The following is a 230686-nucleotide window of genomic DNA, read 5'->3' on the forward strand; positions in this document are numbered from 1 at the left end:
CGGCGTTGCGCTCAGTTAGCTCGATGGCGCGCTTGGAGCTATCCACGGAATGCACCAGGGTAGCGCCGGCTTGCAGGGCGTACACCGAAAAGCCCCCCGTGTAGCAAAATGTATTCAGCACGCGCCGGCCGGCGGAGTAGCGAGCCAGCAAGTCGCGGTTGTCGCGCTGGTCGATAAAGAAACCTGTTTTCTGACCGGTTTCCCAGTCTACGGCGAACGGGTGAGCGTTTTCGTGTACTAAGTGCTCAGTGCCGGTAGAGCCGCCCAGCAGGTAACCGTTCTGAGCGTCGGGCGCGGCTTTGGCGGGTACGGTTTCGGCACTTTTATCGTAGATGGCGCGCAGTTTATCGCCCAGCACTGCTTTCAGAGCTTCCGCAATCTGGGGGCGGGCCAGGTACATGCCGGCGCTGTGAGCTTGCAGCACGGCCACATCGCCGTATACATCTACGATAAGGCCGGGCAGGCCGTCGCCCTCGGCGTGAATCAAGCGGTACACGTCGGTAGCACTGCTGCCGGAAGGCTGGGGGGCATTTTCAGCGTTTTCCGCAACCGGCTGCTTCGCATTTTCTCCCTGACTTGTGAGGCCCAGACGCTGCCGCAACTCGTAGGCGTTGCGCAGCTTTCCTTCCCAGAAGGCCGCATCCGGCTCGGTGGCTTCAGGACCAAAACCTAGCATACGCACCGCAATAGAGCCCGGCGCGTAGTGACCCACTCCTAGCTGTTCGCCATTTGAAGCCTGCACTATTACTACCTCGCCTTCCTGGGGCTGGCCCTGCATACGGGCAATGGCTCCCGAAAATACCCACGGGTGCAGGCGGCGCAGGGATTGATCTTTACCAGGTTTGAGGGTGACGATGGCGGGCATAGCGGCGGGGAAAACAAATGAGTCTGCAAAGGTCGGCAATTCGAGGGCTTTCACCCGCGCCCTGGTTTTCTTTTTCTAGTAAATGGACACATTTTGATAACCTCGTTTCGTTTCCAAGGCGCTCATCCTTTGCGTATTGCTCTACTTTAGAGCTACCAAAATGACGGCCGACCTGAACGTAGGACATATTCTGTTGTTGGCCTTGGCCGGACTGGTGATGTTTCTGTACGCCGTCAACCGCCTGTCGCTGGCCTTGCGCTCGGTGGTGGGCGAGCGGGCGAAAACCTTGCTGCAGAAGTTCACCCACAACTTGTTCGCCGGTATTCTGACCGGCACGCTGGTCACGGTGCTGCTCGACTCATCTTCGGCCGTTATTATTATCGTTATTGCCTTGGTTAGCGCTGGGGTCCTCACGTTTCGGCACGCGCTGGGCGTGGTGCTGGGGGCCAATATTGGCACCACCATTTCCAGTCAGCTATACGCGTTCGACTTGGGCGAATACGCCGCGGTGGTGATGGTGCCCGGCTTTTTGCTCCTGATGCTAGGCAAGCGCAAACGGGTGCGTACGGCCGGGCGGGCCCTTTTTAGCTTTGGCTTGCTGTTCTTTAGCCTATACTTTATTGGCGAAGCGGTGGCCCCTCTCAAGAACAGCGTAGCCTTCCGCGACTGGCTCCACGGCCTCGAACATCCCCTGAAAGGGGTACTGGTAGGCGCGGGTGTCACTTTTCTGATTCAGTCGTCTTCCGCGACCGTGGGCATGGTGGTGGAGTTTGCCTCCAAGGGCCTAATGACCTTACCCGCCGGCGTAGCCGTAATGTTAGGAGCCGAGCTAGGTACCTGTTCCGACACCCTACTGGCCACTGTCGGGCGCGGCCGGGCCGCCCTAAAAACGGCTGTTTTTCATCTGGGCTTCAACGTACTGACTATCACGCTGGGGGTGTTGTTCATTGACGCCCTGGTCGGGCTTGTAACGCTCGTGGCGGGCCAGGCCCATGTGGAGCGCCAGATTGCCCACGCCCACGTATTGTTTAATGTGCTAGGCGTGCTTCTTTTTGCCCCCCTGGTACCACTAGCCCAGCGTCTGCTCGACGCTTGGCTGCCGGATAAAGTGGTGGAGAAAAAGAGTAAAAGCAAAAGACTTCAAGCTACTCCCGCTTAAGCCATACGCGTTGGGCTCACCGAAATAGTCGCCGATAAATCGGTTTGCGCCAGGCAAATTGCGCCCACATAACGGGGTAAATCAGCGCATCCAGCACTGGCGAGATGGTCCGATATTCTACGGCGTCAATAATCTCAGTGCCGCCGTCGGGAGTGGGCTGCATGAGGTGGCGGTGGCGCCAATAGCGCAGCGGGCCGGGCAGCTTTTGACCTTCATCCACGAAGAAATGGGTGCCGTTGGGCAGCACGCCGTCGTCGGTAATCAGGCTGGTCCAGCGCTGGCTGATGGGACCCACTACCAGCTCAATTTCCACTTGGTCGCCGCGCCGGCTGCCGTCGAAGCGATGCAGGCGCATTTGGGGGAACGGGGGCGCCAATTGCAGGAAAAGCTCGCGGGTGAAGCCGGCCATAACCTGAGCCGGTGGCTGGGCTACGCGGGTGCGGAGGGTGAGGTGCATACCAGTATCCAACCGCTTCGCGCAAGGTTAAGTTACGACACCGCGAAAAAGCGGCTCTGGGGGGCTTTTTTGATTTCCCTTCGCGGTCAGGTAAGGCTTTGCCTCTGGCCTGCGCCGGCGGGTGAGGCATTAAGCCAGCACCCTTAGGTTTATTAGCGCTTCCGAAGGAATAAGGTGCGACAACCTTCTCGCGGCCCCTACTTCAGTAGAGTGCAGGTAGGTTGCGACTATTTTCTTGTCTATCCTGCATCAGTAGCGCATTCTCTTAGCTAAAAATGCCCCCTAGGCAGCTGCCACGGACCACGAATCTTTAGCTTGGTCCGCTTAGGCTGCATCGTGGTCTTGCTGGAGCGATGCACAACAATTAGGGTCTTTTCTTTCGCTATCTGCCTTTCTGTATGCGCCTTCTGTCTACTCTTTCCCGCTTTTCCCTGTTGGCTTTATTGCTGAGCACGTCTCCGCTGCTGGCGCAAACTACTCCGGCCAAAACCAACGACACTACCACGCCCCTGCACTTACTCAAGCCCGATTACCCCATTCCCTACGGGCAGGTAAAAGCTGAGGAAGTAAAGCAAGTGCTGGACCGCGTGTACAATTACCTGAACACCGCCACGCCCGCCGAGCTAGTCGATAAAAAAACCAACGCTCCCCTCCCCGACCGGCGCAAATTCTCGCCCGACGCCATCATCCGCCCCGGCGACTTTCGCCTCACCAGCTACGAGTGGGGCGTCACGTACGCGGGCATGCTGCGGGCCAGCGAAACCACCGGCGACCCCAAATACGCCGCCTATACGGTTAGCCGCCTGAAGTTTTTGAGTGAGTTAACGCCTTACTTCAGCGCCTTCCAAAAAGCCAACCCGGAGGCGCCCACGCCCATGCGCTCGGTGCTGTACCCCAAGGCTTTGGACGATGCTGGCTCCCTGTGCGCGGCCATGATCAAAACCCAGCGCGCCAACACTTCCGCCGACCTGCGCCCCATGATCAACAACTTCATGGACTTCATCATGACCAAGGAGTTCCGCCTCCCCGACGGCACCCTAGCCCGCAACCGCCCCCAACCTAACACGCTCTGGCTCGACGACTTGTACATGAGCGTGCCCGCCCTGGCCCAGATGGGTAAGCTCACCGGCGAGCGGCGCTACTACGACGAGGCCGTGAAGCAGGTCACCCAATTTGCCCCCCGCATGTTCAATCAGTCGAAGGGGCTGTACATGCACGGCTGGGTGCAGGAAATGACCGTGCACCCCGAGTTTCACTGGGCCCGCGCCAACGGCTGGGCGCTACTCACCAAAGTGGAATTGCTCGACGTGCTCCCCGCCGACCACCCCGGCCGCCCAGCGGTGCTCGAGCTGCTTCGCGCCCACGCTCGCGGCCTCGCTGCTCAGCAAGCCGGCAGCGGCTTCTGGCACCAGCTCCTCGACCGCCCCGATTCCTACCTCGAAACCTCCGCCACCGCCATCTACGCCTACGCCATTGCCCACGCCATCAACCAGGGCTGGATCGATGCTAAAGCCTACGGTCCCATGGCCCTGCTGGCCTGGAACGCAGTCAGCACCAAAGTAAACGCCCAAGGTCAGGTAGAAGGCACCTGCGTAGGCACCGGCATGGGCTTCGATCCGGCTTTCTACTACTACCGTCCTGTGAATCTGTACGCAGCCCACGGCTACGGCCCCGTACTGCTAGCCGGCGCCGAAACTATTCAGCTACTTAAGCAGCACCCGTACGGCATCAATGACAGCTCGGTGCAGACGTTGAAGTAATTTTCAATAGTGTACCTTGTTACTTGAATGTTTGAACCGAATTCTTTCGTGTTTCCCCATAAAGTGACACAAGGCCTGCGATTCCTTTTGGGCTTAATAATCACGTTTGCAGGATACTTTATCTTGCAATTTTTGGGAGCTTTCGTATGGTTTTTTACTTATTGCTGTGGAGCCAATAGTGATGACGCCACCTTTAGTATAGGGGCCGTATGCGTCGCTTTACATATAGGCATACTTTGTATTCAATTTAGAAAGCGGATTTTGTACACCACTTGGTGGGTATGGGCAGTTAATGTTGGATTGGCCGTTGGGCTCTTTATTTATTTAGAGCTTTATCATACTTACCAATATTGAGAATCATAAAGCCCCCCTTAAAATGAGGGAGCGAAATACTTAAAGACACAACAGATTAATATAGAAATACTTGCCATTGCCTTCACTTCACCGCCACGTCCCACACCTTCGACATGCGGGATTTTCCGTCTGGCCCTTCCACGTTCAGCACGACGATGTACTTGCCCGCTTCTTTGTAGCGGTGCACAGGGCTTTGCTCCTTGGAGGTGGTGCCGTCGCCAAAATCCCAGTGCCAGCGCTTGATGTTGCCGCGGCTTTGGTCCGTGAAGGTTACCTGGCGCCGGGCCATATCAGTTACGCTGAACGACCATTGGGCTTCTAGCTTCGGCAAATACTTCTCGGCCAGGGGCATGAGGGTAAAAATGGTCCCCAGGCTGGAGTTGCCGTACATCTTGTGATTTTTTGACAGGTTCCAGAAGCCTTTTTTGCGCTCGTCGTCTACGTCGTCGTAGTCAATAACGGCCCAGGTGAGGCCGATTTTCTTGTTATCGGTCAGCACTGACTCGACGGCTCGCGCGGGTCCTTCGGCTCCAGCGTAATCAAAGGGCGTAATCCAGAACTCAGCAATCAACTTGCCGGGTTGGCCGGGCTTGAAATCATAGGAGTAGGCGATGTTGGCGTAGGGCAGCTCTTTAATCCAGGGCTGACTGCCCCAGGCCAGCGCCCAGTCTTTACCCATGGCCGGGGTGAAAATGTGGTAGTTCTGGGCGTGCACGCCGTGGAAGGCAAAGTAGCGCTCCATCAGCGGCAAATCCTGGTTGGGGTGCTGCTCGGCAATGAGCGGCCCACCCGACAAGTCCCCATCAACTATAATTTCGAAGGTGTCGTTGTGCAGACCGGGTTGGGAGAAATCCCAGTAGTCATCGTAGGCTTCGTACAAGAAATAGAGGCGGTTTAGGCCCTTCACCCAAGCCACGCGCACTTTCACGTCGAGGTTGGTGGCGTCGGGTTTGGGGTAGCGCTTGGAGTCGTCCCACAGCTGGTCGGTGCCCACGATGTACTCGCTGGGGAAGCTGTCCCAGTCGTCGGTCTTGCCGTCGATGCGGGGAATCATGTTGGCCGGAAACTGGTAGACTTTGTAACCTCGGTCTTCCTGCGCGAAAACTTCAGTGCTCAGGCCGCACAGGAGCAGGACCAAGCTAGCTTCTTTAGCGGCGGCGGCAATAGCCTTAAAATAGCGCCTCATCATAAAGTCTCCGTTGTTAATCTTTCCACACCAATACGTCGGCAGTGTTGAGCACCTTGTTGCCAATCAGAATTTTAGCCTGCGCCGGCACGGCCACGGTGTAGGGCCTCTCGCCGTAGTTTACCCCCACCCAGAATCCGTCGCGCCAATCAATCAGCACGCCTTCGGGCAGGTCTTCGATGGCAATACCGGCCCGCTCATACACTTGGCGCAGCACGGCCTTTTCGAGGGCGCCGTCGTCGGTATCGGGGCCTACGTAGGTGACAGTGCCTTTGCCCAGCTTGCGCGAGACCACTGCCGCTTTACCGGCGTAAAACTGATTGGTGTACGTAGCCCAGACTTTGGTGCCGGGCATGGGCTCCAGCACGTCGGCCCAGTTGTTCCAGGCGTAAGATTTGCCACCCAACTCGATGCTGCCTTGCACCGACTCAGGCAGCAGGTCGTAGAGCGGGATTTTAGACCCAATCAGCTCCACTATCGGCCCGGCCCATTGAGCTTCCCAGAGCTTCCCGGTGCGGTCTTTCTGGCCCGTGCGCGTGCTCAGCACCAAGTGGCCGCCCTGCTGCACGTACTGCTTCCAGCGCTCTACCAACTGCTTGTCCAGCAGCTCGTAGGCAGGCGCCACCAGCACCGGGTAGCGCGTAAAATCCTTGTCTTCGGTGATTATATCCACGGGCGCGCCGGCCTGCTTGAGCGCACCATAGTAGCGCTTCAGGTGGCCCATGGAACTCCACTGGTCTGTTTGGGGCTGATTATCCATTTCCCAGCGGTTGTCGGCATTGTAAAGCACCGCTGCTTGGCGTCGGCGGTAGGCAGCCGGCATCGCGGCCTTGGCGTTGTACTGGCGCTGCACCTGCTTCATTTCCTTAATGACGTTGATGTACTCCAGGCCGCTGGTGCTGGGCGTCACGCCATCCGTGCCGATGATGCCGTAGTGGTACTGCTCGCCCCCCACCAAAGGCTGGCGGAAACGGTAGTTGCACACCAACCTGTTGCCGCCTACGAATGCATGCCAAATCCACATCCGCACAGCGCCAGGCAGTGGCTGGGGGTTGAACCTACCCCAGTTCACTTGGCCCGGCTGCAATTCCATGACGCCCGTGGTGCCATTGAAGGAACGGAAAAGGTCGTTGGCAAAAGCAATACTCGTGGGCGAACCCAGCCGGAAGCCTTGGACACCTAGGCCAGGGTCGTTGCCAGCCACTAGGTATTTAGTGTAGGTCACAAAATCGAGACTGGTAATATGGGTGGGGTCCACCTCGACGTGCTCGGGCATGAGGTTGGTCGTTATCCATTGCGTAGGGGCAATGTACTTGCGGAGCAGTTTGTACTGAAAGCTTAGGAAGTCATTGGCCTCATCGGCCGAAAATCGCTTAAAGTCCAGCACGGCGTGCGGGCTGGGCTGAGCGATTAGCTCCCGAGGGTTGGGGATGCGCACCTGCTCAAAATCGCTGTAGCGGATACTCCAAAACGCGGTGCCCCAGGCTTGGTTGAGCGCGTCGAGGGTGCGGTACTTGGTTTGCAGCCAGCGCCGAAAGCTGGCCTGAGCAGCCGGGCTATAATCGTACTGCCCGTAGTGTGAGGGCTCGTTGTCCAGCTGCCAACCCCAGATGCGCTTATCCTGACCGTAGTGCTTGCCAATGGCCTCCACCATGCGCTGCACGTATTGCCGGTACACGGGGCTCGACCACGAAATCTGCTGGCGCGAGCCGTGCTGCATGGTGCGGCCCTCGGCGTTTACCATCAGCACTTCCGGGTGCTTCTGCACCAGCCAGGCCGGCGGCGTGGGCGTGGAAGTGCACATGATGATTTTCAACCCGTTCTTGTGCGACAGCGCCACGGCTTCATCAAGCCAGGTGAAGTCAAACTTGCCTTCCTCCGGCTCAATAAACGCCCAGGCAAACTCACCGAAATGCGTAAACTCAAACCCAACTTCGGCCATCTTCTTGATGTCCCGCGCCCAGTTCTCACGCGGCCACTGCTCGGGGTAATAGTAGGAGCCAATGGTCATTAGCTCGTCCTTCGGAAAGAACTGCTTATTCGCCTGTGTGTTGCTCTGCGCCAATCCAGGGGCAGCCCCTGCCATCGCAAGCGCGAAAGCGCTGCAAATGATTTTTAAGACATTTTTTCGGAAGCCAAAAGCCTTCATAGAACACACATTAATTGACCGTCATGCAGAGCACAGCGAAGCATCTCGCGTGCTGACTCTGGATTAGTAATCCTACAACCGCCCGCGAGATGCTTCGCCCCACTCTGCATGACGTTCGGTTTATTACAGACTGCCTAAAAAAAGCCCCCGGGCCTATTTGTACTGCCGTTTCAGCCATTCTTCCGGAACGGGAATGATGCAGATATTCATGCTCCGGTTGTCATCTGAAAGCATGGCGGATTGGATCTGAATTTTGGTGCCGTCGGGGCTCATGGTGGGGTGGGGATGGTCGGCGGCGGTTTGCTTGTGGCCGGCGGAGAGCAGGAGCATTTCGCGGGTATGGCGGTCAATCAAGTAAACGTTGCGGGCGAAGTCGTCGCCCACGGCCCAGCGGCCGTCGGGGGAGCCACTCACGTGCCAGAGGCCGCTGCCGCTGGGGGTTTGGCCGGCTATCATCACCTCGCGGGTGCGAAAATTGACGATGGCCAGCCCCGTGGGTTTTTCGCGCGTCCCCGACGGGCCCCAGGCGGCTTCCTGACCGGGGTTTGCCCCGCTCACGGGCGTGCCGGCTGCTGCTTCCGTGGTGGCGGCTGGTATTTTGCGGTGGCCCATAATGGCCATAGCCGTCTCATCTTTAGAGATGATGGCCTCGTGCGTCACCCATTCATATTCTGACTCTGGGTAGAGAGGCCGCAGTCCTGTACCGTCTGCGAGCACCGTCCAGGTGCGCTGGGGCGACTTGCCGCCGGTTTCCCAGCAAAAAACCAGCTCGCCCGGCACCCACGGATTGGTTTGAATATGGCCAATCTGGAACGGCACCGACACAACGTGCTTGATGGCGCCGGTCTTGATATTCATGCCAGCAATGCCCGAGGGACCGGCGCCCATGTTGCGGGGGCCAAAATTGGGCTCCAGCTTCGTTTCGGGGGCCAAATGCCGGGCAGCTTCTTCCTTGCCTACACGAAAGTAAGCCCAGGCTTCGTCGCCGTCGAGGGCCATGTCGCCGCCGGCTTGAATGGCTGCCGGCGTGGTGCCGCACACCCGCTGGTAGGTTTTGGCTGATTTTACTTTTCCGGCTTGGCTATCAGCAAATAGCTTAGCCAAATCCACCTCAACGATTTGCAAGGATGTGGGCGCGAGCGGGCCTGCATCGGCCTCTTTCGCAGTGGCCGATTTGTCGGGCGGGCGACGCATAAAGTAGAGCTTCATTGCATTGCGAGCCACGTTTAGCATGCCCGTATAGCCGCCTTCCGTGACCTGCACCATGTCGCCGGTTTTCTCATTCACTGCCATAGCCTCCCCTTTCACCCTGCCCGAGCGAAAAATCAGCCACTGGCCGTCCGAAGTCCACTGGTTGTGAGTGGGGTAAATCTTGGAGTCGCCAACTGGGGTGCTGGTCAGGAAAGTGAGCATAGTGCCCGTGACCGGGTCTTTCACAACTTTTCGCTCCGAAGGAAAGCGCCGGCCAATCTGGGCCTGGGCATTATCCGAAAAGAGAACGGCGGCGCTCAGCAAGGCAAGGGTAACATAACTTTTCATGGCTGGGGGGCAAATGGCAGTTTACAAATCCTTGGATTTTACTTGGCGCAACGTCTGGTTTTTGAGCCCCTCACTGTCGCGCACCACCACGTTACTAACATCCTGTAGTTGCATAAGCGGGGCCGTGGGGGGCTTTTTCGCTGTCAGGTGTTGGAGCGTGGCGCCCTGCACATCCATTAGCACGAGGGCGGGCCGCGTTTCGGTACCCAAGAAGTTGACGCTTACATTGTGCAGCTCAATGTTCTTCACGTGCCGGATGAAAAAGCCGTAGGCGGGTAGTATGCCGAACTTTTGCGGCTCCGGGTAGTCCTTCTCGTGCTCGGGCACTACTTGTTGAATGGCGCTGGCATCGGGGGCTTCCAGGGGCTTGTACCAGATACTGATATTGCTCAAACGCACGTCCTCGATGGCATGGCTGGGCAAGCCGCTGATGAGCGTAGCGAAGCGCGAATCGGCGTTGTACACGTTCACGTTGCTGATGTTGATGCGGCGCAGCTTGCCGACTTCTGTGCCGGTTGGGGCCCGCAGCCGCCCACCCAGGCGCAGAAAAATCGGCGCGTTGATGATGTCGCGCATGGTGATGTTGCTGATGGTCACGTCCTCCAGCAAGCCGCCGTCTACGGTTTCCAGCGCCAGACCCCGACAGTACTCAAACACGCAGTTGGTGATGGCAATATTCTTGAACCCGCCGTTCGACTCAGTGCCGAATTTAATGCGGCCGGTGGGCCCTTCCTTGTCCGGCACTAAGTGGGCTTCCTTGCGCTGATAAGTACCGTTGAGCATCGTACCCCGGTCGTAGCCACTGACTTGACAATTGGTAATAGTGACGTTCTCGGTAGCGCGAGCATAGCCCAGCGCAAACGAGCTTTTCAAACAGATGGCGTCGTCCCAGGGTGAGTTGATGGTGCAGTTAGATATCCGCACGTTGCGACAGCAGTCAATATCCAGCGCATCGCGGTTCGTGTCAATCTTCAGATTGTCGATGGTGAGGTTATCCACGCCGGTGGCGAGCAGGGCAAAATGCCCCCCAAAGAGCACCGTGAAGTCTTTGAGCATCACGTTGCGGCAGAGCTTCAGGGCAATGGCCTTATTGCCCACCGGCGCGCGGTGCGGGCCCTCCCGCGTCAGGCCGTGGCCGTAGATGGTGCCGGGGCCGAGAATGGAAATATCAGTCAGGTTTTCGCCCCAAATCAGGCTGTTATGCCAATGGCTGTGCCCAAAATCCTGGAAAGCGTTGCCCGCGCCCGGCTCCGGGACGTCGTAGCCGACGTCACCCACCGGTGTAGCCGCCAATAGCGTCGCGCCTTGGTCCAGGTACAGGGAAATGCGGCTTTGCAGCCGAATGGAGTAGCTGCGATACGTGCCGGCCGGGAAGTACACCGTGCCCCCACCCGCCTTAGCCGCTGCGGCGATGGTCCGGTTGATGGCATCAGTATCGAGGGTGGCGCTGTCGCCCTTGGCGCCGTAGTCGCGGATGTTGAAATTGCCCCCTTGTGCGGCGCCCAGCGCCCCTACATAGTTCAGCAGACATACGAGCAATAAAACGGCGCGGCGCATTAGTTCTGGGTTAAGCTACCGCCCATTCATCTTGAGGCCTTGCTGTTCGGCTTTTCCCTAAGTCGGGGGCACAGCAGAAAGCATTAGGCAGGCGGCAGTGCAAGAACTAGTTATCTGCCCCTCCCACTCTCCTGTACTCTGCTGATTGAGTGGCCGCGCTTCCATCATTGAGGAAGACTCGTAATCCCGGGCGGTTTGAGCTGCTAAAATTGAGGTAATGACGAATTGATTGCTCAACTGTTAGCTCAATACAACTAGCTGAACATAGGTTAGCCCCGGCGAACCCGCAAAAGCCGCTTGTGATGACACAAGCGGCTTTTGCGGGTTCGCCGGGGCTAACCTACTTTATATGCGTAAAAACTGAAACCGCGTTAGCGTACCGTGAAGCCTTTAGCTTCCCAAACAGGTACGTTTTGAGTGCGAACAAAGCGTGTTTCAATATGGCCCCAGGCATCCTGCTTGTACATCACCGTCTTACCCTGTTCACGGGTATGCAGCGCCACCAGATGGTCGGCGTGCGAGAGGATGGGGAGGTTAGCAGATTCGAGGGGCTTGCGCGCACGAGGGCGCTTCAGAGAAGTAGACATAGGCAGATAACGACAATGTAGGACAAAAAGGCTCAACAAAAGCGTTTTAATTTTGTTGGAATTACATTTTCGTCATTTCAGACCACCTGAGGCCTATTTGCGAATCACTTTACTTACGCCACAACATCCAAACTAGTCAAGATTCCGCTAGCTTTTATTTAAACACAAGCTTCAGCTAAGGCAAATAGGGCTTGAGTCGTCAAGAAGAAGTACAGCTTTAAGTATTCAGCATATTCAGCAAATTGTGCAGGCCCTCGATTAATACCGGCAACTAAAAGCGTTTTCGGGCTTACAAAAAACGTTGGGCGCTTAATCAGCGAGACGTTTATAATGCGGAAATGCTGCTGGTTTTGTATCTTCTACTACCCAAACGCAACTCCAGTCGTTGTCGACGGCGAAACCCCGTTGTGCGCGGGCCGCTATGTTCTATCAATTGATATACGTGAGCCGGGTCGTGGAACCACTAAGTAGCGCCGACCTAAAGTCCTTAGTGGTACACGCCCGCAACTTTAACAGCATCCATCACATCACGGGTATTCTGTTCTACGACGGCCAGCATTTTGCCCAGGTATTGGAGGGTGCGCGGGAAGAAGTTGAGAGCTTATATGGCCGCATTCAGCAAGATTCACGGCACCGCCAGGTAACCATAGTTACGCGTACCACGCGCTCCAGGCGGGAATATCCGCATTGGGGCATGGCTGGTCACTTGCTAGCAGCATCACAGTTTGCTGAGCTCCTAAAGTGCCTGCCCGAAGAAAATCATCCGGCGCCGCGCTCACTCCGGACTAGGCTAGACACTTTCGTAGTGAATAGCCAGCGCATGTAGAAAATCTTGTGGTGCGCTAAACTGCTAACCACTGCGCGTCAATTTCAGCGTGCCCGGCCTAGACTGTTTACCCCAATAGCTCCTCAATATCCTCTTTGGTCAGGCGCTTAATGATGGCCTCATCCGTAGAAATCAGGTCGGTAACGAGCTGAATCTTCTTGTTTTGCAGGGCTAAGATCTTCTCCTCTACCGTGTTCTTGGTGATAAATTTATAGGTGAACACGGTACGGCGCTGCCCGATGCGGTGGGCTCGGTCTACGGCTTGAGCTTCCACTGCCGGGTTCCACCACGGATCTAGGATGAATACATAGTCGGCCGCCGTCAGGTTCAGGCCCACACCCCCAGCCTTGAGTGAAATCAGGAACACGCGCAGCTCTTCTGTTTCCTGGAAGCGAGCAACTTCCTGGTGCCGGTCGCGGGTGTTGCCGTCGAGATAGGCGTAGTCAACTTGCCGCTCATCAAGGGCTGAGCGCACGATGTCTAGGTGCTTTACAAACTGACTGAAGACTAATACCTTATGCCCCTCAGCTACAACGCTACGAATCATGCGTACTACCTCGCGCAGCTTGCCTGATTCGGCCTCGTAGGTTTCGTCGGCCATGCGCGGATGGTTGGCAATCTGGCGCAGCTTGGTTAGGCCCTGAAGCAGCATAAACTGGGTGCTAGCCGTGCCATGCTCCTCAATATTGCGCAGAATCTTATTGCGATAGTAGCTCTTAGTTTCCTCGTAGCACTGAGCCTGCTCGTCGGTCATGGGGCAGTAGCTGAGGTGCTCGATCTTAGCGGGCAATTCCTTAGCTACCTGCGCCTTGTGCCGCCGCAGAATAAAGGGCTTAATAAGAGCGTGAAGCTTGCGCGTCTTGGTTTCATCCTTGCCTTTCTCGATGGGCTTGAGAAACTCTTTACGAAAAAACGCCTGCGAGCCAAGCAAGCCCGGATTGATAAACGACATCTGCGACCATAAATCCATAGTGCTATTTTCCACCGGCGTACCGGTCAGAATAAGCCGGTGGCGGGAATGCAGGCCGCGCACCGCCTGTGAGGTGGTGGACGATGGGTTTTTGATAGCCTGCGACTCGTCCAGAATAACGTAGTCGAACTTATAGGTTTTGAGCAGTTCCGCGTCGAGGCGTACAATGCCGTAGCTCGTCAATACTACATCGTAGTCCGAGAACTGTTCTACGTTCTTGTCGCGGTAGGTGCCGGTATAAATAAGCAGACGCAGGCTGGGCGCAAATTTAAAGGCTTCGCTCATCCAGTTGAATACCAGCGAGGTAGGCATTACCAGCAAAGAGGCCGCACCGGTAGCGTCGCCGCTTTCTTTGCGTTGAAGCAGCAGGGCCAGGGTTTGGATGGTTTTGCCCAAACCCATATCGTCGGCCAAGCAACCGCCAAAGCCATAGTCTTTTACAAAATGTAGCCAATCATAGCCGGCCTTCTGGTAAGGCCGCAGTTTGCCTCGGAAGCCAACGGGCATAGCTTGCTCCTCCACCGTCTCGAAGCCCCGCAGGCGCTCCAGTTTCCGCGACATCGTGACGGTAGCCAGGTTGCCATTCTGCAGGTCGGATACTAAGGCTAGGTGGTGCTTACGAAGCGTCAGCGTGTTATCCTTTTCTTCTGAGAACGCGAAAAGCTCCAAGTATTGCGAAAACCACTCCTCCGGAATAATAGCAATCTGCCCGTTAGGCAAGCGGTACTCGTGGCGGCGCCCCAAAATGTAGGAACGCAGCTTTACGAAGGGAATTTCAAACTCGCCAAAGCGCACGGTGCCGTGTACATCAAACCAATCGTTGGCTTCGGTGATGCCGACGTGCACTGTAATGGCGCCAATAAAGTAATCCTTATCGGAAGTAGTGCTTTGCTGCACCGTGAAGCCCAGGCGCGACAAATCCTCCGCGTGGCTGTGGAGCCAGCGGAAGGCCGTGGCTTTTTCGAGCACGGCCCGGCCGTTGCGTACTTCCAGCGCCCGATCAGCCAATTCCTGAATCATGGCCTCCTCGTGGTCGATGTTGCGGATGAGGCGATGAAAAATGTAGCTGTCGGCGGTTTTTTCCAGTTTCACACTCACTCGCTTGTCAAAGCTATTGGGCACGGTATGGTCGCCATAGCGGAATGATAGATCGAAGTGAATATGGCCGCCACCACTAGACGACGTTGTTACGGGCGCACTGGGGGGCAAATTCGCCCCCCGGCCATTGCTGCGAGCGGGCGCTTCCTCGGTTACGACGACCGCGCCGGGCACGTCGGAGAAGGTGAGCTGGGGACGGGCCACGTAGCGCTCCGAGCGGATATCAAAGCCGCGGGCGTGCACATCAAAGGACTCGACGAGCGGCGCCACAAAGCGCTGGAAGTAGCTGTCTTCTACTTGGCGAGGAATAACAATAAACTTCTTGTTCAGAAACGGTTGCAGCTTCTTGCCATCCACATCGTTGCGGAAGCTGTAGAGCACGTCGCTAACTAAGAGCCAAGCGGGCTGCGCACTAATAACAACTGCGTTTTTAAACTGAAAATCAAGCTTTTGCCCTTTGTACTGAATAGTCGGGAAGTAGTGCGTGTTATCCTCGTTGCGCCGGAAGTGAAAGAGTACCGAGGCGGGCTCATCGGCCAACGAGATTTCGCGCCACGTGGGCTCACCATCTTTACCCATGATAAACACACATTTGCCCCCCAGACGAGCCAGAATCTGTCCCATGCGCTCTTGCACGTAGCGGGCAATTTGTTCTTGTAAGCCTTTATCGCCTTTCTCCGGGTCGTATATTTTTAGGAAGAAATCGGCGGGAGTGGTTTTTTTGGGCCAAAATTCTTTGAGCACACAGTCCTGCTGAATTTGGTCGGTGAGGGCGACGAGTTCAAAATCAACTTCGTCGAGGCCGGCCGCAAATTCGGGGGCGTTTTTAGTCGAAACGGTCTGGTGCTGCAGCGTAAGCTGCCCGCGCGGGTTGCGCTGGACTACGTACGACTCAAATAGATAGCCTAAATATTCGTGTTCTAGCAGCGAATAAACTATTTGAAAAGGTTGTGAAGTAGAGACCTTCATAATCGGCGCCAACGTGGCGTAGCAATCAATGACAAATACCAAATATTAACTTTTCTGGCGAAAAGTCAGGTATAATCTGCCACTAATTATTGACGATGCAGATTATAAGCCAGCTGTAATAGCACTACAGCGGGGTTATTGTTTGCATACTCTGTTCTACGCCCTGGCGTTACAGATTTTCGCGTACATCTATCCGTGACGCGTTCAATGCTGGCCGAATAGACACGGCAATGGTGATAATAATGATGGCCATGCTCGTCAGTACGATGTCAGACGATTGCATTTTGACTGGGTAAGAGTCGACCACACTGGTAGCCATTCCCATCGAGACCAAGCCAAACGTTTGCTGCAGCCAGCAGATTCCCATGCCCAAGGCTAGGCCCACAATGGCGCCCACAAAGGCCACGATGGCGCCTTCGAGAAGAAACACGTTGCGTACGATGCGGCTGGTAGCGCCCATCGCCATCAGAATAGCAATGTCTTTGCGCTTGTCAATCACCAGCATGGAGAGCGAGAAGAAGATATTGAGCGAGGCAATGAGCAGAATAAAGGCGAAGGTGATAAACACAAACATCTTCTCTACTTTGATGGCCTTCAGCAAACTAATGTGCTGCTCATCGGAGTTGAGCACTCGAAACTTTGGCCCAATCAGGCGCTGAATATCGGCCTGGGTTCTTTCTATAGGGAACCCATCAGCTACCCGAACCTCCAGGGAAGTGCGCCTTTTGCCGTAGTTGAGTAACTCCTGAGCAAAATCGAGTGGCACAAATACGTAGCTGTTATCGATTTGCTGCTCAATCAGAAAAACGCCCCCCGCCAAGATAGACTGCTCGGAAAACGCGTTTTCAGGATTAAGCGACAAAGTTCTTTTACCCGTGTTGCGCGGATATAGCAGGCGCAAGGGCGAGAAGCGGTTCTCAAGGGCAATGCTCAGCTCGTGCTGCACGCCGGCCCCAATAAGTGCATAAGCCTCGCCGCCGCGGCGCAGACGATGGTCGCCCTCTACAATGGCTGAGTCGATATTGGTTTGAGCAAAGTAGTTGCCGGTTACGCCCTTCATTTTCACCACCATCTGCCGATCGTGGTACTGAAGCAGGGCGTTATCTTCGATTACCTCCGTCACTAAGCTGACACCGGGGGCCGTGCGCAAATGATTGAGCAAAGTGGCATTCACCTCAAATGACTTGCCCTCCACCGCCGTGATCATTAAGTCTGGGTCTGACTTTCCGTAGAGCGTGCGCACCAAATCTTCCAATCCATTAAACACGGACAGCACAATAATCAGCGACATGGTGCCCACCGCCACTCCAATCATGGAGATGTTGGAGATGATGCTGATGATGTTGCGCTTTTTCTTGGACGAAAAGTAACGCCGGGCTATGAGCAGCGGAACGTTCATGCGGGGCGCTAGCGGAGAAGAAAAACGGTGGATAGCTTGCTTTGAGCCAGCCGAACTTCATCCAGCCGCCAGCTCAGGTACGAAGGCTGGCTGGCTAAGAACGGATAGAAGCTAAGAGTAAGAGGCATACAAAACAGCAAAAACAAGGCAGTTGGCTAGTACCAGGCAGGTAGGCAAGATACGCCAGCCAGCCGAAAGGTGATGCGCTGGAAGGCTATTTCCAGGCTTTTACGATGAGGCCCGTGCCCGAATCATGCTTGGAGTTGGCGTCGAACCAGTTCAGCGCGAGGCAAAATGGGAAGGTGACTAAGTAGTAAAAAGGCAGCAGCACAAAAAACCATTTAGACGCTCCCAGCATCAAAATGGGATACTTCATGCTCAGCCGCCACGAAATCTGACCGGGCTCGCCGTAGCTGTATTGGGCTTCTATGCGGTCGAAGCCGGCGGTGCGCAGCTTTTGCTGTATCTCATGAATGTTGTAGCCGTCGCGCACGTGCTCCTCAATAAAGCTGGTCTCGTCGTCACCGTGCACATCGGAGCCGCCTTGATCAGAGGGCGTGGAGATCAGCAGCATGCCGCCATCTTTAAGCGAGGCATGGATATTAGTGAACACCTCTACATCTTCCAGAATGTGCTCCATTACATCGACCGACAACGCCAGATCAAACGTATTCGGCTCTTGGTAGAGCACTAGGTCTTGCACGGCAAACTGCACGTTAGCACGCCCGATTTGCCGAAAGAAGCGGTTGGAATCGGCAATCTGCTCGTCTTTTACGTCCACGGCCAGGATTTGCCACTTCTTGCTGAAGCCCGACAGCCAATACGTGTATTGCCCGTAGCCCGAGCCAGCGTCGAGAATATTCAGGGCTTCATCGGTGCGGCCCTTAGACCATTGCCGTAGCTCGCGGTGCACGTGCCAAGTACGCAGCAGCAGCAAATCGAGCAGATAATAAAAGAGGCGACGCAGCCAGGGTGTGCGATTAAACACTTCTCCCAGCGACTTTTTAATCGGGTCGTAATACAATGGGTAACTTATGAAGTTGTGAAGTTGCGCAGGGTCAGAGGTGAAGTAGCGAAGTAGTGATTATAGAAATCACCGCTCTTCCCGAGTTCACTTCTCACCCCTTCGCCTTTACTCGTCCTCGTCGGCAAAAAGCTTAGGGCGCTTGCTCTCCGTGGTTGTATCGGGCTGGTCGTCCTCGGCGGGAGCGGGCGGAATATGTAGGGTATTGATTACCTCATCCATGCGGGCGGCGTAAGCAGCACTGTCATCAAGGAAGAACACCAGCTCGGGGATAACGCGCACTTGCTTTCGAATGCGCTTGGCCAGCGCCTGACGAATAGCCTTGGCATTATCGCGGATGTCTCTCAGTATCGCGTCGCTATCCTTGGCGAGCAGTAGGCTCAGATACACCCGGGCCACGCCCAAATCGGGCGATACGCGCACGGTGCTAATGCCGGGGGGCAAACCCGGAAACAGGTGAGGTAAATCACGCTGAAAGACGGCGGCCAGGTCTTGTTGCAACAAGCTGGCGAATTTTTGCTGACGTTTACTTTCCATAAGAGTCGACAAAGGTAAGATTTAGGTAATCAGTAGTTAGCACTTGGCAATCAGACTTACGCAAAACGCCTGTGTTGAATCCTCTGTGATGCCATGCCCGTGCTTTCGTTTTAGCTTTACGCAGTCAAAACCCTTAAAAGCATTGTTGGATTTCTGTTTTTCCGCCAGTAAGCTGAGCGCTTTACTTTGGCAGCGATATGCGGGACACATTGGTCTAGCGCTTTTCTTACTCCCTTACTTGCTCCTTGCTTCGTTTTTTTAAAAGTACGCTTTCCACCCGCCTGGTCGTGTTGCTAATCCTAGTGTTGGCCGTGCGGCTGCCGCTGCTGTGGCTGGGAATACCCCTCACGGCGGCCGAGCTGCGGGCTTTGCTTATCGGGGAGCGGCTGCGCGAGGGAGCTCTACTTTACCATGACTTATATGACAGTACAGCCCCACTCGCGGCCGTCGTTTTTGGCGCCCTCGATTTGGTAGCGAACCGCCCTCTGTGGCTGTATCGGGCGCTGGCGCTGGCCTTGCTTCTGTTTCAGGCTTTGCGCCTCAATCTGGTTCTCAACCGGGCCGACGTGCACCCTGAGCGGGGCCACGTAGCGGCTCTTACGTATCTGCTCATAGGCAGCGTGACCACGGAGCTTGATACGCTCTCGCCGCTGCTCCTGGGGCACACGTTTATTGTGTTGGCGTTGAGCGCTTTGCTACCTACCACCCGCGAAGGCTATGACAACCGGCGCCTGTTTCGGGCCGGCTTCCTGACAGGCTTAGCGGCACTGTGTTACTTGCCGTTGTCGTTGTTTTTGCTGGTGGGGTTATTCGCAGTCATCATCTTCGCCGCCAATTCCTTTCGGAGCTTTTTGCTATTGCTGTGCGGCTTTTTCTTTCCGTACGCAGCAGTAGCTACCTTTTTCCTATACACCGAAAGCGTAGCCGGATTCGGTCAGTTTCACTTGCGGCCGTGGTTGCAGGGGCTCGTATCTGGGGTCGATGGCTTGCCGCTCTGGGTGCAACTGCGACTTCTGATTCTGCCGGGTATAGTCTTAGTGTTGGCCCTAGCCAGGTCGTTCACCACGTCATTAGGGCTTGTATTCCAAGTCAAATTCCGGCAGCTGATGTTTGTATGGCTTCTGGCGGCTGGGCTGATGATGGTTGTAGGACGTGGCACAGCGCCCGGCAACCTCGTGCTAGCCCTGCCGCCACTCTCCTACTTTGGGTTGTTTTTATGGCAAAAAGCGCCGCGCCCCTGGATACCGGATGTGCTGCTGCTCATCATGCTGGGGGGCATTTTAGTAATCCGCTACCGCACGGCGCTTGGCCTGGAGCAGCTAGTTCAGATCCCCGCTGAAAGCCAGTACGCCATGCGTCCGAACCCAGCATATGCTGCCGTGCAAGGGCAAAACCTGCTGGTGCTCGGCCCCGACCGGCGCCCGTACGTGCAAAATCGCCTCGCCTCTCCCTACCTCGATTGGCAGCTGGCCCAAACTGATTTCGCCCACCTTAATGAGTACGCCGCTATCTTCCGCCTAGCCCAAAATTTTGCCCCCCAGCCGCCCGCTTACCTTATTGATGAAGTAGGCTTGCTCACGGAACTGCGCTACAAGCTGCCAGCCATATTTGGCCGCTATCAACCCACGACTACGCCCCGGGTGTATAAGCTCAAGTAAAAAAGGGGAGCGGCGTCGGGGAACGCAGGTGGTCATTATTGATCAACCTATGTTCCCCGACGCCGCTCCCCTTTCTATTCTAGCAATCAATTTTATTGACGCGCGTCTGATGGCGGCCGCCCTCGAAAGCGGTGTTGAGAAATTGCTCCGTTATTTCTCGCGCTGCCTCTTCGCTAACAAAGCGGGCAGGCACACAGAGAATATTGGCGTTGTTGTGCTGGCGGGCCAAAGTGGCGAGCTCCGGGGCCCAGGCAATTGCGGCCCGAATGCCTCGGTGCTTGTTGGCGGTAATACACACCCCATTGGCGCTGCCGCACACCAGAATTCCTTGTTTGTACTCGTCAGCGGTAATTGCGGAAGCCAGCGGATGCACAAAATCCGGGTAATCAACGGAGTCGGGGAAATGGGTGCCAAAGTCCTGCACCTCATGGCCGGCCTCGCGCAGCCATTGCGCTAGCATTTGCTTGTACTCAAATCCGGCGTGGTCGGAGCCAATGGCAATTTTCATCTCGAAGTAGGCTATGAAGTTGACAGAGTGGACGTTACTATTACTGCAAACTAGCTTTGTCCATTGTTAGCAACCAGATCAGCATTCAGCTGCTGAATCCGGTTGCGCCGTACGATGCGCGCAATATTGATACTAGCCTCGTATAGCAACAGAATCGGTATGGTGACGATAAGCTGCGATGAGACATCGGGAGGCGTGATAATGGCCGATACGATGAGAATTACCACAATAGCATGTTTGCGGTAAAGACGCATGATTTCGGGCGTAATCAGGCCAGCTTTGGCCAAGAAAAATACAATCATTGGCAGCTCAAACACGAAAGCGCAAGACAGCGACATGGTCGTAAGCGTGCTCAGATAGCTTTGCAAGTCGATCTGGTTCTCAATACTGGGGTCGAGCTGGTACGAGGCTAAGAAGTTAATACTCAGAGGGGCCGCGATGTAATAACCAAACAGCAAGCCCAGGATAAACAGGACAGACACAAAGAACACCGCCCCGCGGGAGTTAGCCTGCTCGTGTGGGTACAAGCCAGGCTTCACGAAGCGCCACAGTTCCCAAAATGTGTAGGGAAACGCCAGCGCCAACCCTACAATAAAGGAACTGCTGATGTGCATAGTGAGCTGTCCGCTCATTTGCCTATTCTGAATATCGAACTTTATAGGGTCGACACAGAGGTCGGGCGCGTTCACTAGCTTACCAAACTCGCAGAACATACGGTACGTCCAGAAGTCGGGTCGCGAGGGCCCTAAGATCAGGTCGTGAAAAAGAAAATCTTTCGCCAAAAAAGCGCCCGTCGTGAAGACCAGAACGGCAATAGCAGCGCGAATAATGTGCCAGCGCAGGGCCTCCAGGTGGTCGATAAAGGACATCTCCTGGGGCTCGCCCGGCCGGCTTCCGGCTTGGATGCTGGGTTGATCCACTGATACTTAGCTAAAAAAATGAAAAAGGTAGCACCCCGGCGAGGTAGCGCTTGCGCCAGACTTACGAAGTTTTGAGGCTGCTAGGTAGCTCCTAGGTAAAAAGTCTGGCGCTGGGGGGCATTTTTCCAACCGTTTTGCCCCCCAGTCAGTTCGATTGGCGGTACGGCTAGCGCCTAGGCAAACAGCGGAAACGCCTTCATCCATTCGTTTACCTGCCCACGCACGCGGCTCAGATGCGCTTCGTCGGCGTGGTGCATGAGCACATTATCAATCAGCTCCACAATGCGCACCATGTCGGTTTCTACCAGGCCGCGCGTAGTGACGGCCGCCGAACCAATACGCATTCCTGACGTCACGAAGGGCGACTTATCGTCGAAGGGCACCATGTTTTTGTTGATGGTGATATCGGCTTTAATCAACGTGTTTTCAGCCAGTTTGCCCGTCAGGCCTTTGCTGCGCAAATCAATCAGCATCAAATGATTGTCGGTGCCGCCCGAGATAATCTGGTAGCCGCGGTCGGTGAAGGCGGTGGCCAAAGCTTGGGCATTGCGAATTACCTGGCGGGTGTAGTCGGCGTAGGTATCGGTGAGGGCTTCACCGAAGGCAACCGCCTTAGCGCCAATCACATGCTCCAGCGGACCACCTTGAGTACCCGGAAACACGCCCGAGTCGAGCAGGGCCGACATCATGCGTATTTCGCCTTTAGGTGTTTTCAGGCCGAAGGGATTTTCGAAATCTTTGCCCAGCAAAATAAGCCCCCCGCGTGGGCCGCGTAGCGTTTTGTGCGTGGTGGTAGTTACGATATGGCAGTGCTCAAAGGGGCTATTAAGTAAGCCTTTAGCAATCAGACCGCTCGGATGCGAAATATCGGCTAGTAGCAGAGCGCCTACTTCATCGGCGGCTTCACGCAGGGCCTTGTAGTCCCAGTCGCGGGAGTAGGCCGAGGCGCCGCAGATAATGAGCTTGGGCTGCTCACGGCGGGCTGTTTCCTTTACCTTCTGCCAATCGATAAGGCCAGTTTCGGGCTCCACGCCATAGAAAGATGGCTTGTAGAGCTTTCCTGAAAAGTTGACGGGCGAACCGTGCGTTAAATGCCCCCCGTGGCTTAGGTCAAAGCCCAGAATCTTGTCGCCGGGGTTAAGAATAGCCAGCATAACGGCGGCATTGGCTTGAGCACCGGAGTGAGGCTGCACATTCACCCATTCTACACCAAACAGCTCTTTAGCCCGGTCAATTGCTAATTGTTCTATCTGGTCTACAATTTCGCAACCACCATAGTAGCGCTTGCCGGGCAAGCCTTCGGCATATTTATTGGTGAGGATGGACCCTTGCGCCCGCATCACTTGTTCCGATACGTAGTTTTCGGAGGCGATAAGCTCGATGCCATGCGTTTGACGTTCTTTTTCCTGACGAATAAGATCAAACAGCACGGTATCGGGGGCGAGAGTAGTTGTGGTCGTTTCCATAGCCTCAAAGGTAGGGGTGAATCATTTAGCAATAAATACACGATCAGCGGCAATGTGCAGCAGCATCCTTCAGCAATTTACTAATAAGGCGTCGGCAAACCGGAGATGTTTCTTCCGCATGTCGATTGTTCCTTGTTACTTGCCAATCGCTACGTGAGCAACTCTATGGTATCGCCCCTCGCCGAACTCTTGGCCCAGCTTCGTGTGGGTAATCAGAAAGCCCTGATTACCTTCTATGAGCAGAACCGCGACCATTTTGCACGGTGGGCCAAGTGGCACTACAAACACGAAGCTGCCACCGCTCATGCTACGCTGCGGGCCGTGCTGCTCGAGTTTTATGACCGGGCTACCGACGGCCGCCTTACCAAAATGCCCCCCGACCTGCGCGCCTACATCTACGATATGGCCCGCGAACACCTTGATAACGAAACAGCACAGAAGCTGCCTGCCGCCGAAGCTAATCGGCGCCAGCACTTACTGCGCGCTTTTCATGCGCTCGGGGCCGATTGCCGGCAGGTGCTCACTTATTTTTATTTTCGGGGCTATAATTTTGAGAAAGTAGCCGGCAAAATGGGTTATCCTAATGCAGTAGTGGCCCGCATCCAGAAATCCACCTACCTACGCAAGCTCTACGAGGTGGCTCTGCAAACCCCCGACTCCGAGTCTGACACGCCACCTTCCACCGAGTCCGAGATATAACCCCGATGCTGGCCCCTTTCTTGTTTAGCATCTAGCAGCCTTCACATAGTATCCTTCAAGCTTACCTAGTCTCCCCTTCTGTTTTGGTTCGCAGCTCCAGTTCTTCTTCTATGACGTCGTCGTTCGACCTGCGCCCGTATTTGGAAGACATGGAGCGCTTTGCCGACGGCCAGCTTTCACCCGCTGAGCAGGAAGCTTTTGAGGAGCGAATGTTGGAGGACCCCGAACTGCTGCGTGCACATCAGGCCTACGAGCAGCTAACGGCTGATCTGCGTTGGGCGGCGGGCCACGAAATACTACAGGAGCAGCTCCAAGCCCTTGATCAGAGCTTGGACCAGCGCCAATTGGCGCTGACCCGCGTGCAGCGCTACCCCAAGAACTCCCACCGCCGCAACCGCCTATGGTGGCTGCTGGCTTTGGTGGGTGTGCTGGTAGTTGGCATAGGTGCCTGGCTGATGCTGCGTCCAAATGAATCGGATGCACCGGCCGCCTGGAGTCGCTACTACCAGCCCGATTTAGGACTGTCGGAGGATGACCCGAGCATTAGTCGGCGACCGCTGCTAGCGGAGGCCATGCACCAGTATCAGGCAGGCCGCTACCCCGATGCACTCCGCATCTTACAGCGTCTCTCCCCCGATCAGGTAGGACAAGACACTTTGCTGTACTACAACGGTATTTTTCTGCTCCAGCAAGACCGTCCTACTGCCGCTCGCTCCTATTTGCGGCGCGTGAGTCAGCAATCCAACTCGCCTCTGGCGGGCAAGGCTCTCTATCACTTGGGCATGGTGCACTGGCGCAATAAGCACCCCACCGAGGCCCGCGCCATCTTGCGCCTGGTAGCCGACGACCCAGCCAACCCTTATCGGGCAGATGCCCAGCTAATACTCCACGACAACGTATTACAGAAAGAGTAGATCATAAAAAGCCCCCCAGCCTAGTCGCTGGGGGGCTTTTTATGACAAATTAAGCTATCCCATTATCATCAGCGGCGCGCTATAGAATAAGGCGCTTCTTGATTAGGATAAAGCTTTAAGTCAAAAGAGTCTAGATCAAGCACGGCCAAGTGAGCCAATTCCGGATTGTGCCGGTACACGCAGCCCGTATCCAGCCCGATTGCGCCCCGGCGCGACTTCACATGGCGTTGCACTTCGGCAGTAGGCGCCGGTACGTGGCCGTGCAACAAGCGTCGGCCCTGTAAACGCGAGGCATCAAACACGAATTGCTTGGTATTGAGCATGGTGTCCCAATCCTGCCGCATTTCGTAGGGAGGCAGCCGGAAATTGAAGCCCGCGTGCACCAAGGTAAAACCCGGAATATCGAGCTGATAGGGCAACGCATCGAGCCAGCGTATATAATGCTCCGGGATATGAGTTGCCTCCGTTACGCCGAAGCTCTGTAGCGTCAGCTCCCGGTCGGTGGCGGAGGCCCAGGTAGCTGCCGTGCGGCCCTGAGCGGCATCGAGCAAGTCTTGGTCGTGGTTGCCACGCAGGCAATACACTTGATAGCCAGAGATTTGCAACTGCATAATATAGTCGAGCACGCCGCGGCTATCGGGGCCTTTATTTACATAATCGCCCAGCACGTACAGCTCGTCGGTGGGGCGCAAGTGCAATTTGTCCTCCACAGCGTGACGGAAGGTGTGCAAGCAACCGTGCAAATCGGTGGTGACGTAGCGAGCCATAGCAATAAAGGTTAAGTAGCGTTTTGATTTCCACTTGGCAGCCAGCATTAGCACTAACGAAAGGGCTGTAAAGCCGCAGGTTATAGCACTGGGGGCTTTTTTGGAATGCAATGGAGCTGAAACTAAAACAAAAAGCACTTCCTCCAGCGGAAGAAGTGCTTTGTATAAGTAAGGCAACTCAGCCCTTGCTGCATTTAGCTATACGGAGGCTTATCCAAATCGGGCTTGTCAAGGTTGCGGTTCGGATTGTTGGTCAGATGAGCTGGAACTTCATCCAAGCCGTCGTTCGTATACTCTTCGGCTAAACGCTCCGACAGTTCATCCTGGTTTACGGGAGTGCTATTTGGGTCGCCTTTGGTCTGGCCGCCGCCGGCCGGGTTTCCTTTGCTTTCGCCGGATTGCTGCTTGCTTTTATATGGCATGATTTCAACAAGTTAAGTGGTGAAACAGTAAGTCAATCGAGGGGTTATTCACCCCGCAAAATGCCCGATTCCTGAGCGTTGGGGTCGTTCAGATCGGCATTCGTTTCGGGAGTAGCCTCGCCGGGCGCACTATCGCGCACCGTAGATACATCGTGGTCGCCCTTGTTGAGCGTATCCCGAATGCCATCAATGTCACTTTCTCCCGCGCCGTGCAAGGTGCGCTGCGCTTTGGTGGCATTTGCTTCGGAAGGGGTAGGCTTCTTACGCGGCTGGTCGTCATCGTCGTCCTCCTCGGCCAGTGTTGCGTAGGGCATATCCTGATCGGCGCGCTCATTGGCACCTTCCTCCACCGTCAGAATATTATCGGCGGGGTGGCCTACTTTATCAGCATCCTCGTTCACTGAGATGGAGGTATTGCCGCTGCCGCTGTCGGTGCCGAAGCCTTCTTTGCCGTCGCGGTTGCCAAAGCCGCCGCGGGCAGCCTCGTTCTTGGGTGGGTCAGCACCGGGGATGATGTGCCCGGCAGACAACTCCTCATCCGTGGTGTCGTCATTGATGACGCGGATGGGGCGATTATTTGGGTCAATGGCCATAGAAAGCGTCGTTCAGGGTGATAGGTTGAAGTACAGTAAGGTGTACTCTGGTTTGCGGATTTTGGTTTAAGCTGAAGAGCCTGCTCATGCGATAGTTGCCTCTAAAACTGCATCTTGCACTCCGCACAAACCCTGTTCTCGTTAGTTGAACATCACTAAAAATGCCCCCCATGTGGATCGAACACGATAATGCCCTCACCCGCACCTTCCGCTTCCCCGATTTCAAGACGGCCTTCGCCTTTATGACCGACGTAGCAGCCGAAGCCGAGCGCCAAGACCATCATCCGTGGTGGTCGAATGTGTACGATACCGTCGAGTTTCGGCTGTACACCCACGATGCCGGCAACACCGTCACCAAACGCGACCACCGCCTGGCCGAAGCCATTGACCGGATTTACGCTGCGCATAGTGGAGGCTGAAGTGGTGAACAAGCATAGAAGTACAGATGCGCAACTTCATCCTTCACTACTTCACTTAGCGTAGCGTCAACTTACCTTTGTGTTACTATGCCCGACGAAGCCGCCATCCCTACTGTTCTGTACCTCGTGCCCACGCCCATCGGCAACTTAGAGGACATCACGCTCCGGGCCATCCGCATTTTGGGTGAAGTGGACACGGTGCTGGCCGAAGATACGCGCACCAGCGGCCGGCTCATGCAGCATTTAGGGCTGAAAAAACCGCTGCTCAGCTACCATTTACACAATGAGCACCAAACCGTAGCCCGCCTGATTGACCGCCTGGAAAAAGGAGAGCGCATGGCCTTGGTATCCGATGCGGGCACGCCCGGCATCTCCGACCCCGGTTTTCTGCTGGTGCGCGAGTGCCTGAACCGGGGGCTAAAAGTGGAGTGTCTGCCTGGTGCCACGGCTTTTGTACCAGCTTTGCTTAAGTCAGGTTTTGGGGCCGAACGATTTATATTTGAAGGGTTTCTGCCCGTAAAAAAAGGGCGACAAACCCGCCTGCGGGAACTGGCTACGGAAACTCGAACGTTGATATTTTACGAATCGCCGCACCGGCTGGTGAAGTCGCTGGAGCAGTTGGCGGAGGCCTTGGGGCCTGAGCGCTTGGCTTCGGTAAGTCGGGAGCTAACCAAATTATTTGAGGAAACCGTAAACGGGACCCTGGCAGAGCTGGCGGCCCTGTTTGCGGCGCGCACTACTATCAAAGGAGAAATAGTCGTTGTTGTTCAAGGAAAGAAAGATAAAGAGTAAGCCACCTATGCCTACCGTCCAGCCCGCGACCAGCCCTACTCTTACCCCCGATACAGCCCAACTGGACGCCCGAGGGCGCTGGCTACCGCTGGTACTGGCTGTACTCAGCGCCAGTCTGCTATGGCTGGGCTGGCCCGTAAATCCGGCGCCGCTAGCTGCCCTACTGCTAGTGGCCTGGGTACCATATCTGCGGCTAGAGCAAGTACTTACTCAGCGTGGTGCCAGTGGCTGGAAGGTGTTTCGCTACACCTACCTGACCTTGGTGCTTTGGAATGCATTTACCACCTGGTGGGTCAGCCACAGCACCTTGGGTGGTGGTATTGCGGCGGTTGTGCTCAATGCCCTGCTGATGTGCTTGCCCACCATGGCTTTTTACCACACCAAGCGGCTGGCGGGGCCTACCCTGGGCTACTTATCATTGCCCATTTATTGGATTGCCTTCGAGCAGCTTCACTTGCACTGGGACCTGACCTGGCCCTGGCTTACGCTAGGCAATGGTTTTGCCCAGGCTAACAGTTGGGTGCAGTGGTACGAGTATACGGGGTTTCTGGGGGGCTCTTTGTGGATGTGGGTGGTCAACATTTTGGTCTTCAGGGCCTGGTTCGGTTTCAAGGCCAACGCTGTCCTAAAGGCGGCGAATTCTTTCGAAGAAGTTATTTTCCGACCCGGCGAAGCATTTCCCAAACGTTCTTTCGCGTCTCGCTGGCTCGCGCCACTGCTGGCAGCCGTGTTGCCTATTGCGCTTTCCTACTTTATAAAAGCCAATTATCAGGAAAAAGGCCCCCAGGCGGAAGTAGTAGTTATTCAGCCGAATATCGACCCATATCAGGAGAAGTTTCAGGGCGCTGAAAACTTTATTCCAATTGAGGAGCAGGTGACGCGCTTACTTACGCTTACGGCTCAACACTCGACGCCGCAAACTAAGCTCGTGCTCTGGCCCGAAACATCGCTGGACCAGGTGCAGTGGGAAAATCAGTTTGATGCCAATCCTAATACCCAGCGCGTGCGCGTCCTGCTGGCCCAACGCCCCAACTTGGAGCTCATCACGGGCATTACCAGCTTAGTGGCTTATCCGAGCAAGGAAGCGGCCAGCGTCACGGCTCGCTACCGCGACGATGCTGGCTACTTCGATGTGTTTAACACAGCGGCTTACCTGCCCAATACCAGCACGCCTGCTACTTTCTACCATAAGTCGCGCTTGGTGCCGGGCGTAGAGAAAGTGCCGCCGCTGCTCACGAAGCTTATTGCCAATATCGACCTGGGTGGCACCGTGGGCAGCTACGGCAGTCAAACCGAGCGTACCGTGTTCCGTTCCCCCACCGACTCTATGCTGCGTGTAGCCCCGCTTATCTGCTACGAATCGGTGTACGGCGACTTTGTGGCCGAATACGTGCAAAACGGGGCTACGCTGCTCGGCATCATTACCAATGATGGCTGGTGGAGCGACTCGCCCGGCCATGAGCAGCATTTGCAGTACGCTACCTTGCGCGCCATCGAAACGCGCCGGGATATTGCTCGTTCGGCTAATACTGGTATTTCGGCCTTCATTAACCAGAAAGGCGAAATCACCACCCGAACCGGCTGGTGGGTTCCCGCGGCCAGTCGCGCCACCGTCCGGCTCAACTCGGAGCTAACCTTTTATGCCCGGCACGGTGAGCTAATCGGGCCGGCTATGCAGGTGCTGGCAGGGTTACTGCTGGGTTTCACACTAGTGCGCCGATTTACGGGTCCCAAAACACTCTAACTATTTGTTCGTGATCCAAGAGCGTTGCTCTTGAATCACCTTCCCCTACTCTATGGATTACAACGCCCTCAGCCTGCAAGTAGCAGATATTGCCCGCCGTGCTGGTCAATTTATTCGTCAGGAAGCCGCCAACTTTGACTTGGCGAGCGTCGAGCACAAAGGCTTGCACGATATGGTTTCGTACGTCGATCAGCAGAGCGAAAAGCAGTTGGTAGACGAGCTGCATGCTTTACTGCCCGAAGCAGGCTTCATCACGGAAGAAGGCACGGAGGCGAAGGCTCGCACCGAGGAATACAACTGGATTATCGACCCGCTCGACGGCACCACCAACTTCATTCACGGTCTGCCTGCGTACTGCGTGAGTGTGGCCCTGATGCACCGCACAGAATTAGTGGTAGGTGTAGTCTACGAAGTCAACTTGGACGAGTGCTTTCGGGCGGCGCTGGGTGGGGGGGCTTTTTGCAACGAAAAGCCCATTCGTGTATCCGCCGCGGCCGACTTGCACCAGTCGCTCGTTGCCACCGGCTTCCCCTATTACAGCTTCGACAAGCTCGATGCCTACCTCAAGATTATGGGGGCGTTTATGCAATCCACGCACGGAATTCGGCGGGTGGGCTCCGCGGCCCTCGACCTAGCCTACGTAGCCGCCGGGCGCTTCGAGGCCTACTTTGAGTTTAATATTAACTCCTACGATGTGGCGGCGGGCATACTGCTGGTGCGTGAAGCGGGCGGCCACGTTACGCAGTTCCTGACTCCCGGCGACCCTATTTTTGGGCGGGAGGTGTTGGCTACTAACGGTCAGATTCATCGGCAGATGCAGCAAACCATTGGCGATTATTGGAAGTAAGCCAGCCCTCGACCAAACTTTTCTTCGATTCACGTAGTTTTGTGGGCGTTATGCTGTTTCAATATTTCCTCATCGGCGTTTTGTTTCTGGCGGCCACGTTTTACGTGGGCCGAATATTCTGGGGGGCATTTTTCTCCCCTACCACTACCGGCTGCGCTAAGGGCTGCGGCGGCGCTTGCGGCACCATTGATGTCGATCGGTTGCAACGCACGATAGAAGCGGCGGCCGAGCGAGCGCAGGCCAAATAAATAAGATCTACCTATTGTCGATTCAGACAACCTCGCCCCGTGCCGACTGCGTATAGTTGGCACGGGGTTCTTTTTGCCCCCCTAGTTTAGCCGTAGCCTTCCACTTCCAAACGCCCCCTAATTATGCAAGATAAAGAAGAAGAACGCTCCCTGATTATGGTGGAGCAAAAGCTTGCCAAAGACGGTTTTGTCGAAGATTTTCGGGTTGCCGATGGCCGCCTGCACACGTTTAACTCCGCCACCAACACTAGCTACGGCCCCGAGGAAGTAACTATCGTGGACTTTTACCGCTTTGAGGGCGAGAGCGACCCCGACGATATGTCCATTCTCTACGCCCTTGAGTGCGCCGACGGTACCCGCGGTACTATCTCCTCGGCCTACGGTCCAAACGGTGACTCCGACAGCCTAGAGTTTTTCAAGCAAGTTGAAGACCTCGGCAAAAACCTGAGAAAAGATCACAAATAAACATCCATCAAGAAAAAAGCCCCCCAGCGCTCGGCTGGGGGGCTTTTTTCTTGATGGATGCGGAGATAGATTAGCGAGTAGTCGTTTACCCATTCTTGGGCGCATCAGCTTCCTCGTTTTGCAAAGCAATAGGCAGTGAAACGCCCCCCGGTACGTGCAGGGTCCGTATGGGAAAAGGAATGGTGATACCGACTTCGTCGAAGGCTTTTTTGATACTCATGATAGCCGCGCTTTTAGCTCCCACATAATCTACCTGGCGCTTGTAAGGAATCCAGAAGCGGAGCTGGAAGGTGATGGCGCTGTCACTGAACTCAGTGAACATGACTTCCGGGGCCCGCTCCCGTATCAGATGGGGCACTTGCTCCACGGCCTCCAACACCACGTTGCGCACCTGCTCTAGGTCGGAGTCGTAGGCTACACCGCAGTCTAGATCGACGCGGCGCATGGTATTAACGGAGTAGTTAATTAGCGCATTCTCAAACACTTTGCGGTTAGGCACCAGCACCATTTCGCCGGTGGGCTGACGCAAATCCACCGTGCGCAGCCGGATGCGCTCAATAACGCCGAAGTACTCGTTGGTCTTGATCATGTCGCCCACGTTGAAAGGGCGCTGAATAGCGATGATGATGCCGCTGATAAAGTTGGCCGCAATGTCCTGAAAGGCAAAACCCAGCGCCAAACCAATGATACCCACACCGGCCAACAGGGAAGTCACCGTCTTGTCTAGGTTCAGTACTGACAGCACGAAAAATAGCCCGAACAGCAGTACCACAAAATATACCAGCGTCGAAATCAAGCCGTTAATCGTGACGCTGTGTGATACGCGCGGCAGAAAGCGGGTCGCAAATCGACTTAGCAGCCGGGCGGCAAAGATGGTCACTGTCAGTAGCAAGACAGCGACTACCAAGTTGGGCAGCATCATCACAAACTGCTCGGCCCAGGCAACGAGCTTGTCAGTGATGAGGTTAAACGTATTTGAAAAATCAGAAGTCAAGGCAAGGACTGCTAGTTATACCATGGATTGAAATGAAGAAGCACAAAGCCCGGAAAGCCTTCCAAGGCAAGCTACTGCACTAGTAACAACGCGCTCAATGGGATAGGGGTTTTGTTGATATCGAATGCGCTTCCATTCAAACCTGCCCTTTCAGCTCAGCAGAACTAGCTTTTTAGCAAGCAGAGAATTGGCTTTAGCCCCACACACGGGTGCCCTCGGTGCAGTTGCGGCACATTTCTATCTGGTCGCGGCCTTTGAGCAAAGAAGCCCGAAACTGCCGATACTTTGGGCCTTGCCACAGGCCGCGGAAGGTTTGCTGCGATAAGTCGCCGAGCCGATACTCAGCGTCTTTGTCGAAGCAGCAGGGCACCACCAGCCCGTCCCAGGTGATGACGCAGGAGTGCCACATCTTCCAGCAATGGTTGAGCAGGCGGTTTTTGATGCTCCAGGTACCGTTCTGGTTATTTTCGTAGCGCGAGTAGTAGTCGATAGTCGGGATGAGGGGCGAGCCGTTTTGATAATCGTAAATCTGAGCGGTTTTGAACCACACATCATCTACGCCCATTTCCTTGGCTAGCTGCTTGGCGTCCTCAATCTGATGCTCATTCGGCTTCACCACCAAAAACTGAAATACCACCCGTGGTGTGTTCGACTTCAGCTCCTTACGCCACCGCAATACGTTGCGTGTGCCTTCCAATACCTTATCGATTTTGCCCCCCACGCGGTACTGCTGGTAAGTTTCCTGGGTAGTGCCATCGAGCGAGATAATCAGCCGATCCAGCCCCGACTCTACGGTGCGGCGGGCGTTCTGGTCGTTGAGGTAGTGGGCGTTGGTGCTCGTAGCCGTGTATATGCCCTTATCGGCGGCATACTTTACCAGCTCCAGAAAATGCGGGTGCAAATACGGCTCGCCCTGAAAATAAAAAATAAGGTACCAGAGGCGCGCCGCCACCTCGTCGATAGTGCGTTTAAATAGCTCGTCGGGCAGCATCCCCGTAGGCCGCGTGAAGGAGCGCAGGCCGCTGGGGCACTCCGGACAGCGCAGATTGCAGCTAGTAGTAGGCTCAAACGAGAGCGCCAGCGGCATGCCCCAGTGCCGGGCCCGGCCCGTGAGCTTGCTCAGCGCATAGCTGCCGACTACCTGCGCGCTGTTCAGCACCCGGCGCGGGGTAGTTTTGGAAAGCAGATTAAGCGCATCAGTGAGCGTGGAGGCCATAGTGCGGGCAAAGGTCGGGAATGCATAGGCAATAATGTCCCTTAAAGTTTTGAAGCGGCTAAGGAGGCACAAAAAAGCCCCCCAAGCAGGTTGCGTGGGGGGCTTTTTGGAGGCTTATGATTAAGCTAAGGCCTCGAAATGTTGCCTCGAATCTCGCCGCCAGGGAAAGCCGGAGTATGTAGATTAACATAAAAGCCGTTGTTCAGCAGCAAAGCTTCGTCGGCTTCGGTGAAGGTAAATGTACCCGTGATAGGTGAGGCGAGGGAGTTGAACGGCACTACAATGGGCCCATTTACGCCAGGCGCGCCACGGTGAATATGACCAGCTTGTGGGGTTATACCAGTGTAGGTAACAGTGTAGTTCAGTACGTTGGTGTCTTTGTTATAAACGCCGGTAAAGGTGCCCGTACCAGCCGATGGCGTAGGAGGCACTTCCTGTCTTCCATTAATAACGGCCGTAAGGGCCACGTTAGGATTGGGCGTGGGCTGAACGATTTTGCGCAGCTCATCCAAGTTTACTTGGTCGCAGGCGGAAAAAGCTACCAGGCCTAAGGCCAGGAGGAAACCAGAAGTGAGTTTTTTTAGCATGGGTTGGGGTGTAAAGAGTGGAAAATAGAGAACGGAACAAGGGTGGACTAACTACTAGGAAACGCAAGCGGCTAACTAGCCGGTTAGCACCTACGTTAAAGCCTTGCGATCGGTTTGTAATAAATTGACTTTCTGTTTCTTACAACGAAACAAAACCATGCTTTTCCGGTTTTATACTATTGCTGCAAAACTCAATCTCTGCTCGACCGTTTAGCAGACAACAACCCTTATAGCACGCTACTTTATGAAAATTCCAGTCGAAAAAGGCCAGGATAAAGGCTTTCTGCCCGATGGGCGCCACGTGGTCGAGATAACCGATATTCAGGAGGGTACCAGCGAGCACCAGAATGTGCCTTTCTTCGCGGCCCGCATGGAAAACGAAGACGGCTTTGTAACGCAGCGCTTTTATACTTCACAGGCCGCCATGCCCATTTTACTTTCCCTGTATTCGGCCGTGGGCATCCATGCCGAAGGGGGCAAGGATCTTGATACCAAGCAGTTACTAGGTAAGAAGCTTTCTATCGAGGTAAGCGACCACAGCTACACCGAACCAGCATCGGGTGCTGAGCGCACTATAAAGCAAGCCACCGGCTTTCGGGCCGCTTAGCATTGTTTTTAAAGACAAAAAAGCCCCCCAGACTAGGTCTGGGGGGCTTTTTGCGCTTATTAATTTCTCTATTTCTCTGCCGTTACAGGCAGGGCACTAGTATAAGTAGAGGCCTTGCCGAACGATTCTTTGATTTCATCGATGGCCGCGTGGCTGCTTAAGCGCTTAGGCTTGGTATTGAGAAACGAGCCGTCTTCGGCCAGTAGGAAATAGGTGGGCACTTCTTGTAAGGCATAGGCCCGAGCCAGCGCAGAGCGCAGGCCACCTGCAGCCCGCACATGTACGCCCGGCAGCTTCTTGCTTACAACGAGCTGCTTCCAAGCCGGATCATTCTCATCGAGAGCAATGTTGAGGAACACGATGTTTTTGCCTTCAAACTTGCGGGCTAGCTCCTGCGCATAAGGTAAGTCGCGCAGGCTGAGGCCGCTGGTGGTGCGCCAAAAGTTGAGATATACCAGCTTGCCAGCAAAATCGCGTAGCGACACAGTGTCGCCCTTCACGGTTACGAGCTTAAAGTCGGGAGCCGGCGCGCCGATGGCAAAAGCCTTGTGCGTTTCGAAATCGCGCTGCAACAGCGGATAAAACTCATTTTTGGGGTCAACGCTGCGGTAGTCAGCCAGCATAGCAGCCGACTGCTTCACGTGCCCAAATCGGAACGACTCCTGCAGAATGCGTCCCATAATTAGGGGCTTTGCAGGGCCGGAAAGCTGTTTTTTAGCCAAATCATAGCATACCCAGTAAAAGTCGGGGTCGTTGCGCTGATGATTGGCCGCAACGGCTGCGTAGTGAATATAATTCAGCAAGAATTCTTGATGCTGCTCACTTTGGGCGGCACTAGGGTTGTTGATGAGTTTGGTATCGTTGAGGAAGCTGTAGTATTCCGGTGACATTTTCAGGCGCCCTTCCGTTGCTACTACCTGCTCGCGTAGGTCTTGAAAGGTCAGGCGGTCGTTAGCATAGCTGTAGTCTATCTCCGCTTGGGCATACGCGCGAAAGGCCGCCGATATCGGATAGCTTTCCGCGTAGCTGTTTAAAAACTTTTGCTCCGCTTTGCGGCGATAATCCAGGAAAGAAAGGAAGCCAGGCTCATAGAGCATGATATTATCAGGTAGCACCTGAAAGCCATCGTTCTCGATAAACTGCTCGTCAAGTTGTACCAAATAGCTGCTAGCAGCCGATCCGGGGCCTTTAAACTTTATACTGGAAGATAAATCGTTGCTTTTGAAGCGCACCTCCATCGTGTTGCCGGGCTCTAAGAACAGATCGGCTACGTCATCACCATACACCAAGTCGGCGCGAGTTGGACCAGGCACATTAACGGCCAATCGAAACTCTCCCTTATCGTTGAGGCGGGCATAGGTAACGTGTTCTTTCTGATCGAAAGGGTGCTCACGAAAAGAAACGGCAATGGTATCGGTTTTGTGGCCGCTTACCTTGCCAGTCAGCACTACGGTGCCCTGAGCCCAGCTGATGGCAGGCGCTAACAGCGTAGTTGCCAGCAAGACGGCAAAAAAACGATAAGACGATTTAATCAAGGAAGAATTCATGCAGGATGCAATCAGCAACACGGGTAATCCGTGATGAATACTTAGCTAAATACTAATGACCAATTTAGATGAACAAGTCAGTCTATTCATGGGAAAAGACAATTATTACCCCGAAGATAAGGCATTAAAACCTATAAAATCCTATAAGGTCCTACACTTTTTTGTATCAAAAATTCAAAGCTTGACTTTTATACTAACAGTTTAGCTGCCATTGGGCCCTAACAGGCTAGTTTAAGGCACATAGACAAATATGCTTCTAAATCACCCGGCAACTAACACGCCATAATTTTATCCAAACAGTCCAGTTAGTACTTCATCAAGTCGTCCAACCGGGTGGACCCGAATACCAAACCTTCCTAGGTCTAAACCACGAGCGTTAAACTGCGAAATGTACATTTCCTGAAAACCAAGCTTTTCCGACTCTGACAAGCGCTGATCAAGGCGGCTCACAGCTCTAATCTCGCCGCTGAGGCCCACTTCGGCAGCCAAACAAGTTTCTCCGCTTAAGGGAATATCATTGAGCGAGGAGACCACCGCTGCGCACACAGCAAGGTCCAAAGCAGGGTCTTCGAGGCGCAGACCGCCGGCAATATTTAAGAAAACATCATGCTGGCCGAGGCGCAGACCGCTACGTTTTTCGAGCACGGCCAGCAACATTTGCAGACGTTTGGAGTCGAAGCCCGTGCTACTGCGCTGGGGCGTGCCGTAAGTAGCAGGGCTTACCAGAGCTTGTACCTCAACTAGTAGAGGGCGGTTGCCTTCCAACGTGGCGCCAATAGCAATGCCGCTGAGCGTTTCGGTGCGCTGGCTGAGCAGGATTTCGGATGGATTAGATACCTGCCGCAGCCCCGCGCCCTGCATCTCATAGATACCCAACTCAGAAGTAGAGCCAAACCGGTTTTTGATGGTGCGCAGAATACGGTAGCTCAGGTGCCGGTCGCCCTCAAATTGTAGCACTGTATCTACCATGTGCTCCAGAATTTTGGGGCCGGCAATAGAGCCATCCTTAGTGATATGGCCAATGAGCAGCACGGGCACGCCGGTTTCCTTGGCGTACTTAAGCAGTTCGGCCGTGCACTCGCGTACCTGCGACACCGAGCCCGCACCTGATTCTACCAAGCCTGATTGCAAAGTTTGAATAGAGTCGACTACCACCACATTGGGCTGGAGCTGATCTATTTGGCGGAAGATATTTTGGGTATTCGTCTCAGTGAGAATGTAGCAGCCAGGATGCTGGTCGCCGAGGCGCTCGGCGCGCATCTTGATTTGTTGCTCGCTTTCCTCCCCGGAGATATAAAGCACCTTGAGTTGGCGTAAGCTCATAGCAATCTGAAGCATGAGCGTGCTTTTGCCGATGCCAGGCTCGCCGCCGATGAGCACCAGAGAGCCCGGTACGAGGCCACCGCCCAGTACACGGTTTAACTCCCCGTCGTGGGTGTCGATTCGGGCTTCTTCTTCGTAGTGAATATCGCCGATGGGGCGGGGCTTGGCGCTGGTTTTGGCGCCGGGTGAAGCGGTAGGTGGCTTCCAGGAGCCCGTCGACTGATTATTTTCTTTTTCGACTACTTCCTCTACGTAGGTGTTCCACTCCCCGCAGGAAGGGCAGCGGCCAATCCACTTGGCTGATTGAGCACCGCATTTTTGACAGAAGTAGAGGGTTTTAATTTTGGCCATGAAGTCAGGTCAGATGAACCTATAGAATGCTCAGCAGCAAGGAAAAGTTTGGCAAGATCGGTAATTGCGCGGGCCCAGCTGAGCGAGGCTGCGGCAACATCACGAGCGAAGGAGAGAGCAGCCATGCTAACTTGCTTTCCTGGTATTGACTGAAGACCAGGCCGTCAGTCTTTTAGGTATCTTAGCTAATTCAGAAAAGCCCCCTAGCGAACCACATAGTGCCTGCTTAAACCCAACCGGATGCCCGCTTGTTACTAATCGATTTTCTCCTCCGTACTTCTCCCTGTCATGCCTAGTCTTGCTCCCATTGATTTGGCCACCATTCCGGTGTTTGCCGATTTGCCCCCCGAGACGATTGATTGGCTGATGGATCATGGCGAGCGGCGAGAATATGCGGCAAACGAGGTGATTTTCAAGCCCGGCGACCCGGCTGAATACATGGTAGCGCTGCAGGAAGGCGAAGTGCAATTTTTCGCCGTTCGCAACGGTAATCGCGAGCCGCTATTTCGAGTTGGTGCAGGCCAGGTAACAGGAGTGTTGCCTTATTCCAGGCTGCGCGTAGTAAGTGGCTATGCAATAGCCAGCGCTCCTATTGTCGCGTTCGTGCTCCACCGCGACTTGTTCCCGGAGTTGGAGCGTGTTAGTCCGGAGCTCACCCAGCGCTTAGTGGGCCTGATGAGCGACCGGGCCCGCGACGAGGCCCGCGGGCAGGAGCGCGACGACAAGCTCCGAGCGCTCGGCAAGCTTTCAGCCGGATTGGCCCATGAACTGAACAACCCCGCCGCCGCTATTGCTCGCGCCGCGCAGGCTTTGCACGACCTTACGGCCGCTAAACCCTCACAGCTGCTCGATCTGCTCCGTCATTGCCCCACCCCCGAAGCGCTGTCAGCTTTAACCAAACTAGCCACCGATCCAGCTCAGTTTGAAAAGCCAATGTCGGCGCTGGAGTGCGCCGATTATGAGGACGACCTAGCCGATTGGCTGGAAGATCACGGCGTAGCCGATGGCTACCGCCTCGCGGCCGGCCTGCTGGAAGCGGGTGTTACCAAAGATATTCTGGCTCCCGTAGCGGCCGACTTGCCTGAGGCTGCCTGGCCAGCTTCTTTCGCTTGGCTGGAAGGCCAGCTGACTACTCAGCGCCTTATTCGTGATGTGCAGGAGGCCGGCGGCCGCATCAGCACCTTAGTGGCTAGCGTGAAGACCTACTCCCACATGGACCGCGCCACGGATCGTGCTCCCTTGGATGTGCACAGCGGCCTGGAAAGCACCCTTACGATGCTAGGCCACCAGCTCCGCGACAAAAAAATCAAGCTGACGCGCGATTTTGCCCCCCAGCTGCCCCAAGTACGCGGCCAAGTCAGTAGCCTCAACCAAGTGTGGACCAACCTAATTGATAACGCTATCGACGCGGTGGAAACTGGGGGCGAGATTACCGTGCGCACTCACCTGCAAAGCGGCTTTGTACGGGTGGCCATCATCGACAACGGCCACGGCATTGCCCCAGACGTGCTGAATCACATTTTTGAGCCCTTCTTTACCACCAAGCAAGCCGGATCGGGCTCCGGCCTGGGCCTCGATATCGCCCAGCGCATCGTGCGCAGCCACGATGGTCGTCTGGAAGTGACATCGGTGCCCGGCCACACCGAGTTCAGCGTGTGGCTACCCGCGCTGACGTAGGCGCTGGGGGGCATTTTGGGATGGCAGCTTTTTCTTTCTTTAAGTAAAAGAGCTCGCTCATACGTCTGCCATATATAAGCGCCTGTCGAGTACCTTTCTCCTGCATAAGTACTAGCCCTAGCTATGAAAAAACCAGTTCTACTTGTAGTAGACGATGATCCACAGGTGCTTAGCGCCATCGACCGGGATTTGCGCAGTGAGTTTCGCCGCGACTACCGCGTACTACGGGCCAGCTCCGGGCTCGAAGCCCTCGAAATTCTAAATGAGCTACAAACCCGCGCCGAGCCGCTAGCTTTATTGCTGGCTGACCAGCGCATGCCCCAAATGGAAGGCGTGGAGCTGCTGGAGAAAGCCCGAGGAATTTTTCCTGATGCTAAGCGCGTGCTGCTCACGGCCTACGCCGATACCGAAGCGGCCATTCGTGCCATCAATAATGCCCACCTCGACTATTATCTGCTCAAGCCTTGGGACCCGCCTCAGGAGTTGCTTTACCCCACTCTACACGACTTGCTAGCCGCCTGGCAAGCCAAGTACAAGCCACGCTTTCAGGGCCTGCGGCTAATCGGGTTTCAATGGTCGCCGCTTTCTCATGAGTTGAAAGACTTTCTGGCTGGCTACATGGTAGCGTATCAGTGGCTTGATTTTGAAGCCAATCCGGAGGCCCAAACGCTACTACAAAGCACCGGCCTCACTCCTGCCGATTTGCCGGTGGTCGTGTTCGAAGACGGCTCGTCCCTGGCCCGGCCCGAGCGGGCGGCGGTGGCCCTCAAAATTGGCTTGCCCCAAAAAGCATCATCCGAGCTTTACGACGTTGTCGTGATTGGGGCCGGGCCATCGGGGCTAGCATCCGCCGTGTATGGAGCTTCCGAAGGGCTGAAAACGCTGGTCATCGAGCGCGGTTCACCGGGCGGGCAGGCCGGCAGCAGCTCACGCATTGAAAATTACCTGGGCTTTCCCACTGGCCTAAGTGGGGCTGAGTTGGCCCACCGGGCGTGGGCGCAGGCCGTCCGCCTCGGGGCCGAGCTTTTAGCCCCCCAAGAAGTCACCAGCCTTTGCGTGCAGGATGAGTACAAAGTATTGACTTTAGCCGACGGCAGCGAGGTTCGCACCCGCGCTGTGGTGCTGGCCACGGGCGTCAGCTACCGCACGCTCAACGTGCCCGGTGAGCACCACCTCAGCGGGGCCGGCGTGTACTACGGCGCCGCCCGCACCGAAGCCCGCTCCTGCGACCAGCAGGATGTATACATCGTGGGCGGCGGCAACTCCGCCGGGCAGGCAGCCATGTATCTAGCTACCTACGCGCGCCGCGTGTTCATCCTGATTCGGGGTGAGTCGTTGGCGGCTTCTATGTCGGCGTATCTGATAGAGCAGATTGGGCAGACCGAAAACATTGAGATTCTGCCCTTTGCGGAAGTGAAAGAAGTCTGCGGGCAGGATCATCTGGAAGAAGTTATTATCAGCAATAAAGGTGAAATACAGCGGCGGCCTGCGCGGGCGCTGTTCGTATTTATCGGTGCCAAGCCCAGCACCGAATGGGTGCAGGATCTTATTCTCTGCGATAAGCGCGGCTTTATGCTGACGGGCCGCGACTTAGTAACTGACCCCCGTTTTGCCGCCTCCTGGAAGCGCGACCGGGAGCCTTACCTACTAGAAACCTGCGTGCCGGGCATTTTTGCCGCCGGGGATAATCGAGTGGGCGCCATGGCCCGCGTGGCCTCGGCCGTGGGCGAAGGCTCTATGGCAATTAAGTTTGTGCACGAGTATCTGGACGAGTAGGAAGCTTTTTTACTCGTCCAGATACTCGTGCACTGTGGCTTGAGCATGGCTGTTTTTCGTTTGTCTAACGATAGATATTTTGTATAACCTATTGAATAAATGATATTTACATTCCTATCTCGTATCAGTCAGGCGGTAGTCGTGGCGGTAGCTACACTGGGGCTTGCGGGCTGCGAGCTATTTGAATTCAGCCCCAACGACGTCCGGGCACCCGCCGCCGACCGCGACCTGACTGCCAAAAATCTGGAGCGCCTACTAGCTCAACCCAAGCCAACGGGCGGCGACACCTTGCGCTTCGTTTTTACCGGTGATTCGCAGCGCTTTCACGATGAGATAGGCCCACTGGTGAAAAGCGTGAACCAGCAGCGCGGCATCTCGGCCCTGGTGGTAGCGGGCGACATCTCCGACTTTGGCCTGCGCCGCGAGATGCAGTGGGTAAATGACCGCCTGCGTCACCTGAATGTGCCCTATCTCACCGTTATCGGCAACCACGACCAGGTAGCCAATGGCCGGCAAGCTTACCAGGAAATATTTGGTCCCCTGAACTACACCTTCACTTACGACCGCACCCGCTTTATTCTTATCGACACCAACAGCCGCGAGTATGGCTTCAATGGCAAGGTGCCTGACGTGGGCTGGCTCCAGCAGCAACTCGCGGATACGGTGGGCGTGCGCCGCCAGATTGTGCTTTGCCACGTGCCGCCCAGCAATGAGGATTTTGACCCCGCGCTGGTAAAGCCCTTCACCGAAGCGCTGGCAAAAGCCCCCCGCCTGCTTTTCCACCTCAATGGCCACGCCCACAGCTTCAGCATCGGCGAGCCATTCGCTGATGGCGTCACGTACATCAACTCTTTTGCTTTCGAGAAGCGCCAATACGTGATTCTGACCGTGTGGGGTACTGATCAATTTAAGCTTGAAAAAGTCGCCTTTTAGCTATGCGTAGATTTCTACTTCTGGGGGGCATTTTAGGCTTGATTCTGCCTGTGCAACTCACTGTTGCTCAAACGCCTACCGACTCAGTCTCTTCCTCTACGCAGCGCCGGTGGTACGTGCCTCAGCATGTCGTGCTCCAGACGGCAGGCGGCATTGGTATGATCAGCGGGGGCGTGGGCTACAGGGTATTCAAACAGCGCTTGGAAGCCGACATGCTGGCTGGCTACGTGCCCCAGCGCCACGCGGGTCGTAAAGCCCTCGGTATTTTCACTTTCAAAACCACGTATACCCCTTATACTATCGCCCTGAGAAACCCGCAGTGGCGCCTGCACCCCTTATCCTTCGGCGGATTGGTCAACTATACTCCCTCGCGCACCCTCAATCGATCTCGCGACGAGAAGTACTATAAGGGTTACTACTGGTGGTCATCGACGGTGCGCTTTGGCGCTTTTTTAGGCGGACGAGTCACGCGGGAGCTGCAACCTTCGAATGGCCACGCCAGGGCGGTGTCGCTCTATTACGAGTTAGGTACCAATGACTTGTACGTAGTGAGTTTGGCTACCAACTTGTCGGGGCTGAAGGTGACGGATGTTCTAACTCTAGGTGTGGGGGGCAAATTCATGTTCTAATAAGCCCTAGCCGCTGCTTTAAGCGGAATCCCGTTCTCGCAGCTCTATGCCGGCCAGGTACGCAGCCCGCGCTTCACCCAGCAACCGCACGATGGTAGCCCGCTGCCGTAATAGCTTCTCCACCACGGACCGCTGCTGCCGAAACAGGCGCAGTACCCGCAGGCGCTGGCGCCGGCTTTGGAGCCTATTCCAGTAGCGCAGGGCGTAAAAACCGGTTAGCGGCAAGCTGATGGCATAGAGTGTACTCAGGCGCCAGTCATTGGTAAAGTACTGAACTAGCGCAATTTGGGCGGTGTAGGCCACGCCAAACGTTACCATACCCGTAACCATCAGAATAGGTGCCACAAACTCTACCTCTTTTGTAGCCCGCCGAGCGACCATTGATGGAATAATGTACGGCAGATAGTTATTCAGCGCCCCATATACATACACCGGGAAGCCCAGTGCCAGCTTCAGCGCCGTTTTTACCCCCCGGAGCCAGCGGGACCCTTTTTTCCCCGACTCCAATGAGTCGTCGGTTAGGTCCAGGGCGCGCAACTCGTGCAGGTACACCGCTAATTTTTCCCGCACCTCCTGCAAGCGGGCGGGGTCGTGTTTCTCGAAGTAAGCAATAGCCTCCGACAGCGTGCGGCTGAGTTGAAAGTTGTCGTACAGCGTTTCTTCATCGTCGGGGGCGAGGTGCTCGCCAAAGGTGCGCTCTACTTGCTGTACTAGCTCATCCTCGGCCGCATCGCGGGTGATAACCAGGTTTTCTTCTAGGCGCCGCCGAATTTCCTCGGTCAGCTCATCGGCGGCGGCAATGGGGTCGCGGGCGTACAGCTCGGCGTAGGCCGTTACCTGGATGGGCAGCGCCACGTTGAGCAGCACATCGGAGCGAAATTGGCTGGGGTCGAAGTAATTGATGCCGACGGGTAGAATCTGTACCTCGCGGCGGAAATCGTGGCGGGCGGCGGCGCCTAGCGCAATTCGCGCGGCCCCGGTTTTGAGCGGACGCAGCCGCCGCTCGCTGATACTAGTACCCTCGGGAAAAATCATGATGGTGCCGCCCGCGTCGAGGTAGTCGTAGCTACGGCCGAAGGTAGCCTCGTTGCGGCGTGCCAGCTCCTCGGGGCTCACCTGGGCGGCGGGGTCTTCGCCCTCGGCATCCTGGCGGCGGTAGATGGGGATGGAGTTGGTTTGACCCATGAGCCACTTCATGAAGGGCCCTTTAAAAAAGGTGCTCTTGGCCAGAAATGCCACTGAATCGGTGCGGTGAGCAGCCACTACCAGCGGGTCCATAAGCGTATTGGGGTGGTTGGCGGCAATGATAAGCGGGCCCGGCGTTTGCAGTCGGTCGCGGTGGCGCACTTCCATTCGCCGAAAAAAAACGCGTAGTCCCACTTGTACAAGGGGCTTTAGCAAAGCATACGACAGCATAAGTGGAACTAGTAAAACGTTAGCGAAAGTCAGGAATATTTTCCAACCCGGTATCTTCGACGGGGCTTCGCCGCCACATTCATTTTTTACCTCCTTTTCATGCGTTTTCTTTTCTCCTTCTTTCTCGCATTTTTATTTTCTCTGCCAGCAGCCAGGGCGCAAACGGCTCCGGCTGATAAAGCCGAAGCTACCGCACTTAAGCAGGCAAGTGATTTGGTATTGCAACGTAAATACAACTCGGCCTTTGCCCTGCTTCAACAGTTTGACCGCCAAAACGCCCGGCCAGCCGTGGCTATGCGCAAGCAGGAAATGGCGCTGTCCTACCATATCACTACAAACGGCTACCAAACCTTCACCCTGAAAGATCTGGCCTTGGTAGAATCGTTGGAGCAAATGCGTGCTCAGCGCTCTTACGATTCGGCTTATCGGTTCCCCATTGAGGAGGTACTGCTTAACCTAAAGCGTCGCAACCCAACCAACTACCGGCTCGATAAAGCCCTCGGCGACTACTACTATAGCGCTCAGCAGTGCGATTGTGCCGAGAAGGATAAGGGCGAGGACCGGCTTTTTGCCCTCATGGTACGGCATTATGAAGTGGCCCACCTGCGCGGCTATGGCGATTATCTTTCGTACTACGCCTTGGGCTATGCGCATGAGCGCCTCGGCAACTTCGCACAGGCTATTGGGCCTTTCAAGCGCTCCATTCAGCTTAAGAAAGACTTTCCCGACGCACACTATCATATGGCGTATTCGCTGCTGGAGCTCAAACAGCTGGAAAATGCCCGCGATGAGGTACGTCTGGCCATGAATTACTACCAAGATGAGCAGTTTAAGTCCGACGCGGCGTACATGCTGGCCGATATCGAGGAGCAGATAAAGCGTGCGCCTAAGCCTTCCAAAGGGGCAGCCGGCAGCAAACCTGCTAGCCGCACGGAAGCAACCCCTGCGGCACAACCCGCTGAGCCAGCCTCTTCCGAAACGCCCCCCGCCGCCCCAATCGATCTGGCCACCGTGCGCCCCAAGCTGCTGGCGGCTCTTAAAGGCCAGAACAAGCCAGAGATTGACCGCCTATCAAAACAGTTTTTACAAGCTGCGCCAAAGGAGGAAAGCACTTACAGTGAGTTGCTTGAGCTTCACCTGAAGCATAATCAGGCCGCAACGCTTACTACCTTGTTCACCGAGCAGGCGGCGGTACCTAGCCAGCCCCCGCTGGTGCAGGGCTACTTGCGCCTCTACCTGGGGCACCTGTATTTGGAGCAAAAAAATGCCCTCCAGGCCCGCAACCAGTTCGTGCTAGCACGCCAGTTGTTGGTGCAGGCGCTGCCGGCCAAGGACAAAGTTTTCGCCGTGATAGATCAGTTGCTGGCCTCTACTCCCCAAGAATAAGCTTCCTACAATTGCATCCCTCCATGAGAGCCTCGGTTACAATCGGTAGCCGAGGCTCTCATCATTTTAGAAATAAATTTTGGGATCAGTCTAAGAAATACAATTAGGGTTTTATGTTAAAATTTTGACTTTTATTTATCTATAAATCAGTTTAATACATATCCAATCTAAATTTAATGGCATGGTTGGCATGGTTTTGCCATAACACCTCGTAACGTTCAGCTATTCCGTAGTGCGCATAGGAAGTAGCGACGTTTGTTGCCTCCAACTATACATCTTTCTGGATATGAAAAATCTGCGTCTTAGCGGCCGCCTGGCCGCGCTTGCTCTTCTCCTTACTGCTGCCTTCGGTGCCCAAGCTCAAGTTCGCCAACCTTATAATGCTCCTTTAGCGCCCCGGCCTAAGCAGTATTCTACTACCACTACGCTTGCGCCCCCTACGCAAGGTGTGCGTTTTGGGGTGCGAGCAGGTGTTAATGCCGCCGACTGGTCGGGCCAGGTGGTGCAAAGCGTGCTGGATGTGGCTGACCTAACGAATGGCGCCATTACGCGGGAAATGCGCCCTGGCTTCCACGCTGGCCTTTATGCTACTATACCGCTAAGCTCTCACTTTGCCATTGAGCCAGGTTTAGCTTACTCTGAAAAGGGTACCCGACTGGCCGGTCGAGTTCCTTTTGAGCAATTCGACTTCCTGAATGCCCGCGTCACCGCCACGTCACGCATGGCTTATATAGATATGCCGGTGCTGGTTAAAGCCTACCTAACTAGGGGTTTATATGTTTACGCCGGTCCTCAGGCTTCTTATTTGGTTAGCAACAAAGTGCGGGTAGAAGCCGGCGCTTTAGGGTTTTCTGCCTTTCGACAGGACTACAACGTGCGCAATCAGTTCCGCGAATTTGACTTTGCGGTCGTGGGTGGCCTAGGTTACCAGTTCGACAGCGGCTTGGGCCTGAGCGCCGGCTACGACTACGGCCTCTCGTCTCTGGATAGGGGCAACCGTTTCGACGCGCAAAACCGTGTGATTAAAGCCTCGATCAACTTTTCTTTCTAACCTTTCTACCTATTCTTTCTACAACCCAAAAAAGCCCTCCAGATATTCTGGGGGGCTTTTTTATGGTTAATTCTCCCCTAGCGCTTGCAGCCAGCAGTCAGATAAGGCGGCGCAGACTTTAAGTAGTAAGCAACGAAGCCGGTTGGCGCTTGAATACATCCTGCAACGCCTGTCGGGCGGCGTGGTGGCCGCACATGCCGTGTACGCCGCCACCCGGAGGCGTGGAGGAAGAGCATATGTAGATGCCATTGGTGGAGGTGCGGTAGGGCGAGGCGCGCAGAGCCGGACGAGTAAAAAGCTGCGTCACGTTTAGCAGGCCGCCATTGATGTCGCCGCCTACCAAATTGCTGTTGAAAGCCTCTAAATCGCTCGTATTGAATGTGTGGCGGGCCAGTATCCGGTCGCGGAAGCCGGGGGCGAAGCGCTCTACCTGATTTTCGATGGCGCTGGTCATATCTACGCGGGAGCCGTTGGGCACGTGACAGTAGGCCCAAGCCGTGTGCTTGCCAGCGGGCGCTCTGGTCGGATCAAAAAGGCTCTGCTGGGCTAATAGCACAAAGGGCCGCTCGGGGTGCTTGCCTTCACTGGTTTGCTGCTCAGAAGCCGTGATTTCCTCTAAAGAATTGCCTAAGTGCACGGTGCCCGCCTGTCGGCACTCCGGCGCGGTGAACGGTATCGGTTCATCCAGGGCCCAATCAATTTTAAACACGCCCATACCGTAGCGGTAGCGCTCCAGCTGCCAGCGGTAGAGCGATGAAAAGGTGTGTCCTGCTATCTGAAGCAGCTGCCGCGGCGTCACGTCTAGGAGCACGGCGTGAGTAGAAGGCAGCTGATCGAGAGAAGTAACGGGAGCGTTTGTTTCAATTTTGCCCCCCAGCGACACAAAATAGGATGCCAGCGCCCGCGCTATTGATTGGGCTCCACCTTCCGGGAGCGGCCATCCGCGCACGTGCCCCATGGCCATCAGTACCAGCCCGATAGCCGAAGTTGTGACATTCGTAAGAGGCTGAATGGCATGGGCGGCCATGCCAGCCCACAAGCCGCGCGCTTCCAAAGTCTGAAACCGTTTTGCCAGTAAGGTAGCCGAGGTAACAGCGTCGAGGCCGAAGCGGGCCATCGCCAGTGGATGCTTGGGAATACGCAACGGACCCAGAATAGCGGGCGCCAGCACCGGCCAGTCGCGCACAATGGGCTGGATCAGCTGGCGGTAAACCTGTTCATCGGGCCCTAGTCGGCGAGCCGTATCGACCAGGGAGTTGCCCAGGGTGGCGGCCCGACCGGTATCGAAAGGATGAGCGGCGGCTACCGGCGGCGTCAGAAAGCGCAGGCCGTGCTCAGTGAGGGGTAAGGTTTTGAAAAACGGCGACTCCGCCGCCAGCGGGTGAATGGCCGAGCCGATATCGTGCACGAAGCCCGGCAGCGTAAGCTCCGCTGAGCGCAGCCCACCGCCGATAACTTCTTTGGCTTCCAGAATCAGCACCGACAGGCCAGCCTGTTGCAGCGTAATGGCCGCCGCTAAGCCATTCGGTCCGGAGCCAACCACAACAGCATCAAAATCTCGCTTATCCACTAAGAAGGCTTTTATAGAGTAAGTATCAGTTGAACACGCCTACCGTCAGAAAGTCACTAATTGCTATAACTATAGGCGGTCATGCAGAGCGGAGCGAAGCATCTCGCTAGCAGTCGTTGAGTTAGCACTACAACATCAGCTAGCGAGATGCTTCGCTCCGCTCTGCATGACCGCCTGACGGAGCTTGGTTCTATTACGGCAACTTATCTTTTTTGCTTCTTTCTCTCTAAAACAAGCATCGGAAATAGGTTTGTTATAATGCCTACGTTGGAGAAAAAGCCCCCACAACTTTATTATTGCTGCTTAGTCGTGCGGATTCATCACGCGGTTTTGGCGGTTGATGGATTCTAAGTGAATGGCGTCGAAATACTTGAGGATAAAGTCTTTCGTTAAGCCCAGCTTTGCGCCTTTCTGTACGCCGCGCTCCAGGATTTCATTCCACCGATTAGGCTGAAGAATGGTAATGTCGTTTTCCTTTTTGTAGGTACCGATTTTCTCAGCAACGGCCATGCGGCTGCTAATGAGCTGCATAATCTCGTCGTCGATGTGGTTGATCTGGTCGCGGAGCTTGGCCAATACAGTCAGGAATTCCTGTTTATCGGTGGTTTCGTGACGCCAGATAAGGTGGTCGAGCAGGGCTACTAGGTTGGTGGGTGTTACCTGTTGAGCGGCGTCGCTCCAGGCCTGGTCCGGGTCGCGGTGCGATTCCAGCATCAGGCCGTCGAAGTCGAGGTCAATGGCTTTTTGGGCGACGTCGGCGAGCAAGTCGCGGCGGCCGCAGATGTGGCTGGGGTCGCAGATGAGGGGCAGTTCGGGCATGCGGCGCTTCATCTCGATAGGCAATTGCCAGAGCGGGGCGTTGCGGTAGTCGGTGTTGCCATAGCTGGAAAAGCCCCGGTGAATCAGGCCAATTTGCTTGACGCCGGCTTTGGCTAAGCGCTCCACGGCCCCGGCCCACAGCTCTACGTCGGGGTTAATGGGGTTTTTGATGAACACCGGCACGTCGGTGCCGCGCAGAGCGTCGGCCACAGCTTGCACCGAGAAGGGGTTTACGGTGGTGCGGGCGCCAATCCAGAGCACGTCCATTTCGAAGGCCATGCTGTCTTCCACGTGCTTGGGCGTGGCCACTTCCACCATTACGGGCAGGCCGGTTTGCTCGCGGGCTTTTTGCAGCCAGGGCAAGCCTTTAGTGCCGATGCCCTCGAAGCCGCCAGGCTTGGTGCGAGGCTTCCAGATGCCGGCGCGCAGCATATCGACGCGGCCGGTTTGGGCCAGCTGGTTGCAGGTATCAAGGAGTTGCTCCTCGGTTTCGGCGCTGCAAGGGCCGGAGATGAGCAGGGGCTTTTTGCTGGTAAGCTCAGCTGCCGAGGCGGTGGTTGCTTGGGTATGGTCCATTATTTCAATATTTTACGAATGAGGTTGGCTTGCTCGATGAGCTGATGAAAAGCGGGGTAATCTTCCTGTTCCAGCACGTCTTTCATGTGCTGAAGCTGACGCAAATGCTCACTGAGCACATCGAGCACGTTGAGGCGGTTTTGACGAAAAATAGGCACCCACATATCCGGCGAGCTTTTGGCCAGGCGCACCGTCGATTCGAAGCCGCCGCTGGCCAGGTCGAAGATTTGCTGCTCCTCTTTCTCTTTGTTTAAGACAGTGAGAGCTAGGGCGAAAGAGGTGATATGCGAAATATGGGAGATGTAGGCGGTATGCAAATCGTGGGCAGCGCCGCCCATGTACACCAGGCGCATCCCGATCTGCTCAAAAATGCCCCCCACGCGGCTTACGGCAGCCGGGTCGCTGTGCTCAGCGTCGCAGATAACCAGGGCTTTATCTTGAAACAAGCCCCGCACCGCCGCTTCCGGCCCCGAATACTCAGTGCCTGCCATCGGGTGCACGGCCACAAAGCGCGCGCGATTTGGATGGCCTTGAATGCTGGCCAGCAGCTTTTGCTTAGTTGATCCCACGTCGATAACTACCTGATGATCAATTACTGAATCCAGAATCCGAGGTAGCAGCGTGAGCATGGCATCCATGGGCACGGCCAGCACGATGAGGTCCGCACGGCTAATGCCGGATGCGAGGTCGGCTACCTCATCGACCAGATTCAAGCTCAGGGCTTTTGTTTGGTTTTCGAAGCTTTGGTCTACGCCGATGATGTGGGTAGCCAAGCCAGATTCCCGCAGGCTCAGGGCCAGAGAGCCGCCAATTAAGCCAATACCTATTACAGTGACTATCATTTTATTAGCTAGAAACAGGTGCGGAAGCTCGCGCTGTGATAATGCGTTCGAGGGCGGCAGTCAGCACACTTTCGGGCTGGCACAGGCTCACCCGAATAAAAGCGTTGCCATTGCTGCCAAAAATGCCCCCCGGCGTGATAAACACTTTTGCCTGGTGCAGCAGCTCGTCGCTAAGGGCGTACCCATCGGCGTAGCCAGCCGGAATTGCCCCCCAGACGAACAAGCCCGTCTGCTGCCGGTCGAAGGTGCAGCCGATGGTGGTGAGCAGGCTGAAAACCTGCTCGCGGCGAGCCCGGTAGGTGGCGTTAAGTTGCTCAAACCAATCAGCGCCTAGCCCTAGCGCGACGATAGCGCCGCGCTGCACCGGCAGAAACATGCCCGAATCAAGGTTGCTTTTGAAGCGCAACACTTGTTGCAACCATTCGGCCCGGCCCACCAGCATGCCCACGCGCCAGCCCGCCATGTTGTGCGATTTGCTAAGCGAATTCAACTCCAGAGCTACTTCGCGCGCGCCCGGCACAGCCAGCAAACTCTGCGGGTTGTCGTTGAGAATGAAGCTGTATGGGTTGTCATGCACCAGCAGAACGTTGTGCTCTTGGGCAAAGGCTACCAGGCGCGCCAGAAACTCTCTATCGGCGGGGGCGCCGGTGGGCATGTGAGGGTAGTTGAGCCACATGAGCTTTACCCGGCTCAGGTCGCGCTGAGACAGGGCATCGAGGTCGGGCTGCCAGTTGGTAGCGGCGGTCAGGTCATAATCGACGGGCGTGGCGCCGCTGAGCTGGGCAGCGGCGCGGTAAGCTGGGTAGCCCGGATTGGGAATCAGCACCTCGTCGCCAGCTTGCAAAAATGTCATGCTGATGTGTATGATGCCTTCCTTAGAGCCCAACAACGGTAGAATTTCATTGACTGGGTTTAGCTCTACCTGGTAAGCACGCTGATACCACTCGGCCATAGCCTGCCGCAGCGCCGGGCTGCCCTGGTAGCCTTGGTAGGCGTGGGTATTGGGCTGTTCGGCTGCTGTATTTAGTGCCTCAATTACACTGGGGTGCGGCGGCAAATCGGGGCTGCCGATGCCCAGATTGATCACGGCAGCACCCGCTTCGTTCATGGCCTCGATTTCTCGCAGCTTTTGGGAGAAGTAATATTCTCCTGTGTGCTGAAGGCGGTCGGCGGTAGAAATGTTCATGGTGGTAGCTTTTAACTAGCGGGTGTTGAGTCGGTTAATTGCTGATCTCCTCGTTGATAAAGCCCCAACACGCGCAAATCTTCGGTGAGCGGCTCCAAGTCGCGGAGGACTTCGTGGAATTGGTCGGCGTGGTCGAACTCCAGGTCGGCATGAAAGAAGTATTGCCAGGCGCGGCCGGGCTGGGGGAAGGACTGAAGCTTGGAGAGGTTCAGGTCGTGGTCGGCGATTTTGTTGAGCACCCGGGCCAGCGAGCCTTTTGTGTGGGAAGTGTGGAAATACACCGACGCTTTATTGGCCGTGGCCGGCTGGGGGGCATTTTCGGCGGTGTTGATGATAAGAAACCGCGTGTAGTTCTCCGGCACCGATTGAATATCATTTGCTCCTATCTCCAAGTCAAAAAGCTCGGCAGCAGCCTGGCCAGCTACGGCAGCTATGCCCAGCAGGTGACCTTCACGAATACGCTGGGCGCTGAGGGCTGTGTCTTCGGTCTCAACCAGCTTCCATTCAGGGTGTTGGTTAAGAAAATCAGCACACTGGAGCAGAGCCATCGGGTGCGAGTGCACCTCGCGTAGGTCAGCCAGGGTTTGGCCGGGCAGCAGCAGCAGATGCTGCCTGATGGGCAAGTACACCTCGCCCGTCACCCGCAGCTCCGATTGTTGGAGCAGGTTATAATTGGGCAGAATGCTGCCGGCAATAGAGTTCTCAATGGCCATTACGCCGCCCGCTGCCGTGCCACGCGCCACTTGCCGTACTACCTCCGCGAAGGTGGCGCAGGGCGTAACGGCGGTTTCGGGACCGAAGTACTGGTGGGCGGCTACCTGGTGAAAGCTGCCGGCGAAACCCTGAATGGCAATGGTTGGCGTCATGAGAAGAGTGAAGTTTAGTGTATAAAAAAGGCCCCCTGAGGTTCAGGGGGCCTTTTTCGTTGCTTCTTTTGAGGTTAAGCAGAATAAAAGACTCCCTGGTTCTTCCGGTAGAAGAAGTAATAGAAGCCATAAAAAAAAGAAGCGGAGAACTGCATGATTAGGGAATACTCGGGAGATAAAAAAAGCGCCTCTCGGGGGTCCGGGGCGCTTGGTTGGTCTAGGTTGGTGTGGGGCAAGCGGCCTCGGTTCTACGCGGTGGCGTAGAAAAAATACGAGGTAAAATAATACTGATTGGAAGCCGTGCGCATGATGAAAGTAGCCGTTTAGCTGCCCAAATCTGAAGAAAGGCAAGCAGGAAAACAAGTTTGCACCAAATTTTCTGATTTTATTATCTGGGCTTAAGCAACTTATACTCTAGTAATTCCTCGTTTATGCTCTATGAGATTAGGGAAGACCAACCTAAAATTTTAGACTAACTAAGTAGAGGCGCACCAATATGCAGACCCTCCTTGAATGCTAACAAGGCGTTCACTTATAACGAGCGTTGCATCAAGCGAATAGAGTGAAAAACGTTTGGTATCGGCTCGTTTAGGCAATGATGTTCCTCTTACGACAGAGCACTACTTATAAGGTCTCCTTCGATACTACCTTGCTCCTTAAAATGGGTCATACATTCTGCTGGTATGCAGCAAGTAAATAGTTAGATTGTCTAGTAAAATTCACTTATAACTTGGAGTAATTCCAGCCACGAGAAGTAACTCATGGTGTGGTCCTGTCTCTGCTGCTATGCGCTACTTCCTCTTGCTGGTGGCCGGTTGGCTGCTTCTCCTATCTACCTCTAAGGCTGCTCAGCTGCCTGTAGACCCAGCCGCGTCGCAGACCACATCTCGGTCGGGGGCGGTGCAAGCAGCCGCGCCATCTGCGGTCAGCTACCGCTACTGGGAGACGCCGCCCAATTTCCTGCGCCAGGTGCTCAGCAGCCAACGCGCTGACACGGCCCGTATGCGCACGCTTATGCACTTGGCCGATATCGGCACCAAAGCGGGAGCGGAGAGTATTAATGCCGACGAGGCCATGGAACTACTGGCGCTAAGTGCCCGATTGGGGCGACCCGAACAGCGGGCGTACCGCTATCTGATAACAGCCTACCAGCTGGCCGCAGCCAACGACTTAGTGGCTGCGCTCGACACAGCACAGGCCGCCGTGGCCGCATTTGACCGCCTCCAGCGTCCCGTGCCGATGCTTCTGATCAGCATGCGCCACTTCTTCCCCCCGACGAGCCAAGAGGCGAAGCGGACCTTTTACCGAGCTCAGTTGGTCGCCTATCGGCAGCGGGGGGATACGCTGAGCATAGCCGCCTGCTACCACGCTCTGGCAGGCTACTGCAAGGCCGTGGGCGACCAGAACCAAGCTATTGGCCACTACTTGCAAGCGGCGCAGTATTACCGCCGTTTTCACGCCCCCCTCTACTACGATTGCCTGGCCGTGGCCGGCCAAGCTTATGCCGAGTGGGGCAACATAGAAAAGGCGCTATTTTATCTGCGGCAATCCTTGGCTGAGGCTGGTGGCCAAGCCCGCACGAATCCCTATGTCCGCTACGCGTTGCTGGCCCAGGTGCAGCTGCAAGCGCACGATTACCTGGCCGCCCTGCGCTCCTTGGATCAGAGCATCGCCAGCGCCCCCCCCGGGGATAAGGCCTTTCGGGGCTGCTGGTTGGTGCTGAAAAGTGCGGTGTTGCTGGCTCAGCGCCGCCCCAGCGAAGCCCTCCCGCTTCTGCATACGGCCCAGCAGTTGGACGATTCGCTGCACTTGCCCCTTGTTTCGTCCAATGGTAGCTTTGAGTTGGCGGCCACCTGGGCGCAGTACTACGAGGCAATCGGCGACGGGGCTCGCGCCGAAACCCACTGGCTGGCGGCGTATCGGCAGGCCCAGCAGGCGCGCAATACGCCGTTGCGGCTGGCTTACCTACGCAATTTGGCTCGCTTCTATCAGCAGCAACGCCAACCGGCCATTGCGGCAACGTATGCCATAGCTGCTCTTGGGTTGAGCGACACGCTCAGCGCCTCCCAAGGGCGGCTGCACGTGACGAAATTTGAAATTCAGCAAGCTCAGCAGGCCCAGACCCTGCGCATCGCCGACTTGCGCCAAGCCCAGGCCCTAGACGCGGCCCAGGCCCGGCGTCAGCGCCTGCTGCTAGGAGCAACGCTGGCTGTACTGGCGCTGATTGGGGGCCTAGTGTTTGTGCTCTGGCGCAGCAATCGGCTCAAGCAGCGCGCCAACGAGCAGCTTAATCGGTTGAATGCTGCTGTTACTACACAAAAGCAGGAGCTGCAAGTCCAGCGGGATCAGCTCGACGCCTCTCTGACGGAGTTGCGCACGACTCAGGCCCAGTTAATTCAAAAAGAGAAGATGGCCTCGCTGGGCGAGCTGACGGCCGGTATTGCCCACGAGATTCAGAACCCCTTAAACTTCGTCACCAACTTCTCGGACGTGAGCGCCGAATTGATGCTCGAGCTGCAGGAAGCCCAACTCGCGGGGGATGGCGAGGAGGTGGCCGCGTTGGCCGGAGATGTAACTGAAAATTTGACCAAAATCCGGCAGCACGGGCAGCGCGCTTCTAGTATTGTCCGCGGAATGCTGGAACACGCCCGCGCAAGCACCGGGGAACGGACCCCAACGAATCTGAATGCCCTGTGCGAGGAATATTTACGCTTGGCTTACCAAGGGCAGCGTACCAAGGACTCACAGTTTGAGGCGGAAGTAAATACCGACTTTACCTGTGATTTAGCCCCCGTAAACATTGTGGCGGCCGATGTTGGACGAGTGCTACTGAACCTCTACAGTAATGCCTTCTATGCCGTGCAGCAGCGCCAGCAACTAGGCGAAGCAGGCTACCAACCCGCTATCAGCGTCCAGACGAAGCACCTGGACGGGCACGTAGAAATTCAAGTGCGCGACAATGGCACTGGTATGAGCAAAGCGGTACAGAGCAAGATCTTTCACCCCTTCTTCACCACGAAGCCGCCTGGGGAAGGCACAGGCTTAGGGTTGTCACTCAGCTACGACATTATCGTTCAAGGCCATGGGGGCACGCTTAATATGGAGAGTAAGGAGGGTCACGGTACTGAGTTTACTATCACCCTGCCCGTTTAGCTTCTGTGCTGACTTAATCTAAGTGTACAATTCAAGCGCATCGGTAGCCCAAGGAGAGAGTTAGCTTTCCAGCTTCCTCCTATCTAGCGTAACGGTCGCTTCTCTTGTAGGAATACAGCTTGTTGATAAGGCGGTGTTTTGCCCCCCAAGCTGTAGCTTACGGGTTCATCCACGGGCTGCTCCGTACCTTATGTTTTTCAAAAGACGTCGTTCTGAGTTGCCCGCTGCGCTACCGGATGCCGAGCTGCTGGTGCGCTACCGGCAGCACGGCGACGTAGCCGATGTGGGCACGCTGTATGAGCGACATATGGTGTCGGTGCTGGCCATTTGCCGGCGCTACCTGCGCGACGAGGACGATGCCAAAGACGCGGTAATGCAGCTGTTCGAAAAGCTGGTGGAAAGTCTGCGGCGGCATGAGGTAGACAACTTTCCGGCCTGGCTGCATACTACGGCCCGCAACCATTGCCTAATGCTTCTACGCGCCCGGCAGCGCGCCGATCCGGATAGTGGCGGCGCCCTCGTGCTGCACTTTCCCGACGCGGCCGGTATGGAATCGGCGGTGTCTGCGCATCTACCTACTGATGACCCCGACGAAGCCGCTTTGACCGAAGAACGCCTACAAGCCCTAGAGCTTGCCTTGGCTGAGCTACCGCCCGGTCAGCGACGATGCTTGGAACTGTTTTACCTCGAAAAGCAGTGTTACCGTACTATCGCCACTATCACCGGCTTCGAGCTAGGCTTAGTGAAAAGCCACCTTCAAAACGGCAAGCGCAACCTCAAACGTTACTTAGAGTCTTCTGCTCCTGATGCGGCCCACTGACCAGCTACCTACTCCACCTTCGTCTGCCGAACCCGGTGGGCACCTGCCCGTGGCCTTGCTGCGGCAGTACGTGGCTGGTACGCTCGCACCAGCCGCCCAGCACCGCGTGGAGGCACATACACTTGATTGTCAGCGGTGTGCCGAAGTACTCGAAGGGCTGGAAATGACCGACGCAGCCACTACCGACCAGAGCTTGGCCGACCTGCAAAGCCGCCTACGCGCCCGCGTAGCTCAAGAAGTCGACCCCAAGCCAGTATCCGCTAACTGGCCATGGCTGCAAATGGCCGGAGTCGTGTTGCTACTGATAGCCAGCGTCGTTGGATGGCGCCTACGTCAGGCGAACACCGAAACGCAGTCGGTGCCCGTGTCGGCGGTGATGCAGGCAGAGCAGCCGGTCGCGAGAAGTCAGCAAGAGTCGTTGCCGTCAGCATCCTCTGCACCTGTGTTAGAAGCCGAATCAGCAGCAGGACAGACCATACCAATACTGGCTGACGACGCATCAGTTTCGCAAGCAAATCGCCCCGAAGCAGCCTTGGCAGTTACGTCTGCTCGCACCAATGCAACGCCCAGCGCCAATGTTCGCTCTTCCAAAATCTCAACTCGGCAGGCAGGCGATGTGGCGGCGATAAAGACCCAAACGCAGGATAGCAAGACAACCGCGGACAGCATCTCCCCTAGCACCGTGGTGGTAGCTACCGAAGTCACTGTGCCAGCCGAACCATCGACTCCGCTCCCATCCGATCCTACTCGCGCTTCCGTGGCCAGGAGTTCTACGCCGGTAGCCGGCTCTGCATCGAACCCGGAAGAAAAAGCGAAAAAAATGCCCCCCAGCGCAAATATGCGCTCGTTGGCAAGCTCTGCCGCTTCGGCTGCGAGCTTGAAAACAGTGCGGGGTCGTATTACGGACCAAGCCACCGGCGACGGGTTGGCTGGGGTAACGGTACTCGTAAAAGGCACCAACCAAGGAGTGAGTACTGAGGCCGATGGCTCCTTCACACTGCCCATCACCGAGACACAATCGACGCTCACTATTTCGTCTATTGGCTACCAAACTCAGGAGTATAAGCTCACCAACCCGACGGCCCCGCTCACGCTTGCCTTGGCCTCGGATACCCAAGCGCTCAGCGAAACGGTAGTGGTGCGGAAAAGTAAAATGCCAGTGCCTCCAGCCGTCGGGCCCGCACCGGCCGGAGGTTTACCAGCCTTCCACAAGTATCTAAAAGAAGAGCTAGTTTACCCAGAAAAAGCCCTTAAGGAGCGCACCCAAGGCACCGTGAAATTAAAATTCACAGTAACAGCTACTGGCTCTATTGAGAACCTGAAGGTCGTGGACAGCCTCAGCAAAGAGTGCGACGAAGAGGCCATGCGCTTGGTGCGTGAAGGACCAGCTTGGTTTCCGGGCATCATCGGTGGCCGCCGCACGGCTCAGCAAGTGCGCATCGTGGTGCCGTTTCGCCTTTAGCTTGTGGTATTACCGTCAGCTGCTCTATTTTTCGCAACAAAAAGCCCCCAGAAGGGATCTGGGGGGCTTTTTGTTGCTCAAACTACTCTAGTTGCTGTAGCCGCCGCCGCTTTCTGGGGCGGTGGCGCTGCCGCCGGGCTCTACTTCGCGGGGCAAATCGGGCTGAGTTTTTATTTCTACCTGGCTGTAGTCGGGGGTACCGCCGCCAGTACCGGGGACTTCGGCCTGCTCGGTTTCGATGCCGCCGATGGCGCCGGCATTCCACTTGTGCATTACTTCAAAAGTAATTTTGGCCGTGATACGGTACTCCACAATGCGGTTGTCCTGCACTTTGCAGCTCTGATCTTTAATGTAAATCGACTTGATGCCTTTGAGCGTGGTGCTGGCTTCGGTGAGGGCACGCTGCAGGGCGTCTTCGAAGCTTTTGTCAGAGCTGGCTAGTACTTCAATTACTTTCTTGATGTTACTCATAGCTTGGGGCGTTTGGTGGTGGAACGGGGCTAAACAACGGCTCCAGAAGGGGCTGGCATGGTTGTACGCAAGCCGGCCACGAGCGGCTGAGTTCCAACGTTGCCCCCCGGCTAGGCGTTATGTACTTTTACCCCCTCGAACTAATCTGCCACCTCAGCTTTCCGCTTCATGAATTTCCGTACCGAGAAAGACACCATGGGTCCCGTACAGGTACCCGCCGACGCATACTACGGCGCCCAAACCCAGCGCTCCATCGACAACTTCCGCATCGCGCAGGATATCAACCGGATGCCCAAGGAAATCATCCGCGCCTTTGCTTATTTAAAGAAGGCTGCTGCGCTCACCAACCGCGACGCCGGTATACTATCCGCCGATAAAGCCGAGTTAATTGGCCGCGTGTGCGACGAGATTCTGGAGGGCAAACTAGATGCGGAGTTTCCGCTGGTGGTGTGGCAAACCGGTTCGGGCACGCAAAGCAACATGAACGTGAACGAGGTGGTAGCCTACCGCGGCCACGTATTGCAAGGCGGCCAGCTCAGCGACGAGAAGAAAGCGTTGGCGCCTAACGACGACGTAAACAAGTCGCAAAGCTCGAATGACACCTTCCCCACGGCCATGCACATCGCGGCCTACAAGATTCTGGTGGAAGTGACCATGCCCGGCATCGAGAAGCTCCGCGACACGCTCAAGCGCAAGTCGGAGGAGTACATGCACGTGGTGAAAATTGGCCGCACCCACCTCATGGACGCCACGCCGCTCACCGTGGGCCAGGAGTTTTCGGGCTACGTATCCCAGCTCGACCACGGCCTGCGGGCTATTAAAAACACGCTTGCGCACTTATCGGAGCTGGCGCTGGGAGGCACGGCCGTCGGTACGGGCATTAATACGCCCCCCAACTACTCCGAAAACGTAGCCAAGCACATCGCCGACCTCACGGGCTTGCCTTTTGTCACGGCCGAGAACAAGTTTGAAGCTTTGGCTGCTCACGATGCCATCGTAGAAGCACACGGCGCCTTGAAAACGGTGGCGGCTTCGCTGATGAAGATTGCCAACGACATTCGCTTGCTGGCTTCCGGCCCGCGCGCCGGCATCGGTGAGCTGTACATCCCTGATAACGAGCCCGGCTCGAGCATCATGCCCGGCAAAGTGAACCCTACCCAAAGCGAAGCCATGACCATGGTAGCCGCGCAGGTAATGGGCAACGATGTGGCCATCAACATCGGCGGCATGAACGGCCACTTCGAGCTGAACGTGTTCAAGCCACTGATGATCTATAACTTCCTGCACTCAGCCCGCCTCATCGGTGATGTGTGCGTGTCGTTTAATGACAAGTGCGCGGAAGGAATTAAACCCATTGAAGAGAACATTCAAAAGCACGTAAACAGCTCTCTGATGCTGGTAACGGCCCTGAACCCGCACATCGGCTACTACAAAGCCGCCGAAATTGCCCAAACCGCGCACCGCGAAGGCTCTACATTGAAGGAAACCGCGTTGAAGCTCGGCTACCTCACCGAGGAGCAGTTCAACGAGTGGCTGAAGCCTGAGGACATGGTGGGCGAGATAAAGAAGTAGCCGCCGCTACAACCTTGTCGAGTAACTATACGAACAACGGGCGACCAGCTACCATGCTGGCCGCCCGTTTTCATGCCTGCCTATCCTCAATTTGCCGCGCCCTTTCGTGCCTTTCTTGATCAGATTCCGGCTGCTGGCCGCGTAGTTGTGTTTTGTCATTTTGATGCCGACGGTTTGGCTGCGGGGGCCTTATTCGGGCGCGGGCTGAGTCGTATCAACCCGAGCTGGGAAGTAGAGGTTTTGCCGTCAGGCAAGGGAGAAAACGCCTTTCTAACGCCTGCTGTGCGCGAAAAGCTGTTAGCTTTTAAGCCTGATGCGCTTATCGTTACAGACCTCGGCGTTCATGAAAATGGCACTCTGGAAGCCGATGGCGTGCCGGTGCTGTACGTAGATCACCATATTCCCGAAGGTGAGCCGCCAACGGGTGCCACCGTGCTGACGGGCTACGGTCTGGAGCCAGTGCCTTGCTCGGCTTGGCTAGCGTACGAGCTGCTGGCCGCGGAAACGGACGTGACGGACTTGCAGTGGGTAGCCGCCATTGGCATTCTTTCCGACTTGGGCGACCAGGCGCCCTGGTCTCCTCTATCAACCACCAAAAAGCAGCACACCGCCAAGTGGCTCAAGGAAGCCGTAGCCATGTGCAACGCCGCTCGCCGCGCTGGCGCCTTCGATTTAGATTTGCCCTTACAATATTTGCTGCACGATGATAATCCGCGCGGCCTGGCTCAGGATGCTACGCTGGCCGCTTACCGCGCGGAAGTAGCCGCCGAGCTGGCCGTGGCCCGCAAAATGCCCCCCAAGTTCCCGCCCAAAGGTCCCGACGCTTCGCCCGTAGCTATTATCACCATCGATTCCCCCTGTCAGATTCATCCGCTGGTGGCGCAGCAGTGGATTCAGCGCCTCCCCGACCGGATTGTGCTCTGCGCCAACATGGGCTACCTGGCCGATGGAGCAGTGGCTATATCGGGCCGGGCGGCTAGCCGCGATCTGCACATTCCGAATGTATTGCGGGCAGCGTTTGCCCGCATTGGAGCCACGCCGCCGGCCAACTTCGCGCATGGTCATCCGCAGGCCAGTGGGGGGCATTTACCGCCCGAAGAATATGGTTTGCTGCTGAAAGGTCTCGGGTACGAATAATTATTCAACAGCGTCGCCAGAGGCACATCTTGGTAAGGCGCCACCCAGTGGGTTCACGATTTCTGCAAGCTGATCTATATTTTCCTTGCTCAATGGAGCTTTCGTCTAGCCCCATCTCATTTTTCCGGGCATATTTAGGCTTGACTTCCACGCATCTATCTTCTCTATGGATTTCTCCCAAGACATCATTCTGGAAAATAATCGCGCCCAGCTGCGGCCTTTGGCTATCACCGACTTTGAGGCCTTGCAGCCTATAGCCTTCGACCCAGAGTTGTGGCAGTTCACACTCACCCGCGGCGACGACCGAATCAGCTTGGCCGACTACATAGCGGCGGCTATGCAAGGTCGGGAGAAGGAGCAGCGCTACCCCTTCGTACTTATCGACAAGCGTACAAACCAAGTGGCTGGCAGCACGAGCTACTACAATATCTTTCTGGATGATGCGCGCCTGTCGATTGGCTACACCTGGGTGGGCACAGAATTTCAGCGTAGCGGCCTAAACCGGGCGGCCAAGCACTTGCTGTTGCGCCACGCCTTTGATGTGTTGGGTTGCGAGCGGGTGGAGTTGGAGACCGATGCCCGCAATACGAAGTCGCAGGAGGCGATGCGGCGAATGGGCGCCACCGAGGAAGGTACGTTGCGCAGTCACCGCCTCACCCAGGGCGGACGACGGCGCGATACCGTCATTTTCAGCATTCTAAAGCCCGAATGGCAGCAGCTGCGCAGTACGGTTTTTCAAGATTTCGAAAGCCGTGTCTGATTTGCCCCCCAGCCCCCGCGGCTTGCTTCAGCGCCGGGTAGCGAGCTTCGGCCATGCCTTTCGGGGTGTAGCGTCAGCGCTGCGCTCGGAAGTGCACCTGCGCTTTCACGCCCTCGCGACGGTGGTGGTTATTGGGCTGGGGTTTTACTTTGACATCAGCCTTACCGAGTGGGCGCTGGTAGCTTTGGCCGTAGGCACCGTCTGGACGGCGGAGTTGGCCAATACTGCCATCGAGGCGCTTACCGACTTGGTGTCGCCGGAATATCATCCGCTGGCGGGCAAAGCCAAGGACGTTGCGGCGGGAGCCGTGCTGCTGGCGGCGCTGGCCGCGCTGGTAGTGGGCGCGCTCATATTTGCCCCCCGCGTATGGGCGCTGACCCATTAGCAAGGCAGAAGGCGGAATGAACAATTAGCAGGGGGCGGCGTAAGCACCACTGTTAGGCTGCAACCCTGCTACTTTGAGGCTTCAATTACGCTTTTGGCCTATTCCTCATTCCTCATCCTCTCTTGTTCTTTTGCCATGCGCACTGAGTTACTTTTGATAATCACCTCCATAGCTACCTGTCTTACAATGGGTTGCCAGACCGGGGTGAACGTGACTACCCCCACCGATGCGCCCGTATCAGGCAGCGTGTACGGCCCCAGTACCCCGGCCCCGACTAGCGCTAATACCGTGATGCCCACGCCAGCCCGCTCGTCCGTAGACGACACCGTCAAACGGCCGGCATGGCTCAACGAGCGCATCAAAAAAATAATGACCGATGATATGGTCGCAAACCCACCCATACAGATATTCCGCTACCTGTACAACGACCAGGTGGTGTACTACGAAACGGCTCCTTGCTGCGATTTTTTCACTGTACTCTACGCCGCCGACGGTAAAGTTATCTGCCAGCCAGATGGTGGTATCACGGGGAAAGGAGACGGCAAATGCTCCGATTTTCTTCAAAAGAGAGCGCGCGAAAGACTTATTTGGCAAGATCCGCGGTAAAGGAGTATTTTCCTTTAGATAAATTTGCTCCTTTCCATCGTCGTTGCTTTGCACAAGCTTTTCTTTGTCTGAACTGGGTGACTCAGGAGGCTGACGACCTCCCATTCATTCATTTTCATCATTCCACTCCCATGATCAACACCATCGAAAAACTGGCCGCTTATAATATCTGGGCCAATGACACCCTGCTCGCGCATATGGACAAAGCCGTAGCGGGTGGCGCCGAAATCCCGGCCGTAGCCCTGCGCCTGTTCAGCCACGTGCTTAATGCCCAGGCCATCTGGATTGCCCGCCTCACTGACACGCAAAGTCCCGTGAAAGTATGGCAGGAACACAGCCTACAGACTTTGCATGAGTTGCACGGCCAAACTTCAGGCCGCCTGCTGCAGATGGCTCAGGCCGCCGACGATACGGAGCTGCACCGCATGATTACTTACACTAACTCCGTGGGTGACGCTTACGTGAGCCAAGTATCAGACGTATTGACCCACGTGCACGTGCACGCCAACTATCACCGCGGCCAAGTGGCTACCCGCCTGCGCGACAATGGCTTAGAGCCTATTAATACTGATTTTATTACCTACTGCCGTGAAATGTCGGCTAAGGAAACTGTAAGCCTGTAAGCACCTACTTTTTTATGGCTGCTTCGTAATCGCAAAAACCCTTCTGGCTCACTTACCAGAGGGGTTTTTGTTTGTTACTTGGCCATCACTGCTATTTATAGATACCATGTTTGCTCCCCTCGCTCCTGTTTTGCCCCCCGAACGCCTAGCCACCGCTCATACTTACACTAGTTACCGCCAGCTTATCGATGAGCTGATGGAGCAAAACCTCACTACTGGCACCAACCAAACCGAGCAGATTCTGCAATATGCCCGCCTGAACATTCAGCGCATGCGCCGCGTGGATAAAACCATCGTGCTGCTCCCCGAATTGCGCGAGGCGCTGGCTAGCCTGCAGCATCGCTACGTGTGGCTAACCCTCACCGAAGGGTGGTGCGGCGATGCAGCCCAGATTGTACCTGTGCTCGAAGCCATTGTGAAGGTCAGTGACGGCAAGCTGGAATCGCGCTACCTGCTACGCGACGAAAACCTTGATCTTATGGACCGCTACCTGACGGGTGGTGGGCGTTCTATTCCCAAACTCATTGTATTGCGCGCCGATACGCTCACGGAAGCTGCCACTTGGGGCCCCCGACCGGCCCCGGCTCAGGCGCTATTTCTGGAATTGAAAAGCCAGAACCTACCCTTTGAGGAGTTTGCGACCCAGCTCCACAGCTGGTACGCTTATGATAAAACGCAATCGACTCAGCGCGAGTTGCTAGAACTCGTAAAGGCCTTGGAGCCTGTGGGAAGTTTCTCAAAAAGCTAGATAGCCGGGTTTTGAGAAGCATTGCTTACTGAAGTTTATATAATAAAAAAGCCCCCCAGCCGAGTAGCTGGGGGGCTTTTTTCAAAGGATAATGCTAAGGTTAGTCAAGCTTCGTTTGGCCCATATCAGTTATCTGGTTATTGGTAACCGTGATATCCGCGCGGGTAACTTTTGCTTTGTAAGCCGCCTGGTTAGCTGACGCGGTAGTGGTAGGGAAGAACTCGACCCGGTAAACACCAGAAGGCAAGCCGCTTAGCTGATAGCCGCCCGCCGCATCGGCAGAAGTGCTAAACGTATCGGCGGGCGTGATGGAGGCGCGAATAGCCAAGATCTGGGGTAGGGCCGCGGCCGGAGCTACGGTGCCACGCAGGCCGCCGGCAATATCTTGAGCAATAACACGAATGACAGGCTTCAGCAAGAAACGCTCTTTGGGGTCGTTGCCAGCCTTCCAAGTACCGCGCTGCACAATCGACTTTGCCACGTCGAAATCGAGGAGGAGCTGGAAGGTTTCGCGCTCCTTCAGCGTCGCCTTGTTGAGCTTCAGCTTAACGCCGGAAGTTTGGCCGCTGGGCGTTTTTAAGTCGTAGGTTACGCCGTCGCGAGCCGTGACGGTGCTGTTTGGGCCGAGCACCAAGCGAATCTCCTTCAGGTCGCCGGGCGCGAAATCAGTATCTACTAGTAAAGCTGAGCGGCCATTCACGTAATCCAGGATATTCAGCATTTGCGGCGTGAAAGGCAACAGCTCCCAGCCGTCGGCGCTTTGCTCGTCTTTCAAATGAACCTCAATCTGGCGGACATCCAGAGTTACTTTCTGAAAGTCACCGGGAGCATCCGTCATGCGGATTTGCAGCTTGGTGTCACTGCTTTTTTCGCTATTGTCGGCGCAACTCGATAAGGACAATGCAGCCAGTAAAGCAACTGGCAGGTAATGCGTAATTTTCATAAAGGAGAGGGATGGGTGAGGGACAGAAAGGAAGGAACTGCAACTGAATCATTCCTTAGCCAAATTCAAGCCAACATTCTTAGTTTTATTATATAAATATTTGTTAAATATTCATTTTAATAGATAAACGGGAATTTGTTTTTACTCTTCATGTAGCTTTATGCATAAAAAGGCCCTCACCATAGTATGGTAAGGGCCTTTTGTCAAGCTGAAAGGAACCTATTTGCCTCCCGAACGAGCCGTATCGGCGGGAGCAGTTGGAGCTGGGGCCGGTTCGGCGGGCCGGTTTTTGGGCTTGCCAAATAGCAATCCGTTGATCTTCTCCTTCGCCTGGTCGCGTACTTTGGTTTCTGCTTCGAGGCGCTTCTTTTCAATTTCGAGGCGGGCCTTCTCCTGCAAATCCTGCTGCTTGCGGGCAATGTCGCGCTGTAGACTATCCTGAGCCACTTGGGCGCGGGCCTGCAGCTGCGACTTAGCGTCCGTTACTTTCGCTTCTACAATGTTCTGCACCAGGTTTTTAGCCTGTGCTTTCACGTCGCCGCTGGTCAGCTTCACTTGCGGGTCTTTCATGGTGCCGCCAATGCTCAAGCCCAGCGTCACCCGGTCGGTACCCTGCAGGTTCTCGACGCCGGTGAGGGAGGTAAGGCGAGCATTGAGTTGGTTGCCGAGCTTGCCAGTAGGTACATTCAGAGCGGTGGCGTATTCGAGGTTGCCGTCTACGTTGCTGGAGCCGCCGATGGTCATCTTGATCTGGCCCACATTCACATCAAAAGGCTTCACAATGAAGTTGCCGTTAAGCATCTCGGTAGCTACGCCCTTATTCTCCACAACAAAGCTTTTTAGCTCCTGAAACTGCGTGAGCGCACTGATTTTGTTCATTACCTCGGAGCCGCTAACGGCTGCTCGCACTACTTCAATTAAGCCTTTACCCGTCAGGGAGCTGTACACGGGCATCATATCCGGGCCCATTTCGCCACTTACATTAAAGTTGGTGGAGAAAATGCCTTCCAAATTAGCGGCCAGCGGCACAAGGGTTTTTACCGAGTTGAATGCCTGGAAAGCGTTCTGGAAGTTCAGGTTTTTGATGTTCAGCCCCAGGTTAAACTTCGGGTGCTGCAAATCCTTGCTGCTGTAGCTGCCGGTAGTAGCAAAATTGCCCCCCAGGGTGTTGAAGGTCAGCCCATCAAGCCGTACTGTTTCGTCGCGTACCACTACGGTACCCTTCACATCGTCGAGCTTGAGGTTATCGTATACCACTTGCCCAACGCTGCTATTCAGGGTCAGGTCGAAGTGTTTGGGAATTTGCAGCACGCCTTGGGCTTGGGCGGGCGCGGTAGTTTTGGCCGTTGCAGTGGGCTTGGTCGTTACCTCATCTACCATCCACTCATTTACATTGAAGCGGCGGCTGTTCACGGTCAGGTTGCCACGTAAGGGCTGGCCGGGCGTGAACAGGTAGCCCATGTAGTTGCTAATGGTACCGGAGGCGGCAATGTCGGAGCTGCCCACAAAGCCGCTCATGTCTTGCAGTACGATCTTGTCGTTGTTGAACGTGGCCGTGGCGCGGGTCACTTTCATGCCCTGGGGCAGATCGGTGCTTTTGTAAGTTATATTCTGGGCGTTCACGGTGCCCGAGGCTACTACGTTCTGGTAGCGCTCCGCTTCGATGTCGGCCATGCTGCCCTTGGCGGCCACGTTGCCATTCAGACGACCGGTTACGGTCATACCTTCCAACGGGAATATCTTGGTAAGCTTGGTTAAATCCACGGTGCCGCGCACGTCGGTATCGAAAATGGGCTTATCGATATTCTGCGCCGCGAGGCGGCCTTCCAAAGGCTCACCATCGAGCAGCATCTTGAACTGTGGAATATTCAGACGTGTATCGTTGGGCTTGCCGGTAGTATTTGTGACGGTGCCGTTCAGGGTCAGGTTCTCAATGGGCGCCGGGAACTGCTTGGACTTCACGTAGCCGTTGGTAAGACGCATGGCAGCCTGCACCACGGGCATTTGGGTAGCTGAATACGTGCCTTTGGCGGTGCCATCCACGAATAATTGCCCCCTGAGCAGCAAATCCTGTACGGGGTATACCTTCATTACTTCGGCCAGATCTATGTTGGCCTTCACGCGGCCATCTACCCGCATCGGCTCCAAGCCATCAATAGCTACAGTGCCATCCACAGGGTTTTTGCCCAGATCGAGGTGAAAACGCTTCACATTGACTTTCACATTATTGGTGAAACCCGATGGGTTGTCAACCACCATATCTACGTTGATATTGCGAGCGGCTTGGGGCAGATCGGGGTAATGAAACATGCCGTCTTTCACTTGCAAATTCACGCCGTAGCCCGGCGACTTGGTGTCGCTCATGGTGCCTTTGTAATAGCCGTCGAAGGCCATTTTGCCCGCTGTCTCGATGTTCTTGAAGCGTTCTGTGAACACGCCAGGCACAATGCTCAGGATGTTTTTGAAGTCGGTTTCAAGGGCCTTGAAGGTCAGGTTGAAGTCGATATCGTTCTGGGGCATGGCAATGGTGCCGGCGAAGCTAGCCGGGAAGTCATTGAGGCGCACCTGGTTGTCTTTGAAAGTAAAGAGCATCTTACCCAAGTCCATAGCCATGGTCACGTCGGCCGCGAGTTTGGTGTTGGCCAGGTAGTTCATGCCGGCGTAGTTCATCGTGAAGTTGTCGGCCGTGGTCTGCGACTCCATATCGAACACGTTCTGGGTGAAGTCACCCGAGCCGGTATGATTCACGTTGCGGGCGCGCAGAGCGAAAGGAATCGTCAGGTCTTCGTAGCGCATTTTGCCCCCCACAATTTTCCAGCCCTTAATAGCCACACTTAACTGGCTCGTATCTTTGCCCTGAGTGGCCAGCGCAGAGTCGGACAAGAAAATATCCCAGTTAGCGCGGCCACTCTTAAGTACCCGCAGATTAATATCGGGCTGATCGAGTTGGATGGTTTTAATCTTGATCTGCTCGCCGCGCACCACGCTCATCAAATCCAATCCTACCCGGAAAGCGGGTAAGTAAGCGAGCGTATCACGGGCAAACGAATCTTGCCCGATTATACGCAGCTCATTAATGCTCAGAGCTAAATCGGGGAAAGAACGAAACAGGCTCAGGCTTACATTGGCCGGATCATACTCTACCTTAGCGGCTACGCGTTCCGCCAGCTGCCGATCCAGCGCCTGCTTTATTTTATCTTTGAACAACAGCGGCGCCAGCGCTATGGCCGCTACCAGTACTACTAAAAACAGCAGTAGGCCAACAAAAATTTTACGCATGAGTAAGAGGCTTGAAAACAGGAGAAGCGTACAAAATCGGGGGGCGGCAACGCTGCTAAAATGGCTGCCACCTCAGTAATAACTCCTGACTGGGCAAAAATAGTGCAACGTTAGGCTAAGGAAGATATAGAGGCTGATAGCCTTTCCTCAGCCTTTTTACTTACTTAATTGGGCAAGATTGCCTTTTAGTTCATGTGTCGCGGCTGCTCACGTACCAAACGGGGCTAGTGCGACGTTAGTGTTTCTCTTTTATGCATCTACCTCTACTTTCTTTTTTTGCCCCCCAGCGGTGGTTTCCTGTTAGCGGAAGCCGCTTTATAGCATCAGTCGTAGGAGCAATAGCTTGTAGTGTGGGGTTGCACCCGTCAGTGCAGGCGCAAGATTTATATTTCTCTCAACCCTACGCCACGCGCCTGCACACCAATCCGGCTTTCACCGGCCTGCTCGATGATTACAGCGTTTCGCTTAACTATCGTAACCAGTTTCCCACCTTGGCTGGCACCTTCCAAACCAGCCAGCTCGCCGCCGACTACCGCATGCGCAACCAGCGCAGCGCCGTGGGCCTTTTATTGAACTATGACCGCACTGGCTCCGTCGGATATACCCGGTTTGAGGTGGGTGGTTTGTACGCTTATCACTCCCGGCTGACGGAATTTTTGAGTTTGAGTGCTGGCCTGCAGGCTAGCTATGGAAATCAGCGATTGAGCTACGGAAACCTCGTTTTTGGTGACCAACTTTCCGATGAAGGGCTTACCGGAAACCCCACAGCAGAGTCGATGGACTTAAATCCGACAAATTATCTGACCATCGGAGTAGGAGGTTTACTATATACGGAACGGTTTTGGATAGGAGCAGCTGCACACCACGTAAATCAGCCAAATCTGGGTTTTGCGACCCAAACAACGCTGCCCATGCGGTTGAACTTAAATACGGGTTACAAACATTATTTCGTGCGCACTTCTACTCCCATCAAAACTCGTGAAGTAAGCCTGACCGCTACGGCAGGCTACACCCGTCAGGGTGGTTCGCAGCGGGCAGAAGCTGGGCTATATGGCACGTACTCACCTATCACCCTGGGAGCGATTTACCGGGGCATCCCTTTACCAGGGGCGCCTCAACCCCAGCAAATTATAGCGGCTATTGCTGGTATAAGCACAGGGGTTTTTCGCTTTGGGTATAGCTATGATGTCAGCTTAAGTGCATTTAGTGCCGATTTAGGCGGAGGCCATGAACTTTCCGTGAGCGTCCGCAATTTTGATCGGATTGAAGCTGCTTGGCGCCGTTTACGGCACCGCGACTTCATGACCATACCCACTCCGGCTTTCTAAAAAACAGTATAAATCAGTACCTTGCGTCGAATTACCTTCTTCAAATCATTTTCTCTCAGGTAGTTTCTATTTCATCATGAATCTTTCCAAATACTTACGCTTTGCCATCGTGGGAGCCTGCGCGTTGGCTGCCTGCAGCAAAGGTGCGCCAACCGCCACTAAACCTGGTAAGTACAGCTCCACTACGGGCATTGAGTACAACACCGAGGAGGGCATGAAGGTATCCGACTACGCCGGTATTCCAGAGGGTCCAGGCTTGGTGTTCATTGAGGGCGGCCGTACTGTTCTTGGCTCAGCCGAAGAGGACGTAGCCATGACCCGCGATAACGTGGAGCGTACGGTTACCATCGCATCGTTCTACATGGACGAGGCTGAGGTAGCCAACATTCACTGGCTGGAGTATCTGCACTTTGTGCGCAAAGACTCCGCTGAAGAATTCTATCAGTCGGCTTTGCCTGACACCGCCGTTTGGGCGCGTGAATTGTCTTTCAACGACCCATACGTAGACTATTATCTGCGTTACCCCGGCTTCCGCTACTTCCCCGTAGTGGGTGTTAGCTGGTTGCAAGCCAACGACTATTGCACGTGGCGTACGGCCAAAGTAAACGAGACGCTGGCTAGCGGCGGTTCTACCAAGAAATCAGGTGGTGGCCTGTTCGGTCGCAAAAAGAATAAAAACGCAGATGCAGGTGATTCTGCTGAAGGTGTAGAATCTACCAAGCCTTCCATTGAGGATGGTAACACCCTTCCTAACTACCGTCTGCCCACAGAAGCTGAATGGGAATATGCCGCTCAGGCTCTCGTAGGTACTCAAGAAGTAGGCAACGAGAACCAGGAGAACAAGCGTATCTATCCTTGGGATGGTCGCCAGGTACGTAACCCTTATGGTAAGAAGATGGGCCAGTTCCTGGCTAACTTCAAGCGTGGCCGCGGTGACTACGCCGGTATTGCCGGTAGCCTGAACGATGGCGCCATGATTACGGAGTACATCTACAACTACCCTCCGAACGACTACGGCCTGTATAATATGGCTGGCAACGTAAACGAGTGGGTACAGGACATTTACCGTCCGCTGTCCTTCGAAGATGTGGAAGACTTGAACCCCTTCCGTCGCAACGGCTTCCTTGACCCAGCCGAATCGGGCAACGGCAGTAGCACTGGCTACGACAAGAAAGGCTACCAGTCTCTTATCGACGACCACGTGCGTGTTTACAAAGGCGGCTCGTGGAAAGATGTAGCTTACTGGTTATCGCCTGGTACGCGCCGCTTCATGGCCGAAGATTCAGCTACTGCTGCTATCGGCTTCCGTTGCGCCATGATCAACGCCGGCTCAAACAAATAGTCTGATTCTTCCGGCCTTAAGTTGGCTGGAATGTATCAACCAGTTAGTCGAAACAAAAAAAGCCCCCCAGAAGTAATCTGGGGGGCTTTTTTTGCTCAAATGATTTGTAATACAGTTCTAGTCCAGGGCCTCATTGTACTAAAGACCAGAATGAATCTGCTATAGACAAAGCTGTTGGCGAAGTCGATAGCCCGTTAGGCTAACAGTGGGCGCACTTTGGCTAAAGAATGACACACCTGCTCCCGTTCGTATTCAGTGTCGAGCTTATGCTTAGCCGCCTCGGCAATCAGCTCGCACTGCTGCTGTAGCACCCGGCGACGGGCGGGCGCTGGAGTATGCTTAGCTATCATTCCTAAGGCATTGAGCAGGCGCAGCAGCACAGCAACATTAGCTGCGCCGCTGAGACGAATTTGATCAAACGAAGTGGTAACGTAATCGGCAAAAACAGGCCGTTGCGTAATTAATAACACCCGATCCTGTAACGGTTCAGACCTTAGACGCGCGCCGAAGCTGCGGGGACCAGCATAAGCCAGCAGTGCTCCTAAGTGGTCAACGCAAATAATGGCTGTGCTCGTGTCGTTGACGCCGGGCGAGAGAGCTTTTAGAGCTATATCCACAATCTGCCGCAGCCCAAAGCCAGCATCCTGTTCAATAGTGCGCTGATTACCGATCACGAATGCTTGATGTAGCTGCTGATCCACACTGGCGGGAATATCTTTAGCCTTATAAGGTGCTACTGACACTAGCTCTAAGCCTTCGGCTACAAAGCTGCCTAGGGCTACCTCCATACGTACTATGCACTCCTGCTCGCGAGCCACGCGCAGCAGCGTTTTCTCATCCACGCTTTGCAGGTAACCGGTAACCAAGGCCGGTATGATGCGCCACTCCCGTTCCCCTGATCCCTCATCCAAATCCTGATCTTCAGCATTATCGGCTGCCTGACCAGCTTCTGTCGGAAAAAGATGCTTCATAGCCTTCTTAGTGTCATGCATTATATGATGCACTATGTTGGAGGCTTCGATAGAAAAGGCAATATGATGAATAAAGAAGATAAGTACTCCAATGCTAAGCAGAGCCAGCACGACCGCGAAGGCATTCGCTAATGAGGGAACAAAGTCCTGCTCGCTATTAGCGTGAATACTGCGCAACACCACCAGACAGTAGGCAAAATTGCCCAAAAACGAGCCCAGGACCAGCTGATTGCCCCGGTCGCGCATAAAAATCCAGACCACGCGTGGTGAGTACTGACTTGACACCTGCGCCAGGGTAGTAAGCGTGAGCGTGAAGGTCAGCGCTGCTACCGTAATCATAGAGGTAGCCAGGGCGGACAACATACTACGGGCAGTTTCGGCACCGGCACCAAATAGCAGTGGATAATTTCTTTCCCAGCCGTGGTCGATGGTACTGTCTATAAATACTAGCCCGTAGGCCATGGCCAGCCAAAGGAAAATCATTAGTGCAGGCAAAAACCATAAACCTGCGTTTATGCTCAGCCAAAAGCGCGTAAATAGATTCATGCGCTTTACCTACTGCTTAAATAGTAAATGTGTTATAGTCGCGCTTTGCTTGCCTACTAAGATTAATCTCTGTTTATCAGATGGTTATCTTAGTTCAAATTAATATACAAGAGGCATCACTTGAAAGCACTTACGAGTGCTCGGCGCAGGCAATAGTAGCAATACTCACTTGGCTACACCCGGCAGCCAGCAACGCGGCTGCACAGGCTTCCAGCGTAGCGCCAGTGGTCAGCACGTCATCAACGACGAGAATGCGCTTGCCCAGAACACTTTCTGGGGCAGCCACTTCAAATACCTCGGCCACATTTTGCCAGCGCTCTGTGCGGTTCTTTCGCGTCTGAGAAGCCGTGTGTTCGTTGCGGCGCAACGCGGTAGCATTCCACGGCACGTTTAGGCTCAAGGACAAACCTTCCGCAAAGCTGTCCGACTGATTGTAGCCTCGCTTGGCCAGTTTGCGTGGGTGCAGGGGCACGGGCACAATCAGGTCGAACTCCGAGGCTAAGCCGAAGTCGGAGAGTTCGGCGCCGTACCAGCGGCCAAGCACCCGCCCAACGTCTTGTTGCCCCTGGTATTTGAGCTGATGCAAAAGATGCTGCACTCGACCGCGCCGCAAAAACCGTAGGTAGCTTAGAGAATGGCGCACCGGTAGCTTACCCCAGAACTTACGAGCTAGCGGATTGTCATTGGGGGACAATTTGTGGTAGTCGGTATAAGGAAGCTGAGCCCGACAGCCCGTGCAGATATGGTCTTCGCCGCGGGCTAAGGACTCGGTGCAAGCCAAGCAGACTTGCGGGAAAATCAGGGATACAAAGTCGGCCAGCGTAGTACGAATCATGAGGCGCTGGGGGGCAAAAACGTGGCCACGGTTTGCCGGCGGTCGACTACGGGGCTAAGCCAGGCCAAAAGTAAACCAGTTGCTACCAGCCAGTAGCTTACGCTCAACGCATGGTACGAAACTAGAACGGCCGCCAAAGTTAAGACGAAGCCCAGCGACCAAAGCAAGTGGCCCGGCAGGGTAGGGGCGGGGCGGGTAGTTTGAGGAGCGTAGGGTACATCAGCCCAAAGCACCCGCAGACGTGGATACTCCGAGGCCAATAAAGCCAGATTCATCAGTAAAAGCGCCCCCACTATGTACGAGGTAGCCCCCCATTGTTGGGAGATGGTGATTAGGAGAATATTGGCTAGCATGGGCACCAAGCCAATTGCTCCTAGCAACCAAAATCGGCGCGTAAGCAGCAAAAAGCCTGTTATTACCTGACTAAGTGCGATGAAAGCCGCATACATGCTTAGCTGGTAGGCTTGCAGCTTTTCAATCAGCCACACCGGACCAATCCAGCCGGGAAAGTGGTGGCCGGCGTAGAGCTTGGCCATGCCGGAGGTGAAGAAAGTGGCGCCCAGAAACACCATCAGGAAAACCCGCCACAAACGCATAATACGCATAGTCAGAACAGTAGAAACATCTAAACCAAGGGACGAGTAAGGTAACGGACCCGATGCACGATGGAGCTGCTAGCCGGGGCTTTTCTGCCTACTTTCGTGTTATCAATTCTCACCTCGACTTCTTTCCCCAAACCAATATGAGTATCGTCACCGAATTCAACGACTACCGGGCCCGCATGAACGAAAAGATCATGGCGGCTGACAACAAGGTTATTAAGCGCTTTTTTAACCTCGATACCAACACCTATCAAGCTGGCGCCATTGATGTAAAAACCAAGGAAATGCTGGGCCTGGCCTGCTCCATGGTGCTGCGCTGCGACGACTGCATCAAGTATCACCTGGGCAAGTGCTACGAGGAAGGCATCAATGATGAGGAAATCTACGAGGTGTTTGCCATTGCCAACCTCATCGGCGGCAGCATCGTGATTCCCCACTTCCGCCGGGCGGTGGAATATTGGGAAGCATTGAAAGAAGAGGCCGTAACCGCCGCTCCGCCCCACACCCACGGCGCCTAAGCATGGACGCGCAGGAAACCGAAGCCGAATTTGAGGCTCGCTGGTGGCAGCTGATGAATGAGATGCGTGAGCGTTTCGGCAAAAAACCTGATCTGAACGCCTTGCTGCTACTTATTGGCGTGCAGGAACTTGGTCAGGGGGCCGGGCCGTTCACTAAAGAGCAGAAGCAAGACCTGATGCACATTGCTACTTGCCGGCTCTTCAGCCTCTCGGGCCACTACGAGCTGGAGAGCGTCGATGAGGATGGCTGGCCCCACTACAAGCTCTTGCGGCCAGTACCGTTTGCCAACCTCAAAGAGCAGGAGCGCATGCTGAAGTGGCACATCTTAGAGTATTTTGATAAATGGATGAAGGAGTAAAAGGTGAAATAGTGAGGTGGTGAAATGGTGAGTTTGTCTTTCGACATGCGCAGTAATAACAGGAACCTCATCACCTCATTAAATCACCATTTCACTAAATCATCACCTCACTATTTCACCTTTGAAGATCATCAGTTATAACGTCAACGGCTTGCGCTCAGCATTGAGTAAAGGCCTGCTTGACTGGGTGCGCGAGGCAGCGCCCGACATACTTTGCCTACAAGAAATAAAAGCCGGCCGCGAGCCACTTGATGTGTCGGGCTTCGAGGCGCTGGGCTACCACGCGTACCTGCATCCGGCCATCAAGCCTGGCTACAGCGGCGTGGCTACGTTTTCTAAGCTTAAGCCTAACCATGTAGATGTTGGGTGCGGCACGGAGTGTTATGATTGCGAAGGCCGGGTTTTACGCCTCGATTTCGACGATTTTTCGGTGCTGAATACCTACATGCCCTCCGGCACCAGCGGTGCAGAGCGCCAGACATTTAAGGTTGAGTGGCTGCACTTTTTCCGCAGCTACGTGCGAGAGTTGCGTGCCACGCTGCCGCCTCTCGTTATCGTGGGTGACTTCAACTGCTGCCAGCGCGAAATAGATCTGCACAATCCCAAAGCCAACCAGAACAGCACGGGCTTCACGCCCGAGGAACGACGCTGGTTTGCCGACTTCCTGGCCGATGGCTTTACCGATTCTTTCCGCCACCAGCACGGCGACGCGGTAGGACACTATTCGTGGTGGACCTACCGCGCGGGAGCGCGGGCCCGCAACGTGGGCTGGCGCCTCGATCATCTGCTCATTGATGACGCTTTGCAACCACGCTTGGCGGGCGCTGGTCTTTTGCCCGATGTGGTCCATTCCGACCATTGTCCGGCCGTAGTTGAACTAACCTAGGCCTATGCTTGAGTTTGGAACAAATTGCCCCCCGGCGGTTGTCGTTCCAGAACTAGGCGTTGGTGCGAGCCATACGCGGCTTTAATGCGTATCTTTCCTCAGCCCGGAAAGGCGTTTTACACCTTGTGAAGGAAGAATCCGTGTCAGATATCAACGCGACTCCAACTACTCCGCTGCCAGCCCTACAACAGGTGCTCGGTCAGCTCGATGCGTTTAAGCGCAAATTTTACCTAAGTCTGCTGGTGCGCGGTGCGCTGGTGGCTGGGGGGCTTTTGCTGACGCTGTTTCTAGTGCTGAGCCTGTTGGAATACTTTCTCTACCTGCCTACCTGGGTGCGGGGCGGATTGCTATTCGGCTTTTTAGGGTTGGTGGTTTACACCTTCATGCACTGGATCTGGCAGCCCCTGGCGGCCCTCACCAACCTGCGCCGTTTGCTCTCCGACGAGCAGGCCGCCCAACGCGTGGGCGAGTTGTTCCCGCAGGTGCAGGACAAGCTTCTGAACGCTTTGCAACTGCAAGGGCAGGCCCGCGAGAATGCGTTGATTGCAGCCAGTTTGGAGCAGCGGGCAGCCCAGTTTACGGGCTTGGAGTTTAGCGAAGGCATCAAAATAAAGGAGCAAAGCCGGCCGCTGTGGAAATACGTGGCCATTCCGGCGGCTATTGTATTGGGTGTGCTGCTTGTGTATCCAAGCTTGTTTGTGCAGGGTACGGGGCGGATTTTAAACTACCGCCGGGCGTATTCGCCACCTGCGCCGTTTGAGTTTATTATTGAGAATAAAAACCTGCAAGCCTTTCGCAACGAAGACTTTAAGCTGCAGGTGCGGGTAGAAGGCGCGGCCCTGCCTAACGAAATCAACATCCGCTACAACGGCCGCGAGCAGCGCCTGACCAAGGTGCCCGGCGCCGGTAACCGCTACAGCTACGAGTTTCGGCAGCTGCAGCGCAACACGGAGTTTCAGCTCGTCGGGGCCGGCTTCACCTCCGAGGACTACGACTTAACCGTGCGCGCCCGCCCCGACCTGCGGGATTTTGTGGTGCGTGTGGCCTATCCAACTTACCTTGGCAAGCCCACCGAAACCATTCGCAATAGTGGCAACCTCACGGTGCCCGAAGGCAGCACCGTGCGTTGGGAATTTGCCACCACGGCCACCGACGAACTACAATTACTGTTCAAAAACCCCGATGAGACCGTAACTGCTACGGCAAACGACGACCAATTTCAGGCTTCGCGCCGCATCATGCGCAGTCAGGAATACGCCGTGCGTTTGCGCAACGCGGCCAGTCTTAACCGTGACCCTATTCAGTATCAAATCACGGCCATTCCGGATCAGGTGCCCGAAATAACGCTGGAAGCCTTCTCCGATACAACTTCGCTCCGCTACCTAGCGCTGGGGGGCAATTTGCGCGATGATTATGGCTTTACGCGCCTGCAGCTGCACTACCGCGTGTCGGCGGGCAAGGCCAATCCGGCTGCTGGCTACAAGACGCGGGCATTGCCCCTGGAAAGTGGGCCTTCGCAGGCGTACGCTTACCAGTGGGACTTGTCGAGCCTCAATATGAAGCCCGGCGATCGGCTGGAGTACTTTGTACAGGTATGGGATAATGATGGCGTGCGTGGGCCTAAGAGTGCCCGTACGCGCAGCGCCGAGTTTAAGCTGCCAGCCCGCAAGGAGCTGCGCGAGCAGCTGAATGCCCAGTCCCAGTCGGTGCAGAACCAGTTGAGCAAGTCGTCGGAGCAGTCAAAGAAGCTGGAGCGGGAGCTAGCCAAAACCGAGGATAAGCTCAAGACCAAGCGTGAGCTGAACTTTCAGGACCGCAAGCAGCTACAAGACATGTTGGAGCAAAAGCAGCAGATGGATCAGCAGCTGGCCGACATGAAAAAGATGTTTGAGGAGATGAATCAGCGCCAGGACCAACTCGACCCCAAAAGCCAGGAGCTAGCGGAGAAAGCCAAGGAGCTGGAAAAGCTGATGGAAACCCTGCTCGACCCTGAGACGAAGAAGCTGTATGAAGAGCTGCAAAAGCTACTGGAAAAGCAACAGGACCAAACTCAGCCCGAGATGCAGAAGCTGCTGCAACAACTCGAAAACAAGGAAAACACCTTGCAGAAAGAGCTGGAGCGAGCGCTCGAAATGTTCAAGCAGCTTCAGTTTGAGCAAAAGCAGGAGAACGTTATCAACAAGCTTGATGAGCTAGCCAAAGAACAACAGAAGCTGGCTGAGCAAACCCAGCAGAACGATAAGTCGCAGCAAAAAGGCCCCCAGCAGCAACAAAAGCAGCAGGAGCTTCAAAAGCAGCAAGCTGAGCAAAAGCAGGAGTTCAACGACGTTAAAAAAGACCTCCAAGACCTAAAAAAGCTGGATGACCAGCTCGATGGCGAAAATGGCGCCGACGAGATGAAAGAACAGCAGCAGCAGGTGGAAGAGGACATGCAGGACAGCCAGGAGCAGCTCGGCAAAAACCAGAACCAGAAAGCCAGCCAGAGTCAGCAAAGCGCCGCCCAGAAAATGGAGAAAATGGCGCAGCAGATGCGTGAGCAGCAAGAGCAAGAAGAGGGCGACAAGCAGCAAGAAAACATTGACAGCCTGCGCGACATTCTCGAAAACCTGCTCAAAATCAGCTTTGATCAGGAAGGCTTAATGAAAGACTTCCGCCAGGTAGACCAGACCGATCCGCGCTTTGTGCAACTAGGCCAAACCCAGCGCAAGCTTAAGGACGACGCGGCCATTGTGCAGGATTCCCTATATACGCTAGCCAAAAAGGTATTTCAGATTCAGAGCTTCGTGACCCGCGAAGTAGGGGAGATGAACAATCAGATGGACGAGTCGCTGAACCAGATTCGGCAGCGCAATGTGCCTCGCGCAACCAATAGTCAACAGTTGGCCATGACCAGCATGAACAACTTGGCCCTCATGCTCAACGATGCCTTGCAGCAAATGCAGGAGCAGCAGCGTCAAAGCCAACAGAACCAACAGGGCGACGGCAAGCCGGGTAAGAAGAAAAAGAAAGGCCAGTCTGCCGGTGAAGGTCAGATGGGCCGTATGCAGCAACAACTCAATCAGCAGATTCAGCAATTGCAGCAGAGCGGTAAGCAGGGGCGGGAGTTGTCAGAGGAACTGGCGAAGCTGGCTGGCCAGCAGCAAATGCTCCGCGAGGCGCTTAAGGAACTGGATAAAATGCAGCAGCAGTCTGGGGGGGAAAAAGGCAAAGGCCAAGAAGGCCAGGGCGGCACCGGCGACCTGAAAAAATTAATGGAACAAACCGAAACCGACCTCGTAAACAAGCGGCTGACGGAGGAAACAGTTATGCGCCAACGCCAAATCCTGACTCGTTTGCTGGAAGCCGAGAAATCGGCCCGGGAGCGGGACCTAGATGACAAGCGGGAAGCACAGACTGCCCAAGCAAAGCCACCCGTTTTTCCACCCGCTTTTGAACAATATAAGCGGCAAAAAGAGCGGCAAACCGAGCTACTTCGTACGGTACCGCCTGCCCTTACGCCGTACTATCAGCGTGAGGTAAGTGAATATTTTCAGAAAATGAAGTAGCTCCTCGCTACTTTTACCGCTGCTGCCCCCCTCTTACTTTTACTATGAAGCAGGTTAAAATTCAGATTCCGTCGCTTGTTGAGAATATTCGCGTGGTAGAAAGCTTCATCGACAATTCAAAGGATACCTTTGATATTGAAGATGATATCTATGGTAATATTATGGTAGCCGTTACGGAAGCCGTCAATAATGCCATTCGCCACGGCAACAAATTCGATAAGGACAAGAACGTGTATCTGTCGCTGCAAGTAGCCCCCGACCGCATCAAATTCGAAGTGGAAGATCAGGGCGACGGCTTCGATTTTAATAATTTGATTGACCCAACGGCTCCCGAAAACCTCGAAAATCCGGGTGGGCGCGGTATTTTTCTGATTCGCCATCTCGCCGACGAGGTGGAGTTTCAGAAAGAAGGCCGCAATGTGCAGCTTACTTTCTTGCTGGCGCCCACTTCCGATATGGAAGTGTCGGACTCCGATACGTTATCTACCGATCATAACGCGGCATGAACCAACACCCGCCTGGTACCGAGGACGAAATGAACAACGGCCTGCCCGAGCAGTCGCACGAGGTACACGGCATTGAATTTATTGTAGAAGATGTAACCTTCGAGCTAGCCGAAGCCGAAGCCCTGACGGCTTGGATTGCGCGCATTGCCGAAGTGCACGAACATGAAATCGTGCAGCTTACCTACATTTTCTGCTCTGATGAGTATCTACATCGGGTCAACGTCGAGTATCTCGACCACGATACTTACACCGATGTCATCACTTTTGACAACGCCGACACGTCGGACATCATTGAGGGTGACATTTTTATCAGCGTAGATCGGGTGCGGGAAAACGCCGAGCAGCTAGGCGTACCTTTCTGCGACGAGCTGCACCGCGTCATGATTCATGGCATGCTGCACTTGTTGGGCTACCAAGACAAAGACCTGCTCAGCCAGACGGCCATGCGCAAAAAAGAGGATTACTGCCTATCTTTGCGCACGTTCTGAGCAAGTTGCCTCATCCTTTTTCCGAATAACTACCAGGAAACCGCAGGCCGTTTTGAACGGCGGCGGTTTTTTCGTTTGGAGGAACGCGCTACGGCGCGTTTGTCGTTGTCGGCTATAACTCAGCACATGCGCCCTACGGCGCTTTTCCCATGTCAGCTCTTAGCTGTTGCTTTTAACAGCTAAAAAAGCCCCCCAGCCATGTTTCAGCAAGAAGATTACGATGTCATTGTAGTAGGAGCCGGCCACGCGGGTTGCGAAGCCGCCGCCGCGGCCGCCAACTTGGGTTCCAAGGTGCTGCTCGTGACCATGAACATGAACACCATTGCTCAGATGTCGTGCAATCCGGCGATGGGCGGGGTAGCTAAAGGTCAGATTCTGCGCGAAGTAGACGCCCTTGGGGGGCAAAGTGGCATTGTGACCGACAGGACCATGATTCAGTTTCGGATGCTGAACCGGTCGAAAGGCCCGGCCATGTGGAGCCCGCGCGCCCAAAGCGACCGGATGCGCTTCGCCGAGGAGTGGCGCCTGACGCTTGAGCAAACACTGAACGTGGACTTCTGGCAGGAAGCCGTAACTGGTTTGTTAGTTGAGAATGATACGGTAGTGGGCGTGCGCACGGCCTTGGGTGTAGAGTTTCGTGGCAAAGCCGTGGTGCTTACCAATGGTACTTTCCTCAATGGCTTGATTCACATTGGTGAAAAGCAGTTTGGCGGGGGCCGGGCAGCCGAGAAAGCCAGCTCCGGTATTACCGAGCAGCTGATTGAGTTGGGTTTTGAAACCGGCCGCATGAAAACCGGTACTCCGCCCCGCGTGGATGGCCGCTCCCTCGACTACTCCAAAATGGAAGAGCAGCCCGGCGACGAAATACCCGGCCGCTTCTCTTTCCTCGATACGCCCACGCTGGTGAAGCAGCGCCCGTGCTACATCACCTACACCAACCCCGAGGTGCACGAAATCCTGCGCACGGGCTTCGAGAAGTCGCCGATGTTCCAGGGCCGCATCAAGGGTTTGGGGCCGCGCTATTGCCCGTCGGTGGAGGACAAAATCAACCGCTTCGCCGACAAGGATCGTCACCAGATTTTTGTGGAGCCCGAGGGCAGCAGCACGGTGGAAATGTACATCAACGGCTTTAGCAGCTCCCTGCCCGAGGATGTGCAGTACCAAGCCTTGCGCAAGATTGCGGGCTTCGAGAATGCCAAGATGTTCCGGCCCGGCTACGCCATTGAATACGACTTTTTCCCGCCCACTCAGCTCAACCTGACCTTGGAAACCAAGCGCGTGCGCAACCTCTATTTCGCGGGCCAGATCAACGGCACCACGGGCTACGAGGAAGCCGCCTGTCAAGGTTTGATGGCGGGCATCAACGCCCACAACCGCGTACACGGCAAGCAGCCTTTCGTCCTGAAAAGGAGTGAGGCCTACATCGGCGTGCTCATCGACGACCTCGTAAACAAAGGCACCGACGAGCCCTACCGCATGTTCACTTCCCGCGCCGAGCACCGCATCGTGCTCCGCCAAGACAACGCCGACTTGCGCCTTACTCCGCTGGGCTATGAGCTAGGTTTGGCCTCGGAAGAGCGCATGCAGCGCGTAGCCCAAAAGCAGCGCGAAACGGTAGAGGTAGTTGAGTTTCTACAGAAGAAATCCATCGAGCCGGCAGAAATAAATGGCTTGCTGACGGAACTGGGTTCGGCCACCATCAGTGAGAAAACGCGGGCCATAAACCTGCTGCGCCGGCCCAATGTAGAGTTGGAGCAACTCACGCGTCACCTGCCCACGCTGGCCCTGGAGCTCGGTCAATACCGGCCCGACAGCTTGGAGCAGGCCATTATTACCATCAAGTACGAATCCTATATTCAGAAGGAGCACTTGCAGGCCGCCCGCGTAGGCGAGTTGGAAAACTTTGTGATTCAGGGCCGCCTGGACTACAAGCAAATGCCCGCCCTGTCGCACGAGGCCCGCGAGAAACTTCTGCGTGTACAGCCCGAAACCATCGGTCAAGCCGCCCGCATCAGCGGCGTATCGCCGGCTGATATTTCGGTATTGATGGTTTATCTTGGCCGGTAAAAAGGAATGAAGAATAAAAAGTGAGGAATGAAAATTATGGTGCGAAGCCTGATTTTCATTCCTCACTTTTTATTCTTCACTCTTCATTCTTAATTAACATAACGTGTCCTACGAACGTCTGTCAGCCTGCCCGGTGTGCGGCAAAAGCGAGTTTCGCAACAAGCTGGTCGTAGAAGATAAGTCGGTCAGCAAGGAGAGCTTCGCCATTGTGCAGTGCGAGAGCTGCGGCTTTCAGTTCACGAACCCGCGGCCCGGTGCGGCCGATATCGGGCGCTACTACGAATCGGACGAGTACGTGTCGCACAACAGCGGAGCCCAGGGCGTCATCAACCAAGCCTATAAAGTCGCGCGTTTTTTTACCATGCGGCGCAAGGTGGCGTTGCTGAATAAAAAAGCCCCCCGCAAAGGAAAAATCTTGGATTATGGCTGTGGCACGGGCCATTTTCTCGCAGCCTGTCGCTCCAATGGCTGGCAGGTAGCCGGCCTGGAGCCCAATGCGCGGGCTCGCGAAGAAGCCACGCGCCGCGTAGGTCAGTCCATCGGCGCAGACGATCTGGGGGGCTTTTCTGCCGAATCGTTCGATGCCATTACGCTCTGGCATGTGCTTGAACACGTGCACGAGCTGACCGGCACGCTCAAGCAGCTTATCGGTTTACTCAAGCCCGACGGCGTGCTGATAATTGCTGTGCCTAATGTGGAAAGCTTCGACGCCCAGCACTACCGCCAGGATTGGGCCGCCTACGATGTGCCCCGCCACCTCTACCATTTCAGCCCCAAAACCATGACCCAGCTGCTCAAAAAGCACAAGCTGGTGGTGCGGGAAACATTGCCGCTGCCCCTAGATGCTTACTACGTGAGCATGCTCAGCGAAAAGCATCGGGCCGAGCGCCAGGGTGGATTATTGAGCGTGCTGAAAGCTGGCTACAAGTCCAATCAGTACGCCGCTGAGCACGAAGGGCAATATTCGAGCTTAATTTACGTAGCTGCTAAGCGGTAAAATAGTGAGTGAGTGATTTAATGAGTTAGTCGTTAGGCTTGCATAACAGTAACTGTTTACTCACTGAATCACCCGCTCACTAAATCACCATTTCACATAATCACCTTTGATGTCTGTACGCGCTCATTTGCTGTTTTTACTGGGACTTGTAGGTGGAGTGAGTGGGTGCGCGTCAGTTGGCTCACCCCAAGGCGGACCTAAGGATGTAGAAGCGCCAAAGCTGGTGCGTACCTCGCCCGAGCAAGGAGCCCGCAACGTTACTCAGCGCAGTATTCGCTTAGAGTTCTCGGAGACGGTGCAGCTAAAGGACTTGCAGAAGAACCTGATCATCGCGCCCGTTATTCCGGATGAGAATAAGTACCAGGTGCGGGAAGATAAAGGCGGTATTACGCTCACTTTCGAAAAACCATTCGAGAAAAACACCACTTACTCGTTCAACTTCGGTACTGCCATTACCGATATCACAGAAAGCAATGTTGCGCCTAATGTGATGCTTAGCTTTAGTACCGGCGCCAGTCTTGATTCGGGGCGGGTATTTGGCAGCGTGAGAGACTTGCTGACAGGTGGCATTGCCAAGGAAACAGCCGTTATGCTGTACCCTGAGGCCGATACCGCCAACATCCGGCGGGGACGCCCTTATTACCTAGCTCGGACTGATGATAAGGGACTTTACTCTTTTCAGAACCTGCGCGATGGCCGCTACCGGCTCTTTGCTCTGCAAGACAAAAACAACACGCGCCGCTACGAGGAAGGGGAGAAGATAGCCTACCTGCCCGAGCTCCTGACTGTAGCGCCCGGCCTCGATTCGGTACGCTTGGTGCTGGTGCGGCCCGATGCCCGTCGCCCCTTGGCCACCGGTCGCAAACCAGGTCCTACGCAGTTTCAGGTAACATACAATGAGGGGGTACGCCAAGCCGTACTGACGCCGTTGCCAGAAGGCGCTGCTCCGGCGCTTGCAGCGCCCGCGTTGGCGCAGTTGAATAACGCTGTGCAAGTGGCTGAGCAAGGGAAATCAGTGGTACTTTTCAAAACGGCCGCGCTTACCGAAGGCCGGTATGTGCTAGCGGCTACCGACAGCGTTGGCAACGTGGGTCGTGATACAATCAATGTGCGCTTTCAGGGCAATGCTCCGGCCCGGCGCGGCCCGGCCTACACAGTAGAGGGCAATCCGCAGGAAGTGTATTACCAAGGGCAGCTGCGGTTTCTATTCACGGAGCCCGTCATTTTGCCCCCCAATCAGCCTTTCGGTACGCTCGTAGAGGATTCTACTGCGCGGCGGCCTTTGCGCATTCCTCAGGATGCTACCCTTAGCCCTGATCGCACTCGCCTCACGATTAAGTTGAATTCGAAAGCCCGAAAAACGGTGGGCGTAATCCTCGATAGCACCGCCATTGTCAGCATTACGGGGCAGTCGCTGGGCTTACGGCCACTACGGCTGCGCGTGAGTGAGCAGGCCCAAACCGGCACCTTGTCGGGAGCTATCCAAACTAAGTATAAGAGCTATCAGATTCAGCTTGTTGATGCCAATTATCAGCCCGTAGCGGTGCTCGATAGTCCTAAGAATCGGTACGTATTCTCTAATATCGCGCCCGGCACTTATAGGATACGGGTGCTCATCGATGCTGATGCCGACGGTACCTGGCGCGGCGGCGACCCACAGTTTCGGCTTCCCGCTGAACCTGTGTACATCTTCCCCAAAAAGCTGGACATACGCGCCAACTGGGAGCAGGAGGAAAACATAACCTTCTAGTTCAACCGCATTTAATGAGAGCGGCGTGAAGTCGCCACGGAGCTAAAGCCCCTGCGCAAGCCGATGAAGGAATAATTTCCAACATCTGCCCACAGAAGGCTTCCGCTCCGTGGCGACTTCACGCCGCTGTTGCGTTTGACTTCGGCTGGTATGAGCGGGCGGACTAGGCTATCCACAACTCAACATCTGCGTTCTACTTAGCTGGGGGCATTTTTGTGGTTTTCCACACGCTTATGCACGAGGTTATCCACGGAGCGCTAAACCTGAAGGTAATCTGTGGATAATAGTGGCGTAATGTGGGGATAACTCGTGGAGAAGTTGCGGACAAGTTTTGTTGCAGGTCTGGAAGCCAACACAGCACAGTTCGGCTGTGGATAAGGGTGGACAACTTCTCCCCAAAAAGAACCTAATCCACAATGCACATTAGGTGTGAATTGTGGATTCGTGGATAACGCTGTGGATTGTGAATAATGCAGTTATCTTTCTATCAAACAGAGAGTTATAATCCACACACCCTGTTGATAGCTGGTGCATAAGCCCAGGGTTGTACACAAGTTTTCAGCCCTGTTAATAACTCTCAAATCTTATCAACTTATGCACAGCCCTAATGGTGGGGGATTAAAAAAAGATTTCTTAAAATTTCTTTTAAAAAGTTATTAACCCTGTGGATAAATCCGCCGGCGGCCAAAAAAGCTCCACAACTCAATTCCCGGTTTCTGGCGTATACAGCAGTCATGCCCGCCTGCGCCCGTCATGCCCTTCGACTATACCCTCGATTTTAAAACAGTTGATTTTCGGCGTCAGCCGGAGCTGTACCGTGTGGGTAAGGGCGAGCAGGGCGTGTTACTGGTAGAGCCCTATAAATCGGAGATTCTGCCGCACTGGCGCTTTCGTACCCCGGAGGTGGCTAAGGAGTCGTCGGAGCTCATTTATAAGCTGTTTTTAGCCTATCTGAAGGATGAGGACTTTATCGGGGCTGATATGGCCCGCAAGTTTTTGCAAATGGGCTTCACGCGGGCCCGGCGCTACGCGAATCATCGAGGGGGCAAAAAGTACGATGGGCCCGTGCCAGCCGATAAGAGAGGCCAAAGTGGAGCCCACGGTAGGGCCGAGTTACCCCGTGCTCCTGAGGACCCTGAAAAGGCCGCTGCCGCTGCCATCTTCAAGCAGAAGTGGGATGAAGCTAAACACCACCCCGAGTACGAACGCCAGCGTACCGAATTTCAAACTCGCTACGGCAAGTGAGCAACAGATTCCTACCTTTATCTAAAGTTGAACTACACCGCCACGGCTATGAAACGGCCCGATCAACCAACCAGCATGGAAGAAAACGAAATAACCCTAGGCACCGGCATGGGGCCCCTCAAGTTTGGGGCTACTATGGACGAGGTGCGTGCCCTCATGGGCGAGCCTGAAGAAATTGAAGAGTCGGAGGATGACGACGAGTTTGAGCACCAAGCTTGGAACTACCTAGAGGAAGGCTACTCGCTTTACTTCGACCGCGAAGACGACTACCGCCTGAGCTGCATCGAGACGGACCACCCGGGCTTGCGTCTATTTGGTGAGCCAATCCACGGCAAGAAGCAAGCGGAAATTGAGGACCTGATGCGCCGCCACGGCTACGACAATCCAGAGACGGAGCGTATGGAAACCGGCGAAGTGCGCCTCTCTTACGAGAAGGAGATGATTGACTTATACTTTGATGAAGATGAGTTACAGTTTGTCAACTTCGGAGTGTTTATATCCGATGACCTAGAGGTACAGTGGCCAAGCTAGCTGATAGTTATCCACAAAAGCTTTGATTAACCCTGTGGAAAAGTGGATAACTAACTGTCTTGTCGCTACTTTACACAATGTTTTAAGTGAAAAATGCTCCCTAGGGGGTTTTCCACAATAGATGTTGAAAAGCACATAGCCAAAAAAGCCGCCCCAATAAAGGGCGGCTTTTTTGGCTATAAGCAAGATGGACTCAGCGCTACAAGATGGCTCGGAAGAACAAGAACAGCGCACCAGATAATACCATCGTGACGGGCAGTGTGAGCACCCAAGCCAACGCAATGTTGCGCACCATCTGTGGATTCAGGTTCTTAACACCACGGTTGGCTACCATGGAGCCAGCAATGGCCGATGACAGTACGTGAGTAGTAGAGCTAGGCAAACCAATAGCTGTAGAAACGCCAATCATACTGGCCGCTACCAACTCCGAGGATGCACCCTGAGCATAGGTCAGGTGCTCTTTACCGATGCGCTCCCCAATAGTTTTAACGATACGCTGCCAGCCTACCATTGTGCCGACTCCTAAGGAAGTAGACACCATAAGCAGCACCCACCACGGGGCATAATCGGTGTAGGTGCGTAGGTCGGTGATGCCGGCGCGGTAAGTGGCTTGGTCGGCGGTGCTTAGGGTAAGCTGCTCGCTGCCTAGTAGCTTTTTAGTGCGGTTGTCGAGGAGCAGAATAGCTTTACGAATCTCGAAGCGAGCATTTTGAGGAAGCTGGCGCACACTGGTTTTGCCTACGAAGACACTATCCAGGGCATTAGTTTGCGTCTGAATATCAGCCAGCGTTTTGCGGTCTTCGGAGCTCAAAACTGCAGGATCTATTCTCTGAACCACTTGCTCTACGTTGGCCAAAGAGGCACGCATATCCAAAGGGTTCAGGTCATCATTAAGCGCAAAGAAGGTCGGTACAATGCCAATAAGGATCAGCATAATAAGGCCCACGCCTTTCTGCCCGTCGTTGGAGCCGTGAAAAAAGCTCACCAGCGTACACGTCACAATCAGAATAAGGCGAATCCAGAGGGGTGGGGGCTTACGCTTGTGAGGCTCCCGGAAGATGGCTTTGTTGCGCACAAAGCGGCGCAGAATAAACATGAGCAGAATAGTTAGCGTGAAGCCGAACAGCGGCCCAACCAGCAGCGCCACGCCGGTTTCGCCGGCCTTACTCCAGTTTACGGCCGCCCCGCTCGACTCGGGCAACAGCGAAAAAGCAATACCCACACCCAGAATAGAACCGATAAGCGCGTGCGAGCTAGAAGCGGGGATACCGTAGTACCAGGTGCCCACGTTCCAAAGGATAGCCGACAAAATAAGGGCGCCCACCATGGCAATGCCGTGGTACACATTCTGATCTACTAAGCTCTCGACAGGCAGCAGATAAACGATACCCATAGCCACGGCAATACCACCGGCAAATACGCCGATGAAATTCCAGAAGGCCGACCAGATAACGGCCACCCAGGGACGCAGGGTATTAGTATAAATGACCGTCGCGACGGCATTAGCCGTGTCGTGGAAGCCATTGACAAACTCGAAAGCGCAGGCTGCTACCAAACAAAGCAATAGCAGGAATAGCACTTGAGGCTCTAAGCCAAACATAGGAGGGGAAATAGGTACAAAAAAATGGGCGCCCAAAGGTAATGCCACCAAAAACGGAGCAAGATTATCAAATTGTTACCGGACATCGTGCGCCGGCAGTCATCAGGTTGCCGAAGGAAGCGAATTTGTGGGCAACATCAGCATGCGTAAAGGACCCGATACGCAAGCGGCCGGGTGAGCAGTCAACTCACCCGGAGAAAAATTGGACCCGCTGCCGGGGGGCAAATTCGACTCAAGCATACGCCTAGTACAAGGAGCAGTGCGTTATGAATCTGCATTTTCCCGCTTATCAGTTGAATTGGCGAACTATCTTTGCCCGCATGAGCAATCCGACGCAGAAACCCTCTCTCGAAAATACCCAGCTAAAGGACATTGTGGCCCACGCCAAGGAGTACGGCTTCGTATTCCCGTCGTCCGAAATCTATGATGGCCTGCAGGCCGTGTACGACTACGGCCCTAATGGCGTAGAGCTGAAAAACAACCTCAAGCAACTCTGGTGGCGGGCCATGACCCAGCTCAACCAGAATGTGGTGGGTATCGACGCGGCCATCTTTATGCACCCGCTCACCTGGAAAGCCAGCGGCCACGTCGACGGCTTTTCTGACCCCATGATTGATAACCTGGACTCGAAGAAGCGCTACCGCGCCGATCAGCTTATTGAAAATAAAATAGATGAGCTTAGCAAGAGAAAGAGAGCTTTAGAAAAAGAGCAAGAAGGGAAAGTACCTGTTGAAGGCATGCCCTGGGATACAACAGGAGAGATAGCGGCTATTGAAGGCAAAATTCAGGATGCTACTCATAGCCTTTCTCTTGGTACACCGGAAGTACTGCAAAAGACTATTAAGGATTTAGAGATAGGTGAACCAGAAACTGGCTCCACTAAATGGACCGAAGTGCGCCAGTTCAACCTGATGTTCTCGACGCAAGTAGGCTCGGTGGAGGGCGACTCGACCATGATTTACCTGCGGCCCGAAACGGCTCAGGGCATATTCGTGAACTTCCTGAATGTACAGAAGTCGGCGCGGATGAAGATTCCGTTCGGTATTGCTCAGATCGGTAAAGCTTTCCGCAACGAGATTGTGGCTCGGCAGTTCATCTTCCGCATGCGGGAGTTTGAGCAGATGGAAATGCAATTCTTCGTACGCCCTGGCACCGAGATGGAGTGGTATCAGCAGTGGAAAGAAACTCGCAAGCGCTGGCACGAGGCTCTAGGTCTGCCCGCTGAAAAGCTGCGCTTTCATGACCACGACAAGCTAGCTCACTACGCCAACGCCGCCGTGGACATTGAGTTTGAATTCCCTTTCGGCTTCAAGGAAATTGAGGGCATTCACTCCCGCACTGACTTCGACCTAACCCAGCACCAAACCTTAAGCCGCAAAAAGCAGCAGTTCTTCGACAACGACCTCGACGAGAACGGCAAGGCCTATGGTAACTATGTGCCTTTCGTAGTGGAAACCTCCGTGGGCGCCGACCGTTTGTTCCTGGCCACGCTCTGCCAGGCTTATACCGAGGAAACTATCACAGAAGGGGAGGGCGAGCAGCAGCAAACCAAAACCCGCACCGTGCTGCGTCTGCACCCAGCTTTGGCGCCGGTGAAAGCCGCCATTTTCCCGCTGGTACGTAAGGACGGCTTGCCCGAAAAAGCCACCGAAATCTTTGACGAGCTGCGCCACGATTTCCGCCTCGTATACGAGGAGCGCGACGCCATCGGCAAACGCTACACCCGCCAGGACTTGATTGGTACGCCTTTCTGCATTGCCGTAGACCACCAGACTTTGGAAGACAACACCGTAACCGTGCGTCACCGCGACTCCCGCGAGCAAACCCGTATGCCGATCAGTGAGCTGCGCAATTACATTGGCGAGGCCGTCAGCTTAAAGCGCATTTTTGAGAAGCTGTAATTAAGATATTAGTAGTGCATAAAAAAGCCCCCAGAACTGCTTCGGGGGGCTTTTTTGTGCACTACTAATATCTTAATTGTCACTCAGCCAGTCGGTGGCTTCGCGGCGAGAGGTAAAGTAGTTGAACTCCACTTGCTGGGGGGCAAAAGCGCGGTCGAAGGAAGGGGAGTAGCAACCCATCTGGTGCTGATACTGACCTTCGGAGAGTAAAGCTGCGATGAAAAGTGGGCGCGATGAGTTAGCCGGCAAATAACGCATGATGGGCGCCAGTAGAAATTCCTCGTCTTCGTCGGTCGGCGGCGCGTTGCGTTTGAGATCTAGGAGCAACTTATCCACACCCAAATTGTGCATAGCTTCAAGCGCTAGCTGATATACTTTTTCAAAAGTTTCCGCCAATGAAGCCGCCGCATACTGCAGCTGCATGGTAGCAGTAGCAGCATGATAAGCAAGAGAGACGGTAGGAGTTTGGTACAAAATCATGGAAGCGGAACACTGGCAAGCCAGCATTCAAAACGGCATTGGGGGGCAAAAATTGCGTTAGACGGACTAATACGCAGATTGGCCTGCCTTCGTTTACAAAAATTCAAGTTGAAAGATTCAAATGCATGCTGATCAGTTGCCCGAGGCCGTCGCAGTTTCAATGGTTGTAGGCTAACTACCTACCAGGCATTGCGTACCTTTGCTGCATTTTAACGGCCTATGTGGAGCTCTCTTGCGCTTTTCGTCATCAAGCAGCGGCGGATTCTTATCCTGCTCATAGCCGTGATGACTGTATTTATGGCCTGGAAAGCCAAAGACGTAGAAATGACCTACGACTTTGCCCAGGTTGTGAGTCCGAATGACCCAGACGTGGTCTACTTTCAGCAATTCAAGCAGACCTTCGGCGAGGACGGCAACGTGCTCGTGCTGGGCTTGCAGGACAGCAGTGTGTATAAGCTGGGCAACTTCACCGAGCTGCGCAACCTTACTGACACGCTGGCCGCGGTAGAAGGCGTCAACGGTGTGTTGTCGGTGACGAAGGTGCTAGCTCTGCGCAAAGACACCGCTACCCAGCAGTTTAAGGCCATTCCCATTTTTGCAAAAGCCCCTGAAACCCAACGCGAGCTGGATAGCTTGATGCGGGAAGTGCATCGGGTAGAATTTTACAAAGGCCAACTCATTTCGCCCACTACGGGCGCCACGCTGCTGGCCCTCACCATGGATCCCAAGTATTTGAATTCCTCGCGCCGGCAGGCCGTGATGAATGATATACTGGGCCACGCGGAGGCATTCAGCAAGAAAACCGGCATTCGGCTGCACTACGCTGGCCTGCCCTACGTGCGCTCCACCATGACCACGAAAGTGGCGGCCGAAATGAAGTTCTTCGTGCTGCTCACGGTGCTCATGATGGCCGCTACTCTGTTCATGTTTTTCCGAACATGGGCTGCCGTTATCTTCCCCATTCTGGTAGTGCTGGTGGTGGTGATATGGTGCGTGGGTACCATGGTGCTGTTGGGGTATAAAATCAACCTGCTTACTGGCCTGATTCCCAGCATTCTCATCGTTATCGGGGTTCCCAACTGTACCTACCTACTCTCGCGCTACCATTATGATTACCGCAAATCAGGTAATCAAATACTGGCCATGACGCGCGTGGTGCGCAAAATTGGGTTGGTAACCTTAATGAATAACACGACCACGGCCATCGGCTTTTTCGTGTTTTGCTTCACCGATATTGCTATCCTGTATCAGTTCGGACTGATTGCTACGATCAATATTTTCGTGGCTTTTCTGGTTTCTTTCATCCTGATTCCGGCGGTATTCACGTACCTGCCACCGCCCACGCCCAAGCAACTGGAGCACCTAGATGCTAAGCCGCTAACCAAGCTGCTGGAGTTCTTCGAGCACCTGGTATTGGAGCGCCGCGGCACAGTCTACCTAATTGGAGCGGGTCTGGTGGCCATTTCGTTATTGGGTATTACAAGAATCAAATCCGTCTCTTATATGGTAGACGATTTGCCTAGTGAAAGCTCCGTAAATAGTGATCTAAAGTTCTTTGAGCAGCATTTCAACGGAATTATGCCCTTGGAAATCGTGGTTGACACGGGTAAGAAGCAGGGCATTCTCAAGATTAAGAACTTAGAGAAGATAGACCGTTTGGAGAAATTCCTGCGCACCCAGCCCGTGCTCTCGTCGCCGGTTAGCATTGTTACTTTCCTCAAAGCTTCTACTCAAGCTTTCTACAACGACAACCCCGAGTATTATCGCCTACCCGATAACTCGGAGAAAAACTTCATTCTGCGGTACTTAGCCAGCTCTAGGGGGCAAAAATCGGCCAACGGCCCGATGAGCGACAAGCTATTGCGCTCCTTCACCGACTCTACGGGCCAACGGGCGCGCATCTCCCTTAAGATTGCTGATATCGGTTCCCGCAACCTCGATACCCTGATCACCCGTCGGATTCAGCCCCAGATTCAAGAAATCTTCAACGGCTCGGGCATGACCGTGAAGCTCACGGGCACGACTATTCTCTTCACCAAAGGCAACGAATACCTTATTAATACTCTGAAAGAGAGTATTCTGATTGCTTTCGCGCTGGTTGGATTGGTTGTGTTAATTCTGTTCCGTTCGTTGCGGGCCGTGTTCTTTACATTGCTGCCTAACCTGGTTACCCTCATTCTGACGGGGGGCCTGATGGGCTACTTTGGTATTCCGCTCAAACCCAGTACGGCTCTGATTTTCAGTATTGCCCTGGGTATCGATGGCGACAATTCAATTCACCTAATAGCCAAATTCAGGCAAGAATTAGCCGTGAATGGGCGCCGGGTCAAGGCTGCCATCAGCACTACCTTGCGTGAGGCGGGAACTAGTATGATTTATACTAGCATTACCCTGTTTCTGGGCTTTAGCGTGTTTGCTTTCAGTGAGTTTGGTGGCACCAAGGCCCTAGGTCTGCTGATGTCGGCAAGCCTGTTGATTACGAACTTCTCCAACCTCATTCTTCTGCCTTGCTTGCTGGTTAGCTTTGAGCACGGCAAGGACGAAACCATCGACAAATCCTTACTCCAGCACTACGACGACGATTATCACGAAGAAGACGACGACTCCGAACTCAACCTTAGCCGTATGACGGTGAAGCGGTTAGGTACGGAAGCGTAGTTTCACCTCATCCTTAGCCCTTCTTCCCGAGGACATCGCGCCTCAAGAGAACCAGGTTAGGAATGAGGTCCCCGCCAGAACGATAACACCCGCACATGAAATATTCCGAATATAAGCAGCCGCTTAACTACGCCCAGGTCGGTACCGACATCCTCAAATGGTGGCAGGAAAACGGCATTTTTGAGAAGAGCGTGAGCACCCGCGAGGGCCAGCCCACGTTCGTGTTTTACGAAGGTCCGCCGTCGGCAAATGGTGCGCCCGGCATTCATCACGTGATGGCCCGGACGGTAAAGGATATCTTCTGCCGCTACCAGACCTTGCTGGGCAAGCAGGTGTCACGCAAGGGGGGCTGGGATACTCACGGTTTGCCCATTGAGCTACAGGTAGAAAAGGAGCTAGGCATCACGAAGGAGGACATCGGCAAGAAGATTTCGATTGCCGACTACAACCAGCGCTGCCGCGAAACTGTGATGCGCTTCAAGGTGCAGTGGGACGACCTTACCCAAAAAATGGGCTATTGGGTTGACCTCGATGATCCTTATATCACCTTCGAGCCGGAGTACATCGAAAGCTGCTGGGCGCTGCTCAAGAAGCTGTATGATAAGGGTTTGTTATATAAAGGCTACACCATTCAGCCTTACTCGCCCGCTGCCGGCACTGGCCTGTCGTCGCACGAGCTAAACCAGCCCGGTACCTACCGCGACGTGAAGGATACGACCATCGTAGCGCAGTTTAAGGTGATTCGCAACGAGACTTCAGAGAAGCTAGTGGGCAATTCTGAGACTGGGGAGCAAATCGATACCTTCATTCTTGCCTGGACTACTACGCCTTGGACTTTGCCCGGCAATACAGGCCTAGCCGTAGGTAAAACCATCCGCTATGCGCTGGTGCGCACCTTCAATCCTTATACCCATCAGCCTATTCGGGTGGTGCTAGCCAAGGATTTGGTGAATCGTTATTTCACCGAAAAAGGCGCTGAAGCCTCTTTGGAAGACTATAAAGCTGGCGATAAAGTACTGCCTTGGCGCTTAGAAGGCGAGTTCACTGGCGCTGACCTGGTGGGCATCAGTTACGAGCGTCTGTTTGGCCAGAGCAAAGGTTTCCCTGCATTTGAAGGTGAGGAGAAAGGCTTTCGTGTCGTTGCCGGCGACTTTGTGACGACTGAGGACGGCACGGGCATCGTGCACATCTCGCCTACTTTCGGGGCCGATGACTTTCGGGTAGCGCAACTGAATGACATTCCGGCGCTGCTAGTGACGGATGCGGAGGGCAAGTTGTCGCCCATCGTAGATCGGACGGGCCGCTATGTGCAGCAGATGGGCGAGTTTGGAGGACGTTTGGTGAAAAACTATGATGGCCACGACGAAACCGGCACCGACTATAAAACTCTGGATGAGAGCATCGCCATCCGGATGAAAGGGGATGGCACTGCCTTCAAAGTGGAAAAGTACGAGCACACCTATCCGCACTGCTGGCGCACCGATAAGCCCGTGCTGTACTACCCGCTCGACTCCTGGTTTATCAAGACCACGGCCGTAAAAGACCGCCTCATCGAACTCAACAAAACCATCAACTGGAAGCCCGAAAGCACCGGCTCCGGCCGCTTCGGCAACTGGCTCGAAAACCTAGTAGACTGGAACCTGAGCCGCTCCCGCTATTGGGGCACGCCGCTGCCCATCTGGCGAAGTCAGGATGGCTCGGAGGAGATTTGCATTGGCTCTATTGCCCAGCTTAGTGCTGAAATCGACAAGGCTGTGGCAGCCGAAATTATGACCCACAATCCGCTGACGGCTGGGGGGCAAATTGACCTGCACCGGCCTTACGTGGACGATATTTTCCTCGTGTCGCCCACCGGCCAGGCCATGTACCGCGAAACGGACCTCATCGACGTGTGGTTCGACAGCGGCGCCATGCCCTACGCGCAGTGGCACTACCCGCTCGAAAACGAAGCGAAATTCCAGAAGAATTTCCCTGCCGACTTCATTGCCGAAGGTGTAGACCAAACCCGCGGCTGGTTCTTCACGCTACATGCTTTGGGCGTGATGCTGGAAGACTCCGTAGCGTTTAAGAACGTGATTGCCAATGGTTTGGTACTGGATAAGAACGGCAACAAGATGAGCAAGCGCCTCGGCAACGCCGTCGATCCGTTTGCCACCATTCAGCAGTTTGGCCCTGATGCCACCCGTTGGTATATGATTGCCAACGCGCCACCGTGGGACAACCTCAAGTTTGACCCGGCCGGCGTGACGGAGGTGCAGCGCCGCTTCTTCGGGACGCTGTTCAACACGTACTCTTTCTTCGCGCTCTACGCCAACCTCGACGAGTTCCGCACCCGCGAGTTTGACCGGATTCCGCTCACCGATCTGAGTGAGCTGGACCGCTGGGTGCTGTCGAAGTTGCAGTCCCTGATTCTGGAAGTTAGGGGGCATTATGACAACTACGACCCCACCAAAGCGGCCCGCGCCATCCAGGATTTCGTCACTGATCAGCTCTCCAACTGGTACGTGCGGCTCTCGCGCCGCCGTTTCTGGAAGGGCGAACTGACCACGGATAAGAAGGCCGCTTTCGAGACCTTGCAGGAGTGCTTGGTAGTCGTGGCGCAGCTAATGGCGCCCATCGCGCCCTTCTTCGGCGAGTGGCTATACAAGAATATGACCGACGGCATGCGTCAGGAAGCTCTAGCCAATAACACGCCGCTGGCTCCCGAATCGGTGCACCTCACGCTGCTCGTAGAAGCCGACACGCGTCGGATTGACACGGCGTTGGAGGAGCGCATGGAGCTGGCCCAGCGCATCAGTTCTTTAACCCATTCGCTACGCAAAAAGTCGGTGCTGAAAGTGCGCCAGCCCTTGCAGCGCATTTTGGTGCCGGTGCTGAACGACACCACCCGCGACCAGGTAGGCAAAGTGGAAGACCTGATTTGCGCCGAGGTAAACGTGAAGCACGTGGAGTTTTTGGACGACACGAGCGGCGTGTTGGTGAAGTCGGTGAAGCCCAACTTTAAGCGTTTAGGTCAGCAATACGGCCCGAAGCTTAAAGCCGTGGCAGCCCGCATTCAGCAGATGACACCCGAGGAAATCAGTGTGCTGGAATCGACCGGAACGCTGGCCGTGGAAGTAGGAGGGGAGCAGCTAAATCTGGCCCCCGACGACGTAGAAATCCGTACCGACGACCTGCCCGGCTGGCTCGTAGCCACCGACGGTCCGCTCACTGTGGCCCTCGACGTGACGCTGACCGACGAACTGCGCCGCGAAGGGGTAGCCCGCGAGCTGGTCAACCGCCTGCAAAACCTGCGCAAGGACAGCGGCCTGGAAGTGCAGGACAAAATCCGCATCACGCTCGGCGGCGAGCAGCCCGATCTGGCAGCCGCTGTGCAGTTCTTCGGCGACTATATCCGCACCGAAACTCAGGCGCTTTCGCTCACCTTCAATCCGGAGCTGACGGGCGGCGTGACGCTGGAATTTGATGACTACAGCGTGCCGGCTCAGCTTGAGGTGGTAACTGCTTGACAATGAATAGCCAACTGAGCCGTGAAAAGCTCGGTTGGTATAACCTCGCACAAAGCATTGGAGGGTGCGTTTAAAGTCGTTCAAAAACCCATAAATCAGGCCCAAAACGGCACAAAAAGCCCCCCGGAGCTTGTACTCAAGCGTTAGAAGCACAAGAATGAAGTACTGGAAATATTACTTGCTGGCCTTACTGGTTATCCTCATCGATCAGGTCTCGAAATGGGCCGTGCACGCCTACATGGAGCCAGGAATGCCAGGCGAAATTCCGCTCATCGGCGACTGGTTTAAGCTCCATTACACCCTAAATCCAGGCATGGCTTTCGGGGTGGAGCTGCCGGCGCCCTACGGCAAGATTATCCTGACAACCTTTCGCCTAGTGGCCGTTACGTTTATTGCCTACCTCATTCGCAAGCACAGTTTTCGGGATACGCACCCCGGTCTACTGGCCTGTGGGGGGCTTATTTTGGGCGGTGCCATTGGTAACCTAATCGACTCCATGTTCTATGGTGTGATCTACAACAACGCTCCGTTTGAGGCGCCTACGCCCTGGCTGCACGGGCAGGTAATCGACATGATTTATCTGGACTTGTATGAAGGCTTTTTGCCAATGAGCTGGCCGCTAATTGGCGGATCTCATCTCTCGTTGTGGCCCATTTTCAACATCGCCGACTCAGCTATCTTCATTGGCGTCGCCCTCATTCTACTTAATCAAAGCAAGTTTTTCCAGCACGAAGATTCGCCTACGAAAACCGTAGTTTCCCACCGCGACACCGAGCCAACCTCTACTGAGCATGTACAGCTGTAGAGCGTCCTAGTCAAAACTCGTCTTTCATCTCGACGAAGGAAGGACCTTATTGCGTTGGAACAAGTCTTTGTTAGGCTACTCGTTCTGCGTGATAGGGTCCTTCCTTCGTCAGGATGACAGACGTTTTTAAGTAGCTTTGATACTAACGACATCCTAGTTACTTCTTCTTCTAGCTTAATAACTCTGTGCAGCCTCTCCTCTCCGTTTCCAATCTTACCATCGACTTCACTTCTCATCGCGGCGACGTGAGGGCAGTGAACGACGTGTCGTTTGAGCTACGCCGGGGCGAGACGCTGGCTATTGTGGGTGAATCAGGGTCGGGGAAGTCGGTGACTTCACTGGCGCTGATGGGGCTGATCCAAATGCCCCCTGGCCGCGTCACCACCGGCCAGACCCGATTTCAATCAGAGGAGCTAGGCGAAGTTGACTTACTGAAGCTTTCTAATGAGCAATTGCGGCGGGTGCGGGGCAACGAGATTTCGATGATTTTTCAGGAGCCGATGACCTCGCTCAACCCCGTACATACCTGCGGAGCCCAGGTGGTGGAGGCCTTGCGGTTGCATACATCGTTGTCCTCAAAGGAAGCTGAGGCTCGTACCGTCGAGTTATTTGCTACTGCCCAGTTGCCGCGGCCCGAGAAGATCTTTAAAGCCTACCCACACGAAATCTCCGGGGGGCAAAAACAGCGGGTGATGATTGCCATGGCCATGGCTTGCAACCCCGCCATCCTCATTGCCGACGAGCCCACCACCGCCCTCGACGTGACGGTGCAGGCCCGCATGCTTCAGCTTATCGATGACTTGCGGCGCCAGAATAACACGGCTGTTCTCTTCATCACACATGACCTAGGCGTAGTAGCAGAAATCGCCGACCGCATCATGGTTATGTATCGCGGGAAGGTGGTGGAGCAGGGCCGCGTGCTTGATATTTTTACTAACCCTCAGCATCCCTATACCAAGGGCCTGTTAGCCTGCCGACCCAAGCTCTCCGTGGGCAAGCAGCGTTTGCCCGTTGTAGCCGATTTTATGGCTGAAGACGCTTCCGGCCAGCTCACCGAAATTACCACTCCACAGCCTGAAGCTCCTAGTGTTGAGCCAGATAGAGCCCCGGTGTTGACCGAGAACTTGCCGGTCGAAATCCCCAAAATGTTCCACGGGGAACATTTTACGCCAGTTTTTGGCTTCAAACCGGCTTCAGAATCTGCTATTTCGGAGCCGGCTGCGGGGGGCATTTTGGTTGCTGAAAATGGTTCGGAGCATCCCAAAACCGACGGGAAAGTTCTATTGCGGGTAGAAAACCTGAACGTGCACTTTCCCATCCGCAAAGGGCTCTTTAACCGGACCAAGGAGTACGTGCGGGCCGTCGATGGCGTGAGCTTTGACATCTATCCGGGCGAGACGGTGGGACTGGTAGGCGAGTCGGGCTGCGGCAAGACGACCTTAGGTCGAGCCTTGTTGCGGTTGGTGGAACCAACGGCAGGTCGCATTCTGTTCGAAGGCACTGACCTAGCTAAGCTGCCAGCGGGCGAGTTGCGGCGGCGGCGGCGCGAGTTCCAGATGGTGTTTCAAGACCCCTACGCGGCGCTCAACCCCATGATGACGGTAGGCGAGGCCATCATCGAGCCCATGCAGGTACACGGCGTAGGAGGCACCAAACAACAGCAGAAGGCGAAGGTGATGGAGCTGCTGCGCACCGTAGGGCTGCGCGAGGAACATTACCTGCGTTATCCGCACGAGTTTTCTGGGGGGCAGCGTCAGCGCATTTGTATTGCGCGGGCCTTGGCCTTGCAACCTAAGTGCATCATCTGCGATGAGTCGGTGTCGGCGCTAGACGTGTCGGTGCAGGCCCAGGTGCTGAACTTGCTGAACCAGCTCAAGCGCGACTTTGGTATTACCTACCTCTTCATTACCCACGATTTATCCGTAGCCCGGTTCATGTCGGATCGGTTGCTGGTGATGAACAAGGGGCAGATAGTAGAGAGCGGACCCGCAGCCGCGGTCTATGCTAATCCACAGCACGAGTACACCCGTACGCTGCTCAGTGCCATCCCGAAAGATAAGCCATCTGATATTCGGGCGGCCCAGGCTCGGCGGGCAGCGGAAGTAGCATAGCGCCTAAGCCCTTATTTAGCGAATAGTGGAATAGGGCTAGGAGACTAAGCGGTCATGCAGAGCGGAGCGAAGCATCTCGCGTGCTGACGTTGCGAAAGTAATTGTCATGTTGAGCCTGTAGAAGCATGACCACTTTGTTTTGCCGTTCCACATATCAAACAAGTATCCTGCTGGGGGTACTGATTATTAACAACAGCAACAATTCTATAACGCCTCATTATCCTTCGTAAATAGTTATTTTCCCTAATATTCCGTAGTATCTATCGTGGAGCGCCAATCCTTTATCTCCGCCCACGCTTAACTGCCTTTTTGGCGACTTCTAATTTTTGCTTAACCCCGGAGAAACGCGCTTGCGTATACTCCAACCTACCTATACCCGGCCGCCTGCGAAAACGACAACCACTGGGCGGCACCTTCTTTTCGAATGAAGAAACAAGATGAATCTTCAGCTCCCCGCGCCCCTCGCGCGAAAGCTGCCCGCGGCGAAAAAGCCGCCGTTGCCCCGGTTACCAAAACGCAAGTGTTCCGGGTTTTTGCCGACAACCCCGGCAAAGTATTTTCCTATCGTCAACTCTCGCGCCGCCTCGGCGTGACCACCAAAGAGCAGCGTGAGGAGGTGTTTGATCACCTTAAAGCGCTGCGCAAATCCAATCAGCTTACACTCGTCCAAAACGATGACTACCGCCTGACGGATCCTGCCGCCCTACGCGTGCAGCCCGATGCTGGTCAGCGCCCCGAGCGTGGTCGCAATCGGGGGGGCAAATCCCGTCCGGATGGTGCTGCTATCGAGGCCCAGTTTGGTCAGGACCCCGTGGTGCACCGCCGCCGTGAGGCTGGCTTCGACTTCCCCGGCGACGACCGTCAGCGCTTCCGCGAGCGGCCCAGCTCGGGCGGCGACATCATCACGGGTACGGTGGCGCTTGCTACTAACAGCTACGCCTTCGTGGTAAGCGAGGAAAGTGAGAACGACATCCGTGTGTTCACCGACCGGCTTAAGTTTGCCATGAACGGCGACACAGTACGAGTACGCCTTCGCGGTGAGCGCGACGGTCGCCCCGTAGGTGATGTGCTGGAAGTGCTCAAGCGAGAGCGCGAAGAAATCGTGGGCCAACTTACGGTACAGAACGCCGGCTTTGGCTTCGTGTCCCCTGACCACCGCAAGTTGTACTTCGATGTATTTGTGCCTCACGAAGGCCTCAAAGACGCCCGTAGCGGCGAGAAGGTACTTGTGCGCATTACAGAGTGGCCCGAGGACTCCGGACGTCAGCCAGTGGGCGAAATCGTGCGTTCCTTTGGGCAGGCTGGCGAGAATGAAGCCGAGATCAACGCTATCATGGCAGAGTTCGGGTTGCCGTTTGAGTTTCCCCAGGATGTGGAAGAAGAGTCGGAAGGCATTTCAGACCGCATTCAGGAAGACGAAATTGCTCGCCGCCGCGACTTCCGCGCCATCACCACCTTCACCATTGACCCCGCCGACGCCAAGGACTTTGACGACGCGCTATCCATTCAAAAGCTGGAAAACGGCCACTGGGAAATAGGTGTCCACATTGCCGACGTAACCCATTATGTGCAGCCCGAGTCGATGCTAGAGCGGGAAGCCCGCCACCGTGCGACGTCAGTTTACCTAGTCGATCGTGTGATACCGATGCTGCCCGAACGCCTGTCGAATGGCTTGTGCTCGTTGCGTCCCAATGAGGACAAGCTGACTTTCTCGGCTGTGTTTGAGCTCGACGACAATGGCAAACTTTACGACTCTTGGTTTGGCAAAACAATCATTCACTCCGACCGGCGCTTTGCCTACGGCGACGCCCAGGAGCGCATCGAAACCGGCGAAGGAGACTTGGCCGAAGAAGTGAATACGCTGAACAACATTGCCAAGAAACTCCAGGCTCAGCGCTTCAAGAAAGGTGCTATCGGCTTCGAAACTCAGGAGGTGAAATTCCAGCTAGACGAGAATGGCAAGCCGGTGGGCGTGTACGTGAAGGAGCGCCAGGATGCGCACAAGCTCATTGAGGAGTTCATGCTGCTAGCCAACCGCAAGGTGGCCGACTTCGTGTACATGAAGAAAAAGACCAAGCCACGCTTCACCATGGTGTATCGTACCCACGATGCCCCCGATGCTGACCGTCTGGCAAACTTCGCTTTGTTCGCCAAAAAGTTTGGGCATGATCTGAATCTGGAGAACCCCAAGAAGCTCAGCAACGAGCTGAACAGCTTGTCAGAAAACGTGGTGGGTAAGCCGGAGCAGAACGTAATTCAAACCCTGGCTATTCGGACCATGGCCAAGGCCAAGTACACCACCGAGCCGCTGGGTCACTTCGGTCTGGCCTTCGACCATTATTCGCACTTCACCTCACCTATCCGGCGCTACCCCGACATGATGGCGCACCGCCTGCTGGAACACTACCTGCAGGGGGGCAAAAACGTAGAGGCCGAGCCCGTGGAAGAAGAGTGCAAGCACTCCTCCGAGCGTGAGAAGCTAGCCGCAAATGCCGAGCGTGCCAGCATCAAATACAAGCAAGTGGAGTACATGGCCGCCCGCGTAGGCGAGCAGTTTAAGGGCGTCGTATCGGGCCTCACCGAGTGGGGCATGTACGTGGAAGTGGAGGAGAACAAGTGCGAAGGCATGATCCGCGTGAGCGACATTCCCGGCGACTTCTTCGAGCTAGACAAGGACAACTACCGCCTGGTAGGTCAGCGCACCAAGCGTATCATTCAGTTTGGCGACGAACTGCAAGTCATCGTGAAAGCCGCTAACCTGCTCGACCGCACCATCGACTTTGAACTGGTTGATGAGCGCCCTATGTCCCAGCGCCGCAACGACCCACCACGCCGCGAAGAAGGCGGTCGGGGTCGTCGGTCGGAGCGGGGACCTGAGCGGGACCGAGGTGGCAAAAGCAGCGGTGGCCCAGGTGGTGGCGGTAAGCGCCGCCGCTAGGCTAATGATTTATTAAATTGACAAAGCCTGATGGCTGCACGGGGTGCGGACGTCAGGCTTTTTCTGTTGTGCTAATTTGCCCCCCAGCGGTGCTTCTAATCCACTCCAATCTGTTCCTACGTACCTTGCTGCCCCTAACACATTTTGCCCCTGTGAGCCCCACTGATTTCACACAAAGAATATCCGCCGCCCTGGCTGGTCTTGAGTACGGCCAGCAACCAGTTGATCTTTACGAGCCCATTCGCTACATCATGGCTTTGGGGGGCAAACGCATCCGTCCCTTGCTTACGCTCATGGGTGCCCACCTCTTTACGGATGAGCTTGATCCTGTAATTCGGCCGGCATTGGCCACGGAGGTCTTCCACAACTTCACCCTACTCCACGACGACATTATGGACCAAGCGCCCCTCCGCCGGGGGCAGCCTACGGTGCACGAGAAGTGGAACGCCAACGTCGCTATCCTGAGCGGCGACGTGATGCTGGTACGTGCCTATGAGTTGTTCCTCGACGTGCCGCCGACCTTGCTGTCAACGGTGCTGCGCAAGTTTAGCCAGACCGCGGCCGAGGTCTGTGAGGGCCAGCAATGGGACATGAACTTCGAGACCAATGAACAGGTCACTATCGAGCAATACCTAGATATGATCCGGCTGAAAACGGCCGTGCTGCTTGGCTTCTGCCTAGAATTGGGCGCTTTGCTCGGCGGCGCTTCGGCACAAGATGCCGACCACCTGCGTCAGTTCGGGACCGATGTGGGCATAGCCTTTCAGCTCCGCGACGACCTGCTTGACGTGTACGGCGACGCGGCCACCTTCGGCAAGCGCGTGGGTGGCGACATCGTGTCGGATAAGAAAACCTTCTTACTACTCACAGCCCAGGCCCAAGCAAATGCCCCCCAGCAAGCTGTGCTGGCTCAATACCTCGGCCAGCCCACCACCAATGCCTCGGCCAAGGTGCAGGCCATTACGGGAGTGTACGACCAACTCAGTATCCGTTCCCAAACGGAGGCGCTAATAAACGACTACTTCCAGGATGCCCTTCAGCACCTGGAGCGCGTAGTAGCACCCGCCGAGCGCAAAGCCATCTTGCGGCAGTGGGCATTGGAGCTGATGGCTCGCGAAAGCTAAGCCTATTTTTAGCCCAATTCAGGCTCGCTCCGGGCACTTTATCCCCCGGTGTGGTTCCTACTTATCAAAACCGCCGAAAGCGCCTGGAAGCCGTACATGCGGCTTCCATATTCCCCCATTTACTTCTCTGGTTTCTAATGCTGAATTTAAACGTCGTACTCTCCCTCCTAATCCTGACGGGGGGCATTTCTTTATACGCTTGGTCGAACCCAAGCTTGCGTGAAAGCTGGATCATGACGCCCTTTCTAGTGCGTCGGCGAAATGAGTGGTACCGCTTCCTTACCTCCGGCTTCCTACATGCCGACTTTATGCACTTGCTCTTTAACATGATTGCCTTCTACTCTTTTGGGCAATTAATTCAGGATGTATTCGTGCAGGTGTTTGGGCCGATGGGAGGCATTTGGCGTTTCCTGCTGCTGTATCTGGGGGGCATTATTGTCTCGGATATTCCCACCTATTTGCGCCACCGCAACGACCCCGACTACCACAGCTTGGGCGCATCGGGCGGCGTAGCATCCGTGATCTTTTCGGCTATTCTGTTTAATCCGGTGAAGGGTGGGATCTACATTTTCCCCATTCCGTTTGCCATTCCGGGTGTCATCTTCGGAGTACTGTACTTAGCCTACTCTTACTATCAGGGCCGTAAACAAGGCGACAACATCAACCACGATGCGCACTTTTACGGGGCGATCTACGGTATTCTGCTCACGCTGGCGCTAGTGCCTGCATCGGCTTCGATTTTCTGGAATGAAATACAAGCTTATCTATTTAACTAAGTGATTATCAATTGTTTAGTATTCATAAATAAGCAAAATCATATCTATTGCGTCAGCAGGTGCGTAAAGGAGGTCTTTCAAACACATCTCCCAACCTCACTTGCTATGAACAAGCTTCTCACCTTGACTAAACGTCTGCCGATAGCGGCCCTTTCCCTTTCTCTTTCGCTATCCTTCCTGCTTAGCAGCTGCTCCGGGCGCCGCAGCGACGGCTCCACTACCATTGCTGGTATTATTTATCTGGCGCTGGCCGTTTTTGCTGTTATCAGCCTCATCAAGCAGGATTGGACAATTGGTAAGAAAATCGTCTGGGGCCTGGTTATTTGGTTCTTTCCTTTCCTAGGTTCTATCATCTACTTCCTGTTCTCGGGCCGTAAATAAGCTCTGAGTTCCACGCACAAAAAGGCCCCAACACAACTTAGTGTTGGGGCCTTTTTGTGCGGGGGGCTTGTGTTCAAGCTTAGAGTTTCAGTTAAGTGGAGACAAGCACTAAATCAGTTCTTGCCTTCCTGAAGCCTTTGCTTTTCCAAGCGCGCGGTGTGCTTGATCAGAGCACCAGTGTTAGAGATTTCCGTCACGCGCCAGTAGCCTCCTTGGTCGAGCATTTTCAATTCTACCACGAGCGTCGTGTCGTACTGAGGCTGCGTGAACTCTAGTCCTACTAAGGTTTGGGCGTCATCTTCATTTACATATTTGATGCCTTTGAACTGCGGGTTAGGCCCGATCACTCGGCCCGCCAAGCCCAAGACCGATAGGTTCATGCCACCCATTGGCTGCGCCGTAGCAACCGCCTGTTCCGGTGAGCCCGTCTCCACGAAGCGCCGCACTTCCCGCTGCGCCGACTTTGCCAACTGAGGCTTCAGCAGCTTCAGTGCGCTTTGCAGCATCTCCTGGTTTATGTTCAGCCCTTGCAGCTCCGAACTCTCGGCGGCTATCTGATCTACTAAGTTGCGGGCTACTCCATCAACGTCAACGTAGCGTTCAAAGGTATTTACATCGTGGGTGCGTACCGCATTCGCCGCCTGAGCCAGCGAGTACTGCGGGCTACCCGTTACTACCGCACGATAGTACCAATAACCACCCCCAACCAGAACAATCAATAACCCAAACAACAGCGCTTTCTTCATAAGATAAGTAGAGAGTGACAAGGCAATAATACGGCGCAAAACTACCCCATTTCGTGGCCAGCAATGGTACTTGGTCCAAGCCTTGAGCCGTTATAACAGAGTCGGGACGCAATAATATGCGTCAAGTCATCTGCGTCGTTCGAATAGATCCTGCAATGAGCAGACGTAAAATATTACGTCTTTGCCCTGTTCTAGCTAACGACAAATTCGTAGTTATAAGTCCCATCGCTACAAAAATGCCCCCTAGCCGCTCCACCTTGCGCCCAGAGATTCACGGCCATCGTGGCTGTCGTGGCTTACGACCTGAAAACACGCTGTCCGCCTTTCTGCACGCGCTGGAGCTAGGGGTAGATGCACTGGAGCTAGACGTTGTTATTTCGGCCGATGAGCAGGTGGTTGTGTCGCACGAGCCGTGGATGTCGGCAGCCATTTGTCGCGATAGGGAAGGGGCTCCAATTGAGGTTGAAGCCGAGCGTCGGCACAATCTTTTTCAACTGCCTTACGCCCTCATCCGGCAGTACGACTGCGGCCTGACGCGCCACCCACGCTTCCCCGAACAACGATCGGAGCCGGCCTACAAACCGCTGCTCCACGACGTCATCGGTGCTACCAGTGCATATGCCCACCAGCTCGGTCGGCCCTTGCCAAAGTTCAGCATCGAAATAAAAAGCAGCCCCTCCAGCGACGGGCATTTTCACCCGTCGCCGGCGCGCTTCGTGGAGCTGGTGTTAACGGTTGTGAAGGCCACCGGCATCGCCCCGCGCACGACTATACTCAGCTTTGATAAACGGGTGCTGCAAGCCGTGCGCACTCAAGCCGTCGACCTCCCTGTATGCTTACTCGTGGAAGACCAGCGCCCGCTCCTGGAGCACTTGCACGAACTCGGATTTGTACCTACCGTGTACGGCCCCGGGTACGATCTCGTAAATGAGAAGCTGCTTAGTGAAGTCCGAGCCCTCGGCTTAAAGCTTGTCCCTTGGACAGTAAATGAGCAAACCGATATGGAGCGATTTATTGCCCTTGGCGTCGATGGCATCACCACTGATTACCCCAACCGTTTACGGCTCTTACTGCCTCACTAAACATGAGCCTTTTCCGTGTACCTACGACAGTGGACGGTCTATGATTACCCATGCAGCTCATGGGGTAATACATCAGGTTTATACTAGAGTCCATTTATAAGTGCTTACTGTATCGTAACGGTTGTACAAGCTACCAAAACCGTGTTTAGAGCATGTTTTGGGGGTTTATGGGCTCAATCTAATATTGCGTTACAGTTGATGTAACGCTAGTGCATGTTACAAATTACGTGTAACGTTTGTTTTGTTACACGTTACAATGTGTATCACTGTATTGTATTTACACATTATGTAACTGTCCGTTTTTGCGTTCGTGTTTGTACATGTGAAACATATTTGACACCTTTACATACTAATCATAATACAGCGCCTTTCTATGCCGCACCAGGGCAAAATCCTTCAAGAAGCCATTAAAAACAGTGGTATTTCTATTACTCGCATCGTGGAGGAACTGGGTATTACACGTCCAACTATATATCGCAAGTTTAAAGAAGAGACGCTTGATTACGGTTTTGTAAAACAGGTTGGTGCGATCATTACACATGACTTTTCACAGGATTTTACGGCTTTACAACAATCAGTGTTACCATTTGTGTCCGTTACACCAAGTGTTGCTGTTACATCAGCTGTAACACCTCGTTCGGCACCGTTACAACAAGCAGAAACTGACCCCAATAAGCAGCTCATGACCCTTCAGGCTAAGTATATTGCCTTATTAGAGGCCTATAATGAGCTTTTGTTGAAGGTGTACGGTCCTAAGTGACAAATATGTTCCACGTGAAACATGCTGCCGTTACGAAGCTGTATATGCCTTTATATTCAGTGTAGAAGTAGATATCAAATGATCACTCTAAATGGGACAATCAATAAGTCAAGCGACAGTTTTCGTTGCGGAGTAATTCCAGTTGTTGAGCGGTAGCTAAAGTCGAACGAGCCTTATCGAAAGCAATGCTATATTGAGTCTTTAGCTCCTTGCGTTTGATGGCTTCCAGAAAGCGACGCGTGTCGTCCGGGGTCTCGAGCAGTAAGCCAGGAACGGGGGTGGGGCGGCCGTTATCATCCTTGGCTACCATGGTGAAATATGAAGTGTTGGTGTGTTTCACAGTGCCGGTGCGCACGTCCTCGGCGATGACTTTTATGCCGATTACCAAAGAGGTCCGACCTACATAGTTGACGGAGGCTAACAGCGAAACCAACTCACCCACTTCTACTGGCTGGAGGAAGTTAACCCCATCCACCGTTACCGTGACGCAGTAAGAACCGGCGTGCTTGGCTGCAGATGCATAGGCTACTTTGTCCATGAGAGAAAGCAGAATTCCACCATGAATTTTGCCCCCCAGATTGGCATAAGATGGAATCATTAATTCGGTAAGCGTAACCCGAGAGTACGACACTAAGCGAAAGTCAGAAAGTAGGGAAGTAGGCATATGGAAGAGATAGGGAGTGAGGACGTAGAAGACCGAAGTATGATATGGGAAGCTCACGGCCCCAAGCTAGCGTGCGCGAAGTAGAGTAAGGAGCATAACACGTGGAGCTCCGCAGTAGCTACATGATGAGTGCTGCAAAAGGGAGCAAAACGCAACCTTATCAAAAGAACAGCACTACGAGACGCTCCCAATGGTCAGAGTTACTCTAAAGCCGATATGGAAGATTGAAAGGTTCGCAAGGCACTGACTCCTCTAGGTCAGAAATAGTCCTAAACAGAGAACCCATCATCTGACTGATAGCAGGTAATTGTGAAGTAGACCGTAAGGCCAATTCATTAATAAGCCGGTTTGAGCAGAGCCCTATCACTAAACTATGAGATAGGAAGCCAGAGTAGTGTACCAGAGTAGCGTAGTAGCTATACGAAAGGTGGAGGCTGCTGCCAACCTAAAGCAGAGGTAAGCAAAGAGGAGAGCTGCTTAGCAATGCTTCACCAGTAAGTCGAGTTTACTATAGAAAGATGACCTCTTTGATAACGGTCTCGCCAACTTCATCATTGATCAGCTCCATGACGCGGGTCTTGGCCATGACCAACTCATGCTTTAATGGAGCTGAACTAAGGCGTACAAAAAGCTTCCCATTGCTGATATATATCTCTTGGGTTTTGAGCGCGACAGCCTTGCCCATGATTCGCTCCCAGCTCGAAACCACAAACACCTCGTTCAACTTGCCTTGTAAGCGGTAGGCTTTAAGCAAAGCCTTGATACCGTCCTTTAACGGGACGATATCGGCTTGACGTGAGTTGTCGGAGGTGCTAGGTTTTTTCAAGGGAATGCTGTACAATAATGCGCGAGTCAACCGGCCTAAATGACCGAAATGGAGGCAGAAACTCTGCTTGCAAAGGTACGGCATTCCAGCCCAGCTAAAGAGCTTTAACGGTTCCGTTGTGTACTTCAAATCGGGCTACCTGCTCAGAGATATTAGCCAGGATTCGGTCAGTGCGCTCGAGGTGAGTGTCAGTGAGGAACACCTGGCCGAAGGTGTGTTCAGCTACTAATTGCATAAGGCGAGTAATGCGCTTCTCATCCAATCGGTCAAAAATGTCGTCGAGCAGAAGTAAGGGCTTATGCTGCTTGCTGGTTGAGAAGATCTCAAACTGGGCAAGCTTAAGAGCGATGGCATAAGACTTCTGCTGTCCTTGGGAGCCGTAGCTTTTAACCGGTAACTCGTCCATTAGAAAAGTGAAGTCGTCTTTATGAGGCCCAATTGTGGTACGCTGCAGGGTGATGTCGCGGCGTTCATTGGTGCGAAGCAGGTGCGCGAAGTCGGCGCCGGGAAGCTGGCTTCTATACTGCAGGGTTACTTGCTCGCGGCTATCGGTTAGCTGCTGGTAGTGGCGTTGAAAAAGGGGAGTAAAGTCAACGAGGAATTGTTGGCGACGATGCATGAGTTGCTCACCAGCGGGCACTAGCTGCTCATCAAGTACCAACAGATAATCCCGGTCGTAGCCGCGTCCGTCAGCAGCGAGCTTCAGCACAGCATTACGCTGTCGTAGTAGATTAGAGTACGTTATCAGTAGCTCCAGATATTCGTGGTCAAGTTGGGAGATTAGACTATCGAAGTATTTACGGCGCTCCTCACTACCTTCCCGGATAAGGTCGGTATCGTAGGGTGAGATCAACACTACAGGATAGCGACCGATATGATCGGCCATGCGCTCGTACACTTGCTTGTTGCGGGTCACTACTTTCTTCTGGCCCTGCCGCAGACTGCACTGAATAGTGTCAGCGTCGGTGGGGGGCATTTGGAAGCGCCCCTTCACCACAAAGAACTCGGCGCCCTGCTTGATACTTTGGGCGTCGGCGCTGGTGAATGCACTACGGGTAAGCGACAGGTAATGGATGGCATCAAGCAAATTGGTCTTGCCACTTCCGTTGTCACCGACGAAGCAATTAATGTGGGGAGAAAAAGCCAAAGTGGCTTCGTCGTAGTTTTTAAAGAACAACAGGTGTAGGCTTTCCAGAATCATCCGGTTCGAAATTGCAATCCTTTTGCGTACTTTCGCATCCCAAACGCGAACAACCGAAAGCACGATGGCGGAGACGAAAGTAAAAGCTGACTCAAAAGCGACTAAGTCAACTAAAAAAGCGGCAGCCCCGAAAGCCCCTTCCAACGGTAACGACGCGGCGTCGGTTACCGAAACGGTAAACCAACCCGACTCGGGCATGCCTCCGTCGAACGAGGAAGCCAAAGAAGCGACTGGTGCTCCTAAGGCTACCACACCCACCGACCCCCAGTTTCCGAAGGAGACTTACCTACAGTGGTATGAGCAAATGCAGCTCATGCGAAAGTTTGAGGAGAAGGCCGGGCAGCTGTATGGTCAGCAAAAGATCAAGGGCTTCTGCCATCTATACATTGGCCAGGAAGCTTGTGTAGCTGGTGCCGTATCAGCGTTGACTAAAGATGATAAGTGGATCACCGCTTACCGCGACCACGCGCATCCTTTAGCTCTGGGCACCTCGCCCAATGCTATCATGGCGGAGTTGTTTGCTAAAGCTACCGGCTGCTCTAAAGGCAAAGGCGGCTCCATGCACATCTTCGACAAAGAAGCGAACTTCATGGGTGGCCACGGCATCGTGGGCGGACAAGTTCCGCTAGGTGCTGGCATTGCCTTTGCTGAAAAGTATAACAAGACTGGCAACCTTTGCATCTGCTACATGGGCGATGGTGCCGTGCGTCAAGGCGCTTTGCACGAAGCCTTCAACATGGCAATGCTCTGGAAGCTGCCAGTTATTTTTGTTATCGAGAATAACGGCTACGCAATGGGTACGTCGGTGCAGCGTAGCTCTAACGTAACGGAGCTGTATAAGCTTGGGTTAAGCTATGAGATGCCATCGGCGCCGGTGAACGCGATGAATGTGGAGGATGTTCATGAGGCAGTAGCCCAAGCTGCTGAGCGCGCCCGCGCTGGTGAAGGCCCAACGCTGCTAGAGTTCAAAACCTACCGCTACAAAGGACACTCCATGAGTGACCCGGCAAAGTACCGCACCAAGGAAGAACTGGAAGACTACCGCTCCCGCGATTCTATTGAGGCAGTACGTCATACTATCCTGACGCACAACATGGCCAGTGAAGACGAACTGAATGCCATTGACGAGCAAATCAAAGCGGCGGTAAATGAGTCCGTAGAGTTTGCCGAAAGTTCACCTTACCCATCTGCCGACGAGCTATACAAGGACGTGTACGTGCAGCAGGATTATCCTTACATCCGCGACTAACCGTCGACTTTTCCCAGCCGCCAAGCTGATTTTTGCCCCCCGTAATGTCAAAGATTCCCTACACGCGCAATAGCCCCAATGCCCGCCAGCGGACAGAGGTGCCCGCTGATCCAAACCAACCCATTGAGGCTGAGGCCACCGCGCACCCGCTCATGGAAGACCCCGATGCCTTGGCCACGCGGCTGGTGGAATCGGAAGACTTTGTACGGCGCAACAAGACCTTGCTGCTAACCTTGCTGGGCATAGTGGTGCTGGCTGTAGTCGGTGCTTTTGCCTTCTATACCTGGCGCACTAATCAAAATCAGAAGGGGCAGGCTGCCATGTACCAGGCCGTGAATTATTGGGAGGCTGACTCACTGAACAAAGCTTTGAAAGGCGATGGACAGTATGATGGCTTGGCTACTGTCGCCTCAGAATACAATGGTACCAAAGCAGCCAACCTTGCTAACTTCTATGCTGGCGTAGCTGCTTTGAAAGATGGCAAGTATCAAAACGCAATCGACTACTTGGAGGACTTTACCTCCGATGACTTATTGGTGCAGGCCCGTGCTTATGCTCTAACTGGTGATGCTTACCTGGAGTTAAACAAGTTTAAGGAAGCTGCTGACCAGTACGAGAAGGCTGCTAACTACAAAGCTAATGAGTACTTCTCGCCTGGCTACCTGATGAAGGAAGCTACGGCCCGCGAGCTAGCTAAAGACTATGACGGTGCAATTCGGGCTTATACCAAGATTGTGGATGAGTATCAGAATGCTGCCGAAGTAACCGAGGCTAAGCAATACCTCGCCCGTGCTCAAGCTTTAGTAGGCAAATAGTATCCTCTATTTTTAGCTCTCAGAAAGCTATAGAGATCATACAAGAAAAGGGCGGCTATACACCGTCCTTTTCTTTTTTGGTACTACTGCCGTGTTCACCCACATCACCACCTAGAGAGCGACAATAAGTCGTCCGCTTCCGTCAAATCTGATCAATCTGCAACATCCGTGCTTTATGGCAACTTCACTCAAAAACCTTAGCGATTATACGTCCGACCATTTTATCGACATTTCTGAGAAACGATTTGGGCTGGTGGTGGCCGAGTGGAACCGCGAAATCACCGACGTACTTAGCGCCGGGGCTTATGAGACCTTGCTAAAACATGGTGCTCTAGCCGAGAACATCTTCCGTAATACTGTGCCCGGCAGCTTCGAATTGACGCTAGGAGCGCAACTGCTGGCCCAGCACGAAGAAATTGATGCGGTTATCTGCTTGGGCGTTGTCATTCAAGGTGAGACCAAGCACGATGACTATATCTGCCACGCGGTAGCCCAGGGCATAACGAACGTAGGGCTAAAATTTAACAAGCCGGTTATTTTTGGTTTAGTAACCACCAATACGCTGGAGCAGGCCTGGGATCGAGCGGGTGGTAAGCATGGCAATAAAGGAGTAGAAGCCGCAGTGGCTGCTATTCATATGCTTGGCTTCTAAAGAACTAGAGGTAAGTTGGTAAGCCGGCTGTTAAGGAAATAGTACCGTGTTTAATTACCAGACAAAAGCGTAGCTTTGCGGCCAATTAGGTCAACCGAATCCATTAGTACAGGGTGCTCGTACCTTGCTAGGTCTAATTACACTTCTAACAACTAAACATATTCGTAAAGTGTTAGGAGCAGTGCTGAGTTAAACTTTTATTAGAAAGCTAACCGGCTAACTTATTTACATTCAATACTTTACTTTTCCTGAGCTGACATGAGTGAAGAAAACATACGCTACTCCAGAGAAGACCTGGCCGAGTTTGAGGTAATTATCCAGGATAAACTTACTGCGGCCCGTAAGGAGGTAGCATTTATCAAAGAAACCCTAAGCCGCCGCAACGACTCGGGTACTGACAACACGGCTTCGTCGTCGAAGGTGTTGGAAGATGGTGCTGACACAGCCGAAAAAGAAAGCATGAACCAATTGGCCTCACGCCAAATGAAGTTCATTCAGCAGTTAGAGAATGCGCTTGTTCGCATCAAAAACGGCACTTATGGCGTGTGCATTGGCACTGGTAAACTTATTCCCAAGGAGCGCCTACGCGCTGTACCCCACACCCAGCACTCGATAGAGGCGAAAATGGCTCGCCGCGACTAAAGCACCTTTTCATCCAAATCAATGTTGCCCGGACTTGCGACCGGCCACCCCAAAGCGGGTTGCGGCGCAGGTTCGGGCACTGTTTTGCTGAATAGCTCGTTAGCGTGCTTTACCCTTTTTTACCGACCTTTACTTCTTCACCGTACCGTAGCGATACGGCACTTATCTTCCCCACTATGGGCAAAAAGCACAACTCCGATTCAAGCGCTGGCCGTCGTGGCCGTAGCGACTCTCGCGGCTCCGGCAACTCCGAGGGTTTCCGCAAGAATACCGACCGCCCCGGTAATAATCGGGATGGCAATGATTCGCGTCGCGGGAGCGATTTCCCATCACGCCCAACCTTTGGTCGACCTACTGGTAGCAACGCTGGCACTGGCCGTTCTGGCGGCGAGGCCGGTGGAGGCAAATTTGGTGGAGGTGGAAAGAGCGCTGGCCGTTCCGGTGGCGACTTCAACCGAAGCGACGACCGCGGACCGCGCGGCAATTTTGCCCCCCGGCGCGATGGCGATGCTCGTCCACCTTTCAACCGTAACAATAACAGCGACCGACCCGCGCGTTCCTTTGACCGCGATGCTCCCCGCCGCTTCGACGATCGCTACGATAGTGGCTTTAGTCGCGAACGTGACCGCGCCGATGAGCGCCCAGCTCAGCCCTACCAGCCGAAAGCTAACTGGCCCGGCCAGCCGTATCGGCAGGAGGGCAAACCCGCCGTGCCCCGCGGTGGATCAGGCGAGCGCAACCGCAAGTTCAATAAAGTAAACCCTTTCGAAGCCGATAAGCCAGCGCCCGTACGGCCGACGTATGAGCCTGATGGTCGTCGCGATTCGCGCGCGGATGAAACGGGTCCTGATCGTCCGATTCGGGCCGCCCGTCCCTTCGATTTCAAGAATGCCCCCCAGGATCGGGACGATGATCGGGACGAGCAGCGCCGTGAGGGTGGTTACGACCGCCGCGACCGAAACGAGGACCGTACTAGTGCTCCCCGCCGAGACAGTGACCGCGGAAAATTTGCCCCCCGCGGCGATGACCAGCGTCGTAACGCGGGCTTTGGTAACAGACCAGCGGACGACAAGCGGGGCAACTTTGCCCCCCGCAGTACCGGTGAGCGCGGCAGCTATGGCGAGCGCAATAACACCGGCCGCGGTTTCGGGGCTTCGGCGCCCCGCGATGCGCGCCCATTTGGCGAGCGCCCTGCGCGGCCGGAGAATCGGCCGACGCGCGATGCTGGCAGCAACCGGGCCGACAAGCCCAAGCGCGACGAGGTGCCGGGTGAAGCGCCTGCTTACAAAAACCTGAAGTTTTACGAAGAAGATAAAACCCGTGGCAACAAGCGTCGGCGTGAAGAGGATGATTCGGCCGGCGACACGCTGCGCTTGAATCGCTACATCGCTAACGCAGGCGTATGCTCGCGCCGCGAGGCCGATGCGCTGATTGCTGCCGGTGAAATTCGGGTGAATGGCGAAGTAGTAACGGAAATGGGCTACCAAGTACAGCCGACCGATACCGTGCAGTATGGCAAAACGAATCTCAAGCGGGAGAAGGAAGTCTATGTATTGCTTAACAAGCCCAAGGACTTTATCACGACGACCGACGACCCTGAGGGCCGCAAGACGGTGATGGACTTGGTAGCTACAGCTTCTAAAGAGCGCATCTTCCCTGTTGGCCGCCTCGACCGTAATACGACGGGCCTGCTGCTGTTCACTAATGATGGCGAGGTGGCTCAGAAGCTGACTCATCCTTCGCACAAGAACAAAAAGATTTATCAGGTAGAACTCAATCAGCCGCTCACGGAAGATCACCTACGCCAGATTGCTGAAGGCCTAGAGCTGGAAGATGGCAAAGCCGAAGTAGACGATGTGGCCGTAGTGGCTGGCAACGCGCACTTTGTGGGCGTTGAACTGCACATTGGCCGTAACCGTATTGTGCGCCGCATTTTCGAGCACTTAGGCTACGAAGTTGTTTCTCTGGACCGGGTGCAGTATGCTGGGCTCACTAAGAAGGATCTGCCTCGCGGGAAGTGGCGCTACCTGAATGAGAAGGAAGTAATTCGCTTGAAGTATTTCTTGTAACAAGCAACCTGCGGGCGCTTTGCTGACTCATCAACAAGTCGGTAGAGCGCCCGCACTTATTTATGTAGTCGTGGGAATAGGGTAGGAGGCGTAGTTGCTTACCATAGCCTGTTGTTCTGGCTCCCACGACAATAGCGTCATCCCAGCATTTAGCTTTCATGCGTACCCTCACCCTCGACATTGGCAATACCAGCGTGAAATACGGCTGCTTCGAGGATGATGTGCTGCGCAAGACTGCTACTGCGGCTGATAAGGAGCAAGTACTAGAAATAGCGCGACGTTGGCATCCCGAACACATCATCTTGGCTTCAGTAGCCGAGCCTACAGCAGAGTTGGCCGCTGAGCTTAGCACCCAGGTAAAGGGAAAGGTGGTAGAGTTCAAGCCTGCTAGTACGCCTTTGCCTATTCAGAATGCCTACGCCACCCCCCAGACGCTGGGTGCCGACCGCTTGGCGGCTGCCGTGGGCGCTGCGTGGCTGCGGCCAGGCCGCGACACGCTGATTATCGATGCGGGCACGGCTATCAAATGCGACTGGGTGGAAGGCGGACATACGTTTCGGGGCGGCAGTATCGCGCCGGGGCTGCGGCTACGATTTCAGACCTTGCACACGTTTACGGGCCGCTTGCCGTTACTGGAAATGCCCCCCGATCTTACGGCCGACATTGCGCTAACGGGCACTGATACAGCTTCGGCAATTCGAAGCGGGGTGCTCAATGGAGCAGTAGCGGAAATAAATGGAATGCTTGACTCATATCGCGCCCAACGACCGGCTTTAGGAGTACTGCTGGCGGGCGGCGACGCTGGCTTTTTTCAATCGCGGCTCAAAGGCCCTATCTTTGTAATTCCCGAACTCGTGCTGCTCGGGCTTCACCGAATTTTGGTGCATACCATTGACTATGTGGAAGAATAAATTAGCCGGCCTGGTCGGTTTTGGGCTGGTAGGCTTGGTAACAGTGCCGCAAAGCCAAGGGCAAGGGCTCGGTAACTCTCCGTACTCGCGCCTAGGCTTGGGCGAGGCTAACCTTAACACGGGAGGCGTTCGTCAGCAAGGCATGGGAGGTGTTGGATTGGCCGCACCAAATAGCGTGCATATAAACGAGCTAAATCCGGCTTTGCTGTACTACACGGCTCGTACAACCTACGAGATGGCCGTTAATGGACAAATCAAGACCATTCGTAATCAGAAAAACTCTCAGCGTGACGGCAGCGGTAATCTAGGTTATCTGGCACTGTCTGTTCCGCTGTCTAAAAGCTGGGCTGGCGCCGTGGGCCTCAAGCCTTACAGCTCCGTAAACTACGAGAGTAACGTAATTGAACAGGTGGCAAGTGGACCTATTGATACGCGCGTTCTGAAGCGCTACAAAGGCGAAGGCGGCCTGTCGGAAGCTTACTTGGGCCAGGCTTACCGCTTGGCAAAGGGACTGACCGTGGGTGGCACGGCTTCTTATGTATTTGGCAGCATCGATCAGCGCGTAGCTACCCAAGTAGCAACGGCCAATGTGACCGATCCTACCCAGCTCAACAGTGTAGTGCTGCTCGAGCACGTGCGTTATTCCGACTTCACGTTTCGGGGAGCGGCGCATTATCGGGGTACTATTAACAGCAAGCTGAACTATAACCTGGGGGGCGTTTATAGCTTCCGGTCGAGCCTGAATGGGGTACGTAACACTTCTCTGGACCGGGAAGATATAGCGGGCAACCTGCTGGAGCGTACGCAACTCGAAGATAGCCAGAAGGGCGAAGCTCGAGTACCAGCAATGGCTCAGTTCGGCGTTAGCATCGATAACAATAAAAACTTCAGCGCCAACCTCGACGTTGCTCATCAGCAGTGGTCGAAGTTTCGCTCATTTGGTATAACCGGCGGGGCTGGCATTGCTATTCCGCTAGAAAATACGGTACGTGTAGGGCTGGGGGGCGAATATACCCCTGACCCCGTCTCGGTTGGTAGCTACTTCAGGCGCGTCACGTACCGCGTAGGCCTTAGCGCTGGGCAGTTGCCTTACCGCCCCGACGGCCAAACCTTATACGACCGCGCCATAAGCTGGGGCTTTACGCTGCCCGTACCATCCGCTTCGGCACTAGAAGCAGCTAGCATGAACCTGGCCTTCACGTATGGGCAGCGCGGCAACACCGATATTAGCAGCGTGAATCCTAACGGCAACGTACGCGAGGATTACGTACGAGTGCAGGTGGGCTTGTCGCTCAACAACCGCTGGTTTATCAAGCGGCGTATTGAATAACTTGGCTAAGCTCATGCTAACGCGCAACCGCAGTTGGATGAGGTTTCTGGGGGGCATTTTACTGATGGCCGGCCTCAGTACGGCCTGTCAGAAAAACGAGACGGAGGTTAAGAAGAAGATCGTATACACGGGGCCTCTGATAGAAGCCAGCAACGTGACCATGCTGATCAGCGACTCGGCCAAACTGCAAATCAAGCTCACAGCCCCGCTGCAGCAGAATTTCGAAAACGGCGACCAGGTGTATCCGAAGGGAATGACAGTGATGTTTTTTTCCAAAGATGGCTCTGTCATAAACACGCTGAGCGGTAAATACGGGCGGTACGACAAAGCCAAAGATCTCTACCTCGTGCGCAACGATGTGCGGGTAAGCAACGAGGAGAAACAGCAGAAGATGAACTCCGAGGAGCTGTACTACGACAAGCAGAAAGCCATTATCTACACTGATAAGTTTGTGCGCGTCGAAACGCCTACCGAGATTCTGACGGGCACCGGCCTAACGGCTAACCAGGATTTCTCACGCTACAAGATTCTCAAGCCAGCGGGTATCTTCACCGTAGAAGCACCCCCTACCGAGTAGCTTGTTGAACCGGTGACGCCAGCCGGCTCATCCGAAGCATTACCTACGCAACCACATGAATTTTCAATTTGACAGGGCGCTGGGTCGCACGGTGCTATTTTCGTTTGCTGTAGTGGCCTTGGTTATTGGCGTGCACAAAACTGTTATGGCCGATAACGTGAATGCAATTTCGGACAATTATTGGCTGTTTATGGTCTCGTTTGCCTGCATGATGTGGTATCGTTATCTGGGCCAAACCAATGCCGATACGCCCAAACCAACGGTAACTACGAAGCCCGGACCGGCAAAGTCGCAGTCGCGCAACTTGTCGCCCCGCAAAAAAGGCCGTCGGTAGGCGGGCATCCGCTGGGGGGCATTCTGGCACGAGGCTTTGAATGTCCGGCGGATTCTGGTTATTTTGCGCCTCTTTCCACTTTTCTTACTGCGCTTTTTTTCAAGTACATGGCATTAATTAACACGATTCGAGAAAAATCGGGCTGGGCCGTCGGCGCCATCGTCATTGGCCTGCTGCTCTTCATTATCGGCGGCGACCTGATTTCGGGCCAGAACCGCATCTTCAATCGCAACGATACGACGGTAGGAGAGATAGCCGGCGAAAAAGTGGAGCTGAATGATTTCAACAACACCTTAGAGCAAGCCAAGCAAGCTTTCATCGCTCAGCAAGGCCGCCAGCCCGACGAGACTACTCTAGGCTTCCTGCGCGACCAAGCCTGGAATCAGACCATCTACCGCATTGCTTTTCAGGAGCAATTCGATGCTTTAGGCTTGGAAGTAAGCGACGATGAACTCACCGATATGGTGCAGGGCCGCAACGTGCATCCTAGCATTCGCCAAGCTTTCTCTGACCCGCAAACCGGTCAGTTTGATAAGGCCAAGGTGATTGAGTACCTGCGCAACCTCGACAAATTGCCCCCCCAGGCTCAGGATCAGTGGCGCAATTTCGAAGCTGGCCTGACGCCTGACCGCTTAGCAACCAAGTACAATAACCTGCTCAAGCAGAGCGTGTACGTGACGACGGCCGAGGCTAAGCGCTTCAACGAAGCCCAAAACACGCGTGCTGATATCCGCTACCTCATCGTGCCGTACTTCTCCATTTCGGACTCGGCCGTGAAGGTGACTGACGCGCAGCTGCAAGCTTACCTCGACAAGAACAAAGCCCGCTATAAAGTAGAAGACGGCCGTAACATTGAGTACGTGACTATTCCAGTGACGGCTTCCAAGGAAGATAGCCTGGCCGTACGCACCAGCGTCAACGATTTGGCCGCTCAGTTCCGCTCAGCGCCCAACGATTCGCTGTTTGCTAAGCTCAACTCCGACCAGCCTTACAATGGTGCTTACCTCACGCCCGCCGATTTGCCCGAAAAGCTTCGCGAGCAGCTTCCCCTGCAGGTAGGCCAAGTGTATGGTCCTTATGCAGAAGGTGGCACGTACTCTATCTACAAAGTGACGGGCCAGAAGGCTGGAACTCAGTCTGCTGCCCGCGCTAGCCACATCCTTATCAAGCCTGAAGGCACCACACCCGAAGCGAAAGCGGCTGCCTTAGCTAAGGCTAACAGCATTCTAACTCAGATCAAAGGTGGCGCTGACTTCGCCGCTATGGCTCGCCAGCACGGCACCGACGGCACTACCGCCACTGGTGGCGACTTAGGCTGGTTCACGGAGGGACGTATGGTACCTGAGTTTGAGAAAGCCATCTTTGGAGCTACTGCTACCGGTTTGCTGCCTAACCCAGTTGAAACCTCATTCGGTTACCATATCATCAAAATCACGGCTCCGAAAACCAACCAGACGTACCAAGTAGCTGCCGTTCAGAAAAACCTTGTGTCGAGCGACGCTACTCGGGAGGCTGCTTACCAAAAGGCGCAGGAGCTGAAAGGCGCTGCCACTGATGTGGAGTCGTTCCGCAAAGCTGTTGCCGCCGATAAGTCATTGCAGAAGCTGGAAGTTAAAGGCCTAGGCCGTGGCGACCAGAACGTGAACAACCTGCAAGGTGCCCGTGCACTGGTACGCTGGGCCTATGGCGCTGGCCAGGGTGGTGCTAAAACCAAAGTAGGTGACGTATCGGAAGTATTTGAGATCGGTGACCAATACGTAATTGCTGCTCTTACCGGCGAGCGCACCAAAGGCACTGCTGACGTAGCCAGCATCCGTCCCGAGCTGACTGCAGCTGTACGCAACGAGCTGAAAGCGCAGCAAATCATCGCGAAGCTGCAAGGCAAAACCGGCACGCTAGAGCAGCTTGCCGCCGCCTATGGTCCGCAAGCGCAAGTGAAAACGGCTAACGAAGTAGTAATGAGCTCCGGTATCATCCAGGGTCTGGGTGCCGAGCCAGTAGCTGTTGGTAAAGTATTTGGCTTGAAGCCTGGTCAGAAATCGGCTCCTATTCAGGGTGAGCAAGGTGTTGTGATTGTGGAGCCAGTAAAAATCACTCCCGCGCCCGCCGCTACCGATCTGAAGACGGTTCGCCAGCAGCTCGCTTCCCAGCGCACTGCTCGCGCCGATGGTGCTATTTATGAGGCTGTAAAAGCCAATGCTAACATCAAGGACGAGCGTACGAAGTTCTTTTAAGCAAGCAGCTTTCATCAACAAAAAAGGGTCGCCTAGGCGACCCTTTTTTGTTGGGGTTGTTATTCAGCTAATGTCGTTGAACTACTTTTTTGCACGTAGTGAAATGAAACCGGCCCGTAACCAGTTATTTGCACACGTCTTTACTCCGCTGCTATGCTGTATTTGATCCTTCGTCAGTTTCGCTTCTTTGCTTTGGTCGTGCTGGGGCTTTTGCTGGCTGCGCCCTTGCGCGCTCAGGAGGGCGGTGATATTGCGCTGGCCCGCGAATACGTCCGGAAGGGCGAGTTTGAGAAAGCGGCCTTCCTCTTCAACCGCCTGCGTGGCGATGAGCAACTGGCGCCCAACGTGCTACCCGACTACGTGAATGCCCTACAAAACCTGAAGCGCCACAAAGACGCTGAAAAGCTGGTGAAGAAGGCTATTCGGCAGCAGCCCAAAGAAATCGGCTACGGGGTATTGCTGGGGGGCGTTTTTACCGCCAGCGGCGACCAATCATCGGCCAACAAGCAGTATGAGAAGGTAGTGAGTCAGCTCACGGCCGAGCAGGTGGTACCAGTGGCCACGGAGTTTATGAACCGTAAGCTGCCGGAGTGGGCCGAGAAAACCTACCTGCGCGGGCGCCAGCTAGCCGGCAACGAAACCGAATTTGCCCCCCAACTCATTCAGCTCTATACCCTGAGCGGCCAAAATGCCCCCCTGATGGCCGAAACTCTGCGCCTGATCCGCGACGACGACCGGCAGCTGCCTTTCGTGCGCAATATGCTCCAGAATAGTCTGCGCGAGGAAAAAGACTTTGATGCCTTAGAGAAGATTTTGATCACCAACGTGCAGCAGCAGCCCGACCAGACGGTGTACAGTGAACTGCTGTTGTGGCTTCAGGTGCAGCGCCGCGACTTCACCGGTGCTCTTGTACAAGCTAAAGCCCTCGACCGCCGCGCCCGCGCTGAGGGTGGACGGGTGCTGGATCTGGCCGCTATTGCCCAGCGCAATAAGGACTACGAAAGCGCAATTGCCGGCTATGAATATGTGATTCGGGAACATAAGCAAGGACCCTTTTATCCCGTGGCCCGGCAGCGCCTGGTGCAGACGCGCGAGGAGCAGGTACGCAATACTTTCCCGGTAGATGCGGCCAAGATTCGCAGCCTGATTACCGAATACGAGCAAGTGCTAACTGAGCTGGGTCGCACGCCCGAAACGGCCCCTGTGCTACGCAATATGGCTACGCTCTACGCTTTTCAGCTTGATGATAAGCCTAAGGCAATGACCTTGCTCCAACAGGTAATTGACATGCCCCGCGCCAGCCTGACCGTGGTAGATGACGCGAAGCTGAACCTAGCCGATATCTATCTGTTGCGCAATGAGCCCTGGGAAGCGACGCTGCTGTACTCGCAGGTGGAAAAGTCGCACAAGGATTCACCTATGGGCTATGATGCCAAGCTACGCAACGCCCGCCTGAATTATTATGCCGGCAACTTCAAGCTAGCCAAGAGCCACCTCGACATTCTCAAGCAAGCCACTAGCCGCGAAATCGCTAATGATGCCATGCAGCTCAGTCTGCTTATCACCGATAACACCGCCCAGGACACTTCAGGCGTGGCCCTGCGCGAGTACGCGGCCGTGGAGCAGCTTGTGTTCCAGAACAAGCTGCCTGAAGCCTTAAAGGGCCTCGACAACCTCTTGCAGAAGTACCCCGGCCACGCCCTCACCGACGACACTTGGTACCTGAAAGGCCAGCTTCAGCGCCGCACTGGTGACTACCAGGGGGCAATTTCTACCCTGAGTCGCATTACTGGCAACCCCAAGTACGACGTACTTAGCGACGATGCTCTTTTCCTGTCGGCCACCATTATGGAAGAGGATTTGAAGGATAATGCCAAAGCGCAGGAACTCTACAATCAGGTGCTAACAAAATACCCTGGCAGCATCTACGTAGCCGAGGCCCGCCAGCGCTTCCGTAAATTGAGAGGGGATAATTCATAAACGAAAAAGCCCCACCTGAGGTCAGGTGGGGCTTTTTCGTTTATTTGACTTTCACCAGGGGAGCGGTCAGTCAACACTTGATACAGCTTCTTTAAAATCCTTCTTTCGTTTAGTACATAAAGGCTGACAAAGGACTCCACGGCCCTACGAGAAGAAAATAAATAGCAGAGCAATAAACACAATGAAAACCAAGTACATCAGCCCATCGGTGAGGATGTATTGCCGGTATTGCTGGTAGAAGGCACGAAGCTTTTTCATAAAACACGAAGACGAAAGGCTGGGGGCAAAAATACGTATTGGTAGGCGGGGCGCTGTTTTTCTGCTTACTTTTGAAGTCGTCGTTTGCTATAGGCGACGCCCGCCGACAGTATGGAAAAGAGATGGATTCGTAAGCCTGTGCCTGAGCCTGCCACCGTGCGGCAGCTGGCTGATGCGCTGCGCGTAAACGAGGCCATCATTAGCTTACTCTGCCAGCGGCAGGTGAGTTGTTTTGAAGAAGCCCGCGCCTACTTTCGCCCCGTACTGCACGAGCTGCCTAACCCGCTGCGTATGCGCGATATGGATCGCGCCGTGGAGCGCCTGGTGCGCGCCCTGCACGAGGGCGAGCGGGTGCTCGTATTCGGCGACTACGACGTGGACGGCACTACGTCTGTGGCCGTGGTGTACTCGTACCTGCTTCCGCTTTTCGGCCCCGAGAGAATCGACTACTACATCCCTGACCGCTACCAGGAAGGCTACGGCGTATCGGAAACCGGTATCGACTACGCGGCCCAGCATGGCTACGCGCTGATTATTGCCCTGGACTGCGGCGTGAAGTCGGTAGATAAAGTAACCTACGCCACCACGCGCGGCGTCGACTTTATCATCTGCGACCATCACTTGCCCGGCCAGGATTTGCCCCCCGCGGTGGCCGTGCTCGACCCCAAGCGCACCGACTGCGACTACCCATACAAAGAGCTGTCGGGCTGCGGCGTGGGCTTCAAACTCATGCAGGCCATAGGCGAGCATTTAGGCCTGGATGAAGAGCCGCTCCACGACCTGCTGGACTTGCTGGCCGTAAGCATCGCAGCGGATATCGTGCCTATCACCGGCGAAAACCGCATTCTGGCCTACCACGGTCTGCGCCTGCTCAACGACCCCCAGCGTCCGCAGCGCCCCGGCCTCGATGCTCTGCGTGAGTTGGCTGGTTTGGGTGTGAATGAGCTAAATATTACCAGTCTGGTCTTCGGATTTGCCCCCCGAATCAATGCCGCCGGCCGCATGGGCGATGCTAAGCGCTCAGTGGCTATGCTGCTGGCCCAAACCAAAGAAGAAGCCAAGGAAAAAGCTGGCGTAGTCGATAAAACCAATCAGGAGCGCCGCGGCTTCGATACCAGCACCACCAAAGAAGCCCTCCAAATGATTGAGGACGACGCGGGGCTGCGCACGGCCAGCGCCACGGTACTCTTCAAGCAGGATTGGCACAAAGGCGTGGTTGGCATCGTGGCCTCGCGCTGCTTGGATAAGTATTACCGCCCCACCATCATCCTCACGGCCAGCAACGACGGCAAAGCCACTGGCTCGGCCCGCTCGGTGGTAGGCTTTGATGTGCACGAGGCTATCGGCGAGTGTGCTGACCTGCTAGATCAGTTTGGGGGGCATATGTATGCCGCTGGCCTCACCATGCCCATCGAAAACGTGCCGGCATTCCGCGAAAAGTTTGAGCGCATTGTTGCCGGTCGCATTTTGCCCGAGCAGCTTATTCCGCCCGTAGAAATTGACGGCGTACTAAAGCTAAAGGACGTGACGCCCGGCTTTTTCAACCTACTGCGCCAAATGGAGCCTTTTGGGCCGGGCAACTCCAATCCCGTATTTGAGTCTCAGAACGTGTACGTGGTGCCTCATTCGGCGCGCATTGTCGGCAATTCCCACCTCAAGCTGGTCCTCACCCAGGATGGGCATCACACCATCGACGCCATCGGTTTTGGGCTGGGTGAATTTCATGAGCCCATCATGCAGGGCGACCCGTTCAGCGTGTGCTACACCGTAGAAATGAACGAGTTTCGGGGCGTGAAGAGCTTGCAGCTACGCCTAAAAGACATTCGCTGGGAAGAGTAACCATTGTTGCTTCTTCCCAGCAAAGACATCACTTCTCAGTGGTCAAGCGGGGAGCCAGATATTGTTTTGCCCCCCAGCGCAGATACCCTTCGCGCGTGTAGTCACCGCTAATGCTGCTTCTCGGTCCGGCACCGTCTAGGCCCTTGAACGCAGGGTAAGGAAGTAGCTTCAGCCAAGTAACAGAACCATTGTGCCGGCGTTCGTGCAGAATCTTCAGCCCGTTATCTGCGTAGCCAATATATCGCTCATTGGTAGCGCCACTCAGAGACGTTTGCGTAATATGCTTCCAGGCCATTCTTAGGCTAGCCTGCCTGCTTTCGAAGCTGGACTGCTAGGGGTAGAGTAATATCCGCGTACTACGTGCCGAGCTGTAGCCGTGCGAGGAGCCGATGTAGCAAAGCGTTCGGCATTCTTGGCAATTTGCTGGCGTGTGTCATCGGCTTTTTGCAGCAGAGAGTCGCGGGCGGCGGTAGCGGCAATTGGATCGGTAATTACTTGAGCGCTAGCGGATAAAGATAATAGTGATACCCCGGCACAGATTACCAGGCGAAAAGCGAAGGACATACTTAGGAAGGAGTGTATAAAAGAGTGAGAAGACACGATAATATGCGTCGGCAAGCTAGTGCCGAAACGCCACAGTATAGAAGCCTCAACCCAAATAGTTATAACTTAAACTGAACTGTAGGTGGCTTGCCTTCCTGCACCGTATACTTTAGGTTTATTAGCCTTAAGCAAACGTAAAGAAGGCATTAATAGCGAAGTTCCAGACCACGACCACCCCGGTAGAGATTAGCTTAGCCACGTAAAACGGTATTTTCCAGCGTTGGTACAACCAGCGTAGCAACAGCGTGTTCAGGCCCAGCCCAATAATGGCCGCTAGCGCGAAATACCCAAACTGGCCCCAAATAGCGGGGTCGTGACTCTCAAAAGTCCACAGCCGATTCAATAGAAAATTAACGCAGGTAGCCACGCTGAATCCAATGGCATTGGCCACATATGGGTTTAGTTTGAGCTTCTCTTTGCCTAGATAAGTCAGGCTAAAGTCAACGACGACCCCAAACCCGCCTACTAGCCCGTACTTCACCAGTTTCAGCAACAGTTGGGTGTACTCGGGGAGCATAAAGCGAGGGCGAGACTAGGCAGAAAAGGAGGCAGCCGGTACGGCAGTGGCGGGCACTTCGGTAGGGGCAGGCTGGGGCGCAAAATCACGCGTGAGAAGCTCGTACGTAAGCCGTCCCCAGACAAAGATGCAAGGCACCGCTTTGAGCACGTAGGGCACCACGTAGGCCTTACGCAGGAAGCGCGGAAACAGATCGGTAGGGGAGAGGACAGTGAACAAAACGACACTAAACAACAGCACCAAATCGGGCCAATGCCGGTCGGGCTTTAGGCTCCACCAAAGCCCTGCGCCCGCCACAGCAATCACAAACGTTGGCGACTCGGCTTTGTGGTTAAACACAACCACCCACAGCAGCACCGCCGCCAACATGCCCACCCGAAACGCCGCGTGTTGGTATTGCTTAAAGCGCAGCAGCGGCAAGCAAAATAGCCCCGCCCCTACCAGCACTACAGCCAACTTGGGGGGCAAAAACCCGAACCAGCTTTCCAGCCACCCCATCACCGACAAGCCCAGAGAGGCAGAATGGTCGGCGGCCAGCATGCGGCCCCAGCTTTCATACTGGGCTAGCAGCTCGGCAGGGGAGTTTACCAGCAGCGGCAACAACGCCAGCACCAGCCCTAGCGCCACCGACCATAGCACAAACCGCCCGCGCTGCCGCGGATACAGCCAAAACAGCACGAAGGCAACCAGTCCAAACAGCTTTACGAACACGCTCAAGAGCAGCCACAGCGCCGCTCGCCCCGGCCGGGCGCGCTCCAGCGCCACGGCCGCCCCGATAATCAGGCCCGCCACGAGACCGTTACTTTGGGCATTCTGCATGGACGTAAGCAGCTCTACTGCCGCTAACCACAGCACCACACGGCGCGCCCGGGTATCGATAGTAGGTAGCTGCTGCACGGCCCAGTAGAGCGCGGCAGCGTTCAGCGCATTCCAGCATAGCAGCCCCAAGAAGTTCGGCAGCACTGCAAATGGCCCCATCAGTAGAGCAAACGTGGGGCTGTATTTATACAAATCGTACTGCTCTACCAGATGCAGGATGTACATATCCTGACCCTGCAGCAGATGATAGAACGCATTACGAAAGATGATATAGTTGTTGTAGTTGGTATAAGGCAGGTTGCTGCTCTTCAGGAATTGTACCACGGTAGCGGCCACCGTCAGCAGCGTATAGACCGCGGGCAAGGTGGCTGAATGATGCAACCAGCGTTGCCAGCGGGAAGATGTGGGAAGCGTAGTTGTTGGCATAGAAGACATAAAGCTGGGGGGCAAAAATACGAGCTAACCCGTAAGCGAAGGCTCTCGGTTAGTCTGCTTTTGTATGGCGCCACGCCCAAGCAATAAGCACTAGCTGTAAAGGGAGCCGGGCCCATACCACCCACGTTGGCAAGTGAAACAGCGAGTCGTTGGCCTGCGCCATGTACACATTGGCCGGAAATACAGCTATCAATAACGCCACTGTGCCCCAGGCAGCCCAGCGCCGTGTACGCCGAAACAGGAGCCCCAGGCCAAGCCCAATCTCGGCTAGTCCGCTCAGGTACACCAGCATTAACGGGGCCGGCAGATACGGCGGCATAATGCGCAGATAAGGCCCTGGGGCAATGAAATGCAGTGTTCCGGCGGCCACGAGCAACAACGCCAACACGTAGCGACTGACAGTAATAAAACGACTCATGCTGGGGGGCAAATTGGGTCTGCGGCGGATGCTGGGCTGCAGTATAGGGAATCCCGGCCGGCTATTCCGCGTTGAGAAGAATTCAAGAGACGCAATGTCTACCTTGTCTGCTCGTTTTAGAAGTTCCTTTTCTTTTCTCACCCATTCGTATCGCATGAAAATTCTTGGTCTTGTCCTCGGGCTCGGATTAGGAGCCGCCGTAGCGGCTCAGGCCCAGCAGCCCACCCCCGCCGGCTACCAGATTGCCCTCGATTTGCAAAATGTAATCAACGACCAGGTGCGCGTGGTGGTGAATACGCCCCCGGTGAAGGAGTCGCAGGTGTCCTACGTAATGCCCTCCGTGGTGCCCGGCTCCTACTCCAAGAAGGACTACGGCCGCTTTGTGACCAGTTTCAAAGCCTTCGATAAAAAAGGTAAAACGCTGAAAGTCACGCAACCTAACCCCAACCTGTTCGTCATCAGCAAAGCCAAGAACCTAGCTCGGCTCGAATACCTTGTCGATGATACGTGGGATGCGAAGCAGGGCGAAGACTTCATCTTTCAGCCCGGCGGCACCAATTTCGAGGCTGGTCAGAACTATGTGCTTAACCACTACGGCTTGTATGGTTACCTGGAAGGCTACAAAATGGCTCCTTACCAGGTAATGGTAGCTAAGCCCGCCGACCTCTACGGCGCGACTTCTCTAGAAAAAAAGGCCCCCACCGCAACCCAGGATATATACACGGCTCCCAACTACGTCGATCTGGCTGATGCCCCCATTCTCTACAGCCGCCCCGATACGGCCAGCTTCGCTACAGGCGGGGCGCGCATCGGAGTATCAGTAGTGTCAGAAACGGGGCAGGTGAAGGCCGCCGACGTGCGCGAAATCATGCGCCCTATGGCTGAGGCTCTGACGCAGTTTTTTGGTCAGATGCCGGTGCCGAAGTATCATTTTCTGATGTATTTCCCGGCTCTGGGCTCCCCGCTCATCAGCAAAGACGGTGGCTTTGGAGCTATGGAGCATTCGTACTCGTCAGTGTATTTCTTGCCCGAATTTCCCGATTCAGCTCGCCTGCGCAGCATGGTTCAGGAGGTGGCTTCGCATGAGTTTCTGCACATGCTGGCCCCGCTCAATATTCACAGCCGCGAAATCGGTGAGTTCGACTTCCGTAACCCTAAAATGTCGCAGCATTTGTGGCTGTACGAAGGCGTAACCGAATATTTTGCTCAGCTCGTGCAAGTGCGCGGTGGCCTGGTGACGCCCGACGGGTTTCGGGAAAAAATGAAGGAGAAGATCGACAACGCTTCCAAGTTTAAGGATGTGTCGTTCACGGAAATGAGCCGCAATATTCTGGTGCCGCCTTACAAGGATATGTACCAGAACGTGTACGATAAAGGCGCGCTGATTGGCTTGCTGCTTGATATTCGCATTCAAGAGCTAAGCCAAGGCCGCCAAAGCCTGCGCGACGTACTGCTGACCTTGCGCCAGAAATACGGTCCCACGCGCTCCTTCGAAGACGACCAGCTGATTCCCGAAATCGTGGCTCTTACCAACCCGCAGATTCAGCAGTTCTTTGATCAATACGTTATCGGCAATCAGCCTCTGCCATATGCCGAGTATTTCGCCAAAATCGGTTGGCGCTATGCGCCTACCGAGCAGAGTAAGGTGTTGGCCTTCGGTCGCTTAGGCTTCGGCTACGATACAGAAAAGCAGCAGTTCAAAGTAGCTTCCACCACCCCCGACCAAAATGCGTTCGGCCTGAAGGACGACGACGTAATTTTGGCCGTGAACGGCACCAAGCTGGATATGTCGAACGCTGAGAAGCTGCTGCGGCCGCTTGTAGAGCCTACTACGGCCGCGCCCGTTAAAGTGCGCTTTCAAACGCAGGGGCAAAATGCCCCCCAGGAGCGCCAGGCCACACCCCAGGAGTTTGAGGTGGAGCTGACCAACGTAGTAGAAGCCAATCCCAAGCCAACGCCCGCTCAGCAGGCGCTGCGCACGCAACTATTCGCGCCCAAAGCGTAACCAAGTTAATAAGTGAATAAAGCCGGTCATGCCGAGCGGCAGCGAAGCATCTCGCGTGTTTAGCTGGAGTAGTAACCAGATAACTACACGCAAGATGTGTCGCTGCCGCTCGGCATGACCGGCTGAGTTTAAAACCCCGCCACACCCTACCTTTACCCCCATGATTCTACGCGCCGACCACCTGATTAAAACCTACAAGGCCCGCACTGTGGTCAACGACATGAGCGTGACCGTGGAGCAGGGCGAAATTGTGGGTTTGCTGGGGCCGAACGGAGCAGGCAAAACAACCTGTTTCTACATGATTGTGGGCATGGTCAAGCCCAACTCCGGCAACATCTACCTCGACGACGAGAATATCACCAAGATGCCCATGTTTCGACGGGCCCAGCGGGGCGTGGGGTACCTCGCTCAGGAAGCTTCCGTGTTTCGCGACCTAACGGTAGAAGAAAACATTCTCTCCGTGCTGGAAATGACTGATTTACCTAAACAGGCCCAGCGCGACAAAGTAGAAGAACTGCTCAACGAGTTTAGCCTTACCCACGTGCGCAAAAACCTGGGCCGGGTGCTGTCGGGCGGGGAGCGGCGGCGCACCGAAATTGCTCGCGCGCTGGCTGTCGACCCAAAATTTGTGCTGCTCGATGAACCCTTCGCCGGCGTTGACCCCATTGCCGTGGAGGAAATTCAGGGCATCGTGGCCAAGCTTAAACACAAGAATATCGGCATCCTCATCACCGACCATAACGTGAACGAGACGCTCAGCATCGTGGACCGCGCTTATCTTTTGTTTGAGGGAAAGCTGCTCAAAGCTGGCACCGCCGAAGAGCTAGCCGCCGACGAAACAGTGCGTCGTGTATACCTAGGCAAACATTTCGAGTATAAGCGCAAAATATAGCGCTATACATGGCGGTCATGCTTCGGCTCCGCCTCTGCATGGCGTTCACGAGAGCACAACCCAACCGCCTAGGCTAATCTCAATGATTGACTCTATTATCACCTGGGCCGTGCAGCGGCGACTATCGGCTATTGAGCATTTTCGTCAACACCCGCACGAAGTACAGCGTGAAGTATTGCGTGGCCTACTGCACACGGCCCGCGATACGGAATGGGGCAAGCGCTACGGCTTCGCAGACGCCTTCGAAAGTCGCGAGTTAGCCCAGCGCCTTCCGGTAAGCAGCTACGAAGATTTGTACCCTGCTATAGAGCGTGTGCTACAGGGCGAGCCCGATGTGCTATGGCCCGGCCGCGTAACGTGGTTTGCCAAATCGAGCGGCACCACCAATGCCCGCAGCAAGTACATACCCGTTACCAGCGAGTCGTTGGAAGTTGGGCACTACCGGGCTGGCCGCGATATGGCGGCTTTAGCCACGGCGCTATACCCGGCCGAGCGGGTGCTGGGGGGCAAAACCTTGTCCTTGGGCGGCACCCACGGCCCCAATCCTTTCCGTCCCGACGACTCCAACTCCCGCGTAGGCGACGTGTCAGCCGTGATTATGCAAAACCTACCCCGCTGGGCTGAATTTCTGCGTACCCCGCCGTTGGAGCTGGCCTTACTCGACGAGTGGGAAGAGAAAATAGAGCGCATAGCCCGCCACGTCCAGCACGTAGACGTAACCACTTTGGCCGGCGTGCCCACCTGGATGATGCTACTGTTGCGCCGCGTCACGGCCCTGGCTGGGGCCGACAACATCACGCAAGTGTGGCCCAATTTGCGCCTGTTTCTGCACGGAGCGGTGGCCTTCGGGCCATATAGGTCCTTGTTTAAGGAGCTGATTCCGCACGAACGCATGCACTACCTGGAAATCTATAATGCCAGCGAGGGGTACATTGCGGTGCAAGACCAGCCCGATTCAGAGGATATGCTGCTCCTGCTCGATCATGGCATCTACTACGAATTCATTCCCGCTGATCAATTTGAGGCAGAGAATCCCCACACACTTCAGCTCGATGAGGTAGAGCTAGGCCGCAGCTACGCTCTAGTGATGAGCACCAATGCTGGCCTGTGGCGCTACAAAATCGGGGATACGGTACGTTTCACCAGCCTAGCGCCCTACCGCATCCGTATCACGGGGCGCACCAAGCATTTTCTGAACGCCTTTGGGGAAGAAGTGGTGATCGAAAATGCCGACGCAGCTATCGCCGCTGCCTGCCAGGCCACCGGTACCACCGTGCGCGACTATACCGCCGCGCCCATTTACTTCGATGCTTCTGCCACCTCCCGTGGCGGCCATCAGTGGCTCATCGAGTTCACCAAAACGCCCCCCGGCCCCGAGCAGTTTGCCGCCGTGCTCGACCAAACTCTGCGCCAGCTCAACTCGGACTACGACGCCAAGCGCCACCGCGATATGGCCTTGGCCCCGCCCCTGCTTATGGTAGCCCCCAGCGGCACGTTTGAGCGGTGGCTGGCCAGCAAAGGCAAGCTCGGTGGTCAGCACAAAGTACCGCGCCTGAGCAACTCCCGCGAACTGCTCGACGAGATTTTACGGTCGTTATCTTCAGCAGTTTAGCAGGGCTTTGCGGTCAAGGGCAGGTTTAGAATAAGACAGCGGATTTAAGCGAAACTACCAGCGGCGAAAAGTGGTTGTTGCTTGGTTGTCATCTAAATATGAACCCGCATGCGTCAGCTACTCTGCTTACTGTTTCTGGGGTTATTTCTTACATCTTGCGCTAGTTCGGCGTCTACAGCGCGCAAGCAAGTTCCCATCGGTTTTTGGTCACTTAATGAATATGACCGCACCGGCGAACGGCACGGCCGCTGGTTCGCCTATTTTGACGAAGAGTATCAAAAGATAGGTACGAAAGGCCGCTTTCGACACGGCCGACCCGTGGGCCGCTGGCGTTACTACAGCATCACGGGCCAGCTAGAGCGGCAGGAAGTATATCTGAAGCGCCCTGTAGGCCGCCAGATCATTACTTACTACCATCCGAATGGTAAGGTGGCCAAGCGGGGGCAGGCTCAATTTGTAACCGATGCCACCGACGCCCACTTCTACTGGCTAGGCGATTGGATAACCTACTCACCCAGTGGGCACCCCGAAAAAGTGGAAACCTATAATATCGGCAAACTCGAGTCGGTACGAAAGCTTTAAGGGTTAAGAAAAAGCACAAAGGCAAGATGAAAATATAATTAAATCATAAGGCATTGTTATTGATATATTACGTGGGTATTGACTTTGTGCAAATCTCTAACGATTAGACTTCACACTGTGCCCGCTTCTACTACCCGCTCCCGCTCCTATGTATCCCGCCGCAGCTCTAGTTCTGAAAAGCCCGAGCTCTCTTCGCTGAGTGCCATCGTCACTATAGGGGTCATAGGCTTCTTGGTTTGCACTTTAGTAATCAGCCTCGGCTTTATTGCTACGCACTTGGGTGGCAGTTGAAGGCACCTAACGCCTAGATAAGAAAGCGTTAAACCGGAAGCGGGGAGGTTGGCTTGTGAGCTAGCCTCCCTCTTATTCTTCTAGGAAATTACCCAGCAAACCGCCGCTTTCCTTTTTCGCGTTGCCGCCATTAGGCATAAGTGCCTGAATCAGCTTCTTGACGGGCATCGACTGTAGCCATACTCTGCCAGTACCGCGCAACGTAGCCAGCAGCAAACCTTCGCCGCCAAAAATCATCGATTTTAGCCCCCCAGCACGGATGATGTCAAAATCAATACTTGGTTCGAAGGCCACCACGCAGCCGGTGTCTACGCGGAGCAGCTCGTTGTTGAGCTGCTTCTCAATGATGGTGCCCCCAGCGTGAATAAATGCCTTGCCGTCGCCCGTTAGCTTTTGCAGGATAAAACCCTCGCCCCCAAAAAATCCCGCACCCAAGCGGCGGTTGAAGTGAATTGCGATTTTGGTGCCTCGGGCCGCCGCCAAGAAACCATCTTTCTGCACGATTAGCCCTTGGGGTAATATGCGCAAATCGAGAGGCAAAATGGTGCCGGGGTAAGGCGCCGAAAAGGCCACCCGGCTTTTGCCATAGCCGCCGCGGTGGGTGAAGTGGGTCATAAACAGCGATTCGCCCGTCAGCAGCCGCGAGCCCGCCGAAAAGATCTTCCCCATCAATCCTTGGTCCGGCTCTGAGCCGTCGCCCATCTTGGTTTCAAAGGCAATAGCTTCCTCCATGTAAACCATGGCGCCAGCTTCGGCAATAACCGTCTCGTTGGGGTCCAGCTCTATTTCGAGCACCTGAATATCGTGGCCGAGAATGCGGTAGTCTACGTCGTGAGATTGCATGGCGAAAGGAAGAGAAGTCAAATAGCGCTCAAGTATAGCAAAATGCCCGAACTGCTATATACTCTTGTCGTAAAAAAGCCCCCCAGAAATCTTCTGGAGGGCTTTTTTCTATTCTCTGATCAGCTTATTCCGGCGACTCGGTCGTTGGTATACTTTCTTCCTCGTCGGGCTCATCAGCAGCGCTGCTAGCTGATTTCTTCCGCTTTTTAGCTTCCTGACTCGTCCGGCGCATAAAATCTTCCTCCGACTCTTCGGGCTCCTGAGCTCCTTCCTCTAGCGGAAACTCCTCATCTTCATCCTCTATCTTCTCACCAAACTGTCCATCTCGGTTCACCAGCTTCTTATCGCGCACATGGCGATTCAGAAATTGGTTGACTTCCTCAATCGTGTAGGTAGATGTAATTTCGCCCAGCGGGTTCACTTTTATTTCAAAGCCCTCGAGCTCCTTGTGCACCCGAGCTTTCTTATCCGGGTCGCTTTTCTTCTTTTTGACGGGTTTCTTAGCCATAACATCGTCCGTTTACGGTGTGGTTGATCATAGCGCCCCGCCCCAAACGCAAAGGTCGCCCCGTAGCAATACGGCGCGACCCTAGATGCGGATACGGAAAGTAGCAGAAGCTTATGGCTGGTAACATTAGGCAGCTACCCGTAAGCCTCTGCAACTGCTTATTTTGGCAACTGCTGCACGGCCGTTTCGATGCGCTGTGCGGTTTCCGCTGGGCCAATAATGCTCATCGTAGCCATTAGGTCGGGGCCGGCGCTTACGCCCGTGACTACTACGCGTAGGGCCTGCAACACTTGCCCAATTTTGATACCCTGGCGCTCTAGTACCTGCGTGAGCAGCGTTCGGATACCATCAGGGGTGGCGTCGGAGTGAGCGGGTAGTTCGCGGGCAAATTCTGACAGCGCGGTGGCCGTAGCGGCGTTCCACTTTTTGGCTATCACCTGCTCATCGTACGTAGTGGGCGCTTGAAAGAAGTATTGCGCTTCCCGCCAGAAATCCTGGGGAAAAGTTACCCGCTCCTTCATTACGCCGGCAATCTGCACGGCTTTCTCTTCGGTGCACTCAATGCAGTGCTCGCGCAACGCAGCCAGTAGGTATTGCGCCAGCTCCGGATCGGGTTTAGCTCGCAAGTACTGCTCGTTGTACCAGCGCACCTTATTTTGGTCGAAGCGGGCCGGCGACTTGCTCACGCGCTCAATCGAGAAAGACTCAATCAGCTCGTCCATGGTAAATAGCTCCTGCTGCGAACCGGGGTTCCAGCCCAAAAATGCCAGAAAGTTGATAAAAGCCTCGGGCAGATAGCCACTTTCGCGGTAGCCGCTGCTAACGGTCGGCTCGCCGGTTTCGGCATCTTGGCCGTGCCATTCGAGCGGGAAAACGGGAAATCCGAGCTTGTCGCCGTCGCGCTTGCTAAGCTTGCCGGTGCCGTCGGGCTTAAGCAGCAAGGGCAAGTGAGCAAACTGCGGCATGGTGCTTTCCCAGTTTAAATAGCGGTATAGCAGCACGTGCAACGGTGCCGAGGGCAACCATTCCTCACCCCGTATTACGTGGGTAATTTCCATCAAATGGTCGTCCACGATGTTGGCCAAATGATACGTCGGCATACCATCCGACTTCATAAGCACCTTATCATCAATAGCCGAGGAGTGTACTACAACCCAGCCCCGAATTAAATCCTGAAAGCGCACCTCTTCTTTGCGAGGCACTTTAAGGCGAACAACGTAGGGCGTGTCGCTGGCCAATAGCTCTTTTACCTCGTCCTCGGGCAAGGTGAGGGAGTTGCGCATCTGGCTGCGCGTAATGGCATTATACTGCGGATTAGGCACCTTGGCGGCCGTGAGGCGGGCGCGCATGGCGTCGAGGTCCTCAGGGGTATCGAAGGCGTAGTAAGCGTGGCCACTGTCGATGAGCTGCTGCGCGTACTGCCGGTACATGGGTTTGCGCTCACTCTGGCGGTAGGGAGCGTGCGGGCCACCTTGCTCCGGGCCTTCGTCAATCTCGATACCAGCCCAACGCAAGGCTTCCATAATGTACTTTTCGGCACCGGGTACAAAGCGGTTCTGATCGGTATCTTCGATGCGCAGCAGCATTTTGCCCCCCAGCTTGCGGGCCAGCAAATAGTTATACAGCGCAGTGCGCACGCCACCAATGTGCAGCGGCCCCGTGGGGCTGGGCGCAAATCGCACCCGAACTTCTCTTTCCATACAAACAAAAATTCGCGCTCAGACTAAAAAAACGCGGCGCGAAGGTACGACAAAACCGCCCGCCGCCGGCTGGCTCAGGCGGTTTTGTAGCTTATCAACAACGCTTGCCTCCGCGGAGTTAGTCGCGGTTGCGGTAAGTGAGATATAGCACTAGGCCAAGCAATGTAATGCCGCCACGGATCAACCACGCTACAGTGGGGCCCCATTGGTCTATCCAAGCCAGCAAAATAAACTTCAACCCTAGAAAGGGCAAAAACAGTGATAATAAGCCGATAATGAATAATCCGAGGCCTAGTTCTTTCATCTGATAGTAGGGTAAAGCATAGATAGTTTCAACAAGATATATACTATGCTTTCGCTATCCTATCAGGACTGCACAGCTACGCAGGAAATTTCTACCTGCACATCTTTGGGCAAGCGGCTTACCTCTACCGTTTCCCGGGCGGGGGCGTAATCGGCGTCGAAATAGCTGCCATAGATGTCGTTGATGATGCCGAAGTTGCCGAGGTCTTTCACGAAGATGCTGCACTTCACTACGTCGCGCAGCGTGAGGCCGGCCGCTTGCAGCACGGCTTGCAGATTGTGCATTACCTGGTGAGTTTCGGCCGTTACGTCGCCATTGCCCACGAGCTGACCCGTGTGCGCATCGAGGGCAATCTGACCCGAAACGTAAACTGTATTGCCGGCCTGAATAGCCTGGCTGTAAGGTCCGATTGGCGCCGGCGCATCGGCGGAATAGATGATGGTGGGGGGCATTTTGGTAACGTTGTAGGGAAGGAAGGTATCTTTAAGCCGAAACTTACGAGAAAATATGCACCTGCTGATTATTGATGGTAGCCATATGGCCACCGAGTTGAAGGACAAGTTCGGTTCAGAGCATGAGTACACGTTTTTTGAACTTGTTAATGAAACGACAGAGCAGTGGCAGGCACTTGAACAGGAGGTGAAAGCCGCGGCTACCATCAGTGACGTAATATTAAACTTTGGGTCGGTCTGGACTTGGTGGCTGTTTAATCAAGCTGGTAAAGTGGTGTTTGTTGAGACCTCAACGGTCTCCTTGAGCGAGGCCGTTGCTAAGGAGGAGTACGAAGAACCCACAGCAGTATTGGTAGGCTTCTGCGGCCTGCCAACTCTGGTGAACCGCCCCCTGCTGGAAGTCAGCCTATACAATCCCGAAAAAGCCCCCCGGCTTGCCGAAATCTGCGCCGCGCTGAGTACCGACTACCGCGTGGTGCAGGACCGCGTGGGCCTAGTCACGCCACGGGTTATTTGCATGATAATCAATGAAGCCTGCTACACGTTGCAGGAAGGTACGGCCAGCATTCAGGATATCGACAAGAGTATGAAACTCGGCACCAGCTACCCGCGCGGGCCGTTCGAATGGGCCAATCTGATCGGGGTCAGTCGGGTGTATGAGGTGCTAGAAGCGTTGTGGCGGGACACTCATGAGGAGCGCTACAAAGTATGCCCGCTGTTACAGACTATGTATTTGCGCAGTGAATCCTTTGTGCTCTAGTTAAAACTCATATATCACAAAAAAGCCCCCAGAGATATCTCTGGGGGCTTTTTTGTGATATGGTTATAGGTTATTCTACCGTCACCGACTTAGCCAAGTTGCGAGGTTGATCGACGTTGCAGCCGCGAAGAACAGCAATGTGATAAGAAAGCAACTGCAGCGGGACCACCGACACGAGCGGCATCAGCACCTCACTAGTGGCTGGCACCTCAATAACAAATTCGGCCATTGCCGGAATCACCTGGTCGCCTTCAGTCACAACGGCAATAATGCGACCCTTGCGAGCTTTTACTTCTTGAATGTTAGAAACAACCTTCTCATAGGAACTGTCTTTGGTCGCAATAACTACGACCGGCATGTTCTCGTCAATCAGCGCGATAGGGCCGTGCTTCATCTCGGCGGCAGGATAGCCTTCAGCATGGATGTAACTGATCTCTTTTAACTTAAGTGCCCCTTCCAGCGCTACCGGAAAGTTATAGCCCCGACCTAAGTACAGGAAGTTGGGTACATCTTTGAAGATCTCCGCAATCTGCCGAATCTCAGTGTCTAGCAGTAGCGCCTGCTCCACTTTTGCTGGGATGTTACTCAGCTCCACCATTAGCTCTCGCAGCTTTATGTCGGATAAGGTGCCGCGCTTGTTGCCTACTATCATCGCCAGCAAGGTAAGCACCGTCACCTGAGCCGTGAATGCTTTGGTAGAAGCCACACCAATTTCAGGACCTGCATGGGTATAAGCACCCGCATCCGTAGCACGGGCAATGCTGCTGCCCACCACGTTGCAAACACCAAAAATAGTAGCGCCTTTGCTCTTCGCCAGTTCAATAGCAGCCAAAGTATCAGCCGTTTCTCCCGACTGAGAGATAGCAATAACAATATCGCGCTCCGAAATAACGGGGTTGCGGTAACGGAACTCCGATGCGTATTCTACTTCCACCGGAATGCGAGCCAAGTCTTCGAGCAGGTATTCTGCTACGAGGCCCGCATGCCATGAAGTGCCACAAGCCACGATAATAATGCGCTGGGCATTCGCGAACTTTTGCTCATAGGCCCGCACACCGCCCATGTTCAGGTGACCCGCTTCCAACTCTAGGCGCCCACGCATTGAATCTAGGATGGAACGAGGCTGTTCGAAGATTTCTTTGAGCATAAAGTGCTCATAGCCACCTTTTTCAATGCTTTCCAGCTCTAGCTCCAATTTTTGAATATAAGGTGTCTGGCTGACATCTTCCTTGGAGCGAATTTGCAGTTTGCCGTCCCGAATTACTACCAACTCATAATCGTTTACATATACCACTTCATTAGTGTACTCGATGATAGGAGTAGCGTCTGAGGCAAGGAAGAACTCGTCTTTGCCCACACCAATAACAAGCGGCGAGCCTTTGCGAGCCGCGATAAGCTGGTTGGGGTTGTCTTTGCTTAGCACAACGATGGCATAAGCGCCAACGACCTCGTGCAAAGCCAGGCGTACCGCTTCTTCCAGGGTGCAAACGTTTTGCTTCTGGATCTCCTCAATGAGATTGACAAATACTTCTGTATCCGTATCCGATTGAAACACGTGCCCCTGCTGCTGCAAGTGCGTTTTCAGGGCTGCGTAGTTCTCAATTATACCATTGTGAATGATGGCAATGCGCTCAGAAGTAGAATAATGAGGATGGGCGTTGGTATCATTAGGCTCGCCATGGGTTGCCCAGCGGGTATGGCCCATGCCAATCTGCGCGTGCGTATCTTTTTCCTCGATAAAATCAACCAGCTCCTGAACCTTTCCCTTCTTCTTATAGACGTTCAAGGTATCATTGAGCAGGGCTACACCAGCCGAGTCGTAGCCGCGGTATTCTAAGCGACGCAGGCCTTTAATGATAATTGGGCAGGCTTCACGATAGCCGATGTAAGCAACAATTCCGCACATAGCGCGTCAGGGAAAGATAGTTTTAAAAGAAAAATAAGCGGCCCGCCTACGGCAAAGGTCATGCCGACGTGCTTAGGCCGCTTAAGGTGTACTTTGCTAGCGCAATTTAGAATAATAGACGCGAAGCGTAATGTTATCAGCGTCGAGTACGGCCCGGTTCAGCGTGAGCGTGGGTAGGGTCCGTAGAGTGGGGGACAAAATAAGCGTAGAAGGCCGGGTGGCGTCGGTCTGATTATAGATATAGTTCTGCACGTAGTTCGTAATCAGAACACTATAATACTTATTATTCTCGCCTAGGTCGTAGAAACGAGCGGCTGCTTCTACCCGCTGGCCAGTTGCACTAGTGCTGTCGCCTAAGACAACACGGTCAGTGCGGAAGTTATTAACTAAGGCTTGCAGCACTTGATTATTAGCGTTGGCCTCATACAGGAAAAGCCGACGAGGCAATGCAAATAAAGCAGTAGTGAAAGGCTTAACGGGCACAATCAGCTCAGCTCTGTTGATAGCAATATCCTTGCGGTCCTTCAGAGCTTTCAAACCAGCCGGAATTTCTAGCCGAGTGCCAAAGCCTACACCTTCCTGTACATAAGAAATACCCCCTGCTTCAGCTGAAGTTACAGCCGCACGTCCGTCGGTGAGACGAGCAAAAGGGCCTGTAACTGACAAGTCAGTACTGATCTGGGTGAAGTAGCGCGGAGCATTTAGGTTGATGCTGTTAACAGCTTCACTGCTGCTACGAGCCGGGCTACCAAAATAAATTGAGTAGGCGCGGCGCTTGGTAGGGGTGGTGGAGTCGTGATAGTAAAAAACTACACGCAGATCATTAGAGCGGTTAAACCCAACTATTGTACCCGAGAAGTCATCAGTGGGGGTAACGGCCATACCTTTCCAGACAGCATCTAACTGCGCCTGGGTGAAGTTCTCGTTTTGCAGGGCTGAAAAAACGCCCCCCAAAAGATTTGGAGTCTGATTAGGCCGCGACATAGCTAACCGAACCGTGCGATCTTGCACAGTAGTTCTAGCAGTGGCAGTATCCGTCGTTACCGTCGACGAAATGCGTTGCCGTGTAACACGAGTCCGATTGAGGGAACTAACTAGATTGGTGGCAATAGGCTGACCGAGTGGGAGAACGGTGCTGGCGTTATAGCTGCTCCGGTCATCAAGGCGTTGCGGAAGGGCAAACACGTTGAATCGCACGGGCTGCGTAGCGCTACCGTATACTTGGTTGAAGCTCATTATCACGACCGTCGAATCCAGCACCGTGCCGGTGAACTTCGCAGGCAAGGAATCGGCGGGCATGTTAACCTGCAGATTCAAATAAGAGCGGGCCGTAGTAGTTCCCAACGCAGCATCACGCACCCGGCCAACCAGAAAGTTGTCGGCTTTCAGGGTCTCCAGCGAGTCTTGCAGAATGGTAGCTACCGGAGCTTTGAACTCCTCGTAATCGGTGGGGTTGGAACCCTCATTCGGCAACAATACTCGGATATCGTTCGGATCGTCGCAGCTGGTAGTGAGTAGCAGTGCGGCAGAAAAGCAGATGGTTGCGGTTAGGCGGAAGGCGCTAGCTGGCCAATTCATTATAAAGCGCGTAGTAAGAAGTCAATAGGTTCTCGTCGGCGCCCACCTGGCCGATGCACTTCTTCTGGGTGTTCTGGGCATACTCGGTGAACATGGCGTTCATGTTCTCACTGAAGTCCTCATCCGATTTTACAACTGAGTCGGCATAATCCATTCCAACTTTGATGAAGCCTTCATAGTCGGCCGATTTCAGAGCCGCCAGCATCTTGTCATCAATGTCAAGCATTTTTGCCTTCTCAATGATGTCGCCGCTGAACTTGTGGTCGAACTCGTTATTGTAAATTGTAAACACCGACTTAGCATCCTTGAAGATTGGATCCTTTTTGTAGGTCGTCTTCAAATACATCGGGATCAGTCCTGTCATCCAGTCGTTGCAGTGAACGATATCTGGCGCCCAGCCTAGTTTCTTGACGGTTTCAAGCACACCTTTGCAGAAGAAGATAGCGCGCTCGTCGTTGTCGGCGTGAAACTTATCATTTTTGTCTACCAACACCGATTTACGGTGGAAATAGTCCTCATTATCGATGAAGTAAACCTGTAGCTTGGCATTAGGAATAGATGCCACTTTGATAATCAACGGCTTCTCTTCTTCGCCAACGGCAATATTGATACCTGATAAGCGTACCACTTCGTGCAATCGGTTCTTGCGCTCGTTGATAATTCCGAAACGAGGAACAAAAATGCGGATCTCCATCCCCATTTCTTGCATGCCTTGCGGCAACATCCGCAGAAACTCCGCTACCTTGGTCGTCTGCAAAAACGGGTTGATTTCCGTGGCAGCATAGAGTATTCTCAACTTGGACATATAAGGTTAGTAGAGGTGATTAAGAAAGAGGCAATAGTTTGGGATGCACAAAATTAAACATTTTTAAGCGGAATTTCAATAAAAACTACCTGTGGGTCCTTCCCACAGGCCTTCTACCCTATGGAGATACTGCAATCGGCCGCCGCGTTGCAAGCCCAAACTGAAATATGGCGCCGACAAGGCCAACGCATTGGTCTAGTGCCTACTATGGGTGCATTACACGAGGGGCATCTACGGTTGGTACAGGCCGCCGCTGCTGAGAACGACGTAGTGGTAGTCAGTATTTTCGTCAACCCGACCCAGTTCAATAACGCTGACGATTTCCGCCTCTACCCACGCCTGCCCGAAACGGATGCTGCGCTGCTAGAACCGGCTGGTTGTACCGCGTTATTTTTGCCCCCCGTAAAAGAAATGTACCCTCAGCCTAGTCGCCTTCACTTCGATTTTGGTGCCTTGGAACAAGTAATGGAAGGGGCCCACCGACCTGGTCACTTCAACGGTGTGGCAACGGTAGTAAGCAAACTGTTTCATATGAGCCGGCCTCACCGGGCTTATTTCGGGCAAAAGGACTTACAGCAAGTCACTATTATCCGCCAGCTAGTAGCTGATTTGTCATTCGATCTGGAACTGATCATCTTTCCGACGGTGCGCGAAGCTGATGGCTTAGCTATGTCGTCGCGGAATCGGCGCTTGCCTGCTGAGGCTCGGCAAATTGCTCCCCAGTTGTATCGAGCGCTAGAACTGGGCTCTCGATTAGTTGCTCAGAAGCAACCCGTTGCGACTGTAAAGCAGCAAGTGCAAGCATATTTAGCTAAAGAGAATGCTATTGAGCTAGAATATTTTGAGGTAGCTGATGCTATCAGCTTACAGCCAATAGACGCTTGGCTGGATAATCAAGAAATAGCACTCTGCTTAGCTGTGTGGCTAGCTGGTGTTCGTCTAATTGATAACATCATTGTCAATCGGCGATAATATTTTGAATTAAATTTAGAAAACGTTGAGCTTAAATAATAGCTATCGTAAATCCCTATATAGTTTACTTGTTCAATAAAGTTTATATTTATTCTGGTAATAGTTTGGTAATTCAAATGGGATTGTCTCAATTAGGGAAATCTTCCACCATACTATTCTACATGAAAGCCAGACAGTTTACCCCAAAATTCACTGCTACATTGGGCTTAGCCCTACTTTTTACCTTTGGGTGCAGCAAAGAGGATCTGAATCCTTCGGAGAATCTCAGCCAGCGCACAAACAGCGACGCTTCGATTGAGTCAGTTCCGACTTCAACCGTACGTCGGGGCAACCACTACATTATTATTTCGGCTACTGACAAGCTGCCATCCGATATTGACAGCAAAACAAAATCGGCTAATGGCAAGGTAACCAAGCAGCTTAGTGGCGTGGGTATTGCCACTGCTACCTCCGACGACCCAAACTTTATTGCTAAGGCCAGCAAAATCAGCGGAGTCCGCTCGGTTATTCACGATTTTACTTATCAGGGCTACGACCCACAGGAGAAGACCGTGGAGGCAACTGCCGATAATACCAATCCCCCTAGCAGCGCCGACAACGATCCTCTTTTCCCTCTACAGTGGGGCCATACTGCTATTCAGGCGCCAGAGGCTTGGAACACTGGAGCCCGAGGCCAGAACGTGCGCGTGGCAGTATTAGACGGTGGATTCTACCTGAGGCACCCCGATTTGTTAGGCAATATCGTGGATAGTAAGTCTTTCGTACCAGGAGAAGCGGCTCAATTTGATCCCGCGCTCAACAGAGGTGGAACCTTCAGCCACGGTACGCACACGGCCGGCACTATCGCGGCAGTGGATAATGCTATTGGCGTAATCGGCGTAGCCCCAGATGCTAAACTTGTCCTGGTAAAGGTGCTGCGTGATTCCGGCAGTGGCGCTTTCTCTTGGATGATTGAGGGCATCGAGTATGCTGTGACGAAACAGGCCAATGTAATTAACATGAGCTTGGGTGGTGCCTTGCCGCGCAATGGCAAATACATGGACGACAACGGCACGCCCAACGACCCATCAGATGATTTTCAGGTGAAAGACAAAGAGGTGCAAAAGGAGGTTGCTGAACTGGTGGAGGCCATCAACAAGGCTACTACTTATGCAGCTAAGAATGGCGTAACCGTCATTGCCTCAGCCGGTAATGATGCAACTGACATGAAGGCCGCAAATATGATACATATGCCTTCCGATGCGAAGGACGTAATTTCTATTTCGGCTACCGGGCCTATCGGCTGGGCTTTGAACACCAGCACCAACCTTGACCGGGTCGCTTCTTATACCAACTTCGGTACCCCGGACGTTGATCTGGCGGCTCCCGGCGGTGATTTTTCTTATCCCACCAACGAGATTGTCACTTTCCGGGGCGTACGACAGTTTGTATGGGCTCTGGATATGGTGTTGAGCACCGCAACTGCTACCAGCTACAGCTGGTCAGCCGGCACAAGTATGGCTGCCCCTCACGCGGCCGGTGTGGCCGCTCTGATTATCGGCAAGAATGGCGGGCAGATGGCTCCCAACAGGGTAGAAGCCATCCTGCGGTCCTCAGCCGATGACTTAGGTACCCCCGGCCGTGATGCTTACTACGGTCATGGCCGTGTGAACGCATTGCGCGCCGTAAGCGGTGCCAGTTTGGCCCAAGCCAAGTAGGTCGGGTTTAGTATAGGGCAATTAAAAAGCCCCCCAACGAGTCGGTAGTGCTACCGACCCGCTGGGGGGCTTTTTGTGCGCCATAATCAGCAACGAGGTATCGACCCCAAAGCAAGACCGCACATTCAGGCTCGAATCCGTATCTTTGCCGCCCTTATTTCACCCGCTTTTTCGCTCATGCACATCGAGGTTCTAAAATCTAAAATTCACCGCGCTAAAGTCACGCAGGCCGAACTGCATTACGTAGGCAGCATCACCATCGACGAGGACCTGCTCGACGCGGCCAATATGGTAGAAAACGAGAAAGTGACCGTAGTAAATGTGAACAATGGGGAGCGGTTCGAAACCTATACCATTCGTGGGGAGCGGGGCTCAGGTATGGTGTGCCTGAATGGGCCCGCCGCCCGCCGCGTGGCCGTTGGCGACATTGTTATTGTGTTCTCGTATGCGCTTATCGACTTTGCCGAGGCTCGCGCTCACAAGCCCACGCTCGTTTTCCCTGACCAGCATAATCGGTTGGTATAAGTTAAATAGCTAAATGGCTAAAGCGTTAAATGATTGGTTGATATCATGTTCGATTGATCGGCCAGTCATTTAACACTTTAGCCATTTAACAATGCAATCAGCATGAAACAACTGCTTACCATTCTCAAGTACGCGCTGCTGCTGTCCTTATCCGGGTTGCTAATGTGGTACGCCGTGCGGGGCCAAGATCTGAGCCGCATTGGCGAATACGTGCGGAGCGCCAATTACTTCTGGCTGCTGGTTACGATGGTTCTGTCGGTGCTGGGCTACTTGAGCAGAGCATACCGGTGGAAGATGCAGTTAGATCCGACCGGCTACAAAGCTTCCTATTGGGACGTCTACCACGCCATGATGGTCGGCTACTTGGCCAACTTAGTGCTGCCGCGCATGGGCGAGGTTATTCGCTGCTCGGTGCTGCGGCGCAACAGTGGCGTGCCGGTGCAAGTGGCGCTGGGCACCGTCATTGCGGAGCGGGTAATCGACGTATTGGTCCTGCTGGGCTTGCTGGGCGCTACTTTACTCCTAGAGTTCGATAAGTTCTGGTCGTTTGTTATGGGCTTGCTCACGGACAATTATCATTCTTTCGCCGAACACCGGACCACGCTGCTGGCTATTGTCGCTATCGCATTACTGCTAATATTGATAGCGGGGTACGCTTTATTCAAAAATATAGAGAAGCTGCGTCAGAATGCATTTTTCAACCGTATCGTAACCTTAGCGCGCGGCTTATTATCGGGTGTATTTAGCGTATTGAAGCTAAAGAATAAGGGGGTGTTTTTGCTGCACACTGGCTTTACCTGGCTGGTTTACTATTTGATGGATTACCTCGCCTTCTTCGCTTTTCCCGAAACGTATGACCTAAGTATGACGGCTGCGCTGGCAGTACTCACGTTTGGCGCATTTGGTATGGCTGCGCCCGTATCGGGGGGCATTGGGGTATTCCACGTGTTGGTGCAAGCCACCTTGCTCGTGTATGGCGTTTCAAAAGAAGCCGGTATTGCTTACGCCCTGGTAGTGCATGGCTCTCAGACCTTACTGGTCGTGCTGATGGGTGGAATCAGCTTTGTCTTGAGTATGGTAAAAACGGGCCGGATGGCGCGCCGCAGTTCGGCAGCGTCGTTAGCCGTAGCAACACCTGCAGATGTGGAGCAAGAATAAGATAGTAGACCGAGGGGCCCTAGAGCCGCTGATGGACCAATGGCGCACTGAAAAGCGTCCTATAGTTTTCACCAATGGCTGCTTCGATTTGCTTCATCTTGGGCACGTCGATTACCTGGAGAAAGCCCGCCACCTGGGTGGAGCAATGGTAGTAGGCCTCAATACAGATGCTTCTGTCAGTTGCCTGAAGCCTGGACGGCCTTTACAGGACGAAATGTCACGTGCGCGCATCCTGGCGTCCCTTTTGTTTGTAGATGCTGTAGTTCTGTTTGATGAGCCCACACCGCTGGCCCTGATTGAGCTGATTAAGCCCGACATTTTGGTGAAGGGCGACGACTATGCAATCAGTGGAATTGTAGGCCACGAGTTGGTGTTAGAAAACGGTGGGCAGGTGCTTACCGTACCACTTGTAGCCGGCTACAGTACCACGCGTATTGTGGAGCGCATCCGGCAGCTTCCTTCTTAAACTTCACTTTACTTTCGAGCCCATGTTTTTCTTCCTCATTCTGGCAATGATCGTAAGCGGGCTGATTCAGTGGCGCTTGCGCAGCAAGTTTTCCGAGTACGCTAAGATCGGCCTGCAGTCCGGCTTGTCGGGCAAGCAGATAGCCGAACTTATGCTTGCCGACCACGGCATTACGGATGTGCGCGTCATCTCTACTGAAGGCCGCCTTACTGACCACTACAATCCTGCTGATAAAACCGTCAACCTGAGCGAGGCTGTGTATGCCGAGCGCTCAGCTGCCGCTGCTGCAGTCGCTGCCCATGAGTGTGGCCACGCTGTGCAACATGCTACAGCTTACAGCATGCTGCAGTTCCGTTCGGCTATGGTTCCTGCTCTCAGCGCCGTATCGAAATTTATGCCTTTTATTCTGATTGCTGGCGTGCTTATGATTAATACGTCCATAATTCCACTGGGCGTAGGTATTGCTCTGTTCTCCCTCACTACCCTGTTCTCCTTTGTTACCTTACCCGTTGAGTTCGACGCTTCGAAGCGGGCACTAGCCTGGATCGATCGTCGGGGCATTGTAACTACTACGGAGCACGCTATGGCCAAAGACGCCTTATGGTGGGCTGCCATGACTTACGTAGTGGCTGCGCTTAGCTCCTTGGCTACCCTGCTGTACTACGTGAGCATCTTTATGGGTGGTCGTAATCGTGGCTAATAAGCGAAGCCACAACGCTTTGCCTGTTGATTGTACCGTTTTTGAAAAAGCTCCGGCGTAAATACCGGAGCTTTTTTTCATGAATTGAGTTCACAAGAGCCTCGTAAATAAGAAGGCAGAAATGCCCCCTAGCCTTTACTAAAGCGGATCGTGGGACATATTTGCTGACCTGTCAAACAAATCGGCCTGCTTACAAGCTTTAAAAGAAATATCTGCCGCCTGTATAATCCTAGAATCTGCGGTTAAATTTGATCTCGCTTACGGCCCGCCTTCTGGGGGGCATTTTCCACCCTTGTTTCCCACCCAAGCTTTTTACGAATGGATTTTCAGTTCACCGAAGAACAACTAGCCGTACAAGCGGCTGCCCGCGATTTTGCTCAGTCTGAACTATGGGCTGGCGTTATTGAGCGCGACGAACACCAGAAATTTCCCGCCGAGCAAATCAAGAAGATGGGCGAGCTGGGCTTTATGGGTATGATGGTTAGCCCCGAGTACGGTGGCGGCGGTATGGATACCGTATCGTACGTACTGGCCATGGAGGAAATCTCCAAGGTCGATGCTTCCTGCTCCGTTATCATGTCGGTGAATAACTCGCTGGTGTGCTGGGGAATAGAGAAGTACGGCACCGAAGAGCAGAAGCAAAAATACCTGCCTCGCCTGACCAGCGGCGAAATCATTGGTGCTTTCTGCCTATCTGAGCCCGAAGCTGGCTCCGACGCTACCATGCAGCGTACCACTGCCGAAGATATGGGCGACCATTATCTGCTTAACGGCACTAAAAACTGGATTACGAATGGCTCTACTGCCTCAGTCTATCTGGTTATCGCTCAAACCAATCCAGAGTTGAAGCACCGCGGCATCAATGCTCTCATCGTGGAGAAAGACGCGCCGGGCTTTGTTATTGGCTTGAAGGAGAATAAGCTTGGCATTCGCGGCTCCGACACGCATTCGCTCATGTTTACGGACGTGAAGGTGCCTAAAGAGAACCGCATCGGCGAGGATGGCTTTGGCTTCAAGTTCGCTATGCAAGTGCTAGCCGGCGGTCGAATCGGTATTGCTGCCCAAGCTTTGGGTATTGCCTCCGGTGCTTTCGAGCTAGCCTTAAAATACTCCAAAGAGCGCAAGGCTTTCGGCGTAGAAATCTCCAAGCATCAGGCTATCCAGTTCAAGCTGGCTGATATGGCTACGAACATCGACGCAGCTCGTTTGCTATGCCTGCAAGCTGCCCAAGACAAGGACAACCACGTCGACTACGCCAAGTCGGGAGCGATGGCGAAGCTGTTTGCTTCCAAGGTAGCCATGGATACTACTGTGGAAGCTGTGCAAGTGCATGGAGGCTACGGTTTTGTAAAAGAATTCCACGTTGAACGCTTCATGCGCGACGCCAAAATCACGCAGATTTACGAGGGAACTTCGGAGATTCAGAAAATTGTAATCTCTCGGGAATTACTAAAATAATAAGATCATAGCCTAAAATTCAGATTATTTGCACTAAACCCAGTCAGAAAATGACTGGGTTTTTCGTTATTGTGAATTTTTATATGTTGTTTTGCATTGTCTAGTTTAAGACAACATTACGGCCCCCTAGATATTCCTACCCAAAGCATCTCCGAATATGGAAGATTACAATAAAGTCATCGAATCCCTTGGTGTTCGGTACATCAAGGCGAAAAATCTGGTGTTGCAGCAGCCTTTTACGGTGCGCAATTACTACGATGTCGGCAATAACCTGATTCTGTTGCACAAAGGCCGCATTTCCTTCGGCGACGAAGAGCAAACAGTGGAAGAAGGTGAAATGCTGTTTATCCCCGGTGGTCGGGCCACGAAAGTGAGCTACGGCGGTGCAGGCGGTAAGCTGATTACTAATGACGACCTGATCAGTAATAAAGACAAGTTTTTTCATTCCAACTCTGACCTCGATTTAATCGGTGATGCCGAGGAAAGCCACAGCCATGTGAGCTTCGAGGCAAAGGTGTTCGACTCAGTGAATTTCTTTGCTTCGCTGGACGTCCCCGCCTTCCTGATTACCAACAATTCTAAGCTAGCCAACCTTGTTATCAAGGTAGTAGAGGAAAGTCTTCAGGAGCTGCCCGGCCGTGAGCGCCTGATTACGATCTACACCGAGAACATTGTGGTGGAGATTGTGCGCTACATTCTCAAGAACAAGATGTTCGTGGAGCAGTTGGCAACCAACAGCACGTACTTCAAGGATCCACGCCTCATCGATCTATTCAACTACATCAAAGAGAACATTGGTGGCGACCTGTCCAACAAGGTTCTGTCGAGCGTGGCCAACGTATCGGAGGACTATGTAGGTCAGTACTTCAAAATGCTGACGGGTATCAACCCTCAGGACTACATCGAATATCAGCGTATGGAGCGCGCCGTGTTCTTGCTGCGTACTACTAAGAAGAGCATCCGTGACATCGGCAAAGAGGTGGGTTACAAAGACACCGCTTACTTCTGCCGCCGCTTCAAGATGATGTTTGGAATCCCGGCCGGTAAAATGCGCCGCCGCGAGTCTGCCATGAACATCTAAGCGTAGATTTCGAGTTAGCTGTTCTCAATAAGAAAAAGCCCCCCAGATTAGTTCTGGGGGGCTTTTTCTTATTGAGAACTTCAAAGCTGTTGTATTTTAACACGATTGAACCTTATCATACAGTGTCTAGCACAGAATTGAACGCGTGTACTGTCCTTGACATTTCGGTCAAGAAATCCGGCGCTTTCTCTATCTGATTGCCAATGACTATAACATCGGCTCCGGCTTGTAGAGCAGCCTGGGCTTTGTCTACGGTGTTGATGCCACCGCCCACAATCAAAGGCACGTCCACGGCCTCACGTACGGCCCGAATCATGGCTGGCGTGATGGGATACATGGCTCCACTACCGCCATCGAGGTACATGAGGCGCAAGCCTAGCTGCTCGCCGGCCATAGCTGTACAAGCTGCAATACTAGGTTTATCGTGGGGGAGAGGCGTGGTACCACTCATGTAGCTAGCCGTTGTTTGGCGGCCGGTATCTACTAGCATGTAGCCAGTAGGCAGAATCTCAAGCTTGCTAGCCCGCAGCAAAGGCGCGGCTACTACGTGCTGCCCAATGAGAAAATCGGGGTTGCGGCCCGAAATCAACGACAGAAGCAAGATGCCGTCGGCTTGGGTATCCAGGTGCAGACTGTGGCTGGGGAAAAGTAGCACAGGCACCGTGCTCTGGCTTTTGATAAAAAAAATGAGCGACGCCTGGTGAGCATTCATCACCAGGCTGCCGCCCACAAAAAAGTAATCGATAGGATGAGTCTCGCTCAGCGCTAGCAAATGCCGACACCCGGCCTCGTCCAGTTGGTCGGGGTCGAGAAGCACAGCCAGAGATTTCTGGCCGCGCTGGCGGCGGTTACTAAGCGTTTCATAAAGACTGCTGTGGCGCATCCGCGTCGTCGTGGTGGTAGGTAAAGTCGATGTCTTTGGTTTCCGGCTCCATGTGCGTGATCGTCGGAATGTCTGCAAGGTCGGAATTTTTGTCTGATGGCAAGTATTCACCCACCTTTTTGGCGACATAGGCCATCAACACTGCCGTTACTTGTGCCAGCAGCATTTTGCCCGTGTCTGACTGCAGGAAGTTCTGAAGCACCGACGCTACCATACTAGGCTGACCGTTTGGCGCTTGGTAAGCATTATTGAAGGCCGATACCGGCAAACGGCGGGCATCGTCGTAGGGCAGGGGAGGAAAAGGGTCTGTTTCGGCCGACGCGTGGTACACGTCGGGCCCTATGTCAGCGCGGCCCGTTGCCTGATACTGCTGTCCCCGTTCAAACTGCTGGCCACCGCCAAACCCATAATCGTCGCCGACGCCAGCGTGCTGCTCGCTTGCATTGTGCACCGCGGGATTGTGCACATAGGCCGCGCGGTGGCTGTTCTTATTTTTCTTACGCTCCTGCTTCTCGCGCTTCTTTTGCGCGCGACGCGCTAAGCGGTCATCCTCAAACTCCTCGTAGCCTTCCTCATCATCGTCATCATCCGAGTCTTTTCTGCCGCCCAGCGCTTTTGCAATTAACCAAATGCCCCCCAATACGCCCGCTCCAATGGCGGCGTATTTGCCAATTTCCTGGGTTTTTTCCTTGATCTGGTCTACGTCGCCCAGCAGGGCACGCTCGTATTCGAGCTTCTGGCGCTCCAGAAATTCCTTTTCATCCTCGAATAACGGGTTGTGTAGCTCTGCCATGAGTTAAATGCGCTTATCTGATTTGTAAATCGTGTTGTCCAATGTTTTATCAGCCAGGCCCTGAAATAGCTTTTTATCGACGCCTACCACAAAGATGACCAGCAGCACTAAGTAAAATCCTGCTATTATCCCGAAGCCCCAATATGGGCTATCGAGTACATCATTGAGAAGCAAACCTAGAAAGACATTGAGGAAAATAAAGAAGAACAGCCCGATAATGCCCATCGTAACACCATGGGCAGTGGCTACAAAGGCGGCTTTTGCTTTTTCCTGCGCTTCTAGTCGCACCAGATCAATGCGCGTGTCGAGGTAGCCTTTTAGGTTGCCTATCAGGCTGTCATTGGGGGGCGTTTTGGTGTCGTCGTCGAAAGCCATACGGCAGAGGATAGGAATGGAAAGAAAAGTTGTTAGTAGATAGAAGACCAGAAAAGCACGTAATATCCTTGCTTTTTCCAGGCCCCTTGCACATACGAAAAAGGCGGGTTTGTGTCTGAAAAATGAATTACTTTTACCCTATACTGCCGTGTTTTGAGTCAGAATCATTATCAAGTTTTAGGTGTTGGAACCACGGCCTCGGCCCGCGACATAAAAGCGGCCTACAAGCGTCTGGCCGTTCAATTTCACCCCGACAAGCACGGCGGTAGTGCCAAATTTGAGGAGCAGTTTAAAGCCGTAAACGCCGCGTACCGGGTACTGTCCGACGTGGGCCGCCGCGCCGCCTACGACCACCAATTGCGCCGTGCGGCTCATATCAATGAGCTGCAGCGCCAGCAGCAAGCTTACCGGCAGCAGGCCCAGCATGTGTACAAGTCGCCCATGCCGCCCCCGCCTGCCCCCATACGTACGCGCCCCCCTGCCGGCGCTGCTGAGCGCCACTATCGCACTATCCCGAAGCGGCGCAAGTTCACGCGCCGTGACTATCTGCTAACGGCCGGGTTTCTGGGGCTATTCGTGCTCTTCATCATCTCCGTAAAGGTGACGATGGACCACGTAACGGCCGTAAGTAACTACGACGATGGGCTACGGGCTTACGCCGACGGCGAATGGAGCACGGCGCACAGCTTTTTTTCCGAAGCGCTGCACTTTAAGCCTGATTACGCGGAAGCGCTTCGCCGCCGGGCCGAAATCACAGAGTTGATTTACCATCAGCCCGGAGCCGCCGTAGACGACTACCGCGCGGCGCTACTTAAAACGACCCGACGGGCCGATCGGTCTTTTATTCTGCACCGCTTGGGCCGCTACGAAGCGCGCCGTCAGCAGCCAGCCTCCGCCGAAAGCCTACTGTCGCAGGCTGTTCAGCTGGACTCGACGCGGGCGGGAGCGTGGCTGCTTCGGGGCGAAATCAGGTTGTTTAGTAAGCGGGAGTTTGGAGCCGCCGCCCGCGACTTAAGCACGGGCTTGCGGCAGCGTACCGTAGCTGGCCGAGCGCCTACGCTGTATGCGCTTACGTTGCGAGGCTTGGCCTTTTACCGTCTCGGTGAGTTCAGCCGCGCCCAAGCCGATTACCAACTCGTAGCCGCAGCTGACTCCACAAACGGACAAGTGTACTACCTGCTCGGGCGGGTGGCGCAGCGCCAGGGTCAGCAGGCCGAAGCTTGTGCGGCCTTCAAGCAAGCGGTACGCCTTGGCTATGGTTTTGCCAGTGCCGCTCAGAAGCAAAGTTGCCCTTGATTTATAGCTCTAGAACTAGAATAAGATAAAAAAGCCTCCCAGGCCTAGATTTACGTAGGCCTGGGAGGCTTTTTTCAAATTTAATCACTGACTCCAATACCCTCAACTAACTACAGAGAGCATTGGAGCAGCAAGTTTAATCGCTCGATAAGCCCTATAGTTTAATAATGCCAGCGCACGAAAGCCTCAATAGCCTCGTACTCGGGTAGGCCGAGGCGGTCGTAGATCTGGGCGGTCGTGCGGTTCCGCTCCTCGGCCCGCTGCCAGAACTCGCGCTGGTCGGCGCCGGGAAAGAGCGGCCTATCCTTCTGCGATTGGTGCTTGAAAATAGCCCGCCGCTTGCGCGTTAGCTCCTCAGGGCTGATGGGCACAGCCATCTCGATCTGGTCGACATCCCACTCCTGCCACGCACCGCGGTAAAGCCACACCCAGCAGTCTTGCAGCCACTCGGCGCCTTCCGCTTTGAGGCGTTGCACAGCCTGAAAAATAGCCGACAAGCAAACCCGGTGCGTGCCGTGCGGGTCCGACAAGTCGCCGGCGGCGTAAATCTGCTGGGGCTTAATTCTGTTGAGCAGTTCGATGGTGAGCTGAATGTCTTCTTCTCCCAACGGTTTTTTGCGCACCCGACCTGTTTCGTAGAAAGGCAAATCCATGAAGTGGGCATTCTCGTCGGGCACCCCAGCGTAGCGGCACGCCGACTTGGCCTCGCCCCGCCGAATTAAGCCCTTGATCTGCTGCACCTCAGGCGAGTCGACTTGGCCAGGAGCTTTGTTTTGCAGGGACTCCACCACGCGCCGGTACAAGGACTCGGCTGGCTGCTCATCTAAGCGGAAGGCTTCGTCATAATCGGCCACAAACTCAGCAAAGCGAATAGCTTCCTCATCAAACACGGCAATGTTGCCCGAGGTCTGATACGCCACGTGCACTTCGTGGCCCTGATCTACGAGGCGTAACAAGGTGCCGCCCATTGAAATTACGTCATCGTCGGGGTGGGGGCTAAAAATGAGGACCCGCTTCGGAAACGGCTCGGCCCGCTCGGGCCGGTGCGAGTCGTCGGCGTTGGGTTTGCCCCCCGGCCAACCCGTAATGGTATGTTGTAGCTCATTAAACACCTTAATATTAACGCTATAGGCTTGCCCTGATTCGGCCAATAGCCCCGAAAGGCCGTTCTCGTTATAGTCACCATCCGTGAGCTTAAGAATAGGCTTCTGAAGTTGTCGGGCCAGCCAGGTAACCGCTTTCCGCACAAAGGCAGCGTTCTGCCAGTCGCAGGGCAAGCCAGCGAGCCAGGGCGTTTTACGGGCGGTGAGTTCGGCGCCCGCCGCCTCATCTAAAATAACGCGGACGTTAGGGTGCTTTTGCAGGTAGGTAGCCGGTACCGTATCGGTCATGGTGCCCTCCACCATGCGCTTTACTACGGCCGCTTTGCCTTCGCCCCAAGCCAGCAGTACTACTTCGTGGGCCTCCAGAATAGTGCCCACACCCATTGTAATAGCGCGACGCGGCACGTTTTCCTCTCCGTAGAAATCACTGGCCGCATCGGTGCGGGTAATATGGTCAAGAGTAATAAGACGGGTGCGCGAGGCTGGCCCCGAACCTGGCTCGTTGAAGCCGATATGACCTGTGCGCCCAATACCTAGAATCTGCAAATCGATGCCGCCGGCCTCTCGAATCTGCTCTTCATAGCGCCGGCAAAACTCGCCTACTTCTCCCGCTGGCACGGTGCCATCTGGAATGTGCACATTGGCCGCTGGAATATCTACGTGGTCAAATAAGTACTCATGCATAAAGCGCACGTAGCTCTGCAAAGAGTCCGGCGACATGGGAAAGTACTCGTCGAGGTTGAAAGTAACGACGTTTTGAAAGCTCAGGCCTTCCTGCTGATGTAGACGCACAAGCTCCTCATACAGGCGGGTAGGTGTGGAGCCCGTCGCTAATCCTAGCACGCACGTGCGACCGTTGGCGGCCCGTTCTCGGATTAAATCAGCAATGTCGCGGGCCACGGCCACGGATGCTTGTTCCGAGTCGGGGTAAATAGTGGTCGGAATACGTTCGGTGGTGGCGTCGAGTGCGTCCATAGGGAGTAGTACAGGTGGGAGAGGTGGTGCAGTTAAGTACTCAGAAGCTCAGTTGGGGCGTAAGATTTTTGGCCGGAACAGGAGTAGAAAGCAGTTTCCCTTGACCAATGTAACCCTCATCTAGAATAAGAATGAAATATAGTAGCTCACACTGCTAATAGCGAGCAACGAGAGATTACCTCTTCATAAATTTAATATTATGTCTCAAATGCGTGACATTTTACGTAGATTTGTGATAGTAATGGATCTAGCACTAGGTCTTCAATACACAATTCTAAACTCCACTTCTCTTCCCATAATATGATTGCATGCTAGACACGCGGCAAAAGATACTCGAAGCGGCTATTCTGGTGCTAAATGATGACCTGTCTGCTTCAATCGATAAGATAGCGGTGCAGGCTGGGGTCACTCGGCGCACATTGCACCGCTACTTTCGCGACCGGCAGGATCTTTTCGACTCCTGCTTGCAGGATATGCGGCGTAGCTGCCAGCATGCTACTAGCACTGCCTACGCTAGCTCATCCGAACCGCGTCAGCAGCTTGAGCGCCTTCTCTACGCCGGTATCGACTGCGGTACCAAGTACGCCTTCCTGCACAAGCTTCATCTGACGCCCCCGCCGCAGCCCACTGCGCCCTCAGCTGAGGCTGAGCCTTTTCAGCCTCTACACCACGTGCTACGAATCTTACACCAACAGGGGGCTTTTACCTCGGAACTGACAGTGCCATGGATGCTGCTCCTGTTCTCGGGGGTGGTGCAAACTACTATTGAGGCTGAGGCAACAGGAGCGGTAGCGCGGCAGGAAATCAAGAAGTTGGCATGGCGCTCTTTTAGCCAAGCTATTGGCCTTGATACTCGGGTGCCGGCCGAGCAGCCTGTATAAGGCATTCTATTGTCGAGAATAATCGACAAAGCGCCGGCCCTCATACTCCCTCAGCGGATAGGAACCACTTTGTGCTTTTTTATTTACTTGATATGCAAGCAACAGTAGATGTAGTCATCGTAGGCGGAAGCTACGCGGGGCTGTCGGCGGCCATGTCGCTGGGACGAGCCATTCGCCAAGTGGTCGTTATCGACAGTGGACAGCCCTGCAATTGGCAGACTCCGCACGCCCACAACCTCATCACTCACGATGGGTCGGCGCCTGGTCATATTCGCTCCTTGGCTAAGGAGCAAGTTTTGGCTTATCCTACCGTCCGCTTTGAGTCAGATACGGTGACGACCATCACCGGCAAAAGCAACGACTTTGTTGTTGAAACAGCCTCAGGTCAGGTCATACGAGCCAAAAAGATACTACTCGCTGCCGGCGTGCGTGACCTGCTGCCGCCCATCGAGGGATTTGCGGCCTGTTGGGGCATTTCTGTTATTCATTGCCCCTACTGCCACGGTTATGAGTACCGCGCCCAACCCACGGGTATCCTAGTCAATGGGCCCACAGCTCTGGATTTTGGCAAACTCATCCGCAACTGGACCAAGGAGCTAACCATTTTCACGAATGGTACGCCCACTTACGAACCCGAGCATGGGCAGCAGATTGAGATGCTGGATATCAAGGTAGAAAGTCGGCCAATTCAGCAGCTTGTTCACACCGACGGAGTGCTAGAACATGTGCTCTTTACCGATGGGAGTCGCCAGCCACTGCCAGCGCTCTACGCTCGGGTGCCGTTTGAGCAGCATTTTCCACTGTCCCCAGCTCTGGATTGTAAACTCACAGAAACAGGATTGATTCAAACCGATGAGTTCCGTCACACGAGTGTGCCCGGTGTGTACGCCGCCGGCGACAACAGCACTATGCTGCGCTCGGTGGCCTCAGCAATTGCCATGGGATCTATGGCTGGTGCTATGATCAACCACGAGCTTATTGCCGAAGGCAACTAAACTGTCCCTCGAGGGTGATTGTTATAAGGAAAATAAGCATCCATCAAAACCCACCGTTAGCCCTCTTACCATTGTTGCTGAGGTCCCTCTGCTTGATGAAAGTGTGAGCCACTTTATTTTAGAATTGAGGCTGCAATTGAAAAATAGTCACTAACCAGCGGCTGAAAGCAACTTTGCTTGGCTATTGAGGTATGACAAGCTACCATGAATCTTGCGCGTACCCAGCACCATACCTTAAAAATGAAAAAACCCTCTCCACAGATTGTGAAGAGGGTTTCTGGTGGTAACGGTTGGAATCGAACCAACGACACCAGCATTTTCAGTGCTGTGCTCTACCGACTGAGCTACGTTACCAACTTCCCGCGGCCTTTTCGGCTTAGGAGTGGCAAAAGTAGCAAACCAAAAGTAAGCCGCAACACTTACCTCAAAAAAAGTTTTCGCTCAAACGCTTAAATTTGTTAGGCATAACGAGTAATTTTCGGTCCAACCACCCATCCTACCCCTTTCCCGTGACTATCGAAAACATCATTTTCCTGCTGATAGCCATTGCTGGCTTTGGCTTGTTTGCCTGGCAAGCAAGTAAGATTCGTGCTAACATTCTCGTAGGCCGCGACCGGGATATGTCGGGCAATATCGGCGAGCGGGCGCAAAAAACATTGCTGGTGGCCTTTGGACAGCAGAAGATGTTTAAGCGCATTACCCCAGCATTGCTACACTTGGTGGTGTATGTGGGGTTTTTGGTCATCAATATTGAAGTGATAGAGATTGTAATCGACGGGGTATTTGGTACGCACCGCGTTTTGCAATTTCTGGGTCCGGGGTACGATGTACTGATGGCGACCAACGAGATTTTGGGCGCATTGGTGATTTTGGCTGTTATTGCTTTCTGGTGGCGGCGCAACGTGAAGAAGGTTCGCCGCTTCTCTGGCCCCGAAATGCGCGCCTGGCCCCGCATCGACGCTGATATGATTCTGTACATCGAATTGGTGCTGATGGTGGCACTGTTTGTCATGAACACGGCCGATTTGAAATGGCATCGTCTGCAAAACTTGGAGATGCCGGGCACCTTTCCCATTAGCTCGATGCTGCTGGGGCTGTTCCCGAGCGATTTGAACTTCCTGCATTTTCTGGAGCGAGCCGGCTGGTGGGCACACATCGTAGGGATTCTGATTTTCCTCAATTACCTGCCCAGCAGCAAGCACTTCCACATTATCATGGCGTTCCCGAATGTATGGTACTCACGATTAGTACCGCAGGGGCAGTTCTCGAACGTAGACAGCATTACCCACGAGGTAAAAGCCATGATGGACCCCAGTTACGAGGTGCCTGCGCCCCCAGTAGGCCCCGACGGCTCCGCGTTAGCGCCCACTTCATTTGGCGCGAAAGACGTGGAAGACCTCGCTTGGACCAACTTGCTCAACGCTTATTCCTGCACCGAGTGCGGCCGCTGCACTGCTTCCTGCCCCGCCAATATTACGGGCAAGCTGCTCTCGCCGCGTAAGATCATCATGGACACCCGCGACCGGATGGAGGAGAAGTATAACTCCCCGCTAATTTTTCAGCCCAACATCTACGGCGACGAAAGCAAGGGTACTGAGCGAGTAAAAATTGATGTAGAGCAAAACACGCTGCTTCGCGGCCGGGTAACCCCCGAGGAGCTATGGGCTTGCACTACCTGCAACGCCTGCGTTGAGTCGTGCCCGGTGAACATCAATCCGCTGGAATCTATCATCGAGATGCGCCGCTTCCTGGTACTGGAAGAGTCGGCGGCTCCGGCATCATTAAATACGATGTTCTCTAACATCGAAAACAACGGCGCGCCGTGGGCTTTCTCGCCCTCCGACCGCTTCAACTGGGCTGACGATCTGTACGTGGCCGAAAAAGAGCCCGTAACGGCATAAGTCACAGCGAGCAAAATGACAAAGCATTGTACATGCTTTGTGAACTACAAACCAAACGTCAGCAGGCAAGATGCTTCGGCTCCACTGTTGCTCGACATACGATATCAAAAACCAAGTAAATGACTGAGCAAACCACCCCAACCGCCAAGCGTCAAGTTACCGTTCCTGTTATGGCCGATCTGGCCGCTCGGGGCGAGCAGCCCGAAATCCTATTTTGGGTGGGTTGCGCGGGCGCTTTCGACGACCGTTATAAGCGGGTGACCCGCGCCTTTGTGCGCATCCTAGAGCACGTAGGCATCAAGTACGCAGTGCTGGGCATGGAAGAAACCTGCACTGGTGACCCAGCCAAGCGGGCTGGCAACGAGTTCTTATTTCAAATGCAGGCCATGCAGAACATCACCACTCTGGATGGCTACCAGATCAAGAAAATTGTGACGGCCTGTCCGCACTGCTTTAACACGATTAAGAACGAATATCCAGCACTGGGGGGCAATTATGAGGTTATTCACCACAGCACCTTCCTCCAGCAGCTCATCAACGAGGGCAAGGTAGGCGTAGCGGGCGGCGGCGAGTTCAAGGGCCGCCGCATCACCTTCCACGATTCCTGCTACCTGGGCCGCTCCAACAACATCTACGAAGCGCCCCGCGACGTGCTGGCCACCCTTGATGCCGACTTGGTAGAAATGAAGCGAAGCCGTGCTAATGGCCTTTGCTGCGGTGCGGGCGGTGCCCAGATGTGGAAAGAGGCTGAGCCGGGCAACAAGGAAGTAAACATCGAGCGCACCGAGGAAGCCCTTTTCACGCTCGATGGCAACGCACCCGCCTTAGCCCAGACGCGCGGCGTGGAAGACGGCAACGCCGGCGCCACGCCTAGTCCGCGCGCCAATGCGCAGGGGGCAATTATTGCCGTATCGTGCCCCTTCTGTATGACCATGATGAACGACGGCGTGAAAAATAAAGAGCGCGAGTCCAACGTGCAAGTGTTTGATTTGGCTGAGCTTATTGCTACCGCTGAAGGCCTAAACGCGTAGCATCAGCCACCGTCTTTTTAGCAACGTGAAAACAGCCTTGTCGGAACTTCCCGGTGAGGCTGTTTCTTTGTAAGTATACCGAGTGAGTTTCTGAGCCCCAATCCGCTGCTACTATGTTTGTTCATTTCAATGAATTGCCCCCCAGCGCCCGCGTGTGGATATATCAGGCCGACCGACCCCTAACGGAAGCAGAGCTAGCGGCTGTGGAACCCGCATTGGCTCAGTTTGCCGCGGAGTGGACCAGCCACGGTCGCACGCTGTGTGCGTCGGCGGCGTTCCAACACGGGCAGTTTCTTGTGTTGGGGCTGGATGAGGCCGTTGCCGGCGCCAGTGGCTGCTCCATTGACGCCTCCGTACGCTTTGTGCAGAGCCTAGAGCAGCAGTTGGGCCTGCGCCTGCTGGAAAAGTCTCAGCTGGCTTTCTTGGTAGATGGCAAAGTGCAACTACTCGACCGCCGCGACTTGCGCCAAGCTGTAGCCACCGGCCAGCTCCAGCCCGAAACGCCCTATTTCGATAATACCATCGCGCAGCATGGCAAGCTTTCGGTAGCTTGGCCTGCTCCCGCCGCCCAGACCTGGCTAGCCAAATACTTTCAAACCCAAGTTCAGCGTTAAACTTACGCCTCCTATCCTGCCGAAACTTAGTATTATTGCTAGGCATAACAGCATTACCCTCTACGCCAACGCGCCTCTACCTTACTACTGCCTTCCTTCTATGAAGAATTCTATAATAGCATGGGCTGCCGCCGGATCAGTGGCCGCGTTGGGCCTTAGTGGCTGCGCTACCTCCGAATCGGGAACGAAAGCCGATAAGCGTTTTGCCCGTGGTGAATACGAGGCCGCCATTCCGCTGTATAAAGCCCAGGCCGAGCGCGGCAAAAATGCCCCCCAGAGCAATTTTCGGGTTGGAGAGTCGTACCGCCTTTCGAACCGTATCGAACAGGCTGAGCCATTTTATAAAATGGCCGTAGGAGCGGGGCTCAAGAATGCCGATGCCGGTTTCTATTATGGGTTAGCCCTGAAAGCTAATGGCAAGTACGACGAGGCCGCCGCGCAATTTGACGACTACGTAAAGCTGGGCACTAACCGCGCCCTCGCGGCCCGGGCCGAGATAGAAGCCAAAAATATTCGGTTGAGCAAAGAGCTGGTTGCCCAGAAAACGCTCGATGAAATACAGCCGCTTGACCAAGTCAACTCTGAGTCGGCGGACTTTAGCACCACCATGATTCCGGACACAAAGGAAATCGTGTTTGCTTCGGGTCGGGAGGGCAAGAAGTACCCCGGCAATGGTGAGGGGTTCAATGACTTGTATGCTATTCGCTTTGAGGACGCGGATAAAATGACGGGCGGCACCGTTCGCAAGCTGGAGCCTATTTTCAATACTGCCGACATGCACGAAGCCAGCGCTACCTATACGCCCGACGGCAAAATGGTGGTGTTTGCCCGCTCCAACAGCGGTAAGAAAAAAGGCTACCTAAGCGTGGACCTCTGGGCTTCGTACTACCGCAACGGCGCCTGGACCGAGCCCGCGTTGATCAACGTCAACGACCGCACCACCGACGACTTCTCGCCCGTGTTTTCTCCCGACGGGACGACGCTCTACTTCGCCTCCGGCCGCAAGGGCGGCGAAGGTGGCACCGACTTATATAAGGCCACCATGGGCGCCAACGGCCGCTTTGAGCCCGCCGAAAACCTGGGCCCCGAAATCAACACGCCGGGCAACGAAAGCTTTCCAGCCATTGCGCCCGACGGTACTTTATATTTCTCTTCCGATGGGCATCCGGGCTTAGGTAAGCTCGACGTCTTTATGGTAGACAAAGGCAAAGTGCGTAACCTAGGCGCGCCCTTCAACAGCGGCGGCGATGATTTTGCCCCCTACTTCACGGGCCAGAACGTGGGCGTGTTTTCATCTAATCGGGCCGGGGGCAAAGGCAGCGACGACCTGTACCGTTTCCGCCGCAACACCACTAAGCTGGTCAACTTCTTCGTGGATGGCACCTTGGTAGAGCGCGACGCTAAAACAGGCACTACTAAGCCTGTTGCCAGCGAGAATGTGGAGCTCTTCGCCAACGGAAACCGCAAACTCCTCGAAGTCACCACTGACCCCGAAGGCAAATTCAGCTTCAAGCTGGATTCGGCTTCTACCTACGCTCTGGTCGCAGATCGACCGGGCTACTTCACGGTTCGCAACTCGCTCACTACCATAGGTAAGATGCCTCCTCAGGCTCAACTGACGGAGGCGGTAACCGATATTCGTCTGCCTGTTACGCTCACGCTCAATAGAATCGTGAAGAATGTGGCTATTGTGGTTGAGAACATCTTCTACGATTACAACAAAGCCGATATTCGGCCCGACGCCGCTATTGAGCTAGACAAGCTGGTAGAGACGCTGAACGATAACCCCAAGATCACCATTGAGTTGAGCTCCCACACCGACTCGCGCGGTAAAGACGCCTACAACGCCAGCCTCTCGCAACGACGCGCTCAGTCGGCCGTCGATTATATCATCTCGAAAGGCATTGCTAAAGAGCGTATTACTGCCAAAGGCTACGGTGAGACGCAACCAGTAGTGCGCAACGCGAAAACGGAAGAGGAGCACCAGCGCAATCGTCGCACCGAGTTCAAAGTGACCCGCATTGACGAGTAAGCGGAGCTGAGACGCATTTTGCAAGAAAAAAGCCCCCTGTGATTATACAGGGGGCTTTTTTGTGTTGTATATCTTTTCTACCAAGAAATTTGAATAGAAAAGGCGAAATCATGCAAGGCGAATGTTTTTGTAGCTAACGTGCTGTTAATTAAATTGCTAGCTCAAGCAGAAGCTGAATAGGATTTACTATATTCAAAATGGCATAATACTTGGCTTTAACTAGTCACACGAAAGTACCCCTACTGCTCGCCTACTCTGCACACCATGAAAAAGGCCTTATTACTTAGCCTCAGCTTATTGCTGCTGCTATCGACCAAGTTGCTCGCTGGGCCGGTCATTGTCAACTTTGTTTCTGAACGGGGTGTGCCATTTCACCTCGTCTTTGATGGGCAGCCGCTCACGCGTGGAGGAGTTCGCCAAGTTTCTATCGACCGGCTCGCGCCCGGCTTTCACTGGGCCGAGTTTCGGATTCCGACGCCTTACGGCCGGGCCGTCCACTACCGCACCCGGGTTTTTCTGGATCCGGGCCTGGAAACCAGTTATGTGCTCATTGCCCGTAGTGGCTTCGCGCCGGCGCTGCGCAAAGTTGCTGCTGTGCCTTTGGGCCTTGGGCGTGGTCCGGGCCGTCGTGGTTATCCCGATGACGTGATTTATGACGACACCTACCGCGAGCCCAGCGCTCCCCCCACTGATCCGTACGCGACGTATCCTCCCGGTCCGGGCACTGGCTACCCAAGCCCCTACCAGCTGATGTCGCCCCGCGATGTCGATGCCTTGGCCCAAGCTCTGGCGGCACGCCCCTTCGACAGCGATAAGTTGCTGATAGCTCGGGAAGCGCTAAGCGAAACCGGCATCCGCGCCGACGATCTGCGGTTGCTACTCAACCAGTTTACCGCCGACAGAGACAAGCTGGAACTCGCTAAGTACGCGTACCCGGCCGTAGCCGACCGACAGAATTTCTACCGGGTTTACGATACGTTTCGCTTTAGCTCTAGCACCCGTGAATTGCAGGAGTTTGTAGAGCGCAACCGCGGCCGATAGACGAACAAGCCATAAAAAAGCCCCCAGACCAGTTCTGGGGGCTTTTTTATGAGTTGCTGAATCAAGGTTTAGCGAAGCCGGTCCATGCTGCGGACTAGTTGCTCATCGCGGCGGATAAAGCGGTTGGCTAGTACGTTGAGGAGCAGGGCTAGGGTAGGGAGGTAGAAGCCCGCTTCGAACTCGCCGGGCACTTTGATATTGAGTAGCTGCTCGCCGACGCCGGAGTAGTAGAAGCCCGCGCCGATAGTAGCCACGATCAGCAGAAAATTGAGCAAGCCCAACTTGAGCTGACGAAAACGGTTCTTAAATTGAAAAATTTCAAATACGGCTACTGCCGCTGAGATCAGTGCCAGAATAGCAATTGGGTAAGTGGGAGAGGGGGCCGGGGAGCCGGGCTGTGGATTGGTAAAGGCTAGCTTATAGGCAGATAGCACCAACTCTTGGCCGCTCAAAGGATCGGTTTTGCTCCAGATAGGGAGTACTAATACGCTCAGCATGGCCAGGGCCAGCAAAAGAAGGAACACGCTTTGGATTCTTTGTATCATCTTTGTGGTTTGACGGGTTGCGCCGCGTTGCCGAAGCCTACGGGCCGGCAAAAGTAGCCAACAACGACCGGAATAACCGCATTTCAAGCCAATGCTAACTGCTTATATAGTAGACGCCGTCCGCACACCTATCGGACGGTTTGGGGGCGCGCTCAGCAGCGTCCGTCCCGATGATCTGGCCGCGCACATCCTGCGCGAGCTGATGCGTCGCAATCCAAGTCTGGATAAGGAAGCCGTAGAAGACATCATTCTCGGCGCCGCTAATCAAGCCGGCGAAGACAACCGCAACGTAGCCCGCATGGCGGGCCTGCTGGCGGGCCTGCCTACCACAGTGCCCGGCAATACAGTGAATCGCCTGTGCGCCTCAGGGTTGCAGAGTATTATTGATGCTTCTCGGGCCGTGCGCTGCGGAGAAGGCGACGTGTACTTAGCCGGTGGGTCTGAAAGCATGACACGTGCGCCGTTTGTGATGGCCAAGTCGGAAACGGCTTTTGGCCGGGAGCTGACCGCCCACGATACGACCTTGGGGTGGCGCTTTGTGAATCAGAAATTATCGAAGCTGCACCACCCGTACGCCATGGGCGAAACAGCTGAGAACGTGGCTCGCAAGTACAGTATCACCCGCCTAGAGCAGGATGAGTTCGCCTTCAATTCGCAGCGCAAGTATCACCGTGCCAACGAGAAAGGCCGCTTCCGCCGCGAAATCGTGCCGGTATTCGTGCCTAATCCGAAGGGCGACGCGGCCTTGTTTGGCACCGACGAGCCTCCGCGCTTATCGACGCTGGAAAAGCTCGGTACGCTTAAGCCTGCCTTCCAGCCCCATGATGGCACCGTAACGGCCGGTAATTCAGCCGGTATCAACGATGGTGCGGCGGGTGTAATCGTGGTGAGTGAAGAAGCACTGAAGCGCTACAATCTGAAGCCGTTGGCTCGCGTAGTAGCCGCAGCAGTTGCCGGCGTCGATCCAGCCTTTATGGGGCTTGGCCCAGTGCCCGCTACCCAGAAAGTGCTGCAGCGCGCTGGCCTGACAATTAATGATATTGACTTGATTGAGTTAAACGAAGCGTTTGCCGCGCAGGCTATTGCCTGCATGCGCGACCTCGACCTCGACCCGGAAAAAGTAAACGTAAACGGCGGCTCTATTGCCATTGGGCATCCGCTCGGGGCTAGTGGCTCACGCATTACGGCTACGCTTTTACACGAAATGCAGCGCCGCGAGGATGTGCGCTACGGCTTGGCTACCATGTGCGTAGGCGTAGGTCAGGGCGCTGCCGTGATTTACGAGAAGGTGTAATTTGCCCCCCAGCCTGATGTCTGCTGCCCACCTGCGCCCCACGTTAGAACTATCCCTGCGTGGGGCGCGGCTGCGGCCCTGGCAGCTCAGTGATGCGCTGGCTCTAAGCCTCGAAGGCAACAACCGAAGCATCTGGCTGAACTTGCGCGACCGGTTTCCGAACCCTTACAGGCTCACTGATGCCGAACACCATCTGCGCTTCGTGCTCAGCCCGGAGGGTATGACCGACGTGCATTTATGCATTGAGGTGGATGGGGAAGTGGCCGGTAGTATCAGCGTGCTGTTTAAGCAGGATGTCAATCGGCGGTCGGCGGAGATAGGCTATTTCGTGGGGCAAAGATTTTGGGGCCGCGGCATCACAACGGCCGCTGTGGTAGCATTGTCGGAGTACGCCTTTGCTCATTTTGATCTGTGTCGGTTGTACGCGGTGGTATTTGCTTCTAATGCTGCCTCGGCGCGCGTTTTGGAAAAGGCTAGCTACGAACTGGAGGCGCGGCTGCGGAAAAGCATCACCAAAGACGGACAGACCATGGACGCTTTGCTCTACGCGATGATCAGGTGAGCGTGGCGGTAATAAGTACATAGCTGGAATGGCGGCTTCCCTTTGCCGGGCCTTCTAGCTGAGAAGTTTGTTTAGAGAGCATGCGCTATTTTCTTCATCTGGCTTACGATGGCACCCGCTTTCACGGCTGGCAGGTGCAGCCCGACACGCTCACGGTGCAGCAGGAACTGGACCGCTGCCTCTCGCAGGTACTGCGCCAGCCCGTGTACACCCTGGGCAGCGGCCGCACTGATTCAGGCGTGCACGCCAGCCACCAAGTAGCGCACTTCGACGCCGATTTGCCCCCCAGTCTCGATGAGGCTACGATATTATACCGTCTAAACCGCGCTTTGCCCCCCGACATTGCTGTGCGTCGTCTGCACACCGTGCCCGATAAAGCGCACGCGCGCTTCGATGCCGAAGCGCGCACCTACGAGTACTTCGTGCGGCTGATTCCGGATCCTTTTGGGGTCAATCAAAGCTTATATCTAGACCGAGCTCCCGACGTGGCGGCAATGAATGCCGCCGCTGCCCACTTGCTCGGCTCCCGCGACTTTACCAGCTTTTCCAAAGTAAAGGGCGGCGAAAACCACTATATCTGCGTGTGCTATGAAGCTGGTTGGCACCCTATTCCGGGTGGGCTGGTGTTTCGTATTCGGGCTAATCGGTTTGTGCGGGGCATGGTGCGGCTGGTGGTGGGTACGCTGCTCAGTGTGGGCCGCGGTAAAATGACGCCAGAAGAGTTTAAACACATACTAACCGCCCAAAGCCGCATTGCGGCGAGTGGCGCCGCCGTAGCTAAAGGGCTTTTCTTGAGCCGCGTGGAATATCCGGAGGAACTGGTAGCTGCTGAAGAGCCTACCGGAATGCCGTACTTTGTGCTGGGTTCTTAAGACTTACTTATCTCATTATTATCCTCCACAGCACTGGGGGGCAAAAGAGAGTAAGAGGTAGAAGTTTTGCAACCTCCGGCGCCCGTGTGTGGTTACTTGTCCTTAGTATCCTGTATTGATTAAAAAACCCTCTGTGGAGCAAGCAACTACCGCTACCAAATCCGGCAACATCTTCGACTTGCAGGTGCTGAGCCGCCTGATGAAGTATGTGCGGCCGTACCGGCGGATATTTTACTTTCTGATTTTCCTGACTGTGGCCACGGCCGCGCTGGGTACGCTGCGCCCTTTTCTGATTCAGAAAATGGTGGACCGCAGCATCGAGCAAGGCGACCTGACGGGGGTACACAACATGTTTGTCCTCTTACTGGTCTTGCTGGTGGCTCACACGCTAGTCAGCTACCTCCAAACCTACTTTGGGGGCTGGCTGGGCCAATACATTGTGCGCGACATTCGCGTGGATTTATATCAGCACATTCTGAATCTGCGTCTTAAGTTCTTCGACCGCACGCCTATCGGGGTGCTGGTTACGCGCAATATCTCCGACGTTGAAACTTTGTCGGACGTGTTCAGTGAAGGCTTGGCGGCCATGATTGGCGACATCTTGCAGCTGTTATTCATCATGGGCTTCATGTTCTGGATCGACTGGCGGCTGACGCTGGTGAGCTTGTCGGTTATTCCGCCCCTGATTATCAGCACTTATGTGTTCAAGGAGAAGGTAAAGCAGTCGTTTCAGGAGGTGCGCACGGCCGTAGCCAACCTCAACTCCTTTGTGCAGGAGCACCTCACGGGCATGAACGTGGTGCAGATCTTCAACAACGAAGAGCGCGAGTTTCGCAAGTTCAAGGCCATCAACCAGGAGCACACGCGGGCCAATATCAAATCGGTGCTGTACTACTCTGTATACTTTCCGGTGGCTGAAGTGCTGGCCGCTATTGGCGTAGGTTTGCTGGTGTGGTACGCAGCCCAAGGCCAGATTGAAGGCACCATCTCCAAAGGTGCGCTGATTGCCTTTATCCTTTATAACGCCTTGTTCTTTCGGCCTATTCGCCAGATTGCCGACCGCTTTAATACCTTGCAGCTCGGCCTAGTAAGCACGGAGCGCCTACTTAAGTTGCTCGACAGCAAAGAGCTCATTGCCGATACGGGTACTTTATCCCCGGCGGCCGTGCGTGGCGATGTGGCGTTCGAGAAAGTTTGGTTTGCTTACAATGACGAGGAGTACGTGCTGCGCGACATCAGCTTTGAGGTGAAAGCCGGCCAAACCATTGCTTTCGTAGGCGCTACCGGCGCAGGCAAAACCTCCATTATTAACCTGCTCAGCCGCTTCTACGAGATCAACAAAGGCACCATCCGCGTCGATGGTCACGATTTGCGCGAGTTCGATTTGAAAGAACTGCGTAAGCACATTGGTGTGGTGTTGCAGGACGTATTTCTCTTCGCCGGTACCATTGCTGACAATATTACCCTAGGCAACAAGGACATAACCGAAGCCCAGATTTGGGAAGCGGCCGACCTAGTGGGCGCCCGGCGCTTCATTGAGCGCTTGCCGGGCGGTCTACAATACCCGGTAATGGAGCGCGGCGCCACGCTCTCCGTTGGTCAGCGTCAACTTATCAGCTTCGTGCGGGCCATGGTGTATCAGCCGCGCATCATTATTCTGGATGAGGCCACTTCGTCGGTGGATAGCGAAACGGAGGAGCTGATTCAGGAGGCCATCGACAAACTCATGGAAGGGCGCACGTCGCTCGTTATTGCCCACCGCCTCAGCACTATTCAGAAAGCCGACCGCATCATCGTCCTGGACCGCGGCGAAATCAAGGAATCGGGTACGCACGAGGAACTGCTTCGTCATGGCGGCTTCTATCAGCAGCTGTATCAGATGCAGTACAAGGACGTGAGCCTAGAATTGAAAAGCGAGAGCTGAAGAGCAGCACGTAAAACCTTCGCTTCTTTTAAGCACGCTTTGTCTACACTCTAACTTTTCAAACTAAAAAGATGCGTTGGTTCTGGCTTATTGGCTTTCTTCTGATTCTGGTTTTTGGTGGCGTATACGCATACTTAGGTGGTTTTCGTCAACCGGAAGTTGCGGTGATAACCACCGAAAAGCCTATTTATCTGGCTGGCCGCTATTTCAACGGGCCAGTAAAAAGTGAGGAATTTGGCCCCTTGTTTCGGCAGGCTCAGCAGCTCAAAGCCAGCCAGCAACTGCAAGGCAACCTGGCCAACATCTACTACAACGACCCCGAAGCCGCCGGCGACACGGTGAAGGCTTTCGTGGGCCTTATCGTGGCGGATACGGTTTCGCAAAAATTGCCCCCCGGCTACCGCTACAGCATCTTCAGCGGTGGGCAGCGTGTAGTGCAGGCCCGCTTAGAAGCGAGCTATATGATAGCACCTGGCAAGCTCTACAGCGGCATAAAAGACTTTGTCAAGCAGCAGAAGCTGGCCTTGAGCCAGGTGTACGTAGAGCAGTTTCCGGATACGGGCCCGGCCGAGGTGCTGGCGGTAGTGAAGTAACTAAGAAAGGAAAAGCAAAAAAGCCCCCAGATGAAGCCTGGGGGGCTTTTTTGCTTTATGATTTGAATAATTATTGACGGCCGATGTAGTAGGAGGCGCCTAATGTCAGATTGCTCAAGCCAAAGTTGGCTCCAAAGTTTGAAGTTGTTGTCTCAGTAGCGTATTGACCAGGCATTAATTCTGTCGGCTTATTACGAGTACGTGTGTAACCAATGTTACCAGCCGTAAGCTCTAATCCAAGCTGGCTGATAGGAAAGAACACTAAGGCTGGAGTAATACTTGCGAAACCTCCATAGTTGTTGTTATTAGGAACGTAACTACCAGGCGAATCGAATGTAGTGGACTGTTTTTGCTGATAATATCCTGCTGCGACTTGACCGTAGAATCCAAAGTTTTCGATTGGAAGATAGTAGTAGCGTAAGAATGGAGCTACACTAAAAGAATTGTGTTTAGATACTCGTTCTCCCGCACTAGTAGTACTGTAATGCGGGCCTGTTTCTCTGCCAGTACTAAAGCCAACGGACGCTCCTACCAGCAAATTGTCTGCTAAAAAGTATCCGACATTAGGGTTTATAGAGAAACTGCGAGAAGTATTATCCACTAAATTCTGGCCTGTAGGGGTAACAGAGCCAGTATATTTACTCTCAGTAGTTGATTGACTATAACCAATATTACCTCCAATCAAGACGGTGCCCTTGCTTATTTGGGCATGAGCCGTTAAAAAACCAAGCGATAGGAGAGGAGTTAGCAAAAGAGCCTTCTTCATGTAGATAGGGAAAGGGAGGTAAAAAGATAAATTAGGTGGATACGAAGTAGGCAAAGAACGCCACCTCAACTGCAAAATGTATAGAGGATAGGATATAAATTATACAAACATGAAAAAGCCCCCCAGACAACATTCTGGGGGGCTTTTTGAGGAGCTAAGATAAGTCGGGGTGGCAGGATTCGAACCTACGGCCTCGTCGTCCCGAACGACGCGCGCTACCGGGCTGCGCTACACCCCGAGAGTGGTGGTGCCAGGGCACCAAGCCTTGTTTATAATACCCAAAAAAAGCCTTCGAACCAAGGTTCGAAGGCTTTTTTGAACAGCGAACTGCTCCGTCGGAGTGGCAGGATTCGAACCTACGACCTCCAGCACCCCATGCTGGCGCGATACCAGGCTACGCTACACCCCGATGGTATTGAGCTGCAAAGATAAGACACGTTTTGGGTTTGGCACAATCTTCGGAAGGATAAAATTTGAATCCTGACTTTAGAAAGCACTTCAACATTCACTCAAATCGCTCAAGCAGAAGTAAGACTTACCGATCAAGTTTAGCGGTGCCCAGCACTTAAAACTTGAGGCTGAATAGAATGCAGTTATAAACAGGAAAATTATAATATAAATATACCACCTTCCTTGTATTTTTACAAGCCATTGGCCTTCTCACTTTTGCTACCGACACGCATGGAAAAGTTTACTGTATTGCTAGGCTTAGGCATTGCCTTTCTGCTGACGGAGCCGACGCTAGCCCAAACCAAGCCCGCTGCCAAGCCAGCGCCCACGGCCCAAGCTTCTGCTTCCCAGGCCACGGCTACCGTTGAGAAGCCCGCCGAAGCCGACGAGCCAACCGGCGCTCCCTCCCTGATAACCGACAAGATGGAAGCTCCCGCTTCTACTACTGGCCCCCTCAAAGTAAGCCTAGACAATAATCCGCTGACCAAAAGCCTGATCGTGCGGACAGATGCCGCCGGCCCCACCCGCGTGGAAATCAACGATGTAGAAGGACGACCCGTGCTAACGCGCAATATGATAGTTGGCAACAAGCCCACAGCGCTGGATGTAAGCCGTTTGCCTGCTGGCTATTATATCGTGCAATGCACGGCTGGTGAGCGCCATGGCATGCGCCGGGTAAAGCTGGGCCAATAGATACATCTGATGCACAAAAATGCCCCCCAGCTTCCTGTTGGGGGGCATTTTTGTGAACTGTAATTGCCTCGCTCAGTTTAAGCTTCTTCCGTTTGGAGTTGACGTTCATACAGGGCGCGGTATAAGCCGTTGGCGTCGGCCATGAGGGCGGCGTGGGTGCCGTGCTGCACGATAAGGCCGTCGTCGAGCACAAGAATTTCATCAGCGAGCTTCACCGATGACACCCGGTGGGAGATGATCAGGCTGGTGCGGTTGGCCATGATGCGCTGGAGGCTGCCCAGAATCGCATTCTCGGTGTTGGTGTCAACGGCGGAAAGCGAGTCGTCGAGAATCAGAATCTTCGGCTCCTTGACCAAGGCGCGGGCAATGCTGACTCGCTGTTTTTGCCCCCCAGACAAGGTTATTCCTCGTTCGCCGAGCTTGGTATCAAAGCCTTGGGGAAACTGCACGATGTTGTCGTACACGTTAGCGTCTTTGGCCGCTTGCAGCATTCTTTCCTCGGTGGGGTTTTCCAGGCCAAAATTGATGTTGTTGCGAATGGAATCGGAGAACAGGAATACATCCTGGGGCACGTAGCCGATTTGCTCCCGGAGAGAAGTCAGGGCATAGTCGCGCACGTTGACGCCATCCACCATAATGCGGCCTTCGGTCACGTCGTATAGGCGGCAAAGCAGGGCGGCTATGGTGCTTTTGCCCGAGCCGGTGTTGCCGATAACCGCCAGCGTCTGGCCGGGCCGGATGCGGAAACTGACATCGCGCAGGGCATGAATACCAGTATCGGGGTAGGTAAAGGATACATTATCAAAAACGATATCTCCCTCAATCTCGCGCTCTACATTCTCGCGGGAGACGATATCCGTTTTTTGGTTCATGAACTCATTGATACGCGCCTGCGACGCTTCGGCTCGCTGCACAAGGCTACTGGTCCAGCCCAAGGCCGTAACGGGCCATGTAAGTAGGTTCACGTAAATCAGGAACTCGGCAATGCTGCCTACGCTGATGGTGCCGCGGATAACCTCCTGACCACCAATCCAAACGGTGATAATCGTGCTCAGACCAACCAGAAATAGGATCAGCGGAAAAAACAGAGAGTTCACGAAATTCAGGCTCAACGACTTTTCGCGGTAGTTGTCGCTGGCGGCGGTGAACTGTTGGTGCGAGTCTTCCTCACGTACAAAGGACTTAAGCACCCGAATACCCGAAAATGCCTCCTGCACGAAGGTCGTCATGCTAGACAAGGAGCGTTGAATTTCGTCAGACTTACGCTCGATCAGGTTATTGACGTAGAAAATGCTGATGGATAGGATAGGCAACGGCAGCAGCGTGTAAATCGTCAGTTTCACATTCACCATCAGCATCAGCGGGATGATGAGCACGAACAGAATCACGAGCTGCAAGAAGTACATGATGGCCGGGCCCATGTACATGCGCACCCGGCCCACGTCCTCGGAGATGCGCGACATCAGGTCGCCGGTGTTGTGGCGCCGGTAGAAGCTGAGGGGCAGGGACTGGTAATGCTGAAAAATCTCGTTTTTCTGGTCGTTCTCAATGCGCCGCGACATCACGATAAGCGTCTGGCGCATGAAGAACAGGAAAATGCCCCGCAGCAAGGCCATAATCACGATTAGCAGACCGTAGAGCAGCACATTGCGCCCAAACAACTCATACACGCCGCTCTGAGCTTGGGTACCGGCAAAGAGGTGATATAAATCGATGCCCTCATTCACTAGATCGAAGGCATAGCGTACGATTTGAGCCGGGAAAATAGCCAGCAGCGTGGAGAGCGCCACGAACAGCACGCCGCCCAGGAAGTGCCATTTATAGCGGTATATATACTTGTTGGTAGAGGCAAGAGCGCGCACAGCACGAGAGGTTGAAGCGGGTGAAAGAAGGAAGCCGACAAGCTGGGTAAGCCCGACGGCTGGGGGGCAAAATCAGAAAATCGGGTTACTTTTGCACCCAAATTGAGGGGTGTAACACTAGGCTTCGGCTTATTGAGTTGTTAAACGTCGGGCATTAGTACGACGCTTACGGCTCATTGGCTGACGCTCGGCATTACACCCAAAGGTACAACAACCGCTTTCCACCCATTTTCCTTTCCCACCCACCCTTTTTAATTTTTGTCCCGCATGGTTGAAATCCAAGAGTTGACCAATACATCGGTCTTCGGTCAGATTGCCGAGCATCAGCACGAACAAGTGGTATTCTGCCACGACCACGAGACGGGCCTGCGGGCCATTATCGGTATCCACAACACGGTGCTCGGCCCTGCTCTGGGCGGTACGCGCATGTGGGAGTACGCTTCCGATGCTGAGGCTCTGAACGACGTGCTGCGCCTCTCTCGCGGCATGACCTATAAAGCCGCTATTTCGGGTTTGAACCTGGGCGGTGGCAAGGCCGTCATCATTGGCGATGCCAAGACGCAAAAGACCGAAGCTTTGCTGCGCAAGTTTGGCCGCTTCGTGAAAAACCTCAACGGCAAGTACATCACGGCCGAAGATGTAGGGATGACGACCAAGGACATGCAGTATATCCGCATGGAAACCAAGCACGTAGCCGGCTTGCCCGAGAGCATGGGCGGCTCCGGCGACCCGTCGCCCGTTACGGCTTTTGGTACCTATATGGGTATGAAAGCTGCTGCTAAAAAAGCATTCGGCTCGGAGAGTTTGGCTGGCAAGCGCATTGCGGTGCAGGGCGTGGGCCACGTGGGGGGCTATTTGTTGGAGCACCTCATTAAGGAAGGCGCCAAAATCGTGCTGACCGACTACTACGAGGACCGCAAGCTGGAAATGGCGGCCAAGTACAACGCCGTAGCCGTGGGTCTCGATGAAATCTATGACCAAGAGGTAGACATTTACTCGCCTTGCGCATTGGGTGCTACTATCAATAACGACACGATTGACCGCCTGAAGTGCCGCGTAATTGCGGGCTGCGCCAACAACCAGCTGCAAGACGAGAACGTGCATGGTCCAGCGCTGGTAGAGCGCGGCATCATCTACGCGCCCGACTTTCTTATCAATGCCGGCGGTCTGATCAACGTATACTCGGAGGTAATTGGCGGTAGCCGCAAGTCGGCCCTCAGCCAAACTGAGAAAATTTACGATTTCACAACAGAAGTGCTTAACAAGGCGGAGCAAGAGGGTATTCATCCTCAGAAAGCCGCTATTCGCCAAGCTGAGCAGCGTATTGCTGCATTAGGCAAGGTAAAGTCAACTTATTAATTGCGTTGCGCGTTGTGGGTTGCCTTTTGACAAATAGAAGGAAATCTCTTGCCTGACTGAAATCAGGCAACTCACAATTCGCCACACACACCACAATAGAATGCTCAATCGTCGCTCGCTTCGCATCAAGGTTATGCAGGCCCTATACGCTTACCATCAAGCGGTAGGATCAGATTTTCTGCTGGCCAATGACCGTATCGCGGAGGAGTTCGCGCCCGATCTTACTTCTCCCGAGCCCCAAGACCGCAAAGTGCTCCAAGGCCAGCGTAAGCTAGCCGAGGTTATCTTTAAGGAATGGCACAAGACGGGCGCAGCACCCGAACAAACCGAGGATGCGGCTGTGAATGAAGCCGTAGCCGATGCTATCAGCTTTTACGAGAAGCAGGTCAAGAAAGAAGGAACCTTCTTTGAGGGCCAGATGCTGCACGGGGCCGAGAGCATTCATGACCAGTATATTCATCTGCTCAACATGCCCACGGCCCTGCTGCGGGTGTTAGAAGATGAGCGCGACCGGGAAGCGCGCCGTTTTACGCCTTCTAAAGAAGCCCTGCTCGATACCACTCGCTTTGAGCAAAACCAAGTGCTCCAGAAGTTAGTGGACAACAAGCAATTGCAAGACCTGACCATTCGGCGCAAGCTGCAGTGGAATGGCGAGCAAGAAATGGAAGCTCTGCGTACCGCTTGGCGCCAGGAGATAAAGCAGGACGCTGAGTTTCAGGCTTACTTAGCTGCGCCGGGGGGCAATTATGCCGAAGACCAAGAGGCGCTGAAGCATCTGTATAAAACCTTCGTGTTCAAGGAAGGCGCACTAGCTACGCAGCTGGACGAGGCCGACCTGAACTGGGAAGAAAACCGCCCGGTGGTGAAAAACCTGGTGGTGAAGACCATAAAGATGCTCGACGAAGCCGCCGATGAGAACCTCGAACTCATGGCCTTGTCGGCCAACTGGGCCGAGGATAAAGAATTTGCTCAAAGCCTTTATCAGCAAACCCTCACGGATGACGAGCGCTACGAAAAGCTGATTGCCGAATCGGTGCAGAACTGGGACGTGGAGCGCGTAGCCCAGCTCGATAAGATTGTGCTGAAGATGGCTTTGTGCGAAATGCACCTCTTCCGTAGTATTCCCGTGAAGGTGACCATCAACGAGTATATCGAAATCAGCAAGATGTACAGCACGCCCAAGAGCAAGCAGTTTATCAATGGCATTCTAGACAAGCTGGCCCAGGATTTGACCGCTAGCGGAGCTATCCGCAAGTCGGGTCGCGGCTTGCTTGACAACCAGTAAAGCAGTGAGTGCGGCGCAATAGAGAATATGATAACTTCCGGCCACGAGGTTGGGGTCTAATATTTCAGCATCTATATCTCACTGTGGCGTCTTTGCGTACTCACTAGCAACTACTGTTGTACTTCTCACCCTCCGTACTCACTTTCAACGCTCATTTCTCTAAAAATATGGGTAGCAAAACCACTACCGGCCTTGTATGCTTCGCGGGCGGCGCCCTCACCGGAGCCGTTTTAGGCCTACTGTACGCACCTGAAAAAGGCCGTGAAACCCGCAGCTGGCTTAGTTATCAACTGGAAAAGTACCGTGAGGTGCTGGCCGACCTTACCGAGAGCCTCGTGACGAGCCGCGTCGATACCGGTCCATCGACGGCTAAGTCGGAAGGGCAGAAAGTGATTCGCGAAGCCAAAGACAAAGCCGAGCAGCTGCTTGGCGATGTAGACCAACTCATCAACCAGATCAACTCCCGTAAAACGGTTTAATTTTGAAATGGCTGAATGGCGCGGATGGGTAAATGGCTTTTGTCGCTCTGACAGACAGCTATTTACCCATCCGGCTATTTAAGCATTTACTCACCCACCTAGCAGTTACCCTTGATGCATACTATCACCCTTATTCCCGGCGACGGCATTGGACCCGAAATCACTAAGGCCGTTACAGATATCTTCAGCGCCGCGCAAGTGCCCGTGCAATGGGAAGAGCAGAACGCCGGCCAAACTACTTTCGACCAATCGGGTGAACTGATTCCGCAGGCCCTGCTGGACTCTTTAGAGAAAAACCGGGTAGCACTAAAAGGCCCCATCACGACGCCGGTGGGCAAGGGCTTCCGGAGCATCAACGTGTCGTTGCGCCAGAAATACGACTTATACCAGAACGTGCGCCCGGCCAAGACTAATCCCGGTATCGTGACGCGCTATGAAGGCATTGATATCGTGTTATTTCGGGAAAATACCGAAGGCTTGTACTCGGGCCTAGAAACGTGGGATGAACGGTTGGGCATTGCCGATTCGACGAATCGTATCACGGTAGCGGGTTCGCGCAAGATTTGCCGGGCTGCCTTTGCGTATGCTGCCAAGCACAACCGTAAGAAAGTGACGCTGGCGCATAAGGCCAACATTATCAAGATGGCTGGTACCCTGATGCTCAATGCCTGCAAAGAAGCGGCAGCGGAGTTTCCGCAGGTGCAGTTTGAGGATAAAATTATTGATAATATGTGCATGCAGCTCGTGAATAAGCCCGAGCAGTTTGATGTTATCGTGACCACCAACCTGTTTGGCGATATTCTCTCTGACCTTTGCGCGGGCCTAGTTGGTGGCCTTGGCGTTGTAGCCGGCGCCAACATCGGCGATGAAATGGCCGTGTTTGAAGCCGTTCACGGCTCCGCGCCGGACATCGCCGGCCAAGGCAAAGCCAACCCTACTGCCCTGCTTCGCTCAGCCCTGATGATGCTGCACCACATTGGCGAGCACACCCACGCTGACCGCCTCGAAGCTGCCTTGGACGCCACGCTCCAGCAGAAAGAGAAGTGCACCGGCGACCTGGGGGGCAAAGCTTCTACCAGCGAGTTTGCCCAGGCCGTTATTGACAACTTAAAATAAAATTTGCCCCCCAGCACCTCGCCCTTGTCCTAACCGGGCAAGCGATGCGTTGGTCCCAGGAACCCTGCATAGCTGCTGCCTGTTTTAGTTTTTTAAGTTGAAAACAAAGAACTTAGTCCGCCAAATTCAGATAGTTTGCTACTACAATCCATGAAACGTACCCTGATTCCCTCTTTATTCGCCGCGGCGCTGCTACTTGGTGCCTGCAACAACGACAAGCCGACCGAAGTAGGTGCAGCCGGCATGAACGCAGCCGCTACGGCCGCCGATGCTACGGCTAACCCCGTGGTGGACAATCCTAATGTGACCAGTGAAACTGAGGCGCCGAACCCCAACGCCCCTGTAATGACGTTTGAGGAAACCGAACACAACTTTGGCGATATTCAGCCGGGTGCTGTGGTGAAGCATACATTCGCCTTCACCAACACCGGAAAAAGCCCCCTGCTGATTGAAAATGCAACGGCATCTTGCGGCTGCACTACGCCTAACTGGACCAAGGAGCCCATCGCGCCAGGAGGAAAAGGCACCATCGAAGTACAGTTTGATAGTCAAGGCAAAATGGGCTTGCAAAACAAGCAGGTTTCGATTCGGGCCAATACCCAGCCCACTATCACCCAGATAGCCATTCGCACCAACATCTTACCCGACGGCCAAGCCGGCCCGTTGCGCCAATAACTAGCATCAGCAAGGGCGGCCTACCAGCCGCCCTTGCTATTTTTACCCGTTCGTATGGCTGGGGGGCATTTTTACTTCTCACCGGCTCATTGGCTCCTTCTCTATCTAACTCAACACCGCGCCCATGTTTCTTACGCTTTTATTACAAGCCCCGGCGGGGGGCATTACCCAGTTCCTGTTTCCGGTAGCTATTGCGGCCGTGGTTTATTTCTTTATGATTCGGCCCCAGCAGAAGCGTGCTGCTACTGCTCGTAAGTTTCGCGAATCATTGACGAAGGGCGCTACCATCGTGACTATCGGCGGCTTGCATGGTAAAATCGTGGATGTGCACGAGGAGTCGGTAATCGTGGAGGTAGACCGGGGCACGCGCCTTAAGTTCGACCGTAGTGCCATTGCCCGCGAAGTAACCCCAGGAGCCAAAGCTCCCGTAACTACACCGTAATAGCTTTAAGACAACCGTTTTGCCCCTTACTCGCGCCGCCCGTCTGGTTCGCTGGTTTACCAGTCCGTTTTACGGACAGGAGAGCAGCTACTGGCGTGCAGTAACGGTTTGTTTTCTGGCTGCATCCACATTTTGGTTGCTGAATGCGCTGAACAAGACGTACTCTACGCGTATCACGTATCCGCTGAACTGGCGCTACGATGCCACGCAGTACATTCCCGTGCAACCATTGCCAACGGAAGTAGCCGTGAACGTGACCGGCCGCGGCTGGAAGCTGCTGCGCAAAAGCTTAATGCTGGATGTGAAGCCTGCCGAAGTGCGCTTAAACCGTTTGCCTACCGCCACGCGCTTTGTAACGGGTCAGTCGTTGCGGCCGGCTCTGCAATCGGCAATGGAAGGCATGCAGTTCAACTATATTCTGACCGATACCCTATGGGTGGAGTTCGACCAGCTGATTACGCGCCGGTTGCCACTAGCACTTAGCCCAGCCGCCGACGGTAAGGCTTTACCTTATGACGCGCGCTTTGTGCCTGAAAGCGTCGCTTTCCGGGGACCGGCTCGCACCGTGAATAGCTTAGCAAGTCCATACCCTGTGCATCTACCCAAGGCACCAGCCGGGAGCAGCGATGGCGCTGTTATCGTGCCTATCGGCGGACCAGCCCTGGTAGAAACGAACGTGCAGGAAATCCAGGTGCGGCTGCGCCCTCGCCCTTTGCTAACACTGCCTATTCAGGTAGTGCCTGAGCGCAATAACTTCCCGGAAGACGAACAGTTTCAGCTTTTCCCACCTACAGTCACGGTAGAAGTGCAGTGCTTTCCCGAGGACACGGCCCGCTTGAACGCGCAAGAGCTGCGGGTGATGCTGAATTACCGCAAGCTCAGCGCTCCTGATTCCAGCTTGGAGCCTGTATTGGTGCAAGCTCCCACTTTGGCTCGCGGGGTTACCATAAAAACTCCTGCTGTGCGGGTTTCTCAGGTTCGCTGATATGCTACGCATTGGAATAACGGGCGGGATTGGATCTGGTAAAAGCGTGGTCTGCCGCCTGTTTCAGCTACTAGGCGCGCCGGTTTATGATTCTGATTATCGGGCGAAGTGGATTATGGCCCACGACGAAAGCCTGCGCGCCGAGCTCCTGGCTGCCTTTGGTGCCCAAACCTTCACTGCCACCGGCCAACTCGACCGCGCCTACCTCGCCCGGATAGCCTTCACAGCCCCGGCTCAGCTTTCACGCCTCAATGCGCTAGTGCACCCACACGTAGGCCGCGATTTCGAAACCTGGGCCAGCGCCCAGCATCAAGCTGGCCGACCTTATCTGCTGAAAGAGGCTGCCTTGCTCTACGAGTCGGGCGCTTACCGGCAGCTCGACCGTATTATCACCGTATTTGCCCCCCAGGCTGTGCGTCAGGTCCGCGTATTGCGCCGCGACCCGCATCGTACTGCCGCTGATATTCTGGCCATTGTAGATAAGCAGCTGAGCGAAGAGGAAAAGATGCAGCGCGCCGATTACATTATCTACAACGACGACCAGCAGCTGCTTTTGCCCCAAGTGTTAGCCTTGGACGAGCAATTCAAGCAGCAAGCCTAAACTACTATCGAATAATTGGGCTGCGCTCAAATTCTCGGGTTGGATCAAAGAGCTTGCGATACGTAACGTGCGTCTTGGAAATGCGAGCCCCGATTGAGCGGGTAAGCGCCAGCATGCGTGGGTTGAAGTCCCCTATCCAATTCATTTCAATTTCGGTGTAGCCGGCGGCAATTAGCGCCTGCTGAGCGTGCACGAGCATGGCGGCTTCTACGCCTTTGCCTTGGTGCGCTGGCACGACGCCAAAGATGACGCCGAACATCTTGCGCGGCTGGCGTCGCTCGTAGCGCCATTTCTCCCACACAAACCGAATTTTGCCCCCCAGATTTAGGCGCGGGCCCACATGCTTGAAAATTTGATTTAGCTCGGGCAAACTCACGAAGAAAGCCACTGGCTCGTCGGCGTAGTAAGTAAACCACAGCAGGCGCGTATCCATTACTGGCTTCATTTGCCGCACTAGTTGGTGGGCTTTTTCCATCGACATAGGGTTGATGCCGGAGTGATTTGCCCAGGCCAAGTTATACACGTGGTGAAAATCGCGCGCCATCTCGTCGGCCGAGCGCCCTACCGAGTTGGCAAACCGATACAGCGGCTCCTGTTGAGCATAGCGTTCGGCGGTGCGCTCGAAGCTCCGGTGCAAGGGCTCGGCTACCTCCCTATGACAAGTGTATTGCTTGAAATAAGTTTGAAAACCATAGGTTTCAAAAAGCTGCTGGTAATAAGGCGGATGATAAAACATGCCGTAGTTGGGCTCAGTAAAACCCGACACCAGTAGCCCCCAGAACCGGTCACGCTCGCCGAAGTTGATAGGGCCATCCATGGCATTCATGCCGCGCGCCGCCAGCCACTGCTCGGCCGCCGCAAACAGTTGATTCGCCGCGTCTTGATCGTTTATACACTCAAAAAAACCGATGCCGCCCGTCGGCAGCGTGGCGTCAGTGTGGGCGGTGGCTTCGTTGATAAAAGCTGCGATGCGCCCTATGGCTACCCCCTGCTCATCAGTTAGAATCCAGCGGGTGGCCGTGCCGTGCTGGAAGTTGGGATTGAGTCGAGCATCAAATACCGCCTCAATATCGTTGTCGAGGGGCGAAATCCAGTTGGGGTGGTTTTGGTAAATGCGAGCAGGCAAGTCGAGAAATTGCCGCCGATGGGTGGCGTCAGAAACTTCAAGAAGAGGCATTCGAAGTAAAAGAAAGATACTAGCTAAGCAAACGCAATAGTGGCAGAAAGGTGAGGCTACCCAGCCAACTATTTGCCCGGCCGACGAAAAACAGACAGAATACGCAGGCCATTAACTTGGATGGCGTGTACTTCTCGTCCCACGTTATCTGTGAAAGGCTGAGTCTGATAACGATAGGTAGTGAGAGTATAGTCAGCGTCGGCATTGTCATTGGTGAAGTGCAGGCGGGCCCGGTCGCTGGGGGGCAAAATTAGGGAGTTCACGTAAAGCAAATGCTCGCCGTAAGGCACATCCACAGGTGGCTGGGGCACAACAACACTAACACGGATGACTGGTGCCGGATCGTGCGCTAACACCCACTCCAAGCCTTGACGGTAGGAGAGACCCCAATAATCGAGGTCAAAGTTAGTTTGGGCGAAGCTGGGTGGCAAAATGCTGAAGTACACCTGCTGGTGAGGATGGTCGCGGGCCATACGCCACGCTACGTGCGCTAATCCTAAGCTGCCGGCTAAGGTCCCAGCGATGGCCAATCGTCGCCACTGACGGCCGCGCTGCGCTGCTTCACTTAGTACCTGTATGCCCCGAACTGCAAGTAGCAACAAAGCTGGGTAGATGAAATAAAGGTGGCGCCAGCCATCATACACGACCGAGCGCAACCCAATCACCAACAGCACGGGTACGAGCAGCCAAGCCACAAACAACCAATCGAGGCGCCCAGCGAAAGTGCTTAGGCTCGCGCGGCTCTGGTTCTTTACTATTTCCCGTGCCCAAGCAATCAGTCCAATCGTTGCCGCTAGCGTGTAAAGCGGAGGCGTAGAAATGATAATCCAAACCGGAATGTAGTGCCAAGGAAGGTTGCCAGCCGGAAGCCGCTGTCCAAAGTAAACCACCTGCCCCGGCCACGGATACTGACTAATGCGCCCCGTAGCAGCCACCAGCTCCGACCAGGATAACGCCCACAAGTAAGGCCAGCCCAGCACTATAAAGCATAAGGCCGCGCCTAGATACACCGCACCCACGCGCCCAACTCTGCTCCAGGTTAACTCAGGCCGGGACCGGTAGGCGGCTTCCAAACCCAGCATAAGCAAGCTCACTACAAGCAATAGCAAGCCCTGTACACGTACATCTACCGCTACGGCCGTAAGCAGCCCGTGCACGATGGCGCGACCCATTGTAGGCTGCCTTAGTAGCCTCAGCAAAGTATAGATGGCCCCAGTGAAGCAGGCCATGTACACGATGTCTTTACCATTGTAGAAGGCCTCCGCAAAGAAGCGGGGCGATAGCACTAGTAGCCCTGCGGCCATCAAACCCCAGCACCAGTTCCCGAAGCGTAAGGCGGCAATCCTGTAGAGCGCCCAAACCCCACCCACGAATACCAGAAAGACACACAGATGGCGCAAACGGTAGAAAGCCTGCGAGTCGTGATTCGTAAGCAAATAGCTGAGTACGGCTAAAGGCAACTCGAAGGCCACACCGTGGTCGGCATCGGCAAAGGTTCTAATATTAGGGATGAGCTGGCTACCGGGCTGCTGGGCTACCCGCTCAGGAGCTACCAGCTGAGCCAAGTATTTCGCGCTCACCAGCCCGTTCAGATGATTATTGGGCTCATCCCAGGAGACGCCGTAGTCCTGATGAAGCCAAATGCCTAACCCAATTAATACCGCAAAAAAGCCCCCCACTATGCCTCGGCGGCGCGATTCGACGGAAGTGAGAAAATTGGAAGGGGGCATAAATCGGACAAGGCCCTGCAAGATAACAGCTAGTGCATCCTCGGCGTTAGCTTCTACTTAGCTAATAACACCCTTGGAGAGAATAAAAAAGCCTGCTTCCGAAAGGAAGCAGGCTTTTTCAATAAAGTAAACTGAAGTTAGCTTGGCTTAAATGGAACCGTAGGTGACGGTACGCACACCCGTTATGCCATTTCTTACAAAGGGCTGTCTCACTGAGAAGGAAGTGGACGTTAGGTCAGCAGGACCACTAAGCTCTGGTCCTAAATTGCCAAAATCAAGACTTGGTTCAGTAAACGTTATGATCGTTTTGTCTGCGTTCCAGCTCCACTTGCCAGTGGCGGTTTGGGGGTCATTGGGAGCGCACTTACCTGGCCCCTCGCTGATGAGTAGCGTAAAATCGTCGTTGAAACGGATAAAGTCATCCTTCTGGCAAGCAGGATAGTCTTTATATCTGTCAATATTAACACTAGCGCCAGAGCTATTAGTACCTACTATCACATCAGCGGTGCACCGCCATTCTTTATTGATTAAAAGAGCAGTTTTCGGATCGACTGGCTCTGGATCACTGCCTTTCTTACTACCACATGAAACAAAAGGGGTGCTTACAAGCAGAGAGAGGAACAAAAGGAGGGTGTGCTTCATATGGGTAAAAATAAACGGTGAAAGTTCGGTGAAAAAAGAATGTTGAGTCGTCAGCACGCTGATACGCCTCACTCAGTAATATGTTACTTGTACTATGCTGAAATTACTAAGTTATCTTGAATTTTTATTACTTATTCAAGCTTAATACCAAAGCTTTAGTTGAGAAGCGCAGAAAACAAAAAAAGGACAGCCGTTTCCGACTGTCCTTTATGGTGGGAGATACTGGGTTCGAACCAGTGACCCTCTGCTTGTAAGGCAGATGCTCTGAACCAGCTGAGCTAATCTCCCTTTTGTGTCCCGTTTGGGATGGCAAATATGGCAGGTCATTTTCGAATACGCAAAAAAAACCGCGACCTTCGGGCTATAATTTTTACTGAGAGACCATCAAAAATCTCTCAACTGTTTCACTACCAGAAAATTTCGGTTGTTGATTCGTTTAAAAAAGTTTTTTCTGTACTCGCTGCTGGGGGGCATTTTGCTGCTGTTGGGGAGCATTTTGGGAATCTGGTTGGGTGAGGAGCGCATTATTGCGCTGTTTGTGCAGGAGGCTAACCGCCATCTGCGCACCCCCGTGCAAGTGGGCAAGATCGACTTGTCCCTGATCGATCAGTTTCCGCGGGTGTCCGTGACACTGAAGAACGTTGTGGTAGGCGGCTCTTTGCCCCACGATACGGTAGCGTTGGCCCGCGCCCGGCGGCTGTACTGCGCCTTCGATATCTGGGACCTCGTGGCCGGGCGCTACCGCATTCGGGCCGTCACCCTGGACTCGGCAACGGTGCAGGTGCGCTATGATGCCCAAAGTCAGCCTAACTGGGATGTCTTCCGCACCGACTCAACGGGTACGACCGATGAGCAGGCGCTGGCGTTTGCCCTAGAGCGTATCAATCTGCGGCGGGTGTTGGTAATCTTCAATGATATTTCCCGCCGCCAGCGCCACACCGTGCGGGCCCACGATCTGCGCGCTGGCCTTACCGTAACCGAAACCCTGATAGACATTCAAGCCGAGGGCAGAGCGCGAATTGAAGCAATTGAGCTCGGAGAAGACAAGTACTTTCGCGCCAAAGAGCTGACCCTGAAAACAGTGCTTGCCATTGACCGGCCCGGTCGGCGGATTACGATTCAGCCCTCTGATCTACGTATCGGGCCGGCAACCTATGGCGTGGCAGGTACGGTGGGCTATGGGGGCGAAACGCTGCTCGACCTGCGCCTCGATGGCCGGCAAACGGATGTTCAGTCGATTGTGGCCTTGCTGCCGCCGCGCTTGGCCGGTAACCTAAGCGCCTACCGTAGCCGCGGGGAAGTCTACTTTCGGGGCACGGTGCGGGGCGCTATGTCGGCCTACAGTAACCCACGGGTAATGTTGAAATTCGGCTGCCGCGATGCATCTTTCTATCATCCCGAGTACAAAGAGACGGTGGAGCACGTTTACCTGACAGGCACTTTCGACAATGGTCTCCAGCGCCAGCTTCGAACCTCTACGCTGGCCCTGAGCCAGATGCGGGGCACCTTACACGGCCGGGCGCTGGGGGGCAATTTGCGTTACCACAATTTCGACGACCCCACCGTACAGCTCGATCTGAAGGCCGACATCGACGTGGCCCGGGCTCTGCGCTTTTACCCAGTGGCATCCGTGCGCGAGGCCAGCGGCAACGCCCAGTTGGCTCTGCGCTTCAATGGCAATCTGCGCGCGTTCCGGGCCCAGCCGGCCGCGGCGGCGGTGCAATCAAGCGGCGACCTTACGCTGCGTGGCGTAAGCTTGCGCCTCCGCGACTTTGGACAACCGTTTACGGGGTTGAGTGGCAATTTTATTCTGCGTCGCAACGACGTGGCCGTTAACGACTTTAAAGGCCGCATTGGGCGCTCTGATTTTCAACTGAACGGGTTGTTCAAAAATGCGTTGGGGTGGCTGCTCTTGCCCCGCCAGCAGCTGCTGGTGGAAGCCGACGTAAAATCCCGTTTGTTGGATTTCGATCAATTGCTGAGCGCTCAGCTAGCGGAAGCCAGCACTACCCTAAAAAGCCCCCCAGGCCGCAAAGCCGCCGCTAACAGCTCAGAGTATGAGTTTCATGTGGCGCCCAACTTAGCGCTCGATGTGCGGGCTAGCGTAGGGCGGGTGCGCTTTCGACGCTTTCGGGGGCGCGACCTGAACGGTACACTGCGCCTACGCGACCAGGTCATTTCCTCGCCTACGCTGAGCGTAGCGGCGGCTGGCGGGCAAGCCAGCATTCGGGGTAGCATCGATGCCCGGCAACCCGATTTGCTGAAGGTGCATACCACGATGGCCTGCTCCCAGCTGCCGCTGGACAGCTTGTTTTATGTGTTTGAAGACTTTGGCCAGAAGTTTATCACGGCCCGCCACCTGCGGGGTCGCCTCACGGCCTCCGGCGAGTCGGATCTATACTTCGACCGCCGCCTCACGCCGCTTACCGACCGCATGGAAGCCGAAATAAAGGCCACAGTGCGCAATGGTGAGTTAAATAATTTTGAGCCTCTGCAAAAGCTGTCCATGATCGCCCGCCGGGACCAGCTGCGTCATCTGCGCTTCGCGGAGCTCACCAATAACTTCTACATCCAGAGCCGGACGGTGTATATGCCTGAGATGGAAATTCGCTCCAACGTGCGTACAGCTTCCATTATCCGCGTCACGGGCACGCATACCTTTGATCAGCAGATGGATTATCACCTTTCCATTCCGGTGTTGCCGGGGCTGCTGCACCGCACGTCGGTGGGCGGTAGCGGTACTACAGGGCCTAATTTACTGCTGGCTATCCAGGGCGATGAGAATGACTTTCGGGTGAGCTACGACCGGACCCGTGCGCAAACTAATCGCGCTGCCGCTACTCCTCCCAGCGGCCCGCGGCCCAACCTGGGCGATTTATTGAAAAACCCGGCTGCTACGACGGCCGAGCCGACAGTTCCACCAACCGAAACGCGCAAGCCTTTCGAGGCCAAAAAGCCCCCCAAGAAGCCAGCTCAACCCCAGCCCGACGAATATTTCGATTTCTGATAGAGCACTTGAGATTAATGATAGAAGGGTTCAGCCAGAACTAGTTGTGGGTTGGCTACACCCGAGCATTAACATTTCTTCTTACAGCGCGTTAAGGACAACGGTATTTTCTTTCCTTCCAACCTCAACCGCTATGGACAACAATCAAGTATTGCAGAACTATTCTGAACAGGAAAAAACGGCCTACCTCAGTGTAATTGCCAGCTTGGCTTCGGCCGACCGCCAGGCTTCAGAAGCTGAAATTGAGTTTTTACAGCAGCTTTCTCAGGCTTCTGGCCTATCCAGTGGCGCGACCCAGCAGGTATTAAGCGCTGCCCAGGATGCCAACAATAACACCGTAAAACAAAACCTGGATGTTCTGCGCAACTCCGATCTGCGCTTTTCCTTGATCACTGACCTAATCAGCTTCGCACGGGCCGATGGCGCCTATTCCAACGACGAAGAGGCCATGGTCAATAAAATAGCCGCTTACTTAGGCATCAACCAGCAGCAACAGCACACGCTGGAGCAGGTAGTAGACCAGGCTTCCAAAGTGCCTCATGATCCCAATGATCCTGCTAAACAAGGCTTTTTGAGCAGCATTGGCGATAAAATTGAAAGTGCCGGTATTCCCAAAGGCGCTCTGATGGGTGGCCTGTTGGGCGTAGTTGCTCCCATGGTGCTCTCGCGCATGATGGGTGGTGGCAGCCGCGGTGGTATGGGTGGCGGCCTCATGGGCGGCGGTACCATGGGTGGTTTGATGAGCGGCGCTATGGGCGGTGCCATGGGTGGTAGCGGCATGGGTGGCCTACTTGGCGGCCTGCTTGGTGGCGGCTTGCTCGGTAACGTGATGGGCGGTGGCGGCCAACAGTACCCGCAGCAAGGCTCCCACGTGGGCAGTGGTGGCTTAGGCTCGCTCACGTCCATCTTGGGTGGCCTAGGCGGACGTCCTAACTCAGCGCCGCGTTCGGCTGGTGGCGGCGGCCTTGGCAGCCTCCTCGGTGGTGGTGGCAGCATGGGCGGCTTGCTCGGAGGCCTCCTCGGCGGACGATAGGCGGCCGCGCTGTATGCTATAAGTTGCTTAGAAAAAAGCCCCCCAGAGACTATCTGGGGGGCTTTTTTAATTTCTAAATACTCAAGACTCAATCCTTACTTCCCCAGCACTGGTTGTGCCGTTGACTGCAAGCCCTCTAGGCGGTCGCTAGGCGTCTGGTAGCTGGCGAGAATATTAGCGAATTTCCCTCCATGGCGCTCCACTGCCTCTACAATACCATAGTTCAGCTCCTCCTTCACCGCCAAATACTCGCTGTAGTCATTGGTTTCGACGAAATACTGCACAGCGGCTTCTTTGGCGGTAGGGGTTAGGGCCGAGAACTGCAGCTGCACCTCAGGCGTGGTAAGCGGGTGAGCGCGAATAGTATCAGTAGCGTCGGCAATGATGTGGCGCAGCTGCTCACTGGTTGTTTCGTGGCTGATGGTAAGGGTAAAATTCACGCGCCGGGCCGTCCGAAGGGATAAGTTGTCCAGAGGCTTATCGATCATCGACTTATTGGGAACCGTCACGTAGCTTTTCTCCACCGTGCGCAGGCGGGTGCTCCGAAAACCAACTTTCTCGACGGTGCCTGTCACGCCGCCTACCGTTACCAAGTCACCCACCGCGAAAGGGCGGTCGAGGAAGATCGTGAAGGAGGCAATCAGGTTTTCCAAGCTCTCTTTGGCTGCAAACGCCACGGCCAGACCACCAATACCCAAGCCACCGACCAGCGCAGTTACGTTGACCCCAAATCCTTTGCCCAGAATGATCAGAAAGGCGATGATCATCACAAACACCTTCAGCAAATCTTTGGCGAATGGAATGAGCTGATTATTCAGCCGCGACGGCAACACTTCGGCCCGGCGGCTGAATACCAATACAGAAAAATCAATCAGGCGCAGAATGATCCAACAGACTGCCATGATAAAACCAATCTGGTAGAGCCGAAAAACGATGAGCTCCAGCCAATGGTCGCTCTTATCTAGGTCGGCGGTACGTACGGGGTAATCGAGCACCTTGAACGCAAGAAAAAGAGTAGTCAGAAACACCACTAGCGCAATGGGCTTAATAAGCAGCGCTTGAAACTGCCTCTCGCTTACGCCCTCCGTTTGCTTGCGCAGAAAGCGAAACAGCAGCCGCGACAACAGCCTCGATAACAGCGTTTTGAACGCGTAGCCCGCCAGCAAAATAGCCCCGCACACGAGGTACGTGCCGATATTATTGCCAAATATGCGGTACTGAAGAAATTCGTTAACAGTCATAATGTATATAGGTAAGCATCTGATGGCCAGAAGCTCACACTGGAATTTAAACTAGCTCTCGTAGTGCCATCTCAAATGATTTCTGCGCCAGACCGGTGCGGCTATCGCCCTGTTGGCGGGTGCGCTCCAGGGCCCGACGAATAACGCGTGAGGTATCACCGAAGATGGCTTGGTCGGTGATTTCAGCGTTGGTTTCCATCAGATACGCAAATACGCGGGCCATGCCGCAGTTCGCAATAAAATCGGGGATGATGGAAACGTGCTGGTCGGCGTACTCGCCAGTGGGGCCGAAGAATATCTCAGGATCTTGGAAGGGTACATTGGCTCCGCAGGAAATAACTTCCAGGCCCTCCGCCACCATTTGCTCCACTTGCGTCCGCGACACGAGCCGCGACGAGGCCGCTGGAATAAATATCTCCGCGCCCGACGACCAAATGCGCTGGCTTATTTCCTCAAAAGAAAGCAAGCCGCTGGCCGTAAGCGTGTTATTATGCCGATCCAGAAATAGCTGGCGAATTTCTTCCAGCGAAAATCCGTCGGCGCTGAGCAGACCGCCGGCCCGATCAATAATGCCGGTAATGCGCACGCCTTGGCTAGCTAAGTAATAAGCAGCCGCGGCGCCCACGTTGCCCCAACCTTGAATCAGGGCGCGCTTGCCGGCCAGCTCGCCGCCCCACAACTCGTAATAGTGGCGCACGGCTTCAGCTACGCCGTAGCCCGTAATCAGGTCGGCCACGGTGTACTTACGGGCTAGGCTTGGCGTGAAGGTGGCATCCTCAATCACTTTTACTACGCCCTGACGCAGCTGGCCGAGCTTCTGAATCTTCTGAGGCTCGGTGGCGCGGTAGTGGCCGTTTACGATACCTTCCTGCGGGTGCCACAGGCCATAATCTTCTGTAATAGGAATTACATCGTGAATTTCATCCACGTTCAGGTCGCCGCCCGTGCCGTAATAATTCTTGAGCAGCGGAATAACAGCCTTATACCAGCGCTCTAGCACTCCACGCTTGCGCGGGTCTTGGGGGTCGAAGTTGATACCCGATTTTGCCCCCCCGATGGCCGGGCCCGACACGGTGAACTTTACCTCCATGGTTTTGGCTAGGCTTTCTACCTCCCGCTTGTCTAGGCCCTGGCGCATACGGGTGCCGCCGCCGGCCGCTCCGCCCCGCAACGAGTTAATGACAACCCAACCTTCTGCCTCGGTTTCGGCATCCTTCCACTCAAAAACTATCTCCGGACGCTTATTTTCAAATTGGGCCAGTAGGTCTTTCATTAGAAATACAAAAAATTTGATAGGGTGGGAAAAAGAAGGGGCAAAGGTAAGTAGACCCTTGCTAGCGCTTTGGAATAAGCTTTTAGATCATAATTTTTTATAAGCAAAACCTAATTAAACTCTGCTAGTACTAAATCTTTTCAGACTCATGTGCGTTTCAAAGGAACTTTGCAGGGCTAGAATATCGTATAGGCCTTATTCTATTCCTCGAGTCTTTCCCTCAGTTTTCCACCTTTGTACTCCTATATGAAACCTCTGCTGGCGCGCGTAGAATCCAAGAAAGTAGACAAGGCTGCCGCAATGCTGAAGGTGTTGGCCCACCCAAAACGCTTAGCTATCGTGGATTTGCTAGGCAAAGAAGACAAGATGACTGTAACGGAGATCTACCGTTCGCTCGACTTGCCACAAGCCATTGCCTCTCAGCACCTTATTACCTTGAAAGACCGTGGCATCCTGTCCTCTTTCAAAGTAGGCACCAAGATTTACTACTCTCTGTCCATTCCTAAGCTTCTCGACGTGATTGATTCACTCGAAGACTGCTGCGAATCGATGTAATTGATCTGTTTCTCTGACGAAACCAAACGAAAAAAGACCGCTACTGGCGGTCTTTTTTCGTGTATTATAACTTCAATTGAATGCCTAAGCTTAAACCGTAGTAGGCTGGTTTTCTAAGTCAAACAACTCCGTCAAGATGTCAATAACTTGCTCGGCTTCGCCGCGCTTGCAGGCTGCCTTCAGCTGCAGTACCGGCTGTTTCAGAAACTTCTGCATCAAGGAGCGGGTGATTTCGTCCATGCGCTTAGCTTCGTCGGGAGCCATTTTCTTCTGGTAGCGGTCCATTTCTTCCTGCCGAATCTGCTCTAAGGCATTCTTCAGCTTCTGAATAGTGGGCGACACCAGCATTTCCTTGGTCCAGTCAGAGAGGCTGGTAATGCTTTCGGCAATGATGGCGCGCACTTGAGGCACCGCCGCCAAACGCTTCTCTAGAGCCGCGCCGGCTTTGCTATGAATAGCATCGATGTTGTAAACCAACACGCCCGGCACGTTCTCTACTTCGGCCTCCACGCTACGGGGTACCGACAGGTCGATAAAGAACTTGTAGCTCAACACATCGAGGCGGGCTACCATATCGGTGGTGAAAAAGGGCGACTCGCGGTTGACAGATGAAATAACCACATCGGCGTCTTTCAAGCCCGCTACGAGATCTTCAAAGTCGAGCACCTGCAAACCACACTCCGCGGCCAAAGCTTCGGCCTTGCTGCGCGTACGGTTGCAGATGGTAACGTTGGTGAATAGGTTGCTGTCGCCGAGGTGGCGGCACACATCAGCTCCGATCTCGCCTAAGCCTACCACCAGAATATGCGGGTTGGCAACGTCGGCGGTGAGTTCTTCGACCAGCTCAAGCGTGGCATACGACGTAGAAGCGGCTCCGTCGCGGAAGCTGGTTTCTTGCTGTACGCGCTTGTTGGTGAAGAAAATAGTGTGCATCAGGCGGTGCAAAAACGGCCCGGCGGCGTCCGCATCGGCGGTCCACTGGTAGGCGTTCTTTACCTGGTTGCTGATCTGTAAGTCACCTACTACCTGTGCATCGAGGCCCATAGCTACCTCAAAGAGGTGCAGCACAGCGGCGTCGTAGGTGTCGAGCACATCGAAGTACGAGGCGTAGGCGTGGCTCTCGGGCAAGCCCTTGAGTTGGCCCAGAGCCGTGATAATGGCAGCGCTTTGGTCTTGGTCGGCGGCGTAATAAACCTCCGTCCGGTTGCAGGTGCTGAGCACGAGCAGGTCGCTAAGACCCAGGTCGTGGTGAAGTGAGTGCAGGAAGCGGCGGCAAGCAGCCTCGTCTAAAGCAATAAGCTCCCGAATTTCGAGGGGGGCTTTTTTGAAAGAGAGACTAACGGCCTTGAATGGGTGGAGCATAGCTGGTGCTAGTGCGAGAATCTGGGGGGCAAAAATACGGTGCAAATCGCTAGTCTGAAAACAGCAGCTAGCCAAGGGTGGTTCGAGAATACGAAAAGTATCCTGCCAAAAGGCTTATACTACCCCTGGGGGGCTTTTTCTTGGAAATATAAACTTGCAAAAAACGTTTGGTAGCTTGTCCTGAAGCCCAACCGTGGAACCCCACAGCACAAATTGGCGTCTGCAACGGGCGCAGGCACGTATCTTCGTCACCATGCGCTCATCGCCCTCCGAGCATCCCGTGGGGGGCATTTTGCCTTACAGCTTTTCCGCCTTTGCTACCGATTTACGACCAGAAGTCCCGTATTAAGCTCGTGGTGCTGGCGGGTGCCCTGCTAATTGCCGCAGCTACAGTTATCTATACCAACATCCTGGTAGGCCGCTTATCCGAGCGGGAGCAGCAGCAGATCGACTTGTACGCCAAGGCCCAGCGCTACATTATCAGCACGGAGGAAGAAACCAACCTCGTGTTTGTGCAGGAGCAGATCATCGACGCCAACACAACTATTCCTATCATCTTCACCGATGATAAGGGCAACATTCAGGGCACCAAGAACATCGACATACCCAAGGGAATGTCGGAGGAGGCGGTTATTCGGTTTTTGCGTGACCGGATTGAGAAGATGAAGTCCCAGCACCCGCCCATTGTGGTGGAGTACGCGGCGGGGTTGCGCAATTACATTTATTACCAAGACTCGGTGCTGCTCACACAGTTGCGCTACTATCCGCTGGTGCAGTTGGCTATTATTGCCTGCTTGGGTGTGATTGCCTACTTCGCATTCAGCTACTCGCGCCGGGCCGAGCAAAACCGCGTGTGGGTGGGCCTAGCCAAAGAAACGGCCCACCAACTAGGTACGCCGCTGAGCAGCCTGATGGCTTGGCACACGTACCTAAAAGAATCGGAGCGGTTTCGGGATGAGCCTATTGTGGACGAGCTGGGCAAAGACGTACGTCGCCTCGAAATCATCACGGAGCGTTTTTCTAACATCGGCTCGGTGCCCGTGCTCAAGGATGAGAACATCCTGCAAGTAACCCAGAACGCAATTGCCTACCTGCAAAGCCGGGTTTCGAAGAAGGTGGTAATTAATATAGAAACCAGCCTGCCTACGCACACTCCCGCCAAGCTCAACATTCCGCTCTTCGACTGGGTAATTGAGAATATCTGCAAAAACGCCATCGATGCCATGGACGGCCGCGGCAGCATCACCATTCACCTGCGCCGCCCCGTGCGCAACAAGTCCCAGATTGCCATCGACATCACCGATACGGGCAAAGGCATTCCCAAAAGCAAGCTAGATCGGGTTTTCCTGCCCGGCTATACCACCAAAAAGAGAGGCTGGGGTCTAGGCCTAGCGCTGGCTAAGCGTATTATTGAAAACTACCACGAGGGGCGGCTCTTCGTGAAGTGGTCGGAAGTGGGCAAAGGCACTACGTTCCGAATTATCCTGAATGGAGAATAGCTAGCAGTGAGAAGGCTTCTGCTTAACGCGTAACTGCGTTCGTGGCCGTGCTGCTGGCCGGAGCTCCCCGCTGTAGCTTTACCTCTTTGCGGTTGGTGATTTCTACATAGCTGTTGCCGGTCACCGGCTTGCCATAGTGGGTACCTGTCACGTGACACATACCTTCCCAATAGCTCATTTTGATGCCCGGCAGCAGCTTTAGGGTCAACTCTTGGTCAGGAATAACGGGCTCAATAGTAAGATCATAGCCTTGGCTTGGCACGCGCAGGCGCCATTTGCTGGGGTAGCGCAGCTTAGAGCTGGGGCTAGTCCAGTAGTCGAGCGTTTCGAGCTGGAAGTCTTCGGCCGCGAGGTGGCTGTTTTGGGCCTGGGGACCAAAATGTGAACCTCCGCTCACGCTCTGCCCGGTGGCTTTGTTGAACAGCTGGTACGCCATAATTTCTTCTCGCGGCTCGTCGAGCTGCACGGAAAACCAATCCCAACCTAGGTCTTTAGTAGTCACAGAGTTGCAGTTCCACTGGCGGTCATACCACAGTTCGCCTTCTACTTCCCGTAGCTTGCCATCGACCTCAATGGTGCCGGTAGCAGCAAGGCGAGGGTAGCTATAATACCCTGCTTGGGCTACGGGACCATATTTCTCGTAGCCGGTGCCACCGTGCAGCAAAATAGGCTTGGCGGGCGTCGTGGTCAGATTCACGGCGGTACCGGAGTGGCTGGCCATGCGGGCTTCTAAATGATAATTGCCTTCCTGACCGGTGAGCGTCCAGCGCTGGTCCTTTTTCTGCATTTTTAGGCTCAAGGGCAACGTAGCCGGCAGCAGCTTGGGCAGCCGCTCTACCTTATAGTCGTAGCGGAACTGCTTGGTCTGCGGATCGGTGAGGGCAAAGTTGACCATCTGGTAGTCCTGCTTGCCCGTGGGGTTGAAATGGAAGAACACGTATTCCACCCCATAGCTTTGGCCGGTGGCTTTATCTTTTAGATGGCCCGTAAAGTACCACCACTCCAATGAGTTGCGCAGGTGAGGCGCTTCTTCCTGAGGCAGCTGAGCGCGCTCATTAAAGACATCATGCTTATTGGTCGGCTTAAATGAGCAAGCGGTAGCAAAGAATAGCAAAAGGGCGAGCAGCAATAAATTTCTCATACCCCCAGAGAATGACTTTGAGGGGCAAAAGGTTTGCTCAAACTAAGTTAAGGCTGCCGAAATATGCGGGTAGCACGTTGCCACAGGCCGCGTGGGCTATACCAGGGCGCCACATTATAGCCGCCAACTATCACGACTTCACCCGACAGCATCCTACTCTCGGGTGCTAACGCCACTCGAAGTGTATCTAACTCCGATGAATCGAAAGTCCGCCGCTGGCTAATATAGCCTATGGCACTGAACTCTAACTCGACGGAATCAGCCTTATCAAATCCACTCGGAAGCTCAAGTTTAAATTCGCCCTCTGCATTTGTGCTGACGCCAGTGGTAGTACCAGCTATTATTACTGTAACACCTGGCAGCGGCTCTCGTGGCGCGGAGTCCTCCACAATGCCCCGCACTCCTCTGAGGGGCAAATTCAAAGCTAGCGGTTCTACGCGGCGCGGCACCGCTACTATTCCCAGCGTAATCAGGCGTTGCTCCGTGGGAGTGGTGCGTTGGGCTTGAGCGGAGGTAGGCATCGCAACATGGAGTCCCACTGCGGCCGCAGTAGCCGCCACCCACTTCTGCCACCGCGGCGCGGGCGCAGGCGGCACCAATAGCGGCCTATTCAGCTGTTGGGTCGCGAACCGGCCGCAAGTCTGCCCTGCCTGCTGACGCTGTAGCCAATTGACCACCTCCGTATCGGTCATGCGCGTAAAATCCACCACTACCTTGTCGCAGGCGGCGCAGTGGCGGCCTTGGGCGGCGGGTGACATCTGAGCCCAGTTTTCGTGGCAAGGCTCCGGAATGGTGATGCTGGGGCGGTGTGGCATAGCAGCTAGCAGTTGACGTTTCTATGCTGATGCTAAGCCGAATAGAATTCCACACGGAGCCGTGGATATTCTTGAGCAAAAAGCAGGAAAGTCGAAGCGTTCGGTCGTCAGCTTTGGAAGCTCAGCGGCGCCTAATGCAAATAGCCTATGCCGAGTTATGCAGCCCCGCCGCATTATTCTTTATCTTTTGCCCCCCAAACACTCTGCCCTTCACCCTCCGAATGAGTTCTTTCTCCTCCCTCTTCCGTCGTAAAGACATTTCCGCCATCCTGCAAAACCCGCCCGTCGATACGGCTGCTCACCCGGGCAGCACGGAAGAAGGTGCTCTGGAACGTAACCTGACGGTGCGCGACCTGACGGCCCTGGGTATTGCGGCCGTCATTGGGGCTGGTATTTTCAGCACTATTGGTAATGCCAGCCACGACGGTGGCCCAGCCGTGTCGCTTCTGTTCATCTTTACGGCTATTGCCTGTGCGTTTTCGGCCTTATGCTACGCGCAGTTTGCGGCTACCATTCCCATTAGTGGCTCGGCCTACACCTACGCCTACGCCTCTTTTGGGGAGCTGACGGCCTGGATTATCGGCTGGGCTCTAATTATGGAATACACCGTAGGCAACATTGTCGTCGCTATTTCCTGGTCCGATTACTTTACGGGGCTGCTGCAAGGCGTGGGGCTGGAAATTCCGGCCTACCTGACCATGGGTTTTCAGAGCGCTTATGAAGGCTACCACCGGGTGTTAGAACTAATGCTGGCCGGCCGGCCGCTGACCGAAGCCTCACCCGCTGACCTGGCTAGCTATCAAACCTGGCTCGCCGCCCCCGAAATCACGGATTCGCTGCGCTTAGTGGTCGATTTGCCTGCTTTCGGCATCACCTTCCTTATTACCTGCCTAGTGTACGTGGGGATTAAAGAATCCAAGAATGCCTCCAATCTGCTGGTGCTGCTGAAGCTTATTGTGGTGGCAGTGGTGATTCTGGTGGGCATTTTTTACGTCAACACCGGCAACTGGACGCCCTTTGCGCCCAATGGCGTGAGCGGCGTGCTCAAGGGCGTGTCGGCGGTCTTCTTCGCCTACATCGGTTTCGACGCTATTAGTACCACGGCCGAAGAGTGCAAGAATCCTCAGCGCGACTTGCCTCGCGCCATGATTTACGCCCTCATTATCTGCACTATTCTCTACGTCATTGTTACGCTGGTACTTACGGGCATGGTATCCTACACGGAGCTAGGTGTGGGCGACCCGCTAGCTTTCGTATTCACCAAAGTTGGTTTGCCGCAGTTGGCGGGACTGGTGGCGGTAAGTGCCATTTTTGCCATGGCTTCAGTGCTGCTCGTGTTCCAAATCGGGCAGCCGCGCATTTGGATGTCGATGTCGCGCGACGGTCTGTTGCCGCCCGTGTTTGCCCGCGTGCATCCACGCTTCCGCACGCCTTCGTTCAGCACTATCGTAACAGGCCTGTTTGTGGGCGTTCCGGCGTTGTTGCTCAATATGGATCTGGTTATCGACCTAACCAGCATCGGCACCTTGTTCGCTTTCGCGTTAGTGTGCGGCGGCATTTTGGTAATTGATCCGCATGGCACGTCCGAGGCCCGCTTCAAGGTGCCTTACCTCAATGGCCGGTTCTTGGTGCCGCTGGTTGTGCTTGTGGGGGGCATTTTATTGTTCACTTACAATGCCGAGCAGGTAACTGAGTTTGGTCGGGCCGTGCGCGGCGACGGTGGCTACGAAGGCTTCCGGCATACCATCCCGATGCTGGTATTTTTGGGCTTCTGCGTGTACTTGAGCATTACGTCTTTCCGGAATCGGCTGTCGTTGCTGCCAGTGCTGGGCTTGCTTACCAATTTGTATTTAATGACGCAGCTCGGCGTGAATAACTGGCTGCTATTCTTTGCCTGGCTGGTAATGGGCCTGGGTGTGTATTTCGGCTATAGCTACAAGCACAGTAAGTTGAGTCTGAGAAGCTAACATAATCCTTTCGGGCTTGACCAAAGCTTGAAATACCGTACAAGTTTTCACGCCACCGGACCCAAAAATAAGCTGCTACTAGCTTCACTTACTGCGCATTCCCAAACTGCTTGTGCCATGCATTGCGTAGGTAGCAGCCTATGCGCTACTGGCTAAGCTTATTACTGATTCTCACGCTCGTTGGGACTAGCCGCGCCCAACAAACACCCCCTAATAGCGGTAGCGTCAGCCCCGACCGAATTATCGCCTACAGCTTCGCCAACGATGCCTTTTTCCGCACCGATTATTACTTCACCCAGGGCATGACCCTGGATGTAGTATTGCCGCAGTTAGCGAAGTCTCCGGTGAATAAAGTGCTGCTGGGGGGCAAAATGGCCGCTGTGCACTACCACGGCGTCAAGCTGGTCTACGATGGGTTCACGCCCCTGCGTATTCAGGATGATTTCATCCGCGTCGGCGACCGGCCGTACGCCTCATATATCTACGCCTCCCTGTACCGCATTGTCAACGAAGCCGGTCAACACCAACGTTTTACTGCGGGCCTGGATATAGGCTTTATTGGGCCGATAGCCGGCGCAAAAGGGTTTCAAACAAAAGTGCACGAACTGCTAGACGCACCTAGGCCGCGGGGTTGGGACTATCAAATCCGCAATGACTTAGTGCTTGGGTACCAAGTAGCAGTCGAAAAACAAGTACTGGGGGGCAAATTTGCGGAGCTGATTGGTACGGCACGAGCTTCAGCTGGCACCTTGCATACGCTAGCCGCTACGGCTCTCATGCTGCGCGTAGGCAAGATGAACCCATATTTTACTAATCTAGGCGTGACTTCTGCCGCGAGTCGTAGGGGGTTACAGAAGCTCCAGGTATACGCCCAAAGCCGGCTAGAAGGGCGGTTGGTAGGGTACAATGCTACGCTGCAAGGAGGAATATTCAACCAGCAAAGCCCCTATATACTTCGAGCGAGCGAGATAAGCCGGACGGTCGCGCAGGGGAGTGGGGGCTTGGTGCTGGCCTACGGTGGCGTGCAGTTTGAGCCTTCGGCTACGTGGGTATCGCCGGAGTTTCGTGGTGGGCGAGTACACCGTTGGTTTCAGCTCAATTTGCGAGTGGCATTCTGATGTAGGCGGCCGGTAAATCCGGCGCGTGTAGCTCCTCCGTATGCTCTAGTATGCCAAAAGCAATGCGAAAAAAGCGACATAAACCACTACGATGGCGAAGCGTTCGCACGAACTGGCCTTGGTTGTTGGCGCTGGCGGCCTTCAGCGTTTTAGGCTTTCTGGTGTGGCACCACGGTTGGTAGCTCCATCGTGCATCACTCTCGTTTCTAGGCCACTGGAGCTTAGTCTATGAAACACGCTGCCAACACTTCCGCTTTAGCGAGCTCGGTTAACTATAAAAACGCCCCCCAGAATGATGACCATACCCAGGCAGTGCAGCAGATTGATCGTTTCGCCATCCAACACGCCCCACCCCAAGGCCACGATGGGCACCAGATAGGTATTGGAACTGGCAAAAAGCGCTGTTGATTCCCGGATAAGCTTGTTAAACAGCACCATGGCCACGGCCGTGCTCATAAAAGCCAGCAGCGCAATGTAGCCCAGGGCCGTCCAGGCGCCGGGCTGGGTAGTGAGCTTGAGGAAAAAATCGGTGAAGCCGAAGAGAAAAATAATAGCGGGCCCCCCGATCAGCAACAGGAGCAGACTAGTGACGGCCAGGGAAGACATGCCGTGCAAGTGGTGCTTAATCACATTCACACTGACGCCGTAACCCATCGTGGCCAGCACGATGTATAGTCCGTACCAGGCATTGCCCAGGCCGGTAGGCGTAGATGAGCCACCGCTACCGCCTAAACCAATAAGCACTACTGTGCCCACAAAGCCCAGTCCTATTCCCAATGCTCGTAACGGCGTGATGCGCTGCCGAAAGAATAAGGCGCCCACCAGTAGCGTAAACACCACTGTTAGGGCATTAAGCACGCCCGCCAGTCCCGAGGCTAGCTTGGTTTCAGCGTAGGCAAATAAGAAGGCCGGAATAAACGTGCCCACTACACCACTCAGCAGCAGGTACCGAAACCGGCTACGCTCCACGCGCCGCACGTGCCGCAGCCCAAACGGCAGCAACACTAGCGCCGCTATACTCACCCGCGCCGCGCCTAGCTCCAGGGCCGAAAAAACCTCCAATCCCTTCTTCATCAGAATAAATGAAGTACCCCAAATGCAAGCCAGAATCATCAGCAACACCCAGGCCGAAGCCGGAATACGTTGGACGGGCGCGATGGTAGTAGCAACTGGTGCAGCGGGAGGAGCGGTAGGCATGATGGGTACAGAAATCGAATTAAGCACTAGAAGAGAAGGGGCCGCAAGCGCTGTCAGCAGCACTACAGCCTTACATAATGTGACAAGTAAAATCAGTAGCTGATTGGCTAGTTAGCGAGCCATTCTGTAGAATTGCAGCTGATGTTATCTCTTTGTCGGGATGCTCTGAGACTCATATTCTCCCGTAGCAATATGGAACCATTAGAAGTCAATAAACAAGTTGTACTAGCATATGTGGAAGCCTTCAATAAAGGCGATATGCTTGACCTACGCACTATCTTTTCCGCCGATGCGCTAGTATATGGAGTGCTTGGCTGGGGTAAGATGGAGCAGGTAATACCCGTGTGGCAAGAGCTTCATGCAGCCTTTAACATTCAGCTAGAAGTAGAATCCATATTAGCGGAAGGCGACGAAGTAGCAGTGCGCTATACTGAACGGGGCCAGTCAGTAGGTTCGTTTCGTGGAAGCCCAGTGACGGGCAAGGCGTACGAGATTGTCGCGATGGAACACTTCGTGGTACACGACGGCAAAATTCAACGCCGCTGGGGCGCCCGCGATTCGGCGGCTCAGTTTCGGCAGATGGGCCTGCCGTTAGGCTAGCCTACCATCACAGGCTCAGCGGCAGCAATTTCTTCTAGAATCTCTAGAATAAGTTCCGGCTGCTCGGCATCGACGAGACGGCTGCGCCACAGCTTGGCGCCTTCTAGACCGCGGAAGTATTGAGCGTAGTGGCGGCGCATCTCAAAGACGCCCACGCGCGGGCCTTTCCACTCAATGCTTTTTTCAAAGTGCATGCGGCACATGGCCACACGCTCCTCTACGGTGGGCGGAGCCAGCTTTTCGCCAGTAGCTAGGTAGTGCTTCACTTCGCGGAAAATCCAGGGATAGCCAATGCTGGCCCGGCCTATCATAATGCCATCCACGCCGTAGCGGTCCTTGTATAGCGCCGCTTTTTCGGGCGAGTCAATGTCGCCGTTGCCGAAGATAGGAATGCGAATGCGTGGGTTGTTTTTAATGCGATGGATCAAAGTCCAGTCTGCCTCGCCCTTATAGAGCTGGGCGCGGGTACGGCCATGCACGGTAAGCGCCTCGATGCCAATATCCTGTAGGCGCTCGGCTACTTCTTCTACGTTTTTAGTGTCGTCGTCCCAGCCTAGGCGGGTTTTTACCGTCACGGGCAAATGGGTGTTGCGGACCACGGCCGAGGTCATTTCCACCATTTTCGGAATGTCGCGCAGCAGGGCCGCGCCAGCACCCCGGCAAGCCACCTGCTTTACCGGGCAGCCGTAGTTGATGTCGATAAGGTCGGGGCCAGCGGCGGTGCTGATGGCGGCACACTCACCCATAGTGGCCACATCAGAACCAAAAAGCTGAATGCCAATAGGCCGTTCGTAGTCAAATACGTCGAGTTTTTTCCGGCTTTTGGCCGCGTCACGAATTAGACCTTCCGAAGAAATAAACTCAGTGTACATCAAATCAGCCCCATTGGCCTTGCATACGGCCCGAAATGGCGGGTCGGATACGTCCTCCATAGGAGCCAAAAGCAACGGAAAATCGGGTAGAGCTAAGTCGCGGATGTGTACCACAGGCGGGCGGTTAGAGGAATTTGCGCAAATTTACGACACTTCCAAGTTTCTCGTAACCACTCGCCTGCTATGAAAGGTTTCGTGTCCAGCCGCTTGCACCCGTTGCTGACCCTGCTCTTGCTCGTTGGGCTGATGGTAGGCGCGCTGTGCGTAGCCACTTTTTTCATCGCCATTCTGGCAAGTAGCCTATATGGTATTGGGCTGATGGAAATGGGCAGCATTACGCGCCGCCCCGATTCGCACCCCGACGGCTGGGCGTTGCTCATGCTCAGCCAGGGCGTCACGTTGTTTGTTGGCTTTGCCGGCTCGGCTTTGGCTCTGGCCAAGCTGCAGGGCTACCGCTGGGCCGATTATTTTGCCCCCCGCCGCCCCTCACGCTTTGAGTGGATCTTGCTCGCCAGCTTGCTCGTTGTTGTGAGCCTGCCCGCTATGTCGAGCCTGGTGCAATGGAATGCAGGAATAAAATTTCCGGCTTTTATGCAGGGTTTCGAGACTTGGGCCCGACAGCTAGAGGAGCAAGCGCAAGCCATTACCAAGTCGCTGACGCAGTTCACTTCCCTTACGCGTTTGCTGGTCGCTTTGCTGGTGGTAGCGGTTGTGCCGGCTATCAGTGAAGAACTAGTGTTCCGGGGCGTGGTGCAGCGCAACCTGGTGCAGTGGACGGGCAATCACCACGTAGGTATTTGGCTGGCAGCGGCGATTTTCAGCGCCATTCACTTCCAGTTTTTTGGCTTTATTCCACGCTTGGCGCTGGGGGTAGTTTTTGGGTATCTGTATGCCTGGAGCGGCAATATTATAGTGCCTATGGCGGCGCACTTCACCCAAAATGCTTTCCAACTCATTCTGCTATACCTAGTGCAGCGGCGAACCCTCAACACCACCTTTGATCCCGACTCCACTGAGAGCATGCCCTGGTTTTTGGTACTGCTGTCGGTGCTGCTGACGGCCGGTCTGCTGTATCATTTATATCAAAAAATGGCCCCCACCGCTGAGCCTACCGAGGCGCACACCATCGGTAGCACCGGCATTGCCGTGCGTACCGCTGATGCCCCCATTCCGGCTGAGAGCCATACCCTTAGCGGGAAGGGAATAGAAGTGGACCGCAACCGGCCAACGACTTAAGCCTGCCTTTCACTTTATTATAAAACGCGCCTATTTTGCCCCCCACGCCCGCCCCAGCCGAATCTACTTTGACCGACCAGCCACCGGGCAAAAAACCGATGTCTAACCTAACCCAGCGCGTCATCTTCGGGGCACTGGGAGCAGTGCTCTTGTTTGGCTGTATCTGGTACAGCGCGTGGAGTTTCGCCGTGTTTTTTGCCCTGGTTCAGGCCAAGATGCTGCTGGAGTTTTACCGGATGATGCGCCAGTCGGGCTACGCGCCGGTGGCCGGGATGGGCGTGGGCGTGAGTGTGTTGCTGTTTCTCGGTGTGCACTTGCTGGCCGGCTCCGGCCACTACGATACTAACGGTAACTCGGCTATACAGATTTATAACGCCGATACCGTGGCGGGCAGTCCGGCGTCCTTTTACTCCTTCGGCTTTCTTATTCAGCGCGCCTTGCTCAGCAGCCTAGTGCTCGTTCCGGTGCTGCTGATTTTGCGGGAGATGCTGATCTGGCCACGCTCCAAGAATCCCTTTGGCAATATTGGCGTGAATATGCTTGGCCTGTTCTACGTGAGTATTCCCATGAGTTTGCTCAATATGCTGGCTTTCACGGAGAACGGCTACGACTACCGCCGCATTATGGCTTTGCTTTTTCTAGTTTGGGCCGCTGATATAGGAGGTTATGCCGCCGGCAAAACTATGGGCAAGCACAAATTGGCCCCCAACATCTCACCCGGCAAAACGTGGGAAGGTTGGGTGGGCGGCACCCTGCTCACCCTTGGCATGGGCTGGGCATTGGGCTTTATGTTGCCTGAACTGCCGCTCGCACACCGCTTGGGCGCAGCTGCTGTGGTTGCCGTGTTCGGCGTATTAGGCGATTTGGCCGAGTCCATGCTCAAGCGTAGTGTGGGCGTGAAAGATTCGGGCCGAATTTTGCCTGGGCATGGTGGCTTACTGGACCGCTTCGATGCGCTGCTGCTCGTGCTGCCCGTGCTGGTACTGCTACAGCTACTAGTAGAGTAAGCTGTACAGTTACCTCGTTCGTTCCAACTTCTGCATGTATCGGTGCCCAATAAATGGAACATACAGGCGTTGGATGGCGCAATGAAAATGCCCCCACACCCTATTCACTCCATTTGGCGTATGCGCAAACCTGCTACCTTTGACCACCCCAAAAAGCAGGGCGCGTTCGTGGCTCCACCCAGTCTGGTCGCGCTTTTTTAATCCATAAAATCCCACTCCCACCCTTCACTTTTCTTACCCGTATGGCTGTTACCACAGTGTACAAAGAGCCGGCCCCGATTGTGGACCGCGAGAACCCGCTTGAATCCATGATGTCGCGTTTCAATATCGCGGCGGAGATTCTGGGGTTGGATGAATCAACCTATAATGTGCTGAAAGCGCCTGATAAGCAGGTAATCGTCAACATCCCCGTGACCATGGATAACGGTCAGATTCGGGTGTTTGAAGGCTACCGCGTGGTGCACAACACTATCCTGGGTCCGTCGAAAGGCGGTATTCGCTACGATATGCACGTGCACCTCGACGAGGTGAAAGCGCTTGCGGCCTGGATGACCTGGAAGTGCGCTGTGGTCGATATTCCCTACGGCGGCGCTAAAGGTGGTATCATCTGCGACCCAACCAAGATGAGCGCTGGCGAAATTGAGCGTATGACCCGCGGCTATACGCTGGCATTGAAAGACGTATTCGGCCCCGACCGCGACATTCCGGCTCCTGACATGGGTACTGGCCCGCGCGAAATGGCTTGGCTTATGGACGAATTCTCGAAGACTACGGGCGCAACCTCGCCTGCCGTCGTGACGGGTAAGCCCTTAGTAATGGGTGGCTCCTTGGGCCGCGTAGAAGCCACAGGTCGCGGCGTAATGGTTTCGGCTATTGCGGCCATGAAGAAATTGGGCATGGACCCAACTAAGTCATCGGCAGCTGTGCAGGGCTTTGGCAATGTGGGCTCCTGGGCGGCCAAGCTGCTCTGCGAGAAAGGTGTGAAGATCAAAGGCGTATCTGATATCAGCGGCGCTTATTGGAACGAGGACGGTATCAACATCGATGAGGCCATCGCCTACAAGAACGCCCATAATGGTCGTCTGGAAGGTTACTCGGGCGCCACTTCCATGGACCCCGACGACCTGCTAACCAGCGCGGTAGACGTGCTGGTGCCTGCTGCCGTAGAGGATGTAATCACGGAGCACAATGCTGAACAGATTCAAGCCAAGCTTATCGTAGAAGGCGCCAACGGCCCTACTTCGGCCAGTGCCGACGACATCATCAACCGCAAGGGTATTATGGTAGTGCCTGATATTCTGGCCAACTCTGGCGGCGTTACGGTTTCGTACTTCGAGTGGGTACAAAACCGCCTGGGCTACAAGTGGAGCGAAGGCATGGTAATCGAGCGCGCTGCCCGTATCATGAATGATGCCTTTGAGAAGGTGTATGCTACCAGCCAGAAGTATAAGGTGCCAATGCGCATCGCGGCTTACATTGTAGCCATTGACAAAGTAGCCCAGACCTACAAGTTCCGCGGCGGCTACTAAGCGCGAGTGAGTACACGCAGCTTAAGTTTTATTGATCAGTCGATCAATAATCTAATTCATGCGTATGCAAACTGGGTAGTTATAAAAACCTTCGCAGCAGATAGCCCGGACCATTTGGCCCGGGCTATCTTTGTCAGGCTTTTGTACATTCGTGGCCAAGCTCGGCAACTTTACTACCCAGCTTGATTGTTTAACGTAGGTTGACGCCTGTAGCTGCGCAATTTATTCTGTGTTGGCGTTACGCTTAGTTTAGCGCAGCTAATCTGCGATTTATGAAGATTCACAAAGAAGGACGACGTATACTATTCTTCACGCTGCTGGCGCTGCTGGCCGTTAACCTACTGTTGTTCCGGTTTAATAGTCGTAACGAGACGTTCAACATCATTTTCGTGGTGGCATCAGCCGTAGCGTTTCTGCTGCTGCTACAGTTCTTCCGCAGTCCCTATCGTAATCTGCTCACCCACGAAGACTTGCTTATTGCCCCGGCCGACGGCAAAGTAGTTGTGATTGAGGACGTGCACGAGCCGGAATTCTTCGACGACACGCGCAAGCAGATCAGCATCTTCATGTCGCCTATCAATGTGCATATCACTCGAAATCCTATTTCGGGCGTTGTGCGCTATTTTAAATATCACCCCGGCAACTATTTGGTGGCCTGGCACCCTAAGAGCAGCACCAAAAACGAGCGTACCACCGTGGTAGTTCAGTCTGAAGCTGGCCCGATGGTGCTCTTCCGCCAGATTGCCGGCGCTATGGCCCGCCGCATTGTGTGGTACGTGAGCGAAGGCGACGAAGTAAGCCAGGGCGAAGAGTTCGGCTTTATCAAGTTCGGCTCCCGCGTCGATGTGTACGTGCCCTTGGATACGGAGCTGAAAGTAAAGCTTGGTGATAAAGTGAAAGGTGGCGAAACCGTAATTGCTCAGCTCAAAACCGAAACGCCAAGCCTTTTCTAAATCAAGATTTTGTAAAATAGCTATAGAAAAGCCCCCCAGATTATTTCTGGGGGGCTTTTTATGCGATAAACATCTACTCAACGCCAGCTACTTGATAATGCAGTAATGCCATGCCATCGGGCCAAGCTTGGCTACGCAGCAGTTGTAGCGGTTGGGCGTGGCCCTGGCGCCAGAGGGGAATACCGGCGCCGATTAGCAGCGGCACCACAAATAGCATGAGCTCATCGACCAGCCCGGCGGCAAACAATGGAGCGGCCAGTAAACTACCGCCAATCAGCCAGATGGTGCCGCCTTCTTCCTGCTTCAACTGTCTGACAAAGTGTGCCGAATCTTCGGTCACGAAGCGAACAGATGGATGTGCTGCCTCGGCTGGAGGCTGATGAGTGAAAACGTAGTTAGTAAGTTCTGGATACGACCATTCGCCGAAGGTGAGCACCTGGTCGTAAGTGGTGCGGCCGAGCAACGTAGTGTCTACCGTGGCCAGAAATTCGGCATACCCGTAATCTTCATCTCCTGACACCGGCGGTAGCCAATCTACGGAGCCTGTAGTGTCAGCAATGTACCCGTCGAGGCTGGTGGCAATATAGATAACAACTTTGCGCATACTATTGGAGTGAAAGGGTGAGCCTTCAAGGCAATGGTTCCACAAGTTTAGGTACGCTCTAGGGAAGCTAAATAGCGAATAGCCAACGCGCTTATAAAAACCACTTGCCCATGAGCTGCGCCAGTTGCTCTAGCGCCTGCTGGTCGTCCTGGTCGAAGTCGTTGAGCTGGTCGCTGTCCACATCCAGCACCATTACTACCTGGCCATCTTTCAGCACCGGCACCACAATTTCCGATTTGGACTCGCTGCTGCAAGCAATATGACCGGGAAACTGCTCCACGTCAGGCACCAGCAAGGTTTGAGCTTGGGCCCAGCTAGCGCCGCACACGCCTTTGCCGTGCCGAATACGCGTGCAGGCAATAGGTCCCTGAAAAGGCCCGAGCACCAATTCATCACTTTTTACCAGATAAGCGCCCACCCAAAAAAAGCCGAAGGTCTGCTTCAAAGCGCCCATGGTGTTGGCCAAATTAGCAATCAGGTCGGGCTCGCCAGCAGTCAGCGCCTCTATTTGAGGAAGCAGTTGCTGGTACTTTTCGGCTTTGGTAAGGGTAAGGTCGAGAATGAGTTCTTCAGCCATGAGAAAGATATAAAGTCAGTAAGTAGCTTCTAGCGCAAAGTCGTTGTTGCGCCTTTCGCGTGTTGTCCAAGTAAAATTACGTGCGGTTATGATGATACACGAACAGCGTATCGTCGCCCAGAGTTACCTGCTCGTGCAAATGCCGAATGCCCAGCTGCGGCGCGGCAATGCCAACCCCCAGCTTTTTGGGGCTGCGCAACAGGCGCGCTTCATCCCACAGGCCATCTTTCAACAAAGAAGTCAGCACCGTGGGGCCACCCTCTACTAGTACCGACTGAATCTGGCGCTCATATAAGTTAGCCAGAATACAAGGAAACAAATCTTCCGCCTCGGGCAGCTTGATATATTCAATGTTGGGCCGGGCGGCTCGCTCGCGGTAGGTATACACCAAGGTAGACTGCTGACCATTAAGCAAATGGTGGCTGGGGGGCAAACTCAGGTTTTTGTCGATGACTACGCGCACTGGATTTTGGCCGGGCCATTCGCGCACGTTCAGATTGGGGTTATCGTGCAGGGCCGTGCGGGTGCCTACCAAGATAGCCTGCTCTTCAGCCCGCCACTGATGCACTACGACCCGGGCCAGTTCCCCACTAATCTGGACAGGCTGGTAATACCGACCAGCCAGCAAACCGTCGGCAGTTTCGGCCCATTTCAAGACTACGTAAGGGCGACGCTTTTCCTGAAAAGTAAAAAAGCGCCGATTCAGCCACCGGCCTTCCGCTTCCAGTACGCCCGTTTCCACGCGCACGCCAGCGGCCTGTAGCTTGTCGATGCCGCGCCCGGATACCAGCGGATTTGGGTCGAGGTTGCAGATGACCACGTCGCGCACGCCACTCTTAATCAGCAGGTCGGCGCAGGGCGGGGTTTTGCCAAAGTGGGCGCACGGCTCCAGCGTTACGTACACGCGGCTTTCGGGCAGCAGGCGTTTGTCGGTGACGGCCGCTAAGGCGTTTACCTCGGCGTGGGGGCCGCCGTAGCGCTCGTGCCAGCCTTCGCCGATGATGCGGCCGTTGTGCGTCACCACACAGCCAACCACCGGATTGGGTCGCGCATAGCCTAAGCCCAGCCGGGCCAGATCGAGGGCGCGGCGCATTATCAGTTCGTCAAAATCACGCATACGGGGTGGGAGGAACGTAGCTTTATAGCCGAAGGTACAAACCGCGTCCCGTATGACCATCCTGGAGCTAACCCGCCGCCTCACCACCAATTTGGGGGGCATTTATCCTGAGCCCGAAGCCGCTGCCATGGCCGGGCAGGTACTAGAGCATTATCTGGAGCTAAGTCCTTTAAAGCGCCGCACGCAAGCCGCCGACCAGGTCCCGCTCGAGAAAGAGGCGTTGATTGAAGCTGCCCAGGCCCGTCTCCTGCGCCATGAGCCGCTGCAATACGTACTCGGCACCGCCCATTTTGCTGGCTTAGAGCTGGAAGTAACGCCCGCCACGCTCATTCCCCGCCCCGAAACGGAGGAGCTGGTGGCGCTTATTATTAAGGAACATAAAAACGCCCCGCAGCTCAGCATTCTGGATATAGGTACTGGCTCGGGCTGCATTCCTATTGCTCTCAGCCATGCAATGCCCTCCGCGCGGGTTATTGGAGTAGATAGTTCGGCGGAAGCATTATCCATAGCTAAGCGAAACGCTGCCCGCTACGCGCCCTCGGTAGAGTTTCAGCAGGTGGACATTCTGCACGCCGCCCCAGTAGAAATTGCCCCCCACAGCCTAGCAATTCTAGTGAGCAACCCGCCTTACGTACTGGAAAGTGAGCGGGCCCAGATGCGCGCTAATGTGCTGGAATACGAGCCGGCCACAGCCTTGTTTGTGCCTGATAATGACCCGCTGCTGTTCTACCGGCGCATCGCGGAGCTGGGGCGAGAACTGTTGCGGCCAGGGGGCAATTTGTACTTCGAAATAAATGAGCAGTACGCAGCAGCGGTACTGCACTTGCTCTGTGAGTTAGGCTACGCTGGGGGGCAAATTCGCCAGGATATGTTTAGCAAAGACCGCATGGTAAGCGCAACTTGGGCAGACTAGAGTATATACTTTCTGCGCAGCAGAGGCTGCTAGCTTTGCCGGTATTAACTCGCCTTATATTACTGGTTGTCACCTTATCACGCAGTGATGATCTCTCGTTCTATTTCTCACTCATATACATGTAAACAATGGAACTTGCTATCGTAGGGTTGGGCGGGGTAGGAGGCTATTTTGGGTTTAAAATAGCTCAAAAATACGCCGCTACTACCACGGCCACTATCACCTTTGTCGCTCGCGGCGAGACTTATGAGCGAGTAAAAGAAAACGGGTTGATGCTGCTCTCGCCCGAGCACCCTGCTAACGTCGCTCACCCCACGAAGCTGGTAGAAACGGTGGCAGAATTGGAAAACATCGATGTGCTACTCCTCTGCGTTAAGGAGTATGACCTAGAATCGGTTTGCAAGCAGCTAAAGTCGAAAGTTCAGGACAACGTCGTTATCCTGCCTTTGATGAATGGGGTTGATATTTATGAGCGGATCAAAAGCATCATTCCTACAGTCATTGTTCTGCCGGCCTGTGTGTATGTGGCCTCCCACATCAAAGAGAAGGGTATAGTAGAACACAAGGGCAACCCCGGTAAAATTATTGTTGGCAAGGATCCTCAGCGTCCCGAATATTCTCCGGAGTCTTTGGTTGACCTCCTGGCTAATGCCACCATAGCAATTGAATATCAGGAGGACGCGTTTCCGGCTATCTGGACCAAATTTATCTTCATTGCCAGCTTTGGCTTGGTCAGTGCCCGGTATAATAAATCGATTGGGCAGGTAGAGGAAGAGCCGCTGTTGCATGAGCGGGCGCACCTTATTATGCAGGAAATACAAGCCATTGCCCGTAAAAAAGGCATGGCCCTGCCTGCCGACATCATCGAACAAACCTTCCAAAAGGCCAGGTCTTTCCCCTATCACACGCCTACTTCCTTGCAGTTGGATGTGCAATCGGGCAAGCCAAAGACTGAGCTGGAATTGTTTGCCGGCGCACTGCTTGCGTATGGCAAAGCGCTCGATGTTCCCGTGGAGGAAACGCGTAAGATTTATTGCGAAATAAAAGAATTGCAGACCTAAGGACTGAGTTCTCAGCTGCAATGTCGTAGTTGCTTTGGGTGTTACGAACAGATTAAGAACCGTCTGAGCAGATTTCTCAAACTTAAAAAGTTCTACCTTTGCGGGCTCAAAATCGGCGGCCTGCCGAGCTAGTTACTTGCTTTCGTGACCGATACGCTTGCCTATTTTGCCCATTCCAGCGCCGTGCTCGACGACGGCTGCCGCATCGGCGCCGGCTGTCGCATCTGGCACTTCGCTCACCTGATGGCGGGCTGCGAGTTGGGCGAGAATTGTAGCATTGGGCAAAACGTAATGATAGCCGATGGCGTACGCCTGGGCCGCAACGTGAAAGTGCAAAACAACGTGAGCCTATACACCGGCGTAGAGTGCGCCGACGACGTATTTCTGGGTCCCTCGGTGGTATTCACCAATGTGCGCAACCCGCGCAGCGCCGTACCGCGCCGCCACGAGTACCAGCCTACAGTGCTGGAGCGCGGGGTGAGTGTGGGGGCCAATTCTACCATAATCTGCGGAGTCCGCTTGGGTGAGTATGCCTTCGTAGGCGCCGGCTCCGTCGTAACCCGCGACGTAGCGCCCTATGCCTTGGTATACGGCAACCCTGCCCGGTCCCGGGGTTGGATGAGTCGGGCGGGCCATCGGCTTACCTTTGATGCCGCTCGGCGCGCCACTTGCCCCGAAAGCGGCGAGCTGTACGAATTAACTCCTGATAATCAGGTGCTACCTGTTATTTCAACTTAGAATTCATAAGTCTACATTCAGATTTTTCTCTTCCTGTGTACGAGCAATTACTTCAGAAAAAAGCCAAGCTAGCCGTTATCGGTCTCGGGTATGTGGGCTTGCCTATCGCCCTCGAGTTTGCCCGCAAACTTAGCGTTATTGGTTTTGACATAAACGCCGCCCGCGTCGATTTGATGCGCAACGGCATTGACCCCAGCGGCGAGCTAGAAGCCAAAGACTTCGAGGGGTGCGACATTACTTTCACCGATTCTTTGGAAGTACTGCGCGAGGCTACCTTTTACATTGTGGCGGTACCTACGCCCATTGACGAGCACGCCATGCCCGATCTGAAGCCCCTACTGGGCGCTTCTACCAGCGTGGGTAAAGTCTTGAAAAAGGGTGATTACGTGGTGTTTGAAAGCACTGTGTATCCTGGTTGCACCGAGGAAGACTGCATTCCAGTGATGGAAAAGCTTTCGGGCTTGTCATTTCCGCAGGATTTTAAGGTCGGGTATTCACCCGAACGCATCAATCCCGGTGACAAGGAGCACACACTAACCAGCATTATCAAAGTAGTAGCCGGCTGCGATGACGAGTCGCTGGATATTATTGCCAAACTCTATGAGTTGGTTGTAAAAGCTGGTGTGCATCGGGCCAGCAGCATCAAAGTAGCGGAGGCCGCCAAAATCATCGAGAACACCCAGCGCGACGTCAACATTGCGCTCATGAATGAGCTGTCGTTGATTTTTGACCGCATGAATATCAACACCTACGAGGTGTTGGAAGCGGCTGGTACCAAGTGGAATTTCCTCAAGTTCTCGCCGGGCCTGGTGGGTGGTCACTGCATTGGCGTGGATCCTTATTACTTGACCTACAAGGCCAAAGAACTGGGTTTCGACGCTAAGGTTATCCTTTCAGGGCGAAGCACCAATGATAATATGGGCGCCTACATTGCCCGCAAAACCGTGCAAATGATCATCAAGCAGGGTAAGGACGTAGCCAAGAGCCGGGTGCTGGTAATGGGCGCTACATTTAAGGAAAACGTGGAAGACATCCGCAATTCTAAGGTGGCCGACGTGATTCAGGAGTTGAAAAACTTCTCCGTGAACGTGGACATCGTAGACCCCCACGCCGACTCCGACGAGCTTCACCACGAGTACGGTTTTCGCCTTACTTCTGCCGAGGAGACCCGCACCGATTATGACGCTGTGATTGTAGCCGTGAGCCACAAGCCCTACATAGACAAAGACGAAGCTTTTTTTCAGGCCATAACCTCCGACAACGCCGTGCTGGTGGATATTAAAGGTTTATACCGCGGCAAAATGCGGGACATGCATTATTGGAGTTTATAAAACGAATGTTTTAATGGCTTGAGGTTAAATGCTAGCTTGCCAACAATCAACCATTTAACCTCAAGCCATTACCTTATTTAACGAAGATGGAAAGAACGAAAATACTTGTGACGGGGGGCGCGGGCTATATTGGTTCGCATACAGTGGTAGAGCTATATCAAGCTGGATATCAGCCTATTATAGTAGATAACTTTAGTAATTCCACCGAGTCCGTGATGCGCGGCATCGAGGAAATCCTGGGTGTTTCGGTTCCCTGCTACGCTATTGATTGTGCCGATGAGGTGGCTCTGCGGGAGGTATTCTCGCACGAGAAAGACCTGCGGGCAGCTATTCACTTTGCTGCCTTCAAGGCTGTGGGCGAGTCGGTGCAGAAGCCGCTAGCGTATTATCACAACAACGTGGGTTCGCTGTTGGCGCTGCTGAAAGTGATGCAGGAATTTGAAATACCTAATCTGGTGTTTTCTTCTTCTTGCACCGTGTATGGTATTCCCGATAAGTTGCCCGTGACGGAGGAAACGCCCACCAAACCAGCTACTTCGCCCTACGGTAACACCAAGAAAGTCTGCGAAGATATTCTGCGCGATGTGGCCGCTGCGCCTAACGCTACCTTACGCACTATTCTGCTGCGCTACTTCAATCCGATTGGGGCCCATCCTTCAGCTCTCATTGGCGAGCTGCCGCTGGGTGTACCCAATAACCTAGTACCTTTTGTAACGCAAACGGCCGCTGGTATCCGGGAGAAGCTGACCATTTTCGGCAACACCTACGACACGCCCGACGGCACCAATGTTCGCGATTATATCCACGTAGTAGACTTGGCCAAGGCCCATATCACGTCGGTAGAGCGGTTGCTGCAAGGGGAAAGCGACAATGTCGAAACATTTAATGTAGGCACCGGCCACGGCAACAGCGTGCTGGAGGTAGTGCAGGCATTTGAAAAGGCTAGCGGACAGAAGCTTAACTACGTTATCGGCCCTATTCGTCCTGGTGATGTGCCCGCCATTTACGCCGATGCAACTAAGGCTAAGGAGGTATTAGGGTTCGAAACTACTACTAGTTTAGAAGACAGCTTAGCCAGCTCTTGGAAATGGCAACAAAGATTAATGGCAAATAGCTAAATGAGTGAAGATTGAGTGGCTAGTCATTCTCATGTTCAATTGAACGACCAGGCATTTAATAGTATAGCTTCCAAGCATTTAGCTGTTTAACAATCAACCATTTACGCACATGAAAATTGTCATTACCGGGGGAGCCGGATTTATTGGGTCGCATGTGGTGCGCCTGTTTGTGACCAAGTACCCAGCATATCAGATCATCAACCTCGATGCCCTGACGTACGCTGGTAATCTGGAAAACCTACGCGATATTGAGAATGCACCTAACTACCGTTTTGTAAAAGGAGACATTGCCGATCAGCAGTTCATAGATGAGTTCTTCGCTCGCGAGGAACCCGACGCTGTCATTCACCTTGCCGCCGAGTCGCACGTAGACCGCTCCATAACCGACCCGCTGGCGTTCGTGAAAACGAACGTGTTGGGCACCGTGCATCTGCTGAATGCGGCCAAAAACCTGTGGAAGCCCCTGGGCTATGAAGGCAAAACCTTCTACCACGTGAGCACCGACGAAGTGTACGGGTCCTTGGAAATGGGTCCCGAGATGTTTACGGAAGATACGGCCTACGATCCCCGTTCGCCTTATTCGGCTTCCAAAGCCAGTTCCGACCACTTTGTGCGGGCTTGGTACCACACCTATGGTTTACCCGTAAAGCTGAGCAACTGCTCGAATAATTACGGCCCAAATCACTTCCCTGAAAAGCTGATTCCCTTGGCTATTCACCGCATCCGGACCAAGCAGCCGGTGCCCGTGTATGGTAAAGGCGAAAACGTGCGCGACTGGCTTTTCGTGAAAGACCACGCCACTGCCATTGATGCGGTGTTTCACAAAGGCAAAGTAGGTGATACTTACAACATTGGCGGCGTGAACGAATGGCAGAACCTGGAGTTGATTCACTTGCTCTGCGATGTAGTGGACGAGAAAACCGGTCAGGAGCCAGGCACCTCGCGCCAGCTCATCACTTTCGTGAAAGACCGTGCCGGCCACGACTTGCGCTACGCCATCGACTCAAGCAAAATCATGAACGAGTTGGGCTGGGAGCCTTCGGTGACATTTGAGCAAGGGCTAGCTCAAACAGTGGACTGGTACTTAGCAAATAACGAGTGGCTGGAACGCGTGACAACAGGCGCTTACCAAGATTATTATCTGCAGCAATACAGCTAAAGCTGCTTAATGAAGAATGAGGAGTGAAGAACTACTCAGTGCCCTCGAATTCCTCGAACTTCATTTCTCATTCTTAATTCAATAACGTGTACGGAACCCCTTTTCACGACCAGCCGCTCGATAACCTAACCTTTCTGGTGACGGGTGGAGCCGGATTTATTGGCTCTAATCTGGTTGAATACCTGCTCAAACATGGTGCTGGCCGCGTGCGCGTACTGGATAATTATTCCAACGGGTTTCGCAAAAACATGCGCCTATTCAAAGGTGCTCCGGCACTGGAAGTAATTGAAGGCGACATCCGCGACCCGCAAGTGTGTCATGATGCCTGCCGGGGGGCAAATGTGGTGCTACATCAAGCTGCGCTGGGCTCGGTGCCCCGTTCCATCAACGACCCGATTACGAGTAACGATGTGAACGTAGGCGGCTTTGTTAATATGCTGGTGGCGGCTAAGGAAGCCAATGTGCAGCGCTTTGTGTACGCTGCTTCATCCTCCACCTATGGCGACTCACCTCACCTACCTAAGGTAGAGGACCGCATTGGTAAGCCCCTGTCGCCGTACGCGGTTACTAAGTATACCAACGAGCTTTACGCCGATGTATTTGGCAAAACCTATGGTATGCCCATTATTGGGCTGCGCTACTTCAATATTTTTGGCCCCCGCCAGGACCCAAACGGCGCCTACGCGGCCGTAATTCCGCTATTTATTGACGCGGTACTGCAAGGAAAAGCCCCCCGCATGAACGGCGACGGCGGCCAGACCCGTGACTTTACTTTTGTTGAGAACTGCGTGCAGGCCAACATCAAAGCGGCGCTCACCACCAATCCGGAAGCCCTGAATCAGGTGTACAACATCGCCGTGGCCGATCGTACTTCCCTCAACGACCTCTTCAACATTCTAAAGGAAGAAGCCGGCTCCGACATCACGCCCATCTACGGCCCCGACCGGCCCGGCGATATCCGCGATTCGCTAGCCGACATCACGAAAGCCAGAACCCTGCTCGGCTACGACCCGCAGATTCGCATTCGGGAAGGCTTGCAGCAAACGCTGGCGTGGTTCAAAGCAAATCAGACGTTTATTCGGGAAAGCAACTAGCGTAAAAGATTAGTTTCTGCTTTTATACAAAACATAGCCATCCTCAGCTCAACACCTATGAAAGGTATTATCCTCGCCGGCGGCTCCGGCACTCGGTTGCACCCGCTCACGCTGGCCGTTAGCAAGCAGCTTATGCCCGTGTACGACAAGCCGATGATTTACTATCCCTTGTCGATTCTGATGATGGCTGGTATCCGCGACATTCTGCTTATTACCACGCCTCACGATCAGGAGCAATTTAAACGCCTGCTGGGCGATGGCAGCAAACTAGGCTGTAATTTCCAATACGCTATTCAGGAAGTGCCCAACGGGCTGGCGCAAGCTTTCGTGATCGGCGCTGATTTTATTGGCGATGACAAGGTAGCACTGGTGCTAGGCGATAATATCTTCTACGGTGAAGGTCTCGAACAGCTGCTACAAAACAATAGCAACCCCGATGGGGGCGTGGTGTATGCCTACCACGTAAACGACCCGGAGCGCTACGGCGTGGTAGAGTTTGATGATAACAAAAAGGCGCTCAGCATCGAAGAAAAGCCTAAGGAACCCAAGAGCAACTACGCGGTGCCAGGTTTATACTTCTATGATAACGAGGTAATTAAGATTGCGCGCGAGTTGAAGCCCAGCCCGCGCGGCGAGTACGAAATCACGGATGTAAATCAGGAATATCTACGGCGCGGTAAGCTGAAGGTCGGCATTCTGGGCCGTGGTACGGCTTGGCTGGACACAGGCACCTTCGAAAGTCTGATGCAGGCCTCAGAGTTCGTGCGCGTGATTGAGCACCGCCAAGGCTTGAAAGTGGGTTCTATTGAGGAAGCTGCTTACCGTCAGGGTTTTATTACGGGCGAGCAGCTACGCAAAATTGCGGAGCCCTTGCGCAAAAGCGGTTACGGCGATTACCTTATGCGCTTACCAGAAGCCCAGATGCTGGAAGAGTAAGCTGCACTATAACCCATCATAAAGCGCAAAAAAGCCCCCCAGATATTTTCTGGGGGGCTTTTTTGCGTCTTTACAACAACGCGCCGGCTGTTAAGCCCACGGCTATTATTACGTAGGAGGGAATCTTATTCCAGAGCAGCAGCAGAAAGGTAACCGCTATCAATACTAGGTTGATGGGCGTATCGGGCAGCGGGTGATAGAGCAGAAAGGTAGCCGCCCACACCAAGCCCGCACTCACCGCGTTTATGCCTTCCAATGAGGCTTTTACCACTCGGTACTGCTTGAGCTGGTCCCAGAACCGAATAAGAAAGAATATAAGAAAGGTGCCGGGCAGAAAAATACCGGCCGTGGCCACCAAAGACCCTAATAGCTGTCCGCTTACGCCCGCCTCTTCCCGGCGCATGGCCAACGCACCGATATAAGACGCAAACGAAAAATTAGGCCCCGGCATGGCCTGCACCAGCCCCAGACCCGACAGAAACTCCGGCGCCGTGAGGTAACGTTTAAACTCCACGAACTCAGCGAATAGCAGGGGCGCTAATACCTGCCCGCCGCCAAATACCAGGCTACCGTTGCGGTAGAAGTTCTCGAATAGCCGCACGGGTAGCCAGCGCGTATAGTGGCCCAACACGGCCGCAGTCACCAGCACACCTAACCAGAGGGCAAAGTTAGCCCACTCAATGCGCAGGGGCTGTTTTTCTCGTACTTCAGGAATTTTGCTGTAGCGGAAGGTGGTAATTAGCCCCCCAGCCAACAACAGCAGCGGCAGCACAGCCGGAAGCTGGAAGGAATAAGCCAGCATCGCCCCCGATACCATCAGGGCTACCGAGGTTTTGGTATGAATGACCTTCTCGGCAATCTTATACGCCGAGTACGCCACAAACCCGATGGCAATAGGCTGAATAAATTGCACTAAGCGAGCTACCAAGCCTTTGTCTAAATAGCTGATGCTAAGGGCAAAAATAGTCATGAAGGCCACGGTGGGCAGCATCCAAACCAGCAGCGTGAGGTAGGCCAAATTGGGGCCGCCGAGGCGAAACCCGATGGCTGTGATGGTTTGAGTGGAAGTAGGACCGGGCACAATCTGGCACAGGGCGTTTAGCTCTACCAACTCAGCCGAGGTCAGATAGCGCCGCTTGTCTACCAGCAGGCGAAACATCATGGCCAAGTGAGCCTGCGGGCCGCCAAAACTTGTGAGGCCCAGCACGGCCACATCCTTCAGGAATATAATGCCGCGCACGCGCTTGGTGCGGCGGCCACTCCGACGGGGTGGGGGAACCAAGCTTACCTCTTCCGTTTCCACTGGTTGGTGCTTACTGCCTGCTGCTTAGGCGTTCATAGGTAAAGAAAAGATACGGCATTACCAGAAAAAAGCCCCCCAGAAATATGCCGGGGGGCTTTTTATCTTTCTTAAAAGTGTTGAGCTAATGACTCAACCACATGGCTTACTTTTTCTTCAAGCCCAGCTCAATGAGGCGTTCATTAAGGAATTCGCCGGCTGTAATATCTTTCTCCTGCTTGGGGTTATCGGCCGTAACGCAGCTTTCAAGAGCAGCTAGGCTCATTTCCGAACGGGGGTGCATGAAGAAGGGCACCGAGAAGCGTGAAGAATTCATCTTCTCGCGGGGCGGGTTCACTACACGGTGAATAGTGCTCTTGAGCACGCCGTTGGTCAGGCGCTGTAGCATGTCACCCACGTTCACCACAATCTGGTCGGGCAGGGCCGTGATGGGAATCCATTTGCCGTCGCGGCGTAGCACTTGCAGGCCGTCGGCGGAAGCACCCATGAGCAGGGTAATCAGGTTGATATCACCGTGCTCGGCCGCGCGTACTGCATCAGCGGGTACTGCATCGGGGTTCTCGATGGGGAAGTAGTGAATGGGCCGCAGAATGCTGTTGCCATTGCGCACCTTATCATCAAAATAATTCTCGGGCAGGTTCAGGTAGATGGCAATAGCCCGCAACACATCCTTGCCGGCCGCTTCCAGCGTTTTGTACGTGGTAAGCGTACTCTCATGAAAGCTTGGGACTTCCTTCGGCCAAATATTGTCCGGGTATTCGCTTTTGATCGGATCATTCGGATCATCTACCTCTTGGCCCACGTGGTAAAACTCCTTCAGGTCGCCGGTGTTGCGGCCCTTGGCGTGCTCTTTTCCTTTGCCAGTGTAGCCGCGCTGCCCAGCAAGCTCTGGATTCTCGTAGCTTTGTTTCACCTCATCGGGCAGAGAGAAGAAAGCTTTTACATCGGAGTAAAGCTGAGCAGTTTGCTCTTCAGTTAGGCCGTGGTTGCGCAGCGCCACAAAGCCAATGCTCTGGTACGCTTCGCCGAGTTGTTGAACGAAGCGCTGCTTGCGCTCCGGGTCGCCTGACCGGAAGTCGGCTAGGTCGAGAGATGGAATTTCTTCCAGCAATGTTGAGTCCATAGTGGAGAATCAAATATACTTTTGGGCATTCAATACGTACTCTGCAAGGTACTCAAAAAATTAAACGTCATTTTTGTAGCACAGCGGTACCGAAGAAACGGACCGATTTTTTTATTTTCTTTTCCTTATGAAAGCACCAGTTCTACTCCTCAGTGTTGCCGTACTGCTTGGCCTCGCGGCCTGCGACACAACTCGCCAGCAAACAGAAACCGCTACACAGATTCAATCGGAGGCTACCACGGTTACTGGTCTATCAAGCATGGAAAAGAATGGCATTCGGTTGACGCCCTTCAACGATTCGCCTAAGTACCCCGAGTCGCAGATGCGCCTCAAAACGCCCGTGCCAGGTAGCAATGTAGCTTCCGGAGCTGTAGCCTTTGACTATGACCTGAGCAACTTTCAGCTCACCAAGATGACTGGCGGCGTACACGCAGAGCATATGGCGAACTCGCAGCAGGGGCAGCACATTCATAACATCGTTGATAATGAGCCTTATACTGCGCATTACACCACTGAGTTTACCAAGAATATCCCCGACGGTCAGCACGTAGTTCTTTCCTTCCTCTCGCGCTCTTACCACGAAAGCCTGAAGCACCGCGGCGCCTATGACTTGCGCCTAGTAAACGTTGGCGCAGGCACAATAACGCCGCTGAACGCCAATTTATCGGCTCCCCATATGTTTTATAGCCGGCCCAAGGATACTTACTCGGGCGCCGACACTAAGAAGGTGATGCTAGATTTTTATCTGGTTAACACTACTTTGAGCCCGGAAGGTAATAAAGTGCGCGCTACCATCAACGGCAGCGAATTTATGCTCGACCAGTGGCTGCCTTACATGATGGAAGGCCTACCCGCCGGCCAGAATACCGTGAAGCTGGAGCTAGTGGATGCCAGTGGCACCGTAATATCCGGTCCGTTTAACTCCGTTACCCGCACTTTCACCTTGCAGCCCTAAGCCCCGTAGCTGTTTATTTAAACAAGTGAAAAATCCTGCCTACACATGATCGTGTGGGCAGGATTTTTTTAGCACTTTACTTGTATAGCCTATTATTAATAAACTATAAAGTGCTATTTTGAAAAAATTATCTACTGTTCGAAATGGTGTTTGTAGTTTTGGCTTGGCTTTCGCAGACCGGGTCAACTTCCCTGTCGCTCAAACTGCGAGTAGGTGAAGGACTGAACGGAACAAAGGCTGGCTAAGCTATTTTCAGACTTCTTTGGGTGTAACCTATGCGTATTTATAAAGCTGTTTTAACGCTGGCAATTGTAGCAGGAGCAAGCTTAAAAGCTCAAGCTCAGCATGCCGTGTGGGCCAGCAAGGTAGTGGGAGTATCGTCGCAGAAAGCGGAGGGAAAAGAACCCTTTTCGCCAGAGAAAGTACTTGGTGAGCCTAATGCTCAGCCCTTAGGTCAGGTGAGCAATGAGGCCTGGATTCCTAAAAAAGAGGGGAAAGAAGAATTTATTGAAGTCAAGTTCAGTAAATCTCTGATTGCCCGCCAAGTTACGGTCGTCGAAAACTTCAATCCAGGATCAGTTATCAAAATTGAACTGGTTGATACGCGTGGTGGAAAACACCAGGTGTATGAGAACAAAAATCCTGGTCCTTTACCCGAGCTGTTTCGGTCCTTGCAAGTAACATTTGAGCCTGCTACTTACCGCACCATCGGGGTCGTCGTCACGATGAACACGATTAGGGTGAACGGGGTAAACCAGATTGACGCTATCGGTATTGCGGATGTGGCGGCTACTATGGTGAAGGAGGAGTTCAAGGCCGCGCCCGAAGGCGAAAGTGGTGTTTCGGTCGACTCAGCTATGGTGAACCTCGGACCTACCGTCAACTCCAAATACGTTGACACGCACCCCGTCATTTCACCTGACGGTAAAACACTGTTTTTCGCCCGCCAAGAGAGTCCCCAAAACGTGGGGGGCAAAGAGGACGTGCAGGACGTGTGGTACAGCACCCTGCGCGATGCCCGCACAAAATCGTGGAATCCAGCAAAGAACATTGGTGGCCCTATTAATACGCCTGGCCCAAACGGGCTGGCCTCAGTATCATCGGATGGTAATTCGGTGGTGTTGATTAACGTGTATAACGCGGATGGCTCACTCGATCCGAAGGGCTTGAGTATGGCCCGGCGCACGGCTACAGGCTGGTCGAGGCCAACGAAGATTGAGGTAGAAGACTTCTATAATAACGACCCCGAGAACGTCGATTTCTTCCTGGCTACATCGGGTAAGGAGTTGCTGATGGCCGTGGAGCGCAAAGATGGACAGGGCGAACAGGACCTGTACGTCAGCCTGCTCAAGCCCGATGGAAGAACCTGGGGCAAACCACGTAATCTCGGCACTTCTATCAATACCAAAAAGGCGGAATTCGCCCCCTTCTTGGCCGCTGATGGCAAAACTCTCTACTTCGCTTCCGAAGGCCACGGTGGCTACGGGAAAAGCGACATTTTCTATAGTAAGCGCCTCGACGATAGCTGGACCAGCTGGACCAAGCCCCGCAACCTAGGTTCGAGCATCAACTCTTCTGACTTTGATGCCTACTACACGGTGTCGGCGGCGGGCGATGATGCGTATCTCGTATCGTCGAGGAATGGCACGGAAGGCTCCCGCGACATTTTCCGTATTGGTCTCACGCCTCAGTTTAAGCCGGAAGTAGTGACACTGATCCGGGGCCGGGTGCTGGATGCCTCGACTAAGAAACCGGTGGCGGCCAAAATTCGCTACGAGAATCTGCTAACGGGCGAGGAGCTAGGCATAGCCGAAACTAGCCCCGTTGATGGCTCCTACACCATCGTGCTGCCCTCCGGCGCTCACTATGGCTATCGGGCGGAAGCAGCCAACTACATCGCCGAAAGCGATAACCTAGACGTGACGGACCGGCAAAAATATACCGAAATCAACCAGGACCTGTTTCTGATTCCCTTCACGGTGGGCCAGACGATCAAGTTGACCAACATCTTCTTTGCCCAAAGCAAGTTTTTCTTGCGCGAAAACTCCTACCCGGAATTGCAGCGCCTGATTGGTATTCTGAAGGAGTACCCGAACATGGAGATTAAGCTGGAAGGCCACACCGACAACCAGGGTGATCCGGCCCTGAACGTGAAGCTCAGCCTAGACCGCGTGAACGAGGTAAAGAAGTACTTGGTGGCGCGTGGCATCTCGGCGGCTCGTATCACCACCGAGGGCTTTGGCGGTGCTACTCCGGTGGCCAGCAATGATCAGGAGGAAACGCGCCGCCTCAACCGCCGCGTAGAGTTCCGCATCACAAAGAAGTAGCGCGAGCGGACTATAGCTTATTTAGTAATCGGAAAGCTCCCCAAGACATCCTGGGGGGCTTTTTGGCCTGTCGGCGAGCAAAGGGCGGTCAGAGGCAATGGTCAGTGATTAAACTGTTTCTTCGGCCTGTTTCTGCAGTAGTTTGGCGTTTTTTGTCACCATGTGGGAGAAGTGAAACTAGGCTATATAGATTTAAAAACGCTGGCGGGCGCATTGAAGTACAAAGTCAGGTAAACCAAGGTTCGACTTTTACCGTCTACTTCAAGAACTAGCCTAGGTCCGTGGACCCAAAGTGACCTTATACTCTATCTGCCCGTGGATAAAATCTCCTGCACCCTCTTAGTAGACGACGACCGGATTAATAATTTCCTCAATCAGCGGCTGCTCGAAGGATTAAGCATAACGGATAAGCTGCTGACGGCCCTCAATGGTCAGGAGGCACTGACCATTTTTGAGCAGGAATGCCGCGAGGCGAATTGTCCCGCGCTAGTGCTACTGGATGTGAACATGCCCGTTATGAATGGCTTTGAGTTTCTCGAAGCCTACGATAAGCTGCCGTTTACGCCCAAGGAGCCCGTTATCATTATCATGCTTACCACCTCCCTGCACCCCCGCGATGTTGAGCGGGTGCAACGCCTAGGCATTGCGGGCTTTATAAATAAGCCCCTGACCAAGGAAAAAGTAAACGACATACTGAAGTCGTATTTCAATCGGGAGCTACCGCAGGAATAAGGCTGGCCCACTGGTGATAAAACAGCAAAGCCGATGGAGCATTCTCCATCGGCTTTGCTGTGTAAGAGACTAATACAAGCTCAGCGGTCTGGGCAGGCTTAGCTGAGACGCGTCTCGTCGCGGCCGGGTTTGGTGCTGCTATTTTGCCCCCCAGGATTGGCAATAGAGTCGCGCATGTCGGTATCCGACTGAATGTTACGCATTTTGTAGTAGTCCATAATGCCGAGGTTGCCACTGCGAAAAGCTTCGGAAATGGCTTTCGGAATTTCGGCTTCGGCGTCTACCACGCGGGCTTTGGCCTCCTGAGTTTTTGCGCGGTTTTCTTGCTCTACTGCCACGGCCATAGCGCGGCGCTCCTCAGCTTTCGCTTCAGCCACCTTCAAGTCGGCAGTAGCTTGGTCGATTTGCAGCTTGGCACCAATGTTTTCCCCGATGTCAATGTCGGCGATATCGATGGAGAGTATTTCGAAGGCCGTACCCGCGTCGAGGCCTTTTTGCAGTACCAGCTTCGATATTTTATCGGGGTTTTCGAGCACCTCTTTATGGGAGCGCGACGAGCCAATGCTGGTCACGATGCCTTCGCCTACGCGGGCCAAAATGGTTTCTTCGCCGGCGCCGCCCACCAGCTGAGTGATGTTGGCGCGTACCGTGATGCGGGCTTTGGTGATAAGTTGAATACCGTCCTGAGCCACGGCAGCCACATTGGGCGTATTAATCACCTTTGGATTAACAGAAGTCGTGACGGCTTCGAATACATCGCGGCCCGCCAGATCAATGGCAGTGGCCTGCTTGAAAGTGAGCGGAATATTAGCCTTGTCGGCCGAAATCAGGGCCTTGATAACGCTGGGAATATTGCCCCCGGCCAGATAGTGGGTTTCCAAGTCATTAGCCGTTAGCTCTAGGCCGGCTTTGGTACTCGTAATCAGAGAGTTGACAATAAGCGTGGGCGACACTTTACGTACCCGCATCAGCACCAACTGGAATAAGCTCACTCGCACCCCCGAAAAAATAGCCGTAATCCAGAGGCCAATGGGAAAGAAATACAAGAAAACCAGCAGAGCGACAGCCGCGATGGCAAGCGGGACAAAGGGAAACTCCATGGGCAAGGGCTTAGGGTTTAATAAATGGAAACAGCAGTCTGGGGGGCATTTCTACTGTAAGAAGTCCCAGGTGTGTGCAAAAGTTACGCTTGTTCGACCACAATACGGTTCTGCTCGATGCGTAGAACCCGCACGGGAGTGCCGGCGTCTAAAAATTCGCCTCGCGTGGTAGCCTCACGCCGCTCTTCGCCAAATAGCACATTGCCCGCCGGCCGCAGAGCCGACAGAGCCCGACCAGTAGTACCCGGCTGCACGTCGGGGCGGCGCACGTCGCGCACCGTGCTGTCGTTTACGTTGGTCAGCGCGAACCTGTGCAGGTTTTTGGGTCGTAGGCCAATGTAGAGCATAATACCTGCCGCTACCACCGAAACCACCAGCGCATAGTGGCCTGCCGTGGTACCTAGGTCGCGGTAGCCCAGCCACACGCCCGCCACCAGCAAAGCAAAGCCGATAAGGCCCACCAGCGTGGTGCCCGGAATAAACAGCACTTCGACTATCAGAAACAGCAGTCCGAAGAGTAAAAGCAGAACAACGGTAAGCCAGTCCATATGCAGAGGCGTTTGAAATGTTCTTAAAGATACGCAGAAACCGCCGCCCTATACTAGCGCTTCGGGCCGCTACTTATAGTACAAAGTAGTCCGCACAATGATTGCCTTTTTACGTCATTCAGGCGAATGATTTGGTTCTAAAAGCAGATTTGCACAAAGGAAGCGAGTCTACCACCAGCAATAAGGTCACAGCAGCAGACGTGTACCCTCAGAGCGTCAGTTTCGTATGCGGCTCATGATGAAACAACGCGAAATCACCGCCCAAGACAATACCACCTGGACCTGCGTGCAAGCCTACGCCGGCCTTGATAGCAAAACCGCCGAGCAGGCCACCAAACTCGCCGAAGCAGAAGACGGTACCGTAACCGTAGTGTGCACACCCAGCGGCGGCGCCCAAACCGTGCGGCTGGAACTGAATAAGGACTGGATGGATAACCTCTCGGACGAGGAGCTAGCCACTGCTATTGCGGCAGAGTCAAAATAGCAGCCTGAACATCTGGCAGCTGAGAAGCTGTGCATAAAAAAGCCCCCCAGAACGATTCTGGGGGGCTTTTTTATGGCCTAAATATTTTAATAAGCCCGTGCAAAGTGGGCTCGGCGCGTGCTGGGCTTGCCCGTCACGATGCAGATACCATCCTCGTCGGGCTCAGCTAGCGCCAGGCAGCGAATGGTGGCTTTGGTTTCCTCCTTGATGCGTTCCTCCGTTTCGGGGGTGCCATCATAGTGGGCCACCACGAAGCCGCCGGGGCCGTCGAGCACCTGTTTGAACTCCTCGTAGCTTTCCACGCGAGTAGTGTGGGTTTCGCGGAAGTTGTGGGCACGCTGGTAGATGTTGGCTTGAATGTCCGTAAGCAGCTGATCGATACTGCTCACAATGTCGGCGAGCGGCAGGTTTAGCTTCTCCTTCGTGTCGCGGCGGGCCACCTCTACGGTGCCATTGTCGAGGTCACGCATACCGATGGCCAAGCGCACGGGCACGCCCTTCAGCTCCCACTCGGCAAACTTAAAGCCGGGGCGCTCCGTGTCGCGGTCGTCGAGCTTCACGCTGATGCCGCGCTCCAGCAAGCCCATTTGAATGGGCCGGATGCGCGCCTTCAATTCGTCGAGCTGGCCAGTTTTGTAGATAGGCACGATGACCACCTGAATAGGGGCCAGCTTGGGGGGCAAAATTAGGCCATCGTCGTCGGAGTGGGCCATGACCAAGGCGCCCATGAGGCGGGTGCTGACGCCCCAGCTTGTGCCCCACACGTATTCCAGACCGCCTTCTTTGTTGGCAAACTGCACGTCGAATGCCTTGGCAAAGTTTTGCCCCAAAAAGTGGGACGTGCCGGCCTGCAAGGCCTTACCGTCCTGCATCAAGCCCTCGATGCAATAAGTTTCGAGGGCTCCGGCGAAGCGCTCATTCTCCGTTTTCACGCCTTTTACAACGGGCAGCGCCATCCATTCCTCGGCAAACTCGGCATACACGTCCAGCATCTGCCGGGTTTCGGCTAGTGCTTCTTCGGCGGTGGCGTGGGCCGTGTGGCCTTCCTGCCATAGAAACTCAGCGGTGCGCAAAAACAGGCGCGTGCGCATTTCCCAGCGCACCACGTTGGCCCACTGATTAATGAGCAGAGGCAGGTCGCGGTAGCTCTGAATCCAGTTTTTGTAGGTACTCCAGATAATTGCCTCCGAGGTAGGCCGCACGATGAGCTCCTCTTCCAGCTTGGCATTAGGGTCGACGCGCAACTTGCCCGGATTATCGGGGTCTGTTTGGAGGCGGTAGTGCGTTACGACAGCGCATTCTTTGGCGAAACCCTCCGCATTTTTTTCTTCGGCTTCGAAAAGGCTTTTGGGTACGAACAGCGGAAAGTAAGCGTTTTCGTGGCCTGTACGCTTGAACATATCGTCGAGCTGGCGCTGCATTTTTTCCCAAATGGCATAGCCATAGGGTTTAATAACCATACAGCCCCGCACGGCCGAGTTCTCAGCCAGTCCAGCTCGCTTCACTAACTCATTGTACCACAGCGAATAGTCTTCGCTTCGCTTCGGCAAACTTTTACTCATTTTTGGAGTATCTTTAAATAAGCAAATATGTTCCTACTCTGGTACAACATTTGACACAACAAAAGGCACCGTTTCGGGGCAAATTACGTTATTAAAACCCAAGCAGTCCGCTACATTAGTGGAGAAGAGCGTGGGTCCCGATAGGTACCGTTCGTTCTCACCCTTCTTGGTCCACACTTTCGCGCCCTTAGCCATGAAAAATTTCCTTCCAGCTTTATTGCCAGCTCTGGCCCTGCTCACCCTTGGGGGCTGTGCTGGCTCGTCGGCTCTGACCTCAACTGAGACCGACGGCGTCTATTATACATCTAAAGATAAAACCACCTTCACGGCATCGGCCGCACCAGCTTCCTCTTCTGAGCAAGGCTACGAGGCAGACACCGACGAGGCCGCTAACCCCGACTATAATGGGTCAGCATCTTCCTCGGCCCGCAGTGGCTCTTCTGAATACTACGACGAGGACTATGGTTACTCCAATCGTATCCGCCGCTTCCACCAGCCTTACCGAGGCATGGGCCTGGGCTACTACGACTTAGCGTACGTTGACCCGTTCTATAGCCCCTATGCCTTTGGCGGCTTCTCGCCTTACGGTAGCTTCTACGATCCCTTCTACAGCCCTTATGGGTTCGGCAACCCTTATGCTTTCGGTGGAGGCTCCTTTATTAACATCGGCCTTGGCTTCGGCAACCCTTGGGCGCGGCCGTGGCGCTATGGTTATGGCGGCGGCTATGGTATGGGCTTCTATGATGGTTTCTACAACGGGTATTATAGTGGCCTAGGTGGACTGGGCTACGGCTATGGCGGCCTAGGTGCTAGTCGTTACTACGGAAATGTATACAGCCGCAACTACAGCGAAAACCGGCGTAATGTGAATGTGGCACCACGCCGCGACCGTAGTAGCCAGGCGTACAACTTAGATCAGCCGGCCAATGGTAACAACCCTGTAATGTCGACGCGCAGCCGCGGCGGCAACGTAGTGGATGCATCAGGCACGCCTATGCCGGCTACTACGGCTGGGCGGGGCCGCGGACGTATTCTCAACTCGCCTGCTGCTAACTCCCCCCAACCCACGGCGGAGCCTTCGCAGCCCGGCGTAGTAAGCGATGCTACTAGCCAGCCTCAGCCCCGCCGCTGGCGTACCGTGGATCCCGCTACTTCAGCGCCCATGTACACTCCATCTGCCGCTCCTCAAACGCAGCAAGAAACCCGTCAGGCCCGTCGCGTTATGCGCAGTGAGCCAAGCCAACAGATTTCGCGGCCCCAGCGCTCCGAGTCCTACGAGCAGCCCACACGTACGTATTCGCAGCCTTCGCGCTCCGAGTCGTATTCGTCGCCTTCTATGAGCAGCCCTAGCAACAGTGGCGGCAGCAGCGGTGGCAGCCGCGGCCGGATTCGATAAATCAGTCGCGTAAGCTAAAGCACCACCCGCGCACGTTCGTTGATTCGAACAGTCCTCATCTTCCCTTCATGAGAAACCTAAAATACTGGTTGGGCCTGACCCTTATGGGTTGGGCCAGCCACGCCTTTGCCCAAAGCGAAACAGACGCACTGCGCTATTCGCAGCTTCAATTCTCCGGCCCAGCCCGCACCTTGGGCATTGGCGGGGCCAACGTAGCCGTTGGCGCCGACCTCGGCAATTTGGTAAGCAACCCTGCAGGCCTCGGGCTTTTTCAACAGTCAGAGGTAACATTCACCCCAGGCTTGGGCATTGCTAATACTTCCACCTCAGGCCTGGGCGCCTCTATAGCCGAAACGCGCAACAGCTTGCAAATAGCGAGTCTAGGGGCCGTTTTTGTGAATCGCCGGGCCGATACTGACAATACGAGTGACTGGCGTACGGGCACCTTTGCCGTGGGCATGAATCGGGTCAACGACTTCAATGCAAACTTCCGCTACTCCGGTACGGTATCCGATAACCAGTCTTTTTTTCAGCGCCTCCGCGAGCCGCGCTTACTTAACGGCTCTTTGTCGCAAACCTTGGATGATATCGTCAACCAAGACAACACGGGTAACTACTTGGATTTGGAAGGCTTAGCCTACGGGTCTTACCTGACCAATATTCAGGATAATGGGCCGGGTACTCCAGAGCGCTTGATAACGGTGCCTCGTAATGGCCCCATTAGCCAGGAAGAGTATATCGAGAACAGCGGTTCACAAACCCAGTTTGACTTCGGTTATGGAGCCAATTACCGCGAGAAGATTTACATTGGCGGCGCCATCGGTATTGTGAGCACTCGTTTCAACCAGACTCGGGAGTTTACTGAGCAGGGCAACGATCCAGGCAGTTCGGTCAACCTAGTGCTTCGTGATCAGCTTGAAACTCGAGGTGCTGGAATTAACGCCCGAATTGGAGCCATTTATCGGCCTAATGACCAAGTACGGGTAGGCGCGTCGATTCAGACTCCAACTTTTCTGCAGCTGGACGACTCCTACACGACTACACTCACCACGCAGTTCAACCCGCCTATTGAGTTTGTAAACGATAATAACCAGGTTATTCAATCGGTTACGAATGGGTCGGCTACTTCAGCTGGGGAGTTCAGCTACCGCATTACCACGCCCTTCCGCGCTTCGGGTGGGGTAGCGGTGCTGGTGGGCAAAAATGGCTTTGTGAGCGGTGATTTGGAGTACGTGAATTATACCAGCGCCCGCTTGAATGATGACAGCGACACAGGCGCTTCTAATTCATTTGGCCCTCAAAACGACGCTATTTCGTCACTCTACCGCCCCACGGTGAATATCCGGTTGGGAGGTGAAGCCCGCTACAATGCTTTCCGCTTCCGCCTAGGCTATGCTCGCTACGGCAGCCCTTATGAAGGTAGCGGCCTCGATGCTACCCAAAACTATTTTACGGGTGGGGTAGGTGTACGGCAACGTAGCTTCTTCCTCGACTTAGCTGGCGTGTATAACACCGGCAATCAGTACTATCGCGCTTATACCCTGAATGCTCGCAACGAGCCGGTTATCACCCTCGACACGAACCGCTTTACTACGACGGTTACGGCCGGTATTACCTTCTAAAAAATATTAAATTACAGTATACAAAAAGGCCGCTTCCTAGGAAGCGGCCTTTTTGTGTGTAGCTAGCAGCACCATATTTGCCCCCCAGCGTCACGTCAGCGTTGCTTAGTGACCCGCACGCGCAAATCGACAGTTGGCCGGTCGGAGGTGGGGAGCTTTTCTACGATAATTAAGCCCGTTTGTCCGGCTACCGTTTGGAAAGCATACACCTGATTGACGGCCAGCGTTGGGCTACGGGGAATGATGGT

204 protein-coding genes and 4 tRNA genes (2 of these 208 only partly in view) are annotated in these 230686 nt (G+C 54.3%); 125 read left to right on the forward strand and 83 right to left on the reverse strand.

The features are described 5' to 3' along the window. Nucleotides 1-865: the 5' portion of a class I SAM-dependent rRNA methyltransferase gene (locus ACW9KT_RS00550; protein ID WP_457077414.1), read on the reverse strand. It extends 389 nt beyond the left edge of the window; the window shows 865 of its 1254 coding nt (coding positions 1-865); its start codon is at nt 863-865; its stop codon lies off the left edge, out of view. A gap of 136 nt (nt 866-1001) precedes the next feature. On the opposite strand from ACW9KT_RS00550, the gene ACW9KT_RS00555 reads away from it, so the two are divergent. After that, entirely contained in the window at nt 1002-2024 is a 1023-nt protein-coding gene (locus tag ACW9KT_RS00555) for a Na/Pi cotransporter family protein (protein ID WP_457077415.1), read from the forward strand. 16 nt (nt 2025-2040) lie between these two features. On the opposite strand, the gene ACW9KT_RS00560 is transcribed toward ACW9KT_RS00555, so the two are convergent. After that, nucleotides 2041-2481 (reverse strand): SRPBCC family protein, encoded by a 441-nt coding sequence (locus ACW9KT_RS00560; protein WP_457077416.1) that lies wholly within the window; start codon nt 2479-2481, stop codon nt 2041-2043. Between the two features lie 398 nt (nt 2482-2879). Here ACW9KT_RS00560 and ACW9KT_RS00565 point away from each other — a divergent pair, with 398 nt between their 5' ends. Beyond that, complete coding sequence (locus ACW9KT_RS00565; RefSeq protein WP_457077417.1) at nt 2880-4241, forward strand: glycoside hydrolase family 88/105 protein; 1362 nt, start codon at nt 2880-2882, stop codon at nt 4239-4241. A 436-nt stretch (nt 4242-4677) separates the two neighbouring features. On the opposite strand, the gene ACW9KT_RS00570 is transcribed toward ACW9KT_RS00565, so the two are convergent. The 5 genes from ACW9KT_RS00570 to ACW9KT_RS00590 form a co-directional block, all read right to left on the reverse strand. Further along, nucleotides 4678-5784: a PKD domain-containing protein gene (locus tag ACW9KT_RS00570; protein WP_457077418.1), complete on the reverse strand. Its 1107-nt coding sequence runs from the start codon at nt 5782-5784 to the stop codon at nt 4678-4680. A 13-nt stretch (nt 5785-5797) separates the two neighbouring features. Further along, nucleotides 5798-7867 (reverse strand): beta-galactosidase, encoded by a 2070-nt coding sequence (locus ACW9KT_RS00575; RefSeq protein WP_457077419.1) that lies wholly within the window; start codon nt 7865-7867, stop codon nt 5798-5800. Between the two features lie 216 nt (nt 7868-8083). Beyond that, a complete protein-coding gene (locus tag ACW9KT_RS00580) occupies nt 8084-9469 on the reverse strand; it encodes a hypothetical protein (protein ID WP_457077420.1) in 1386 nt (461 codons plus the stop codon). Nucleotides 9470-9490: 21 nt separating this feature from the next. Beyond that, the gene (locus ACW9KT_RS00585; protein WP_457077421.1) at nt 9491-11026 is read right to left on the reverse strand and encodes a rhamnogalacturonidase; all 1536 of its coding nucleotides are present in this window, start codon (nt 11024-11026) and stop codon (nt 9491-9493) included. A 371-nt stretch (nt 11027-11397) separates the two neighbouring features. Then, complete coding sequence (locus tag ACW9KT_RS00590) at nt 11398-11613, reverse strand: hypothetical protein (RefSeq protein ID WP_457077422.1); 216 nt, start codon at nt 11611-11613, stop codon at nt 11398-11400. 421 nt (nt 11614-12034) lie between these two features. Between ACW9KT_RS00590 and ACW9KT_RS00595 the strand changes: the two genes are divergently transcribed. Further along, nucleotides 12035-12439 carry a BLUF domain-containing protein gene (locus ACW9KT_RS00595; protein ID WP_457077423.1) on the forward strand — a complete coding sequence of 135 codons (405 nt, stop codon included), beginning with the start codon at nt 12035-12037 and terminating at the stop codon, nt 12437-12439. A 67-nt stretch (nt 12440-12506) separates the two neighbouring features. Here ACW9KT_RS00595 and ACW9KT_RS00600 read toward each other — a convergent pair whose 3' ends face one another. From ACW9KT_RS00600 to ACW9KT_RS00615, 4 genes are all read right to left on the reverse strand, one after another. After that, nucleotides 12507-15476 carry a DEAD/DEAH box helicase gene (locus ACW9KT_RS00600; protein ID WP_457077424.1) on the reverse strand — a complete coding sequence of 990 codons (2970 nt, stop codon included), beginning with the start codon at nt 15474-15476 and terminating at the stop codon, nt 12507-12509. A gap of 169 nt (nt 15477-15645) precedes the next feature. Next, a complete protein-coding gene (locus tag ACW9KT_RS00605) occupies nt 15646-16875 on the reverse strand; it encodes an FtsX-like permease family protein (protein ID WP_457077425.1) in 1230 nt (409 codons plus the stop codon). Between the two features lie 214 nt (nt 16876-17089). Further along, the gene (locus ACW9KT_RS00610) at nt 17090-17899 is read right to left on the reverse strand and encodes a class I SAM-dependent methyltransferase (protein WP_457077426.1); all 810 of its coding nucleotides are present in this window, start codon (nt 17897-17899) and stop codon (nt 17090-17092) included. Between the two features lie 108 nt (nt 17900-18007). Next, on the reverse strand, nt 18008-18436 hold the full coding sequence (locus tag ACW9KT_RS00615) for a ribosome-binding factor A (RefSeq protein WP_457077427.1): 429 nt from the start codon (nt 18434-18436) through the stop codon (nt 18008-18010). 245 nt (nt 18437-18681) lie between these two features. Here ACW9KT_RS00615 and ACW9KT_RS00620 point away from each other — a divergent pair, with 245 nt between their 5' ends. Then, entirely contained in the window at nt 18682-20094 is a 1413-nt protein-coding gene (locus ACW9KT_RS00620) for a hypothetical protein (protein ID WP_457077428.1), read from the forward strand. 79 nt (nt 20095-20173) lie between these two features. On the opposite strand, the gene rpiB is transcribed toward ACW9KT_RS00620, so the two are convergent. The 3 genes from rpiB to ACW9KT_RS00635 all read right to left on the reverse strand — a co-directional run bounded on the left by rpiB (nt 20174) and on the right by ACW9KT_RS00635 (nt 22988). Further along, complete coding sequence (rpiB, locus tag ACW9KT_RS00625) at nt 20174-20602, reverse strand: ribose 5-phosphate isomerase B (RefSeq protein WP_457077429.1); 429 nt, start codon at nt 20600-20602, stop codon at nt 20174-20176. 50 nt (nt 20603-20652) lie between these two features. Beyond that, nucleotides 20653-21522 (reverse strand): twin-arginine translocase subunit TatC, encoded by an 870-nt coding sequence (gene tatC / locus ACW9KT_RS00630; RefSeq protein WP_457077430.1) that lies wholly within the window; start codon nt 21520-21522, stop codon nt 20653-20655. A gap of 173 nt (nt 21523-21695) precedes the next feature. Beyond that, a complete protein-coding gene (locus ACW9KT_RS00635; RefSeq protein ID WP_457077431.1) occupies nt 21696-22988 on the reverse strand; it encodes a serine hydroxymethyltransferase in 1293 nt (430 codons plus the stop codon). A 132-nt stretch (nt 22989-23120) separates the two neighbouring features. Between ACW9KT_RS00635 and ACW9KT_RS00640 the strand changes: the two genes are divergently transcribed. Both ACW9KT_RS00640 and ACW9KT_RS00645 read left to right on the forward strand, forming a co-directional pair. Then, the gene (locus tag ACW9KT_RS00640; protein ID WP_457077432.1) at nt 23121-23687 is read left to right on the forward strand and encodes a hypothetical protein; all 567 of its coding nucleotides are present in this window, start codon (nt 23121-23123) and stop codon (nt 23685-23687) included. 110 nt (nt 23688-23797) lie between these two features. After that, nucleotides 23798-24601, forward strand: coding sequence for a tetratricopeptide repeat protein (locus tag ACW9KT_RS00645; RefSeq protein ID WP_457077433.1), 804 nt, complete (start codon nt 23798-23800; stop codon nt 24599-24601). Nucleotides 24602-24669: 68 nt separating this feature from the next. Here ACW9KT_RS00645 and ACW9KT_RS00650 read toward each other — a convergent pair whose 3' ends face one another. The 3 genes from ACW9KT_RS00650 to ACW9KT_RS00660 form a co-directional block, all read right to left on the reverse strand. After that, complete coding sequence (locus tag ACW9KT_RS00650; RefSeq protein ID WP_457077434.1) at nt 24670-25368, reverse strand: metallophosphoesterase family protein; 699 nt, start codon at nt 25366-25368, stop codon at nt 24670-24672. A gap of 194 nt (nt 25369-25562) precedes the next feature. After that, complete coding sequence (locus tag ACW9KT_RS00655; RefSeq protein ID WP_457077435.1) at nt 25563-25790, reverse strand: hypothetical protein; 228 nt, start codon at nt 25788-25790, stop codon at nt 25563-25565. Nucleotides 25791-25834: 44 nt separating this feature from the next. Then, nucleotides 25835-26383 carry a hypothetical protein gene (locus ACW9KT_RS00660; RefSeq protein WP_457077436.1) on the reverse strand — a complete coding sequence of 183 codons (549 nt, stop codon included), beginning with the start codon at nt 26381-26383 and terminating at the stop codon, nt 25835-25837. A gap of 170 nt (nt 26384-26553) precedes the next feature. On the opposite strand from ACW9KT_RS00660, the gene ACW9KT_RS00665 reads away from it, so the two are divergent. The 6 genes from ACW9KT_RS00665 (at nt 26554) to ACW9KT_RS00690 (ending at nt 30898) form a co-directional block, all read left to right on the forward strand. Continuing rightward, complete coding sequence (locus tag ACW9KT_RS00665; RefSeq protein WP_457077437.1) at nt 26554-26802, forward strand: 4a-hydroxytetrahydrobiopterin dehydratase; 249 nt, start codon at nt 26554-26556, stop codon at nt 26800-26802. An 87-nt stretch (nt 26803-26889) separates the two neighbouring features. Next, nucleotides 26890-27594: a 16S rRNA (cytidine(1402)-2'-O)-methyltransferase gene (gene rsmI / locus ACW9KT_RS00670; protein ID WP_457077438.1), complete on the forward strand. Its 705-nt coding sequence runs from the start codon at nt 26890-26892 to the stop codon at nt 27592-27594. Between the two features lie 7 nt (nt 27595-27601). Next, nucleotides 27602-29338 (forward strand): apolipoprotein N-acyltransferase, encoded by a 1737-nt coding sequence (gene lnt / locus ACW9KT_RS00675; RefSeq protein WP_457077439.1) that lies wholly within the window; start codon nt 27602-27604, stop codon nt 29336-29338. A gap of 52 nt (nt 29339-29390) precedes the next feature. Next, on the forward strand, nt 29391-30185 hold the full coding sequence (locus ACW9KT_RS00680; RefSeq protein WP_457077440.1) for an inositol monophosphatase family protein: 795 nt from the start codon (nt 29391-29393) through the stop codon (nt 30183-30185). A 50-nt stretch (nt 30186-30235) separates the two neighbouring features. Beyond that, nucleotides 30236-30433, forward strand: a complete 198-nt coding sequence (locus tag ACW9KT_RS00685; RefSeq protein WP_457077441.1) for a hypothetical protein — start codon at nt 30236-30238, stop codon at nt 30431-30433. Between the two features lie 123 nt (nt 30434-30556). Next, complete coding sequence (locus tag ACW9KT_RS00690) at nt 30557-30898, forward strand: hypothetical protein (RefSeq protein ID WP_457077442.1); 342 nt, start codon at nt 30557-30559, stop codon at nt 30896-30898. Between the two features lie 85 nt (nt 30899-30983). Here ACW9KT_RS00690 and ACW9KT_RS00695 read toward each other — a convergent pair whose 3' ends face one another. The 3 genes from ACW9KT_RS00695 to ACW9KT_RS00705 all read right to left on the reverse strand — a co-directional run bounded on the left by ACW9KT_RS00695 (nt 30984) and on the right by ACW9KT_RS00705 (nt 33695). Then, nucleotides 30984-31892: a mechanosensitive ion channel family protein gene (locus ACW9KT_RS00695; RefSeq protein WP_457077443.1), complete on the reverse strand. Its 909-nt coding sequence runs from the start codon at nt 31890-31892 to the stop codon at nt 30984-30986. A 193-nt stretch (nt 31893-32085) separates the two neighbouring features. Then, a complete protein-coding gene (locus ACW9KT_RS00700) occupies nt 32086-33108 on the reverse strand; it encodes an SPASM domain-containing protein (RefSeq protein WP_457077444.1) in 1023 nt (340 codons plus the stop codon). 125 nt (nt 33109-33233) lie between these two features. After that, entirely contained in the window at nt 33234-33695 is a 462-nt protein-coding gene (locus ACW9KT_RS00705) for a CHRD domain-containing protein (RefSeq protein WP_457077445.1), read from the reverse strand. 244 nt (nt 33696-33939) lie between these two features. On the opposite strand from ACW9KT_RS00705, the gene ACW9KT_RS00710 reads away from it, so the two are divergent. Continuing rightward, complete coding sequence (locus tag ACW9KT_RS00710) at nt 33940-34302, forward strand: hypothetical protein (protein WP_457077446.1); 363 nt, start codon at nt 33940-33942, stop codon at nt 34300-34302. Nucleotides 34303-34370: 68 nt separating this feature from the next. On the opposite strand, the gene ACW9KT_RS00715 is transcribed toward ACW9KT_RS00710, so the two are convergent. After that, nucleotides 34371-35849, reverse strand: coding sequence for a TlpA family protein disulfide reductase (locus ACW9KT_RS00715; protein ID WP_457077447.1), 1479 nt, complete (start codon nt 35847-35849; stop codon nt 34371-34373). A gap of 288 nt (nt 35850-36137) precedes the next feature. Next, the gene (gene radA, locus ACW9KT_RS00720) at nt 36138-37523 is read right to left on the reverse strand and encodes a DNA repair protein RadA (RefSeq protein WP_457077448.1); all 1386 of its coding nucleotides are present in this window, start codon (nt 37521-37523) and stop codon (nt 36138-36140) included. A 288-nt stretch (nt 37524-37811) separates the two neighbouring features. Here radA and ACW9KT_RS00725 point away from each other — a divergent pair, with 288 nt between their 5' ends. From ACW9KT_RS00725 to ACW9KT_RS00740, 4 genes are all read left to right on the forward strand, one after another. Next, nucleotides 37812-39200: a sensor histidine kinase gene (locus ACW9KT_RS00725; protein WP_457077449.1), complete on the forward strand. Its 1389-nt coding sequence runs from the start codon at nt 37812-37814 to the stop codon at nt 39198-39200. A 123-nt stretch (nt 39201-39323) separates the two neighbouring features. Then, nucleotides 39324-40976 (forward strand): FAD-dependent oxidoreductase, encoded by a 1653-nt coding sequence (locus ACW9KT_RS00730; protein ID WP_457077450.1) that lies wholly within the window; start codon nt 39324-39326, stop codon nt 40974-40976. 99 nt (nt 40977-41075) lie between these two features. Further along, the gene (locus ACW9KT_RS00735; protein ID WP_457077451.1) at nt 41076-41909 is read left to right on the forward strand and encodes a metallophosphoesterase family protein; all 834 of its coding nucleotides are present in this window, start codon (nt 41076-41078) and stop codon (nt 41907-41909) included. A gap of 2 nt (nt 41910-41911) precedes the next feature. Further along, on the forward strand, nt 41912-42538 hold the full coding sequence (locus ACW9KT_RS00740; protein WP_457077452.1) for a hypothetical protein: 627 nt from the start codon (nt 41912-41914) through the stop codon (nt 42536-42538). A gap of 18 nt (nt 42539-42556) precedes the next feature. Here ACW9KT_RS00740 and ACW9KT_RS00745 read toward each other — a convergent pair whose 3' ends face one another. Next, nucleotides 42557-43891 (reverse strand): 1-acyl-sn-glycerol-3-phosphate acyltransferase, encoded by a 1335-nt coding sequence (locus ACW9KT_RS00745; protein ID WP_457077453.1) that lies wholly within the window; start codon nt 43889-43891, stop codon nt 42557-42559. 162 nt (nt 43892-44053) lie between these two features. Here ACW9KT_RS00745 and ACW9KT_RS00750 point away from each other — a divergent pair, with 162 nt between their 5' ends. Both ACW9KT_RS00750 and ACW9KT_RS00755 read left to right on the forward strand, forming a co-directional pair. Continuing rightward, entirely contained in the window at nt 44054-45340 is a 1287-nt protein-coding gene (locus tag ACW9KT_RS00750; protein WP_457077454.1) for a hypothetical protein, read from the forward strand. Between the two features lie 286 nt (nt 45341-45626). Further along, the gene (locus tag ACW9KT_RS00755) at nt 45627-46391 is read left to right on the forward strand and encodes a porin family protein (protein WP_457077455.1); all 765 of its coding nucleotides are present in this window, start codon (nt 45627-45629) and stop codon (nt 46389-46391) included. Between the two features lie 118 nt (nt 46392-46509). On the opposite strand, the gene ACW9KT_RS00760 is transcribed toward ACW9KT_RS00755, so the two are convergent. The 5 genes from ACW9KT_RS00760 to ACW9KT_RS00780 form a co-directional block, all read right to left on the reverse strand. Beyond that, the gene (locus tag ACW9KT_RS00760) at nt 46510-47961 is read right to left on the reverse strand and encodes a phytoene desaturase family protein (protein WP_457077456.1); all 1452 of its coding nucleotides are present in this window, start codon (nt 47959-47961) and stop codon (nt 46510-46512) included. Nucleotides 47962-48264: 303 nt separating this feature from the next. Beyond that, complete coding sequence (locus ACW9KT_RS00765; protein WP_457077457.1) at nt 48265-49356, reverse strand: chorismate mutase; 1092 nt, start codon at nt 49354-49356, stop codon at nt 48265-48267. Further along, a complete protein-coding gene (locus tag ACW9KT_RS00770) occupies nt 49356-50198 on the reverse strand; it encodes a prephenate dehydrogenase (RefSeq protein WP_457077458.1) in 843 nt (280 codons plus the stop codon). Before ACW9KT_RS00770 ends, ACW9KT_RS00765 begins: the two co-directional genes overlap by 1 nt. Before the next feature lie 4 nt (nt 50199-50202). Next, nucleotides 50203-51384 carry a pyridoxal phosphate-dependent aminotransferase gene (locus ACW9KT_RS00775; RefSeq protein WP_457077459.1) on the reverse strand — a complete coding sequence of 394 codons (1182 nt, stop codon included), beginning with the start codon at nt 51382-51384 and terminating at the stop codon, nt 50203-50205. A gap of 11 nt (nt 51385-51395) precedes the next feature. Next, entirely contained in the window at nt 51396-52250 is an 855-nt protein-coding gene (locus ACW9KT_RS00780) for a prephenate dehydratase (RefSeq protein WP_457077460.1), read from the reverse strand. Between the two features lie 786 nt (nt 52251-53036). Between ACW9KT_RS00780 and ACW9KT_RS00785 the strand changes: the two genes are divergently transcribed. The 3 genes from ACW9KT_RS00785 (at nt 53037) to ACW9KT_RS00795 (ending at nt 57685) form a co-directional block, all read left to right on the forward strand. Further along, nucleotides 53037-55403: an ATP-binding protein gene (locus tag ACW9KT_RS00785; protein WP_457077461.1), complete on the forward strand. Its 2367-nt coding sequence runs from the start codon at nt 53037-53039 to the stop codon at nt 55401-55403. 190 nt (nt 55404-55593) lie between these two features. After that, nucleotides 55594-56223 (forward strand): RNA polymerase sigma factor, encoded by a 630-nt coding sequence (locus ACW9KT_RS00790; protein ID WP_457077462.1) that lies wholly within the window; start codon nt 55594-55596, stop codon nt 56221-56223. Continuing rightward, entirely contained in the window at nt 56210-57685 is a 1476-nt protein-coding gene (locus tag ACW9KT_RS00795) for a TonB family protein (protein WP_457077463.1), read from the forward strand. The genes ACW9KT_RS00790 and ACW9KT_RS00795 overlap by 14 nt, the downstream gene beginning before the upstream one ends. Nucleotides 57686-57772: 87 nt before the next feature. On the opposite strand, the gene ACW9KT_RS00800 is transcribed toward ACW9KT_RS00795, so the two are convergent. Then, the gene (locus ACW9KT_RS00800) at nt 57773-58156 is read right to left on the reverse strand and encodes a dodecin family protein (protein WP_457077464.1); all 384 of its coding nucleotides are present in this window, start codon (nt 58154-58156) and stop codon (nt 57773-57775) included. Nucleotides 58157-58324: 168 nt separating this feature from the next. Between ACW9KT_RS00800 and fumC the strand changes: the two genes are divergently transcribed. The 7 genes from fumC (at nt 58325) to ACW9KT_RS00835 (ending at nt 63987) form a co-directional block, all read left to right on the forward strand. Then, nucleotides 58325-59728, forward strand: a complete 1404-nt coding sequence (fumC, locus tag ACW9KT_RS00805) for a class II fumarate hydratase (RefSeq protein WP_457077465.1) — start codon at nt 58325-58327, stop codon at nt 59726-59728. A gap of 72 nt (nt 59729-59800) precedes the next feature. After that, nucleotides 59801-60865, forward strand: coding sequence for a DHH family phosphoesterase (locus ACW9KT_RS00810; protein ID WP_457077466.1), 1065 nt, complete (start codon nt 59801-59803; stop codon nt 60863-60865). Nucleotides 60866-61031: 166 nt separating this feature from the next. Then, nucleotides 61032-61625: a GNAT family N-acetyltransferase gene (locus ACW9KT_RS00815; protein ID WP_457077467.1), complete on the forward strand. Its 594-nt coding sequence runs from the start codon at nt 61032-61034 to the stop codon at nt 61623-61625. Continuing rightward, a complete protein-coding gene (locus tag ACW9KT_RS00820; protein WP_457077468.1) occupies nt 61618-62010 on the forward strand; it encodes a diacylglycerol kinase family protein in 393 nt (130 codons plus the stop codon). The genes ACW9KT_RS00815 and ACW9KT_RS00820 overlap by 8 nt, the downstream gene beginning before the upstream one ends. A gap of 186 nt (nt 62011-62196) precedes the next feature. Then, complete coding sequence (locus tag ACW9KT_RS00825) at nt 62197-62616, forward strand: DUF6970 domain-containing protein (RefSeq protein WP_457077469.1); 420 nt, start codon at nt 62197-62199, stop codon at nt 62614-62616. 131 nt (nt 62617-62747) lie between these two features. Next, the gene (locus ACW9KT_RS00830; RefSeq protein ID WP_457077470.1) at nt 62748-63239 is read left to right on the forward strand and encodes a DinB family protein; all 492 of its coding nucleotides are present in this window, start codon (nt 62748-62750) and stop codon (nt 63237-63239) included. 106 nt (nt 63240-63345) lie between these two features. Beyond that, complete coding sequence (locus ACW9KT_RS00835) at nt 63346-63987, forward strand: thioredoxin family protein (protein ID WP_457077471.1); 642 nt, start codon at nt 63346-63348, stop codon at nt 63985-63987. Between the two features lie 100 nt (nt 63988-64087). Here ACW9KT_RS00835 and ACW9KT_RS00840 read toward each other — a convergent pair whose 3' ends face one another. Together ACW9KT_RS00840 and ACW9KT_RS00845 are read right to left on the reverse strand one after the other, a co-directional pair. Continuing rightward, nucleotides 64088-64930, reverse strand: a complete 843-nt coding sequence (locus tag ACW9KT_RS00840; protein WP_457077472.1) for a DUF4382 domain-containing protein — start codon at nt 64928-64930, stop codon at nt 64088-64090. A 219-nt stretch (nt 64931-65149) separates the two neighbouring features. Continuing rightward, nucleotides 65150-68209, reverse strand: a complete 3060-nt coding sequence (locus ACW9KT_RS00845) for an AsmA family protein (RefSeq protein ID WP_457077473.1) — start codon at nt 68207-68209, stop codon at nt 65150-65152. 251 nt (nt 68210-68460) lie between these two features. Here ACW9KT_RS00845 and ACW9KT_RS00850 point away from each other — a divergent pair, with 251 nt between their 5' ends. Both ACW9KT_RS00850 and gldJ read left to right on the forward strand, forming a co-directional pair. Beyond that, nucleotides 68461-69537 carry a PorP/SprF family type IX secretion system membrane protein gene (locus ACW9KT_RS00850; RefSeq protein ID WP_457077474.1) on the forward strand — a complete coding sequence of 359 codons (1077 nt, stop codon included), beginning with the start codon at nt 68461-68463 and terminating at the stop codon, nt 69535-69537. 76 nt (nt 69538-69613) lie between these two features. Next, the gene (gene gldJ / locus ACW9KT_RS00855; RefSeq protein ID WP_457077475.1) at nt 69614-70879 is read left to right on the forward strand and encodes a gliding motility lipoprotein GldJ; all 1266 of its coding nucleotides are present in this window, start codon (nt 69614-69616) and stop codon (nt 70877-70879) included. A 194-nt stretch (nt 70880-71073) separates the two neighbouring features. On the opposite strand, the gene ACW9KT_RS00860 is transcribed toward gldJ, so the two are convergent. The 3 genes from ACW9KT_RS00860 to ACW9KT_RS00870 form a co-directional block, all read right to left on the reverse strand. Next, nucleotides 71074-72396: a DUF2254 domain-containing protein gene (locus tag ACW9KT_RS00860; RefSeq protein WP_457077476.1), complete on the reverse strand. Its 1323-nt coding sequence runs from the start codon at nt 72394-72396 to the stop codon at nt 71074-71076. Nucleotides 72397-72526: 130 nt separating this feature from the next. Beyond that, nucleotides 72527-73231 (reverse strand): ComF family protein, encoded by a 705-nt coding sequence (locus ACW9KT_RS00865; RefSeq protein ID WP_457077477.1) that lies wholly within the window; start codon nt 73229-73231, stop codon nt 72527-72529. Then, nucleotides 73228-73836, reverse strand: a complete 609-nt coding sequence (locus ACW9KT_RS00870; protein ID WP_457077478.1) for a hypothetical protein — start codon at nt 73834-73836, stop codon at nt 73228-73230. The genes ACW9KT_RS00865 and ACW9KT_RS00870 overlap by 4 nt, the downstream gene beginning before the upstream one ends. Nucleotides 73837-73973: 137 nt before the next feature. On the opposite strand from ACW9KT_RS00870, the gene ACW9KT_RS00875 reads away from it, so the two are divergent. The 11 genes from ACW9KT_RS00875 to ACW9KT_RS00925 all read left to right on the forward strand — a co-directional run bounded on the left by ACW9KT_RS00875 (nt 73974) and on the right by ACW9KT_RS00925 (nt 86725). Beyond that, nucleotides 73974-74351 (forward strand): carboxymuconolactone decarboxylase family protein, encoded by a 378-nt coding sequence (locus ACW9KT_RS00875; protein WP_457078557.1) that lies wholly within the window; start codon nt 73974-73976, stop codon nt 74349-74351. Nucleotides 74352-74353: 2 nt separating this feature from the next. Then, on the forward strand, nt 74354-74710 hold the full coding sequence (locus ACW9KT_RS00880; protein ID WP_457077479.1) for a hypothetical protein: 357 nt from the start codon (nt 74354-74356) through the stop codon (nt 74708-74710). Between the two features lie 121 nt (nt 74711-74831). Beyond that, on the forward strand, nt 74832-75596 hold the full coding sequence (locus tag ACW9KT_RS00885; protein ID WP_457077480.1) for an exodeoxyribonuclease III: 765 nt from the start codon (nt 74832-74834) through the stop codon (nt 75594-75596). Nucleotides 75597-75721: 125 nt separating this feature from the next. Further along, entirely contained in the window at nt 75722-79141 is a 3420-nt protein-coding gene (locus tag ACW9KT_RS00890) for a DUF4175 family protein (RefSeq protein WP_457077481.1), read from the forward strand. A gap of 44 nt (nt 79142-79185) precedes the next feature. Next, complete coding sequence (locus tag ACW9KT_RS00895) at nt 79186-79647, forward strand: ATP-binding protein (protein ID WP_457077482.1); 462 nt, start codon at nt 79186-79188, stop codon at nt 79645-79647. Continuing rightward, the gene (gene ybeY / locus ACW9KT_RS00900; RefSeq protein WP_457077483.1) at nt 79644-80135 is read left to right on the forward strand and encodes an rRNA maturation RNase YbeY; all 492 of its coding nucleotides are present in this window, start codon (nt 79644-79646) and stop codon (nt 80133-80135) included. The genes ACW9KT_RS00895 and ybeY overlap by 4 nt, the downstream gene beginning before the upstream one ends. Before the next feature lie 198 nt (nt 80136-80333). Beyond that, a complete protein-coding gene (mnmG, locus tag ACW9KT_RS00905) occupies nt 80334-82202 on the forward strand; it encodes a tRNA uridine-5-carboxymethylaminomethyl(34) synthesis enzyme MnmG (protein WP_457077484.1) in 1869 nt (622 codons plus the stop codon). A gap of 103 nt (nt 82203-82305) precedes the next feature. Next, a complete protein-coding gene (locus ACW9KT_RS00910; protein ID WP_457077485.1) occupies nt 82306-83199 on the forward strand; it encodes a class I SAM-dependent methyltransferase in 894 nt (297 codons plus the stop codon). Nucleotides 83200-83308: 109 nt separating this feature from the next. Beyond that, nucleotides 83309-84949, forward strand: a complete 1641-nt coding sequence (locus ACW9KT_RS00915) for an Ig-like domain-containing protein (protein ID WP_457077486.1) — start codon at nt 83309-83311, stop codon at nt 84947-84949. A gap of 753 nt (nt 84950-85702) precedes the next feature. Further along, nucleotides 85703-86194 (forward strand): DUF4385 domain-containing protein, encoded by a 492-nt coding sequence (locus ACW9KT_RS00920; protein WP_457077487.1) that lies wholly within the window; start codon nt 85703-85705, stop codon nt 86192-86194. A 48-nt stretch (nt 86195-86242) separates the two neighbouring features. After that, nucleotides 86243-86725, forward strand: a complete 483-nt coding sequence (locus tag ACW9KT_RS00925; protein WP_457077488.1) for a hypothetical protein — start codon at nt 86243-86245, stop codon at nt 86723-86725. A gap of 199 nt (nt 86726-86924) precedes the next feature. On the opposite strand, the gene ACW9KT_RS00930 is transcribed toward ACW9KT_RS00925, so the two are convergent. Beyond that, on the reverse strand, nt 86925-88325 hold the full coding sequence (locus ACW9KT_RS00930; RefSeq protein ID WP_457077489.1) for an inorganic phosphate transporter: 1401 nt from the start codon (nt 88323-88325) through the stop codon (nt 86925-86927). A gap of 320 nt (nt 88326-88645) precedes the next feature. On the opposite strand from ACW9KT_RS00930, the gene ACW9KT_RS00935 reads away from it, so the two are divergent. Then, nucleotides 88646-90226, forward strand: a complete 1581-nt coding sequence (locus tag ACW9KT_RS00935; protein WP_457077490.1) for a glycine--tRNA ligase — start codon at nt 88646-88648, stop codon at nt 90224-90226. Nucleotides 90227-90298: 72 nt separating this feature from the next. Here the strand turns inward: ACW9KT_RS00935 and ACW9KT_RS00940 are convergent, their stop codons facing one another. Next, nucleotides 90299-90706: a hypothetical protein gene (locus ACW9KT_RS00940; protein ID WP_457077491.1), complete on the reverse strand. Its 408-nt coding sequence runs from the start codon at nt 90704-90706 to the stop codon at nt 90299-90301. Nucleotides 90707-90925: 219 nt separating this feature from the next. Between ACW9KT_RS00940 and ACW9KT_RS00945 the strand changes: the two genes are divergently transcribed. The 8 genes from ACW9KT_RS00945 to ACW9KT_RS00980 all read left to right on the forward strand — a co-directional run bounded on the left by ACW9KT_RS00945 (nt 90926) and on the right by ACW9KT_RS00980 (nt 105008). Continuing rightward, nucleotides 90926-93364 carry an efflux RND transporter permease subunit gene (locus ACW9KT_RS00945; protein ID WP_457077492.1) on the forward strand — a complete coding sequence of 813 codons (2439 nt, stop codon included), beginning with the start codon at nt 90926-90928 and terminating at the stop codon, nt 93362-93364. Nucleotides 93365-93459: 95 nt separating this feature from the next. Beyond that, entirely contained in the window at nt 93460-96873 is a 3414-nt protein-coding gene (ileS, locus tag ACW9KT_RS00950) for an isoleucine--tRNA ligase (RefSeq protein WP_457077493.1), read from the forward strand. A gap of 157 nt (nt 96874-97030) precedes the next feature. Beyond that, nucleotides 97031-97678 carry a lipoprotein signal peptidase gene (locus tag ACW9KT_RS00955; protein WP_457077494.1) on the forward strand — a complete coding sequence of 216 codons (648 nt, stop codon included), beginning with the start codon at nt 97031-97033 and terminating at the stop codon, nt 97676-97678. A 185-nt stretch (nt 97679-97863) separates the two neighbouring features. Continuing rightward, a complete protein-coding gene (locus tag ACW9KT_RS00960; RefSeq protein WP_457077495.1) occupies nt 97864-99789 on the forward strand; it encodes an ABC transporter ATP-binding protein in 1926 nt (641 codons plus the stop codon). Between the two features lie 424 nt (nt 99790-100213). Further along, the gene (gene rnr / locus ACW9KT_RS00965) at nt 100214-102727 is read left to right on the forward strand and encodes a ribonuclease R (protein WP_457077496.1); all 2514 of its coding nucleotides are present in this window, start codon (nt 100214-100216) and stop codon (nt 102725-102727) included. Nucleotides 102728-102879: 152 nt separating this feature from the next. Then, nucleotides 102880-103851 (forward strand): polyprenyl synthetase family protein, encoded by a 972-nt coding sequence (locus ACW9KT_RS00970; protein ID WP_457077497.1) that lies wholly within the window; start codon nt 102880-102882, stop codon nt 103849-103851. A gap of 137 nt (nt 103852-103988) precedes the next feature. After that, nucleotides 103989-104627: a rhomboid family intramembrane serine protease gene (locus tag ACW9KT_RS00975; protein ID WP_457077498.1), complete on the forward strand. Its 639-nt coding sequence runs from the start codon at nt 103989-103991 to the stop codon at nt 104625-104627. Nucleotides 104628-104732: 105 nt separating this feature from the next. After that, entirely contained in the window at nt 104733-105008 is a 276-nt protein-coding gene (locus ACW9KT_RS00980; RefSeq protein WP_457077499.1) for a PLD nuclease N-terminal domain-containing protein, read from the forward strand. 113 nt (nt 105009-105121) lie between these two features. Here ACW9KT_RS00980 and ACW9KT_RS00985 read toward each other — a convergent pair whose 3' ends face one another. Continuing rightward, on the reverse strand, nt 105122-105754 hold the full coding sequence (locus ACW9KT_RS00985) for a DUF2939 domain-containing protein (protein WP_457077500.1): 633 nt from the start codon (nt 105752-105754) through the stop codon (nt 105122-105124). A gap of 236 nt (nt 105755-105990) precedes the next feature. Between ACW9KT_RS00985 and ACW9KT_RS00990 the strand changes: the two genes are divergently transcribed. Further along, entirely contained in the window at nt 105991-106836 is an 846-nt protein-coding gene (locus ACW9KT_RS00990) for a glycerophosphodiester phosphodiesterase family protein (RefSeq protein WP_457077501.1), read from the forward strand. Between the two features lie 373 nt (nt 106837-107209). Continuing rightward, nucleotides 107210-107596, forward strand: coding sequence for a helix-turn-helix domain-containing protein (locus tag ACW9KT_RS00995; protein ID WP_457077502.1), 387 nt, complete (start codon nt 107210-107212; stop codon nt 107594-107596). A gap of 100 nt (nt 107597-107696) precedes the next feature. On the opposite strand, the gene ACW9KT_RS01000 is transcribed toward ACW9KT_RS00995, so the two are convergent. The 3 genes from ACW9KT_RS01000 to recF all read right to left on the reverse strand — a co-directional run bounded on the left by ACW9KT_RS01000 (nt 107697) and on the right by recF (nt 110350). After that, a complete protein-coding gene (locus ACW9KT_RS01000) occupies nt 107697-108260 on the reverse strand; it encodes an acyl-CoA thioesterase (RefSeq protein WP_457077503.1) in 564 nt (187 codons plus the stop codon). Nucleotides 108261-108768: 508 nt separating this feature from the next. Beyond that, nucleotides 108769-109086, reverse strand: coding sequence for a DUF721 domain-containing protein (locus tag ACW9KT_RS01005; RefSeq protein WP_457077504.1), 318 nt, complete (start codon nt 109084-109086; stop codon nt 108769-108771). A gap of 94 nt (nt 109087-109180) precedes the next feature. Beyond that, nucleotides 109181-110350, reverse strand: a complete 1170-nt coding sequence (gene recF, locus ACW9KT_RS01010) for a DNA replication/repair protein RecF (RefSeq protein ID WP_457077505.1) — start codon at nt 110348-110350, stop codon at nt 109181-109183. Nucleotides 110351-110483: 133 nt separating this feature from the next. Here recF and pdhA point away from each other — a divergent pair, with 133 nt between their 5' ends. The 12 genes from pdhA (at nt 110484) to recJ (ending at nt 125177) form a co-directional block, all read left to right on the forward strand. Further along, complete coding sequence (pdhA, locus tag ACW9KT_RS01015; protein WP_457078558.1) at nt 110484-111536, forward strand: pyruvate dehydrogenase (acetyl-transferring) E1 component subunit alpha; 1053 nt, start codon at nt 110484-110486, stop codon at nt 111534-111536. A 44-nt stretch (nt 111537-111580) separates the two neighbouring features. Next, complete coding sequence (locus ACW9KT_RS01020) at nt 111581-112351, forward strand: tetratricopeptide repeat protein (protein ID WP_457077506.1); 771 nt, start codon at nt 111581-111583, stop codon at nt 112349-112351. 175 nt (nt 112352-112526) lie between these two features. Beyond that, a complete protein-coding gene (gene ribH / locus ACW9KT_RS01025; protein WP_457077507.1) occupies nt 112527-113003 on the forward strand; it encodes a 6,7-dimethyl-8-ribityllumazine synthase in 477 nt (158 codons plus the stop codon). A 258-nt stretch (nt 113004-113261) separates the two neighbouring features. Then, the gene (locus ACW9KT_RS01030) at nt 113262-113645 is read left to right on the forward strand and encodes a TraR/DksA family transcriptional regulator (protein ID WP_457077508.1); all 384 of its coding nucleotides are present in this window, start codon (nt 113262-113264) and stop codon (nt 113643-113645) included. A 176-nt stretch (nt 113646-113821) separates the two neighbouring features. Beyond that, nucleotides 113822-115714, forward strand: coding sequence for a pseudouridine synthase (locus ACW9KT_RS01035; RefSeq protein ID WP_457077509.1), 1893 nt, complete (start codon nt 113822-113824; stop codon nt 115712-115714). A gap of 158 nt (nt 115715-115872) precedes the next feature. Next, nucleotides 115873-116625, forward strand: coding sequence for a type III pantothenate kinase (locus ACW9KT_RS01040; protein WP_457077510.1), 753 nt, complete (start codon nt 115873-115875; stop codon nt 116623-116625). Beyond that, the gene (locus ACW9KT_RS01045; RefSeq protein WP_457077511.1) at nt 116612-117955 is read left to right on the forward strand and encodes a hypothetical protein; all 1344 of its coding nucleotides are present in this window, start codon (nt 116612-116614) and stop codon (nt 117953-117955) included. The genes ACW9KT_RS01040 and ACW9KT_RS01045 overlap by 14 nt, the downstream gene beginning before the upstream one ends. A 13-nt stretch (nt 117956-117968) precedes the next feature. After that, entirely contained in the window at nt 117969-118532 is a 564-nt protein-coding gene (lptC, locus tag ACW9KT_RS01050) for an LPS export ABC transporter periplasmic protein LptC (RefSeq protein ID WP_457077512.1), read from the forward strand. Between the two features lie 55 nt (nt 118533-118587). Further along, a complete protein-coding gene (locus ACW9KT_RS01055) occupies nt 118588-118866 on the forward strand; it encodes a hypothetical protein (protein WP_457077513.1) in 279 nt (92 codons plus the stop codon). A 107-nt stretch (nt 118867-118973) separates the two neighbouring features. Then, on the forward strand, nt 118974-121100 hold the full coding sequence (locus ACW9KT_RS01060) for a SurA N-terminal domain-containing protein (RefSeq protein WP_457077514.1): 2127 nt from the start codon (nt 118974-118976) through the stop codon (nt 121098-121100). A 153-nt stretch (nt 121101-121253) separates the two neighbouring features. Beyond that, entirely contained in the window at nt 121254-123080 is a 1827-nt protein-coding gene (locus tag ACW9KT_RS01065; protein WP_457077515.1) for a tetratricopeptide repeat protein, read from the forward strand. A 369-nt stretch (nt 123081-123449) separates the two neighbouring features. Continuing rightward, complete coding sequence (gene recJ / locus ACW9KT_RS01070; RefSeq protein ID WP_457077516.1) at nt 123450-125177, forward strand: single-stranded-DNA-specific exonuclease RecJ; 1728 nt, start codon at nt 123450-123452, stop codon at nt 125175-125177. Between the two features lie 28 nt (nt 125178-125205). Here recJ and ACW9KT_RS01075 read toward each other — a convergent pair whose 3' ends face one another. From ACW9KT_RS01075 to ACW9KT_RS01095, 5 genes are all read right to left on the reverse strand, one after another. Then, on the reverse strand, nt 125206-125472 hold the full coding sequence (locus ACW9KT_RS01075; RefSeq protein WP_457077517.1) for a hypothetical protein: 267 nt from the start codon (nt 125470-125472) through the stop codon (nt 125206-125208). A 2-nt stretch (nt 125473-125474) separates the two neighbouring features. Next, complete coding sequence (locus tag ACW9KT_RS01080; protein WP_457077518.1) at nt 125475-125741, reverse strand: hypothetical protein; 267 nt, start codon at nt 125739-125741, stop codon at nt 125475-125477. Between the two features lie 163 nt (nt 125742-125904). Then, entirely contained in the window at nt 125905-126297 is a 393-nt protein-coding gene (locus tag ACW9KT_RS01085; protein ID WP_457077519.1) for a GtrA family protein, read from the reverse strand. Between the two features lie 15 nt (nt 126298-126312). After that, nucleotides 126313-127551: a glycosyltransferase family 87 protein gene (locus ACW9KT_RS01090; RefSeq protein ID WP_457077520.1), complete on the reverse strand. Its 1239-nt coding sequence runs from the start codon at nt 127549-127551 to the stop codon at nt 126313-126315. 49 nt (nt 127552-127600) lie between these two features. Beyond that, complete coding sequence (locus tag ACW9KT_RS01095) at nt 127601-127969, reverse strand: DoxX family protein (RefSeq protein WP_457077521.1); 369 nt, start codon at nt 127967-127969, stop codon at nt 127601-127603. Between the two features lie 154 nt (nt 127970-128123). Here ACW9KT_RS01095 and ACW9KT_RS01100 point away from each other — a divergent pair, with 154 nt between their 5' ends. From ACW9KT_RS01100 to ACW9KT_RS01115, 4 genes are all read left to right on the forward strand, one after another. Then, entirely contained in the window at nt 128124-129974 is a 1851-nt protein-coding gene (locus tag ACW9KT_RS01100; protein WP_457077522.1) for a M61 family metallopeptidase, read from the forward strand. A 160-nt stretch (nt 129975-130134) separates the two neighbouring features. Further along, nucleotides 130135-130866, forward strand: a complete 732-nt coding sequence (gene lptB, locus ACW9KT_RS01105; RefSeq protein WP_457077523.1) for an LPS export ABC transporter ATP-binding protein — start codon at nt 130135-130137, stop codon at nt 130864-130866. An 82-nt stretch (nt 130867-130948) separates the two neighbouring features. Further along, a complete protein-coding gene (locus ACW9KT_RS01110) occupies nt 130949-132478 on the forward strand; it encodes a GH3 auxin-responsive promoter family protein (protein WP_457077524.1) in 1530 nt (509 codons plus the stop codon). A 108-nt stretch (nt 132479-132586) separates the two neighbouring features. Then, on the forward strand, nt 132587-133060 hold the full coding sequence (locus ACW9KT_RS01115) for a toxin-antitoxin system YwqK family antitoxin (RefSeq protein WP_457077525.1): 474 nt from the start codon (nt 132587-132589) through the stop codon (nt 133058-133060). A 363-nt stretch (nt 133061-133423) separates the two neighbouring features. On the opposite strand, the gene ACW9KT_RS01120 is transcribed toward ACW9KT_RS01115, so the two are convergent. The 5 genes from ACW9KT_RS01120 to ACW9KT_RS01140 all read right to left on the reverse strand — a co-directional run bounded on the left by ACW9KT_RS01120 (nt 133424) and on the right by ACW9KT_RS01140 (nt 137158). Further along, a complete protein-coding gene (locus ACW9KT_RS01120; RefSeq protein ID WP_457077526.1) occupies nt 133424-134194 on the reverse strand; it encodes a TIGR00266 family protein in 771 nt (256 codons plus the stop codon). Nucleotides 134195-134318: 124 nt separating this feature from the next. Next, nucleotides 134319-134702: a hypothetical protein gene (locus ACW9KT_RS01125; protein WP_457077527.1), complete on the reverse strand. Its 384-nt coding sequence runs from the start codon at nt 134700-134702 to the stop codon at nt 134319-134321. Nucleotides 134703-134860: 158 nt separating this feature from the next. Then, nucleotides 134861-136402 (reverse strand): glutamate--tRNA ligase, encoded by a 1542-nt coding sequence (gene gltX, locus ACW9KT_RS01130; protein ID WP_457077528.1) that lies wholly within the window; start codon nt 136400-136402, stop codon nt 134861-134863. A gap of 118 nt (nt 136403-136520) precedes the next feature. Beyond that, nucleotides 136521-136706: a hypothetical protein gene (locus ACW9KT_RS01135; protein WP_457077529.1), complete on the reverse strand. Its 186-nt coding sequence runs from the start codon at nt 136704-136706 to the stop codon at nt 136521-136523. Nucleotides 136707-136768: 62 nt separating this feature from the next. Then, nucleotides 136769-137158 (reverse strand): RidA family protein, encoded by a 390-nt coding sequence (locus ACW9KT_RS01140; protein WP_457077530.1) that lies wholly within the window; start codon nt 137156-137158, stop codon nt 136769-136771. 55 nt (nt 137159-137213) lie between these two features. Between ACW9KT_RS01140 and ACW9KT_RS01145 the strand changes: the two genes are divergently transcribed. Then, nucleotides 137214-137918 (forward strand): 3-hydroxyacyl-CoA dehydrogenase family protein, encoded by a 705-nt coding sequence (locus tag ACW9KT_RS01145; RefSeq protein WP_457077531.1) that lies wholly within the window; start codon nt 137214-137216, stop codon nt 137916-137918. A 70-nt stretch (nt 137919-137988) separates the two neighbouring features. On the opposite strand, the gene glmS is transcribed toward ACW9KT_RS01145, so the two are convergent. From glmS to ACW9KT_RS01160, 3 genes are all read right to left on the reverse strand, one after another. Next, nucleotides 137989-139824 carry a glutamine--fructose-6-phosphate transaminase (isomerizing) gene (glmS, locus tag ACW9KT_RS01150; protein ID WP_457077532.1) on the reverse strand — a complete coding sequence of 612 codons (1836 nt, stop codon included), beginning with the start codon at nt 139822-139824 and terminating at the stop codon, nt 137989-137991. A gap of 96 nt (nt 139825-139920) precedes the next feature. Continuing rightward, on the reverse strand, nt 139921-141402 hold the full coding sequence (locus ACW9KT_RS01155; protein ID WP_457077533.1) for a DUF4270 family protein: 1482 nt from the start codon (nt 141400-141402) through the stop codon (nt 139921-139923). Next, nucleotides 141386-142207, reverse strand: coding sequence for a glycogen/starch synthase (locus ACW9KT_RS01160; protein WP_457077534.1), 822 nt, complete (start codon nt 142205-142207; stop codon nt 141386-141388). Before ACW9KT_RS01160 ends, ACW9KT_RS01155 begins: the two co-directional genes overlap by 17 nt. 120 nt (nt 142208-142327) lie before the next feature. On the opposite strand from ACW9KT_RS01160, the gene panC reads away from it, so the two are divergent. From panC to ACW9KT_RS01200, 8 genes are all read left to right on the forward strand, one after another. Continuing rightward, nucleotides 142328-143179, forward strand: a complete 852-nt coding sequence (panC, locus tag ACW9KT_RS01165) for a pantoate--beta-alanine ligase (protein WP_457077535.1) — start codon at nt 142328-142330, stop codon at nt 143177-143179. Between the two features lie 161 nt (nt 143180-143340). Then, nucleotides 143341-144876, forward strand: a complete 1536-nt coding sequence (locus tag ACW9KT_RS01170) for a S8 family peptidase (RefSeq protein WP_457077536.1) — start codon at nt 143341-143343, stop codon at nt 144874-144876. A gap of 177 nt (nt 144877-145053) precedes the next feature. Continuing rightward, nucleotides 145054-145401 (forward strand): aspartate 1-decarboxylase, encoded by a 348-nt coding sequence (panD, locus tag ACW9KT_RS01175; protein ID WP_457077537.1) that lies wholly within the window; start codon nt 145054-145056, stop codon nt 145399-145401. A gap of 102 nt (nt 145402-145503) precedes the next feature. Next, complete coding sequence (locus ACW9KT_RS01180; protein WP_457077538.1) at nt 145504-146559, forward strand: lysylphosphatidylglycerol synthase transmembrane domain-containing protein; 1056 nt, start codon at nt 145504-145506, stop codon at nt 146557-146559. Next, a complete protein-coding gene (gene rfaE2, locus ACW9KT_RS01185; protein WP_457077539.1) occupies nt 146543-147025 on the forward strand; it encodes a D-glycero-beta-D-manno-heptose 1-phosphate adenylyltransferase in 483 nt (160 codons plus the stop codon). The genes ACW9KT_RS01180 and rfaE2 overlap by 17 nt, the downstream gene beginning before the upstream one ends. A 22-nt stretch (nt 147026-147047) precedes the next feature. Beyond that, nucleotides 147048-147725 carry a zinc metallopeptidase gene (locus ACW9KT_RS01190; protein WP_457077540.1) on the forward strand — a complete coding sequence of 226 codons (678 nt, stop codon included), beginning with the start codon at nt 147048-147050 and terminating at the stop codon, nt 147723-147725. 318 nt (nt 147726-148043) lie between these two features. Beyond that, nucleotides 148044-149183: an acyl-CoA dehydrogenase gene (locus tag ACW9KT_RS01195; protein WP_457077541.1), complete on the forward strand. Its 1140-nt coding sequence runs from the start codon at nt 148044-148046 to the stop codon at nt 149181-149183. 157 nt (nt 149184-149340) lie between these two features. Next, entirely contained in the window at nt 149341-150264 is a 924-nt protein-coding gene (locus ACW9KT_RS01200) for a helix-turn-helix domain-containing protein (RefSeq protein WP_457077542.1), read from the forward strand. A gap of 115 nt (nt 150265-150379) precedes the next feature. Here the strand turns inward: ACW9KT_RS01200 and ACW9KT_RS01205 are convergent, their stop codons facing one another. Genes ACW9KT_RS01205 through ACW9KT_RS01215 form a run of 3 tightly spaced genes read right to left on the reverse strand, consistent with a single transcriptional unit; the run spans nt 150380 to nt 152315 of the window. Next, nucleotides 150380-151147 (reverse strand): geranylgeranylglyceryl/heptaprenylglyceryl phosphate synthase, encoded by a 768-nt coding sequence (locus tag ACW9KT_RS01205; protein ID WP_457077543.1) that lies wholly within the window; start codon nt 151145-151147, stop codon nt 150380-150382. Further along, the gene (locus tag ACW9KT_RS01210) at nt 151125-151940 is read right to left on the reverse strand and encodes a hypothetical protein (RefSeq protein WP_457077544.1); all 816 of its coding nucleotides are present in this window, start codon (nt 151938-151940) and stop codon (nt 151125-151127) included. Before ACW9KT_RS01210 ends, ACW9KT_RS01205 begins: the two co-directional genes overlap by 23 nt. 3 nt (nt 151941-151943) lie before the next feature. Beyond that, nucleotides 151944-152315 (reverse strand): phage holin family protein, encoded by a 372-nt coding sequence (locus ACW9KT_RS01215; RefSeq protein ID WP_457077545.1) that lies wholly within the window; start codon nt 152313-152315, stop codon nt 151944-151946. A 153-nt stretch (nt 152316-152468) separates the two neighbouring features. Here ACW9KT_RS01215 and ACW9KT_RS01220 point away from each other — a divergent pair, with 153 nt between their 5' ends. Beyond that, a complete protein-coding gene (locus ACW9KT_RS01220; protein ID WP_457077546.1) occupies nt 152469-153611 on the forward strand; it encodes a DnaJ domain-containing protein in 1143 nt (380 codons plus the stop codon). Nucleotides 153612-153772: 161 nt separating this feature from the next. Here the strand turns inward: ACW9KT_RS01220 and nagB are convergent, their stop codons facing one another. Further along, the gene (gene nagB / locus ACW9KT_RS01225) at nt 153773-155689 is read right to left on the reverse strand and encodes a glucosamine-6-phosphate deaminase (RefSeq protein ID WP_457077547.1); all 1917 of its coding nucleotides are present in this window, start codon (nt 155687-155689) and stop codon (nt 153773-153775) included. 308 nt (nt 155690-155997) lie between these two features. Between nagB and ACW9KT_RS01230 the strand changes: the two genes are divergently transcribed. Both ACW9KT_RS01230 and ACW9KT_RS01235 read left to right on the forward strand, forming a co-directional pair. Next, nucleotides 155998-156570: a TetR/AcrR family transcriptional regulator gene (locus tag ACW9KT_RS01230; protein ID WP_457077548.1), complete on the forward strand. Its 573-nt coding sequence runs from the start codon at nt 155998-156000 to the stop codon at nt 156568-156570. Nucleotides 156571-156662: 92 nt separating this feature from the next. Next, on the forward strand, nt 156663-157565 hold the full coding sequence (locus ACW9KT_RS01235; protein WP_457077549.1) for an NAD(P)/FAD-dependent oxidoreductase: 903 nt from the start codon (nt 156663-156665) through the stop codon (nt 157563-157565). Between the two features lie 278 nt (nt 157566-157843). On the opposite strand, the gene ACW9KT_RS01240 is transcribed toward ACW9KT_RS01235, so the two are convergent. Further along, nucleotides 157844-157919, reverse strand: a tRNA-Phe gene (locus ACW9KT_RS01240). Nucleotides 157920-158074: 155 nt separating this feature from the next. Here ACW9KT_RS01240 and ACW9KT_RS01245 point away from each other — a divergent pair. The 5 genes from ACW9KT_RS01245 to ACW9KT_RS01265 all read left to right on the forward strand — a co-directional run bounded on the left by ACW9KT_RS01245 (nt 158075) and on the right by ACW9KT_RS01265 (nt 164184). Beyond that, nucleotides 158075-159466 (forward strand): 4Fe-4S dicluster domain-containing protein, encoded by a 1392-nt coding sequence (locus tag ACW9KT_RS01245; RefSeq protein ID WP_457077550.1) that lies wholly within the window; start codon nt 158075-158077, stop codon nt 159464-159466. Nucleotides 159467-159636: 170 nt separating this feature from the next. After that, the gene (locus ACW9KT_RS01250) at nt 159637-160497 is read left to right on the forward strand and encodes a (Fe-S)-binding protein (protein WP_457078559.1); all 861 of its coding nucleotides are present in this window, start codon (nt 159637-159639) and stop codon (nt 160495-160497) included. A 113-nt stretch (nt 160498-160610) separates the two neighbouring features. Continuing rightward, nucleotides 160611-161111: a hypothetical protein gene (locus tag ACW9KT_RS01255; protein ID WP_457077551.1), complete on the forward strand. Its 501-nt coding sequence runs from the start codon at nt 160611-160613 to the stop codon at nt 161109-161111. 100 nt (nt 161112-161211) lie between these two features. Beyond that, nucleotides 161212-163143, forward strand: coding sequence for an OmpA family protein (locus ACW9KT_RS01260; protein WP_457077552.1), 1932 nt, complete (start codon nt 161212-161214; stop codon nt 163141-163143). 264 nt (nt 163144-163407) lie between these two features. After that, nucleotides 163408-164184, forward strand: coding sequence for a DUF4476 domain-containing protein (locus ACW9KT_RS01265; RefSeq protein WP_457077553.1), 777 nt, complete (start codon nt 163408-163410; stop codon nt 164182-164184). Between the two features lie 68 nt (nt 164185-164252). Here the strand turns inward: ACW9KT_RS01265 and ACW9KT_RS01270 are convergent, their stop codons facing one another. After that, nucleotides 164253-164729: a DUF4293 domain-containing protein gene (locus tag ACW9KT_RS01270; protein ID WP_457077554.1), complete on the reverse strand. Its 477-nt coding sequence runs from the start codon at nt 164727-164729 to the stop codon at nt 164253-164255. Between the two features lie 91 nt (nt 164730-164820). Here ACW9KT_RS01270 and ACW9KT_RS01275 point away from each other — a divergent pair, with 91 nt between their 5' ends. The 5 genes from ACW9KT_RS01275 to ACW9KT_RS01295 all read left to right on the forward strand — a co-directional run bounded on the left by ACW9KT_RS01275 (nt 164821) and on the right by ACW9KT_RS01295 (nt 169974). Beyond that, nucleotides 164821-166023 carry a thiolase family protein gene (locus ACW9KT_RS01275; protein ID WP_457077555.1) on the forward strand — a complete coding sequence of 401 codons (1203 nt, stop codon included), beginning with the start codon at nt 164821-164823 and terminating at the stop codon, nt 166021-166023. Nucleotides 166024-166039: 16 nt separating this feature from the next. Then, a complete protein-coding gene (locus tag ACW9KT_RS01280; protein ID WP_457077556.1) occupies nt 166040-166585 on the forward strand; it encodes a GNAT family N-acetyltransferase in 546 nt (181 codons plus the stop codon). A gap of 80 nt (nt 166586-166665) precedes the next feature. Beyond that, on the forward strand, nt 166666-167457 hold the full coding sequence (gene truA / locus ACW9KT_RS01285) for a tRNA pseudouridine(38-40) synthase TruA (protein ID WP_457077557.1): 792 nt from the start codon (nt 166666-166668) through the stop codon (nt 167455-167457). A gap of 199 nt (nt 167458-167656) precedes the next feature. Then, nucleotides 167657-169381 carry an ABC transporter ATP-binding protein gene (locus tag ACW9KT_RS01290; protein WP_457078560.1) on the forward strand — a complete coding sequence of 575 codons (1725 nt, stop codon included), beginning with the start codon at nt 167657-167659 and terminating at the stop codon, nt 169379-169381. A gap of 71 nt (nt 169382-169452) precedes the next feature. Next, nucleotides 169453-169974: a hypothetical protein gene (locus ACW9KT_RS01295; RefSeq protein ID WP_457077558.1), complete on the forward strand. Its 522-nt coding sequence runs from the start codon at nt 169453-169455 to the stop codon at nt 169972-169974. 70 nt (nt 169975-170044) lie between these two features. Here ACW9KT_RS01295 and ACW9KT_RS01300 read toward each other — a convergent pair whose 3' ends face one another. From ACW9KT_RS01300 to ACW9KT_RS01310, 3 genes are all read right to left on the reverse strand, one after another. Beyond that, a complete protein-coding gene (locus ACW9KT_RS01300) occupies nt 170045-170740 on the reverse strand; it encodes a hypothetical protein (RefSeq protein ID WP_457077559.1) in 696 nt (231 codons plus the stop codon). A gap of 164 nt (nt 170741-170904) precedes the next feature. Further along, nucleotides 170905-170978 (reverse strand) — tRNA-Pro (locus tag ACW9KT_RS01305). A gap of 97 nt (nt 170979-171075) precedes the next feature. Beyond that, nucleotides 171076-171149 (reverse strand) — tRNA-Pro (locus tag ACW9KT_RS01310). A 272-nt stretch (nt 171150-171421) separates the two neighbouring features. Here ACW9KT_RS01310 and ACW9KT_RS01315 point away from each other — a divergent pair. Then, nucleotides 171422-171883, forward strand: coding sequence for a T9SS type A sorting domain-containing protein (locus ACW9KT_RS01315; RefSeq protein ID WP_457077560.1), 462 nt, complete (start codon nt 171422-171424; stop codon nt 171881-171883). 77 nt (nt 171884-171960) lie between these two features. Here ACW9KT_RS01315 and ACW9KT_RS01320 read toward each other — a convergent pair whose 3' ends face one another. Then, entirely contained in the window at nt 171961-173745 is a 1785-nt protein-coding gene (locus ACW9KT_RS01320; protein WP_457077561.1) for an ABC transporter ATP-binding protein, read from the reverse strand. Between the two features lie 267 nt (nt 173746-174012). Here ACW9KT_RS01320 and ACW9KT_RS01325 point away from each other — a divergent pair, with 267 nt between their 5' ends. From ACW9KT_RS01325 to coaE, 8 genes are all read left to right on the forward strand, one after another. Beyond that, nucleotides 174013-175104, forward strand: coding sequence for a Glu/Leu/Phe/Val dehydrogenase dimerization domain-containing protein (locus tag ACW9KT_RS01325; protein ID WP_457077562.1), 1092 nt, complete (start codon nt 174013-174015; stop codon nt 175102-175104). A 100-nt stretch (nt 175105-175204) separates the two neighbouring features. Then, nucleotides 175205-176389 carry a transcription antitermination factor NusB gene (gene nusB, locus ACW9KT_RS01330; protein WP_457077563.1) on the forward strand — a complete coding sequence of 395 codons (1185 nt, stop codon included), beginning with the start codon at nt 175205-175207 and terminating at the stop codon, nt 176387-176389. 167 nt (nt 176390-176556) lie between these two features. Further along, complete coding sequence (locus tag ACW9KT_RS01335; RefSeq protein WP_457077564.1) at nt 176557-176868, forward strand: YtxH domain-containing protein; 312 nt, start codon at nt 176557-176559, stop codon at nt 176866-176868. A gap of 114 nt (nt 176869-176982) precedes the next feature. Next, the gene (locus ACW9KT_RS01340) at nt 176983-177984 is read left to right on the forward strand and encodes an isocitrate/isopropylmalate dehydrogenase family protein (RefSeq protein WP_457078561.1); all 1002 of its coding nucleotides are present in this window, start codon (nt 176983-176985) and stop codon (nt 177982-177984) included. A gap of 150 nt (nt 177985-178134) precedes the next feature. Further along, entirely contained in the window at nt 178135-178659 is a 525-nt protein-coding gene (locus ACW9KT_RS01345) for a DUF1573 domain-containing protein (protein WP_457077565.1), read from the forward strand. 124 nt (nt 178660-178783) lie between these two features. Then, on the forward strand, nt 178784-179101 hold the full coding sequence (gene yajC / locus ACW9KT_RS01350) for a preprotein translocase subunit YajC (protein ID WP_457077566.1): 318 nt from the start codon (nt 178784-178786) through the stop codon (nt 179099-179101). A gap of 19 nt (nt 179102-179120) precedes the next feature. Further along, nucleotides 179121-180086, forward strand: coding sequence for a hypothetical protein (locus ACW9KT_RS01355; RefSeq protein WP_457077567.1), 966 nt, complete (start codon nt 179121-179123; stop codon nt 180084-180086). Between the two features lies 1 nt (nt 180087). Further along, nucleotides 180088-180687, forward strand: coding sequence for a dephospho-CoA kinase (coaE, locus tag ACW9KT_RS01360; RefSeq protein ID WP_457077568.1), 600 nt, complete (start codon nt 180088-180090; stop codon nt 180685-180687). 4 nt (nt 180688-180691) lie between these two features. Here coaE and ACW9KT_RS01365 read toward each other — a convergent pair whose 3' ends face one another. The 4 genes from ACW9KT_RS01365 to ACW9KT_RS01380 all read right to left on the reverse strand — a co-directional run bounded on the left by ACW9KT_RS01365 (nt 180692) and on the right by ACW9KT_RS01380 (nt 184524). Continuing rightward, nucleotides 180692-181864 carry an N-acetyltransferase family protein gene (locus ACW9KT_RS01365; protein ID WP_457077570.1) on the reverse strand — a complete coding sequence of 391 codons (1173 nt, stop codon included), beginning with the start codon at nt 181862-181864 and terminating at the stop codon, nt 180692-180694. A gap of 68 nt (nt 181865-181932) precedes the next feature. After that, nucleotides 181933-183594: a hypothetical protein gene (locus ACW9KT_RS01370; protein WP_457077571.1), complete on the reverse strand. Its 1662-nt coding sequence runs from the start codon at nt 183592-183594 to the stop codon at nt 181933-181935. A 147-nt stretch (nt 183595-183741) separates the two neighbouring features. Continuing rightward, nucleotides 183742-184236, reverse strand: coding sequence for a hypothetical protein (locus tag ACW9KT_RS01375; protein ID WP_457077573.1), 495 nt, complete (start codon nt 184234-184236; stop codon nt 183742-183744). A 210-nt stretch (nt 184237-184446) separates the two neighbouring features. Continuing rightward, nucleotides 184447-184524 (reverse strand) — tRNA-Val (locus ACW9KT_RS01380). Between the two features lie 139 nt (nt 184525-184663). Here ACW9KT_RS01380 and ACW9KT_RS01385 point away from each other — a divergent pair. Both ACW9KT_RS01385 and ACW9KT_RS01390 read left to right on the forward strand, forming a co-directional pair. Beyond that, nucleotides 184664-187243: an AsmA-like C-terminal region-containing protein gene (locus tag ACW9KT_RS01385; protein WP_457077574.1), complete on the forward strand. Its 2580-nt coding sequence runs from the start codon at nt 184664-184666 to the stop codon at nt 187241-187243. Nucleotides 187244-187376: 133 nt separating this feature from the next. Continuing rightward, entirely contained in the window at nt 187377-188276 is a 900-nt protein-coding gene (locus ACW9KT_RS01390; protein WP_457077575.1) for a TerB family tellurite resistance protein, read from the forward strand. Between the two features lie 95 nt (nt 188277-188371). Here the strand turns inward: ACW9KT_RS01390 and ACW9KT_RS01395 are convergent, their stop codons facing one another. Both ACW9KT_RS01395 and ACW9KT_RS01400 read right to left on the reverse strand, forming a co-directional pair. Beyond that, nucleotides 188372-189517, reverse strand: a complete 1146-nt coding sequence (locus tag ACW9KT_RS01395; protein ID WP_457077576.1) for a mechanosensitive ion channel family protein — start codon at nt 189515-189517, stop codon at nt 188372-188374. A 46-nt stretch (nt 189518-189563) separates the two neighbouring features. Then, nucleotides 189564-190790: a Glu/Leu/Phe/Val dehydrogenase dimerization domain-containing protein gene (locus tag ACW9KT_RS01400; protein WP_457077577.1), complete on the reverse strand. Its 1227-nt coding sequence runs from the start codon at nt 190788-190790 to the stop codon at nt 189564-189566. Between the two features lie 246 nt (nt 190791-191036). Here ACW9KT_RS01400 and ACW9KT_RS01405 point away from each other — a divergent pair, with 246 nt between their 5' ends. Then, nucleotides 191037-191345, forward strand: coding sequence for an ArsR/SmtB family transcription factor (locus ACW9KT_RS01405; RefSeq protein WP_084443403.1), 309 nt, complete (start codon nt 191037-191039; stop codon nt 191343-191345). 90 nt (nt 191346-191435) lie between these two features. Here ACW9KT_RS01405 and hemA read toward each other — a convergent pair whose 3' ends face one another. Then, the gene (gene hemA, locus ACW9KT_RS01410; RefSeq protein ID WP_457077578.1) at nt 191436-192707 is read right to left on the reverse strand and encodes a glutamyl-tRNA reductase; all 1272 of its coding nucleotides are present in this window, start codon (nt 192705-192707) and stop codon (nt 191436-191438) included. A gap of 314 nt (nt 192708-193021) precedes the next feature. On the opposite strand from hemA, the gene ACW9KT_RS01415 reads away from it, so the two are divergent. Then, entirely contained in the window at nt 193022-194206 is a 1185-nt protein-coding gene (locus ACW9KT_RS01415) for an ATP-binding protein (RefSeq protein WP_457077579.1), read from the forward strand. Nucleotides 194207-194228: 22 nt separating this feature from the next. On the opposite strand, the gene ACW9KT_RS01420 is transcribed toward ACW9KT_RS01415, so the two are convergent. Beyond that, nucleotides 194229-195347, reverse strand: coding sequence for a lipocalin family protein (locus tag ACW9KT_RS01420; RefSeq protein WP_457077580.1), 1119 nt, complete (start codon nt 195345-195347; stop codon nt 194229-194231). Between the two features lie 47 nt (nt 195348-195394). Next, nucleotides 195395-196162, reverse strand: coding sequence for a carboxypeptidase-like regulatory domain-containing protein (locus ACW9KT_RS01425; RefSeq protein ID WP_457077581.1), 768 nt, complete (start codon nt 196160-196162; stop codon nt 195395-195397). A 221-nt stretch (nt 196163-196383) separates the two neighbouring features. Here ACW9KT_RS01425 and ACW9KT_RS01430 point away from each other — a divergent pair, with 221 nt between their 5' ends. Both ACW9KT_RS01430 and ACW9KT_RS01435 read left to right on the forward strand, forming a co-directional pair. Then, complete coding sequence (locus ACW9KT_RS01430; RefSeq protein ID WP_457077583.1) at nt 196384-198129, forward strand: amino acid permease; 1746 nt, start codon at nt 196384-196386, stop codon at nt 198127-198129. A 140-nt stretch (nt 198130-198269) separates the two neighbouring features. Beyond that, on the forward strand, nt 198270-199247 hold the full coding sequence (locus ACW9KT_RS01435; RefSeq protein WP_457077584.1) for a lipid A deacylase LpxR family protein: 978 nt from the start codon (nt 198270-198272) through the stop codon (nt 199245-199247). A gap of 255 nt (nt 199248-199502) precedes the next feature. Here ACW9KT_RS01435 and ACW9KT_RS01440 read toward each other — a convergent pair whose 3' ends face one another. Continuing rightward, nucleotides 199503-200444 (reverse strand): DMT family transporter, encoded by a 942-nt coding sequence (locus tag ACW9KT_RS01440; protein ID WP_457077585.1) that lies wholly within the window; start codon nt 200442-200444, stop codon nt 199503-199505. 192 nt (nt 200445-200636) lie between these two features. Here ACW9KT_RS01440 and ACW9KT_RS01445 point away from each other — a divergent pair, with 192 nt between their 5' ends. Beyond that, entirely contained in the window at nt 200637-201044 is a 408-nt protein-coding gene (locus ACW9KT_RS01445) for an ester cyclase (protein ID WP_457077586.1), read from the forward strand. Here ACW9KT_RS01445 and dusB read toward each other — a convergent pair. After that, nucleotides 201041-202030: a tRNA dihydrouridine synthase DusB gene (dusB, locus tag ACW9KT_RS01450; RefSeq protein WP_457077587.1), complete on the reverse strand. Its 990-nt coding sequence runs from the start codon at nt 202028-202030 to the stop codon at nt 201041-201043. The two genes, ACW9KT_RS01445 and dusB, sit on opposite strands and share 4 nt — an antisense overlap. Nucleotides 202031-202099: 69 nt before the next feature. Between dusB and ACW9KT_RS01455 the strand changes: the two genes are divergently transcribed. The 4 genes from ACW9KT_RS01455 (at nt 202100) to ACW9KT_RS01470 (ending at nt 206641) form a co-directional block, all read left to right on the forward strand. Continuing rightward, the gene (locus ACW9KT_RS01455) at nt 202100-203152 is read left to right on the forward strand and encodes a CPBP family intramembrane glutamic endopeptidase (RefSeq protein ID WP_457077588.1); all 1053 of its coding nucleotides are present in this window, start codon (nt 202100-202102) and stop codon (nt 203150-203152) included. A 35-nt stretch (nt 203153-203187) separates the two neighbouring features. Continuing rightward, the gene (locus tag ACW9KT_RS01460) at nt 203188-204159 is read left to right on the forward strand and encodes a phosphatidate cytidylyltransferase (protein ID WP_457077589.1); all 972 of its coding nucleotides are present in this window, start codon (nt 203188-203190) and stop codon (nt 204157-204159) included. 242 nt (nt 204160-204401) lie between these two features. Then, the gene (locus tag ACW9KT_RS01465; protein ID WP_457077590.1) at nt 204402-205688 is read left to right on the forward strand and encodes a Glu/Leu/Phe/Val family dehydrogenase; all 1287 of its coding nucleotides are present in this window, start codon (nt 204402-204404) and stop codon (nt 205686-205688) included. A gap of 272 nt (nt 205689-205960) precedes the next feature. After that, nucleotides 205961-206641 carry a phosphatidylserine decarboxylase family protein gene (locus tag ACW9KT_RS01470; RefSeq protein ID WP_457077591.1) on the forward strand — a complete coding sequence of 227 codons (681 nt, stop codon included), beginning with the start codon at nt 205961-205963 and terminating at the stop codon, nt 206639-206641. A gap of 73 nt (nt 206642-206714) precedes the next feature. Here ACW9KT_RS01470 and ACW9KT_RS01475 read toward each other — a convergent pair whose 3' ends face one another. The 3 genes from ACW9KT_RS01475 to ribD form a co-directional block, all read right to left on the reverse strand. Continuing rightward, nucleotides 206715-207245, reverse strand: coding sequence for a dihydrofolate reductase family protein (locus ACW9KT_RS01475; protein WP_457077592.1), 531 nt, complete (start codon nt 207243-207245; stop codon nt 206715-206717). Between the two features lie 91 nt (nt 207246-207336). Next, nucleotides 207337-207822: a GAF domain-containing protein gene (locus ACW9KT_RS01480; protein ID WP_457077593.1), complete on the reverse strand. Its 486-nt coding sequence runs from the start codon at nt 207820-207822 to the stop codon at nt 207337-207339. Between the two features lie 76 nt (nt 207823-207898). After that, nucleotides 207899-208939: a bifunctional diaminohydroxyphosphoribosylaminopyrimidine deaminase/5-amino-6-(5-phosphoribosylamino)uracil reductase RibD gene (gene ribD, locus ACW9KT_RS01485; protein ID WP_457077594.1), complete on the reverse strand. Its 1041-nt coding sequence runs from the start codon at nt 208937-208939 to the stop codon at nt 207899-207901. Between the two features lie 52 nt (nt 208940-208991). Between ribD and prmC the strand changes: the two genes are divergently transcribed. The 8 genes from prmC to rfbA all read left to right on the forward strand — a co-directional run bounded on the left by prmC (nt 208992) and on the right by rfbA (nt 217289). Further along, nucleotides 208992-209852 (forward strand): peptide chain release factor N(5)-glutamine methyltransferase, encoded by an 861-nt coding sequence (gene prmC, locus ACW9KT_RS01490; RefSeq protein WP_457077596.1) that lies wholly within the window; start codon nt 208992-208994, stop codon nt 209850-209852. Between the two features lie 128 nt (nt 209853-209980). Then, entirely contained in the window at nt 209981-210913 is a 933-nt protein-coding gene (locus ACW9KT_RS01495) for a ketopantoate reductase family protein (RefSeq protein ID WP_457077597.1), read from the forward strand. Nucleotides 210914-211057: 144 nt separating this feature from the next. After that, the gene (locus ACW9KT_RS01500) at nt 211058-211651 is read left to right on the forward strand and encodes an acyltransferase (protein WP_457077599.1); all 594 of its coding nucleotides are present in this window, start codon (nt 211058-211060) and stop codon (nt 211649-211651) included. Between the two features lie 35 nt (nt 211652-211686). Further along, entirely contained in the window at nt 211687-212982 is a 1296-nt protein-coding gene (locus ACW9KT_RS01505) for a nucleotide sugar dehydrogenase (protein ID WP_457077600.1), read from the forward strand. 86 nt (nt 212983-213068) lie between these two features. After that, entirely contained in the window at nt 213069-214100 is a 1032-nt protein-coding gene (galE, locus tag ACW9KT_RS01510) for a UDP-glucose 4-epimerase GalE (RefSeq protein WP_457077601.1), read from the forward strand. Between the two features lie 109 nt (nt 214101-214209). Then, on the forward strand, nt 214210-215259 hold the full coding sequence (gene rfbB, locus ACW9KT_RS01515; RefSeq protein WP_457077602.1) for a dTDP-glucose 4,6-dehydratase: 1050 nt from the start codon (nt 214210-214212) through the stop codon (nt 215257-215259). An 86-nt stretch (nt 215260-215345) separates the two neighbouring features. Then, nucleotides 215346-216353, forward strand: coding sequence for an SDR family oxidoreductase (locus tag ACW9KT_RS01520; RefSeq protein ID WP_457077603.1), 1008 nt, complete (start codon nt 215346-215348; stop codon nt 216351-216353). Nucleotides 216354-216410: 57 nt separating this feature from the next. Continuing rightward, the gene (gene rfbA / locus ACW9KT_RS01525; RefSeq protein WP_457077604.1) at nt 216411-217289 is read left to right on the forward strand and encodes a glucose-1-phosphate thymidylyltransferase RfbA; all 879 of its coding nucleotides are present in this window, start codon (nt 216411-216413) and stop codon (nt 217287-217289) included. A gap of 70 nt (nt 217290-217359) precedes the next feature. Here the strand turns inward: rfbA and chrA are convergent, their stop codons facing one another. Together chrA and ACW9KT_RS01535 are read right to left on the reverse strand one after the other, a co-directional pair. After that, nucleotides 217360-218592, reverse strand: coding sequence for a chromate efflux transporter (gene chrA, locus ACW9KT_RS01530; RefSeq protein ID WP_457077605.1), 1233 nt, complete (start codon nt 218590-218592; stop codon nt 217360-217362). A 142-nt stretch (nt 218593-218734) separates the two neighbouring features. Beyond that, the gene (locus tag ACW9KT_RS01535; RefSeq protein WP_457077606.1) at nt 218735-219712 is read right to left on the reverse strand and encodes an isopenicillin N synthase family dioxygenase; all 978 of its coding nucleotides are present in this window, start codon (nt 219710-219712) and stop codon (nt 218735-218737) included. 127 nt (nt 219713-219839) lie between these two features. Between ACW9KT_RS01535 and ACW9KT_RS01540 the strand changes: the two genes are divergently transcribed. From ACW9KT_RS01540 to ACW9KT_RS01550, 3 genes are all read left to right on the forward strand, one after another. Continuing rightward, nucleotides 219840-220667 carry a hypothetical protein gene (locus ACW9KT_RS01540; protein ID WP_457077607.1) on the forward strand — a complete coding sequence of 276 codons (828 nt, stop codon included), beginning with the start codon at nt 219840-219842 and terminating at the stop codon, nt 220665-220667. Between the two features lie 275 nt (nt 220668-220942). Beyond that, nucleotides 220943-222994: an OmpA family protein gene (locus tag ACW9KT_RS01545; RefSeq protein WP_457077608.1), complete on the forward strand. Its 2052-nt coding sequence runs from the start codon at nt 220943-220945 to the stop codon at nt 222992-222994. A 315-nt stretch (nt 222995-223309) separates the two neighbouring features. After that, nucleotides 223310-223726 carry a response regulator gene (locus ACW9KT_RS01550; RefSeq protein ID WP_457077610.1) on the forward strand — a complete coding sequence of 139 codons (417 nt, stop codon included), beginning with the start codon at nt 223310-223312 and terminating at the stop codon, nt 223724-223726. A gap of 98 nt (nt 223727-223824) precedes the next feature. On the opposite strand, the gene floA is transcribed toward ACW9KT_RS01550, so the two are convergent. After that, nucleotides 223825-224826 carry a flotillin-like protein FloA gene (gene floA / locus ACW9KT_RS01555; protein WP_457077611.1) on the reverse strand — a complete coding sequence of 334 codons (1002 nt, stop codon included), beginning with the start codon at nt 224824-224826 and terminating at the stop codon, nt 223825-223827. A gap of 83 nt (nt 224827-224909) precedes the next feature. Next, entirely contained in the window at nt 224910-225374 is a 465-nt protein-coding gene (locus ACW9KT_RS01560; protein WP_457077612.1) for an NfeD family protein, read from the reverse strand. A 235-nt stretch (nt 225375-225609) separates the two neighbouring features. Between ACW9KT_RS01560 and ACW9KT_RS01565 the strand changes: the two genes are divergently transcribed. Continuing rightward, nucleotides 225610-225858, forward strand: coding sequence for a hypothetical protein (locus ACW9KT_RS01565; RefSeq protein WP_457077613.1), 249 nt, complete (start codon nt 225610-225612; stop codon nt 225856-225858). A gap of 86 nt (nt 225859-225944) precedes the next feature. On the opposite strand, the gene proS is transcribed toward ACW9KT_RS01565, so the two are convergent. Beyond that, complete coding sequence (proS, locus tag ACW9KT_RS01570) at nt 225945-227420, reverse strand: proline--tRNA ligase (RefSeq protein ID WP_457077614.1); 1476 nt, start codon at nt 227418-227420, stop codon at nt 225945-225947. Between the two features lie 193 nt (nt 227421-227613). Between proS and ACW9KT_RS01575 the strand changes: the two genes are divergently transcribed. Next, entirely contained in the window at nt 227614-228816 is a 1203-nt protein-coding gene (locus tag ACW9KT_RS01575; RefSeq protein WP_457077615.1) for a hypothetical protein, read from the forward strand. A 68-nt stretch (nt 228817-228884) separates the two neighbouring features. Continuing rightward, nucleotides 228885-230438 (forward strand): OmpP1/FadL family transporter, encoded by a 1554-nt coding sequence (locus tag ACW9KT_RS01580; protein ID WP_457077616.1) that lies wholly within the window; start codon nt 228885-228887, stop codon nt 230436-230438. A 95-nt stretch (nt 230439-230533) separates the two neighbouring features. On the opposite strand, the gene ACW9KT_RS01585 is transcribed toward ACW9KT_RS01580, so the two are convergent. Beyond that, a protein-coding gene (locus ACW9KT_RS01585) for a hypothetical protein (protein WP_457077617.1) crosses the window boundary here: on the reverse strand, nt 230534-230686 show its final stretch. Its footprint extends 801 nt past the window's final position; the window shows 153 of its 954 coding nt (coding positions 802-954); its start codon lies off the right edge, out of view; it ends in the stop codon at nt 230534-230536.

It is taken from the genome of Hymenobacter sp. HD11105 (assembly GCF_054051685.1).

Excerpts from the sequence above, each read along its gene's own strand:
- ACW9KT_RS00560 (WP_457077416.1), bottom strand. The coding sequence starts at position 2,481 with ATGCACCTCACCCTCCGCACCCGCGTAGCCCAGCCACCGGCTCAGGTT.
- ACW9KT_RS00565 (WP_457077417.1), top strand. The coding sequence starts at position 2,880 with ATGCGCCTTCTGTCTACTCTTTCCCGCTTTTCCCTGTTGGCTTTATTG.
- ACW9KT_RS00570 (WP_457077418.1), bottom strand. The coding sequence starts at position 5,784 with ATGATGAGGCGCTATTTTAAGGCTATTGCCGCCGCCGCTAAAGAAGCT.
- ACW9KT_RS00575 (WP_457077419.1), bottom strand. The coding sequence starts at position 7,867 with ATGGCAGGGGCTGCCCCTGGATTGGCGCAGAGCAACACACAGGCGAAT.
- ACW9KT_RS00580 (WP_457077420.1), bottom strand. The coding sequence starts at position 9,469 with ATGAAAAGTTATGTTACCCTTGCCTTGCTGAGCGCCGCCGTTCTCTTT.
- ACW9KT_RS00585 (WP_457077421.1), bottom strand. The coding sequence starts at position 11,026 with ATGCGCCGCGCCGTTTTATTGCTCGTATGTCTGCTGAACTATGTAGGG.
- ACW9KT_RS00590 (WP_457077422.1), bottom strand. The coding sequence starts at position 11,613 with ATGTCTACTTCTCTGAAGCGCCCTCGTGCGCGCAAGCCCCTCGAATCT.
- ACW9KT_RS00595 (WP_457077423.1), top strand. The coding sequence starts at position 12,035 with ATGTTCTATCAATTGATATACGTGAGCCGGGTCGTGGAACCACTAAGT.
- ACW9KT_RS00600 (WP_457077424.1), bottom strand. The coding sequence starts at position 15,476 with ATGAAGGTCTCTACTTCACAACCTTTTCAAATAGTTTATTCGCTGCTA.
- ACW9KT_RS00605 (WP_457077425.1), bottom strand. The coding sequence starts at position 16,875 with ATGAACGTTCCGCTGCTCATAGCCCGGCGTTACTTTTCGTCCAAGAAA.
- ACW9KT_RS00615 (WP_457077427.1), bottom strand. The coding sequence starts at position 18,436 with ATGGAAAGTAAACGTCAGCAAAAATTCGCCAGCTTGTTGCAACAAGAC.
- rpiB (WP_457077429.1), bottom strand. The coding sequence starts at position 20,602 with ATGAAAATTGCCATTGGCTCCGACCACGCCGGATTTGAGTACAAGCAA.
- ACW9KT_RS00635 (WP_457077431.1), bottom strand. The coding sequence starts at position 22,988 with ATGGAAACGACCACAACTACTCTCGCCCCCGATACCGTGCTGTTTGAT.
- ACW9KT_RS00645 (WP_457077433.1), top strand. The coding sequence starts at position 23,798 with ATGACGTCGTCGTTCGACCTGCGCCCGTATTTGGAAGACATGGAGCGC.
- ACW9KT_RS00650 (WP_457077434.1), bottom strand. The coding sequence starts at position 25,368 with ATGGCTCGCTACGTCACCACCGATTTGCACGGTTGCTTGCACACCTTC.
- ACW9KT_RS00655 (WP_457077435.1), bottom strand. The coding sequence starts at position 25,790 with ATGCCATATAAAAGCAAGCAGCAATCCGGCGAAAGCAAAGGAAACCCG.
- ACW9KT_RS00660 (WP_457077436.1), bottom strand. The coding sequence starts at position 26,383 with ATGGCCATTGACCCAAATAATCGCCCCATCCGCGTCATCAATGACGAC.
- ACW9KT_RS00665 (WP_457077437.1), top strand. The coding sequence starts at position 26,554 with ATGTGGATCGAACACGATAATGCCCTCACCCGCACCTTCCGCTTCCCC.
- rsmI (WP_457077438.1), top strand. The coding sequence starts at position 26,890 with ATGCCCGACGAAGCCGCCATCCCTACTGTTCTGTACCTCGTGCCCACG.
- lnt (WP_457077439.1), top strand. The coding sequence starts at position 27,602 with ATGCCTACCGTCCAGCCCGCGACCAGCCCTACTCTTACCCCCGATACA.
- ACW9KT_RS00680 (WP_457077440.1), top strand. The coding sequence starts at position 29,391 with ATGGATTACAACGCCCTCAGCCTGCAAGTAGCAGATATTGCCCGCCGT.
- ACW9KT_RS00685 (WP_457077441.1), top strand. The coding sequence starts at position 30,236 with ATGCTGTTTCAATATTTCCTCATCGGCGTTTTGTTTCTGGCGGCCACG.
- ACW9KT_RS00690 (WP_457077442.1), top strand. The coding sequence starts at position 30,557 with ATGCAAGATAAAGAAGAAGAACGCTCCCTGATTATGGTGGAGCAAAAG.
- ACW9KT_RS00700 (WP_457077444.1), bottom strand. The coding sequence starts at position 33,108 with ATGGCCTCCACGCTCACTGATGCGCTTAATCTGCTTTCCAAAACTACC.
- ACW9KT_RS00705 (WP_457077445.1), bottom strand. The coding sequence starts at position 33,695 with ATGCTAAAAAAACTCACTTCTGGTTTCCTCCTGGCCTTAGGCCTGGTA.
- ACW9KT_RS00710 (WP_457077446.1), top strand. The coding sequence starts at position 33,940 with ATGAAAATTCCAGTCGAAAAAGGCCAGGATAAAGGCTTTCTGCCCGAT.
- ACW9KT_RS00715 (WP_457077447.1), bottom strand. The coding sequence starts at position 35,849 with ATGAATTCTTCCTTGATTAAATCGTCTTATCGTTTTTTTGCCGTCTTG.
- radA (WP_457077448.1), bottom strand. The coding sequence starts at position 37,523 with ATGGCCAAAATTAAAACCCTCTACTTCTGTCAAAAATGCGGTGCTCAA.
- ACW9KT_RS00725 (WP_457077449.1), top strand. The coding sequence starts at position 37,812 with ATGCCTAGTCTTGCTCCCATTGATTTGGCCACCATTCCGGTGTTTGCC.
- ACW9KT_RS00730 (WP_457077450.1), top strand. The coding sequence starts at position 39,324 with ATGAAAAAACCAGTTCTACTTGTAGTAGACGATGATCCACAGGTGCTT.
- ACW9KT_RS00735 (WP_457077451.1), top strand. The coding sequence starts at position 41,076 with ATGATATTTACATTCCTATCTCGTATCAGTCAGGCGGTAGTCGTGGCG.
- ACW9KT_RS00740 (WP_457077452.1), top strand. The coding sequence starts at position 41,912 with ATGCGTAGATTTCTACTTCTGGGGGGCATTTTAGGCTTGATTCTGCCT.
- ACW9KT_RS00745 (WP_457077453.1), bottom strand. The coding sequence starts at position 43,891 with ATGGAAGTGCGCCACCGCGACCGACTGCAAACGCCGGGCCCGCTTATC.
- ACW9KT_RS00750 (WP_457077454.1), top strand. The coding sequence starts at position 44,054 with ATGCGTTTTCTTTTCTCCTTCTTTCTCGCATTTTTATTTTCTCTGCCA.
- ACW9KT_RS00755 (WP_457077455.1), top strand. The coding sequence starts at position 45,627 with ATGAAAAATCTGCGTCTTAGCGGCCGCCTGGCCGCGCTTGCTCTTCTC.
- ACW9KT_RS00765 (WP_457077457.1), bottom strand. The coding sequence starts at position 49,356 with ATGGACCATACCCAAGCAACCACCGCCTCGGCAGCTGAGCTTACCAGC.
- ACW9KT_RS00770 (WP_457077458.1), bottom strand. The coding sequence starts at position 50,198 with ATGATAGTCACTGTAATAGGTATTGGCTTAATTGGCGGCTCTCTGGCC.
- ACW9KT_RS00775 (WP_457077459.1), bottom strand. The coding sequence starts at position 51,384 with ATGAACATTTCTACCGCCGACCGCCTTCAGCACACAGGAGAATATTAC.
- ACW9KT_RS00780 (WP_457077460.1), bottom strand. The coding sequence starts at position 52,250 with ATGACGCCAACCATTGCCATTCAGGGTTTCGCCGGCAGCTTTCACCAG.
- ACW9KT_RS00785 (WP_457077461.1), top strand. The coding sequence starts at position 53,037 with ATGCGCTACTTCCTCTTGCTGGTGGCCGGTTGGCTGCTTCTCCTATCT.
- ACW9KT_RS00790 (WP_457077462.1), top strand. The coding sequence starts at position 55,594 with ATGTTTTTCAAAAGACGTCGTTCTGAGTTGCCCGCTGCGCTACCGGAT.
- ACW9KT_RS00795 (WP_457077463.1), top strand. The coding sequence starts at position 56,210 with ATGCGGCCCACTGACCAGCTACCTACTCCACCTTCGTCTGCCGAACCC.
- ACW9KT_RS00800 (WP_457077464.1), bottom strand. The coding sequence starts at position 58,156 with ATGAGTAACATCAAGAAAGTAATTGAAGTACTAGCCAGCTCTGACAAA.
- fumC (WP_457077465.1), top strand. The coding sequence starts at position 58,325 with ATGAATTTCCGTACCGAGAAAGACACCATGGGTCCCGTACAGGTACCC.
- ACW9KT_RS00810 (WP_457077466.1), top strand. The coding sequence starts at position 59,801 with ATGCCTGCCTATCCTCAATTTGCCGCGCCCTTTCGTGCCTTTCTTGAT.
- ACW9KT_RS00815 (WP_457077467.1), top strand. The coding sequence starts at position 61,032 with ATGGATTTCTCCCAAGACATCATTCTGGAAAATAATCGCGCCCAGCTG.
- ACW9KT_RS00825 (WP_457077469.1), top strand. The coding sequence starts at position 62,197 with ATGGGTTGCCAGACCGGGGTGAACGTGACTACCCCCACCGATGCGCCC.
- ACW9KT_RS00830 (WP_457077470.1), top strand. The coding sequence starts at position 62,748 with ATGATCAACACCATCGAAAAACTGGCCGCTTATAATATCTGGGCCAAT.
- ACW9KT_RS00835 (WP_457077471.1), top strand. The coding sequence starts at position 63,346 with ATGTTTGCTCCCCTCGCTCCTGTTTTGCCCCCCGAACGCCTAGCCACC.
- ACW9KT_RS00840 (WP_457077472.1), bottom strand. The coding sequence starts at position 64,930 with ATGAAAATTACGCATTACCTGCCAGTTGCTTTACTGGCTGCATTGTCC.
- ACW9KT_RS00845 (WP_457077473.1), bottom strand. The coding sequence starts at position 68,209 with ATGCGTAAAATTTTTGTTGGCCTACTGCTGTTTTTAGTAGTACTGGTA.
- ACW9KT_RS00850 (WP_457077474.1), top strand. The coding sequence starts at position 68,461 with ATGCATCTACCTCTACTTTCTTTTTTTGCCCCCCAGCGGTGGTTTCCT.
- gldJ (WP_457077475.1), top strand. The coding sequence starts at position 69,614 with ATGAATCTTTCCAAATACTTACGCTTTGCCATCGTGGGAGCCTGCGCG.
- ACW9KT_RS00860 (WP_457077476.1), bottom strand. The coding sequence starts at position 72,396 with ATGAATCTATTTACGCGCTTTTGGCTGAGCATAAACGCAGGTTTATGG.
- ACW9KT_RS00865 (WP_457077477.1), bottom strand. The coding sequence starts at position 73,231 with ATGATTCGTACTACGCTGGCCGACTTTGTATCCCTGATTTTCCCGCAA.
- ACW9KT_RS00870 (WP_457077478.1), bottom strand. The coding sequence starts at position 73,836 with ATGCGTATTATGCGTTTGTGGCGGGTTTTCCTGATGGTGTTTCTGGGC.
- ACW9KT_RS00875 (WP_457078557.1), top strand. The coding sequence starts at position 73,974 with ATGAGTATCGTCACCGAATTCAACGACTACCGGGCCCGCATGAACGAA.
- ACW9KT_RS00880 (WP_457077479.1), top strand. The coding sequence starts at position 74,354 with ATGGACGCGCAGGAAACCGAAGCCGAATTTGAGGCTCGCTGGTGGCAG.
- ACW9KT_RS00895 (WP_457077482.1), top strand. The coding sequence starts at position 79,186 with ATGAAGCAGGTTAAAATTCAGATTCCGTCGCTTGTTGAGAATATTCGC.
- ybeY (WP_457077483.1), top strand. The coding sequence starts at position 79,644 with ATGAACCAACACCCGCCTGGTACCGAGGACGAAATGAACAACGGCCTG.
- mnmG (WP_457077484.1), top strand. The coding sequence starts at position 80,334 with ATGTTTCAGCAAGAAGATTACGATGTCATTGTAGTAGGAGCCGGCCAC.
- ACW9KT_RS00915 (WP_457077486.1), top strand. The coding sequence starts at position 83,309 with ATGTCTGTACGCGCTCATTTGCTGTTTTTACTGGGACTTGTAGGTGGA.
- ACW9KT_RS00920 (WP_457077487.1), top strand. The coding sequence starts at position 85,703 with ATGCCCTTCGACTATACCCTCGATTTTAAAACAGTTGATTTTCGGCGT.
- ACW9KT_RS00925 (WP_457077488.1), top strand. The coding sequence starts at position 86,243 with ATGAAACGGCCCGATCAACCAACCAGCATGGAAGAAAACGAAATAACC.
- ACW9KT_RS00930 (WP_457077489.1), bottom strand. The coding sequence starts at position 88,325 with ATGTTTGGCTTAGAGCCTCAAGTGCTATTCCTGCTATTGCTTTGTTTG.
- ACW9KT_RS00935 (WP_457077490.1), top strand. The coding sequence starts at position 88,646 with ATGAGCAATCCGACGCAGAAACCCTCTCTCGAAAATACCCAGCTAAAG.
- ACW9KT_RS00940 (WP_457077491.1), bottom strand. The coding sequence starts at position 90,706 with ATGATTTTGTACCAAACTCCTACCGTCTCTCTTGCTTATCATGCTGCT.
- ACW9KT_RS00945 (WP_457077492.1), top strand. The coding sequence starts at position 90,926 with ATGTGGAGCTCTCTTGCGCTTTTCGTCATCAAGCAGCGGCGGATTCTT.
- ileS (WP_457077493.1), top strand. The coding sequence starts at position 93,460 with ATGAAATATTCCGAATATAAGCAGCCGCTTAACTACGCCCAGGTCGGT.
- ACW9KT_RS00955 (WP_457077494.1), top strand. The coding sequence starts at position 97,031 with ATGAAGTACTGGAAATATTACTTGCTGGCCTTACTGGTTATCCTCATC.
- rnr (WP_457077496.1), top strand. The coding sequence starts at position 100,214 with ATGAAGAAACAAGATGAATCTTCAGCTCCCCGCGCCCCTCGCGCGAAA.
- ACW9KT_RS00975 (WP_457077498.1), top strand. The coding sequence starts at position 103,989 with ATGCTGAATTTAAACGTCGTACTCTCCCTCCTAATCCTGACGGGGGGC.
- ACW9KT_RS00980 (WP_457077499.1), top strand. The coding sequence starts at position 104,733 with ATGAACAAGCTTCTCACCTTGACTAAACGTCTGCCGATAGCGGCCCTT.
- ACW9KT_RS00985 (WP_457077500.1), bottom strand. The coding sequence starts at position 105,754 with ATGAAGAAAGCGCTGTTGTTTGGGTTATTGATTGTTCTGGTTGGGGGT.
- ACW9KT_RS00990 (WP_457077501.1), top strand. The coding sequence starts at position 105,991 with ATGCCCCCTAGCCGCTCCACCTTGCGCCCAGAGATTCACGGCCATCGT.
- ACW9KT_RS00995 (WP_457077502.1), top strand. The coding sequence starts at position 107,210 with ATGCCGCACCAGGGCAAAATCCTTCAAGAAGCCATTAAAAACAGTGGT.
- ACW9KT_RS01000 (WP_457077503.1), bottom strand. The coding sequence starts at position 108,260 with ATGCCTACTTCCCTACTTTCTGACTTTCGCTTAGTGTCGTACTCTCGG.
- pdhA (WP_457078558.1), top strand. The coding sequence starts at position 110,484 with ATGCCTCCGTCGAACGAGGAAGCCAAAGAAGCGACTGGTGCTCCTAAG.
- ACW9KT_RS01020 (WP_457077506.1), top strand. The coding sequence starts at position 111,581 with ATGTCAAAGATTCCCTACACGCGCAATAGCCCCAATGCCCGCCAGCGG.
- ribH (WP_457077507.1), top strand. The coding sequence starts at position 112,527 with ATGGCAACTTCACTCAAAAACCTTAGCGATTATACGTCCGACCATTTT.
- ACW9KT_RS01030 (WP_457077508.1), top strand. The coding sequence starts at position 113,262 with ATGAGTGAAGAAAACATACGCTACTCCAGAGAAGACCTGGCCGAGTTT.
- ACW9KT_RS01035 (WP_457077509.1), top strand. The coding sequence starts at position 113,822 with ATGGGCAAAAAGCACAACTCCGATTCAAGCGCTGGCCGTCGTGGCCGT.
- ACW9KT_RS01040 (WP_457077510.1), top strand. The coding sequence starts at position 115,873 with ATGCGTACCCTCACCCTCGACATTGGCAATACCAGCGTGAAATACGGC.
- ACW9KT_RS01045 (WP_457077511.1), top strand. The coding sequence starts at position 116,612 with ATGTGGAAGAATAAATTAGCCGGCCTGGTCGGTTTTGGGCTGGTAGGC.
- lptC (WP_457077512.1), top strand. The coding sequence starts at position 117,969 with ATGCTAACGCGCAACCGCAGTTGGATGAGGTTTCTGGGGGGCATTTTA.
- ACW9KT_RS01055 (WP_457077513.1), top strand. The coding sequence starts at position 118,588 with ATGAATTTTCAATTTGACAGGGCGCTGGGTCGCACGGTGCTATTTTCG.
- ACW9KT_RS01060 (WP_457077514.1), top strand. The coding sequence starts at position 118,974 with ATGGCATTAATTAACACGATTCGAGAAAAATCGGGCTGGGCCGTCGGC.
- ACW9KT_RS01065 (WP_457077515.1), top strand. The coding sequence starts at position 121,254 with ATGCTGTATTTGATCCTTCGTCAGTTTCGCTTCTTTGCTTTGGTCGTG.
- recJ (WP_457077516.1), top strand. The coding sequence starts at position 123,450 with ATGGAAAAGAGATGGATTCGTAAGCCTGTGCCTGAGCCTGCCACCGTG.
- ACW9KT_RS01075 (WP_457077517.1), bottom strand. The coding sequence starts at position 125,472 with ATGGCCTGGAAGCATATTACGCAAACGTCTCTGAGTGGCGCTACCAAT.
- ACW9KT_RS01080 (WP_457077518.1), bottom strand. The coding sequence starts at position 125,741 with ATGTCCTTCGCTTTTCGCCTGGTAATCTGTGCCGGGGTATCACTATTA.
- ACW9KT_RS01085 (WP_457077519.1), bottom strand. The coding sequence starts at position 126,297 with ATGCTCCCCGAGTACACCCAACTGTTGCTGAAACTGGTGAAGTACGGG.
- ACW9KT_RS01090 (WP_457077520.1), bottom strand. The coding sequence starts at position 127,551 with ATGTCTTCTATGCCAACAACTACGCTTCCCACATCTTCCCGCTGGCAA.
- ACW9KT_RS01095 (WP_457077521.1), bottom strand. The coding sequence starts at position 127,969 with ATGAGTCGTTTTATTACTGTCAGTCGCTACGTGTTGGCGTTGTTGCTC.
- ACW9KT_RS01100 (WP_457077522.1), top strand. The coding sequence starts at position 128,124 with ATGAAAATTCTTGGTCTTGTCCTCGGGCTCGGATTAGGAGCCGCCGTA.
- lptB (WP_457077523.1), top strand. The coding sequence starts at position 130,135 with ATGATTCTACGCGCCGACCACCTGATTAAAACCTACAAGGCCCGCACT.
- ACW9KT_RS01110 (WP_457077524.1), top strand. The coding sequence starts at position 130,949 with ATGATTGACTCTATTATCACCTGGGCCGTGCAGCGGCGACTATCGGCT.
- ACW9KT_RS01115 (WP_457077525.1), top strand. The coding sequence starts at position 132,587 with ATGCGTCAGCTACTCTGCTTACTGTTTCTGGGGTTATTTCTTACATCT.
- ACW9KT_RS01120 (WP_457077526.1), bottom strand. The coding sequence starts at position 134,194 with ATGCAATCTCACGACGTAGACTACCGCATTCTCGGCCACGATATTCAG.
- ACW9KT_RS01125 (WP_457077527.1), bottom strand. The coding sequence starts at position 134,702 with ATGGCTAAGAAACCCGTCAAAAAGAAGAAAAGCGACCCGGATAAGAAA.
- gltX (WP_457077528.1), bottom strand. The coding sequence starts at position 136,402 with ATGGAAAGAGAAGTTCGGGTGCGATTTGCGCCCAGCCCCACGGGGCCG.
- ACW9KT_RS01135 (WP_457077529.1), bottom strand. The coding sequence starts at position 136,706 with ATGAAAGAACTAGGCCTCGGATTATTCATTATCGGCTTATTATCACTG.
- ACW9KT_RS01140 (WP_457077530.1), bottom strand. The coding sequence starts at position 137,158 with ATGCCCCCCACCATCATCTATTCCGCCGATGCGCCGGCGCCAATCGGA.
- ACW9KT_RS01145 (WP_457077531.1), top strand. The coding sequence starts at position 137,214 with ATGCACCTGCTGATTATTGATGGTAGCCATATGGCCACCGAGTTGAAG.
- glmS (WP_457077532.1), bottom strand. The coding sequence starts at position 139,824 with ATGTGCGGAATTGTTGCTTACATCGGCTATCGTGAAGCCTGCCCAATT.
- ACW9KT_RS01155 (WP_457077533.1), bottom strand. The coding sequence starts at position 141,402 with ATGAATTGGCCAGCTAGCGCCTTCCGCCTAACCGCAACCATCTGCTTT.
- ACW9KT_RS01160 (WP_457077534.1), bottom strand. The coding sequence starts at position 142,207 with ATGTCCAAGTTGAGAATACTCTATGCTGCCACGGAAATCAACCCGTTT.
- panC (WP_457077535.1), top strand. The coding sequence starts at position 142,328 with ATGGAGATACTGCAATCGGCCGCCGCGTTGCAAGCCCAAACTGAAATA.
- ACW9KT_RS01170 (WP_457077536.1), top strand. The coding sequence starts at position 143,341 with ATGAAAGCCAGACAGTTTACCCCAAAATTCACTGCTACATTGGGCTTA.
- panD (WP_457077537.1), top strand. The coding sequence starts at position 145,054 with ATGCACATCGAGGTTCTAAAATCTAAAATTCACCGCGCTAAAGTCACG.
- ACW9KT_RS01180 (WP_457077538.1), top strand. The coding sequence starts at position 145,504 with ATGAAACAACTGCTTACCATTCTCAAGTACGCGCTGCTGCTGTCCTTA.
- rfaE2 (WP_457077539.1), top strand. The coding sequence starts at position 146,543 with ATGTGGAGCAAGAATAAGATAGTAGACCGAGGGGCCCTAGAGCCGCTG.
- ACW9KT_RS01190 (WP_457077540.1), top strand. The coding sequence starts at position 147,048 with ATGTTTTTCTTCCTCATTCTGGCAATGATCGTAAGCGGGCTGATTCAG.
- ACW9KT_RS01195 (WP_457077541.1), top strand. The coding sequence starts at position 148,044 with ATGGATTTTCAGTTCACCGAAGAACAACTAGCCGTACAAGCGGCTGCC.
- ACW9KT_RS01200 (WP_457077542.1), top strand. The coding sequence starts at position 149,341 with ATGGAAGATTACAATAAAGTCATCGAATCCCTTGGTGTTCGGTACATC.
- ACW9KT_RS01205 (WP_457077543.1), bottom strand. The coding sequence starts at position 151,147 with ATGCGCCACAGCAGTCTTTATGAAACGCTTAGTAACCGCCGCCAGCGC.
- ACW9KT_RS01210 (WP_457077544.1), bottom strand. The coding sequence starts at position 151,940 with ATGGCAGAGCTACACAACCCGTTATTCGAGGATGAAAAGGAATTTCTG.
- ACW9KT_RS01215 (WP_457077545.1), bottom strand. The coding sequence starts at position 152,315 with ATGGCTTTCGACGACGACACCAAAACGCCCCCCAATGACAGCCTGATA.
- nagB (WP_457077547.1), bottom strand. The coding sequence starts at position 155,689 with ATGGACGCACTCGACGCCACCACCGAACGTATTCCGACCACTATTTAC.
- ACW9KT_RS01230 (WP_457077548.1), top strand. The coding sequence starts at position 155,998 with ATGCTAGACACGCGGCAAAAGATACTCGAAGCGGCTATTCTGGTGCTA.
- ACW9KT_RS01235 (WP_457077549.1), top strand. The coding sequence starts at position 156,663 with ATGCAAGCAACAGTAGATGTAGTCATCGTAGGCGGAAGCTACGCGGGG.
- ACW9KT_RS01250 (WP_457078559.1), top strand. The coding sequence starts at position 159,637 with ATGGCCGATCTGGCCGCTCGGGGCGAGCAGCCCGAAATCCTATTTTGG.
- ACW9KT_RS01255 (WP_457077551.1), top strand. The coding sequence starts at position 160,611 with ATGTTTGTTCATTTCAATGAATTGCCCCCCAGCGCCCGCGTGTGGATA.
- ACW9KT_RS01260 (WP_457077552.1), top strand. The coding sequence starts at position 161,212 with ATGAAGAATTCTATAATAGCATGGGCTGCCGCCGGATCAGTGGCCGCG.
- ACW9KT_RS01265 (WP_457077553.1), top strand. The coding sequence starts at position 163,408 with ATGAAAAAGGCCTTATTACTTAGCCTCAGCTTATTGCTGCTGCTATCG.
- ACW9KT_RS01270 (WP_457077554.1), bottom strand. The coding sequence starts at position 164,729 with ATGATACAAAGAATCCAAAGCGTGTTCCTTCTTTTGCTGGCCCTGGCC.
- ACW9KT_RS01275 (WP_457077555.1), top strand. The coding sequence starts at position 164,821 with ATGCTAACTGCTTATATAGTAGACGCCGTCCGCACACCTATCGGACGG.
- ACW9KT_RS01280 (WP_457077556.1), top strand. The coding sequence starts at position 166,040 with ATGTCTGCTGCCCACCTGCGCCCCACGTTAGAACTATCCCTGCGTGGG.
- truA (WP_457077557.1), top strand. The coding sequence starts at position 166,666 with ATGCGCTATTTTCTTCATCTGGCTTACGATGGCACCCGCTTTCACGGC.
- ACW9KT_RS01290 (WP_457078560.1), top strand. The coding sequence starts at position 167,657 with ATGAAGTATGTGCGGCCGTACCGGCGGATATTTTACTTTCTGATTTTC.
- ACW9KT_RS01295 (WP_457077558.1), top strand. The coding sequence starts at position 169,453 with ATGCGTTGGTTCTGGCTTATTGGCTTTCTTCTGATTCTGGTTTTTGGT.
- ACW9KT_RS01300 (WP_457077559.1), bottom strand. The coding sequence starts at position 170,740 with ATGAAGAAGGCTCTTTTGCTAACTCCTCTCCTATCGCTTGGTTTTTTA.
- ACW9KT_RS01315 (WP_457077560.1), top strand. The coding sequence starts at position 171,422 with ATGGAAAAGTTTACTGTATTGCTAGGCTTAGGCATTGCCTTTCTGCTG.
- ACW9KT_RS01325 (WP_457077562.1), top strand. The coding sequence starts at position 174,013 with ATGGTTGAAATCCAAGAGTTGACCAATACATCGGTCTTCGGTCAGATT.
- nusB (WP_457077563.1), top strand. The coding sequence starts at position 175,205 with ATGCTCAATCGTCGCTCGCTTCGCATCAAGGTTATGCAGGCCCTATAC.
- ACW9KT_RS01335 (WP_457077564.1), top strand. The coding sequence starts at position 176,557 with ATGGGTAGCAAAACCACTACCGGCCTTGTATGCTTCGCGGGCGGCGCC.
- ACW9KT_RS01340 (WP_457078561.1), top strand. The coding sequence starts at position 176,983 with ATGCATACTATCACCCTTATTCCCGGCGACGGCATTGGACCCGAAATC.
- ACW9KT_RS01345 (WP_457077565.1), top strand. The coding sequence starts at position 178,135 with ATGAAACGTACCCTGATTCCCTCTTTATTCGCCGCGGCGCTGCTACTT.
- yajC (WP_457077566.1), top strand. The coding sequence starts at position 178,784 with ATGTTTCTTACGCTTTTATTACAAGCCCCGGCGGGGGGCATTACCCAG.
- coaE (WP_457077568.1), top strand. The coding sequence starts at position 180,088 with ATGCTACGCATTGGAATAACGGGCGGGATTGGATCTGGTAAAAGCGTG.
- ACW9KT_RS01365 (WP_457077570.1), bottom strand. The coding sequence starts at position 181,864 with ATGCCTCTTCTTGAAGTTTCTGACGCCACCCATCGGCGGCAATTTCTC.
- ACW9KT_RS01370 (WP_457077571.1), bottom strand. The coding sequence starts at position 183,594 with ATGCCCCCTTCCAATTTTCTCACTTCCGTCGAATCGCGCCGCCGAGGC.
- ACW9KT_RS01375 (WP_457077573.1), bottom strand. The coding sequence starts at position 184,236 with ATGAAGCACACCCTCCTTTTGTTCCTCTCTCTGCTTGTAAGCACCCCT.
- ACW9KT_RS01390 (WP_457077575.1), top strand. The coding sequence starts at position 187,377 with ATGGACAACAATCAAGTATTGCAGAACTATTCTGAACAGGAAAAAACG.
- ACW9KT_RS01395 (WP_457077576.1), bottom strand. The coding sequence starts at position 189,517 with ATGACTGTTAACGAATTTCTTCAGTACCGCATATTTGGCAATAATATC.
- ACW9KT_RS01400 (WP_457077577.1), bottom strand. The coding sequence starts at position 190,790 with ATGAAAGACCTACTGGCCCAATTTGAAAATAAGCGTCCGGAGATAGTT.
- ACW9KT_RS01405 (WP_084443403.1), top strand. The coding sequence starts at position 191,037 with ATGAAACCTCTGCTGGCGCGCGTAGAATCCAAGAAAGTAGACAAGGCT.
- hemA (WP_457077578.1), bottom strand. The coding sequence starts at position 192,707 with ATGCTCCACCCATTCAAGGCCGTTAGTCTCTCTTTCAAAAAAGCCCCC.
- ACW9KT_RS01420 (WP_457077580.1), bottom strand. The coding sequence starts at position 195,347 with ATGAGAAATTTATTGCTGCTCGCCCTTTTGCTATTCTTTGCTACCGCT.
- ACW9KT_RS01425 (WP_457077581.1), bottom strand. The coding sequence starts at position 196,162 with ATGCCACACCGCCCCAGCATCACCATTCCGGAGCCTTGCCACGAAAAC.
- ACW9KT_RS01430 (WP_457077583.1), top strand. The coding sequence starts at position 196,384 with ATGAGTTCTTTCTCCTCCCTCTTCCGTCGTAAAGACATTTCCGCCATC.
- ACW9KT_RS01435 (WP_457077584.1), top strand. The coding sequence starts at position 198,270 with ATGCGCTACTGGCTAAGCTTATTACTGATTCTCACGCTCGTTGGGACT.
- ACW9KT_RS01440 (WP_457077585.1), bottom strand. The coding sequence starts at position 200,444 with ATGCCTACCGCTCCTCCCGCTGCACCAGTTGCTACTACCATCGCGCCC.
- ACW9KT_RS01445 (WP_457077586.1), top strand. The coding sequence starts at position 200,637 with ATGGAACCATTAGAAGTCAATAAACAAGTTGTACTAGCATATGTGGAA.
- ACW9KT_RS01455 (WP_457077588.1), top strand. The coding sequence starts at position 202,100 with ATGAAAGGTTTCGTGTCCAGCCGCTTGCACCCGTTGCTGACCCTGCTC.
- ACW9KT_RS01465 (WP_457077590.1), top strand. The coding sequence starts at position 204,402 with ATGGCTGTTACCACAGTGTACAAAGAGCCGGCCCCGATTGTGGACCGC.
- ACW9KT_RS01470 (WP_457077591.1), top strand. The coding sequence starts at position 205,961 with ATGAAGATTCACAAAGAAGGACGACGTATACTATTCTTCACGCTGCTG.
- ACW9KT_RS01475 (WP_457077592.1), bottom strand. The coding sequence starts at position 207,245 with ATGCGCAAAGTTGTTATCTATATTGCCACCAGCCTCGACGGGTACATT.
- ACW9KT_RS01480 (WP_457077593.1), bottom strand. The coding sequence starts at position 207,822 with ATGGCTGAAGAACTCATTCTCGACCTTACCCTTACCAAAGCCGAAAAG.
- ribD (WP_457077594.1), bottom strand. The coding sequence starts at position 208,939 with ATGCGTGATTTTGACGAACTGATAATGCGCCGCGCCCTCGATCTGGCC.
- prmC (WP_457077596.1), top strand. The coding sequence starts at position 208,992 with ATGACCATCCTGGAGCTAACCCGCCGCCTCACCACCAATTTGGGGGGC.
- ACW9KT_RS01495 (WP_457077597.1), top strand. The coding sequence starts at position 209,981 with ATGGAACTTGCTATCGTAGGGTTGGGCGGGGTAGGAGGCTATTTTGGG.
- galE (WP_457077601.1), top strand. The coding sequence starts at position 213,069 with ATGGAAAGAACGAAAATACTTGTGACGGGGGGCGCGGGCTATATTGGT.
- rfbB (WP_457077602.1), top strand. The coding sequence starts at position 214,210 with ATGAAAATTGTCATTACCGGGGGAGCCGGATTTATTGGGTCGCATGTG.
- rfbA (WP_457077604.1), top strand. The coding sequence starts at position 216,411 with ATGAAAGGTATTATCCTCGCCGGCGGCTCCGGCACTCGGTTGCACCCG.
- ACW9KT_RS01535 (WP_457077606.1), bottom strand. The coding sequence starts at position 219,712 with ATGGACTCAACATTGCTGGAAGAAATTCCATCTCTCGACCTAGCCGAC.
- ACW9KT_RS01540 (WP_457077607.1), top strand. The coding sequence starts at position 219,840 with ATGAAAGCACCAGTTCTACTCCTCAGTGTTGCCGTACTGCTTGGCCTC.
- ACW9KT_RS01545 (WP_457077608.1), top strand. The coding sequence starts at position 220,943 with ATGCGTATTTATAAAGCTGTTTTAACGCTGGCAATTGTAGCAGGAGCA.
- floA (WP_457077611.1), bottom strand. The coding sequence starts at position 224,826 with ATGGAGTTTCCCTTTGTCCCGCTTGCCATCGCGGCTGTCGCTCTGCTG.
- ACW9KT_RS01560 (WP_457077612.1), bottom strand. The coding sequence starts at position 225,374 with ATGGACTGGCTTACCGTTGTTCTGCTTTTACTCTTCGGACTGCTGTTT.
- ACW9KT_RS01565 (WP_457077613.1), top strand. The coding sequence starts at position 225,610 with ATGATGAAACAACGCGAAATCACCGCCCAAGACAATACCACCTGGACC.
- proS (WP_457077614.1), bottom strand. The coding sequence starts at position 227,420 with ATGAGTAAAAGTTTGCCGAAGCGAAGCGAAGACTATTCGCTGTGGTAC.
- ACW9KT_RS01575 (WP_457077615.1), top strand. The coding sequence starts at position 227,614 with ATGAAAAATTTCCTTCCAGCTTTATTGCCAGCTCTGGCCCTGCTCACC.
- ACW9KT_RS01580 (WP_457077616.1), top strand. The coding sequence starts at position 228,885 with ATGAGAAACCTAAAATACTGGTTGGGCCTGACCCTTATGGGTTGGGCC.